Source organism: Bartonella sp. HY038, assembly GCF_014117425.1.
Taxonomy (GTDB): Bacteria; Pseudomonadota; Alphaproteobacteria; order Rhizobiales; family Rhizobiaceae; genus HY038.
Genome location: NZ_CP059725.1, coordinates 288,357 through 519,042 on the forward strand (window position 1 = coordinate 288,357; position 230,686 = coordinate 519,042).

A 230,686-nucleotide genomic window follows, 5' to 3' on the forward strand; every position below is an offset into this window, starting at 1 on the left:
ATTGTTCATTATATTTATTCTCACTTGAAAAAAGAAAAAAATTCAACCTTATTGATGAGGTGTGATTAAATCCTTTATTGAAGAGATTAAAAGAATGAAAAAATTTTTAGGTCTATTAGCCGTTGCTTTGATGGTAAGTGCATGTGGTAGCGAGCCTACCATTGATATGAGTGACGCAACAAAAGCAACTGAATCAACTCAAAAAGTTGTCGAAAAACTTTCTGCAGAAGACAAGGTTAAGTTTCAGCAAGCAGTAGCAAAAATTATGGCTGACATTATTGCAACTGGTGAAACAGACCAAGCTAAAATGGAAGCTGCCTTAAAAGATAAGATTCAAGGTAAAACAGGTAAACAAATTATTGAAATGAATAAATAATATTTTCTAACTTATAGGCCCTGTTAAATCAAACAGGGCCTATAAATAGTTTTATCGGGCGATAATTAGTTGAAAATTTAATTACCTTTGGTGTTTTAAATTATTTTCTTTGCAAGAAAACTATGATGATACGTTTTATAATCCCCGATCACGCATCATCGCATCAGGCGTTGGCATGCGCCCACGAAACTCTTTATAAAGAGTTTCAGGATCTTTGCTACCGCCAGCCGAATAGATATATTTTTTCAAGCGGGCAGCAAGCTCACTGTTAAAAGCATCGCCTGTTTCTTCAAAAGCTTCAAAAGCATCGGCATCCAAAACTTCTGACCACATATAGGAATAATAGCCGGCACTATAGCCATCACCTGCAAAAATATGTGCAAAATGGGGTGGACGATGGCGCAGCCCAATAGCTTTTGGTTGACCCGTGGCAATAAGTTGCTCTTGCTCAAATGCGGATGGGTCATTTACCTCGCCGCCCTTATGGAAAGCCATATCAATCAAGGCTGATGAAGTGTATTCCACGGTTTCAAAACCTGCATTGAAGGTGCGTGAAGCAAGCACTTTTTGTAATAATGCATCGGGGATGATTTCACCAGTCTTATAATGGCGGGCAAATTTTTCTAGAACTTGCGGCACCGTCAACCAATGTTCATAAAGCTGTGAGGGCAGCTCAACGAAATCACGCGATACTGATGTTCCGGAAACCGATGGCCAAGTAACATCTGACAAAAGCCCATGCAATGCATGACCAAATTCATGGAAGAGGGTGCGGGCATCATCTAAAGATAAAAGAGCTGTCTCACCTTCTGGTGGTCGGGCAAAGTTCATCACATTATAGATAATTGGCTTTTCACCACCAGCTAACTTATGCTGGGATTGTAAGGCGCTCATCCATGCGCCAGAACGCTTGCTAGAGCGCGCAAAATAATCGCCAATGAAAAGACCTTTGTCCATACCATTTTCATCGCGAACAATAAATAGCCGCGCCTCCTTATGCCAGAGCGGCACGCCTTTCTTTTCTTCAAATTGCAAACCAAAGAGGCGATTGGCTGTATAAAATGCAGCATTGATGATTTCATCAAGTTGCAAATAAGGTTTAAGTTCAGCCTCATCAAAGGCAAATTTTTGCGCCTTTAATTGTTCAGCATAATAGCGCCAATCAGAAGCTTTGATTTCACCATTATCGCCTTGTGATGCAGCTAAATCTTGCAGCTCACTATATTCTTCTTCAGCCTTAGCTTTTGCTTTTTGCCAAACAGGTAATAAAAGATCCATAACATGCTGCGGCGTTTTGGCCATGGTATTATCAAGCTTATAATCAGCAAAGGATTGATAGCCTAAGAGCTTTGCCTTTTCATCACGCAGCTTTACCGTTTCGCGAATATTGGCGCGATTATCATGATCACCATTATTTTCACCGCGTTTTATCCACGCTTCATAGGCTTTTTCGCGCAAATGGGCAACTTTTGAAAAAGTTAAAAATGGATCGATAATGGCACGGGATAAGGTAAGGGCATAGGCATTATCTTTACCGCGTTCTTTGGCGGCTTCGCGCATTGCGGCTCGTAAATCATCTGGCAGTCCAGCAAGATCGTTATCACTTTCAAGGAAAAGCACCCATTCAGCTTCATCATGTAAAATATTTTGACCAAATTGTGCGCCAAGCATAGCGAGCCGCTCGTTAATTTTGGCAAGATGTTTTTTGTCTTCACTGCCAAGGCGGGCGCCATTGCGTGTAAAGCCTTTCCAAGACTCTTCAATAACCCGTTTGGTTTCTTCATCTAGACCCAAATTTTCGCGATTTTGATAAAGATGGTCAATTTTTTTAAAAATGCGCTCATCCATTAAAATATGCGATGAAAAGCGCGATAATCTTGGAGCAAAATCTTGCTCTAATGCGCGGGTAACTTCATTGGAATGTGCGCCCGACCGCATCCAAAAAATAGAGGAAACGCGGTCAAGCATATTGCCAGATAGTTGAAAAGGAATAAGAAAGTTTTCTACGGTTGCCACTTCGCTATTTTGGGCTAACGCCTCAATTTCCGCTTCTGCTTTTGTTAAAGCAAGGTCAAAAGCAGGTTTAAAATCATCATCACTAAAGCTTGAAAAATCAGGAAGCCCCTGAAAGCCCTGCCATTGGCTAAGAGCTTTCAAACCATGATCATTTAAATCTTTTGTCATTGTAATCGCTTTTCTATATCAATAATTTCTGTATTGGTTAATTTTATCAAAGATATGCGTTTGTTTATATCAAGTCCTATCGAATATAAGAAAAAAAATTATGATTAAAAGCATATATATTGATAAAACCAAACTTGTTGAAATCTTGCCGTCATTTTTTAGTGGGATTTTGATAAATACGGCTGTTTTCACCAAAGCTTTTATTGACTTGTCTAAAAAACACAGACAAATCATCAAATAAGCTATTCGATGAATTTAATGTTAATATATTGAAAAAGCGTGGAAAATATAAAAGACATTTAGTGATAATATTCATGCAGATGAAATGAGAGGTATATTAAAGTGACAGAGCCTACCAATAAAACCGATTCCATTGCCTCTCTCGCGCCTAAAGTTATTGCAACTGAGCTTGTACGGCTGCGTTATGCTGACGCCATTGATGTTATCAATAGTTTAGAAATAGATGAGGCTGTTGAGGTATTTATCCACTTACCGCTTGATTACGCTGTTGACCTTTTTGACATGCATGAATTGCAGCGCGCCAGTGAAATTATGGAAGCGCTGCCAACCAATTTAGCAGTTGATATTTTAGATGGCATGTCTGCCGATGAGGCGACTGACGTTTTCCAAGACATGGATGAAGAGGTCCGCAAACGGCTATTTTCCATGTTGGAGCCGGTGACGCGTCATGAATTGAAAACGCTGACCCTTTATCCAGAAAATACTGCTGGTGCTTTAATGACCACAGAATTTATTTCCGTTCCAGCCACCTGGACGGTGGAACGCAGCCTTAATTTTATCCGTGAAGTTGAGCGCACCCGTGAAACAGTTTACACAACTTATGTTATTGATCCTGAAAGTGGTATTTTACTGCGCGATGTGTCATTGCGTGATCTCGTCTTAGCAAAACCATCAGAATTAATCCTTGAGGCGGGCCGCCATCAGGAACCAGTTACCATTTCGCCATTAACCGAGCGCGATGATGTGGCAAGGCTTTTTCGCCGCTATGATTTGTTGTCAGTACCGGTGGTTGATGATGAAAAACATGTTATTGGTATTGTCACCGTTGATGACGTTCTTGACGTTATGGTCGATGATATGAGTGAAGATACCCAAAAATTTGGTGGTATGGAGGCGATCGAAGAGCCTTACATGCAAACCAGCATGTGGGAAATGTTTACAAAACGTGGCGGTTGGCTTGCTGTTCTTTTTATTGGCGAAATGTTTACTGCAACAGCCATGCAATTTTTTGAACATGAATTAGAAAAGGCAATTGTTCTATCCCTTTTTGTGCCGTTGATTATCAGTTCCGGCGGTAACTCCGGCTCGCAAGCAACCTCGCTTATTATTCGTGCCTTGGCGTTACGTGAAGTAACTTTACGCGATTGGTGGAAGGTTTTCTTGCGAGAACTGCCAACAGGGCTTATTCTTGGAACGTTGCTTGGTTCCATTGGCTTTGTGCGAATTCTTGTTTGGGAATTTTCTGGTTTTTATGATTATGGTCCGCATTGGTTGCTCATTGCATTTACTATTTTTTGTACGCTGGTGGCGATTGTTACCTTTGGTTCGCTCATCGGTTCCTTATTGCCGTTCATGTTAAAACGCCTTGGTTTTGATCCAGCAAGTGCTTCTGCGCCACTTGTTGCCACCCTTGTCGATGTTTCTGGTATTGTGATTTATTTTTCCATTGCCGCGCTTATTTTATCGGGTACATTGCTTTAGTTAATGGCAGTATGAGGGTTTGGATAGTTTGTCTAAACCCTCAAATAAAGATTAGCTATCCTAAACATCTAATATCTTCATTCATTTAAAGCTTTAATTTCAGACCATGGAATTTCGCCGCCAAATAGCCTTGTAGTAAATTGATCATCTTGATAATCGGGATAGCGTTTTAATATTCTCATCGCTAAGTTGCGATTTTTGATGCTACGGTCATCACCGCGCTGAGTATATCCTGAAAGGTAATTGATAGTACCGATAATATTACTCATTTTGACATTGTCTAGAAGCCCATGATCGACAAACCGCAATAATGTATTATATCCTGCCGGCGTCATAGCTAAGTATTCAACTAAATTAGTTTGGCTTCCATCTTTTTGCCATATGTTTGCCCCAGCTTTTACAAGAATATCAACACCTTCATAATTTTGTGCAATAGCAACATCTAAAACTAGTGGGGTATTATTGCCGTTTGTTTGTATATAATTAGGATCGCCACCAGTTTTAAGATAAATTTTTATAAGTTCATTGATGAATATTAAATCTTCAGCCTCATCATCGCCACCACCCGGCATTCCTAAGTAATTCATAAAAGTCATCGGATGACGCTTTGATGGTCTATCGACCATAGTTACGTCCGCGCCATTACCAATCAACGTATCAATTGCTTGTATATTGCGTTGCGACAAGGCATGGAAAAGCAAAGTTATTTCTTGTCCGTAACGTTGATTTATCGCGCCCTGTGGAAGTTTTGCAAAATCGCTTTCGCCGATATTTTGATGTCTTTCAATTTTTTGTGCCAAATGATAGACATTTTTGTCATATTCACTAAATAAAAGATCCGATTGTGGCGTTGGCATCAAGGCTATATGGCGATAGGTTTGATATCCAATAAAAATCAATAAAATTATCACGCCACAGGGTATTAATAATTTAAATTTTTTCACGTGTTGATATCCTATGATAGGCGGCGATGCTTCGAGATCTTTAAACGGCAAGCCTTTATTTAAAAAATTGCTTATCGTCTATAAGCGCACAGTTCCATGCTGGTCCCTCGCTTTCTATCGCGCTTTCTTCATGCCATTTTTCTAGCCTATAAGAAAAATATTGTCGCTTGCACAAGTTGTCTTGTTCCCAACGGGCTAATAGTAAATTTGAATCTTGCCGCATAATAAGCTGTAGATTTGTGTAATGTGCACCTAAGGGAAATTTATCAATTTTGCCTGTTTGAAAATTATGGGAATAAATATCATGATTGCTAGGGGCAAAGTAAATAAATCCAAAACCATATTGTCCGGCAAATATTGGTATATCAGATTTAGAAAAGCTTTCAGTCAGTGCCGTTCGATAACGCTTATATTGGCTATTGGCACCGTTAAAACTAGGGTCTTTTTGGGGACCATTATAGATCTTTGAAACAAAGTAATCCTTGGCTTTCAAGATTTTAAATGCTTTGGCTTGGTTTTCCTTTGGCTCTTGCCAGTCCATTAAAGGTAAATTTTCTAAACCCTCCACTTTTTCTGTTTTGGCGATATAATCTAAATCAGTTAGGGCGATGGCTTGTAATTTTGCGTTGTTATCCCAAGCATATTCTTCCTTTTTGTTATAAAAAGCGGAGGGTTGGAAAAATATTATTTTATTCGTGCCCATAACCGGAGTTGTCGTTACATAGCTATCTTTATTGAAAATAAAACTTATTACGACAGTGTTGTCCATTTTGTCATCATTGGTTATTCTATAGTTTAGATAAGTTTTTGGCGCATTAAAGTCAGAAAAACTAGATAAAAAATGTATTCTTTGATTGTTAGAATTATTTAAAAGGAAGTTTTTATTAATAAAAATATCTTTGTAGCGCGTTTTTTTTAATTCGAAATTTGAGAAAATGCCTGTATCGCCCTTAGTATGCGCAATTTTTAAGATTTTTACTATCTTTCCGGTATTTCGATTAATCGTGACTTTGAGGTTCTTGTCAGAAAAAACATTTATCGGAAAACGAGATTTAACCATTGTAGGTTTTAAATTTGGATAGTTCTCTAAAACAGACTGATCGTCCCCTATTCGCAAGCCGTCAATAGACTGTGCCTGTGCCTGTAACTGTACTTGGGCAAGCGATACGATAGTCATTAAAATAAAAGCCAAATAAAATCGCATAAGCCCCCCCAATTATTTAAATAAATACTTGCATCCAATTCATTAGTACCAAGCAGTTTCTAACACCATTATCAAACAATTAACGGCGAAAATAAGATTAAACAAAAAAGGCATTTCTCTATCTTTCGATAAAAGAAATGCCTTTTATAATAAATCTATAATTAGGTTATTATTCGCTTGATAAAACTAAGTTTAAGTAGATATTCAATTCTTATGTTCTTCATTAACAACGGCAATACGCAGCATATTGGTTGAGCCTGGTGTACCAAAAGGAACGCCAGCGGTAATGATGATGCGCTCTCCAGTTTTACAAAAACCCTCGTGGCAAGCAATTTTTGCCGCGCGATCTACTACCTCATCAAGGTCTTTTGCGTCTTCCGTGACAACACAGTGCAAGCCCCAACCAATAGCAAGGCGACGTGCCGTTTCAACCTTAGGTGATAAGAGAATGATAGGTGTGCGCGGACGCTCACGCGAGGTTCTAATGCCAGTTGTGCCCGTTGTTGTATAGGCAACAATGGCAGCAAGGTTAAGTGTTTCAGCAATTTGTCTGGTGGCAAGAGCGATAGCGTCTGCACTTGTTGCCATTGGTTTTGGATGTTGAGCATTGATCATGCCACTATAGAAAATATCGCGTTCAATTTTTTGCGCAATGCGATCCATGGTCTGTACCGCTTCAATCGGATATTGGCCGGAAGCTGATTCTGCTGAAAGCATAATTGCATCAGCACCCTCATAAACCGCTGTTGCAACATCAGATACTTCTGCGCGTGTTGGAACAGGGGCGCTAATCATTGATTCAAGCATTTGGGTTGCAACCACAACGGGCTTACCTGCATTGCGGCAAGCTTGAATAAGCCGCATTTGGGTACCGGGGACACTTTCAAGCGGCATTTCAACGCCAAGGTCGCCACGTGCTACCATGATCGCATCAGATTGATCGATGATTTCCTCAATGCGCAGCAAGGCTTGCGGTTTTTCGATTTTTGACAGGATCGACATGCGACCCTTGACAATTTTGCGTGCTTCGGCAATGTCATCGGGACGTTGAATAAAGGATAATGCAATCCAGTCGACATCTTCCTCCACGATAGCTGCAAGGTCGCGATGATCTTTTTCAGTCATCGCACCAACTGCCAATAATGTATCAGGTAGGCTTACACCTTTACGATCAGAAATTTTGGTACCAGCCACCACGCGACACTCAATCTTATCAAGGTCGCATTGAATGATAACCAGTTCAAGCCGACCATCATCAATAAGTAAGCGGTCTCCAGGCTTTACAGCCGCAAAGATTTCAGGATGAGGCAAATAAACGCGATTAGTGTCACCAGGTGCCTCATTACGGTCAAGTGTAAAATTTTGCCCTTGCTTTAATTCTACGGCGCGGTCAGCAAATGCGCCTACACGCAGTTTAGGGCCTTGTAAATCACAAAGAATGCCGATTGGGCGACCTTGCTTTTTTTCAACATTTCGAATGCGTTGCACAAGTGCGCGCATTGTATCATGGTCGGCATGGCTCATATTAATGCGGAAAACATCGGCACCTGCTACGAAAAGCCGCTCAATCACGGTCTCGTCAAAAGATGCAGGCCCAAGGGTGGCTAGAATTTTCACATTACGGTTGCGTCTCACGGATTTTGACTCCCTGTCACCAATGAATTATTTATTGCAGGATTTGTTGTAACTGGTTCAGTTAATTGCACCATCCAGTTTTTTTGGTTTTGTGTATCAATTTCCTGAAAACCAAAACGCTGGAAGCCACGGGCAAAACAATCATTAGTTCCCGGAATTTTAAATTCGGCTTCGGTGCCACACATGGTAACAGGACCATCCCAGCGGCTTTTACCGCTTTCATCTTCGGCATATAGATAATAGAAGCGTGAAGAAAGCGAACCAACAATAACTGTTTCACAGCTTGCCTTATTAATGCGCCACCAACCTTCGCTAACCCAACCTTCATCAGAGCGATATCCAACGGCAACTCCAACAATATCTTGGGTTGTATTACAAACGCGTAAATCTGCCATCGCCGAATTGACAGAAATCAGAAATAGGAAACCGGCAAAAAACCATTTCACTATAGATCTCAATTGCATTGGCGATACTCCATTAAAGCGCTGACCTTTCTTTATGCCAATTTAAATATTCATTCTACCATTAATTGATGCCATGAATGGTGCAAAAGCACAAATGCTATTGTTCATTCATATATCTCTCTATCGCGTTTTTTAAACCTTTTTATCTCAACGAAGCAAAATATTCCCAATTGATTGTGCCAAGAACTGGTGATTGTGCCAAGAACTGGCTTGGTAATAAAGGGATTTTGGCATTTTGCTGCATAATTGCAATGGCAAAGAGGCTAAATAACAAAGAAATATTGGTGTTAAAGCTGTGGTAAAATGATGATCCTTTTTAAATTAATCATAAATAATCGGTGTTTGGTGAAAAAGTAGAATCGCTTCTGCTTTTCCAATATGAACTTATTCAGTGCTTTCATAACAAAGTGATCTTTAAATCGATATATCTTATTCACTTTGGTACTATCGTAATATTCAATTTGGCTTTCATGAATGAAAATTAGGCGAAATCTTGATCGCACATTTAGAACCATAGTTAAAAACCAAAAACAACATTACTCGAACACTTGACTTATTAGGTGAAGTTTTAATAGCAGAATTGTGACATAAGTGTTAAAATTTTTAGCATTTCGTAAATTATCTTGCAATGAAGCTAACGGATGGGATTAAAAATCTTAAAATACTCAATTGTGAAATGACTTAATGGTTGGGAAAGCTAGTATGTTTTGAATGTTGGGCATTGTTAGAAAATGTTTAGGTTTTAATTGTCTTACTAATGATTTTGTGATTTTGAACTTGTTTGTCGATATTATTGGTTGTGTGGCGTTATGGTGAGTCATTTTCTGATTAAAAATAGCTATAGTTTTGCTGTTTTTAGTTTTGGTGTAATTAGCGTATAATAGGTTTTAAAATAATGGGATTATGTTTTTAATAATATAGATTATAATAGTTCTAAATTGATTAGTAAAATTTTGGTGTAATGTTACAATTATTTGCAGTATTTTCTGTTTAATACTTAAGTTTAATTTTAATATGTGTTATGAAGATAACGTTATTAGTATTATCGTTTTACGTGTTTTGGCATATGTAAAAAGCCCGATGAAGTGAGAGGTTGGTTGGAAGCTAGCAGTTCTTATTGTCGTGGGGTTAATAAAGTATGACTAAGCATTGTGATTGCATATGGTGCAAATTTATCAATATACACCAAAATACTCTAATTTAATAATAAATGAAAATACCACATTCAATATAAGCAGGATATATTGGATGCTTATATGAAAATTGGTTTTAGAAAGTTTATTTAATGTTTGCTGCTTTTCTTATTATGTTGCGTGAAGGACTTGAGGCGGTTTTAATTGTTGCTATTATTTCAGGCTATTTGACACGCACGGGGCGCCGTGAATGGTTGCCAGCCATTTGGGTTGGTATTTTTTTAGCTATCGCGCTTTCACTTTTTGTTGCAGCAATGATATTGGCATTGCGTGCTGAATTTCCGCAAAGACAGCAGGAGATGTTTGAAGCCTTTGTGGGCTTTTTGGCGGTTGGCGTGCTCACCTGGGTTATATTATGGATGAAAAAGGCCGCATCAAGTGTTGGTCGTGAATTAAAGGAATCGGTTGAAGCTGCTTTTTCGCAAGATAAATCAGGCTCAAAAGGCACAACCCTTGCTCTTGTCGGTATGGCTTTCTTAGCTGTTGCGCGTGAAGGTTTGGAAGCGGTGTTTTTCTTGCTTGCTATTCTTCAGCAAGGCAATGAAACCAATACTCTATGGGGCGCGCTGTTGGGTGTTCTCTTAGCCAGTGCTATTGGCTTTTTGCTATATAAAGGTAGTATCTCGCTTAATTTACGGGTTTTCTTCCGTTGGACTGGTGTTCTTATCATTTTCGTTGCAGCCGGTCTTGCCGCAAGTTCGCTCAATAAGTTGCATGAAGCAGGTATCTGGAATAGTTTGCAAGACATTGCCTTCAATATTCAGCATATCCTTTCCGATCATAGCACTTTAGGTACATTTTTAGCAGGTCTCTTTGGCTATAATCCCGCCCCAACTATTGGTGAGGTAGTGATTTACGTTATCTATTTGGTGCCTGTTCTTGGTTTTTATATTTACGAAAGCAAGCTGCCTAAAAAGCCAGTAGGCGCTTAATATCTAGCCATTGCAAGATGAATGAGGTGCCTTGATGGTAAAGTACCTTAAAAAACGAAATAGTGTTTATTAAAGAAAGTAAGTTTCATGACATCGCCAAAAACAAATAAGACCCCTATGGTGATTGCTCTTGTCGGCTCATGTGTTTTGGCCGTTGCTGCGGCCGGAACATTGTGGTGGGCAAGCAGCAATCATACAGATGATACCGATGTTAATGATATCATAGCGGTTAAAGTGGGCAGCGATAGCTGCGATCCGATGAATTTGACTGTACCTGCTGGCAAGCGTTTTTTTGAAATTGAAAACACATCAGAGCGTGCGGTTGAATGGGAGATTTTATCGGGCGTTATGGTGCTTGCAGAGCGTGAAAATATTTTACCCGGATTTAAATCGCGTCTATCGGCAACGCTTGCACCTGGTGAATATGAAATTACTTGCGGTTTGCTAACCAATGCGCGTGGCAAAATGGTTGTCACGTCAAGTGATGAGTGGAAAAATGCCGTTGCAGCCCAGCCGGGTAATCGCGAATTCTTAAAGCCTTTATCCGAGTATCGCGTCTATCTCATTTTAGAAGCAAAGCGCATGTCTACAGCGCTTCAATCACTTAAAACAGCCATTGATGCCAATGATGTTGATGCGGCCAAAAAAGCATGGCTTGATGCCCGTCTTCACTATCGCAAGCTTGATACATTTTCTGGGCGTTTTTCTGATCTTGAAGCCAAAATGAATCCGCAAGCGCAATATCTTGCTAATCGTGAAAATGACACAGCTTTTGTTGGCTTCCATCGCATTGAATATGGTCTATGGGGGCAAAATTCTACTGCAGGACTTGCACCATTTATGGCCGATTTAGAAACTGCGGCCAATGATCTTTCCCAGCGCATCAAGGATAATCAGGTTGCACCGATTGAAATGCTGACAAGTGCTGAAAATATCACCCAAAAGCTGATTGATATGTTGACAAGCGATCATGGTGTTAATGCTTGGGCTAAGGGTGAAGCGAGCGAAATGGCGGCCAGTATTGACGGTATAAAAAAGACTGCATCGCTCATGGCTGAAGTTGCACAGCATTCTGCACCGCAATTGCAAACCGAGATCAATCAAAATCTGGATGCTTTAAGCACGATTTTCAAAGATGGTGTAAATGAAACTGGTGAACTTGCGGCAGATAAAAAGCAAGTTCTTTTAGCTGATTTGAAAAAGCTTTCGGAGCAGCTAACGCAGTTACAAGCAAAATTAGGGTTTTAGTGCGGCTAATATTGCACTAAACCCCTTGAAATAAGTGGTTTTACCATGCGCAAGCAATAAAGAACCGCTGTGAAATGAAGAGATTGGGTGATGGATAAAATCTGTCACTTGATCCTATGGAGTAGAAGATAATGACCAAAAGTGGATCAAGCCCTTTTAATCGTCGTTCGTTTTTAAAAACCGCCTCTGCAACGGCGTTAGTCACACCGACCTTGGTGGCTGGCAATGAGGCATTTGCCCAAGATAATGCAAAAGCCACGCATATGGCGCAAAGTGGTGCGGTGACAGCTGCACCAACGGGCAATGATAATTTATCAGATGTTGTCGCTTTTTATGGCGAGCATCAGGCAGGTATTTTAACCCCGCGACCGGCAACTGGTCTTGTGGCGGCATTAAATGTTGTTGTTAGCAAACCTGAGCAATTAGAAGACTTGTTTCGCCGTCTTACCGACCGTATCCGCTTCTTAACCAAGGGTGGTAGCTATCCAGAGCGTGATGATAAATTACCGCCTTATGATTCTGGTATCTTGGGGCCAGAAATTACACCGAATGGTCTTACGGTAACGGTTGCGCTTGGCAATTCGCTCTTTGAAAAATTTGATTGGCTAAAGGTTCATAAGCCTGCGGAGCTTGAACAAATGACCGGCTTTCATAATGATGCTTTGGTTGCGAGCCGTTGTCATGGAGATATTTCAATACAAATTTGTGCCAATGATATTGATACAGTTATTCACGCATTGCGTGACATTAATAAAAATCTATCAAACCTATTGGTGATGAAATGGATGCAAGAAGGGAGTGTTCCAGTCATTGCCCCATTGCCAAATGGCGAAGTCGAAAATGCCCGTAATTTCTTAGGCTTCCGTGATGGTTCTGCCAATCCTGATACCAATGATAGCGCGTTGATGGATCGTATTTTGTGGGTTAATGACAGCCGCAAAAATGAACCAGAATGGGCCCGTGGTGGCTCCTATCAAGCCGTGCGCATTATCCGCAATTTTGTTGAGCGCTGGGATCGCACTCCCTTGCAAGAGCAAGAGCGCATTTTTGGCCGCAAGCGTGATAGTGGTGCGCCGATGGATGGCAAGAAAGAATCTGATGTTCCAGATTATACCAAGGATCCTGATGGCAAAGTAACATTGCTTGATGCCCATATTCGCCTCGCTAATCCAAGAACGGCAGACTCAGAAAAACATCAAATTTTGCGCCGGCCTTTTAATTATTCCAACGGCGTAACCAAGTCTGGCCAATTAGATCAAGGCCTATTGTTTATTTGTTATCAAGCTAGCCTTCATGATGGTTTTATCCATGTGCAAAGTCAACTTGATGGCGAACCGCTAGAAGAATATTTGAAGCCAGAAGGTGGTGGGTATTTCTTCACGCTTCCCGGTGTTCAAAATGATGAAGATTGGCTAGGCCGTTCGCTTATGGAAGCGGTAAAGGCTAGCTAATAAATTAAGATGAATGAAAAAGGTAACTGCTTTAATAGTATGGTTTTCTTGACCACTGCGTTAAACGCCTTTTCATTCATGCGCAAATTTTCGATACCAATTTCAAATTGGTATCGTCATAAATACAAGTGATGATTGATTTTTTAGCTGATATGCTTGGATTTTTCATCAATGTATCAAAGGTGGTGGATTATACTAAATCGCCGCCGTTTTCGTTGAACAGCTATAGAAAAGGAAATAGCGATGTTTTTGAAAGCACTTCCGATGCGAAAAATGGCTTTAAAGGCTGTGGCAATTGCTGGTCTTATGTCATTGATGACACCTGCTTTTGCGGCAAATGAGCCAGAGCTTGATCTTGTTGCGCCGATTGCCGAATATAAGATTTATGTTAGCGAAAAAGTTGATAAGCTTGTCGAAGACACCAAAAAATTTACCGCAGCGATTAAGGCTGGCAAAGTAGACGAAGCTAAAGCACTATTTGCACCAACCCGCATCAGCTATGAAGCTATTGAACCAATTGCTGAACTCTTTGCTGATCTTGATAAATCAATTGATGCTCGCGCTGATGATTTTGAAAAAGAAGAAAAAGATCCTAATTTCACGGGCTTTCACCGCATTGAATATTCTTTGTGGGAAACCAAAAGCACTGACGATATCCAAGGCACAGCTGACAAGCTTTTAACGGACGTTAAAGACTTGCAAGCACGTATTTCTGATCTTGCTTTCCCACCAGAAACCGTTGTTGGCGGCGCTGCTGCCTTGATGGAAGAAGTTGCAGCAACCAAGATTTCAGGTGAAGAAGACCGTTATAGCCACACAGATCTTTGGGATTTCCGTGGTAATTTTGATGGTTCACGCAAGATTTTTGATCTTTTCAAGGGCTTCCTTGGCAAAGATGATGCAGCTTTCGTAACTAAGGTTACTGAAAACTTTGATACTGTTGATGAAATTCTCAGCAAATACAAAGAAGGTGAAGGCTATGTAAGCTATGAAAAGCTTACTGATGATGACCGCAACACGCTGTCAGCAGCTGTAAATACTCTTGCAGAAGACCTTTCAGAACTTCGCGGTAAGCTTGGTCTTGAGTAGGCTTTAATAATCAAGCGATAATTTGCTTTAAATGAAAGGCATATTTATATCATTGTGATATGAATATGCCTTTTTAATTTTATGTTAATCGCGGCTTTAGTCACAAACAAAATATAAGCTGTTGCCATTTTTCGTGGCTGTTTCTAATAGGGTAAGCCACCTTGATTTTTCTGCCTTATCAATGGAAGCATTTTTAAAAATTTTAATAAATTCTTCAATCATCGAAATGTTCATTATAAAATCTTCAAAATAGGAAAACTCTATATTAAAAGCCTTGTTCAGTTTCTGTATCGCTAAATCTACTTTAAAAAAATCTGCCAGATCGATGTTCGAGACTAGATTTAAACTATTGCTATTGATGTCATCCAATTTGAAGTCGCGGCTTACTTCAAAAATATCAAGCATTGCGAACTCTTTTCACTTTATCGCTAAAATATTCACTTTATCAGCGACTTGGTATCGGTATTTCGCCACGATAGTCATAAAAACCGCGTCCACTTTTACGACCAAGCCATCCAGCCTCAACATATTTGATTAAAAGCGGGCAGGGGCGATATTTAGAATCTGATAGGCCATCATGCAAAACTTGCATAATAGAAAGGCATGTGTCTAATCCGATAAAGTCAGCAAGCTGCAGCGGTCCCATGGGGTGGTTAGCACCAAGACGCAAGGCACTATCAATGGCTTCAACGCTAGCAACCCCCTCATAAAGCGTATAAATTGCTTCATTAATCATCGGTAGTAAAACACGGTTGACCACAAAGGCTGGAAAATCTTGCGTCACAACTGATGTTTTACCAAGGCTTGCGATGAATTGAGCTGCTGCATTGAAAGTTTTGTCGTCAGTCGCAATGCCGCGCACGATTTCCACAAGATTCATCAAAGGCACGGGATTCATAAAATGAAGACCAATGAATCGCTCGGGCCTATCGGTTGTAGCAGCTAGCCTTGTAATCGAAATGGTGGAGGTATTGGTGGCAATGATTGCTTGTGGGTTTAGAAATTGACATAGATCATGAAAAATATCTTGTTTGGTTTTTTCATTTTCAAAAGCTGTTTCAATAACTAGGTCAGCAGATCCAAGCTGTTCTTTATGATCCAAAACTTTGATGAAAGATAGCGCATGCTGTCTTTGTTGTTCTGATAGTTTATTAAGTGCTACTTGTCTTGCTAAATTGCCATTGATAGTTGCAAGAGCGGCTTCTGCCTTTTCTTGTGAAAGGTCATGAAGCAACACAAATTTTCCTGCCAATGCACAAGCATGAGCAATACCATTGCCCATTTGTCCAGCGCCAATAATGCCTATTGTTTGAATCATACCATCCTCACCCCATCAAAGCATTTTGCAAAAGACATTTATAGTTTTTATAAATTTGCAGATATATTATGAGGACTATAATATTGCTTTTAGCCGAAAACTAGTTTTTCTTTTCAGGAAGCGTTGGTAAGGGGAGCAAGTCTATACCTTCCTCCACCAGCGATTTCACTTCCTCGCCATCGGCTTCGCCATAAATTGTGCGTTCAAGTGCCTCGCCATAATGAATTTTTCGGGCTTCTTCGGCAAATTTTTCACCAACATAATCGCCTTCCTCACGGATTTTTTCAGACACTTTACGCCATTGCGCTAGTAAATCGCGTTCTTGTGAAGAAAGCGCATTGCCAACCATTTTTTCTTTTTTGCGCGAAGTTGAAATGGCAGGCGCCATAAGATCCTTGGCAATTTTTATTGATTCGCATTGTGGGCACGAAACCCAACCTCGTGCACATTGCATGTCAAAATCATCATTGGAGCGAAACCAAGCATCAAAATGGTGGCCACCGTCGCAGTGAAGATTGAAGCGAATCATTGGTTAGTTCCCTTTTTTGTAAGGCTGTAAAAGTTCATCCAGCCTGCCAGTTTCTTCCAATGCAAAAAGATCGTCGCAACCACCGACATGGATATCGCCAATAAATATTTGCGGAAATGTATTGCGCCCATTTGCACGCTCACGCATTTGCGCCCGCACTTGTGGATCGCTTGCAGCTTCAATCGCGATAAATTCAACATCCTTTTGTTCAAGCAAAGCTAGTGCCTTCGCGCAATAAGGACAGCCCGGTTTAATGTAAATTGTAATAGCCACGTATTTTCTCCTTAATTTTCTTATATAGTGGCAAAATATAGCAATGCCAAGCACTAGCTATTCTTTCGATTGCGAATATTAGTCGCAGTAAAGTATAATTGAACACCATAAGTATCAGCCCAAAAGGCCAAAAACATACTGTACTAATCGTGATGGTTAGTTAATAAGTATATATTTATTTTTCCTAATAAAACTGTGTATTTTGTTGCAAACTTGAAATAAAAATAAAATAATTTTGATTTATAAAAAATCTGGTTGCTTTTTAATTAAAGTTGAAATAGACAGGTCAACGGGCCACCTCTTCCCACCGAGAGGCGAGCTATCTGAGAGGATAGAATAAAATGACTAATATTAATGAGCCGGGTAATCGCCCGAATAATCCTAATTTTTCTTCTGGCCCTTGTGCCAAGCGTCCAGGTTGGACAACACAAGCACTAAATGATGCACCTTTAGGTCGCTCTCATCGTGCAAAAATTGGCAAGGCCAAATTGGCAGAAGCCATCGATCTCACCCGTGAAATTTTAGAAGTTCCTGCTGATTATCGCATTGGTATTGTACCTGCGTCAGATACTGGTGCTGTTGAAATGGCATTATGGTCATTGCTTGGTGCGCGCGGTGTTGACATGTTGGCTTGGGAAAGCTTCGGCTCAGGTTGGGTCACAGATGTGGTCAAACAATTGAAGCTAAAAGATGCCCGCATTTTTGATGCTCCATATGGCGAATTGCCAGATTTTTCACAAGTAGATTTTAATCGTGACGTTGTCTTTACATGGAATGGTACAACATCGGGTGTGCGTGTTCCCAATGTTGGCTTTATTCCAGATAATCGTGAAGGTTTAACCATTTGCGATGCAACATCCGCGGCTTTTGCGCAAAATTTAGATTTTGCTAAGCTTGATGTTGTTACGTTTTCATGGCAAAAAGTTCTTGGCGGTGAAGGTGCCCACGGTATTCTTATCCTTAGCCCACGCGCAGTAGAGCGCTTGGAAAGCTATGTGCCACAATGGCCATTGCCAAAAATTTTCCGCATGACCAAGGGTGGCAAGCTTATTGAAGGTATTTTCAAAGGCGAAACTATTAATACGCCATCAATGCTCTGTGTTGAAGATTATCTTGATGCATTAAAATGGGCTAAATCTCTTGGTGGTTTAAAAGCTTTGCGTGAACGTGCTGATAATAATTTTGCTGTTCTTGATGCTTTTGTTGAAAAATCAACATGGCTTGCAAATCTTGCTGTTGATCCAACAACCCGTTCCAATACATCCGTGTGCTTAACCATTATTGATGAAGATATCAAAAAGTTGAGTGCGGATGATCAGGCAGCTTTTGCAAAAGCAATTGTAACTCGTCTTGATAAGGCTGGTGTTGCTTATGATATTGGTGCTTATCGCGATGCCCCATCGGGTTTACGCATTTGGGCCGGTGCGACGGTAGAGGCTGATGATTTAGCTGCTTTAACGCAGTGGTTGGACTGGGCTTTTGCTTGCGAAAAGGCTGCGTTGGGCGCCTAATATTCGCTTATAGTTAAACATATAGAGTGGTTGAAGCCACTCTATTTCAATCTCAAATTTCTTGAAGTTTTGGTTTTGCCTTGCAATTAGTTGTTAAGGCATAAGGTTTTCTTTCACCTTTTTTATGGATGAAGTTAAACTAAAATGAAAAATTATGAAATGCGCATGGTGGTAAAAGCGCTTTCTTAATAATCCTTTGCAGTATTTTGACAATTATGGAGGCCATTATGGCACCTCGCGTATTAGTATCTGATAAACTTTCTCCAACCGCAGTACAAATCTTTAAAGATCGCGGCGTTGATGTTGATTATTTGCCTGATCTTGGCAAGGATAAAGACAAGTTACTTGAAATTATTGGTCAATATGATGGGCTTGCCATTCGTTCTGCAACGAAGGTAACCCAAGCGGTTATTGACGCAGCAACTAAGCTTAAAGTGGTTGGTCGTGCTGGTATTGGCGTTGATAATGTTGATATTCCAGCAGCTTCACGCCGTGGTATTATTGTGATGAATACACCTTTTGGTAATTCTATCACTACAGCTGAACATGCAATTGCCATGATGTTTGCTGTTGCGCGTGAATTACCTGAAGCTGATGCTTCAACTCGCGCCGGCAAATGGGAAAAAAACCGTTTCATGGGTGTTGAAGTAACCGGTAAAACCCTTGGCATTATTGGTTGCGGTAATATTGGTGCGATTGTTGCAGCGCGCGGCATTGGTCTTAAAATGCATGTTATTGCTTTTGATCCCTTCCTTTCTGAAGCGCGTGCCGAAGAATTGGGCGTTGAAAAAGTTGAGCTTGATGATTTGCTACGCCGCGCCGATTTCATCACATTGCATACGCCACTTACTGACAAAACCCGCAATATTATTGATGCAGAAGCCATTGCTAAAATGAAAAAAGGTGTTCGCATTATCAATTGTGCTCGTGGTGGTCTGGTTGTTGAAAAAGATTTGGTGGAAGCGTTAAAATCTGGCCAAGTTGCAGGGGCTGGTATTGATGTGTTCGAGCAAGAGCCGCCAGCAGCTGATAATCCACTTTTTGCGTTAAACAATACCGTTTGCACGCCGCATCTTGGTGCTTCAACCTCAGAAGCACAGGAAAATGTTGCTATTCAAGTGGCTGAGCAAATGGCTGATTACCTTGTTAAAGGTGCAGTAAGTAATGCCATCAATATGCCAGCCATTACCGCGGAAGAAGCGCCGCGCCTAAAACCATTTGTCAAGCTTGCCGAAGTGCTTGGTAGTTATGTGGGACAATCCACAGAAGAAGACATTCAGGAAGTTGAAATTCTTTTTGATGGTTCAACTGCAACTATGAATACTCGTGCTTTAATTAGTGCAGCCCTTGCTGGTTTAGTGCGTCCACAAATGGCTGACATTAACATGGTTTCAGCACCTGTCGTGGTTAAAGAGCGTGGCATCATCGTTTCTGAAATTAAGCGCGATAAATCAGGTGTTTTTGATGGTTATATCAAGTTAACTGTGCGCACATCGAAGCGTACCCGATCAATTGCCGGCACTTGTTTTGTTGATGGCAAGCCACGCTTCATCCAAATCAAGGATATTAATCTTGATGCAGAAGTTGGTGCGCATATGCTTTATATTACCAATAGCGATACACCCGGCATTATTGGTACAATTGGTTTGATTTGTGGTAAGCATGGCGTTAATATTGCAAACTTCGCCCTTGGCCGTAATAAGCCAGGTGGTGATGCCATTGCATTGCTTTATCTTGATGCGCCAATTCCAGCGGCAGTACGCGAAGAATTGCAAAATGTTGCAGGTATTAAGCGCGTTCAACCGTTGGAATTTAACTCTATTGAGGCATAATGTCGATTAATTGGCGTTTTATGAATAAAAGCGATCTTGCAGCTATCTGCGAGGTCGCCTCCATTTGTCATCCTGATTATCCAGAAGATGAAGCGGTTTTGGCGCAAAAGCAAGCATTGGCGCCGCAAAGCTGTTATATTTTGGAAAAGGATAGTAAGCCAAGCGGTTATATTTTAGCTCATCCTTGGAAGGCGCATAATATTCCGCCACTCAATCAATTATTAGATGGCTTACCGCAAGATGCAGATACGCTTTATTTGCATGATATTGCAATTTTACCTGATGCACGTATTGGCGGTGTTGGTTCGTTAGGCTTAAAAAACCTATACCAACAGGCAAAAGCATTGGGTTATAGCTCTATGTCATTGGTGGCAGTCAATAACTCGTCGCCTTTTTGGCTAAAGCAAGGATTTGTAACCCAAGTGGTGAACAGCACTTTGCAGCAAAAGCTTCTAACCTATAGTGAAGATGCACTTTATATGATGAAGACTTTATAGGTTTTGTTTAAGGCACTTATGGGGGCCTTGTTCATATGTAGATTTGATTAAAAAAGCGGATAATAGATTATTTATTATCCGCTTTTGTTTTTACTATTAGTTGAAAGAAAAAGCTAATTATTGTGGTTTTTCTTCAACGCCAATTTCAAATTCGCGGGCTTGACCACGGCATAGTAAATAAATCCCAAGGCCGCTGGCCAGCATACCAATAGCGATCAAATACCAGACATGTCCCATTGGGGTTAAGCGGTTAAAGAGAGAAATAACAACCGGTATGGTTCCACCTAAAATTGCATAAGAAATATTATAGGAAAAAGCGAGGCCAGAAAAACGCACGGCTGCAGGAAACGCCTTAACCATGACATAAGCTACCGCACCAACATAGCCAGCAAAAAATCCTAAAAATGCCGATAGAATAAAGAGTGAAGTGGTTGAGCTGTCGGCATAATTATAAAATACATAAGCGGTTATGGCAAAACAAATACCACCACCAATGAAAAAGCGCCCACTGCCAATGCGATCACATAAAATACCAGCTATTGGCGTTGCGATAATCAAAAATAATGAAGTGACGCAATTAGCTGCAAGGGCTATATCACCGCTATAATTATAGGGTGGGTGTTGTAAGAAATTGGGTGTCATTAAGGTTGAGATAACAATAGTTGCTGATAATGCCCAAGTCAGCAATATCGCAATAAGAACGCTTTCACCATGTTTTTTTAGAACAATTTTAAGCGGCACTTCTTTGGTTAAGCTACGTGCTTTTTGCATTTGCTTAAAAATAGGAGTTTCATCAAGCCATTGTCGTAACCAAACCGCTAACAAACCAAATATGCCGCCAAGGATAAACGCCCCGCGCCAGCCATAATCGGTTACAAATTGTGGTGTAAAGAGGTGATTAACAAGAGTTGCAACTAATGAGCCTAGCAATATGCCTAATGATAGGCCAGAGGTTAAAAAGCCGGTTGCAAAACCGACATAACGCGAGGGCACATGTTCGGACACAAAGGTCCATGCGCCAGGAATTTCGCCGCCAATGGCAATACCTTGCAAAACGCGCAGAATTGCAAGCAAGATGGGGGCAGCAACACCAATGCTGGCATAGGATGGGATAAGAGCCATGCAGAGGGTAGATACAGCCATAAGTAGAATAGAAAAAGCAAAAACTTTTTTGCGGCCTAATTTGTCGCCAAGATGCGCCATAATGATACCGCCAAGGGGACGGGCCAAATAACCAGCGGCAAAAATACTATAGGTGAGTAGGGTGGTTAGCCATTCCGCCATTTCTGGATTAAAAAATACGGTACTTATGATTTTGGCAAAAAAGACAAAAATGATAAAGTCATAAAATTCGAGAGCCCCGCCCAACGAGGATAAGCCCAAGGTTTTCATATCAGAACGCGTCAACATTCGCGGTTCGCTCATTTTGCCTCTCCTAAATATATGTCCAATTGTCTTCCCATTTAAGATTTAAGTCTGTTTAAAAGGGTAAATTGGTAATAAGCCTATTTATAAGATTAGTGCAATGCACATTATATGAAATTATTAATCGTTTTGATTTTTCCTCTTGACCTTGCCGCGTTGGAAGGTCGCATATAGACCCATATGAATAAAAGGAGAATAAAATGAGTGAAAATGCTGATATTGTATTTCGTGTTGCTGATATGACCTGCGGCCATTGCGTTAAGTCGGTTACAAATGCCATTGTTGAGGCTTTGCCAAATGCAATAGTAAAAGCTGATGTTGCAAGTCATCTTGTAACGGTTAGTGGAACTCAAGATGCAGCTAAAGTAAAGCAAGCTATTATTGATGCTGATTATACGCCTGAAGCCGTGTAAATAAGTTTTTTAAAGCATCTGATTTTTGCTTTATCAAATTTATCATCTTTCATTTTAAAATTATATGTCAATTGATGCAAATAACGCCACCCGTTAAGGTGGCGTTATATTATAGCTTAGCTTGCAAGTCGTTCGCGATATTTATCAAGCACAACGGCAAGGATAATCACAAGACCGGTAATCATCTGGCGGATAAAATCGCCAAGACCAAGAAGCACCAAACCATTAGCAAGCACACCAATAATAATAGCACCAACCAGCGTCCCAAAAACTGAACCGCGCCCACCATTCAAACTTGTGCCGCCAATAATAACGGCCGCAATAGCGTTCAATTCAAAGCCCACACCAATAATCGGACTTGCTACGCTCAAGCGGGCAATATAAATAATCGCGCCAATACCAACTGTACCACCTGCTATTGTAAAGGCCGCCACCTTATACCAAAAAACTGGATGCCCTGCTAAACGGACAGCTTCTTCATTATTACCAATAGCATAAAGCATACGGCCAAAAACCGTTTTGGTGAGAATAAACCAAGCAACAAACACCAGAATAAGCGCAACAATAAACACCAACGGAATACTAAAATAATGAAAACTAAGGGCCATATCTCCAAAATTAATTAATTCTGGTGGGAAAGAGTAAATTGGTCGTGCATCGGTAAATTGCAACGCTGCGCCGCGCGCAACGTTTAACATACCAAGAGTAACAATAAAGGGTGGTATGCCCCAATAGGCTGATATCAAACCATTAGCCATGCCGCAAGCAATGCCCACCAAGATAGAAACGACGGTTGCCAGCAAAACAGCCGAAACAACGTCAAGGCCAGATAAATTCATCACCGTGCCACCAACAACAGCACACAGTGCCAAAATAGACCCGACAGATAAATCAATACCACCGATTAAAATAACAAAGGTCATACCGGTTGCCAAAATAAGATTGATGGTCACCTGAGTAAGAATATTAGTTATATTGGACGGTGCCAAAAAATTTTTGGTTGTAAGAGCAAAAACAAGAATTAATACAAGGAGCGCCAACGCAATTCCTGCATCGCGTAATATGGATTTCATTTTTTGTGATTCATTTGCCATTATATGTCCTTGTAAAAAATTCGTCTTTTCATTATCATTGTAAGTATTTTATGCAGCCTGATGATAGGCCAGTTGCAAAATACGTTCTTGCGAATATTCATGGCGTTGCAATTCACCAATAATTTGATGATGCGCCATAACCAAAATGCGATCACATAATTCAATCAGTTCACGCATTTCTGATGAAACTACCAATAGGCCTTTATCCTTCGCGGCAAAATCGCGCATTAGGGCGTAAATTTCGTCCTTAGCCCCAACATCAACGCCGCGCGTTGGTTCATCAAGTAAAAGCACTGATGGATTAATTGCCATCCATTTTGCTAGAACAACTTTTTGCTGATTCCCACCCGATAGTGTCGACACAGGATCATTCAGTTTACCATATTTAATTGCTAATTCTCGGCCATATTTTAACGAAATTTCGTCCTCTTTTTGCTTTTGCAAAATACCGGCTTTTGATATGTCTTTGGTGTCAGCTAGGGTTATATTGGTAGCAATTGGCATGGGAAGAATTAAACCTTCATGACGGCGATCTTCACTAACAAGCGCAATGCCATCGCGAATGGCGGCACCGGGCGTTGCATATAGCTTAGCCTTACCATTTAACGCAATATGCCCCGATCGCGCTTTATCAGCGCCAGCAATTGCTCGTAAAAATTCAGTTCGTCCAGCACCTACTAAGCCAGCGATGCCAACAATTTCGCCCTTATGTAAGGTTAGTGATGTACCTTCACTATAAGGGCTTGCTATGGGTCGTAGTTTTTCAACCCGCATTAGCACATCCTTATGCGCTACAGCTTCTTTAGTTAATGGTGCTGCCTCAATCTTACGGTCAATCATCGCTTGAATAAGGCTGTCAATTGTAACATCTGAAATGGAATGGGTGGCAATAGTGCGGCCATTGCGCATAATAGTGACTTCATCACAATGGTTGATAATTTCGTCAAGATGGTGTGAAACAAGTAAAATCGCAACGCCTTCTGCCGCCAATTGATGAACTAGTTTAAATAAACGGTCAGATTCAACTGATGTTAGGGTTGCTGTTGGCTCATCAAGAATTAAAATACGGCTTTTACTTTTCAATGCCCGCGCGATCTCAATAAGTTGTTGCTGAGCAATACCAAGATTTTCGATTGTTTCCGAGGGAGATAAATTATCAAGCCCAACCAAATCAAGCGCGGTACGCGCTTCCTGTTCCATCTTTTTTTTCTGGATAACACCAAACCAATTGGCAGGCAAATGCTCAAAACATATATTATCTGCAACAGATAAAAACGGCAAAAGGTTTAATTCCTGATGAACAACCTGCACGCCTTTCTTCTTGGCGTCACCGGGAGAATGAGGGGTATATGAATTGTTATCCAATAGCATGGTCCCTTGGTCGGGTGTTTCAATGCCACAGATAATTTTAATCAAGGTTGATTTGCCTGCACCATTTTCACCAATAAGGCCATGGATCGCGCCTTTTTTTAAAGCAAGATCAACACCAGCAAGTGCGGTTACACCGCCAAAATGCTTAACAATGTTTTGAAGTTGTAGCAAAATTTGATTTTTTAATGCCATAGGAGCCTGCAAACTATTGCCCAATCATCGGGCAAATAATGAAATGGAAAGCTGTAGTTAAGGGGCAAAACAAGATTTAAACATGTCAAAAGATGCAAAGAGGTCTTGTAGGCTTTTCCAGCAATCGAAGGGGTAATATGAAAGATATTTTAGCAAAACTATCATATTTAATTTATCAAATGCTTTAATAGTTTTTCATATTTTATTGAAAAAGGCGCCTAGCATGGCAAATGTGCCATGCTAGGAAAAGATTATTATTCCACATTGTCTTTGGTAATAAGAGCAACACGGGTCTTGATCCAACCTTTTAAAGGTTCGCCGCCATCAATAACCTTAAGGGCAGCGTCAATGGCATCGGCAGCTTGGCTTGAACCAAATTGGTCAATACTTGCTAAAACCTTGCCATCCTTGATTAAAGGACGAATAGCAGGAACATTATCAAAGCTTACAACTTTAATGTCATTGCGTTTTGCTGCATCTAATGCACGAACAACACCTAACGCCATTGAGTCATTGGCGGCCATAACACCTTGGATATCAGGGTTAGCGGTTAAAATATTCGTGAAAACAGTATTGGCTTCTTCTGTTTCCCAATGAGCGGTTTGAGAGGTTACCAGTTGAAGTTCACCCTCTTTAATTGCATCATTAAAGCCTAAGCGGCGTTGTTCGGCATTGTCTACACCTGGAATACCTTCAATGATAACAACCTTGCCGCCTTTACCAACATGTTTTGCTAAAACTTCACCTGACATGCGAGCGCCTTCTCGATTATCTGGGCCCATATAAGGAATTTCAACCTTATTTGCTTTTAAGGTGGCTTCATCAAGCTGCACGTCAATATTAATAACTGTCACGCCTGCATTTATAGCGCGTTTTAATGGCTGGATTAATGCACGTGAATCAGCTGGCGCAATAACAATCGCTTTGACACCTTGGGTTACAAAATTATCAACCGCGTTAATCTGGCTTTCAATATCGGTTTCCGATTGCATGCCAAAGCTTTTAAGCTCGTATGTGCCTAGCTTCTTATTGTGGGCTTCAGCGCCATCTAGCATATCTTTAAAAAACTCATTGGCTAGAGATTTCATGATTAAGCCAACAACTGGCTTGTTTTGTTCTGCTGCCATTGACGGGGCAGTAAGACCAAGAGCAAGGGCTGCCGTAATTAACAATGATTTGAATTTCATTATAATCTCCTCAAATTATGGTTTTTAATTTATAATAAATGCGACAGAATGAAAACCTAAATGGCGTTGTGAAGGTATCATTGGTCAATAAATTACTTTATTATACTATTTTGCAAATGGTATTAAAAGGACTTTTCAATTGTTATCCCAGATTGTTTATAACAATTGAATGGCAAAACGTGGAGGATAAGACGATGCAATATTTACAAAAAAAACTGTTTTTAATATTTTTTCTTATTTTTTCATTGGCATGCATTTCTTTCAACGCAAATGCAGCAATGAAAGTGATTATGGATACTGATTTTAGCATTGACGGTGATGACGGGCAAACGCTCATTATGGCAGCTCAACTTCATAAGCAAAAGAAAATTGAATTGCTTGGCGTGACAGTAGTGACTGGTAATAACTGGTTGCAACAAGAAGTTGTTGATGCATTGAAGGCTGTAGAACGGTTAGGGATCGAAGATGAGGTTGGTGTTTATGCCGGCGCACTTTACCCGCTTGTTCACGACCCAAAAAGTTTTGACAGCGAACGAAAACTCTTCGGTTTTGGAGAATCTTATTTAACTGCTTTTCATAGGCCAGAACCTAAGAAAGATGATCTCATTGCGCCTTTAGGCAGCTTTGCAACCAAAGCCAAGCTACGAGATGAAAATGCAGTCGATTATATAATTGATACAATTAAAAAAAATCCCCATGAGGTTTCAATCTTAGTCATTGGCCCTGCAACAAATCTTGCCTTAGCCGTGCGTAAAAATCCTGAAATTGTGCCTCTCATCAAGCAAATTGTTTATATGGGTGGCGCGTTTGATGTGCATGGCAACACAACTCCTGCAGCAGAAATGAATATTTGGGTTGACCCAGAGGCAGCAAGGATTGTAATGCGCGAGGCTATTCCACAAGTGATTATCCCGCTTGATGCAACCAATTTAACCCAGCTTGATAAAGCAACTTTTGAAAAAATCACCGCTGAAGATGCGCCTAATGCTGCTCTTTTTAAAGACAGTTGGATTGCAAAAGCATTTGCGAAAAATCCTCATGCCAATGTCAATGTGTTTGACACCTTGGCGCTGGCTTATATGCTTGATCCCACACTTGCGATAACGACTGATGAGGTGTTTGTCGATGTTGATGTTACTTTTGGGCCGGGATATGGCCGAACCTATGGCTATTGGCAAAAACAACCAACAGATTTGTTGCAAAAGATCAAGGTTGTAAAACAAATGGATAGTGAGCGTTTTTTAAAGCTCTATGGAGATCTAATGACTTTGCCTGTTCCAGTTCAATAGCTTTAACAATAAGGTGGGGTCAATCCCGCCTTATTAGCTTCAATAAATAAATCCTTGCAAAAATATTAAAATAATTGGGTAAATCTTTTATTTAAACTGAAGCCCATATTATCTACAATATTCCAACATAATTAGATACTAAGCTATATAAGTAGAATAAAGACAAGGTGAAGATAAATAGTGGTGCCCAGACGCGGCAACTTATTGATATTTCACAGTAAATCAACGTTTGTCACCTTGTATCAAACTATTTGATATTGCAATATGTTTTTGTTTCGTTCATTGTCATGCTTAATCATTAAAATTCACCTAAGCGCAAGATCATTGGGGGATTGGCTGGGGGATTGAATAAAGCCTTAAAAGATGAGGTAAAGCATGAAAGTGATGAATCAGTTAAGCGCTAAGGCGGTTATGACGCTAGGGGCTGGTAAATATGAAGATGGGGCAGGATTGCGACTTGTTAAAACCAGCGCACAAGCGGGCAATTGGGTTTTGCGTTTCACGGTACATGGCAAACGGCGCGAGATGGGTTTAGGCTCAATCCATGAAGTATCATTAAAAGAAGCTAGAACAATCGCAAATCAATATAGAGCAACCATACGCGAGGGATTAGACCCTATAAAGGTCAGAGACAAAAAGAAGCGCGAGGCAGCCCGCAATCTTCATTTGTTAAAGGATATTGCGCGAGATGCCTTTGAGAGCCGCAAGGCAGAATTAAAAGGCGATGGCAAGGCGGGGCGGTGGTTTAGCCCGCTTGAACTTCACGTATTGCCACGATTAGGGAATATTCCCGTTTCAGATATAGATCAAACCGATATTAGAGACACATTCGCCCCTATTTGGCATGATAAAGCCGATACAGCGCGAAAAGCGATGAACCGCCTCAATATATGCTTGCAACACGCGGCGGCGCTAGGGCTGGACGTGGACTTACAAGCAATAATGAAAGCAAAAGCATTATTGGGCAGGACTAGGCACAGGCCGAAGAATATACCAGCCATGAACTGGCATGACGTACCAGCCTTTTATGCAAGCCTTAATGACGGTAGCGCAACCCATTTAGCTTTACGGCTTTTAATCCTAACGGGCGTTAGGTCTAACCCTTTGCGTCATATCCATGAAGATCAAATTGATGGTGATATTTGGACGGTTCCAGCCGAGGCAATGAAAGGGCGGCGCGATGCAACGAATGATTTTCGCGTTCCCTTATCCACTGTAGCTTTAAACGTCATTGATGAAGCAAGGCGCATATCACGCAATGGATTTTTATTTACTGGAGCGCGGGGAAGTATCATTTCAGATATGACAATGGCAAAGCATATGGAGCGAGTAGGATTAGAAGCCCGTCCACATGGTTTTAGATCAAGCTTAAGGGATTGGCTGGCAGAGGCAACAGACGCGCGCCATGATGTAGCCGAGACGATTTTAGGGCATACCGTGGGCGGTAGTGTTGAACGGGCTTATAGGCGTACTGATTTTATAGACCAACGCAGGGCGTTAATGGAACGATGGGCGCAGCATGTAACAGGCCGCAATAATAGTATAATTCCATTTGAAAAACCTAAAAAACACGGCTGATAATTTAGATGAATGGCATGATTGTAAACTTATCCACGTTTTATCCACAGGATGCATGCAATATTTTTTGCCCTAACCTTGAGCATATTAAATGCGTTTTAAGCGACTTTAATGCATTGAATGCAATTTAAGAGGCTTTTTGGGGACACCACTTTTATTAGGGTATGAATTTGTTGGATTATTTGCAAGTGTTCCCCTTTTGTATTCATTCAATGGGATTTATAATCACCTCGTATCAACGCGGCATATGGGGCTAGAGTTAACTTAAAACCCTCATGTTTCATATGCCCAAACTTATGAGGTGAAAAGCATGACCAATATTGATCCACTTTTAAACGCAAAAGAAAGTGCAAAAATTCTGCAAATCAGCGCGCCAACATTTTGGAGGCGTGTTGCCGATGGTACTATTCCGCAAGCTTTAAAAATCGGCAACCTATCACGCTGGCCGCAATCAGAAATTATCAATGTTATTGAAAAAGCCAAAGCGCAAAGAATAGGCAACCTAAAAGGGGAAACGGAGGCAAGGCGTAATTTTATGTAAAGAAAGCACCCGCTAGAATGGGGCGGGTTTGCTCTCTCGTTTTCGCAAAGCCACGTTAGCAGACCATGCCCCATATTTCAAGATATGGAGTAAGAAATGTTGAACTATGAAGAAAAGGCAAGGATGATAACCCTTAGCCTTAAAGGTCAATGGCATGGTAGCTATGGGGTTGCATGTTGCCCAGCGCATAAAGATAGCAGCCCTAGCCTTGCCTTATCCAACGGCAATGATGGCCGCTTATTGTTGCATTGCCATGCAGGGTGCAGCTTTACCGATATTATGGATGCTTTACGGCAAAAGGGAATTATCGAGCCAAAAACTGATAATTACAGCAACGCCCGCAACCTGAGAAAACCTGAGATTGAAAACCTGACAAAACCTGACAAAACCTGACATTGGGAGCAGCTTTAACCAGCTTGAAGAACTTCATAAAACTTCACTTTTAAATGATGCAACCAACGCCCGCAAAGCAGAGGCAGCCCGCAAATTATGGGGGCAATCATTACCGATTAAAGGCACAATAACCGAACGTTATTTGCGGGGGCGTTTTATCAATTGCGCCTTGCCTCACTCTTTACGGTTTAATAATAATTGCCGTCACCCTAGCGGCCAATATTACCCAGCTATGATCGCATTGGTTGATGGTGGAAGCGGCTTTGCAGTACATAGAACCTATTTAACCAATACCGGTGATAAAGCTACTATCGCCCCAGCTAAGGCGATGCTAGGGCGTGTTGCAGGGGGTGCAGTACATTTAACCAATATTGCAAGCAATCGGTTAATCATATGCGAGGGGATAGAAACAGGGCTATCGCTCAATTGCGGTATGCTATCAAAGCCAGCGAATATTTGGGTAGCATTATCAACAAGCGGTATGAAAGCAATCAACTTACCAGATCAGCTAGGCGAATTAATCATTGCCTTTGATGGTGATAAGGCGGGGCTAAAAGCTGGCAAAGCGCTTATTGATAAAGCACGGGGGTTAGGCTGGACGATTAAAACAATGATGCCACCGCAAGGGCAAGATTTTAACGATGTTTTGCGAGCGCTGGCAGCAGCCAATAAAGGCGGTGAAGCATGAATTTTATCATTGATGAAAAACCGCTTATTGAAATGCAAGAATATGCATGGGGCAGCATAAAGCCTATCGCTTCAAGTTTGCCAAGTGTAGAACCATTTGACGCGGCTATGTTGCCGCCCGCGCTTTATAATTATGTTTTCGATGTTTCAGACAGGCAGCAATCACCGATTGACTTTGTTGCAGTCTCTTGCCTTTGTGGTTTAGCGGCAATCATTGGCAACAGCGTTAGGATAGCCCCAAAGCAGCATGATGATTGGCAGATAGTCCCGAACCTATGGGGCGCAATTATTGGCCGCCCGTCTGCTATGAAATCACCCGCTATGCAATCAGCATTAGCCCCAGTCTATGCACTTCAAACAGCCATACGCGAGGAATGGGAGCAAAGCCAAAAGCAAGCCGCTATTGATGATATTCTTGATGCGCTGGACGATAAGGACAGGAAAAAACGCGCAGCCAAAGCCTTTAAGGACGGGGGCAAGGAGGCCGCCCGCGCTTTACTGGTAGATGGTACCAAAAACAATGACGATGAAGCCCCATGCCCGCGCCTTGTCGTTAATGATGCAACAGTTGAAAAGCTAGGGGAATTATTAAACGAGAACCCCAGAGGCATTTTATTAATTCGCGATGAATTAGCTGGCTTTTTAGCTAAGATGGAAAGCGAGGACGCGCAGACAGATAGAGCCTTTTATTTAGAGGCTTTTAATGGCGATGGTCATTTCACCTATGATCGTATTGGACGCGGTACCGTTCATATTGAAAACGCCACTATATCCATGATTGGGGGCATACAGCCCGCAAGAATTGCCCCGCTTGTTCATAATGCAATCACGGGCAAAGGCGATGATGGTCTAATTCAAAGGCTGCAAATGGCGGTTTGGCCTGATGATGTTGCTAATTGGCAATGGGTAGATCGCCACCCAAATAGAGAGGCAAGGCAAGCATATGACGCGGTTTTCCGTACATTTTTTGATAAGCCAATAGGCAGCCCAGATAATCCAATGGTTTTGCGGTTTTCACCCCCAGCGCAAGAGATGTTTCGCGAATGGGTAGAAGCAACCCACAGACAAGCAAGGGGCGGCAATATAGCGGGGGTTATGGAGTCGCACATGCTGAAAATGCAAAAGACTGTTGCAAGCCTTGCCTTAATCTTTGAACTTGCAAGCGGCGGGTGTTTTGACGTTGGAGAGGCTGCAACCTTAACCGCGCTTGCATGGGCAGATTATTTGCTTAGCCATGCCAACCGCTTATATGCAGCAGGGCAAAGAGTGGTAGAGGATAGCGCCAAGCTAATCATTGAAAGGCGCAAGGAATTGCCCCCCGTCTTTACGCTGCGCGATATTCATCAAAGGAAATGGGCAGGACTTGCAGATCGTGAAACAGTGGCAACAGCAATAGAGATGCTCACCGATACGAACCATTGCCGCGAAATACCAAAAGGCACAACAGCAACAGGCGGGCGGCCAACTGTTCAATATGAATGGAACCCAGCTTTAAACGATGGGGGCAATAATGGGTAAATGGCTTGCAGCATTAAAAAAATATAAAAACGGAGGTATTGGGAACACTCAAAACCCTCAAAACTATCAAAATGGGGGTTTTGAGGGTTTTGAGTGTTCCGATTATAGGCAAAAACAGAAATTTTTTTTAAATAATACGCCTCATAATGATGGTGATTTTTCACGCGCTGGTATGTTGACAAATGTTGATATTGCCGAGAGTAAAACCAGCCCCCAAACTATAAACCCAGATCATAAGCATGATATGCAGATGTTAACAAATGTTAACCTTTTAACTGGTACACCCAGCACAAAAACAGGTCATGCCACCACTAAGCCGCGCATGTTGAAGAATGTTGAAAGCTATAACAGCAAAGCAAGGCTAGACGATGCAGAGCTTTACGCAAGAGCGCTTAAACTTTATGGGGCTATGTCATATGGCATGGCGATGCAAGTTTTGGAATGGGGCGCAACCAGAGCCGCCAACGCTCAAGATCAATTGCGTGAAGCTGGGCGAATACAATTTAATCATTTAGGGCGGGCGGTATTGGTTAAGGATTGTTAAGGTTAAACGCAACCCTTAATCGCCCTGCCATGTTAGCAATTGTTAAGGTTGCAACCTTTGCGGACACTATAAAGTGAGCGCATTTGCTTTTAAAGCAAATGATTAAGACGAACGATAATAAAAAAGGGGGCGCGGTCAAAAGTTTAAAAGCCAAGGGGCGGTTAGACCGGCATGGGGCTCATGCGCAGATTTTTTAAAGTGCTTTGATTTTTTTTGATTTAATTCTTGAAAAATTAGCCGCCTTTTCAAGTTTTGCCACTTCACTAAATTACACTATTTTTATGTTGCTTTTCACACAAAGGCGGCAATAAGTGTGCCTTACTATGAAACAACATGACTTGATTTTTTTGCTTAAATATTGCCAATGTAGTTTAACAATATCCAAAATGTTTTACACATGAAGGGCAAGGGGCAATTAGCCTTAAGCCTTGAAGATTTAAGGGAAAGTGGCGCAACAAAATGGAAACAAAACTAATCAAAGAATTAAATAGCGTGTTAAAAAGCTTTCCGCAATTTTGGGATGGTGAAACGCTATTGCGTGCACATGTGGTTGACGCGATAAATAATAAAGAGCCAAAGCTTATCAAAGCCTTGATTGAAAACCCAAAAATTAAACAAATTTATGGCACTGATATTGACGGTATACTCGTTTTTGACTTTGAAAAATTCACCAGTCTTTTGCGCTTTAAAGAATATTGGGCGGATAGTTTTACCAAATATCGCAATAAAATTGGCCTCACCAGCAATGGCAAATATCTTGATTATAATAGCGATGTTGTTTTGGATTTTCCCTTTAAGGATTGCGTGCTGGAAGGCGGCATGACACGGGAAGAGCAAGGCAAAAATGAAGTCTATTATAATGAAATTATCGCCCGTGATGAAATTGATAGGCTTTTTTCACCTAAACTCTTTACCAATAGCAAACGCTATAGCAAAGACGGGGTGGAGGATAATATAACCGCGTTTCATGATGATGATAATCTCATCATCAAGGGCAATAACCTCATCGCCCTTCATAGTTTAAAACAACGCTTTGCTGGAAAAATAAATTTAATTTATATAGATCCACCGTTCAATACGGAGCATGATTCATTTAAATATAATGACCGCTTTAACCGTTCCACATGGCTAACTTTCATGAAAAATCGCCTTGAAGTAGCCAAAGAATTATTATCGGTTACTGGTACAATTTACGTTCATATTGATCACAATGAGGGGCATTATTTAAAAGTATTGATGGATGATATATTGGGGAAAAATCTTTTCCGCAATGAAATTATTTGGCGATATAGTGGTTGGAATAAAAAATTACGTTATGGTTTTGAAAAACGACACGATTCTATATTTGTGTATGGTAAAAGTGATCAGCAGTATTTTAATAGTTATTTTGAAAAGTGGGAATCTAAAGAAGAATATATAAAAAAGAGAAAACAAAAATTATTAATTGACGAAAACGAAAAAGAATATGTACTTTCTGATGCTGGCGGAGGAAACCGCGTAAAAGTTTTTATCGAAGACGTTTTGGATAAAGGCGTTGTAGTAGATGACGTGTGGGTTATTGATAAGTTGAATAATTCAGCCAATGAGAGCGTTAATTTTTCGTCTCAAAAAAGAGAAGCTTTGTTGGAACGTATTATTTCTTCATCATGTCCGCCAGATGGTTTCGTCCTAGACTTTCATCTTGGCAGTGGCACAACGGCGGCGGTGGCGCATAAAATGGGACGGCGCTATATCGGCATTGAGCAAATGGATTATATCAATGACATCACCGTTCCACGCTTGCAAAAAGTCATTGATGGAGAACCCAACGGCATTTCCAAAGACGTTGCTTGGCAAGGCGGCGGTAGTTTTGTCTATACAGAATTAAAGCAGCTTAATGCGGCTTTTATTGATGTTATTGATGCCGCAAGCGGCTATGATGAATTAGCCAAGATTTTTGACACCATGAAGCAGCAAGCGCATTTAAACTATCAAGTGGAATTGGATGAAATTTTAACCAAAGAATATGAGCTTGATGGCATTGACCATAGGTTAAGTTTTAAAGATTTAAAAATAGACCAGCAAAAGCAGCTATTGAAAGAATTATTGGATAAAAACCAACTTTATATCAATGCGTCTGAAATGGATGATGCAAGTTTGGATATATCTTTAAACGATAACGCTTTCACCAAAAGCTTTTATGGTGAGGCGTGATTATGGCAAAGGCAGTAAAAACCATTGATAAAAGCTTGCTTTTTAATAAATTGCAAGAGCTTGATAAGTTAGGCTTGTTTGGGGAAAATTACCAAAACCCAGCCTATATTCAAGATAATTTAAAGGATGATTTGCGCCCCTATCAAGCGCAAGCTTTGCGCTATTTGCATTATACGCAAAAAAGCGCTGAAGCCCTTATACACTATAAGCATTTATTGTTTAACATGGCGACGGGCTCCGGCAAAACCATGGTGATGGCGGGGGCAATGTTGTATTTGTTCAAGCAATATGGCTATCAAAATTTTATCTTTTTTGTTCATACTGATGCAATTATTCAAAAAACCAAAGAAAATTTGCTCAATATTCAATCATCAAAATATTTGTTTAAAAATCCAATTGAAATTGATGGCGAGCAAATCACTATTGAGCCAGTGGAAACATTTCCAGCTTTGCCCAATAAAAACACTCTTTATCTTAAACTTTCCACCATTCATAAAATTCATGAAGAGTTAAAAAACACCCGCGAAAATAGCGTTACCTATGATGAGTTAAAGGAAATTCCGCTTATTTTGCTTGGTGATGAAGCACATCATTTTAACGCGCAAACCAAGGCGAAAAACAAATCATCAAAAGAAAATGAAGAAATAACATGGGAAAAAACCATTGAGCGCATTTTAGGTTTACGCCCTGATAATCGGCTTTTTGAGTTTACCGCCACCATTAATCTTAATGATAAGGATATTTACAATAAATATAAAGATAAGATCATTTATCAATATGATTTAAAGCAATTCATGTTGGATGGTTATTCTAAAAAAGTTATGCTTTTAGAGGCTAATGCCAATGATAGCGACAAAATGCTGGATGCGGTTTTATTAAGCCAATATCGCAAATCTATTGCACAAAAAAACAATATTGCCAATTTTAAGCCAATTGTTTTATTCAAATCCAACCAAATTGCCACCTCTAAAGCCAAGCAAGCAGAGTTTAGCCAATTGATAGCCGATTTATCACCGGCAATGGTAAGGCAGCATTTAACGCTCAAGCAAACGCATTTGAACCTATCAACCAGCATATGGCATAGGGTTATCAATCATTATTTGAGCATTGATTTAATTATGGCAGTTGAGGCCATTCAAAATGATTTTAGCGAGATGAATTTATTAAACGCTAATACCAATGAATTATTGGCCGATTATCCTATATTGCTCAACACGCTTGAAAATAATGATAATCCAATTCGCGCTATTTTTGCCGTTGCCAAACTTAATGAAGGTTGGGATGTTTTAAACCTTTTTGATATTGTGCGTATTAGCGAAAAAGCCTCCGCCACAAAAGCCGCTACTGACAGTGAAGCGCAATTGATTGGCCGCGGCGCCCGCTATTACCCATTCATCCATGAGGCGCAAAAGAGCTATACAAGGCGCTTTGATAAAGAAACAAGTGAGCTTTCTATTTTAGAGCAGCTTCACTATCATACTATAAATGATACCGCTTATATTAGCGCCCTTCATGCCTCGCTTGAGCAAGCCGATATTATTGCCAGCCGTGATGGGCAAGGAACGGTTGAACACGCTAAGTTGAAAGAAGACTTTAAAAAGTCTGATATTTATAAAACCGGCAAGCTCTATTTTAATGATGTTGAGGAAATAAAAGACAGCGCTAGGACATGGGAAAGCTATTCGCTGGATAAAACCTTTAATGTCAAATATCAAACAGGTAGTGAGACATCACTCGATAAATTAGATGAGGGTGAAACGTCATTAACAGCCATAAAACCCTTGCAGCTTGATGCACGCTATTTTTATAAAGCGCTTCAGCAAATAGGCTTTTATAATTTTAATAATTTAAAAAAATATTTTCCTGAATTATCCAGCATTAAGGAATTTATTGAAAGTGATAATTATTTAAGCAAAATTACCATTAGCCTTGAAGTACCAGTAACATTGGACGTGAGCGCCATTGCGGCAAAAGAAAAGCTGGATATTTTAAAAGAAGTGCTAAACAGGATTAAGGATAATATCACCCGTAATTACATTAAATATAAAGGTACCTATAATTTTATCAGCACACCGATTAAGGATGTTGTCAAGGATTATAGCCAGTATATTGAGGCCTATAATGGAGCGACGGCCAATCAAAAGATTGAGGCTAGGGATACCACGGGCAAAACATGGTATGTTTACGACAAGGCTATTTTAAACCAGCTAGAGCATGACCTAGTTAAGCTACTTGGACAGTTTATGGATAAGCTAAAGGCAAAATACACGAAAATTTATCTTATCCGTAATGATGAACAGGCAACGCGATTTAAATTAACCGAATTTGATGGCGTGCGGGGCTTTATGCCCGATTTTATCATGATTATTACCGACAAAAGCGAAAACGCCTATTATCAAGTATTGATTGAGCCAAAGGGCGATGATCGTTTGCTAGATGATGCATGGAAAGAAAAAATGCTTGAAAAGCTCAATGATGAAACACTCATTGACATGGGCGAAATTGACGATGTGCATTTAGTCGGCATTAAATTTTATACAAAGAAAAAAATTAATGAGTTTACTGAAGACTTTCAAAACAAGCTTTATGACGGTAACGACTTAGTTGATAAAACCCTTATTTGATTTTTTCAAAAAAACGCATATTTATGACAAATTATGAAAGGGGTGAGCAATCACCTCTTTTTTATTAGGTAATATAGTTGGCTAGTTATGATTCGCATGAAATATGCACTTCTTAAAAAATAACCAGAATCAAGATTCTTTATTTGTAAAAACAACGGCAATTGATTTGCTTATTCTCAATAAAGATCATTCAAGTGCAAAATATTTGGGGGGGTGGCTGGGGGACTAAAGCAGAATTAAAAATGCTATCTTATTGATTTTATTGGTAAAACAAAAAAATAATGGTGCCCAGACGCGGATTCGAACCACGGACACGCGGATTTTCAATCCGCTGCTCTACCAACTGAGCTATCTGGGCATCTGCTTCAACATGGTGAAGTGGTTTGCGTTATAGCATTAAATTTCATTCTGTCTATAGGCAATTGCAATTTTTTTAAAGTTTTTCCAATAAATAATTGAATTTTATTTTTAAAAAAAATACCATTATAGAATTAATATAAAAAAACCAACATGTTACTATTTAAATGGGCTTTTTGAAGTAGCTGAAAGTGATATAAATGAAAAATTATAAATCATAGTTCGCAGCAGGTACATTAAGCAAATAATTGACCTTACCATTTTTAATGTAATATTCTGCTTTACCATCCACTGATGCTGGAACGATTCTTTCAAGGACTGTTGACCCAAAGCGTGCATTTCCTGCATTGGTGAGATTGGCCGGGTTGAAAACTTCTTGCCACGTAATTTGGATGAAATTACTATTATCTTTATTGGTTTTTAAAATACAGTCGATCTTGACAACGCCGCAGTCGCTTGCGAGTGCACCATAAGAAGACGAGTTGATGATAAGCTCATGAAAGGCAAGCCCTATATGCAATGCAGCGCTTGGAAAAAGGTAGGGATTTTCACCATGAATCATAAAGCGTCCGCTAGAATGCTCGGTATAACCCGTAGCTTGCGAGCTAATAAGATCCTTTAACAAGGCACCACGCCAGTTTGAATCCGTAACTAAGTCTTGGGAATGAGAAAGGGATTGGATACGCCCTTGATATTTTTTTAAAAAATCAGCAACAGAATCACTAAACCTAGCCGTTTGCGATGCAATGCTTTGCATGATTGCTAATAAGTTCTTGGAACGGTGACTGACTTCACGCAATAGTATTTTTAAAACTTGTTCACGTTGCCTTAGTTCTGAAACATTAACGCCAGTGGTTATTAAGCCAATAATTTCATCCTTATCGTTGCGGTGGCAATCGATTGAGAATTTAAGCCATGAAGGTTTAGCACCGTCGCCAATTTTTACCTCTACGGTATCGCCAGTACCGTTTTCGAGAACGGATTTTTTAGCCTTAACCATGAGGGAACTTGTTTCAGCATCAAATAAATCTCCGTCAAGGCAATGGGGTTTCCATAATGTTTCTAACTGCGGAGGTAAATTTTTTGCCCATTGAAAGATTAAGTCAGGAGTTTGGTAAAAAACACAAATATCTGCATTGTGGATCGCTTGAATAAGGCCATCAATTTGTTCTTGATCAGTATTTGTTGTTTTTAGAACCTCTATGGCCATGCTGCTCGCCTATATTTTGTACAAACCTACATCTTCATGCATGTTCGATAAGCTTCATATTATGCTAAATTAAAGTATTGATAATATCATCTAACGAAATTAGCCTTCTGTTGAAGCTTATTTTTAATAATCAATATTAACCTATACCCTTTTTGGTTTATTTAAAAGGGTATAGCTATTCTTTTATATTTATACTGCTTGGTTAAAACCCAAAATAAAGTAAGATAATCTTGATTTTATCAGAAGGGTTTTTAAAAAATTAAGCAATCTTTACCCATTATGGGCGTTTTCTTGAAAAAACAAAGCTTGGCTTATAAGTGCCTTAACCATATCAGGATTAAATGGCTTGGTTACAAGAAATGTTGGCTCAGGGCGCAAGCCTGTCAATAGTCGCTCTGGAAAAGCGGTTATAAAAATGACTGGCAGAGCGTTATCGGCGAGTATATCGTTTACTGCGTCTATTCCTGAGCTTCCGTCAGCAAGCTGAATGTCAGCAAGAACCATACCGGGCTTTGATTCGTTAAATAGCTTGACTGCCTCGTCACGTGTGCGGGCAATACCGACAACATCATGCCCCAAGCCTTCAACCAATTGCTCAATATCCATGGCGATGAGGGGTTCGTCCTCAATTATGAGGATTGTTGTTGCTACCTGCTCAGAAATGTCTTTTGATGCTTCACCCAGAAGATCAAGAAATTTGCCTTCGCTAACGCCTAAAACTTCACTGGCTTCCTTTTCATTAAACCCTTCAACCGCAACCAGCAAAAATGCTTGCCGTGCGCGCGGTGTAAGGTAAGATAATTTGGCATCGGGATGGGCAAATTTATCAATTTGTGGCATTGGCTCAGGAATATTTGAAGATGTTTGGTCAAAAAGCCCACAAAACAAATGATAGACACTAATACGATCATTAGTTGATTTTGGAAAAATCGATATATCTGCTATCAATGCACCAAGCATTGAAGCAACATAAGCATCCCCTGACTGCTGGGAACCTGTAACTGCGCGTGCAAAGCGTCTTAAATAGGGAAGATGCGGTGCAATCCGTGTGGAAAGGGACATGCCATTTAGCTCCTTTTGGCCCTAAAAAATACAACTTTAGGGTATAATGCCTGACGAGGAAAAAAGTTTCATACAATTCGGAACTTTTTTTATTTTTACATGTTCAACTATAGATGATAAAAAACATATATCACTTATCATCTATAGGTGGTAAAGAACATATACCACTTATCATCTTTTGATGATAAAGAACATACATCACTTATATTTGTGGTTAAAGTTAAAAGGTTAGAAAAAATGCAAAATAAAGAAGACAAAGGTGAAAATCGGGGTCAGCCTGTGTCTGATGAGTTATTTGGTTCTAACAGCCAAATCGCAAATCAGTTGCGTGCCTTTTATACTTCGATTCAAGAAGAAGAGATTCCAGATCGATTTTTGGATCTTCTCGAACAACTTGACGAAATAGAAATGAGTGGGCAAGCGAAAGGCTTTAAGGGGGAATAAAGTGACTGGTGAAGCAAACGATTTTCGACGAAATATGTTGGCAACTTTGCCGCAATTGCGCGCATTTGCTGTATCATTAACCGGCGCTTATGACCGGGCTGATGATCTTGTGCAAGATACCATCATGAAAGCATGGGGCAAGCAAGATAGTTTTGAGGCGGGTACAAATATAAAGGCTTGGCTTTTTACTATTTTGCGTAATGAATTTTTTAGCAAAATGCGCAAACGTGGGCGTGAAGTTCAAGACCCAGATAATGTCTTTACCGATAATATGGCTGTGCATCCTTCACAATATGGTGCTTTAGATTTACAAGATTTCAAAAAAGCTTTGGAACAATTGCCAGCCGATCAGCGTGAAGCAATTATTCTTATCGGCGCTTCAGGTTTCTCTTATGAAGAAGCGGCGGAGATTAGCGGTTGTGCGGTTGGTACGGTTAAAAGTCGCGTTAGTCGCGCCCGTATTCGATTGCAAGAGCTTTTAGGTGTTGATGGCGAATCTGATTATGGACCGGATGCAGATTCTGCCGGTGCAACCATGCGCTCATTTAGTGTATAAATTTTGATAAGCCATGCGGGGGCTTATCCATAAATAAATTTTCTTACATATTAGGTAAGCAAGTCCATTCGATCAATAATACTTATATTTGCTAAAATAATTTAATTGTATATTTAGTAATATTTAATTTGCGTATTTTATTACTTAACAATCAGACCATCTAATTGATTTAAAAATAAAAAATCAATTAATATGTTGATTGGCGAAGCTAGTGATTAAAGCTTTCACAAAATCTCAATAAAAAGAAATGCAAAAATCATTTTTCATTCTCATCATTTATTGGTTTACCAGGTAAGACATAACGACCTGATAGCCAACGGTTAAGATCCATTGATCTACAGCCTGAAGAGCAAAATGGATAAGTGCTGCGGCTAGACAGTTTTCCACATTCTGGGCAGGGTACGGGTGGGCGCAATGGTGTTACGTTGTCGCTTAAAGCATTATTTTTATCAGTCATTTTTATCTACTTGTCGTGATGTGCAGCTGAGCTAGTTAACATGGAGCCTTTTAAAAGCCTTATAGCCCTAGTTCAAGCAAATTTAGTGACAATAACACAAAATTTGCCTATAATTATCGAGTGAAAAAATATGCCAAGACAGCTCTGCGTTAGTTAAAGACAATGAATATCTATTTGTTTCTAGCCATAAATTTAGACGCATATTGCTGTTGAGTACTGCGCAAAAACTTCTAATCATCCAGATAAAGTTTGATATAACAGCTAAATCCATCAGGCTTATAATCAGTTGAGATTTTATTGCGTACATCAATGCCAAGACTACGTTGTATTAGTTTAGAACCGAAGCCGTCTCTCCCTTTTTTAAACGGCTCAGAAGAATTGTCTTCCTGCTTTATATTATTATTTGTAAATTTTTCTTCCCATAAAATATCGATTGCACCATCTTTTTGTAATTGCCAATGAATTGACAATGCCCCATCCGGCACCGCTAATGCTCCATATTTCAATGCATTGGTTGCCAATTCATGCAAGGTCAGACTTAACGGTAAACAATAGCGTTTTGGCAAATTTACAGAAGGTCCTTCAATTGTAATATTGGGAAAAGTTTCAAGGCTTGTTGCAATAGAATCTTTAATAATATTGCGTAGATCAAGCTTCAATATGCTTTCACCAGCAATGGCATTTTGAGCTGAATTTAATATTTCAAGTCGATTGTAAATTTTTTGCCGGGCACTGCTAATATCATCACTTGTTTTAAGGGTTTGCAATACAATTGCTTTGGCAACTGAAATAATGTTCTTAATACGATGAATCGATTCGCCATTTAACAGCTTTACTTCTTCTTCATATTCACGCCGTTTAGTGACATCTACTCCTTGCACATAGATCCCAATCATTTCACCGCTGGCGGATCGCAATGGTTGGTGAATCATATCCACATAACGGGTAACGGGGTGATCACTACCTGGAGGCTGTACCAAAATTGGTATGTCATTACCAATATAGGGCTCGCCGGTTTCCCAAACTCTATCAAGCTTTTCGCGCACTGCATCACGAGCAAATTCAGGTACAATTTCATCAACTGTATGGCCGATAAGATCAGTTTGCCAAACGAGCTCTTCTAGGGCCTTATTGGTTATATATATCTCATGTTGCCGGTGAAGATACACAATAACAAAGCCGGGAGCCTGTGCGATAAGCTCCCTTAAAAAATTGATGTCGGAAATAACTTTTTCCTTTACCATCGCAAATGCCCAACCCCATTAACATTTCATAAGACAGAATCAATTTTATATATAAAAAATCACGATAGCATCATTTGGACTCAGGAAATAATATTTAAACATTTAACAGCTTTTCGCTTTTAATTATCTCATTTAGTTGGACAGAAGTTTGAATAAAAATTGTCAAAGCGGTTCTGTAAGATATTTTGCCAATTAGCGTATCGTTAAACTTCAATCAAAAAATTTTTACAAAAATTAACCGAGCAAACCTTTCAATTGTCTTTAACCGCCATAACTAACGAAATTAGGTGCGGTATTGTAGTATTTTTCAAAGCTAGGAAAAAAAAAGGCTTAAATTTGACTGTTATCAAAGCAAAAGAATGTTTGTAATTTATTGATCTTTCTATTTTTCAATATTCAATTTCATTTTTGCTGCATCTTTAAGACTAGATTTAAAATTTATGAGGTAATATTGAGTGTATGCAAAGGAAATTTTGTCTGAGCTCGATTTTTTAAGGCAAGTCGTCGCGCAGGCTCCAGGTTTTGTTACTGTATTTTTGGGTCGTGAATATCGCTATGCTTTTATGAATAGAGGCATGGAAGTGATGCTGCGCGGACGCAATGTTATCGGCCAAACCGTTTTTGAAACCTTGCCCGCTGATCTTTGTCATGAAATTACAAATCGACTTGACCGCGTTTGGAAAACCGGAAAACCTTTCATGGCCAAAGCCTTAGCCTATCGAACTTACGATAAGAATAAGAATGATATTATTGTGCGTTATGGTGACTTTTTGCATCAACCGATTAAAAACCATGATGGCAAAATGGTGGGCATCTATGTGCAAGGGATTGATGTTACCGATCGAAAAATTGCACAAGAAAATTTGGCGTTTTTAAAGCATCAGTCTATAAGCCTTATGCGTGATATTATAATCATGATCGAAAACTCGGTTGATCATGCATTAGAAACAGCTGATAATCTGGATAGTGTTTATAACGACGTGCAACGTCGCTTTGATTTATTGGCAGAGTTACAGGCAAGTTTTTTAAGCAATACGAATGGCAATAGAAGTCTACACAGCATTATTCGAAGCGCGATATCGCTCATAATGCCTAATGCGCAAGCTATAAAAATTAGTGGGCAACCAATTGAACTAGACCGCAATTACCAATTAGCTTTGGTGTTGTTGATGCAAGACATGGCACGCAATGCTATTAAAAACGGGGTAGCGCCTGAAAAAATCCATATAAGTTGGAAGCGAAACGGCCAAAATAAGATAAATATAGCTTGGCAAGAAAAAGCGATCGAAACGGATAAGTGTCAATTATCAAGCCTTGATAGCACTGTTGTAAATAGATTAATGACGCTGAACCAGAAAAATAAGATAAAATCGTCAAGACGTTCGCAAAATATTGAATATGTACTTGACCTATGTCTTGAAGGTGCATGAGCATAGGGAGATATTATCATCTTACTGTTTAACTGTGGAAATTAATAGCAATGTTTAACCAGGCATTCTATTGCAGGTGCAATAAGTTATAGTGGTCATTTACTTAACATGATTATTTATGGCTCGCGCGCTTAGAGCATATTAATTCAGTTTTAATTGTAGTTTTCATATAAACAATTGCCTAAAATTAAAACTTTGCTCTATTTATTGGCTCCTTAAAATCTGTTTGCTTTGATAAAAGTCACTCAAGCGCGCAACCAATTATCAGTTTTATGCGTTGTTACCATATCGATCATGACTTACTGTGGAATGCGCTTATTTTTAAGTGATCTATTTACCTTCTAATTAATCAATTAGATGAATTCCCTTCAAAAGTCACACCTATTTTCCTGCATTGCTCAGCAAATTTTCGCTTGGCTTAAGATGCGTTGTTTGAATTGGATATTTATTTTGACTAACGTTAAAAAACTTCCAGAATTGGCATTTTTACAGGATTTGCTCGCGCAAGCCCCAGGATTTGTGATGATTTTTTTAGGAGAAGATTACCGGTTCGCTTTTACAAATAAGGAAGTTGAAGTGATGCTTGGTGGTATGGATGTAATCGGTTTAAGCATTAAAGAACTTGCACCTGAACCATTACGAAAGGATATAGTCGGCCGTTTAGATTCAGTTTGGAAAACTGGAAAACCATTTATGGCGCGTGAGCTGCCTTATCGTGCTTTTATCAATAACGGTCCTGACTTTAAAATTCGCTATGCCGATTTTTTGCATCATCCTATTCGCGACAAGGAAGGCGAGATTATTGGCATTTATGTGCAGGGAACAGATGTAACAGAACGTAAGCATTTTCATGAAAATCTTGCTTTATTGAAACAACAATCGGTAAGCGTGGTTCGTGATATAGTCAAAATGATTGAGCGTTCAGTTGATGAAGTATTAAGCCGTGAAAGTGATACAGTAAGCGCTGAAATGGAATTACAACGCCGCTTTGATCTCTTGGTTGAAGTTCAAGCATCTTTTATTGATATGCAGGGCTTATCTAAAGATATTGAGGAAACTATCAGGAATGCATTATCATTAATGGTGGCTGATATCAGCGCTATTTCTATTAAGGGCGATCGTGTTGCTTTGAGTGCGCTTTACCAACCTCCTTTGATACTTTTAATACAAGGGCTCATTCACGATGCGATTGACAATAATATTGAGCTTAAAAATATTAACATATATTGGCGCGTCTTGGATAACAATATGTTGAATATTGTTTGGCGAGAACAAAGGCTCAATTCACTCCATGATACTAATGGCGATATTGACAATAGCCTTATTTATCGTTTGATTAATATTAATCCTAACAATAATCTTTCCACACTTCAGGAAGATGGCGTTTTGGAATATAATATTGATATATGTCTTGATGTTTGAGGCAAGCATTTTAGAAAAAGTGCGTAGCGGTTTTTCGTTAAAAAATGCGTAGAAAAAAGCATTTTAGAAAAGTGTGTAGCGGTTTTTCGTTAAGAAATGCGTAGAAAAAAGCATTTTAGAAAAAGGTGCATGCGGTTTTTCGTCATACCATGTAAGGCTTAGCTGCTGGATGATAACCGATAAGACTAATGATGAGATCTCGTTAAGCACCTATAAAAATCCCCAAAATAGGTATTCCATTTTGGGGATAGATTGTCGTCATTTATGCGGCTGATTTAGGTGTCAATAGACCCTTGGCAACGAGAAGCTCAGCAATTTGTACTGCGTTTAGGGCAGCGCCCTTGCGCAAATTATCAGCAACCACCCAGAAAGATAAGCCGTTTTCAACGGTGATATCTTCGCGGATACGGCTAACAAAAGTATCATCTTCGCCTGCAGCTTCATGGGGTGTGACATAACCACCATCTTCGTGCTTATCAACTACCTGAACACCTGGAGCGTCACGCAATAATTCGCGGGCTTCTTCAGCGCTAATTGGCTTGTCAAATTCAACATTAACCGCTTCACCATGGCCAATAAAGACAGGAACACGCACAGCTGTTGCGGTCATCTTGATCTTTGGATCAAGCATCTTTTTGGTTTCGGCTACCATTTTCCATTCTTCCTTGGTGTAGCCATCTTCCATAAAGACATCAATATGAGGAATAACGTTAAAAGCAATGCGCTTGGTAAACTTTTTAACCGAGATTGGATCACCAACGAAAACGCCGCGTGCTTGTTCAAAAAGTTCGTCCATGCCTTCCTTACCTGCACCTGATACCGATTGGTAGGTGGATACAACAACGCGCTTGATGGTCGCTGCATCATGTAAAGGCTTTAACACGACTAAAAGCTGTGCAGTTGAGCAATTTGGATTGGCAATAATATTGCGCTTTTTAAAATCATTAATCGCATCAGGATTAACTTCAGGTACAATCAAAGGCACATCAGAATTATAACGCCATGCCGAGGAATTGTCGATAACGACACAGCCCTGTGCGGCAATCTTAGGAGACCATTCTTTTGAAATAGTACCACCAGCCGACATAAGGCAAATATCAGTATCGGAAAAATCATAATTATCAAGGGCGCGAACTTTAAGCGTTCTGTCACCATAGGAAACTTCTGTTCCTAAACTGCGTCTTGAAGCAAGAGGAATAATTTCATCTGCAGGAAAGCCGCGTTCTTCTAAGATGTTAAGCATTTCACGGCCAACATTGCCTGTCGCGCCTACAATTGCAACCTTATAACCCATTTTGTCACTCCTGTCCCTCTCCGCTTTTCACGAGAACCCGGCGGCCACACCAGGCTTTCTCCCCGGGCCTTGACCCGGGAGAGGGGCGAGTTGGCCAAGGGACATTAAACCGTTTTGGTTGTCGTTTTCTTGAGGCCAGATTTTAGAGTTGACGAGCGCGCAGCAAGGCTTACACCAAAATGGTGTGTAAATTGAGCCAAATTTTCCGATAACTTGCGCATTTTCGAAAACTCCTATGGGATTTGTTTTTAGCGTTTTTTTGCCATAAGTCAATTATCTATTCTGTTTCACTCAAAAAATATTGGTATGGGACAAGTAAAAGTTAAAATTTATGCGTCCAATACAAAAGCAAAATCCGCCCAATGACATATTGAGCGGATTTAAATATTGTAGGTAAAATTAATGGCGGAAATGACGCATACCAGTAAACACCATGGCAACATCATGTTCATTAGCCGCGGCAATTACTTCATCATCGCGGATAGAGCCACCTGGTTGAATAACTGCGGTAGCACCTGCTTCAATCGCTGATAATAAACCGTCAGCAAATGGGAAAAATGCGTCTGATGCAACAACAGAGCCTCTGGTTTGCGGCTCGCTCAAGCCTTGGGCATTGGCTGCATCGATGGCTTTTTGTGCAGCAATACGGGCGCTATCCACACGGCTCATTTGGCCAGCACCAATGCCGACGGTTGCACTATTTTTAGCATAAACTATGGCATTTGATTTTACATGTTTTGCAACACGGAAAGCAAATTTCATGTCATTTAATTCACGCTCAGTTGGTTGGCGCTCAGTTACCACTTGTAAATCACAGGCATCAACAATGCCATTATCACGACTTTGCACCAAAAGGCCACCCGCGACGCTGCGATAGGTAATGCCTGCAGCTTTAGGGTCAGGTAAACCACCGGCAATGAGCAAGCGCAAGTTTTTCTTGGCGGCGATGATTTCGCGCGCTGCTGGGGTTGCATCGGGTGCAATAATAACTTCGGTGAAAATTTTTACGATTTCTTCTGCAGCGTCTTCATCAAGAATGCGATTTAATGCCACAATGCCACCAAAGGCTGAAACAGGATCACAGGATAGGGCTTGTAAATAAGCGTCCTTTAAACTTGTGCCTTGCGCTACACCGCAAGGATTAGCATGCTTGATAATTGCAACCGCGGCTTGCTTTTCTGGCGAAAATTCGGCAACTAATTCAAAGGCTGCATCGGTATCATTGATATTATTATAAGAAAGCTGTTTGCCCTGCACAACTTGCGCTGTTGCAACACCAAAACGTTTTTCACCATTGACATAAAAGCCAGCTTGTTGATGTGGGTTTTCTCCATAGCGCATAACTGTGTGCAATTTACCTGCTGTTGCGCGCCAAGTTGGTGTATCAATTTCTAATGTTTTGGCAAACCAATTAGAAATAGCCGCATCGTAAGACGCAGTGCGAGCAAAAGCACGAGCCGCTAATTTGCGGCGAAATTCAAGGTTGAGGCTACCTTCATATTTATCAAGATTGGCAAGAACTTGGTCATAATCATCAGGATCAGTGACGATGGCGGTATAGGCATGGTTTTTAGCCGATGCCCTAATCATAGCAGGCCCGCCAATGTCGATATTTTCAACAATGGTGTCATTGTCAGCATCAGAGGCGACAACTTCTTCAAAAGGGTAAAGATTAACAACCACAAGATCAATACCAACAATGCCATGATCTTGCATAGCTTTGGCATGTTCTGGGTCGTCACGCACGGCTAATAATGCACCATGGACCGATGGATGCAAGGTCTTTACCCGGCCATCCATAATTTCAGGAAAGCCAGTAATTTCCGACACATCGCGCACTTTCAAGCCTGCTTCACTAATTGCTTTGGCTGTGCCGCCTGTTGAAATAAGTTCAACCCCGTGAGCAGTGAGCTTAGTTGCAAAATCAATCAAACCGCGTTTATCAGAAACAGAAAGCAAAGCGCGGCGCACCCGATGTAAATCAGGAGCGGGAACATGTTTAGAAATGACAGCCATGAGAATTACCCTATTTGAAGATGGAGGGAAAGAATGGCTATGCCATAGCATAGACAAACAAAAATTCCTATAGTGACATTATGAATTCAATATAGGAATAACCCTGCTTTACGACTATTTGCTGTTGCCGTAGAAAATACCTTGCGTTTGGTATAAATGAAGGACGCGTTTAGCTAATTGGGGGTCGGTTAAGTCATCCATAGTTATGTCTAATTTATTTTTCTGTGGATCATTAATAAGATCAACGAAAATTCGTTCACAAAATCGCTGGTCTGAAGTCATCAAGTCTTGAAGCCTTTGAAGGGAATTATCGACAGGAAGCTTTGCCATTTTGGTTAAGCAAAGCATGTTTGTAATATCTATTTTTCGTATTGAGAGTTCTTTGAATAGAGGGTCTTTGGTTATTTCGCCAAAAAATACAGTTAATTGTTCATCGCTCGCATTGGCAGGATTTTTTTTGCAGCCAAAAACAAAATTACAAAGCAGGGCTAAAATGACAAATTTTAGCAGTAAATATTTTGGTTTATTTTTCAATTGTTTTTCTTTTCATACATTTTTAGCGTATTTTTTGCCGATTATACGAAATATGCTATATTATAAATTAAAAACCTTACATAATTTGATCAAAATATGCATATATTTTATCAAATTATGGTATTTCTATTTCAAAAAGCGAATGTTTCATTGTATTATGGCTAAGGATCTTGAAAACCTGCGTTAACACAAAGGAGTATCTAGGTAATGCATGATACGGGAATATTTTGATCCAATGCATGTTAAGATATATATATAAAAAAAAGTGAATATTTAATCGTTGAAACTTAAGGTGGACATTGGTTCGTTAGGTATTTTAATAATAGCATAAATATTCTTAAAATTCATGGATAAATTTTTTGTAATTTGCCAGTTCATATATGGGAAAGCCTAAAGAACTGTAATATAAACAGCCAATAAGAGTTGTATTTAGATATTATGAAATAATTCTGGGGTAATCGCATTGCTCCATTGTCGTGAAAACACTTTAATCAATAAACTATGGGAGATAGAATATGATTGAGAAACGCCAATTTTATATTGATGGTAAATGGGTTAATCCAATTCAAAATAATGACTTAAGCGTTATTGATCCATCAACCGAAGAAGCCTATGCGGTTATTTCCATTGGTGGTATAGAAGACACCAATAATGCTGTCGCAGCAGCTAAAAAGGCCTTTCCAACATGGTCGCAAACAACACCAGAGGAACGGCTTGATTATGTGGAACGTATTTTGGCTGTTTATAATCGCCGTATCAGTGAAATGGCTGAAGCTATTACTTATGAAATGGGTGCGCCAAGCGACATGGCTTTGTCTCAACAAGCAGAGGCTGGAAAATGCCATATTGAAGATTTTATTGCTGTTTTTAAAAAATTCAAATTTGTACGCCCCCTTAACGAAGAAAATGAGGGCGCACTTGTTTATGATGCCATTGGTGTCGTTGGTTTGATTACGCCGTGGAACTGGCCGATGAACCAAGTTACTTTGAAAGTCATACCGGCCCTTCTTGCTGGTTGTACCATGGTGCTTAAACCATCGGAAATTGCGCCAATGTCATCATTGCTTATGGCAGAATTTATTGATGAAGCTGGCGTTCCTGCAGGCGTTTTCAATTTGGTTAATGGTGATGGCGCTGGTGTTGGCACTTGTCTTTCTGGTCACCCTGATGTGGAAATGATTAGCTTTACCGGTTCAACTCGCGCTGGCAAGGCCATATCTGAAAATGCGGCTAAATCCTTAAAGCGGGTTGCACTTGAGCTTGGTGGTAAAGGTGCTAATATCATCTTTGCCGATGCAGATGAAGATGCGGTAAAGCGCGGTATTTTACATTGCTTTAATAATAGCGGTCAAAGCTGTAATGCGCCAACCCGTATGATGGTTGAACGCCCACTTTATGCAAAAGCAGTTGAATTTGCGAAAAGTTTTGGTGCAAGCGTTAAAGTTGGCAATCCAAAGGAAGCAGGCAATCATATTGGCCCTGTTGTGTCTAAAGCACAATTTGACAAGATTGAAGACCTTATTCAAGTTGGTATAGATGAAGGGGCAACTTTGCTCTGTGGCGGTGTTGGTCGTCCCGATCATTTGTCAAAAGGCTATTATGTGCGCCCAACTATTTTTGCTGATGTGCATGATGATATGCGCATTTATCGCGAAGAAATTTTTGGCCCTGTTTTGTCAATTATGCCCTTTGATAGCGAGGAAGAAGCAATAAAACTTGCCAATGATACGGAATATGGTTTGACCAATTATATCCAATCACAAGACGCAGAAAAATGTCGCCGCGTTGCGCGTGTTTTGCGCTCTGGCATGGTGGCCGTCAATGGTAAGGGCTTGCCACGCCAATGCTTCTTTGGCGGTGTTAAAAGCTCCGGTCGCGCAAGAGAAGGTGGAATTTGGGGGATTGAAGAATTCCTTGATAGCAAAGCCGTCTCACAGTGGTAGTTTTATACATTGGTAGTTTTATAAAGCAAAAAGGCAGCGTCACCGCTGCCTTTTTAATGGGTTGTCGATTAAAAACCTTATCGTGGCAAAAGATTTTGGTCGCCTGCAAGATTAAGGTTAGAACCTATTAATTTAAATGAAATGGCACAATAAAAAGCAAAAATATACAAGGAGGAGAGCGAAAAGTGGGTGGTATACCCATTTGAACCTTACGACGCAGTAGATTACAGCTGTTTTTGTGTCCTTTCATGATACAAGTAAATTTTCACGATAACTTTGTCGAAGACCCTTGAAAATATCCCTATTCCTGTGGATCTTCTCACCTTTAATCTTTGGGTTCTCACAAAAAAATTCCTCAAACCATTTTGTTCAAATTAATAGGTTCTGACCCTAGGGGCAACACGCTAATGCAAGCAAAGGCGGATCGGTTTTAAAAGCGCCATAGGCTCTTATTTTTTTAGCACCGAATTTGAAAAATGTGCTTCTAGCAGGCTGGCTAATTTCAAAATTGCCGGTCTAGCAACCCATCATTTCTTTAAATAATCCAATTTTTGAGTTATCTTTCTTTTTAATCAATAGGATACTGCTTTTCAGATAACGCTTATTGAATCAATATTCGTACGACTAAAAAGAGAATTGCATTCTTATAATTAACCTGCAATCGAACTATGGTATTTTAATAGAGTATATCCTCTATTTGTTAAATGACGTTACATGAAAATCCATTTAACTATATGAGGTTATACCATTTAGTAATTTTAAAGAGGCAATTTATACATATTTTTAATTGAAATACATGATATAGAATGATAGTTAGCAATTTAGAATTTAATTCTGAGGGATATTTTTATGGCTTTAGGTTTGCAATTTAAACGGTCAGTATCGGTTGTCGCATTAGCAACGGCGCTTGGAGCAACAGGGGTAATTCTACAATCAGTTTTAGCACCAGCTATGGCAGCAGACATAGAATATGGTGGTGTTAATGATATCAGTGTATTGCAAATTGACCCAATGGGAAATGGTTATAATTACCAAAGCCTTTATCCAAATGCCAATGCAACACAATCTGCCAATAAAATAACAGTTACGGGAAACACAGCAAGCGTAAATGCAGTGAATGGCAAAGATGTTTGGAATACAGATGCTAGCGACGGCAAAATTGTTGTAGCACCCTATGTGGTTTATGGCGGTATTGATATTGGTGCTAATGGTACAAGCGGTGATAATGCAAATGGAGCGAGCGGGGCAAACGTCTCTGAAAATAGTGTTACGATAAAAGATGTTCAATATGATTGGACAGGTCATATTGCAGTTAACAATAGCTCGGATAGAAGTTATGGCCCTTTTGGTGGTGGCAGCATAATAGGCGGTGTTAGCATTGGTGGCAATGGAGCATTCGGTGCGCTATCTGGAAATGGCGGCGCAGTAACCAAAAACTCTGTTGCTCTAACAAATGTAGACATTAGCGGCGGTATTGGCACCCAAGGCGGCGGCCTTGTACTTGGCGGATTGAGCATTGGTGGTTCAGCCTCTTCAGCTTTTAATGACCGAAATACTCACGCGAATGGTGGTCTTGTCGGTGAGAACCTTGTGACCCTTGCTCATGTTAGATTAACCGGTGCGGAGACAACAAGACCAACCTTTTCCCTCAGTGGTACCCAAGGAGGCTTCGGCGGTGGTTCAGTTATTGGCGGTGTGAGTATTGCAGGAACAGCCGGCGCAGGCGGCACAGTTCATGGCAATATTATTACCCTAACCGATGTCCAACTGATTGGCGCAAAAGGCGGTGATGGATTGCGTGGTTCTGGCGGCGGGGGCCACGGCGGCATTGGTGGCGGTTCAGTGTTTGGCGGCATTAGCTATGGTGGCACTGCAATTGGCGCGAGCTTTGGCGCTGGCGCTGGCGGTGAAGTGCGTGATAATCGCTTGCTAATCACCAATGCGACATTAACTGGAGCAGATGGCGGTCGTGGTAATAATGGTGGCGGCGGTGGTGGTGGTCACGGCGGTGCTGGTGGCGGCCTTATTGTTGGTGGTGCAAGTTTTGGTGGCTCTGGTATTGGCGATAATATTGGCGGAGGCAAAGGCGGTGCCGTCACCTCAAACCAGGTCGTATTAACCAATATTACATTGATAGGGGCAGATGGTGGCACTGGCTCTGATGCCACCGGTGGTGGTGGCCATGGTGGTATTGGTGGCGGTTCTGTCATTGGCGGATTAAGTGTTGGTGGATCTTCTGGCTATGATGATGGCTTGGATACAAATGGTACCGGTATAGGTGGCTTTGGTGGACTTGTTAGCCAAAACGAAGTTATTGTAAAAGATGTAACCTTGATAGGCGCTAAAGGCGGTTTGGGTGGTGAAGGTGAAATAGCTGGCCATGGCAGTCAAGGCGTTGATGGAGGTTCAATCTTTGGTGGATTGAGCATTGGTGGCACTGGCGGCTTTAGCAATGGTGGCAATGGTGGCGATGTTACTGGCAACAAGATTAATATTTCTGGCAAATCACTCATTTGGGGTAATGTCTATGGCGGTTATAGCATGGGAGGGGCAGCCGACCCGATAGAAGACAGCGGTATTGGTGGTGCGACAATCAATAATATTGTTACCCTTGAAGGAACCGACATAAAGATAGGCAATCGCGATGAGAATAATAATCTTACATCTTACGGTGCAATTTATGGTGGTTATAGTCTCAATGGTGATGGCAGCGTTAATAGCGCTTTTGATAAGGTTGCCGCTGGGAATACGTTAAATCTCAATGGTTATCGTGGCACACTATCAGGTATTTATAATTTTGAAAATTATAATTGGTTATTGCCAAGCAATGTCTTTAACGGCGACACAATGGTGACTATTGCAGAAAATGGTACACCAGTTGACCTTACAAATACAAAACATAGTATCGCTATGTATAATGATGGTTCGCGTTTAAATGTTGGTGATCGGGTAAATTTGATTGATAAAACCCAAGGATCATGGACAGCTTCTGGTCTCTATACAATTCAGCAAGGCAGCTTTATCATTTATGAAGCAAGCTTAGCCCAACAAGCTGATGATAATCATGCACTTGTGCTGACCATTAATGATAAAGCAGATAGAGCTTCTGGCAATTCTGGTGGCAGTAGTTCTAACGCTAATAATAACGCTTGGGGAGGAACTACAAGCACAGGGCAATCGGCCGCACGGCTTAATCCGCAGTCAAAATCCTATGCCGAAGGTCGCGCAGCTGCATTGGCATTTGCCAATCAAGGCAATGATCTAATAGGTTCAAGTATTAATATCATCCGTACACAAGCTTTTTCACAAGGGGCAGAAACGAAAAATGCATTAGTACCTTTCGTACTTATGAATGGTTCATCGCAGCGCTATGAAACTGGAAGCCATGTTGATATGAAGGGCTTTAATATGGCTCTTGGTTTAGCACTTGGCTTTGATTTTAATTGCGGCCATAAAGGAACAGTCGGTGCTTTCTTTGAATATGGACGTGGTACTTATGATACCTATAATAGCTTTACTAATTACGCTGCCGTTTATGGCGATGGTAACAGCAATTATAAGGGCGGCGGCATTTTTGGCCGTATTGATTTTGTGGGTAGTGGTCTTGGCAAAGTCAATACTATTGCGGCAGATCAAGCCGATGGGCTTTATGCTGAGGTATCATTGCGTGCTGGTCGCTCCACGAATAAGTTTGATGTGGGGCAGACCTTTGGCGGTCTTTCTTTCTTAAACGGTAATTATAGCGGTTCTTATGAGAGCAACTCAACCTATTATGGTGGACATTTAGCTGGCGGTTATGTGTTTAATTTTGATGAAAAACAATCGCTTGATGTATATGGTCGCTATTTATGGACACATATGGATAGCGATACAGTGACAATTGGCTATGAACGTTTGCATTTTGATAGTTCAACAAGTTCACGCCTGCAAATTGGTGGTCGCTATGGCTATAACTATAATGACCAGTTGAAACCTTATATCGGTGCAACTTATGAGCATGAGTTTGATGGCGATATATCAGCAAAGGCTTATGAGTTTAATTTGGATAAGCCATCATTAAAAGGTGATAGTGGTATTTTTGAAGCAGGTTTCAATGTGCAGCCAATATCAACTAATAAAGCACTAAGCATTGATGTTAATGGCCAAGGCTATGTCGGCGAGCGTCAAGGCGGCGGCGGCGGTGTAAAAGTTAAATATCAATTCTAACTATTTGAAATATTTTACATTGGCATAATCATTAATACAACGTGCCTCAATAATTAAAAGCCAGCACAGATTTATTTTGTGCTGGCTTTTATATCTAAAATGAAAAAAAATAGTGTCTTTGAAAAAAAACGCTGTATTCAGCAATAATTTTTTAAAAGTAAAATTCTTATTATCATTGTAATTCATCAAAAAATATTATCAATATGTATCGAAGTTATTACAAAATATGTTTTATATTGGTAAGTATTCTATAGTTTGCGCGATAAAAGCTGATAAAAAATTTATAATATTCTATGTTATTAATATCAATTAAATCGTCGACTGTCGCAATAAAAAATGGTTTGAAATGAGATGTATTGCAATTATGATGAAAGCATCATGATTGGAAACCAACGTGATGGTGCACGATCTGTATATCGAATTAACATTCTGGCACATTGACAGCAAGACCGCCTTGGCTTGTTTCCTTAAACTTCAAATTCATGTCTTCGCCGGTTTGGCGCATGGCTTCAATACAATTATCAAGTGGCATAAAATGGGTGCCATCACCGCGTAAGGCAAGCGATGCCGCCGCAACGGCTTTGGTTGCACCAAGGCCATTGCGCTCAATACATGGCACTTGCACAAGACCTGCAACGGGGTCGCATGTCATGCCTAAATGATGCTCAAGCGCAATTTCTGCTGCATTTTCTATTTGCATTGGCGTACCGCCTAAAGCTGCGCAAAGGCCTGCTGCCGCCATCGCTGATGCTGATCCAACTTCACCTTGACAGCCGGCCTCTGCACCAGAGATGGAGGCGTTATGTTTGATCAGTCCACCAATTGCGGCGGCCGTTAGTAAGAAATCTGCAATTTTTTCTTTTGTCGAACCATGGCAATGGTCAAGATAATAACGCAAAACTGCCGGTACTACACCGGCTGCGCCATTGGTTGGAGCCGTTACCACACGGCCGCCTGCAGCATTTTCTTCATTAACCGCCATAGCATAAACAATTAACCAATCGGTGGCGGCGTGGGGCTGCATTAAATTGCTTTGTTTTTCAGTGATTAATTGCTGATAGATCCTTTTTGCGCGTCGCTTTACGCGTAAGCCACCCGGTAATTCGCCATCATGTTCAAGCCCGTTATCAATGCAATTATTCATAACCGCCCATAATTGGTCGATACCCTCATCAAAATCACTTAATGAGCGGCGGCAAAGTTCATTTTCGCGCTTCATTTGGGCAATAGATAGGCCACTCTCGCGTGCCATGGTTAGCATTTCTAAAGCATTTTCAAAGGGGTAAGGAAATACCGTGGCATCGCTATTACGCTCAATATTATGCTTTTGGTCTTCTAATTGCGCGGCGGTTAAGACAAAGCCCCCACCGATTGAATAATAGGTTTCTTGTAAAAGCTCGGTGCATTTTTCATCAAAAACTCGAAATATAATGCCATTAGCATGGCCGGGCAAAGGTGGGCCATAATCAAAAATAATATCTTTTTGCGGATCAAATCGCATTTTGGGCAGCCCAAGCGGTCTAATCTGCTTTTGTTCTTCCAGTGCTAAAAGCTCGGCTTCGGCTTGGTTAGAATCTAGAGTTGCAGGTAAAAAGCCTAATAATCCTAAAGCAATTGCTCGGTCGCTAGCATGTCCTTTACCGGTAAAGGCGAGTGATCCATAAAGCGTTGCGCTAATTGCATGAATTTCGTTGTTTTTACGATAGTTTCTTAAATAATCTAAAAAAAGGGAAGCCGCACTCATTGGTCCCATTGTATGGGATGATGATGGACCAATGCCAATTTTAAAAATCTCAAAAATACTCAAAAACATTAGCAGCCTCGTTAAATAAATGTGAAACCGCATTTAAGCTATAAAACTTCACCTATCAATCTTGATAATATCATGACAGTTTAGAGTTTTTCAAGCTTTGTTAAAAGCGACTTGCTGTTTATTGAGTTAGTTTTTTAAACCAAAAGTACTTGTTCTTAAGACTGGGGATAATCTTATTGCATTTTCAGTATAAATTAAGTGAGTTTTTGGCTCAGATAATTCGTTAAATTAACCAGATTTCGACGGGTTATTATTGAAATCAAAATAAAAAAGCGTTTGCATAATCAATATGCAAACGCTTTTTATATATTTAAATAGTAAAAACCATTTATAATCTATTGAAATTAAGCAGCCTTGGCTTCAGCTTTTAAAACTTCCAAAATATTCTGTGGTGATGATGCGCCATAAGGATCGCTATCACAATTGTCGCTCAAGCCTTCTTCTTCAAACCATTGCTCAATAGTGCCATTATTAATAACGGCGGCATAACGCCATGAGCGTAGGCCAAAGCCTACATTATCTTTACGCACCAACATGCCCATTCTACGGGTAAACTCACCAGAGCCATCTGGAATAAGTTTAATGTTCTGAACACCTTGCTGCTTGCCCCATGCATTCATAACAAAAGCATCATTAACCGATAAGCAATAAATGTCATCAATGCCTAGAGCTTGAAATTCTGGAAAAAGTTTTTCAAAGTCTGGTAGCTGAAATGTTGAACAGGTAGGCGTAAATGCACCTGGCAATGAGAAAAGAATAACCCGCTTATTGGCAAAATAATCAGCTGATGTCACATCTTCCCAACGGTAAGGGTTTGAGCCCCCGATTGATTCATCACGAATACGCGTGCGGAATGTAACATCAGGAACTTTTCTACCGATCATCATATTAAATTACTCCTAAAAATGAACAAATAAAACAGCCTTACCTGCATAGCAGAAAGGAACATAGTCATGATAAGGCTATTTGGAAAAGGTAATTCTAATGTTGGTGACAGTAACGAATTTTTTGAAAATAGTCAAAGGATTTTCGCATCTTTAGAATAAATTTAAATTGTAGAAACCATTAAGAAAATGCCAATAAACTGGGGTTATTGCGCTTATAAGAAAAACATATGGCGATGCTTTATGGTATAGATTACATTTGTCTTACTAATGAGTTATTTGCTCCTTTTTTGTTTAAATTGAGAGGTCTCACTCTAGGCTTATAGCTTCGCATTTTCTTTTAAAATAGAAATATAATTTTTAATAAAAGCTTACCGAAATAACCGCTAAAAAAGCAAAAAATATTTATAAAAGGGCTAAAAGTTTTTGCTTTTAAAGATCTACCTTGGTGTTTTTTCAAGCTTCGGTTATTATGGTATTAGATTAAATTTTAAAAACTGGATAATTTTATGATAAAGCATATTAAAACAGAGCCATTTTCTGATCAGAACCCCGGCACATCAGGGCTTCGCAAGAAGGTCAACGTGTTCCAAAGTAAAAATTATGCAGAAAATTTTATCCAGTCAATTTTTGACTGTGTGGGCGAGAAAGCCGGAGCCTTGCTCATTGTTGGCGGAGATGGGCGCTATTATAATCGCGAAGTTATCCAAAAGCTGATTAAAATGGCTGCTGCTAATGGTTTTGAAAAGTTGATGATTGGCCGTGGCGGCATTTTATCAACACCAGCAGCGTCCCATCTTATTCGTAAGTTTAAGGCGCTTGGCGGTATTATTTTGTCAGCTAGCCATAATATGGGTGGTCCAAATGGTGATTTTGGTATTAAATATAATATTGCCAATGGTGGGCCAGCGCCTGAAAAAGTCACCAATGCTATTTTTGCTCGCTCAAAAGTTATTGATGAATATCTGATTGAAGAAAGCGAAGATATCGATCTTGATGTTACTGGGCATTATCTTATTGGTGATATGGTGGTTGAAATCATTGATCCAGTTAAGGATTATGCAGATCTTATGGAAGAACTCTTTGACTTTAATTTGATTAAAGCCAAAGTTAGCGAAGGGCTAACCATTCGCTTTGATGCTATGCATGCGGTTACTGGTCCTTATGGTCTTGAAATTTTTGAAAACCGCTTAGGCTTTGCCAAAGGCAGTGTAGTTAATGCCGTGCCATTGCCTGATTTTGGTGGCCATCATCCTGATCCAAATCTTGTACATGCCCATGATCTTTATGAATTAATGCTTTCACCGCAAGCGCCAGATCTTGGCGCAGCATCTGATGGTGATGGCGACCGCAATCTTATTATTGGCCGCGATATATTTATAACGCCATCTGATTCTTTGGCTGTTATTGCTGCAAATGCCAATCTTGTAAAAGCCTATAAGGATAAGGTAACAGGCATTGCACGCTCGATGCCAACCAGTGAAGCGGCAGACCGTGTTGCGGAAGATCTTAAAATCAATATGTTTGAAACGCCGACAGGATGGAAATTTTTTGGTAATCTGCTCGATGCTGATAAGGTAACTTTTTGCGGTGAAGAAAGCTTTGGCACAGGTTCAAATCATGTGCGTGAAAAAGATGGTCTATGGGCGGTGTTATTCTGGCTTAATATTCTTGCAGCAAGTCAAAAAAGCGTTAAGGATATTATCAATGCTCATTGGTTGCGTTTTGGTCGCAATTATTATTCGCGCCACGATTATGAGGAAGTGGATACAAAAGCTGCTCAAGACCTCATGGATACGTTGCGCAATAGTCTTCCCGCGCTCATTGGTAAAGAATTTGATGGCCTAACTGTTAGTAAGGCAGATGACTTTTCCTATCATGATACAATTGATGGCTCGGTGAGTGCTCATCAAGGTATTCGTATTTTCTTTGATGGCGGTGCACGTATTGTGTTTCGTTTATCGGGTACAGGTACACAAGGAGCAACTTTGCGCCTTTATATGGAGCATTATGAGCGTGATCCACAGAACCACAATCTTGATACGCAAGTCGCATTAGCAAGGCTGATTAATATTGCTAATCAGCTTACGGATTTGCAAACCAAGCTTGGCCGCGATAAGCCAAGTGTTATTACTTAATCAAGCGTTGTGACATAATAAAGTGTTGTTAGGTAATAAAGCCTTGGCTGTTTAATAAAGTTAATTAGAATAAAATGATGTAAAAATTTAAGCTTTTCAATAGCATAAATGGTCAAAGTTTCTGCTGCGTCATAAATAGCGCAGCAGAGAAATATTATGACCAAAGTCTTTAAATATTCAAGTTTAAACCTGTGGGAATTAGTAAAGGTAATCATAATTTTGTTATGGATACGTTATTTTGCGATAAAATTTTTGCCATTTGCTTGAAGAAAAGTTAAAGCTGTGCCATAGGCTCAAGATAATATTGCATTTTAAAATACAGGAACTTGTCAATGACCATAAATGGTATTGCGACAAATGAAAGAGTTGGGGCAAACAAGAACGTGACGACAACAGAAAATCAAAATAAGACTAAAGGCTTGTTGAGTGGAAAACGCGGCTTAGTATTTGGTCTTGCAAATAACCGCTCAATTGCTTGGGGTATTGCCAAGGCTGCTCATGATGCAGGTGCCGAGCTCGCTTTCACCTATCAAGGTGATGCTATGAAAAAGCGGGTTGAGCCGCTTGCAAAAGAGTTAGGCGCATTGGTGTGCGGTAATTGTGATGTTTCCGATCCTGCTACCATTGATGCCGTTTTTGACGTCATTGCTGAAAAATGGGGCAAAATTGATTTTGTTATCCATGCTATTGGCTTTTCAGATAAGGACGAGCTTACTGGCCGTTATGTTGATACTAGCGAAGCAAATTTTGCTATGACCATGAATATTTCGGTTTACTCGCTAACGGCTATTGCCCAGCGTGCAGAAAAATTGATGAATGATGGTGGTTCAATTATAACACTTACCTATTATGGTGCTGAAAAAGTTATGCCTAACTATAATGTTATGGGCGTTGCAAAAGCTGCACTTGAAGCAAGTGTGAAATATTTGGCTGTTGATCTTGGTCCTAAAAATATTCGCGTAAATGCGATTTCTGCAGGCCCTATCAAAACCCTTGCTGCATCAGGTATTGGTGATTTCCGCTATATCTTGAAATGGAACGAGTATAATTCGCCATTGCGCCGTACAGTCACTATTGAAGAAGTGGGCGATGTTGGTGTCTATTTCATTTCTGACCTGTCGCGTTCGGTAACCGGTGAAGTTCACCACGCAGATTCTGGATATCACGTCATTGGTATGAAAGCCGTTGATGCACCAGATATTTCAGTCATCAAAGACTAAAATTTTAAATTTCCTCTATACTGCATGCGCCTTAGTCTATAAAGTCGCATGCAGAGCTATAAAGAGGAGATTTCTAGCCATGCTTATCTATTTTTCACGACACGGACAAACTGACTGGAATGTGTCGGGCCGTATTCAAGGGCAAGTAGATCAGCCGATCAACGATATAGGTCGCGCACAAGCCAAGGGCAATGGTAAAAAACTCTATAATCTTATTGGTGATGGTGAAGGATTTGATTTTGTTGCAAGTCCGCTTGGTCGCACGCGTGAGACTATGGAGCTTATCCGCGGCGCAATGGGGATTGATCCTAAAGCCTACCGCCTTGATGATCTATTGATGGAACTTAATTTTGGTGACTGGCAAGGTTTTACGGAAAGCGAACTTGGGGTTGAACATTCAGAACTTTTAGCTGCCCGAGCCAAAGATAAGTGGAATTTTTTACCCCCCGGTCAACACGCAGAAAGCTATGCTATGCTGCGCAACCGTATTGAACAATTTATGTCCAATGTGCGTGATAAAAGCGTTGTGGTAACCCATGGTGGCTGTATTCGCTCGCTATTTAATATTTATGGCGGTTTAAGTGAAAAAGAGGCGTCCAATGATTCTGTACCGCAAGACCATATTTTACGCTTTGAAGATGGTAAACTTGATTGGGTATAATGCTCGAATATCAAGACAAGTTTATATCGGTTAAGGTTTTTAAAAACCTTTTGCATTTTATCGCAAAGATTACGCTGGTAAACTACGCATCGTCTTGCAAAACAATGCACTAAAAGCTAAATGTGCAGGATAAGAATTTTTTCATGGATAAATACTATCTTATTTTAATAAAGATAGTTGTTCCTTTGGTTGGTAATATTTATCAATAATTGCTTATTTGATTGGAATTTTTGGGATGACGAAACGCCTTCTCGCCTTATCACTCGTAACCGCCTTTTGTGGGTTGGCTTTAGCAGGTTGTGGTCGTAAAGGGCCGCTTGAACCACCGCCATCTTCAATAATTGAAAATGCTAATGGTGAAAAAGTACAAAAGCCAAGGGAAGATAAGCCTTTTATTCTTGATGGTTTGATTAAGTAGTCGGATTTTAAGCGTGGATTATTTCAAATATAAAGACGGTAAGCTTCATGCTGAAGATTTGCCACTGGAAACGATTGCTGCCAAGGTTGGCACGCCATTTTATTGCTATTCGGCTAATAGTCTGCGTAAAAATTATCGCGATTATGTAAAGAGTTTTGCTGGCTGCAATGCGTTAATAGCCTTTGCTTTAAAAGCCAACTCCAATCAGGCAATTTTAAAATTGCTTGCCAATGAAGGGGCAGGGGCTGATGTTGTTTCCCAAGGCGAGTTACGCCGAGCATTGGCGGCTGGTATTATCCCGCAAAAAATTGTTTATTCTGGCGTTGGTAAAACCATTGAAGAAATGGATTATGCGCTATCGCAAGGCATTTATTGCTTTAATGTCGAATCCGAGCCAGAGCTTATACAGCTATCGCAGCGCGCGACTGCCATAGGTAAGGTTGCTCCTGTTTCAATTCGTATCAATCCCGATGTTGATGCAAAAACCCATAAGAAAATTTCGACTGGTAAATCAGAAAATAAATTTGGTATTCCGCTAAAAAATGCGCGTGAAACTTATAATATGGCATCAAGCCTGCAGGGCTTAGTCATTCGCGGTGTTGATGTGCATATTGGCAGCCAGATTTGTGATCTTGAACCTTTTGATAGTGCCTTTGCAATTACTGCCGATCTTGTTCGCCAGTTAAAAAATGATGGTCATGATTTACATCATGTTGATGTTGGCGGTGGTCTTGGCATTTCTTATCGTTTTGATAATGATCCACCACCATCAACCGATGATTATGCGACTATTGTAAAAAAACATATTGCGCCACTTGGCGTAAAAATTATTTGCGAACCCGGCCGCCATATTGCCGGCAATGCTGGTATGTTAGTAACTTCGGTTATTTATTTAAAAGAAGGCGATGGTCGCAATTTTCTCATTGTTGACGGCGCAATGAATGATCTTATTCGTCCAACACTTTATGATGCATGGCATATGATTATGCCAGTTAATCAACCAAAGCCAAGCGATGAATTTATTCGTGCTGATATTGTAGGACCCGTTTGTGAAACCGGTGATTATTTAGGGCTTGATCGTATTGTACCAAAATTAGGCCCTCATGATCTTTTGGCGGTTGCAGGTGCTGGTGCTTATGGCGCCGCGATGTCTAGCACATATAATACTAGACTCTTGGTGCCAGAAGTTTTGGTGAATGACAATGAATTTGCGATTATTCGTCGTCGTCCTACTTATGAAGAATTGCTAGCGCTTGATAACGTGCCTGATTATTTAAATATTTAAAAATCGTCTTTTGACCATCCAACTTCTTATTCATATGAAGCCCACCATTTGGCACTGAAATTTTACAGCGTGGTGGGTGAAATATATGTGCTATAGTAAAACCTATTCAATTTCACGCGTTGAAATGGGGTTTGTCTTCGGTCAAGATAGTATTAATTTGCGATGATTGTGTCGTAGAGCCTCAAAAATATTCATGTTTTGAGGCTTTTCTATTCGTTTTTCAAATTAGTTTTCGCAAATTTTGATTCATTAATCAGCTTGATCATCACAAAAGCCTTGATAGTATTATTATTATGGGAGGAGATAGTCATGACTAAGACAACTTATGCGGCGCCTCATGGCGGTGTTGCACCACAAAGCCAATTATTAACCGGACGCGCAGTTTTTAAAGACGCCTATGCCTTTATACCAAAAGGTGTGATGTGCGATACTGTCATCAGCTTGTTACCATTTTGGGAAAATACCCGCTGCTGGATTATTTCGCGGCCAATGAGTGGCTTTTCAGAGACGTTTTCCCATTATATAATGGAAGTTGGACCAAATGGTGGTAGTGAGCGGCCAGAGCTTGATAGCCATGCGCAAAGCGCCTTATTTTGCCTTGAGGGCGCTTTTACCATTATCGCTGATGGTCAAGAATATAAAATGCGTGAAGGTAGTTTTGCTTATATTCCGGCGGGTACAAAATGGCAGCTAAAAAATGAGAACGGTCAAGCGGCGCGTTTTAATTGGATACGCAAATTTTATATTGCAGTTGAAGGAATTGAAAAACCGCCGATTTTAATTATTAATGAACAGAATATAACTCCTGATGCTATGCCTAATGCCCATGGTACTTGGGCAACGACCCGCTTTGTTGATGTGAATGATATGCGCCATGACATGCATATTACCATTGTAACCTTACAGCCGGGCGCAGTCATACCCTTCTTGGAAACCCATATTATGGAACACGGGCTTTATGTGTTGCAGGGTAAAGGCGTTTATAGATTAAATGAAGATTGGGTGGAGGTAGAAGCTGGCGATTATATGTGGCTACGTGCTTTTTGTCCGCAAGCTTGCTATGCTGGCGGCCCACAGCCATTTCGCTATTTGCTTTATAAAGATGTTAATCGCCATCCTCATCTTGGTGCATCGGCTTTTTCGCGTATATAAATATTAAACCCTTTGCAAGTGGGTGAATTTATCCACTTGCAAGCGTGTTTTTCATTCACTTAATGAATAAGAGGACGGCCGATAGACACATATTCAATTTCAATTTCTTGAATGTCTTCGCTTTTATAAATATTGCGCATATCAATTAAAACATTACCAGTCATTAGCTGTAATATTTGCTTAAGGTCTAAAGCGCGATATTCATTCCATTCGGTCAAAATAACGGCAATGCCGCAATCCTTCGCAGCTTCATAGGGTGACTGACACCATTCAACATTTGCAAGCTTATCTTTTGCCTGATCCATAGCTTCAGGGTCGTGGGCTTTAATCAAAAGACCTGCCTTTTGTAATAGCGGAATAATATCAAGGGCAGGGGCTTCACGTATATCATCCGTGTTCGGTTTAAAGGCCACGCCCAAAATAGCAATTTTAGTTACGTTGTTTTTTTGGGCTATGTCAATGATACGTTCAGCCATTTGGGCTTTTCGTTGTTCATTAATGTCAATGACAGTTTCAATAAGTTTTTGCGGTGCATTATAACGCTTACCGGTTGCGGCAAAGGCACGAGTATCTTTTGGAAAACATGAGCCGCCAAAGCCTGGGCCTGCATGTAAGAATTTGGAACCGATGCGTTTATCCATACCCATGGCACTAGCCACATCTTGAATATTGCCACCTGTCTTTTCACATAGATCAGCAAGTTGGTTGGCAAAGGTTACTTTCATCGCTAAAAACGCATTGGCTGCATATTTTATAAGCTCGGCATTTTCAAGAGATGTGAATACTACCGGTGTTTCACGTAAAGATAATGGGCGGTAAATACGGCGCATAGCTTCACGACCATTTTCATCAAGAACACCAACCACGACACGGTCAGGGTGTAAAAAGTCCTCAATAGCAGAGCCTTCGCGTAAAAATTCAGGATTGGATACCATTGAAAAATCAATATTGGGACGCTGCTTTTTCATGCGTTCATAAATAATACGATTGGTACCAACAACAACGGTTGACTTGATAACTATAACAGCGCCTTTTTTCATGTATTGCGCAATTTCGTCTGAGGCGGCTTCAATATATTGTAAATCAGCCTCACCATCGCCACGCCGTGATGGTGTACCAACTGCAATGAAAATAACATCGGCATCTTTTACATGATGGGCTAAATCGGTTGAGAATGTTAAGCGTTCAGCACTGACATTACGTTCAAGAATTTCTTTAAGGCCGGGTTCAAAAATTGGAATTTCACCCTTTTTAAGTCGCGCTATAATCGCTTCATTCTTATCAATGCAGGTAACATTAAAGCCAAATTCGGCAAAACAAACACCAGAAACAAGTCCGACATAACCTGTGCCTATCATAACAATTTTCATAAAATTACCTTATAATCTTCTTTGTTTTGGTATCATGCAAAAACAAAATGCATGTTATTTTGTGTTGATGCCATTCTTATACAATGTCAAAAATCTCACATCAACAAATCTTTGGTTATTATAATCAAGTGTTGGTTAAAAAGCCTTTTAAACCATTTGCAAATTATGTAAAATTTTAGGGGTGGAAGAATAATCAATGGTATTGTAATCGCTTGCTTTGCAGTTTTGTGTGCTACTGCCTGATAAGCTTATAAAATAGCCGATAATGATTACGCAAATAGCTGTGTAAGATCGAATAGATTTTTTTATACTACTGCCAAAAGCAATGATATATTTTCGTGAAGGTTTTTTGATGGTATTTCAATGCAAATGAAATAACACTTTATTGTTGGGGGATGAAATTATTGGTTTGAAAGCAAGGTACAAGGCTTTCAGCAAAAATATCAACGCAATGTTCCCAAGTGAAGTTACCTAAGGCGCGTTCAGGATCCATTTTACCCATATTAAGTGCTTGCAAGGCAGCTTGTTGCAAATTTTCAGATAATACACCAGCTTTTGTGCCTTTTACCACGTCAAGGGCGCCAGAAACTGGAAAGGCGGCAAGGGGTAGGCCGCTTGCAATGGCTTCTAGCAATACAAGACCAAATGTATCGGTGCGCGATGGAAAAACAAAAACATCAGAACCAGCATAATAACGAGCAAGATCTTTGCCATGCTTCTTACCAACAAAGACCGCATCTTGATATTTGGCTCTGAGGTTTGAGAGCGCTGGGCCATCACCAACAATTAATTTTGTACCGGGTAAATCAAGCGACAAAAAAGCCTCCAAATTTTTTTCAATCGAAACTCTGCCGACATTTAAAAAAATAGGTTTTGGTAAGCCAAGGTCTATTTCCGGCATTGGGTGATATAGCGCGCGATCAACACCGCGAGACCATATTTTAAGATTGCTAAAACCGCGCTTAGCCAAAATATCATAAATGGAACGGGTGGGTACCAGTGTTAGGGCGGCCTTGTTATGGAAGCGCCGCATCATGGCATAGGTAAGTGATAAGGGGACAGGAAATCTTTCAGCCACATATTCTGGAAAGCGGGTATGAAAACTCGTGGTAAATTTCCACCCATTCCAAAGGCAAATGAAACGAGCAAGCAAACCCAATGGCCCTTCAGTAGCAATATGGATGGCATCGGCATCCATGGCTTTTAAACGGCGAGATAAACCAATAGGTGAGGGCAGCGCTAAACGTATTTCAGAATAGGTTGGACAGGACATAGAATAATAGTCAGAAGGAGCGATTATTTCGGTTACTATTCCTTTTTGAGAAAGACCAGAAATAACATTTTCAAGAGTGCGAACAACGCCATTTACCTGTGGCAACCATGCATCTGTAACCAATGCTAATTTCATGTTACCGCCTTATTTAGAAAATTAGCATTTCGCCAATTTTGCGCATTTAAAAATAAAGAAAATTAATATGTTAAAAACATATTAAATATGGGTTTGCATAGTTAGAACCATATTTACCAAGTAAATCTTTTTACTGTCACCATTGATATTACCTATGCATCAAAAGGGTCGATTTGATTTTTTAAAAAATCAAATAGGCTCATTGTATAATACTTAAAATGCCAGATTTACTTGACATAAGCCTTACAGTTTCATGATGTTTTTATGACATTTGGTTTAAGGTTTTTATTATGTGCTTTGAATGGGAAGCGTATATATTCTTGTCCATTAAAGTATTATTAAACCCAATTTGGGTTTAGGTGTTGACCTTAAGTTATTTAAAGATCAATTAAATATAGGCATGCCAAAAAAAAGATTTATCAGCTCATAATTACAGCCGTAAATAAAATTTTGATAATTTTTAATTTAGTTGGTGATAAATACTTTTTATAATGTAATATAACAATAAATCCATGAAGCCTATCGGGAGTGTCGAATTATGCATTATGATGTTTTTATCATTGGCGGCGGCGTAAATGGCTGCGGTGTTGCTCGCGATGCTGCCGGTCGCGGGTTTAAGGTTGGGCTTGCTGAGATGAATGACATTGCCTCGGGCACGTCATCAGCATCAACCAAGCTTATTCATGGTGGGCTGCGCTATCTTGAACAATATGCTTTTCGTCTTGTTCGTGAAGCTTTGATGGAACGCGAAGTTATTTGGCACATTGCACCGCATATTGTGCGACCATTGCGCTTTATTTTACCTTATCATAAGGGCTTGCGGCCAAAATGGATGCTGCGCTTTGGTCTTTTTATCTATGATCATTTGGGCGGCAGCAAAGAACTCAAAAAAACTACTGTGGTTGATTTTGCAAAAGAAACGGAAGATCCACTAAAAGCAGGTTATAAGCAGGGATTTGAATATTCTGACGAGCAGGTTGATGATGCTCGCCTTGTAGTTTTAAATGCTCGCCACGCCAAAGAGCTTGGTGCGGATATTATGGTACGCACAAAGGTTTTATCAGCCAAAATTATTGATAAAAAATGGCATATTGAATTAAAAAATACTCTAACCGGTGAAGAAAAAACGATAACCGCTTCATTCTTGGCCAATATGGCAGGGCCGTGGATTGATCATATATTGAAAGATGTTGCCGAAATAAGTGGTCACCCACAAATAAGGCTTGTTCAAGGTTCGCATATCGTTGTACCGAAATTATACAATCACGATCGCGCCTATATTTTTCAAAATCCAGATGGGCGCATCATTTTTGCAATTCCCTATCAAGAAGATTTCACCCTGATTGGCACAACAGATCGCGACTATCATGATGATCCAAAGGATGTAAAAATATCTGATGAGGAAATTGAATATCTTTGCAACGCATCAAGTGAGTATTTTGCGCAAAAAATTACCAGAGATATGATCGTTTGGAGCTATTCAGGGGTGCGCTCGCTTTATGATAACGGTGCTGCTAGCGCGCAGAAAACCACTCGTGATTTTGTGTTGAAACTTGCTGATGAAAATGCCGATGCGCCACTTTTATCTTCTTATGGCGGTAAGATAACCACCTATCGTAAATTATCAGAAGATGTCATGGAATATGTAGAAAAATATCTTGGAACACGCAAAGCGGCATGGACGGGGGCAATACCTTTGCCGGGAGGTAATTTTCCTCATGGACGGTTAGATCTTATTCAAGATGGTATAAAGAAAGTTTTGCCAGATCTAGATGATTTTACTATTCGTCGTTTGGCGCGAAGCTATGGTACCGATGCGCTTGTTATATTTGAGCAGGGCGATAAGCCATTAGGTCGTCATTTTGGTCATGGCTTATACGAGGCGGAAGTTGATTGGTTAATCAAAGAAGAATGGGCAATTGATTGGCAAGATATTTTATGGCGGCGTTCAAAACTTGGACTTTGGTTTAAAGACAATGAAATTGAACCTTTGAAAACTTATCTGGAACAAAGGAATATTAGCACTAGTAAAGGGGCTTAAGTTTTTCTGATAATATTTAAATTTTGCAGCAAAACTGGTTTAAAAGGTAAATTGTTGGCTTGAGAATTTTTCTTGGGGAGTAGGGAGAAGGTTATGAAATATTCGCAGCTAAGAAATGAATGTATCGCTGAATTTATCGGAACTTTTTTATTCATTGCTATAGGTATTGGTTCTGTTGCAGGGTTGGTACTTGCCGGGGCTAGTTACGGCCAGTGGGAAATTAGTATCATATGGGGACTTGGTGTCGCTATTGCTGTTTATGTCACTGGCGGCGTGTCAGGTGCTCATCTTAGCCCATCGGTTACTATTGCCTTGGCAGTTTTTGGTGATTTTCCCAAATCTAAGATTATTCCCTTTATATTATCACAGTTAGCGGGTGCCTTTATGGGGGCGGCGGTCGTTTATTTGCTCTATCATAATTTGTTTGCCGTTAAAGATATGAGCAATGCGGGAGTATTTACTACCTTTCCCAATGCGAAAATAACCATTTTGCAAGCCTTTATGACCGAGTTCTTTATAACCGCACTTTTATTGATGGCTATTTTGGCGCTTACCGATAATGATAATGGCGCGCCGCGCGGTGCCATGGCACCATTTTTAATTGGTGTTGTTGTTGCAATTATTGGTGGCTCTTTTGGCCCATTAACTGGTTTTTCGATGAATGCTGCGCGCGATTTTGGCCCAAGACTATTTGCTTTTTTGGCTGGCTGGGGCCCAGATATCATGACAGGTGGACGCTCAATCCCTTATTTCCTCATTCCCCTTACTGCCCCAATATTAGGTGGGCTTGCGGGTTCATTTCTTTATAAACGTTTTATTGGCAAAGCATTGAAACAAATGAAGGCTGGCAACAGCAATTAACGGGAGCATATCATGGCGGAGAAAAAATATATCGTTGCTTTGGATCAAGGCACAACCAGTTCTAGAACCTTGGTTTTAAATAAACAGGCTGAAGTTGTCAGCGTTGCTCAGCGTGAATTTACCCAAATATATCCCCATCCAGGTTGGGTTGAACATGACCCGCGTGAAATTTGGGCAACTCAAAGCTCAACCCTAACGGAAGCTTTAGCAAAAGCTGGCATTAGCACCGATGAAATTGCTGGTATTGGTATTACCAATCAACGTGAAACGACTATTGTTTGGGAAAAAGCAACTGGAAAGCCGGTTTATAATGCCATTGTTTGGCAATGTCGTCGCACCACTGAAATCTGCGCAAGACTTAAAAAAGCGGGTCTTGAAGATCATGTCCGCAATAATACAGGTCTTGTCATTGATCCTTATTTTTCAGGCACCAAAATTGCATGGATTTTGGAAAATGTTGAAGGCGCACGCGAAAAGGCAGACCGTGGTGAACTGCTTTTTGGGACAGTTGATACATGGCTTATTTGGAATATGACGCAAGGTCGCGTGCATGTGACAGAATATACCAATGCGTCACGCACGATGATCTTTAATATCCATACGCTAGATTGGGATGATGAAATGCTAAAAGCACTCAATATTCCACGCTCTATGCTGCCTGAGGTGAAGCGCTCATCAGAAATTTATGGACAAACCAATCTTGGTGGCCGTGGTGGTACACGTATCCCTATTGCTGGTGCGGCTGGTGATCAGCAGGCGGCGCTTTTTGGCCATATCTGCGTCAATGAGGGGGAAGCCAAAAATACTTATGGTACAGGTTGCTTTATGTTGATGAATACTGGCAAGAAGGCCGTCACATCTCATAAGGGCTTGATTACTACCATCGCATGTGATGAAAACGGCGGCCCAGCCTATGCGCTTGAAGGCTCTATTTTCGTGGCTGGTGCGGCGATCCAATGGCTGCGCGATGAATTGAAGTTCTTTACTGACGCGGAAGATTCTGAATATTTTGCTGATAAAGTTGGTACTGCCAATGGTGTTTATGTGGTGCCAGCCTTTACAGGTCTTGGCGCGCCTTATTGGGATCCATTTGCACGCGGTGCCATTATGGGTATTACACGCGGTGTTAATCGCAACCATATTACTCGTGCAACATTGGAAGCTATTGCTTATCAAACTAAGGATGTGCTTGACGCAATGCTTGATGATGCAGACACGGATATGAAAGCCTTGCGCGTTGATGGTGGTGCGGTTGCCAATAATTTCTTGATGCAATTTCAAGCTGACATTTTGCAAAAACCAGTAGAGCGCCCAGTCATTCTTGAAGTGACAGCCTTTGGTGCTGCTTATCTTGCTGGCCTTGCGGTTGGCTTTTGGAAGAGCCTTGATGAAGTGCGGCAAGTGTCCAGCGTTGAAAAATTATTTAGTCCATCGGACGATGTGGCAAAACAGCAAAAACGCTATAAGGGTTGGAAAAAGGCCGTTCAGCGCGTCCGCGATTGGGACATTGAAGACGCAGAGGATGAATAAAATAAAAACCATCAAGCAAAGTTGTTAAAGTTACTTTGCTTGATGGTCTAGTTTCATAAAATAGCCAAAAGCCCCAAGCTAAAATTTGAAGAATTAGCTTGGGGCTTTTTTATTTAGCTGCCATCGCGTTCATGTAAATAAGGAACAAATAGATCTTTCCAGTCATTTGGTTTTGTCTTTATTGTACCTGAAAGGCCTAAAAACTCAGCAAAGTTCATAACATTAACTGGTGTTGTCGAAAATTTGGTATCCGGATCATTAATAATTGCGAGTATTTCATCCTTATCAATTTTTACTTTTGAACTATTGACAAAAATTTCCGCGGCAAGCTCTTTATTTTCTGCGATAAATTTATTGGTTTCGTCTAATGCGTCGATAAAGGCTTTGGTTGTTTGTGGATTTGCATCAACAAAGCGTTTAGGTGCATAGGTTACGTCGAGAGTGAGGTTGCCTACATAATCAACTGAGTTAACCACCCGATGAATATGGTCTGATTTGATTTCAATTTGTTGGAATGGTGGTGAGGTGAAATGGGCAACAATTTCTGTTTTCCCAGCGATTAATGCAGCCACAGCCTCAGGGTGGGGAAGTGCAACGGTTAATGGATCAAGTTTTGCATAATTATCATGGCCAAATTCTTTTGCTGCAATCATCTGTAACACTACTGCTGCGAGCGATGTCTTTATGCCTGGAATGGCAATTTTATCGCCTGATTTAAAATCGCTTAAGGTTTTGATATGATCACGATTGGTATTTAACCAAAGCGAAGTCGCACTCAAAGCAGTTAAGCCAATTACCTCAACATTAGGAATACCACGAGCTTTTGACCAAAGGGTAATAAAACCCGGCGCGCCTGTACCTGCAATATCAATAGATCCTGCCATCATAGCGTCATTAATGACATTGCCGCCATCAAGAATAACCCATTTAACGTTTAAATCACCAAGACCTTCTTCTTTAGCCTTTTTTTCAAATATTTTTTGGTCTTGCATTACAATCAGTGGCAGATATAAAATTCCATAGCCACGCGAAACACGCACTTCGTTTACTTCTGCTTGTGCCTTGGTAAGGCTGAATGCAATTATTAGAATAAATAAAAGCGATTTTGCCAATAATTTTATATTTTTATTCATGGTTTCCTCCCATTTTAAATTATCGAAAATTAGATTAAAGCTTAATCAAAGCCAAACTTAATGTTGCATACCCCAGCGGCGAATAGTTTTACGTTCAATCCATGCGAAAATGATATTTTCAACAATAAGGCCAATGATAATCACCGTAAAAAGACCGGCAAACACGTTTGCTGTTTCAAGTTGGTTGCGGTTTTCGTAAATAAACCACCCCAATCCGCCAGATCCCGAAGAAGCACCAAACACCAATTCGGCTGCAATTAATGTGCGCCAAGCAAAGGCCCAACCTACTTTTAAGCCAGTTAAAATAGATGGAAATGCCGCAGGTATAAGGATTAAACGCACCAATTTTAAACCTTTAAGCCCATAATTCATGCCAACCATCTTGAGTGTTGTGGAAACAGAGCGAAAGCCTGCATGGGTATTTAGGGCAATTGCCCATAAAACTGAATGAACCAAGACAAAAACAATACTGCCTGTACCAAGACCAAACCAGATAAGCGCGAGGGGTAAAAGCGCAATGGCTGGAAGTGGGTTAAACATTGAAGTCAGTGTTTCCAATAGGTCCGAGCCGATACGCGAGCCAATTGCTAATGTGGTTAATAAAGCGGCTAATATAATACCTATACCGTAGCCAATAACTAATGTTTGCAAAGATGACCAGGTGCGTGCTGGTATTATGCCGTTCATAATGTTTTCGATGAAAGCATGTACAGTATCAATAAAGGTCGGGAATAAAAGTGGATTATTCAGCCATGTGCCATAGGCTTGCCAAATAGCGGCTAAAATGACCAAAATAAAGGCTTTTCTAATCGCACTTATTTTATAAAGTTTTTCAAATAATGATAATTGTTTTTCAACTTCGGGAATACCTACCGGTAACTCCGTTTCTATTCGTTCAGGGCGTATTAAGATGGAATTAGACATAAATTTCCTCCCAAAGCAATGCAAATGCTAGAGTATTTCCCATGAAAGTCGGGTCAACTTTTGCGTTGGACAATGCGACAAAATAATTAGAGCACGATATTGCTTCAACAATAAATAGACGTCCTCTAGTACCAAATGAAACCTATTTGATCGTGCGGTTAACTTTAATATTTTAGCTAATGCACAAAAAGCATATCATTGATACGCGCTTCCAGTTTTCCTTGTTCATCTGTTCCTAATAATTCTGCCGGAATGCTATTTAACTCAGCTTTTACTTGGCCAGGATGAGCGGAAAGAAGTAGGATACGTGTGCCAATGCGGATTGCTTCCTCGATTGAATGGGTAACAAAAAGCACAGTAAATTTTGTGTCTTCCCAAAGGCGCAGTAATTCATCTTGCATTTTACGCCGTGTTAAAGCGTCAAGGGCCGCAAATGGTTCATCCATCAGCAAAATTGCCGGTTCCATTGCCATGCCGCGTGCAATAGCAACGCGTTGTTTCATGCCGCCTGACAATGTATGAGGATAGGAGTCGATGAATTTATAAAGACCAACTTTTTCAATGTAAGAAGTGGCGCGTTCGTCAGCTTCTTTGTCATTCAATTTGCCACTTGCCGTGAGTGCAAATTTAACATTTTCTCGTACTGTTTTCCAAGGCAATAATTGGTCAAATTCTTGAAAAACCATCATTCTTTCAGGGCCGGGGCCGGTTATTAATTGGTTGTTGAGCTTAATTTTCCCCTCTGTTGGTTTAATATAGCCGCCAACAGCTTTTAACAATGTTGATTTGCCGCAACCTGATGGTCCTAATAGAATAAATCTATCTGCATTAAAAATATCAAAGCTTACTTTCCAAGTCGCTGTAACCAGTGTGTCAGGCGTTTTATATTGTAAAGTTACGCCATCAACCGACAATAGCGGTTGCAGCGCTTGCGCGTTATTTGACATTGAATTCTCCTCCTCCGATAAGCGTTGACCACTATTGCAAGGCCATGTTATCGAATTAAACAGCATAAATTAGAATACTGACTCTAACCTGACATTGAGGTTCAAGCGTGCGACTTTTGGTTGTCGAGGATGTTAGCGATATTGCTATTGCTGTTCAAAAGCACTTTCAATTGAGCGGCCATGCCGTTGATCTTGCATACAATGGCAATATTGCATGGGATTATCTTTGTGTTCAAACTTATGATCTTGTTATTCTTGATGTTAATCTTCCAGAGTTGAATGGTTTTGAATTATTGAAACGTTTACGCAGCCAAGGTAATTCGACACCTGTTTTAATGCTGACGGCTCGCTCTGCCATTGGTGATAGGGTAAGTGCTTTGGATCTTGGTGCTGATGATTATTTGGTAAAGCCATTTGATTATCTTGAGTTAGAGGCGCGGGCGCGGGCATTATTGCGCCGTGCTAAAGGACAAAGTCAAAATCTTGTTCGCTTTGGAGCCTTAGCAATTGATACAGTTGGGCGCATTGCAACGATTGATGATATTCCTTTAGAACTCACGAGCCGTGAACTGACTATATTAGAAATATTGGCAATTAGAAATGGTCGCTTTATTTCTAAAGAGGAACTTTTGGAGCATATGTTTGGTTTTGACCGCACACCACAAATAAACGCAATTGAACAGTTTATCCGGCGTTTGCGGTTAAAATTGGCCGATAGTTGTATAGAAATAAAAACTACACGGGGATTGGGGTATCAACTTGCGCATATTCAAGCACTTTAATTCGCTAAAGTTACGATTTTTAGGTGTGTTAATATGCATTGTCATAGTTGTAACCGCTTGTATTTGCTTTTTTACTTGGCAGTTTGCTTTTGTTACATCAAAACAAGCTTTTGACCGTATTTTAACCAATGCAGCAATTCAAATTGCCGAAAATATTTATACTCAAGGCAAAGTAATAACGCTTGATCCGCCTGCCGCAGCGCTTGGATCTTTGTCGCGCAATGATTTGGTGTTTTATAAGGTTGTCGATGCGCGTGGTATAACCGTTGCAGGCAGTGCTGATTTACCGCGCGCTGGTACGCTCGATGATATCCAAAAATCCGTGGTGTTAAAAGATGGCCAATTCGATAATATGGCGATACGCATCGCGTCTATTGGCAAGCGCCTGACAATTGATGGCATACCACAATGGGCTGAAATTACCGTTGGCCAAACCACCCATGAAAGAGATGAGCTTGCATCATCCATGGCAACCAAAGCCTTTATCATTATTTTTATTATGAGCTTTTTGATGATTTGCATGAGCTATTTAGCTATTAGTTATGCATTGTCACCTTTGACAAAAATCGGCAATGAAATACAAAATCGTCTACCTGAAGATATGAGCGCCATTAAATTTGATCTGCCGATAGAGGTTAAGCCTTTTACGCAAGCTTTAAACGATTTTTTTCAACGGCTTTCCAAGCGCATGGCGCGAATGCAGCGCTTTATTGCCGATGCTGCCCATCAGATAAAAACCCCATTAACCAGTTTGGATGCTCATGCTGAAATGCTGTTGCGAAAAAATACTTCGCCAGAACTTCAAACAGATTTAAGGGAAATGCGGGTTAAAATAAAAGCTCTTTCAAGGCTATGTCACCAAATGTTGGGGCGAGCAATGGTCACCCATCGCTCGCAAAATCAAAGTTTTAGCGAGTGCGATCTTGTTGCGCTTTGCAAAACAACTTTGGTGCAAACAGTTCCCCTTACATTAGAACGTGAGGTTGCAACGGCTGTTTATCATCATGGTTTTAAGCAATTAAAAATTCTATGTGACCCAATCACACTTTGCGAGGCTATATCCAATCTAATTGATAATGCGCTAAAGCATGGGGCACATACTCGCTTAATTCTGACAATTGGTAGTGATGAGGAGGGGGCATGGATACGTGTTTCTGACGATGGACACGGTATTTTTGAAGGCGATTATGAACGCTTATGCTTACCTTTTCAAAAGGGAGGTGATCATTTTGGTAATACTGGTCTTGGGTTGACGATCGTCCGCGATGTTGTTGAAGCGCATCATGGGCGATTGCAGTTTTCTTCCAATGATGGCATGTTTCATGTTGCAATTAATGGGTTAAAACTAGCTAGTTAAATGTAATAATCTGTAATACTCTTCAATTAAATTGATAGATTTAAATGAAGAGTGATGTCATTTATAGTGAACGGACAATAATAGCATACCTACATATAGTTAATTTGGAATTATCACACGATATCAATGATGTTAAGAGCAATTTTCTTGAAAATATTTCATGAATGGAGCCATCTTATATTGTAAATTAAGTGATTTATTTTATGAATTTCTAAAATTCAAAAAAGCTGTTGTATAGCCAATATTGGTGATATTAATAAGCCAATTCCAATAAAAATATGGCTTGATGATTCAAATTGACGCCCAGAAAATTGGAGTGGAAAATGGATAAAATAGCCCTTATCACAAGACGCCAAGCAATTTTAGGCGTGATTTTGTAACCTTAAATTATTTAAGCTAAATGTCGTGAACAAACCAATACAAACATTAAAACGCCATATGTTTGGAAAGGTTAAATGGTCTCAATACCATTCACATGATTAATGTGTTTTTTCACGCGCAAAGTTCAGCACTGTTTCAAATGGTTTTGGTAATTTAACACGTTTTGGCATAACAAAATCTCCATTGATGCGAATGGCATATCGTGTCGATAGTTCCTCAATTACGTCTTGGGTTAGTTGTTTGTAGGTGGATAAAACTTGCGCAAAAAAAATATCTTTTTCAGCAAGAATAGAAAAATCACTACTTTTATAAATGCACTTGTCTACTTCAATAAGGCAACGCTCTAAAAGGGGGGCACAAATATCTTCGTAATTGTAAACCATATTACGATATTGCTCCATGATAGGGTAACAATCATAATCGGCTAATGGGTAATCCATGCGTATATTGCCAAGGTAATTTTTAATAAAGGCAAGTTTTTGTTTGGTTTTTTCATCAAGTTCCTCGCTTACTGCATCGCCAAAAGCTGCAATTTGGCTTGGTCTTTTATTAGGAAAGTAAATTCCACCTTTTGGCGAAAAATTATAATTGCCAACTTTATAAGCGTCGAAAAATAGCTCAATATCTTTTACAACTTGTTTTAATAAAATAGTCATGCTGAGCACCATCTTGACAAGGGGTTTTATTTTTTATTTCTGTTATTATAATAGTGACCAAGAATATTATAGTGTCAATCTATATTGATGAATTTGTCCTTAGATGGTTGCTTGGCTGTTGGGATCTTTTCACTTTGCTCTTAACCAAATTTATAGGTAAAATAATGCTCAATTTTAGCTCTGATTATTTAGAAGGCGCTCATCCGCTTATTTTAGAAAACCTCATGAAAACTAATATGGAAAAAACGCCCGGTTATGGCCTTGATCCCTATAGTGAAAAGGCAAAGCAAAAAATTAAAGACATTTGCAAAAAGCCTGATGCAGAAGTTTATTTTCTTGTTGGTGGCACTCAAACCAATGCAACGGTGATTAAGGGTATTTTGCATTATTATGAAGGGGTTATTGCTGCTGAAACTGGCCATATTGCGACCCATGAAGCTGGTGCTATTGAAGCTGGCGGCCATAAGATTTTAACTTTGCCCCATGAAAATGGTAAAATCAGTGCAAAATCCGTCAGTGATTTTATCGATATTTTCAATAAGGATGGCAATAATGCCCATATGGTACAACCTGGTATGGTTTATATTTCTCATCCGACCGAATATGGCGCTCTTTATAGCGCCCAAGAGTTGCAAGATTTGCATGATATCTGCAAAAAGCATAATATTCCGCTTTTTCTTGATGGCGCACGCTTAGGCTATGGGCTAGCTGCAAGAAATACCGATGTTACCTTAGAAGTAATTGCTGAAACTTGTGATGTCTTTTATATTGGTGGCACTAAGGTAGGTGCATTATTTGGTGAAGCCATTATTATTCCGCAAAAAGGTTTGGTCAGCCACTTCTTCACCTTTATTAAGCAACAAGGAGCATTGCTTGCCAAGGGTCGTATTCTTGGTATCCAGTTTGATACATTGTTTAGCGATAATCTTTATTTAAATATTGCCAAGCATGCGATCGATATGGCGGAAAAACTCAAAAAAGGTTTTGCTGACAAAAATTATCGCTTTTTCTATCAATCGCCTACCAATCAGCAATTCATTATTCTTGAAAATGAAAAAATGGCGGAGTTAGCTCAAAAAGTGATCTTTAGTTTTTGGGAAACTTATGACGATAATCATACTGTCGTGCGCTTTGCCACCAGTTGGGCAACAAACGAAGCCGATATTGATCAATTACTCGCTATTATCTAAGTAACTTGGCTAAAAAGCGGACGCTGTCGTAAAGACAGCCTCCGCTTCAATAAACTACTTGTTTTTATTATGCTCTTGGTGCTTCAACCAAAATTTTAATCTGAGTTTTTTCCTTGACCAAGGTTTCAAAACCTTCCGTCACAATATCATCAATCTGGATTTTTTTGGTAATCAACTTGTCGGCGGCAAAATAGCCTTGCGTCATCAGTTCCATAGTAGCTGGAAAAACATCGCGATAAGCAATAGTGCCTTTCATGGTACGTTCTTTCAGTACAAGTGTATTGGGCTGAATCGCAGCATCTTTTTCCCAAATGGAAACAACGATAACCTCACCCTCATAGCGCACACAATCGATATTTTGTTGCAAAACGCTTGGCACGCCGGTTACTTCAAAGGCAACTTCAACACCTCCGCCCGATAATTCGCGGATACGCTCGGTTACATTTTCAGTCGCTGGATTAATTGCATGGCTCGCACCAAGCTCCAAAGCTTTTTTGCTGCGTTGCTCGGATAATTCTACAACGTAAATTTGCGCAGCGCCTGCAGCACGTAAGGCTTCAACCACCAAAAGACCAATTGGCCCGGCACCAAAAACAACGGCCTTATCGCCAGCTCGCAATTTGCTGATACGCACCGCGTGAAGGGCAACCGCGGCGGGTTCTACCAACGCGCCTTGCTCCAATGATAGACTATCAGGCATTTTATGCACCATATGCTCGGCTACAACTGTGTAACTCGCAAAACCGCCGCCACCACCGGAAAGGCCATGAAAGCCCAATTCGTCACAAAGATTATATTTGCCATGCCGGCAAGCATCACAATTGCCACAAGATAAGATAGGCTCAACTACAACACGGTCTCCCACTTTAACGCGGGTAACACCTTCGCCAATCTCGCTAACGACACCGGAAAATTCGTGCCCCATAATAATAGGAGCTTGTTCACCACTAATTGCATGGGGTTTATCAACCGGAATAAAAATTGGCCCAGCAATATATTCATGTAAGTCACTGCCACAAATGCCAGTCCAAGCCACATTAATTTTGACTTTGCCAGCACTCACCTGCGGCTCACTCACTTCTTCAACTCTAATATCCCCTGCTTTATACCAACGTGCAGCTTTCATTTTGTTTTCCTTTCAAGGTCAAACAACAACCTACTCAAATGGTTCATATGTTGAAACCAATGGGTGCGTATGGGAATTTAAATTGATTCTAATACCAATTTTATGAATGTCCAGCATAATCTTGCAACATATTTCTATTGGAAGTGACGGTATTAAAATACCTATAATAACAGAGATAAAAGTCGCGAAAGTCACTTGCTCAAAGCTTGAAGCATCGTAGCTTTTGGCTCTAGCCATTTTTGTCATATGCGGAAAAGCCAGCATCTATAAAGAATCTTTGCTTAAATCAAGAATTTGAATTGACTTAAGAACAAAAAGAGAACATAAATAATACAAATAATGAATATATGGAGAATCGAATGTCAGACCTTATCTATGATATGATTTCATTTGTATCTATTATGCTTTTTGTTGCCACCATTGGCATTTGGATGGTTGCTTTATAAAAGTAACATATTTTGTGTTTTATGCGGGTGGGGAAAGGCCATATGCAACATGCATATGGCCGTGTTAGAGCCGTAATTTTCACAAATTGGAAATATACTCAATAATTTAGCATTTTACATTGATGTGATTTAAGCGGGGAAAAAAAGCAAGATTGCATTTTGGGGGTTACTTTTCATGAGCAATTGGCATATAAAACACACTTAGCCTTATATGTTAGAAATTTATCAACCCGACGGTATTAAAGCCGCTCGGGCGTTTGCCACAGGAAAAAGCGCCATGCCAAAACGTTCTGATATCAAATCCATTCTTATTATTGGTGCGGGTCCCATTATTATTGGACAGGCTTGTGAATTTGACTATTCCGGTACGCAGGCATGTAAGGCTTTGAAGGAAGAAGGTTACCGTGTTATTTTGGTAAATTCCAATCCTGCGACAATCATGACTGATCCAGATCTTGCTGATGCAACTTATATTGAGCCAATCACACCAGAAGTGGTTGCCAAAATCATTGCTAAAGAGCGGCCAGATGCGCTTTTACCAACCATGGGTGGGCAAACTGCATTAAATACAGCGCTTTCACTCAAGCGTATGGGGGTTCTTGATCGCTATAATGTTGAAATGATTGGTGCTAATGCTGAAGCCATTGATAAGGCGGAAGATCGTGCGCTGTTTCGTGAAGCGATGAAGAAAATTGGTCTTGAAACACCGCGCTCAATGCTTGCCAATGCAACGGAAATCAAAGAAGAAGATCGCGCTATCCATGAGGCTGAGCGCACGCGTTTACGCAGTGAATTATCGGGCGATGCGCTTGATAAGGCTTTAGATGAATTAGAGACAAAATGGCAGCTAGGTTCGGCTGCGCGCAAACAGCGCTATATTGCCCATGGTATGGGTAAAGCTGGTCAAGCTTTGGATCATGTGGGTTTGCCAGCAATTATTCGCCCATCCTTTACCCTTGGTGGTACAGGCGGTGGTATTGCTTATAACCGTACTCAGTTTTATGAAATTGTTGAAGGTGGGCTTGATGCCTCGCCAACTACGGAAGTTTTAATTGAAGAAAGCGTTCTTGGTTGGAAAGAGTATGAAATGGAAGTGGTGCGTGACCGCAAGGATAATTGCATCATCATCTGCTCAATTGAAAATATTGATCCAATGGGCGTGCATACTGGCGACTCAATTACTGTTGCGCCAGCATTAACCTTGACCGACAAAGAATATCAAATCATGCGTAATGCCTCTATCGCGGTCTTGCGCGAAATTGGTGTTGAAACCGGTGGTTCCAACGTGCAGTTTGCTGTTGATCCAGCAACTGGCCGCTTGATTGTTATTGAAATGAATCCGCGCGTATCGCGCTCTTCGGCACTTGCTTCTAAAGCAACTGGTTTTCCCATTGCAAAAATTGCAGCTAAGCTTGCCATTGGTTATACTTTGGACGAGCTTGAAAATGATATTACGGGCGGTGCAACGCCTGCATCATTTGAACCATCCATTGATTATGTGGTTACTAAAATTCCGCGTTTTGCTTTTGAAAAATTTCATGGCTCATCAAATGTCTTAACCACCGCTATGAAATCGGTGGGTGAAGTTATGGCCATTGGTCGTACTTTCAACGAGTCTTTGCAAAAAGCTTTACGTGGTTTAGAAACAGGCCTTACTGGGCTTGATGAAATTTTAGTGCCAGAGCATGAAGAGGGCGATGAGAAAAATGCCATTCGTGCCGCTATTGGTACGCCAACGCCAGATCGTTTGCGCTATGTTGCCCAAGCCATGCGTATGGGTTTAACTTTGGCAGAAATTCACCAAATTAGTCGTATTGATCCTTGGTTCTTGGAGCAAATTTACGCCATTGTTCAAATGGAAGAGCGTATTCGCGTTAATGGATTGCCAGAAGATCAAGAAAATTTGCGTATGCTTAAATCCATGGGCTTTTCAGATGCACGCCTTGGTACACTTATTGGCAAAAATGCCGATTTCGTTGCCAATTTGCGTAAAAATTTGGATGTTAAGCCAGTATTTAAGCGTATTGATACCTGCGCGGCAGAATTTGCTTCGCCAACCGCCTATATGTATTCAACTTATGAAGTGCCATTTGCCGGCAGCATTCGTTCAGAAGCGCAAGTATCAAGCCGTAAAAAAGTGGTTATTCTTGGTGGTGGGCCAAACCGTATTGGGCAAGGCATCGAATTCGATTATTGCTGCTGTCATGCCGCCTTTGCGCTTCGTGATGCTGGTTATGAAGCGATTATGATCAATTGTAACCCCGAAACTGTTTCAACCGATTATGATACATCAGACCGCCTTTACTTTGAGCCATTAACCGCTGAAGATGTGCTATCTATCCTTGAAGCGGAAAAAGAAAAAGGCGAGCTTGTCGGTGTTATCGTTCAGTTTGGTGGTCAAACGCCACTGAAATTGGCCGCAGCGCTTGAAAAGGCTGGTATTCCAATCCTTGGCACATCACCCGATGCAATTGATTTAGCCGAAGATCGTGATCGCTTCCAAAAGCTTTTGGTAAAGCTTGATTTAACCCAACCTAAAAACGGTATTGCTTATTCGGTTGAGCAAGCGCGACTTATTGCAACAGAACTTGGTTTTCCATTGGTTGTGCGTCCATCATATGTCTTGGGCGGCCGCGCTATGCAAATCATTAATGATGAGCGCAATTTGCAAAACTATCTTCTTGATACAGTTCCAGAATTGGTACCTGAAGATATTAAAGCGCGTTATCCAAATGATAAAACTGGGCAAATCAATACGTTGCTTGGCAAAAACCCATTGCTTTTCGACACCTATTTGACCAATGCTATTGAGGTTGATGTTGATTGCCTATGTGATGGCACCAATACGACAGTTGTTGGTATTATGGAGCACATCGAAGAAGCTGGTATCCATTCGGGCGATTCAGCCTGTTCACTTCCAGTCCACACTTTGTCTGCTGAAATTGTTGCAGAATTAGAACGCCAAACAGCAGCGCTTGCTAAGGCATTGCATGTTGGTGGTTTAATGAATGTGCAATATGCGATTAAAGATGGTGTCATTTATGTGCTTGAGGTTAATCCTCGTGCATCACGCACGGTGCCATTCGTTGCAAAAGCTATTGGCCGACCTGTTGCAAAAATCGCTGCCCGCATTATGGCAGGTGAACAATTGGATGGTGCTTATAATCAATATGGTGGCAAGCCGATTGAACCAAAGCGCCAACATATTGCAGTTAAAGAAGCAGTATTTCCATTTGCGCGTTTCCCTGGTGTTGACACTTTGCTTGGGCCAGAAATGCGCTCAACTGGTGAGGTTATGGGGCTTGATTATGATTTTGCTATGGCTTTTGCCAAAGCACAGCTAGGTGCTGGTGTAGATCTTCCTCGCTCTGGTACTTTATTTGTTTCTGTGCGTGATAGCGATAAGGCGCGGGTACTAAAACCAGTCAAACAATTGGCAGCCCTTGGTTTTTCTATTCTTGCTTCAAGCGGTACGCAAAAATTCTTGAGCGAAAATGGTGTGGAAGCTACTAAAATCAATAAGGTTTTAGAAGGCCATCCGCATATTGAAGATGCCATTCGCAACCGTCAGGTGCATATTATCTTTAATACTACCGATAGCCCAAGTGCGGTATCCGATTCCAAATCGCTTCGTCTTGCTGCGTTGTTGCAAAAAGTACCTTATTACACCACCATATCTGGTGCTGAATCAGTTGCTGAAGCAATTGAAGCCTTAAATGCTGGCTCACTTGAAGTGCGCGCATTGCAAGAATATTTTATTGCATAAGCTTAATTTCAGCTAGGGGGTAGCTTCCTAGCTTTTATTTGAAACTAAAAGAGCCAAGCATTTGTTCATCACAAATGCTTGGTTTTTTATTTTGGTCTTTTTATTTTTGGCGTGTATGTTATGGGCAAGAGTTGTTATGCAATGACTTTTTGACATAATAGTTGTTGTTGCAATTAAAACGCCTTTAAAGTCAAACTGATGCGGCAGCTTTGCGTTAAATAGAAAATGCAATGGGGGAATAAAAATGGTGGCAGATTTAAAAAAGCGGATTGAAATTTGTGTTGCTAATATTACGACATTGAAAGTTGATGCAATTGTAAATGCTGCCAATAGCTCATTATTGGGCGGTGGCGGCGTTGATGGTGCAATTCATCGCGCTGCCGGGCCTGAGCTTGCGCTTGAATGTCGTATGTTGAATGGCTGTAAAACGGGGCAAGCAAAAATAACTAAAGCCTATAAATTGCCTGCACAATTTGTGATCCATACGGTTGGGCCGGTTTGGCAAGATGGTAATCATGATGAGCCAAAATTACTGAGGGATTGTTATCAAAATTCATTTTTGCTTGCCGAAAAACACCAATGCCAAACAATTGCGTTTCCGGCAATTTCAACCGGAATCTATCGCTTCCCAGTCTTGGCTGCTGCTAAAATTGCTATTGAGGCAATAGGCAATTTGATGCAAGATCATGAAACACCACAAAAGGTTATTTTTTGTTGTTTTTCAAATGAAGTGGCACAATTATATGAACAAGCTTTGGAAGATTATTTGAAAAACTAACCTGCAATAAAAAGATCGCTTTAAAAGGCGATCTCTTTTTTAATTAGATAGATGTAATTTAAAAAATCAGCCTTTAAAGTCACGAGCGAGCAAATAAAGCTCCACCGACTCGGCACGTGATGCTGGCGGCTTAACATGGTGGACAGATTTAAAGTTTTTCTTCAACATGGTAAGCAACTCATTTTCAGTGCCACCTTGGAAGGTCTTGGTTAGAAAGTGGCCGCCCGGCCTTAGCACTGAAATAGCAAAATCAGCCGCAACTTCACAAAGATGGGTTGTCCGCAAATGGTCGGTGCGGCGATGCCCAGTGGTTGGCGCTGCCATATCTGATATGACAAGGTCTGGTTTGCTGCCAAGCGCATCAAGTAGTTTTTGCGGTGCATCATCATCAAGAAAATCCATTTCCAGCAAAATAACCCCGCTTAACGGATCAACATGTAGATAATCGATACCAACAACACTCGGCGCTTCTTCGGTGGAGCCCACAAGATCGGCTGCAACTTGGCACCAACCACCTGGTGCTGCGCCAAGATCAATAACTTTCTGGCCTTTTTTGAGTAGTTTATAACGGTCGTTTATTTCGATCAGCTTATAAGCCGCACGTGAGCGATAGCCATCAATTTTGGATTGATGCACGTAAGGATCATTAAGATGGCGTTCAAGCCAACGGCGTGATGATTCCTTGATCGTGCCGGCTTTCTTTTTAACGCGATTAAATAATTGCCGACTACCGGCACCACCTCTACCACCGGTTGTTGTTGGTTTGCTCTTTTTCATTTGTTATTTACCTTATCATAATGGTTTTGTCGGCGCGCAAATCGGCTTTTGCGCCATGCGCCGCTATGCGACATAAGTTCGGTTAAAATGCCCTCACGCAAACCGCGATCGGCAACGCGAAGGCGGCCACTTGGCCAAATATCGCGAATGGCTTCAAGAATGGCGCAGCCTGCCAAAACAAGATCGGCGCGATCTGCACCAATGCAAGGATTGGCAACCCGTTCGCTCATATTCCATGATAGAAGCTTTTCAGTCATTCTATCAACCTCATTGCTTTGCATCCACATGCCGTCAATACGGCGGCGATCATAGCGCTCAAGCTTAAGATGTATGCCAGCAAGCGTGGTAACAGTGCCAGAGGTGCCGAGTAAATGGAAGCCTTGACTATTGACCAATGCACCAAGCTTTTCGCGCTCATTGAAATTGGCAAGCAAATCAGTGACATGCTTTTTCATGGCATTAAAATCATTAGCTGTTACCGTTTCACCACCAAAAAGCTCGGCAAGAGTAACAACACCAACCGGCAGGGATGTCCAAGCAATAATATGATCGGCAAGGCGCGGTGAGCGGCGATGCGAGACATCAATCAGCGCAATTTCAGACGAGCCACCACCAATGTCAAAGAGTACGATGGCTTCTGTTTCAGGTTCCACCAAAGTGCCACAGCCTGATACGGCAAGCCGTGCCTCAGTTTCACGGTTGACAATTTCAAGCGCAAGTCCTGTCTCACTTTTAACGCGGGCAATAAATTCTTCACCATTTTGCGCAGAGCGACAAGCTTCCGTTGCAATAAGCCGTTGATGGCTAATATTGCATTGTGATAATTTATTGGCACAAATTTTTAAAGCTTCAATGGCACGGTTCATTGCCGTTTCGCTTAGATTATTGTGGCGGCTTAGACCCTCACCAAGGCGTACAATACGCGAAAATGCATCAATAACTCGAAAATAGCCTGGGCGCGTTGGCGAGGCAATCAGCAGGCGGCAATTATTGGTGCCAAGATCAAGCGCCGCATAAAGACCATTATTGCGCGTTGGTTTGTCATAATGAGTATGGTTAGGTAAGCCCTCTTTGAGTTTGGTGAAAGTTTGATTGTCAGCACCTGCAAGCCCAACTTGCTTTTCAAAGCTACGATTGTTTTTTGTGTTATTGCTTTGCCTGCCACCATGGCGCTTTAAATGAAACTTACGATAGCGGCGCTCAGGTATTGGATCTTTTTCGCTGTTTTCGATCGTTTTAGCGCTAAAGGGCAAAACAGCACTATTGCTTTTATTTTTAGCGCAAGGCTTATCAGCCTGTCGATCCTGACTATCCGCATGCGTGATAGGTGGCTGTAGAGATTGATTAGCGCGCGCAATAGTCGAACGTCTACGCCGGCGCTTTTTATTGGGCGTAGCAGTCGTTTTACCTTCTTGCGCCATTTTGGACGCAAAGGGCCTATTGGTATTATCCGTTATAGGACTATTGGTATCTGCCACTTTACTGCTAGCAGCCGTGACACCATTACCTTGTAGGTTTTGGCCATTTAAGTTGGCATTACGCGATTTTTGTCGCCTTCTTGCCCGCTTTTTTGTCTTAAAAGGGCGTACACCATCATGAGATGATTGCTGCGTAGTTAAACGCGAGCTATCATCATTTAAAGTATTGACGATAGCTTTTTTATCAGCTTCCATATCGTCACCAGCCCCCCGTACCGGCTTTTTATAGCCTTCATGTAGCGGAGTCATCATCTATTCCTTGTGAGCGCTACACAATCATTTAAGCATTCTCAATCGGGCTAGATTAAAGCCTTGAATAACAATTGCTTAATATAAGGCACAATTTTAAATGGATAAAATTGAGCTTGAGAGGAGCACTTAATATTTTACGTTGCCATTAATGTAACAGTGCTTTGACAATTTACCAATAGGTAAATGACATAATCTTGATTTTTTTGCCCGTAAACTGTGCGTTTTTTGATTTTGATGCAACAATAGCTGTCTAAATAGCAAATTTCAGCAAAAACACCAACAAATGATAAGACCGTTATCAGGTTACCGCTTGATTTAGTTTGATAGCGAAATTGTGATAAGTGAGAGGCTTTTGTTTCAGCCGTTTTATTACTATATATTGAATATAAATAGAATTGTGGGAGCAATATTTATAACTAACCTAGAACAAAATTAAAAAATTTATTTAACTGAAAAAGAAAATTTAAAATGCTTGTGATGATTAGTTATTATTACATGCTAATAAGAAGGAAAAATTCATGTCTTCATTTAATTCAAGAAATAACATGCCTCCCCTTCCTAATATTGGTATTAAATGGGGCTGGTTTTTAGCGCTTGGTATTGCGCTTTTAGTGATAGGTTTCATTGCAGGTGTTTATACCTTGGCGGCATCTGTTGTTGCAGCCTTTTATATTGGTGCTTTAATGATATTTGGCGGTGTCGCCCAAATTTTCCAAGCTTTTAGTGTTAAGGGTTGGGGGCAGTTCCTGTTGTGGCTGATTGCCGGTATCATTTATTTGCTAGCTGGATTTGTTTGTTTTTATAATCCTCTTGAAGCTGTTGTTGTGTTGACCTTTGTGCTTGGCTTCTTCCTTATCTTATCCGGGGCTTTGCGTATTGTGATTGGTTTCCAAAATAATGGCATCACTGGATCTGGTTGGATTATTCTAGCTGGTGTGCTTTCTGTGCTTTTGGGTCTTATGATTCTTATTGGTTGGCCTGCCAATTCATTTTATATTATTGGTATTTTCATTGCCATTGATCTTATTTTCCAAGGATGGGGCTGTATTGCATTTGCGCTTGGTTTAAAAGCTATTCAGAAATAAAAGCTTTTTAAAAAGACAGGTTTAAAGCAGGGCTTGAAGCAGGATTTTAAATCCATTCAGCTCTGCTTTTTTATTTTAATCATCTTCACATTATAGCCAAACTGCATTACCTTAGAACTGCAATAAATATAGGTAATTGCAATAAATATGGGGAAGGCTTTTATGAAAATTACAATTGAACTTGATGATATGAGTGCAAATGGCTTAAGAGCATTTAATGATAAGGAATGTAAGGGTTGCTCAATCGAAATGGCAGCAAGCCAACTCCTAGCTAAGACTTTAAAAGAACTGGGCTATGTTACCGATATTGCTCAAACAGGAACATTGCCGGAGAATTTGAATTCATCGAATGACGATTGATCATAAAAACCAAAAAAGCACTGGACAGCAACATTCAGAAAATGCTGGCCAAAGCTATAAAGATATCGGGCAATTGCCAATCAAGCAGGTAAAAAGACGCTTTTTTTTACTGCTTACATTGGCATTGGTTCTTATCGCCGTATTGGTGTGGTTAACGCTTGCGGTGTTAGAGGCTAATAATATTGAACCGTTCGGCGAATTAGCAATATTGCTAACTTCATTTATAGTTGTTTGATTCTTAGAATTTTTATTTTACCTTTTAGGTGCAATTAAGTTTAATAAAATCTTGCGCCAGCTATCATAATGTTCAACTGGTAATCCTTTAAAAGGTGAACAGCGATTTAAAGCGGCTTTTGCTGTTGTCGCCATAATTTTTTGTTGTTTTTCATCGCCGCCAATTGGCGTTATTTTTGCTTCACCGATAATCGCACCATCGCGATCAAGCTCCATTTCTACTTGAACACTTAAACGCTCAATACCATCACTGCCAAAGCCTACTGGTAGGCTCCATATATGGGACATACAGCCTTGAATAACTGATCCAACGGTTTGAGCAAGATTGGCTTTGTTATTGCTACTAATTTGCTCACCAAAGCCTTGTTTCCTCCCATCTGGTGTTGTGTTTGGGGGTTCTGGATAAATTGGACGCTTTGAAATATTGTCTTTTAATGGCAAAGAGTCTACAACCAGATATGATGGGGTTGACGCTGATTTTTCAGCATATGCAGCAGGTTGAAAAATTATGAGCGTAAAAAGCACATAGGGAAAATGTTTCTTAAAAACCAAAACTCAACCTCCAATCTCGATCATATTTTTTCCAACATCACAAAACAAATGGTACTTGAATTTTTTTGTTTTAGAAAGCCATCAAATTTATTGTTTCGATGGATAAAGATTAAGAGTAATTAGACGCCATTGTGCATAGGATTCGGCAGGTAGCCCTTTAAATGGTGAGCATCTTTTCAAAGCAGCTAGCCCTGTCGTCAACATGATTCTTTGTGCACTTGCATCGCCGCCAATAGGTGTCAATTGTGGCTCACCAATAATGTCTCCGTTGGGGCCTAACTCAAAAACGGCTTTGACCATTAATTCTTGGCTGCCTCCTGCTGCACTGATAGGCGGTCGCCAGACATTGGACATACAGCCTTGGATGATAGCACCAACGGTCTGCGCTAGCGCTTCTTTATCACCAATATTTTGCGAGCCACCAAAACCAGCCTCACCCTCACTGCGCCTAGCACCGCCACCTTGGGTTCGCGTTCTATCAACCATTGCAGTTTGTGGATTATTATTGATTATATCTGCAACATCTTCACCAGCGGCGGAGCTTGCTGAAGGCTTTGGTGTATCCGTCGGCGTACGTTCGGTGGTTTTGGCTGTTGCTTGCGGGCGTGCACCGGGGATCGGTGCATTTGTGGTTGGCAATTGCGGTACCGGTTCGACTTGCGTTGTTTCTTGTGGTTTTACAGCTTCTACTGGTTTTGAAACTGTTGGTTGTGGCTCAACTGGCTTTGGTTCTTGCGGCTTTGGCTCCATAGGTTTTGGTTGAAGCTCATCTTGCGTTGCGGCTTGTGTTGGGATCTCCTGTGGCTCTGGTTTTACGGGCTCAGGCTTCGGCTCAACCGGCTTTGGTTCTTGCGGCTTTGCGGGCTCTGGCTTGACAGTATTTGGTTTGTTTTGGTTTTCAACAATTTGTGGCGTTGGTGGCTCAGCCTTTGCCGTTACCTGTGTTGCATCCATTGCACCACTATCGGGCGTTGTTTCAATTGGTTTATCCTGCGGTGGTACAATATCAGGTTTAGCGTCAGGCTTACCTGCGGTTGGCTGGTTTGCATTGACATCGCGCGGCTTTTCTTTTGGTTTTAACGGTGTCGCAACATCAACCTCACCATCGCCGACATTTTCTGCAGCCGGCTTAACTGCAGGTTTTGTGGTTGGCTTCGGAGCAGGTTTTTCGGATAGAGGCGAAGTTTTATCACCCTCGCGTATTGATGCTTTATCGCTAATTGGCACCAGCGTAATCGGCAATGCTTCCGTCAATGTATTTTCAAGCGGCTTTGGTACCGCATTAAAACTAATAAATGCGATAGCAAGTGCGAGTGCGTGTAACCCAACCGATGATAAAAAACCTGACTTCATATTTTTCTACTTATGACTCTTGGTTGTAATTGGTAATTCTTGGCTATAATTGACTGCTACCATCATCGACCATTATTTGAAGGTGAGCTAGCAAGGGCAATATTACTAAAGCCAGCTTTTTGAATAAGATCAATAAGATCAAGAACTGTTTCATAATTGGCACTGCGTTCCCCTTGAACAACAACACGCTGTCCAAGCCCTTCTGAACTTAAAGCACCTACAGCTTTAAGATGAGGAACGATTTCATCACGCGGATAAAACTCTTTTTTTATCGCATAACGCCCATCGGCGGTAACCGACACGGTTAAAGGTTCCTTTTGCGCCGAAATAGGCCCAGCACCCGATTTTGGTAAATCCATAGGTACGCCATTAATTAAAAGAGGTGCAGAAACCATGAAAATAATCAATAGAACCAACATAACATCCACCATCGGCGTCACGTTAATCTCACTCATTAAAGCACGTTTACCGCCTCTACCCCGTCCGCGCCGTCCATGGCCACTTCCTGATCCACCAACCGACATCGCCATGATTAAAACATGCCTCCATCATTATTGCGCCGATCAAAAGAACCGCGATCTTGGCTTGTACGATCAAAAGAATCGCGATTAGGCGATACTGGATCGGGTGCAAGGCGATCGCTATTATTGCGTTCTTCTACGGGGGTAGCACGTGGGGCTGCTGCTTGCTGTTGGGCAAATTGATTGGTTTGCTGTACAGGGCGCTGCGGATTAGATCTTTCATCAATCTGGCGTGAAAGAATGCCAGAAAACTCGTCTGCAAAACCTTCAAGTTGCCCACCAATGCGTGCAGCATCAGCGCTTAATTTATTATAGGCAATAACCGCAGGAATAGCGGCAAGCAAGCCAATGGCGGTTGCAAGCAAAGCTTCGGCAATACCGGGAGCCACAATAGCAAGGCTAGTATTTTGTGATTGGGCAATGGCCTGGAACGAGGTCATAATACCAATAACAGTACCAAAAAGACCGATAAAGGGTGAAGCAGAACCAATGGTTGCCAAAAGCCCAAGGCGCGATTCCAATCGGTCTGTTTCACGTGCAAGCGCCACATCCATTGCTTTATCAATACGCATTTGCAAGCCAAAGGGAGAGCGGGCGCCTTTTTCAAAGGATTTTTTCCATTCACGCATTGCGGCCATAAAGACTGTGCCCATGCCGGTTACACGGCGCTCATCAAGGTTGCGATAAAGATCTTCCAAAGATTGGCCAGACCAAAACACTTGTTCAAAGCGCTTTATGGCACGGCGCGCATTGGCAAAAGCAATCATTTTATCAAAAATAACTGCCCAACTCCAGATTGAAGCGATCATCAAACCGAGCATAACTAGCTTGACAATCCAATTGGCCTGCATGAAAAGGCCTAAAAGTGTAACATCCGCAACAGGAGCTATCGCGTCCATAATTATCTATCCTTAAAATGTCTACCCTTACACATAAGGGCTTCCTTCGTTTTCGCTCATAGTTTTGATGCGATATTTTACTTTTTGATTTAGTAAAAACGTCAATCTGTACCGCATTTTTGTTGATGATTTGCTAAAGGTTATATGGCTAAAAGCCTCACCAGTTCTACTAATCACATGTTGATGTATAAGCTTGAAAGATTTACGCATATTTAATTGCAAGCAATCTTTTACATCTTTTATTTTTGGCTGCTAAATTTGGTGAAACAAAGGCTGAAACTGGCCATCAATTAGGTATTTTAGCGGCTTTGTCAGCGTCGTTTGCTTTTAAAGTTGTAAAATTGGAAAATTATGGGCATTGCCAATCCAATGTGATCTTTCAAAAATAATGCTTTGCTATAAATGTATTGTTTTTCATATGGTAAAGGAGGTAGGTTTTTCAAGTTTTAAATATATTGCGATGATCATGGTTGGGGGGAGACACGAAATTGCAATATTAATGGCGCATTTTTAATTTTATAGCCTAATTCTTGATGTTGTCGTGAGCTGTTCCATATAAATATCTCATTAATGCGCAAAATGAGAAGATATAATATTAGCATTTATTGGAAAATATCGCTTCTATTTGTAATTTAAGTGGTTTTAATTTAAGTATATTTAATATATTTAAACCTACATCTTTAAAAAATCAAAAATGATGACACGTTTAAAAAATAGAAAAATTTGAGCAGATAGAAATCGGCTAAAAATCGAGGAAAATACAGATGATAAACCTCAGAAACGCCAAGCGTATTGCAATCATTGGTGGCACAATGGAAGCTTGGTTTGCAGCCCTTACCTTTCGGCGGATATCAAGCACAGAGGTAGAGGTTATTGTTTATGATGACGAGCAAAAAATCAGTCAGGGCTTAGGCGCAGGTAGCTTACCGGTTCTAAGTGCGGCTTTACAAGCCAATCAAATCAATATTGATGAATTTGCCTTTGCTACAGATTTGACCATTAAACTTGGTTCATCGTTTGAAAATTGGCGCCATAGCGGTGACAATGATGTTTTTTTTCATCTGTTTCATGGATTTAATCAAGGCGTAGAAGAGCTTGATGTTATTGCTAATCGCACCTACCCATTTTTGGCAGGGCGGATTGCAAAAAACATGGATTTGGTGGGCTTTTATCCTGGTTTTTCCATGTTTACCCAAAATGTTCCGCAAGTTCAAGCTAATCTAATTTTAGGCGCTCGCAAAAGTGGTTTAATACCATCTTACCATTTTGATGTGCAAAAATGCCTCACCTATTTGAAAAATGTTGCGATTGGTCGCGGTGTTAAACATCAGGTTATGAAAGTACACAAACTTGTTTTGGATGATGAGGGCAATACAACTGCTCTTAATACCGACCTTGGTGATATTAAGGTGGATTTTGTTGTTGATGCGGCAGATACAAAGCGTTTAAGTCTTGGTAAAGCTTATCAAAGCAAATGGCACTCACTTAAAGAACAATTTGCCGTTGATCGTGTTTTACAATTTAATGTAGAGGCAGCCTTAGTAAACCCACGGCTTTTCACCCGTTCCATTGCAATGAAATGCGGTTGGTTACAGTTAGTGCCACTAAAAAATCATATTAGTGCTAGTTACTTCCTTGCTTCTAAATATACGAGTGATGAAGCCGCATTGAAAGAAGCGGCAGATCTACTTGAGCAAAAGATTACTTTTGCAAATCCTGTGGATCTTGATCAAGGATATTTTGAAAGCAATTGGCATAAAAATACTCTTGCTGTAGGTCCTGCCGTCGGCTTTATTGAGCCATTGGTTTCAGCAAATCTTGCACAGTTTTTCTCACTTATTTATAAGGTTGAGCAAGCGGTGATTGAAGGGCATGGTATTATTGGTGAAACAACCATTAAAGCCATTAATAAGGATCACGCAAAAACTTTTAATGAAATTGTTGATTTTACCCGATTGCATTATGAAACACAGCGCAAGGATAGTTCTTTCTGGCGCGATGTTAAAAAACTTACCCGCTCCAAAACCTATCAAGAATTGCGCAAGGTATTTGCTGAGCGTTTCCCGCGCGCTGTAGATTTGGAAAACTATTGTGGCTTTGGTTGGCCGCCCTTGTTTGCACCCCTAGACTGGATCACTGTTGCGAGCGCTATGGGAATTATTACACCACAAACGGCGCTAAGTGAATTGGACGTTATGCCAAGGGAAATTTTTGAGCAGGTTGAACGATATCTGCAAGGCTAGAGCTGTTTTTCAATGCATGCAAATTATACTGCGCCAATGCGCACTGACTTATTGTTAAGGGTCAATCATGATTAATCTTAGAAATGCTAAACGTATTGTTATTATTGGCGGTGGAATCGCAGGTTGGTTTTCCGCGCTTACTTTTCGCCGCATCGCGGCTCCTGAAGTCGAAGTACTATTATTGGAAGAAGGCGCAGATGACAATAAGAATGCTATTAAGGGCGGTTTTTCAAATCTGGTTTTTGGACTGCAAAAAAACGGCATTAATATTGAGGAATTTATAAATGCGACCAAGGCTACCGTAAAGTTTGGTTCTTCCTTCGAGGGTTGGCGTAACGGTAGCTTCAATGATATTTATTTTCATTTATTCCATAGTCTTAACGGTGGCAGTGAAGAGTTGGAGGGAACAACCAATCGAACCTATCCGCTGCTTGCAGGACGTATTGCCGCCGGTCTTGATATGTTCAGTTATTTTGCTGGTTTCTCGTTGATTAATAATAATGCAACGCAAGCGCAAGCTCATATTGCGCTTGCCTCTAATCGGACTGGATTATGGCCATCTTTCCACTTTGATGAAAACAAGATGGCTGATTTTTTAAAAACCGTTGCTAAAGCAAGAGGTATTAAGCACAAGCATTTAAAAGTTGAAAAACTTATTCTTGATAAGGATGGTAAGACAACAGCTCTAAAAACGCCCGAAGGTAATTTGGATGTTGACTTTGTTATTGATGCTTCAGGTTTGCGCCGTATCGGTATTGGTGAAACCTATAAGCAAAAATGGCAGTCTTTCAGCAAAGAACTGATTCTGGATCGTATTCTGCCTTTTACCATCAAGCAGCCTAATGCAAATCCTGCGCTTTATACACGTTCTATTGCTATGCAAGCTGGTTGGATGTGGCAAATTCCGCTTAACGATAAAATCGGTGCTGGCTATGTGTTCTCTAGCAAACACAGTGATGAACTTGCCGCAATTAAAGAAGTTGAAGCCTATATTGGACATGCAATTGAACCGCAGGCGGTAATGCAATTTGATCCGGGGCATTATGAAAATGTCTGGTGTAAAAATGTCTTGGCTGTTGGCTTGTCATCTGGATTTATTGAACCCCTAGAGGCGACATCCATCGGCCACATGCTGCGAGTTCTTGAACGATTTGAAAATATTGTAAATGATGGCCACGGTATTATTGGTGAAAACACCATAGATACCTTCAATCAAGATAATCAAGCAGGTTGGGGTGAAATGAAAGATTTCCTTCGCCTTCATTATGATACCAGCCGGGAAGATACGCCCTTTTGGCAGGACGCTAAAAATGCAAAGCGTTCAACAGAATATCAGGATCTTTGCGAAGTCTTGAAAACACGTATGCCGCGATTTGTTGATCTTGAAGCCTATGCCGATTTTGCTTGGCAACCAATGTTCAATACAACCAGTTGGATTATGGTTGGTGCGGCACTTGGTGTTATCCCGCAGCAAGCTGCCTATGATGAACTTGCCACCCTGCCAAAGCCTATTTTTGACGAAGTACAGCAATATCTCATGCGGCAAAAGCAATTATTATCGCAATAATCCAATCCACAAAAAATCAATCTAATCAAAAGGCTGTGATGAGGAATTTAGCGCATCACAGCCTTAATTTTATCAATGCTGCAGTTATCCGAATATTCATAGCGCGCTTCAGGTGTCTGCTATAAAATTTATAACGGGTTGAATAAGCCTTTTAATGATCTAAAAAGTTTAAGAGACAATAATTGTAAAAGCGATGTGATCTGTTCGGTGATGATAATCAAACTTTAAATGATATTTGCAGCAAAGGTCTTTGAAGTCTTGTTCAGCCAATGGATCATCGCTCAAAATTGTTAGCCTGTCACCCGATGCTAAATCTTTTAACCGCCGCGCGGTTTTTAAAATGGGCATCGGGCATTTAAGGCCACGCAGATCATAGATTATCGGCTTAAGAAACCCAGCCATGACTTTTTCTTATTTTCTTGTACAGGTACTAAGGCAGCCGTTTGCTGATCTGATGAATTTTGAACGGCACTACTTTGTTGCGTCTGTTCAGTTGTTGGCTTTGCAGCAGGTGCACTTGCATTAGTTGGCAATGTCGTATTTTTTGAGGCTTGATTTGCTGAGGCTGGAGCAATATCTGGCGCGCCACTACGTTCAGTAGATGCAGAACTCAAAGATGGTGGGGTACGACTTACCTTTTCACCCCTTGCGCGCCGTGCGCTCCAATCAGCAACAAGACGTGCTTCTTCAAGACCGGCAATGGATGGTGAAGCAGGTTTTTTTGATTTCTTGTTTATTGCCTCTGAAAATGCCGAATTGTATTCAGCTTGATAGGCGGCATAGGCGACAGGCAAACTCTGTGTTGGGGCAGGGCATGCACCAGCTGGCGACAAGGGCTGACCGCTTGTGCTTCTGCGATTAAAGACATAACGCTTCTCACAAACATCAACTTGCGGCGGCTTTTTGGTCGCTTCAAAAATGTCATAACCTTCCTTTAGCATGCGCCAAAAGGAATAATTGGCGTCATTGCGATAACGCGCCATATTGGCAGCGGTCATGCGAAATGGAAATGCTTGTACTTGGAATTCATGCTGGCCGCCCCTAAAGGAATCGCGCCCAAAAGCATAAATTTCAGCAATGCTTTCATCGGTCATTGAATAGCAACCAGATGACGAACAAGCGCCATGTACCATTAAATGGCGCCCTGTACGACCATTGACAGCATCATAGGCATTAGGAAAACCAATGTTAAAAGCAAGATAATAATTAGAGTTTGGATTCATTTGGGTTGGGCGAACTGTATAGAAACCTTCAGGGGCTTGGCGGTCTCCTTCAATGAATTTAGGCCCTAATTTACCTGACCATTGGCAAATCTCATAAGTTGCAATTAAGCCATATTGTCCATTTGATTTTTGTTTCCAAACTTCTAAAGCGCTTTCTTCCTTGAAAACGCGAATGATAATAGGCGATGTTTTTGGCATGCCCATTGCTGCCATTTTTTGTTGGATTTTGGCAGGTAATTCGCGCTCCGCGCGGCCTGACATAGATAGACTACCTCCGCCACTACCACTACCGCCTTGTTGACAGCCGACAAGTGCCATGCTTGAAACCATAAGCGCCGCAAAAATAGCAGTTTTTATTTTCATGGATAACTCCTGCATCCGTCAAAGCGTATCATATACGCTGCAAATAGGTGAAAGTTTAAAAAAATCACCTTGGTTAAACAAAATCCAATATTCAACAGCTTTCATAAGCTATCATTTTTATCAGCGCTATTTTGATGAAGCCATTTGTGCTTTATCAAGCATAGCAATAAGCATGTATTGCGGTTTGTTTATTTTAGCCAAATTATGCTTTATTTTCTAGCATAATAGTAAGTTAAGATAAATGCTTGGTTAATAATTAACCGCAATAGTTTTTTAAATAACTATAAGTTCTTCACTTGTGCACAGACCGTTCTTGCTGCATTTTTATTTTCTGCCGATGTTACAACATAATTCTTGCCGCAGGTGACAGTCCGCGCTGGAATATACTCGTTTTGAAAAAGGTCATAGGCTGGTTTTAATTGTTGCCAAAAGGCCATTTCAGGGTGGTCATCAAATTGGGCTAAATTGTCATCACTCATTTTAAATGGAAAAATATGCATTGGTATGGATTTAGCCCCACCCTTAAATGCTTCACGTAGCAAAGCGTAAATTTCTTCAATCCTGTCATCACCCATTGCTAGGCAACCAACCGATAAGCAGTTGCCATGCACCATGATAAGGCTGCCAGTATAATTATTATTGCGATCGCGCAAATTTGGGTAACCAACATTAAAAGCCAGATGATAATTAGACTTTGGGTGGAGCTGCTCTTTAGTCAAACTATAAAAGCCTTCGGGCACTTGATAATCACCCTCTTGGCGCTTTTGGCCAAGTTTTCCTGACTGTTTGCAAATTGTATAAAAGGCAAGTGGTTTATAGGTACCTTCAGCACTTTGCTTCCACACTTCTAAGGTATTTTCCTGTTTGAAAACCCGAATATAGATTGGGCTATCAATTTTAAGATCAAGGCTTGCCATACGCGCGGACAAATAGTCAGGCAAAGGCTTACTTTCCTTGGCTATTGGACTTGCATTTACTGCTTGATAAGCAAATACTATATTAAATGCGATTAAAAGAATGGCAACGGCAATTATTGATGCCAAATTATGGCACAAATGAATTGCGGCAAGTTTATAGCGCCAATCAATCATTGCATTGTCCTTTCTTTTAATGGCTTTATGATGATCAAGTTATGAGCAGTGGTATATTGCTTTTTAGTTAAGACCAATTTGAGATAAAATGGCGTTTTATTAATGGCGAATGACAGTTTTTTGTATTGGTGGTAAATAATTTGTTAATTTTTGCAGGGCCGATTGATAGCAAAATGGCAGCGTTTTTTGGGGGGTAGTATGAGCAAGCAAGAACAAACTGTGTTGAGATTGGTATTTCCTCAGTGGCAGGGCGGTAATAATCCGGCCTATCAGATGGGAAGTACTTTGCTAAATTTTTTAGCGCCGCAGCCAAGTTTTGCAGTTGAGCAAGTTAATGTCGCTAGTGACAATGAACAATCGCCATTGCAGCTTGAAAATGGAATTATCGGGCGCGAGGTTTTATTAAAACAAGCCGATGAAGCGCGCAAAAAAATAGACCAGCATCAACCGAAAAAAATAGTTGTTTTTGGTGGAGATTGTTTGGTTGATTTGGTTCCCTTTGCTTATTTAAATGAAATTTATAATGGTGATCTTGCTGTTGTTTGGCTTGATGCCCACCCTGATGTTATGACGCCAGAGGTTTTTCACAATGCCCATGCTATGGTTCTTGGCAATCTTTTGGGTAGGGGTGATGAAGATTTTGTCAAACGTGTCAAGCAACCAATAAAGCCAGAAAATGTCATGTTTGCAGGTCTTGGTAAAACCCTGCCATTTGAAACGGATTTTATCCATCTACATAATTTGAAAATAGCTAGCGCCAGTGGTTTAAAAGCATCAAGTGACAGTGTGATTGATTGGCTAGGCTCGATTAACGCTAAATATTTAGCCGTTCATTTTGATCTTGATGTTTTGAATGTCAAAAAGTTTCATTCAATTTATTTTGGCAATCCAGATGCTGCAAGCGGTGATTTTGATGATATTACACAAGGTGAAATGTATTTTCCAGATATAGTACGACTGTTGAGTGATGTTTCTGCACATGTAGATATTGTTGGACTTGGTATTACCGAATATTTGCCATGGGATGCTATCGCCCTTAAAGATGTTTTGGCAAAACTACCAATTTTACGCGATGGCGGCTAGCGTAGTAATCCTTCATTAAAAACGATAATAAAAAAATTTTTTGAACATTGTTCATTTTTTTCTTGCTAAACAAAATAAGGCAAGCTATAGTGGGCTAAGTTCATTTTAAGACGGGAGTTTAACATGACGAGCGTAAGCGACAAAGAAGGCTTAGGTGCTGCAGGTGGCGAACAGGGTAGCTCGCAAAAGGGCACGGCTGAAACAACACTACAAGTAGAAAGTGTTGAGGCGGTCATGGTGCAGGGTCAAGCGGGAGACAATCAGAATGGCGATACCCACAAGGTTGCTCGTCAATCCTTTAGCCAAATAGAAGGTGAATTTGCCGATAATCCACCAATCGCCAATTTGTTAACATCCCGCCGGTTTGGGCCTTTATTTGGGGCGCAATTCTTCTCAGCCTTTAATGATAATTTTTTAAAAGTTAGCCTAGGCTTGTTCATTACTGTAACGCTTGCCAGTGAATCAAGTGAGTCGCTCAACACGTTAGGGACAGCTATTTTCATGCTGCCTTTTTTATTATTTTCTGCAACAGGCGGCGAATTAGCCGATCGCTTCGATAAAGCACGTCTTGCACGGTTTTATAAATTAATTGAAATATTTGTTGCCGCTGGCGCAGCGTTGGGGCTCATCTTAGGCTCAGTACCGATTTTAATGATTGCTTTATTTATGTTTGGTGTTGGGTCTGCTTTGTTTGGTCCGATTAAATATGCAGTTTTACCAGAGCAAATTGCCCGTACCGATTTACCCAAAGCAAATGGTTGGGTGGAAGCTGCAACCTTTATTGCAATCCTTGCAGGCTCCGTACTTGCCGATTTTAGTTCTTCTGGTGGTCACGGTTCATCCTATCTCACTGCAACTTTGATGATTGTTTTTGCGGTATTTGGTTGGATATGCTGCTGTTTTATGCCTTACCATGGCGCTGCTAAAGCAGATCTAAAAATAGATAAGAACTTTGTGCGCACTACAGGTCGCCTGCTGCGCGAACTTAGACGTGAACGTAAATTATTCACCGTATCCTTGATGATTTCTTGGTTCTGGTTGGTTGGTGCTGTTTTAGTACCCATGACCCTAGTTTTTGGTAAGCAGCTTGGTCAATTTGCTCATAGCAGCTCCTTCTTTCTTGCGGTTTTTGCCATATCCATTGCTATTGGCTCAGCTATGGCTGTTTGGGCGTCAGCTGGTCGTATTGTTCTTTTGCAATCGGTGTTTGGCAGTATTGTCTGTGCCTTTGCTCTTCTTGATGCTAGTTTTACCGTTAACGGCATGGGAACTGATCAAAAAATCCTTACTTATAGTGAATTTTTCATGGTTCCTGGCACAATCCGTTTGGCCTTTGATCTTGCTTTTACCGCTATCGGTGGCGCATTCCTTGTCGTACCGGGGTTTGCGGCTCTTCAAGCATGGAGCGCACCGCAAAGTCGTGCCCGTGTTATTGCGGCTAACAATGTGCTGAACTCTGGCATCATGGTTATTGGTGCGCTGGTCATCGCTTTTGTGCAAAGCGGCAAGGTATTTTCAGTGCAATTATTTACCGGTGCATCCGAGCATAGCGTATTAATAGGCTTATCAATTGCCTCATTCATCGCGTCATTTTTTATGTTGCGTTTTTTGCCAACCAATCCATTTCGCGACTTTATCACTATTTTATTCCGTGCTTTTTTCCGTCTTGAAGTTAAAGGACTTGAAAACCTCAAAAATGCCGGTGAAACACCTATTCTTGCCCTTAACCATGTATCATTTTTAGATGGTTTATTGGCACTTGCTATTACCGATAATACTATGCGCGCTCCAGCTTTCGCTATTAATTCGGTTATCGCACGCCGTTGGTGGATCCGCCCATTCCTAAAATATATGAACGCATTTCCAATGGATCCAACCCGCCCCTTGGCAGCACGTAGCCTAATTCGTGCGGTTAAAAATGGCTCGCCGCTGGTTATTTTCCCTGAAGGCAGGATTACGGTTACCGGTAGTTTGATGAAAGTTTATGATGGCGCGGCAATGGTTGCAGACCGCACCAATGCTAAGGTTGTGCCGATTAAAATTGATGGATTGGAGCGCACATTCTTCTCACGCCTTTCTGGTATTGCTGTGCGCCGCCAATTTTTCCCTAAAGTGCGCGTGACTATTACTGCACCGGTTGAATTAGAACTTGATCCTAAGCTGAAATCTCGCGCTCGCCGTCATGCTGCCGGTAACGAATTATACCGCATCATGTCCGATCTTGTTTTTGCAACCTCAGGTCATGATGGCACAGTTTTGGATGCTTTGGTAAAAGCTGGTAAAGATTATGGTATGAGCCATGATGCGATTGAAGATCCAATGCGTGGTTTGATGAGTTATGGCCGTATGCTTACCGCTATCCGTGCTCTTGCGAAACCCCTTGCCAAACATTTGGCAAAAGACAGCAATGTTGGCTTAATGATGCCAAACTCCAATGCTGCAGCGATTACCTTTTTTGCCTTGCAATCTGCCGGTAAAGTGCCAGCAATGATGAATTTTTCAGCCGGTCTTTCAACTTTAACCTATGCAACAACGGCGGCTGAAATTAAAACAATCGTCACATCGCGGGTATTCTTACGCCAAGCACGCCTAGAAGAACTTGCTGAAAGCTTAAAAGCCGTCAATATCCGCTTTGTATTTTTGGAAGATATAGCGAAAGAAATCAACTATTTAGCAAAAATAACTGCTATGGTTATGAAAACACGTCCCTTGGTTAAAAACCGCCAGCATCACGATCCTGCAGCTATCCTTTATACATCAGGTTCTGAGGGTACACCAAAAGGTGTGGTATTATCTCATGGCAATATGTTATCGAATGTTGCACAAGCTGCAGCAAGGGTCGATTTTAACAGTGCTGATCGTCTTTTCAATGTTTTGCCAATGTTCCATTCTTTTGGTTTAACGGCAGGTACTGTCTTGCCATTAACATCGGGCGTGCCAGTTTACTTTTACCCATCACCCTTGCATTATCGCATCATTCCAGAAGCGATTTATTCATCTAATGCTACCATTATCTTTGGTACCGATACCTTCTTAAATGGTTATGGCCGCAATGCCCATCCTTATGATTTCCGCTCAATCCGTTATTGTTTTGCAGGTGCAGAGCCAGTAAAATCAACAACCCGCGAAATGATGATGAATAAATTTGGCATTCGTGTGCTTGAAGGTTACGGCGTTACTGAAACCTCACCTGTTTTAGCACTCAACACCCCCATGTATAATAAGCCAGGTACGGTTGGTAAATTATTGCCAGCAATCACTCCGCGCCTTGAAGCGGTTGAAGGTGTTGATAATGGCGGTCGATTATTTGTTTATGGCCCAAATGTCATGGCTGGCTATTTACGGGTGGAAAAGCCCGGTATTATTGAGCCACCTGTTGATGGTTGGCATGATACAGGTGATATCGTCAATATTGATGATGAAGGTTTTGTTACCATTCTTGGCCGCGCGAAACGTTTTGCAAAGGTAGGCGGCGAAATGGTGTCACTATCGGCGGTTGAAGCAATGGCCTCGCGTGCTTTCCCAGGCGTTATGTTTGGGCGTTGTAACTCTAAGCGATCCTAAAAAAGGCGAGCGTATTGTGCTTATTAGTGAAGAAGAACAAGTAAATCGACCAGATTTATTAAAGCTTGCACGCGCTGAAGGTATCCCTGAACTCTTTGTGCCATCGCGAATTATTTATGGAAAATTACCCTTGCTGGGCACTGGTAAGATTGATTATCCAGCCTTAAAAAAACAAGTTGAAGAAGCTTAATAGAGCAATCACATTTGATTGGTATAAAGTTTGAAAAATGGCCGGCATCGGATTGTGGTGCTGGCCATTTTTATTTCATGCATTTTTAGCGCCGTTTAAAATAGCCGTGATGTAACCGCTATGAATCTTTTACTCATTTAAGGGGTATGCCTATCAGCATATGGTGTTAATTTCTTAGTTTGTGTGCTTATTTAAAATTTTGAAAGATTGCGGTGAGTTTTTTATCCTCATCAAAATAGAAGGATAAATCCTTAAAATTCCATCGCTCTTCATTGATTTTGGTGAATGGTAAATAATCCTCTATACATGCTTGGCTTTTGCCAAATAAATATAGGTCATCATTAAAGACATCTTTTAACGAGCTATTTGTATAAGGTTCCACTGAAAAGTAACTTAATGCATTTTTGTGGTAGCCAAATTCTAATTTGAACATTCCATCCCATAGAACGAGCAACGCCGTATCTTTTTTTTCTATTGTTTCATTAATTGGAAAAAGTTGCATCACACTTTCAATCGAAAGCGCTTGCTTGAGCAGGTAACCTTTTTGGATCAGCATTGTTGTTTTTAAAACAGGCATTTTTAGCTCTTAATCGATTAAATCATACATGGATAATTTATAATAATAAAACTGCAATTCAAATTAACGGGTAAAAATACTGCGTAAAGAATACCAAATCGAAATTATTGGCAAAAAAAACGGGTATGATTTTCACCATACCCGTAAAACGCTTTTACTTATAATGCGCAAAGTTTATGATTTACTCTGAGGCGTTTCATCATTTTCAGCTTTGCTATCATCAGCAGGCTCGGATGATTTCATATCTTCGCCTTCAGTTGGCTTTTCGATATCAAGCTTAACACTGCGGCCTGCCTTTGGCACACCGGAACTACGGCTTGTTTCATTACCAAGATTTCGTGATGGCTCTTTGCCTGCCATAACTTCGATAATTTCTTCGCCTGTTAAGGTTTCATATTCAAGTAAACCTTCAGCAAGGCGCACCCATTCATCTTTCTTTTCGAGTAGGATTCGTTTTGCTTCTTCATAAGCTTCATCAACAATTCGGCGCACTTCAGTATCAATAATTTGCGCTGTATGCTCGGACATAGTTTCTTGTCGCGGCGGGCCATAACCTTCTTCTTGATTGCTACCATAAGCAACTTTACCAAGCTGATCAGAAAAGCCCCATTTGGTGACCATAGCACGAGCCAATTTGGTGGCTTGTTCAATGTCGGATGATGCACCAGAGGTGATATTTTCCTTGCCAAATTTCAATTCTTCAGCAATACGGCCACCCATTGTAATGGCAATGCGCGATACCATCCATTGATAGCTCATGGAATAACGATCACCTTCTGGCAATTGCATCACCATACCAAGGGCGCGACCACGCGGAATGATAGTTGCTTTATGGAGAGGATCGGCTTTTGCAACATTTAAAGCAACAACCGCATGACCTGCTTCGTGATAGGCGGTTAATATTTTTTCGTCTTGTGTCATCGCGGTAGAGCGACGCTCTGCCCCCATTAATACTTTATCCTTGGCATCTTCAAATTCTTGCATGGTAACAAGGCGTTTATTGCGTCTTGCTGCCATAAGGGCTGCTTCATTGACCAAGTTCATCAAATCCGCACCCGAAAAACCGGGTGTACCACGGGCAATAACTTTTAAATCAACATTGGGAGCTAGCGGTACATTGCGCACATGCACTTGCAAAATTTGTTCACGGCCAGCAACATCGGGATTTGGCACAACAACCTGACGATCAAAACGACCTGGACGAAGAAGCGCAGGATCAAGCACATCAGGACGGTTGGTCGCAGCAATGATGATGACATTTTCATTGGCTTCAAAGCCATCCATTTCAACCAATAACTGGTTTAATGTTTGCTCACGCTCATCATTACCGCCGCCAATGCCGGCGCCGCGATGACGACCTACGGCATCAATTTCGTCGATAAAGATAATACAAGGCGCATTCTTCTTGCCTTGCTCGAACATATCGCGGACGCGGCTTGCACCAACACCAACAAACATTTCAACAAAATCAGAACCGGAGATGGTGAAAAACGGTACATTTGCTTCGCCGGCAACTGCGCGGGCAAGCAAGGTTTTACCCGTTCCTGGAGGGCCAACAAGTAATACGCCGCGTGGAATACGTGCGCCAAGGCGTTGGAATTTTTGTGGGTCGCGTAAAAATTCAACCACTTCTTCCAAGTCATTCTTGGCCTCTTCAACACCTGCAACGTCATCAAAGGTAACTCTGCCATGCGCTTCGGTTAATAGCTTGGCCTTAGATTTACCAAAGCCCATAGCCCCGCGTGAACCGCCTTGCATTTGGCGCATGAAAAATACCCAAATAGCAATAAGAATAACAATGGGTATGATGGTGCCAAGAATGCTTACTAGTGGGCTTGAACCGGTACTTTCAGGTTTAACCTTTATGCCAATATTATTATCTTGAAAGGCTTTGTAATCTGGTTCCTTAGGGCCAACAGTTTTAATAAGCGTGCCATCGGTAGCAGTTGCAACGATATTTTGGCCGTCAATAGTAACTTCTTTAATTTGCTTATTATTAACACGCTCTAAAAATGTTGAATAATCAATCTCGCCACTTATTCCTCGTTGTCCAGTTCCCTGAAACATTGAAAATAGTGCAATAATAACAACTGCGATAATACCCCACAGGACAACGGAACGGTAATTCGGGTTCATATCAAATCCATATCTAAGCCAAAGGCACTTATAATTTTGTCAATTCTTTTGTATTCTTGTCATAGTTTTCACCGACAAAACCCCAACACAACATCTTGCGCGACATGTCGATTGTCAAATTCATTCATAAACAACTAAAAGTTGCTATAAATACTTCTCTGGCATATTCCCAGAAGAAGTTTTTTGTAACATATGTTTTCATTCTTCACTTGCCAAGGTGTAAGACGGTATTTCTGCAAGGTTTTTGTTAGCAACGTCATCTATTTTTATTTTTATCGCCATTCTTTGCTTAAAAAGTCGATATAATGGCGACAACATGGCGAAATCATGGCTAGATGCAAGCCAATGAAACGGCATTAAGACCGGAGTAATTTGATAATGGGGGCTGCAACAATCTAACTGGTCGATAAAGGGCAGTTCGCTGCCTGATTTTTTGTCAATTAAAGGCGAAGTTAATAAGGATGGTATATGAGGTTTAATCTTAGTGGAATTGCGATTGCCGATATTGTTTAACCTAGAATGTATCTCTGACAGTTTTGGCGCGCGTACAATAAATTCTTCTTGATTTTTATTCGTAAAGGCAAACCGCCCATCCCAGATTGCGGTTTCCTGAGCTTTCACAGTGATAGGCACTAAGTTGCGCAGTTCACGCCAAAGCCTTAATTCATAGGGATGATTTTCAATTATTGTGGCACTATGAGTTGCTTTTTTTGCCTCAGCCCCATATGCAAGAAATTCAATAAGTGCATGAGGCGCCGGTTTAACATATGCCTTGCCGCCAATAAGTCCTGCTAAAATTTCAATAAAATGAATAAATATAGGCTGTTGTCGCAGCGAATCATTAGCAATTTTAATTATAAGTTGTTCATCGCGCCAATGGGCATTGGTTTCTATAATGAGTTTGGCAATATGCTGTGCATTTTTTTCCCGTTGCAATCGTGCCGTTTCAAGTTGGGCGCAAATCTCATTCTCAATCGCTGGGGTAGGATTTTTGCGAATGCGTACCCGTTCATAATGCAAATTGTCATTGCTCGGATCATCCACCCAGTTAATATTTTTTGTTAGCAAATAGTTACGCAAATCGGCTCTTTTGCAATTGAGCAATGGTCGTAATAATCTGAACTCTTGTTGTAATAGTGCCTCTTTTGCCATGCCAGCGAGACCGCGCCCTTTATCAAGGCGCATTTGCCGCATGCGGAAGGTTTCAATTTGATCGTCAAATGTATGACCGGTTACAATAATATTGCTGTTATAATGGGCGGCAGCCTTGCATAAAAGGTTATAGCGAGCAGTTCTTGCCTTGTCTGAAATGCCCACCTTGGGCTTGTCACCTTGCCAGACATATATGGTGTGACGGATATTATGTTGACGACAAATTTCTGCAACGCCTTTGGCTTCAGCTAGGGATTCTGGTCGAAGACCATGATCAATTGTAACAGCAACAAGGCGATTATCTTGATCATGTTTTTGTAAAAACTCACGCAATAAGAATAGCAAAGCCAAAGAATCGCTGCCCCCAGACACGGCGGCAATGATATTTTGGCTTTGCTCAAAATCTTCAATTAAAAAATTTGGTTTTAAATTTGCTATCACGGGTTACAATTAAGGCGCTTTTGTTCATCGACTACCCGCTTTAACACGGCAGGTTCTGCTTGTTTATATTCTTGTGGCACTTTTGCAAAGACCGCACAAGCAGTTTCATCGTCATTAAGTTCTGCCATTGTCATACCAAGTTTAAGCATATTTTCAGGTGCGCGCGGTGTCGAGTTGTAATTACGCTCAACATCCATATAGGCTGCGGCCGCTTCACGATAGCGCCCTTGACCATAAAGCGATTCTCCAAGCCAAAAGGAAGCATCGGCAATTAATGGATCGCTTGGATAACGCTCTTGAAAGGCGCGAAATATCGGTTCTGCAGCGCGATAGTCGCCGGCAAGAATTGATTGGTATCCAACCTGATAAAGCTCTTTTGAGCTTGAAGTTTGCGGCACAGCGCTAGTCTGGTTACCGCCTGTTGGAATACTTGCCTGCGAATTTTTATCGCTCGCGCTTTCAATAATATTGCCGTCGCGATCAAAATGAATGGAGCCTAAATTTTCTGTGCCGCCATTGGTATTTGGTTTAGCTTGCGTACTTGATCCAACATTTTTGCTATTTTCTACGCTACTATTAGAGCTTGTATTTGCTATTGCGCGTGTTGAATTATTAGCTATCGCAGGCTGAGAGCTAAGTGATGTTTGACGCTGCTGACGTTCGGCAATTGCTGCATTGCTTGGTTTTTTGCCTTCCAAAATATCAATACGGTTTTGCATTTCTAAAACCTGTATATTCAAGTTTTCAACTTTAGTGGTCAAATCACGCAAAGCTTGCTCCAGCTGAATGGTGCGCGTATCAATTTGTGGTGAGGCTTGTGCAACATTTTGGCTTTTATTGCCGCCAAGAACCCGTTCTAAAAAATTGGGGTTTTGTTGCGCCTGTGCCATTGGTACTTGCATTGCAGTCAAAGAAAGGACGGGGACAAATAGGGCCGTTGACAAAAACTTTTTTGTTGAGCGTTCCATAAATTACCTCAATTTCCATAACTTTGTTTTAAGCGTTTGTTTATTGCCGCTTTGCAGCAACTATAATGATATATCCAGTTTTAATCTATTAGACAGACAGCTTCACTTTTGATTTTACCCGATGAGTTCAGGCTATAAATGCCAAAACTATATAAGGTTGCCCGAGTAGCTTTTCAATTCGTTTGCTGTGTTGGCTCTAATTTGCCTTTTGACTTTGGTGAAATTTTGTTCAAGATGGTGATGAAATGTGATTGTTTCGTGATCTTTTGCGGCAAAATTTATAATGGTTCAAAATATTTTTTTGCGTTTCAGTTGCTACATTTGCTCAGTAAAATTTACGGCAGTAAAATTTGGATTGAAGCATATATGTTCAGCGATTTAGATAATTTGAAATAATTATCTAATATTAAAAATTATTTTAGAAATTAAATGCATTATTCCATGAAAAATTAATTCATCAGTTCTCTTTTGTTGGGTTGAAAAGGACTATCTTGATTTAAGAATTTTTTTAATGGCATATCGCTTTAAAATAGGCGCCTATTGCCTTTTAGCTTTAAACGATGGAGCTTTAAATGAGTGGTATAGAAAAAAACACAACAGCCAAATCCACTAAGGGGCGTGGCAAGGTTTATAATTCCATTTTGGAAACAATTGGCGATACGCCGCTTGTTCGGGTTGATAAATTTGCAAAAGCCAAGGGTGTTGGTGCGAATTTACTTTTAAAGCTTGAATTTTTTAATCCTCTTGCAAGCGTCAAGGATCGCATTGGTTATGCAATGATTGATGCATTGGAAAGGGCGGGCAAAGCCGTGCCTGGTAAAACGGTATTTATTGAGCCAACTTCGGGTAATACTGGTATTGCTTTGGCCTTTGTTGCGGCGTCAAAAGGCTATCGTATTATTTTAACTATGCCGGAAACCATGTCGGTTGAGCGACGTAAATTGCTCAAATATCTTGGTGCTGAACTGGTTTTGACAGAGGGCGCAAAGGGTATGAAAGGCGCTATTGCGAAAGCACAAGAATTAGCGCAAGAAATTCCCGATGCGATTATTCCCCAGCAATTTGAAAATCAAGCCAATCCGCAAATCCACCGCGAAACAACCGCCGAAGAAATCTGGAATGATACCAATGGTCATGTCGACTTCTTTATTTCCGGCATTGGCACTGGTGGTACAATCACTGGTGTGGGGCAAGTATTAAAAGAGCGTAATCCCGATGTTAAAATTATTGCAGTAGAACCAAAAGATTCTCCCGTTTTATCAGGTGGCAATCCCGGCCCACACAAGTTGCAAGGTATTGGCGCTGGCTTTGTGCCAGACACCTTAGATACAAAGGTTTATGATGAAATCATCACCATTGCCAATGATGATGCCTTTGAAAATTCTCGTGCGCTTGCGCGTATTGAAGGTGTTCCAGTTGGTATATCGGCTGGTGCGGCTTTAACCGCGGCAATTGAAGTTGGTAAGCGTCCAGAAAATAATGGCAAGAACATTGTGGTTATTATTCCTTCCTTTGCAGAGCGTTATTTATCTACTGCGCTTTTTGAAGGGCTTGAATAGGATCTATGTCTCATAATTGACATAGTCTAATTGTGAATTTTGAATATAAAAAGCACCAATTGACAAGGTTCAATTGGTGCTTTTTTGCTTTAAATAATAATTATCTGCCCCAATTATTTATTGAATAAACTTCATATAATATGTGGGTGGTAGCTTGATGAAGGTTTATAAAAATCTTTAAAATAATATTTACAAGCGTTTTTCACTATTTTTAGACGCTGTCATTTATGGCTTTTGCCAAATTTATCCACACAAGTTGCAAGATGCTATTTTGTCAATTAAGCGATGTGGTTTATAAGAGATTAACGACAGAATCATTGCGCTGATTTTGATGCGAAGTGATTTGTCTATAAAGTTTGGTTTAGCGGTTAAATATCCGCAGTTTAGGAAGTGAGTTATAGATATGCGCATTACAGTTGATCGTGCCAATCTTCTCAAATCATTGGGTCGTGTTCATCGGGTCGTGGAGCGGCGCAATACCATCCCTATCCTGTCTAACGTATTGATTGAGGCTGATAATGGTCAAATGTTGCTTAAAGCAACTGATCTTGATATTGAAATAACCGAAACAACCACATCAACTATTGAGCAAGCGGGCGCTACAACCGTTCCAGCCCATCTTCTTTATGACATAGTTCGTAAACTTCCAGATGGTGGCGAAGTAAGTCTTTCGATGAATGGTGAAGGCAATGCGGTTGCCGTTGCTGCAGGCCGTGCTAGCTTTCGTTTGCAATGCTTACCAAAAACCGATTTTCCTGAATTGAGCACTGGCCAATTTAGCCATTCATTTGAAATCAAGGCTGAAGATTTAAAGCGCCTTGTTAATTCTACGCAATTTGCAATTTCCACCGAAGAAACTCGCTATTATTTGAATGGTATCTATTTCCATGTGGTGGAAAGTGATGGCGTATTAAAGCTGCGTGCCGTTGCAACTGATGGTCACCGTTTGGCGCAAGCAGAGCTTAATGCACCTCATGGCACCGAAGGCATGCCCGGCGTTATCATTCCGCGTAAAACCGTTGCTGAATTGCAAAAGCTGGTTGGTGATGACAATGAAGCTTTGGTAAAAATCGAATTATCGGACGCTAAAATTCGTTTTTCGGCAGGTTCTGTGGTTTTAACATCAAAACTCATTGATGGTACATTTCCTGAATATGGCCGGGTTATTCCACAAGGCAACGATAAAAAATTGATTATTGATCGCGCCGCCTTTGCAGCAGCAGTTGATCGCGTATCAACTATTTCAAGCGATCGCGGCCGCGCTGTTAAACTTACAATTGGCGATGGACAATTAAAGCTCACGGTTAATAATCCAGATTCTGGTAGTGCTGAAGATGAGTTAAGTGCAGATTATGAAGCTGATCCATTGGAAATTGGCTTTAATTCTCGCTATTTAATGGATATTACTGGGCAATTGGCGGGCGATGAAGCAATATTCTTATTGGCTGATTCAGGTTCGCCAACTTTGATCCGTGACAGCAATGATGCTGATGCGCTTTATGTTTTGATGCCCATGAGAGTTTAGAAATTGAGAGTTTAGAATTTGCGAATGTAGATTCTGCGAGTTTAGATCTATTGGGCAGATTTAGATATTTTTGAGATAAGGTCAAATAATAGATTTGTCTGATATTCAATCCTATGGTGAAAAAATGCGGGTTCGCGGGCTTAGTCTCGCGGCCTTTCGCAATTATGAAAGCCTTAATTTGGCTTTTTCTGGCCAACATGTTGTGTTAACTGGCCATAATGGCGCCGGCAAAACCAATATATTGGAAGCCATATCGCTATTATCACCAGGCAAGGGTTTGCGCCGTGCCGGTTATAATGAGCTTATCCATGGCGCTTATGATAAAAATTTAGCCTCAAAACAAAACGGTTTTACAATTTTTGCTCGCCTTGAATGTGATATTTATGGCGAAGCGCAAATTGGTACCGGCATTAATGATAATGAAAGCACACGTAAAGTCCGCATCAATGGCGCAAATGCTTCGGCCGATAATTTGCTAGAATATAGCCGCATTAGTTGGCTAATTCCAGCGATGGATGGGCTTTTTACTGGTACTTTATCGGACAGGCGGCGTTTTCTTGATCGGCTAGTTATGGGGCTTGATCCCCTGCATGGGCGGCGGGTTATCAATTTTGAAAAAGCCATGCGCTCACGCAATAAATTATTAAGTGACAATGTTGATGATGCCTATTGGATGAGTGCATTGGAAGCGCAAATGGCGGAACTTGGGGTGGCAATTGCTGCAGCGCGCAAAGAAATGGTGCGCCTTATGGGGGCAATGATTGAAAAAATGCTGTTAAACAGCTTGTTTCCCATGTCGGTTTTGAGTGCGACTGGTCTTTTGGAGGCAAAGCTTGATGAAGCTGCCGCGGTTGATGTCGAGGAAGATTACCGCACGCTTTTAGAACAAAATCGCCCGCTTGATGCACGGGCAGGGCGTACTTTGGAAGGCCCTCATCGCAGTGATTTAGAGGTCAGCCATCTCATTAAATCCATGCCGGCGGCGCTTTGTTCAACCGGCGAACAAAAGGCATTGTTGACGGGGCTTATTTTATCCCATGCACGTCTCATTGGTGAGGTTTCAGGCATGACACCAATTCTACTTCTTGATGAGATTGCCGCCCATCTTGATCCTTTGCGGCGGATTGCACTTTTTGAAATTCTCGATCAATTGCAAGCCCAAGCCTTTATGACCGGAACGGATCACGCGCTGTTTGTGGGGTTAGAGGGCAGGGCGCAATTCTTGTCAGTCAAAGAAAATCATGTTGAGGCTTATCATAATGCCTAATTCTACTTGTTAACTGATAAAAGAAACTATTTTTACATTATTTGCCATATGTAAGTCCTAATTTAAAATAATAATAATTATAAATTGAGATTATTTTATTGTTAAAAATGAATATATTTTATGATACTATATTTAAATATCTTATGAAATGTATTAAGAGCATGCTTAATCAAAAATTTTGAATTCCAAGAATTTTAATAATTATTTTAAGTTATAAGGGGCTGCTTAAGATGGCTAATATCGTTGGCATTGAAAATATGAGTGTTGAAGAAATACGTGAAGAAGTGGCCAAAGGCGGTCGCTTTGTTCAGTATATTTGGTGTGTTTCTATTATTATTATGTCATTTAAAAATCCGACTGACATTTTCTTTGTGCGTAGTGATGAATCGGCAGCTAAAAAGGCTTTGCCTTATACATTACTGACCCTGTTTTTGGGTTGGTGGGGCTTTCCTTGGGGGATTCTTTATAGTTTTCAATGTTTAGGTGTAAATACAAGTGGCGGTTATGATCTTACTGAAGAATTTATGCAAAGCATAAATGCTTCACTTCATGATGAAGCGATTGCAATGGATTATTCTGAGACTGTTGCAGAAAATGCCGACGCGGAGCAGGATTTAAAGCCTAAGGATGATAATCGTCCCGTCAATCGTAGTGGTTCTGTTGTGCAGCGTTAAATATCAAAGAAATACCAAAGTTGCGGTGCTTTAGATAGGCTGTCTTAAGCACTGGTTGGTAATTATCTTACTAATGCTGTTATGGGTTGCATGAGGATATAATTTAAATTGTTAAAAAAATAATTGCGGTTTTCTTGTGAAGCCAATAATGTAGATTTTTAGTGAATTTAATTTTCGTACATGGTCAATGCCATCGGGAGTTATTGACATTTATTGAAGGTCAGTTGCTTTAGCAATCACCAATGAAAGGCATGTCATGTCCGCAAAGTTGATTTATATCCTCAATGGTCCAAATCTTAATATGCTCGGCACGCGTGAACCAGAAATTTATGGTGCAGAAACCTTAAAAGATGTTGAGAAACTATGTGAAAAAGCAGCAAAATTGGCTGGTTTTGATATTCGCTTTTTACAAAGCAATCATGAAGGGCAATTGGTTGATTGGATACAAGAAGCGCGCGCAGAGGCCGCTGCCATTGTCATTAACCCAGCTGCCTATACCCATACATCTGTTGCCATCCTTGATGCCTTAAAAAGCTTTGATGGTTTGGTTGCTGAGGTGCATATTAGTAATGTTCATCAACGGGAAGCTTTCCGTCATCATTCTTTTGTGTCATTAAGGGCTGATTGTGTTATTGCTGGCTGCGGCACTCTTGGCTATCATTTTGCTATTGACTTTGTTGTAGGTAAATTAAAAACAACCAAATAATATTGAAGTTATTAGTTACAGCTATAGCATCTTATTTTAACCTGCTTTTGCGCCTTTAAATTTATTAAAAATTTGGCAATCAACTTTACTTGGTCGTCAATTATTAGGTTAGCCCATTTCTATTTGACGCAGCAATTTTATTATTTAACGCTCCCTCTTAAGATTTTTTATTTCTTTTGAGAAATCTGCGCTATAAAAAGTTTAAAATGCTTGCCGTACTACAGGCAATAAGTGCATTATCCCCTTGATTAGACCAAGAATTTTATGAAAAAGGCAAATTTTCTGTAGAATATGCCCATAAGGTGCGCAATATTGCCGCAAGGCGCATAAAGAACTTTTCTAAATTGTTATCACGCGCTATTAGTTGCCTAGAATGCGCCACAATTATAGTTGTGGCAGATTCGCATTGATTTTTAATTTATTCAAAATGATAAAATTAATGGGAATAGAAATAACCAATGATGGCTTTTGATCCGTTGATTGGCCTTGAAAACAACATTAACTGGGACCCTCGCACAGAATATGCACTGCATATGGAGAGGCAGGTAAGAATGAAAAACTTAACAAAAATACTGGGCATAGTCGGTGTGTTTGCATCGATGTTATTGCTGTCTGGTTGCGATATTGTGGTATTAAATCCCGAAGGGTATGTGGCACAAAACCTGCGCGATGTTATTTTGATTGCAACAGGTGTTATGCTTTGTATCGTTATACCAGTTATGGCCGCTGTGGTCATTTTTGCGTATAAATATCGCTCAACCAATACCAAGGCTGAATATCTTCCTGATTGGGGCCATTCAACAAAAATTGAAATGTGGATGTGGGGCATTCCAATTGTGGTTGTTGCACTTCTTGCTATCTTGTTGGTTGCTTATACCAATAAATTTGAGCCATCTCATCCGCTTGATGAAAAAGTTGCAGGCAAGGTTGAAGATGCTTTGCAGATTGACGCGGTTGCCATGGATTGGAAGTGGCTCTTTATTTATCCGCAATATGGCGTTGCTTCTATCAACGAAATTTATGCGCCTGTAAAGAAACAAGTTTTCTTACAGCTTTCATCAGAACAATCGGTTAACGCATTTTGGGTCCCATCACTTGGTACTGTTCTTTATGCAATGCCGCAGATGAACGCTAAACTTCACCTTTATACCGAACATGAAAATGTTTATAAAGGTATGTCAGCCAATTATAGTGGCGATGGTTTTGCCAATATGCGTTTTGAGTGGCATTCAGTTTCTCAGCAAAAATTTGATGATTGGATCGCTAAGGCACGTGCAAGCAACCAAGCTCTTAATGCTGAGCGTTATGCAGAGCTTAAGAAAAATAAAAATAACCGTAACTTCCATGAGCCTGAATATTTCTCATCGGTACCAACGGATTTTTATTATCGCATCGTAAACCGTTGTGTTGATGGTTCAGCTTGTAACGAACAATTGATGGCAAAGGCTGCAGCCCAATCGCTTTGGGGTGAACTCTGCTCTGTTGTTGAACCTGAACTTGTCGTACAAGCGCGTGATACTTTGTCAAAAGAACCTGCTGAAGCTCCAGCACATTAATCTCCATAGATGGACGCGCGCGATCATAGTGCTGCTGCCCATCCATTTTGAAATCTAGAATTTGGGTTAAAAAATGTCATCATCATTTCTTTTCGGAAGACTGACTGACCCCTCAGCGGAAGCATTCCATGCGATAACGCATGAACCTATTGTGCTTTACACTGTTATTGCAATTGTTGTGCTCGGTGCCGCCGTGCTTGCAGCAATTACATTACTCGGTTGGTGGGGTATCTTATGGCGCAACTGGATAACAACAGTTGATCATAAGCGTATCGGAATTATGTATATCGTCCTTGCAATTGTTATGCTTGTGCGCGGCTTTGCCGATGCAGTTATGATGCGTACGCATCAGGCTTTTGCAGTTGGACAGTCAGGTGGGTATCTCCCTGCTGATCACTTTGACCAGATCTTTACTGCGCACGGCGTTATCATGATTTTCTTCATGGCAACCCCTTTGCTTTTCGGTATTTTCAATTATGTGATACCTTTGCAAATTGGTGCACGCGACGTAGCATTTCCGTTCCTTAACAATCTTGGTTTTTGGATCACTTTTGCTGGTGCCATTCTTATTAATCTGTCACTTGCATTTGGTAACTTTGGCCGCGTTGGTTGGCTTGCCTATCCACCGCTTTCAGGTCTTGAGGGAAGTCCAGATACCGGGGTTGACTACTACCTATGGTCCCTACAGCTATCGGGTATAGCGACGACCACGGGTGCGGTGAACTTTGTTGCAACTATCATCAAAATGCGCGCTCCTGGCATGACTATGATGAAGATGCCAGTTTTCATCTGGACAGCTCTTGTATCTAATATTTTGATCCTTTTGATCTATCCAGTGCTTACTGTTGCTTATGTGCTTCTTGCGCTTGAACGCTATTTGGGTTTCCCATTCTTTACCAATTATGGTGGCGGCAATCCAATGGTTTGGATCAACTATGTATGGATCTTCGGTCACCCTGAAGTTTACGTGCTTGTTGTGCCTGCTTTTGGTATACTTTCAGAAATCGTTCCGGTTTTCTCAAGTAAGCGCCTTTTTGGTTATACCTCGATGGTTTGGGCAGTGTTGGTTATCCTTCTTCTCTCCTTCCTCGTTTGGGCTCACCACTTCTTCACTATGGGTGGCGGTGTTGCCGTTAACAGCTTCTTTGGTATTGCTACCATGATTATTGCTGTGCCAACAGGTGTTAAAATCTTCAACTGGCTGTTCACCATGTATAAGGGTCGCATTCGCTTCGAGCCACCAATGCTTTGGTGCATGGGCATGATGTTTACCTTTGTTGGCGGTGGTTTGACTGGTGTTCTCTTGGCTATGGTTCCTGCTGATTGGCAGTTCCATAACAGCTTGTTCCTTGTTGCCCACTTCCATCACACAATTATTGGTGGTGTTGTATTCTCTTACCTTGGTGGTCTTGCTTTCTGGTTCCCGAAAGTATTCGGTATCAAGCCAAATCGCGCTCTTGGTATTGCGTCATTCTGGTGCTGGTTTGTTGGCTTCTATGTTGCCTTCTTCCCGATCTATGTTGTTGGTTTGCTCGGCGCAACCCGCCGCTTGCAACACTATGTCGATCAATCTTGGCAAATATATTTTATCATTGCGGCAATTGGTGCTTTAATTATTGCTCTTGGTATTTTGTGCTTCGTTGGCCAAGTCTTGCTTGCCATCTGGTATGGCATCAAACACAAAGGCAATTTGCCAATTACCCAAAACGATCCTTGGGGCGATGCTCGTACGCTTGAATGGTCAATTTCTTCACCTCCTCCTGCCTATAACTTCGCAACTGTACCACAGGTTCAGGCAGAAGATGCTTATTGGGATATGAAGGTGCGTGGCGAAAAACGCCCAACAACTGGCTTTACAAAGATCCACATGCCTGCAAATACTGCAGCTGGTTTTGTTATCGGTATTGCTATGCTTGCACTTGGCTTTGGACTTGTCTGGCACATTTGGTGGTTGGTTGCTCTTACATTTATCTTTACAATTGCAAGCGTAATCGTCCATTCATTCACAGCTGATCATAATGGCTATTATATCTCTGCTGAAGAGGTACAAAAGACCGAGGATCATTTTACTGCTGTTCTTGAAGGCAAAGGAGCAAGAGCATGAGTGCAACAGCTCTAAATAATAACCACGCAGACGATCACGGCCATGGCCATGAAGAAGTAGATTCTGTAAAAACCTTTGGTTTTTTCGTTTATATTCTTCAAGATTTGATCTTGTTTGCAACACTTTTCGCAAACTTTGCCGTTTTCTCTTCAGCTTATGCTGAAGGGATCGTCGGTAAGAGTGTGATTGATCTGAACTTTGTGGCAGTTGAAACTGCATTTCTTTTGCTTTCTTCTATCACTTATGGCTTTGCAATGATCCAATTGCATCGCAATAATATTTCCGGTGTACGCCTATGGCTCGGCATTACCTTTGTTTTTGGTATCGCCTTTATTGCTATGGAACTTTATGAGTTCGCTCATTTGTTCCATGAAGGTGCACAGCCTTGGACATCAGCTTACTGGGCATCGTTCTTTACCCTTGTGGGTACGCACGGTTTGCACGTTACTGCTGGTCTTATCTGGATGGCTGTCATGTTCGTGCATCTTGCTCGCACAGGTCTTTCATCACAAAATAAAACACGCCTTACCTGCCTTTCGTTATTTTGGCACTTCCTTGATATCGTTTGGGTTGGCGTATTTACCGTTGTCTATTTGTTGGGGGCTTTATAATGAGCGCACATACACAAGAAAACCACGACAACAGCACATCCAAATATATAACCGGTTTTATCATATCGGTTGTTTTGACAATCGCTTCTTTTGCTCCAATCATGGCCGGTTGGCTCGCTGAATGGTCAATTAGTGCGAAAGTTATCTATTTGCTTGGTCTTGCATTTATTCAAATGGCCGTGCAGATCGTTTTCTTCTTGCATTTGAGCGATGGACCTGATTCCAAGTGGAATATTACTTCCATGTGGATCACCGTTGTAGGCGTGCTTGTCATTATATTTGGCACATGGTGGACCATGTTCCATCTTAACTATAATATGATGGGTGGCTCTGGTCGTGTGATCCAGACCGATGTTATCTATCCTGCGACATCTGCTGCACCTGCAGCAATTGCGCCAACAGCGCCAAATGAAGCGCCTGCTGCTTCGCAAAGTGAAGCACCAGCTCAATAATTTAAGTGATTTATTGATCTGTTAAAATAATTAAAAGCCCGCTTAGTTGTTGCTAAGCGGGCTTTTCTATGTCGTTAAGTACCTGCTGCGAATAATTTTTATAGGTTGGCTGTTGTTTTAGGGAGTAAACATAAGTTGCTCTTTTTAAAATAAATCTAATTATAAATTATATCAAAATTGAGTATAGCTGCATTCAAGAAGTGAAAATAATTGCTTAATATTTTTAATTTTATATCAATACTCCAAAATAATATTTTGGTCTGACCAATTGAAATTATTTGCTTACTTTTTACCGTTGACTCCCATATATATTGATGTTTATAAATATATATACATATATTGGTCTGACCAACCTTGGAGGAGGATGCAGATGGAGTGGGTACAGAATTATATGCCCGTCGGTAATTTATGGGTTTCCAGCATTATCGCGGCAATTCCTATTTTATTCTTTTTTATTGCACTAACAATGTTACGAATGAAAGGTTATCTTGCCGGTACTATTACCGTGTTGCTAACTTTTCTTATCGCAATTATTGTCTATAAAATGCCAATAAGTGCCGCGTTGGCATCAGGTGTTTACGGCTTTTTTTATGGGCTATGGCCAATTGCTTGGATTATTGTTGGTGCAGTATTTCTTTACAAGATATCAGTCGCTACAGGGCAATTTGATATTATCCGCAATTCGATTTTAGGTATTACTCCCGATCAGCGTATTCAATTATTGCTAGTTGGCTTTGCTTTTGGCGCATTTTTGGAAGGCGCTGCTGGTTTTGGTGCACCTGTTGCTATTACTGCCGCTTTGCTTGTTGGCCTTGGCTTCCGTCCGCTTTATGCAGCAGGACTTTGTCTTATTGCTAATACAGCGCCGGTTGCTTTTGGCGCCATGGGTATTCCGATTATCGTTGCTGGGCAGGTTTCCAATATTGATCCATTTTTAATTGGTCAAATGGCTGGTCGCCAATTGCCGCTTTTGTCCATTTTGGTACCTTTTTGGCTCATTTTGATTATGGATGGTTGGCGCGGTGTGCGTGAAACATGGCCAGCTATTTTAGTTGCCGGTGGTTCTTTTGCCGTGGTGCAATATCTCACTGCCAATTTTATTGGGCCAGAATTACCTGATATTACAGCAGCCATTGCCACACTGATCATCTTGCCGGTATTTTTACGCTTTTGGCAGCCAAAGCGCATCTTCCGTTTCGATGATGCAGCGACTGAAAATGAAGCGCACCATTTTACGGCGGGACAAATTGTCAAAGCGTGGTCACCTTTTATCATATTGACTGTATTTGTTAGCCTTTGGAGTATTGTGCCATTTAAAAATCTATTCAAATCAGGTGGTACGTTAGAAAGTTGGGTTTCGCAGCTACAAGTGCCTTATTTGCATAATCTGGTGCATAAAACCCAACCCATTGTCGATCCCAATGCTCCTTTAGCAGCAATTTATAAGTTTGATTGGTTTTCGGCAACGGGTACCTCAATCTTGTTGGCGGCAATCTTGACGATTATTGTCCTTGGCATGAAGCCGGCAAAAGCCATCGCAACATTTGGCACAACCTTAAAAGATTTGGCTGTGCCGATTTATTCTATCGGTATGGTATTGGCTTTTGCGTTTCTCGCTAATTTTTCAGGGCTTTCAACAACGCTGGCACTTGCTTTGTCGCATACTGGATCGGCATTTACGTTTTTCTCGCCCTTCCTTGGTTGGTTAGGGGTGTTTGTAACCGGTTCCGATACCTCGTCAAATGCCTTGTTTGCCGCGTTACAAGCAACAACAGCTCACCAAATTGGCGTTTCAGATGTTCTATTGGTTGCAGTTAATACAACAGGTGGCGTAACCGGTAAAATGATTTCACCGCAATCAATTGCGATCGCCTGTGCGGCTGTTGGACTTGTCGGTAAGGAGTCAGATCTTTTCCGCTTCACAGTTAAACACTCACTCGCATTATGTGCTTTTGTTGGTATTATTACCACCATTCAAGCCTATGTCTTGCCTTGGATGATCCCTGCATGACATCTTTAAAGTCAATAGAGCCTCATAGTGTTTCTTTACGCATTGAAAATGAAATTGAGGCTTTTATCAAAAAGCAAAGTTTGAAAGCAGGCGATCGTTTGCCTTCAGAACGCGCTTTGGTTGGCTTACTCAATGCTTCGCGGGCAACCATCCGCGAAGCTGTTAGCAAACTCTCTGTACGCGGTGTTATTGAAGTGCGCAAATCTGGTATGGTGGTTGGTGAACCTATGCCAGAGGTTTGGGCAGATAAAACTATTATTACCCCGCTTACGCCGCTTCTGACTGAGAAAAATGGCTATCATCATGATGTCATGGAAACCAGAGAAGCGCTAGAAGGCGCAACCTGCTATTATGCGGCGATGCGCGCCGATAGGCTGGCAAAGGGCCGCATTTTGCAATGCCTTAATGCTATACAAAATGGCCATGGGCAGGTTGATGCCAATGAAGAGGCGCGGCTCGATGCGGCTTTTCATATGGCAATTGCCGAGGCTTCCGACAATATTATTTTGCAGCAAGTTATGTCTAGTTTATTTGGGCTCTTGCAGCTTAATATTTCGCAAAGTCATAAAAAGCTTTATAATGTGCCACGTAATTTTGATATGATTTTTGAACAGCATCAGGCTATCTATAAAGCAATCGAGCGTAATGATTGTGAAGGCGCGCGTAACGCCTCCAATACTCATCTTGATTTCGTTGTAACAACAATTAAGCAAATAGACGATGATACGGCACGCAAATTGCGAGCGCAAAGCGCCAAGCAAAGCCGCACCGCTAAAAAAATGTGAGTAAATATTATGATTATATCTTCTATTTCCGATTATCGTGAAGCCGCAAGGCGCAAATTACCACCCTTTCTCTATCATTATATTGATGGCGGTGCTTATGCTGAGCATACGCTGAAAAGAAATGTTTCTGATTTATCCGATATTGCTCTGCGTCAACGTATATTAAAAGATGTTGCCGAGTTAAGTTTGGAAACAGAAATATTTGGTGAAAAATTTGCCATGCCTGTCGGTTTGTCACCAGTTGGTTTGACTGGCATGTATGCACGCCGTGGTGAAGTACAGGCGGCAAAAGCTGCAGCTTCTCGCAATGTGCCTTTTACCCTATCAACCGTCTCAGTTTGCCCGATTGCTGAAGTGCAAAGCCAATCGTCAAAGCCAATCTGGTTTCAGCTTTATGTGCTTAAAGATCGCGGCTTTATGCGTGATGTTTTGGAGCGCGCACAAGCAGCTGGCATAACCACCTTGGTGTTTACCGTAGATATGCCGGTGCCAGGTGCGCGGTATCGCGATAGACATTCGGGCATGTCAGGCCCTCATGCCAAATTAAAGCAAGTTTTCCAAGGTGCAACTCACCCTGCTTGGGCTTGGGATGTTGGCATTAAAGGTAAGCCACATGATCTTGGCAATATTTCTACCTATCGTGGCCAACCAACTAATTTAGAAGATTATATTGGTTGGCTTGGTGCAAATTTTGATCCATCGATCAGTTGGAAAGATCTTGAGTGGATTCGCGAATTTTGGAAAGGTCCAATGCTTATCAAGGGCATATTGGACGTTGATGATGCGCGTGATGCTGTGCGTTTTGGTGCCGATGGTGTTATTGTTTCAAACCATGGTGGTCGGCAACTTGATGGTGTTTTATCATCTTGTCGCGCTTTGCCAGATATTGCTAATGCCGTTAAGGGCGATTTAAAAGTAGTGGCAGATAGCGGTATTCGCTCCGGGCTTGATGTTGTGCGTATGTTGGCACTCGGCGCTGATTTTACTATGGTGGGGCGTGCCTTTGCCTATGCCTTGGCTGCAGAGGGTGAAGCAGGGGTTTGCAATATGCTTGATATTCTTGCCAAGGAAATGCGCGTTGCTATGGCACTAACGGGAGCGAAAAGCATATCTGAAATTGATTCCCGTTCGCTTGTGCCAGAAAAATAAGTTTAAAAGAAAAATAAATTTAAATGCAAAATAGCTTTTAATGGGGTTTATAAAAATCCCCATATTGATTAACGTCAATATGGGGATTTTTTAATGCCTATCTAGCCAATAAACCAATGGTGTAGGGATTAAAAGCCTTTAGCGGATAAGTTTATGTTTTGCGTCTATTGGTATAAATAATGTAGCCAGCCGCTAAAACCATGCCAGCTGCTAAGGTAAACCAGGTTAAAAAATAGCCTAAATGGTTGTTTCTAAATTCCACAACGGTAAGGCCGCCAATTGGCACTTTACCAATATTGGGTGTTTTATCAGCATCAATAAAATAGGGCGCAACGTTGCCGCCACTAAGCCCTAATTTTTGCGCCATAGCAGGAATATTGCGGGTGAACCAGCGATTCTCTTGCGGATTATTCTTACGCATGAGATAACCTTCACCTTCGCCCATGCGAAGCAAGCCTTGAATTGTGGTTTCACCATCAACTTCGCCCCCCTTGCGTGAGCCGCGATCCGAACGATCCATGGGCACAAAACCGCGATTGATAAAGACAATGGTGCCATCATCTTTTTCAAAAGGTACCACTAACCAATAGCCTGCACCCGCATCGGCAACGGCGGTAATGAGAATCTCTTTGTCATTTAAAAAATGGCCATGAACTTTAACAGGTAGATATTCGTCATTATCCTTTGTTACATCTGGCCATTTGTCTTTGTTGGGCGCATCAACCGCAGGTTGGTGGATACGCTGTTCTACTTTGGCAATAAGATCAAGCTTCCACGCACGGCGTTCCACTTGCCAAATGCCAAGCGCCATAAATAAGCAAAAAAGCACGGTACACAGACCAAGAAACATAATGGTCCAAAAGCCAAAGCCTTTTTGTTCTGAGGTCGAATTATTTGTTTTTGTCATCATAGTTTCTCTTTTACCATGCAAATTTAATAATAAAAGTGTCAATATTGGCGCAGTTTAGTTGTATAGATCGAAAAAGACTTGACCTTTTGCCCATCTACCCCTATAGAAACCCAACTTTTGAAAAATTCCTGATGGCAATTGTGCGATTATGATTTAACTTTTAGATCTATTCAATACAGTTTTTTATCAGATTACAAACCATTTAGAAGGTGATATCATGTCCCGCGCTTGTGAATTGACCGGTAAGTCAGTACAGTACGGCAATAATGTGAGCCACGCCAATAACAGGACGCGTCGCCGCTTTTTGCCTAATCTTTGCAATGTAACTCTTATTTCCGATACTCTCGGTCAGAGCTACCGTTTACGTGTATCTGCCCATGCATTGCGCTCGGTAGAACATCGTGGTGGTCTTGATGCTTTCCTCGTAAAGGCTGCAGATGTTGAATTGTCTCAACGTGCACGTCTTTTAAAGCGTCAAATCGTTAAAAAGCAAGCTGAACAAGCTGCTTAAGTCGCTATCCAGCGAAAAGAATCATCGGGCTGGCTTTCGCCAGCCTTTTTTCTGGTTCCATTACCCAGGTTAAAAAAATGAAACAGACCGAATCTGTTATTCTTGCCATTTTTGCCATGTGTGTGGCGGTAACTGCCTCCAATATTTTAGTGCAATACCCTTTTTCGTGGTTTGGGCTTGAGCATGTGCTCACCTATGGCGCTTTTATCTATCCTTTTGCTTTTCTTATCAATGATTTGACCAATCGGCGTTTTGGGCCCCAAATTGCCCGCTATGTTGTTTATGCTGGCTTTATAGCTGGGCTTGGCGTGTCATGGATATTAGCAACACCGCGCCTTGCCATTGCATCAGGCTCTGCTTTCCTTTTTGCCCAATTATTAGATATTGCTGTTTTTGGCCCATTGCGCCAACGTACATGGTGGCAGGCACCGCTTGCGGCAGCGCTTGCCGGCTCTGTGCTTGATACGTTGATTTTCTTTGGGCTTGCCTTTGCACCAGTATTTGGGTTTATTGATACTGCAACGGGTTTGCCAGATCAGTCAATTGCCGGCACAACCGCATTTTGGGGTGGAAATATTGCGATCTGGTTATCGCTTGCGATTGGTGATTTTTGGGTGAAGGTGGCGATGGCAATATTTATGCTGCTGCCCTATGGTACATTTCTCGCCCTGTTTTCCCCTGCGACTTACAACAAAAGCAAAGTAAGTAAATAATCAATTTTTTAAAAGGCTCTGATAAATTCAGAGCTTTTTGCTTTATTGAAGTTTATAATAGACAGTTGATCCATGCTAATGCAATTTGGGTAAAATGCCTCATTCATCTATAAGTCACGATGCAATTTTGGAAATTATGTGTGCTGCCAGTGTAAAGGCCGGCAATTACATTATGGCGCATTATCAACAACCGATATTGATTGAAGAAAAAAGCGATCATTCTCCAGTGACGATCGCTGACCAAGGGGCGGAAGCGATTATCTTAGCCACTTTACGCAAAGCTTTCGCTGAAATTCCAATTATCGCCGAGGAAGAGGTGGCAAGCGGCGTTAAAACAAACTTGGCATCACGGTTTTTCCTCGTTGATCCATTAGATGGTACGCGCGAATTTATTGCCCAAAATGGCGAATTTACCGTCAATATTGCTTTGATTGACAACTATTGTCCTTTATTAGGGGTGATATTTATACCGGCAGAACATAAGCTTTATGTCGGTAGTCCCAATGGGGCATTTTTATATCATGTTACCCATGGCAAAAAAGGTGATGGGGTAAGACTAAGCACACGGCAAATGCCAAGCAATCCAATTGCAGTGATGAGTCGCTCGCACCGCTGCACGATAACCGATAAATGGCTCGATAATCATCAGGTTGAGCATCGTTTGGCGGTTGGCTCATCGCTAAAGTTTTGCCTTGTTGCCGAAGGTAAAGCAGATATTTATCCGCGCTTTGAACCATGTATGACGTGGGATGTTGCGGCGGGTGACGCCATTTTAAGAGCTGCTGGCGGCACAATGGTTGATGAAGCAGGTAATCCCATTCGCTATGGCGCATGCGATGTAAGTGCTGATCCTTGCCATAAACAAGGTATATTTTTTGCAGTTGGCGATGAAGCGGGGTTTAAAAAACTAACCTCGTCTTACAATTAGTTTGATTTTGGTGGCATTAGGACATCAGCCAGCGAAACTTTGGCAGAGCCACGTTTCGATGGTTTTTGCTGATCTGGGTGAGGGGCCCAACCGGATAGCCAAACAAAATTAAAGGTTGCGCGAATACGGCCATCGCTATCGGCAAAACGTGAAGCATAGATTTCTGCTACTCGCATAAAGAAGCGTTTTGAAACAGGGCGGCGCGAGCGGTCAAATAAAGCATTTTGCATGCCCATTTGCCGTAAATCGCGCATCAGATCAAAAGCATTGTCATAGCGCACGGTGACACTTTCAATATCGCTTACCGGCATGGCAAAGCCCGCCCTTTGTAGTAAAGCACCTGCATCGCGCACATCAATAAATGGGTAAATACGCGGACTTACGCCGCCATAAATTTCGTTTTCAGCTTGTAAAAGACTTTCGCGCAATTCACCCAAAGTGCCGGCACCTGCAAGACAGGCTAAAAACAATCCATCGGGGCGCAGTGCTTCGCGAATTTGAATAAAGACGCCTGGCGTGTCATTGGTCAGGTGAAGCGAAAGCAGTGAAACGATAAGATCAGCTGATTCTGCAGGTAAATCCAAAAACTCGCGGCTGCGTATTAAGGCGCTATAAGTGTCATCAATAAAGTGTTTATTTGTTTCAATGCGAGTAATGTTTTTTACTTTTTGGCTCCGCCCCATGCTATCGGCCACAACACCGTTAAAGCCATGCAGGTCTAACGCATTTTCAAATATACGCTCAACCGGTTGCAGTCTTTCTTCCAAATCTACAGCCATGCGTTTTAATAAAAAATCAACGCCGCTATCCTTATGTTTTAAGGCGCGGTGACGATAAGATTCAATTAAATCAAGGTCGAAGATTTGTGGGTTTTGGCTCAAAACAATCTCATTGCAAAAAAGGGGCATTCATCAAAATGCTTAAAGCATTTTTTGCAGCAAATTTAAAGCTCTTTGATTTGAGTTTATAAATAGCAGTTTTGTTTTTTGAAATATTGTTTTACACTCTGCTAAGAAGCGGGGGCTTTATCATGCAAGAACTATCTTGGCGGCAAAATATTTTACGTTTGTTCAAAGAAATTGGTATTTTATCAGGAAATGTGCTCTTTCCACCTATTTGTGTTGGGTGTGGTGTTTTGGTTGCGCAAACCGGTACTATTTGTCCGCAATGTTGGGCAAAGTTGCAGTTTATAACGCCGCCCTTTTGTCCCGTCATGGGTACGCCACATAAATTTAGTTTGGAAGGTGAGCTATTATCAGTGCAAGCATTAAATGACCCACCGCCTTTTGACCGCGCGCGTGCGGTGCTTGTCCATGATGGTCTAGCGCGAACATTGGTAAGCCGTTTAAAATTTGGTGATCGTACAGAACTTGCGCCATGGATGGCAAAATGGATGGTGGTAGCAGGGCGCGAACTCTTAATCGAGAAAGATTTTATAATACCAGTACCGCTTCATCATATTCGTTTTTTTAAGCGTGGTTATAATCAAGCAGCAGAGCTTGGGCGCAATATTGCTCGGCAAAAAAATATTGTATTTTATCCACAAGCTTTACTGCGGCATAAAAATACACCGCCGCAAGTTGGTTTAACTAAAATAGAGCGGCAAAAAAACGTCGCCAATGCCTTTGAAGTGCCAGATAAATATCGTGATAAGCTTAAAAATAAACGTATTTTACTGGTTGATGATGTGTTAACCACTGGTTCAACCTTGCGTGCAGCAGCCAAAGCTTTAAAGGATGGTGGCGCGGCAAAGGTGGATGTTTTAACCTTTTCGCATCGTCTTGATTTCATACTTTAATTAAAAGAAGCAAAATTTTTAATGTGAGTGGGGAGCCGCCAAGGCCGAATAATGATAACATCAAACCGCAGCGATAAAGATGCAGCGTCTTTTTGTTGGGCAAGCCAAATATCTGCTGCCGCCATGATGCGCTTTTGGCTCATAAAATCAACTGCATCATGACCAGACATAAGATCTTTTCGTGCTTTTACTTCAATAATCAGTATGGTTTTACCACGCCTTGCAATTAAATCAATTTCGCCGCTTTTGGTTTTAAAACGGCGCGCAACAATCCAATAACCTTTTAACAATAAATAAAGGGCGGCGATATTCTCAGCGCGCAAGCCCTTTTTATAAGTTGTTTTCTTTGGTTGTTTACGTGTCATTGCTTCTTAAAGCCATCAGACGCAAATAAAGCTCTTGACGTTTTTGCCCCGTAATTGATGCAGCTTCTTGGGCAGCTTTTGGGGCTGGCATAGATTTTGCTAAATCAAGCAGCAAGGCGTCAATATCATTTGCATCAAAAGACTTTTCCTTAGCAAGCGGCCGACCAACCACCAAAACAATCTCGCCGCGAATACGATCAACCTCTGCATATTTTTGTGCCAAAATGCCTAAATTATCGCAGTCGAAAGTCTCAAAGGTTTTAGTAAGTTCACGGGTTAAAGCTGCAGGGCGATCAGCCCCGAAAACTTCCGCCATATCGGCAAGGGTTTCAGATGCACGGTGGGGCGATTCATAAAAGATCAACGTTGTATCCATGTGGCTTAAATCTTGCAATTGCTTGATACGCGCCCCCTTTTTGGTTGGCAAAAAACCATTGAAGAAAAAACTATCAGTAGGTAAGCCAGTGGCAACAAGCGCGGTTAACAGCGCTGATGCACCGGGAATGGGGACAACTTTAATTCCGGCTTCACGCGCTTGCGTAACAAGACGAAAACCCGGATCAGAGATCAAAGGCGTGCCGGCATCAGAAACAAGAGCCACAGATTTACCTGAAAGCAAGGATTCAATCAGCATTGGGCCACTTGTTTGCGCGTTATGCTCATGATAGCTAACGGCTTTTTTGTGAATGGCATAACGGTCAAGCAAAACCCGTGTTGTGCGCGTATCTTCACAAGCTAAGACATCACAAGCCGCCAAAACTTCAAGCGCGCGAATGGTGATATCGCCAAGATTGCCAATCGGCGTTGAAACAAGATAAAGCGCATTTTCAATTACTGGGGCTTGATAATTATGAGCACCGATAATGTAGCGCTTACTATCTTCATTCTGGGTCATGTTTTTCTCTTAACTTATCGGCTTTGGTGCGTTTTTGCCAGTGTGTTGCCAACGCTAATGATTGTGTGTTGACTATGTATTTTATAAAATTTGTGCCACGTTCTTGTTGACAAGAAGCATGGCACAAACACAATAGAATATAAGCTCAAGTCGCAATTTTTACGAGCGAAGGCTTGCGCAAAAACGTTGGATCCGCTTGCCAGCTTCTTCCAGCATTTCTTCCGATGCTGCATAGGAAATGCGGAAATTTGGCCCAAGACCAAAGGCTGAGCCATGAACAACCGCAACACCTTCAGCTTCGAGTAATGCGGTTACAAAATCCTCATCGGTTGCAATTACCTTGCCATCCTCGGTCTTTTTACCAATGAGTGCTGCGCAAGATGGATAAACATAAAATGCACCTTCAGGAACTGGGCATTCAATGCCCGTTGCTTGATTAAGCATCGACACAATAAGATCGCGGCGAGCCTGAAAAATTGCTTTGTTCTTCTGGATGAAATCTTGCGGGCCATTTAGCGCTTCTACTGACGCCCATTGCGCAATAGAACAAGCACCGGATGTTTGTTGGCCTTGCACCATATCCATCGCTTTAATCAAGGCTAAAGGACCGGCCGCATAACCAATACGCCAACCAGTCATCGCATAGGCTTTTGAAACACCATTCATTGTTAAGGTGCGGTCATAAAGACCGGGTTCAACCTGCGCAGGGGTGGTGTAAACAAAATCACCATAGGTTAAATGCTCATACATGTCATCAGTTAGGATATAGACATGAGGATGGCGCATAAGCACATCGGTCAAAGCCTTTAATTCATCATGGGTGTAAGCCGCACCTGATGGATTTGAAGGGGAGTTGAAAACAAACCATTTGGTCTTTGGTGTAATTGCAGCTTCCAAGTCTTCTGGGCGCAATTTAAAATTGTCTTCATGGCGTGTGTTAACAAAAACGGGTGTACCGCCGGTGAGCAGTACCATTTCAGGATAGCTTACCCAATAAGGCGCAGCTATAACCACTTCGTCACCTGGGTTTAAGGTTGCCATAAAAGCATTAAAAAGAATTTGCTTGCCGCCGGTGCCAACAATTGTTTGCTCTGGCTTGTAGTCTAAGCCGTTTTCGCGTTTAAACTTTGCAGCAATAGCCTGTCTTAGTTCAGGAATACCGGAGACAGGTGTATATTTGGTTTCGCCGCGACGAATCGCTTCAATAGCGGCATTCTTTACATTGTCTGGAGTGTCAAAGTCTGGCTCGCCAGCGCTAAGCGAAATAACATCTTTACCTTGGGCTTTGAGTTCACGAGCCTTTTGGGCAACGGCAATAGTCGCAGATGGCTTAACACGAGAAAGAGCGTCAGCAAGGAATGCCATAATAGTATCTCCTGAAATTGATATGGCGAAACAAAGAGAAATATCTCTGGTAAATGGCGTTAAAAAAACGCAAGTCTTATTCTATGCGCTGATATGAAAAAAAGTGCAATGATCGCACAGCAATTTTACCAAAAAAAATGGCATTTAAAGGTTTTATTCAATTTATTATTAACGCAACAATAAATCTATTAAGAACAGTTTTAATTTATCATTATAGGACAAAATATATTTTAAAAATAGAAATTTCTACCCGATCATACGGGTAGAAAAATATCTTGAAATTTTGTTATTTTAATTGATCGTGTAAAGTTTCTTTTACAACGCTATCAAACGAATTATTGTCCTTATCGGGATTTAATTTTTGCTCGGCAATATAGGCATCGCGCTTTTCAATGAGGGCAGACATTTCGGCTTCTAATTTGCTGCGCTCTTGCGATGTTTTTTCAACGATTGCATTTTTTTCTTCGCTAGATTTACCGCGCAGCTCATCGGGTAACGATGTTTCTTGCACCTCCTCAATTTTTTGCGTGCCATTTTTTACATCGGTAATTAAATCATTGCCACCGGTTACCACTTCTTTGCTACCGCTTTTCTTAGAATAAAAACGTGAATTATCGATTTGAACTGGTGCTGGCGCTTCTGCCTTCTCTTCCATTTTATTCGTGAGTGCTTCACGTTCGTCATGATTGCCATAAGGCAAAACAGTTTTATCAATTTTTCGTTGGATAACAATGATTTGGTCATCATAAGGTGTGTTAATCACGGTAATTTTGCCACCATCTTGCGGTATTGGCATATAACGACCATGGCCAAGTTGAGCTATTTCGCGCCAAATCTTTTTGGTTTCCCTATCATCTCCCGCTTGTATAGTATTAACAATGATACCATCAGCAACAGCGCGTTTTAACACGTTGGGGTAAAGCGGTGCATTGGGGTAGTCCATATGGGGCGGCGCATCACCAACAAGGAAAATAATGCGTTTTGTATCATGGCCTTTGGTCCATTCAAGCTTGCGTACAGCTTCATCAAGGGCTTCATTTACCGATTCTGGAGTATCACCGCCACCGTCAGCTTCAAGCTTGGTTAATTTACCATATAAGCCTTGTACATCGCTGCTCATATCATAGGTTTTAATGATATATTCATCACCCCGATCGCGGTAAGCAATAAGTGCCATACGAATTTCAGCATCGGGATTAACATCAATAATGGTATTGGCGATTGACCAAATTTTTTGCTTTGCACCATCAATCAAACCCGCCATAGAGCCGGTCGTGTCAAGCACAAATGCAACTTCAACCTTTTGTTTGTTATTGCTTTGTTCAGCACTTGCGTGAAAAGCAAAAGTTGAGGTTATAGCAGTTATAAAAATAGTTTTTACAAATAAATTAATAGGTTTTAGCATATCTATTTCCATTTTATTGTTGATATTTTAATAATGGAAAATAAATGCGGCTTAATATTGTTTGAATTTAAAATAAATGAGTTATTAATATGTATTGTTGTATTTTTTTTGTTTGATTGGTAAATAAATATATAATGATAATATTTACAAAAAATAGGGCATTTTACTAGTTATGTAAAATGCCCTAATTTAAAACTTATTCGCCAGCGTCAATACGCTCAAATATTTCATCGAAACGCTTGCGTGCAACGCCTGGTTGTTTTACTTCGCGGTAAGCATCTGGCATGGTAGCTTCGCCAACCTTAATCATCATGATCATGCCCATGGCATAATGCGGTGTACATTTAATGCCGTAAAAACCAGGTACGTCAAAAGTAATTTCGCGTTCTTCATCAATTTTGCCCATAAAAGGTGTTGCGCCTTCTGGCATCATTTCTTTGATTGACGCGGCATTATGCGAGCGATGGGTTGCCTTGAAGATAACCTTGTCACCAGGCTTAATTTTAAGATAATCTGGCTCAAAAACCATTGGCCCCTTATCGCCACGATTAAGCATTTTTACCTCAAAAGTTTCAGCCATAACCGGAGCTGAAAGGAACATAAGGCCGATAATGGCCAATAAAACACGTAACATTTAAGCACAATTCCTTATTGTTTGTGATGCGCCTGTTTCTAAAGGCATTTTCTTGATTTTTTGTGGTGCAATATAGCTAATGTTCAAATTGCCGCATTTGCGCGTCATGATTTCAACTTCAACCTTGAATATTTGACGAATAGTTTCCTCTGTCATTACTTCTTTCGGGCTGCCTTGTGCAAATATTTTTCCTTGATCAAGCACAGCAATTTCGTCACAAAACATCGCAGCATGATTAAGGTCATGAAGGGCGGCAATGATTGTTAAACCTTGATTGCGGACAAGGCTTAAAAGTGCCATTTGGTGATGAATGTCAAGATGGTTAGTTGGTTCATCAAGAAGCAATATTTCAGGCTGTTGAGCAAGTGCGCGTGAAAAATGCACGCGTTGTTTTTCACCCCCCGACAAAGTTTGCCAAATGCGATCCGCCATTTTGAGCATATCTGTTTTGGTAAGCGCTTCATTAACAATGTCATGATCTTTTTGGGAAAAAGGCGATAATACAGATAGATAAGGTGTGCGACCTAGTTCTGCAGCTTGGCGCACACTGATACGCTCGCCTGTATCGGCATGTTGTTCAATAAAAGCAAGGCATCTGGCAATTTCGATGCGTTTTAAAGAATTTAATGGCTTATTGTTAAGGAAAACGCTGCCTTGAGAAGGCTTTCTGATCCCTGTTAGCAGCGACATGAGCGAACTTTTCCCCGAACCATTGGGACCGATAATTCCTAAAAAATGGCCAGGCTTTGCCTGTAGCGAAACATTGTTGATAATTGTTTTGTCACCAACACTCCAAAAAAGATTTTCAGCTCTTAACATGATTACATCTCTTTCTTGGTAACGAGAATAAACGCAAATATTGGCGCGCCGACCAAGGCAGTTATAACGCCGATTGGTAGAACTTGCCCCGGTACAATGATACGTGAAACAATATCAGCAGCAATTAAAAATATTGCGCCTATAACGGCTGATACTGGAATAAGCCTTTGGTGGCGTGTACCAACAAGTGCACGTGCTGCATGGGGAATAACAAGGCCAACAAAGCCGATAGCACCAACAAGGCTTACCATGACTGCGGTCATTAAAGCGCAGCAAGTGATTAAAATGCCGCATACCCAGCGCACTGGGATACCAAGCGATGCGGCGGAATCGGTGCCAAAGGCAAAGGCATCAAGCGCGCGTGCAAAAAATAGGCAGATAACAAAACCGATAATCGTTACTGGAAAGGCGATTGACACATCTACCCAACGTACAGTGGATAGATTACCCATCAACCAGAACATAATGCCGCGTGCCTGTTCTGCATCGGCGCCGCGTGTAACGATAAAAGCGGTGAGAGCGTTAAAAAATTGGGCACCGGCAATACCGGCAAGAATAACCGCTGCTGCACTGCGGCCAATGCGAAAGGCAAGAAGGGCAACACAGACAAAAGCAACCAAAGCACCAATAAAGGCGCCGCCTGACATGGAAATTACCCCCAAGCCTGTTCCCATAATCATAACGCAAACAGCACCAGTTGAGGCGCCTGCAGAAATACCCAACAAATAAGGATCAGCAAGTGGATTTCTTAATATGGATTGTAACACCACGCCACATAGCGCAAGGCTTGCACCGCACAGGCGCCAACCACTGCGCGGCTCAAACGATAATGCCAGATTATACCTGCATCAATAGCGCTTATATCCACTTTCGCATTAAATAATTTTAAAGCAATAGTCTCATAAACCGTTTGAAAGGGAATGGTCGTTTCACCGATTGCTGCCCCCATCATAAGAGCCAAGCTAATGAGTATAATTGCAATAAAAGTAAACATAAGCGGTTTCAATCGGAAAGTATATGACATTATTTCGACCAGCCCATTAATATATACTCCGCAATTGCTTTAATTATACAGTGCGGAGTATATAAGATATTATATTTGTTAAATTATTTCATTTGCTTTTAAGGCAAATGCGCTTGTTTTATTATTTATCAAGGTTGAATTTTTCCAAAGCGTCAGCAATGATTTCAATGCCTTCGATTGTATGGATTGAACCATTCATAGCTTGCACATCAAGCTCAATGATATGTTTGTTTTTAGCAGCATCCATCAAGCTTGCAACAGGATCTTTTTGTAAAAACTCTTCCTTGACCTTGATATCATCGGCAGGAAAACGGCGGCGTTCCATGGTTGCAGCAACGATAATTGTTGGGTTAGATTTAACGATTGTTTCCCAACCAACCATTGGCCATTCATGTTCTGAAGCAATAATGTTTTTAATGCCAAAAACTTCAAACATATAGTTTGGTGCGCCCTTTGTACCTGCAACATAAGGATCCATTTCTAATTCCATGCTTGAATACCACATAAAACCAGAAATTTTATCTTTTGGTAGGCCTTTTACTTTTTCAATTGCTGCTTTTTCGCGAGCTTTTAAGCTATTGATTACTTCTTGTCCGCGATCTTGCACGTCGAAAATTTTTGATAATTCGTCGATTTCTTTATAGATCAAAGCCATTTCAAACGGTGTGCTACGAAGACCATCACTACCGGCTGAGTTATCCTTGCCATCGCAATCAGCAGGTGAATTGTAAACAGGAATCTTCACCTCGTTAAATTGCTCATAAGTGCCAATGGTACCAACAGGGCCGACAAGCCACTCATATTGGCTAGCAACAAGGTCAGGCTTTTTATTAACAACTGATTCAAAGCTTGGAACATTGTCAGCAAGACGCTCAATCTTGCTGTTTACTTCGGTAAATTCAGGCAAAACTGGGTTAAACCAAAGTGCGGTTGCCTTCACCTTATCAGAAAGACCAAGAAGATATAAAATCTCTGTGCTGTTTTGACCTGCAGAAACGACACTTTGCGGTGCTTTATCAAAGGTAAGAACCCGTCCGCAATTGTTAATTGTTAACGGGTATTGGGTTTTTTCAGCTTGCGCAAACGAAACTGTTGCAAAAAGGCAGGCAGCAATTGCAGTGCTTGCCTTAACCAAATTTCCGAACTTTAAATTGAACATGATATAATCCTGAATGGGTTTTCACAATAATGTGAACTTATTACTCACGTTTCAAATTGGCTGTCAATGAAGAATATCTAGCTTATAATTCTTCTAATTTTCTTGTGACAATGTTACGGGATACATATTTAATCAATATTACTCTTTTAAATTGCTTGCAGTTATATTCATTTTACTAATGGCATCCGCTAAAGCTTCAATGCCTTTAATTGTATGAATAGTACCATTCATCGCTTGCACATCAAGTTCGATGATATGATGTTGCTTTGCTGCAGACATGAGGCTTGCGACTGGATCATTTTGTAAAAATTCTTCCTTGACCTTGATATCATCGGCAGGAAAACGGCGGCGCTGCATTTTGGCAATGACGATAATTGATGGGTCTGCTTTTACAATGGTTTCCCAACCAACATTTGGCCAGTCAAAATCGGATTTGATGATATTATCAATACCAAGGGTTTTAAACATATAACCAGGTGCCCCCAATTGTCCTGCAACATAGGGTTCCATCTCCATTGCTGGACTTGAATACCACATGAAACCAGATAGTTTTTGCGGTGGTAAAGCCTTTATGCGGCTAATTGCCGCTTGTTCACGATCCTTTAATTCAGCAATTAGTTTTTGGCCGTGTGGTTCAACATTAAAAATACGTGCTAAGTCATCAATTTCTTGATAGATCATCGTCATGTTAAAGGGCTTACTGCGCAAGCCATCGCTACCGGCTAAATTATCCTTGCTTTCGCAATCCGCAGGTGAGGTGTAAACTGGAATATTTATTTCTTCAAATTGGTCGTAACCGGCGGCTGCACCAACCGGCCCAATCACCCACTCAAATTGGTTGGCAATAAGGTCGGGCTTTTTACTGATGATCGCTTCATAGCTTGGCACATCATTGGAAAGGCGCTCAACCTTATCATTTTGCTCCTTAAATTCTGCCATGACTGGTTGAAACCAAAGAGCTGTGCCTTTTATCTTGTCACCAAGACCTAAGAGATAAAGGATTTCTGTGCTATTTTGACCAACCGAAACAACACTTTCTGGTGCTTTTTGAAATTCCAAGACGCGGCCGCAATTATTAATTTTTAAAGGATAAGCGCTTTGTTCAGCACTTTGCGCTGATGTAAGGCTTAAGCCTAATAGTGAGATGGCGGCAAAAGTAGCTTTGGGTAAATAGTCTTTTAAAGTTGCTAACATAGGATATTTTCCTTGTCGAGAAAGACAATATTAAAATTGGTTTACATTTTTAATGGAGGTTATTGGGCGCTATCTGTGCCCCGCTCATTTGATTTTCTTGTATCTTGATAAGTGCGTCTGCAAGCTGTTCAATACCGTCAATGGTATGGATTGAACCATTCATTGCTTGAGCGTTTATGGTTATGATGCGCTGGTCTTTAACCGCACTCATCAGCTTGGTAACCGGATCACCTTGTAAGAAGTTAATTTTTACATCGGCATGATCGGCAGGAAAGCGTTTGCGCTGCATATCGGCAATTACCAAAATTGTTGGATTATCCTTGGCAATTGTTTCCCAACCCATGGTTGGCCAATCGAAGTCCGATTGAGCAATATTTTTTATGTTAAGAGTTTTAAACATATAGGCAGGTGCGCCAAGACGACCACCAATGAAGGGATCTGCTTGCAGTGTGGAACTTGAAAACCACATAATTCCGGAAATATCTTTGATATTAAGGGATTTTGCCTTTTCAATTGCGGCTTTTTCTCGCGCCTTTAATGTTTCAATGACTTTATCACCACGCTCTTCCACGTCAAAAATTTGGGATAATTCATGGATTTCTTTATAGATAATGTCCATGTCAAAGGGTGTAGTGCGTAAACCATCATTGCCGGCAAGATTATCCTTACCCTCGCAATCTGCGGGGGATGTGTAAACTGGAATGGTTAGATCATCAAATTGGCTATAGGTTGCAGTTGCACCAACTGGGCCAATTGTCCATTCATATTGATTGGCAATCATATCTGGCTTTTGGGCAACTACAGATTCAAAGCTTGGTTCATTATCCGCAAGACGTTTAATTTGTGCATCAATATCTTTAAACTCAGGCATGACAGGCTCAAACCATAAGGCCGTGCCTTTAACCTTGTCACTAAGGCCTAAAAGATAGAGAATTTCTGTGCTGGTTTGACCAACCGAAACCACATTTTGCGGCTTCTTTTTAAATTCTATAACTCGGCCGCAATTATTAAGTTTTAGTGGATATTGGGTAGAGGCAGCCTCTACCGTGTTATTTAATGCGATAAGCGGTAAAATAACCAGCGAAGACAATGTTAAAACTTTTTGAAAAAAAGAAGATGTCGGGATTAGCATAGGTTTTCCGTAAGATTTTAAAATGAAGAAATAGCCGCATATAAAACCGCAGTGAAACGCCGCAATTTTAAAAGGGAGGTAAATCAAGGCGATTTACACTCCGGCTAATTAGAAAAATTTTGGGCTTTTAATTGATTGCTTGGTAAAGCCGTTGCTGAATAAAGGGGGAATTTGATAATTTATGCAGGCTTTTAGCGATGAATAATACCCCAAGATCAATGAGCGGTTCCACCAAGATAACGCTCATATAAGCAATGGCAAAACTGCCAATATTAACTGCTGTCTCACTACTAAAGCCTTCGCCGTAAAATGCCCAAAACGCCACCCAAGCAACAATACCACCTTGATAACTGGTCGATAAAGCTAAGGCTTGTTTATAACTTATATCTTTGTAGGCGGTATTTTGTGGAATGATTTTATTGGCAAGCCACGCCATAGCAAAAAGCGGCATCAATAGCGTTGTGACATTCATACCATATTGGGGGAGATCAAAGGGCGCAAAAAATAACCCTTGTAAGAGGAGACCTAATGTTAGCCCTATCGCTGTTGGAGCGACACCAAAAATTAAAAATAATGTTGATCCAAGGATAAGATGAACTTCTGAAACGCCCACTGGATGATGGGGGAAGATTTCAAAAAAAGTAAAAACAAGGGCAGTGGTAATGAGGCTGCGCGCCAAAAGAGATATGATACCGCCATCTTTGCTTTTTTGATGAAAGCTATCAGAGGTTTTTTGAGGAAAAATTGTCTTTAATGCCAATTTGGCTGTAATACCAAGAGCTGCAAATGCCGTTGCATAGCTCAAAATAATTTTAGCGCCGGAAACGACGCCCGGTTCAATATGCATTTTTATGCCTTCCTGCACCCACCGTGCAAAAATAATTGAGCAAAAGGCGAAACGCCTGATGATTGACGGCAGGTCTCCTGGCTTGCGGAATGGCGATAACAAACAACCTTCCCATTCATTAGATTGGCTTAATTTAAAGCCAATCCTAAACAGTGGTTTGCAGCTTTTACTGCATCATATTTGTTATCTACCGCTTACAGTTGCGGGGGCAGCCATGGCTTGGGTCCTTTATAAAGTTAACCCGTCCCATGTTCCCTATTAGTCCCCTATGAAGTCCATCATTCGGGGAACCGTCGCAGCTAGGTTAACTATTTCGTATAATAACGTCAATCAAAAAGATGTAATGCTATTGTTATGGTATAACATAACAATTGTAAAGAAAAATTTTTATGAATATTTCTTGCCGATAAATTGCGATCAAGAGTTTAGCTGTAAAAAGTCAGATTTTGTAATTAGCGTATTGGTTATTAGAGGCTAACATAACAATCTAAAATGGCACCGATCATTGCCGTGAATGATCAATGGCAATGATCGGTGCATTATTGAACAAGTTGTTTATTTGCTTTTCTTTTTTAAACCGCGGCAGATGATTTTAATAAATTTACCAATCTGCTTATCTAGTAAGGCAGGGGGAACGCCAACATCTCGGCTATCAAGGCTAATGGATACAAGGCCGTGAATGCCGGAAAATATGGTTTGTGAAAAGAGCTTCACTTCTTCACTATCTGCGCCCTTCATCAATTCACCAAGCGGCTTATCAACCACTTGAAAAGGCCTTAATCTTTCATGAGAAACCCAATCAGGAACAGGCTTATCTTGCGGTAATTGATGGTCAAATAATGTGCGCCATAAGTTATAATTATCACGGGCAAAATGATGGTAGGCGCGCGCCGTTACAATCAGCATATCTTCAGCCGTTTGCGGCTGTTCATCATTAAATTCAGCTTCTATTGCGGTTTCAAGCCGCACCAATGTTTTTGAGCTAACGCGTAATAATAGCTCATCAAGATCAGTAACTAGATTATAGATTTGTCCAAGACCAACGCCGATTTCATCGGCAAGCTCACGCGCTTTAAAACCGTTCAATCCCTTAGCGGCAATAGCTCGCTCCGCCGCGTCAATAAGGGCGATGCGTTGCTGTTCTCTTTTCAATGTCGTTTTAGCAATTTTTTCTTTAGCCATGAACGAGGTTCATATCATAATTAAGCATCAATTGCAAGTTGGGAAGAGTGTATTGCGATAAATTTGTTGTGTTTTAACGAAATGCTTCATGATGGAGCTCAGTTGGTTTGGCAACTAAATTTAATGCATATGGTCTAATTTATCACCTTTGTCATGACACTATCATGTTTTTAGAACTATTTTATCCACAGGCAAAAAATATATCGCTTTTTCCTTAAAATATTCACCAATCGGCTGTATTTTTTGTTTAGAATAGGTTTTGTAAAACCAGATTTATTATCGTGAATTGCAAAATTTTAGATTCGCACCCGCGCCATAGGGTTTCCTTTGTTAATTTTTTGCCAATTTACGTAAGTGTGAAATAATTTTGAAAATTTTGTTTTTAAAAAAATCATAACTTTCTTCTGGTATAGCATGCTGATGCCAAATGGCAGCAATTAGGGTTTACATGATGGGATAGCGCTTTGTCGCTTGTAGTAATGGGGTTGATATAATGGTGACAACAAGGGAAGCGATGCTGGTTTTACTAATCCTGCTCCCCTTCATAGGCAGTGCAATAATTGGCTTTTTTCGCTCCACCGCTAAGAATAATGAAGCGTGGTTTGCAGGCTCTGTTGCGCTTTTTGGTCTGTTGCTCACTATCATGCTTTATCCCTCGATTATGAATGGTGATGCGGTACGCTTACAAATAGATTGGTTGCCGCAATGGGGAATCAATATTATTTTGCGGATGGATGGTCTTGCTTGGCTGTTCTTGCTGATGATCAATGGTATTGGTCTATTGGTTGTAATCTATGCGCGTTATTATATGGATCCTGCTGATCCGGTACCACGCTTCTTTTCTTTTTTCCTTGCCTTTATGGGGGCAATGACCGGTATTGTTTTATCTGGCAATATCATCATGCTGGTGATTTTTTGGGAATTAACCAGTATTTTCTCGTTTTTGCTGATTGGGTATTGGTATCATAATGCTAGCGCCCGTGACGGCGCGCGTATGGCCTTAACGGTTACTGGCCTTGGCGGTTTTGCCCTTTTGGTTGGTATGCTTTTATTGGGGCATATTGTTGGTAGTTATGATCTTGATGTGGTGCTAAAGTCTGGTGATATTATTCGCTCAAGTCCACTTTATTTGCCAGCCCTTATCCTTATTCTTTTAGGTGCGCTTACCAAAAGTGCGCAATTTCCATTTCATTTTTGGTTGCCAAATGCTATGGCCGCGCCAACCCCGGTGTCAGCCTACTTGCATTCGGCAACTATGGTCAAGGCAGGGGTTTTCTTACTCGTGCGGCTTTGGCCAGTGTTAGCCGGCACTGACGCATGGTTTTGGATCGTTGGTCTATCTGGGCTAACCACTTTATTTCTTGGCGCTTATTTTGCTATGTTTCAGCAGGATCTTAAAGGGCTTCTTGCTTATTCAACCATTAGTCACTTAGGGTTAATCACCACATTGTTAAGCCTTGGCAGTCCGCTTGCTTGTGTCGCGGCGATTTTCCATATGGCTAATCATGCGACTTTTAAAGCATCTTTGTTTATGGCAGCAGGTATTATAGACCATGAAACTGGCACGCGTGATATGCGCAAGCTCACTGGGCTTGCACGCTATATGCCAATAACTGCGGCACTTGCGATTATTGCGAGTGCCGCAATGGCAGGCGTGCCGTTGTTAAATGGTTTTCTTTCCAAGGAAATGTTCTTTGCCGAGGCTATTGAAACCCATGTTGAATCGTGGCTTGATTTGGCAACGCCTTATATTGCGACCGTTGCTAGCCTATTTTCCGTTACCTATTCTGTCCGGTTTATTCATGGGGTATTTTTTGGGCCTAAACCACAAGATCTACCAAAAACACCGCATGAGCCACCCCATTTTATGCGCTTGCCAATAGAGTTATTGGTAGGGCTTTGTCTGCTTGTTGGCATTTTACCTAATTGGAGTATTGGGCCAGCCCTTTCAGGTGCGGTAAAATCTGTGCTTGGTAGTGCGACACCTCATTATAGCCTTGCCCTTTGGCATGGTTTTAATACGCCGCTTATCATGAGCTTAATTGCCCTTGTAGGCGGATTATTGCTTTATATTGTTGGGCGTCGTTATTTCCTTTCTTGCGAAGATGGACCACCTTTTTTCCGTCATATCAAAGGTCAGCGAATTTTTGAGCGGGTTTTGGTTACCATTTCATGGAAATGGGCGCGTTGGGCCGAACAGTTTTTTGGTACACGCCGTTTGCAAACGCAGGTGCGATGGGTGATACTTGTGCCGATTGCGGCTGTTTTTGCCGCCATTGCCATTATTGGTATTATGCCGGGTGATTTGCCGCTAACCACGATTGATCCTGTTTTTGCGATCTTTTGGATTATTGGTGGTACATGCGCCCTTTGTGCTGCTTGGCAAGCAAAGTTTCATCGTTTAGCATCTTTGATGTTGGTTGGTGGTGCCGGGCTCATGACATGCGTTACTTTCTTGTGGCTTTCCGCGCCGGATTTAGCACTAACCCAATTATTGGTGGAAGTCGTAACAACCGTTCTTTTGCTTTTGGGCTTACGTTGGTTGCCAAAGCGCTGGCAAGATCCTGATCCCATGCCTGCCGGACTATCGGCACGCTTTCGCCGTTTGCGAGATTTGTTAATTGCTATTATTGGTGGTTGCGGTTTGGCTTGGCTTTCCTATGCGATTATGACAAGGGGCGCTTTAGATGCCGGCGGTGATACTATTGCTGAGTTTTTCTTGAAAAACGCCTATGTTGGCGGCGGCGGAACCAATGTTGTTAATGTGCTTCTAGTTGATTTCCGTGGTTTTGATACAATGGGTGAAATATGCGTCCTTGGTATTGTGGCGCTGACGGTTTTTGCACTTCTACGCCGATTTAGACCAGCTTCTGAAAGTATTGAATCGCCCTCGCAACAACGCATTCAAACAGCGTTTGATATTAATCAGCCAGAGCGTGAAGAAGGCGATACCTTGCAGGATTATTTGACCATTCCGCAAATAACCATGCATTGGCTATTTCCAGCGATTATTGGTCTTGCTATTTATATCTTTATGCGCGGCCATGATTTGCCGGGCGGTGGTTTTGCCGCCGGTGTTACCATGGCAATTGGCTTTATCTTGCAATATCTTGCGTCTGGTACACGCTGGGTTGAAGATCATTTAACTATTTTGCCAGTACGTTGGATGGGCTTTGGTATATGTGTTGCCCTTGCAACGGGCGGCGCTTCGTGGTTTTTCGGTTATCCATTCCTGACCACCTATTTTAATTACCTTGAAATTCCCTTTATTGGTAAAATGCCAACTGCTTCTGCTTTATTGTTTGATATGGGAGTTTTTGCCTTGGTTGTCGGAGCAACAGTTTTGATGCTGATTGCGCTTGCTCACCAATCCATACGCCGCTACCGCGTGCGTAAAGAAGAAACCATTGTGAAAGAGGATAATTAATATGGAAATAATTCTCGCTCTTGCTATTGGTATTCTTGGCGGTTCTGGCATTTGGCTTTTATTGCGTCCACGTACGTTTCAGGTGATTATTGGTCTTTCACTTCTGTCTTATGCGGTAAATATATTTATTTTTTCGATGGGGCGCTTAAAGATGAATGCCGCACCGATCACATCAAATACCGGTAGCATTGATCCTACACAATTTACGGATCCTGTGCCGCAAGCGCTTGTTTTAACCGCGATTGTTATTGGTTTTGCCACCACAGCCCTTTTTCTTGTGGTATTGCTTGTTGCTCGTGGGCTTACCGGCTCTGACCATGTTGACGGAAGGGAGCCAAATTAATGGGAAACGCCCTTTATCATCTCATTATTATACCAATTATTTTGCCTTTGGCTGTCGCGGCAGTGCTGTTGTTTTTTGATGAGCGTCGTCATACGTTAAAATTGCTTTCGGCAATTATTACTAGTGGCTTACTGGTACTGGTGGCAATTGCGCTTATTGCGCGGGCTAAGGATATAACTCCTAGTGCTGATGTTTATTTGCTTGGCAATTGGGCTGCACCTTTCGGTATTGTTTTGGTGCTTGATCGTTTGTCGGCGGTTTTGCTTTTGCTGTCTTCATGCCTTATGCTTGGCTCGCTTGTTTATTCCTACACCCATTGGAATAAGGCAGGGCCGCATTTCCCCTCACTTATGCTGTTTTTATTGGCTGGGGTTAATGGTGCATTTTTAACCGGCGATCTTTTTAATCTTTTTGTATTTTTTGAAGTGATGCTAACCGCTTCTTATGCATTGGCTTTGCATGGTTCAGGCAGTCGGCGTGTACGTGCAGGGCTGCATTATATTGTCATTAATCTACTTGCATCGTCTTTGTTTTTGATAGGTGCGGCGCTCATTTATGGTGTGACTGGCACTTTGAATATGGCAGATATTGCCGCCAAACTATCTGCAATTCCCGCTAATGATCTTATGCTTTTTGAAGCAGGCGCTGCTATTTTGGGTGTAGCCTTTCTGGTAAAGGCTGGCATGTGGCCTTTAAGTTTCTGGCTGCCGGCAACCTATAGTGCCGCTCCTGCACCAGTTGCAGCAGTTTTTGCTATTTTAAGTAAAGTTGGCATTTATGTTATATTGCGTTTATCAATTTTGATTTTTGGCGCAAGTGCCTCTAGCGTTTATGGTTTTGGTCATAATGTGCTATTTTATGGTGGTCTTGTCACTATTGTTTTTGGTATTTTCGGCGTATTGGCTAGCCAAGCTTTATCTCGGCTTGCATCTTATTGCATTTTAGTTTCTTCAGGGACTCTAATTGCCACCATTGGTACTGGTAATGAAGCCTTAATTGGTCCTGCGGTTTTTTATCTTATCACCTCAACACTTGCACTTGGTGCGTTTTTCCTTTTGGTTGAGTTGATTGAACGTGGACAAGATAGTGCGGCTAACGTTCTTGCCGTTACCATGGAAGTTTATGGCGATGAGGAAGAGGAAGAAGAAGACGAGGTTGGGCTTTATTTGCCCGCAACAGTTGCTATTCTCGGATCTTGCTTTGCTGTTTGTGCCATTTTGATTATTGGTATGCCACCTTTTTCAGGATTTCTTGCCAAGATCATGCTGATTTCAGGTCAGCTCAATGCGGCAGAAGCGCCAACAGCCAAACATTTTGTTGGGCTTAGTGATTGGCTTTATGTTGCAGCTATTATTTTGTCAGGTGTTGCAGCACTTATCGCCATGACACGCGCTGGTATTCGAACATTTTGGGCGTCATTAGAGGGTAGTGTACCAAGGGTGATGGTAATTGAAATTGCGCCGATTGCAGGACTTTTGTTAATTTGCCTGCTGCTTACCATTATTGCTGGCCCAACGATGCGTTATATGGATGTTATGGGGGAAAGCTTATTTAATAGCTATAATTACATTGGTAGTGTGCTTGGCGGTGTCAATGAATTGAGTGGAGCAGGTGGATTATGATAAAACGTATTTTCCCTTTTCCTGTCCTAGCAGTTTCTATGATATTAATGTGGATGGCGCTTGCTGGTTTTACCCCGGGGCAGTTTATTATATCGCTTTTTGTTGCCTTTATTGGCAATCACGCTATGGCGCGTTTGGAACCAGATCCAATTAAAATAAAAGGCTGGCGTTTTGTACCGCTTTTAATTTGGAAAACTTTTTTAGATATTACCCAATCTAACATAGCTGTTGCATGGATTATTTTAACCGGTGGACGTAAAAAGGCCAATTCTGGTTTTATGATTATACCACTTGAATTAAAGGATCGTACCGCATTAGCAGTATTGGGGTGCGTATTAACGGCAACGCCAGGTACGGCATGGGTCGCTTATGACACTCGCTCTAATGAGCTTTTATTGCATGTCCTTGATCTTAGTAGCGAGGATCATTGGCGCGACCTTATTAAGAGCCGTTATGAAAGTCTACTTCTTAAAATATTTGATCAAGGAGAAACTATATGAGCTATAATATTTTATTTTGGGCTCTCCTTGTTTCCCAAGCCATGGTGGGGCTTGCAATTTTACTAGCAACATATCGCCTTATATTTGGGCCACGCGCGCAAGATCGGATTATGGGATTAGACACGCTTTATGTCACAGTCATGATTATGTTGTTGCTTTTTGGTATCCGCACTGGAACGTCTATTTATTTTGAGTCGGCACTGGTTATTGGCATGCTTGGTTTTGTTTCTAGCATCGCTTTAGCGAAGTTTTTGATGCGCGGCGAGGTGATAGAATGAGCGAAGAACTTGTAAAAGATTTACCTATTTGGGCAGCTCTTCTCATTGCCTTTTTTATGGTTTTGGGCAGCAGCCTAACATTGCTTGGCTGTGTTGGTCTTATACGATTTAAAAATTTTTATGATCGCTTGCATATGCCAACACTGGGTACCACTTGGGGTGTCGGTGGCATTATTATTGCGTCAATATTGTTTTTTACCATGACCAGCGGTCGCTTGGTTATTCATGAATTGCTGATCACCGTTTTTATTGTGGTTACTACGCCGGTAACCTTGATGATGCTTTCACGCGGCGCTCTTCACCGCGATCGCAGTAATGATTGGCGTGATTTGCCGCCAGAATTATTTGATCTTTATCGTGCGCCAAAGGAAGAAGCGGCAGAGATTACACCCATTGCTGAAGAAAAAGCAGATGAGCGTCCGCAATTTCCTGAATATCATAGCTCTTAATATCGCCTTTAATCAATTATCGGTTTGAAGTTTTAATCTAACCTATAAACAAAACATTTTGCTATAAAATAAGGGTGCAAAACGATTATTCATTTGCACCCTTATTTATTTTATTTCACTATTATATTAGTCGACGAATTGGACAACAACACCTGGTTTAATTAATTTTGCAAGTTCTTGTGCATCCCAATTGGTTAAACGAATACAGCCATGGCTAGAGGTTTTGCCAATTCGTGATGGATCTGGCGTACCATGAATACCATAGGTTGGCTTTGAAAGTGCAATCCAAACGGTGCCAACTGGACCATTAGGGCCGGGTGGAATAGTCAATACTTTATTATTTTCACCCTGTTTGAAATTGATTTTCGGGTTATAGGTGTAATTGGGGTTAAGTGCAATGCGCTTTACCTCCACCGTGCCCGATGGTGATGGATTATCCGATGACCCGATGGTCGATGGATAGGCAACGACTAATTTACCAGCCTCATCATAGCCGCGAACTTGCTTGCGAGCTTTATCGGCAATGATAAAGGCAACCGCTTTGCGCTTTGGCAAAAGCAAATTAGGGACATTGATGACCACACCGGGTTGTCGGAAGTTTACCCCAGGATTAAGTTCTTGCAAATAACGCTCATCAATATGAAAGCGTTCAGACAACATTTCAAGCACAGATGTGTAAGCCATAGAAGGCAGTTGTGCTTTTAAAGCATAATCATTAGGGATTGATGCAACATAGAATTGCCCAACATCCTCATTGGTAATTGTATAAGTTGTAAAAGCTGCGCCGCCCGTAGCCTGCAAAGCTGCTTCAATTGCAGGACCATTATTGGGGTCAATAAATTTCCCGGTCAATTGGCTGGCTGCTGCTGCAGCTTTATCAAAATTGCTACCAGGTGCGCCATCGATAACCCCTGATGACGCGCCAATGCGACTCATCAATACTTGCAAAGATGCAATCTGTCTTTTACCTTGCGCGCCTTTGGGCATTTCAATTGCTGGGGTATCAGCATCTGGCAAGCCGCCATAAACACTTTGTGGCACATTATGCGGGGTATAGGTTTGTTCACTGTTACCATTTGGATAATTTGATGGACGATAATTTGATGGGCCATCTATGGAAGCGGTGGTATTGGGATCGATAGCAGGGCGCGGCGTTGGCTGCGGCCGATATTGTGGGCGCGGCACATTTTGGTATTGCTGTGGATATTGCTGCTGTGCAGGCGGTTGGTAATAAGGGTCTTCCTCAGGCGGATAATAACCATTATTATAGCCTTGCGCGGGCTGTTGATATTGGCTGCCATAGGGCTGGGGCGCAGGGGGATAATAGTTCTGCGCAGTTGCAAACTGGCTTTGTGCTATTGCGCTTAATCCAATAAGCGACACTAGGAGAGCACGACTTTTATTAGCGCTAAGGACTAAAAATCCCGTTTCATTTTGTCGCTTTAAAGGTTTTTTGGTCATATTTTTCAACCATACTTCATTTTGAATATCTGCAGTAGATATTCATTAATCTCTATTCCAGCAGTTAGGTGGCGGAGTTCCGCCTAAAACTACCTCGGCTTAAACTTTATTATAAGCAATTATGGTTAATAATTTGTCGCATGGAAAAAAATATTAAGACAGATTTTAATAAAAATTCAATTTACATATTTTAGCAATTGAAAATTTAGCTTTTACGGTTTTTACAATGGTTTTTTGACATTGGGAGTAAGTGGTACGCCTAAGGGGAATCGAACCCCTGTTACCGCCGTGAGAGGGCGGCGTCCTGACCGCTAGACGATAGGCGCACGGTATTTTTGCTGTATAGGCTTGTTTTATTAAAAAGGCAATGCGTATTTCTTGTTTTAAAATGACTTTTTATCAGGTAATGAGAACAATGTCCTTAACACGATAAATAATTTTGTATATTAGCATATAATTTAATTATAATTTGATTGAAATCAAAGACACCCATAAATTAATTTTATATTTAATCATAATAAAATTAAATTATCTTATTTAAAGAAAATGTTTTATAGCTAAAATGGTTTAAAAAGCATATCAAGATTCATTGATAGTATATGTTAAATATACTTCCAATGCATGGTATATTTTATACTATGCATTTGGAGATATTAAGCTTATATTTTTTATTTCTTCATTTGCCAATAGACCATGATCCAGCGCTCAGATCTTTCTTCACTGGTGCACATGCGTCTTTTCGTTTGTGTTCGACGTCGTGCACCCAAAATTTGCATATCATATTAAGGAGTATGCGTCATGGGCACAGCAGACGCTGTTTCGCAACCTAAAAAAATTACAATCCCTTGGGGTCTTTTCGCGGGGCTGCTTGTTTTATTTGCAATTATGATGCTGCCAACGCCTGAAGGTCTTTCAACTTCTGGCCACCGCATGTTGGCAATTTTAACTTTTGCTGTAATTGTTTGGCTAACTGAAGCCGTTTCCTATGAAGTTAGTTCTCTCGCAATTGTTGCGTTAATAGCTTTGCTCGTTGGGTTAGCCCCCACAGTCACGCTAGATGCGGCAAAAGAGTTTATAAGCGAAGATCCAGCCAAGTGGCTTGGAACATCTAAAGGCATGGGTATGGCCTTATCGGGCTTTTCCAATGGTGCTTGGGCACTGGTTGCAGGTGCAACTTTCCTTGCTGCGGCTATGACCTATACTGGGTTAGATCGGCGCATTGCACTTATTACTTTAAATGTTATTGGTACAAGTACAAAACGCATTCTTATTGGTGTTATTGTTGTTACCATTATTCTTAGCTTATTTGTGCCAAGTGCTACAGCGCGTGTTGCATGTATTGTACCAATTATGTCTGGTATTATTGCAGCTTATGGTGTTGAAAAACGCTCACGCATTGCCGTTGGTATTATGATTTTGATTGCGCAGGCAACAAGTGTTTGGAACGTAGGTATTCAAACATCTGCAGCGCAAAATCTTTTGACTGTCGGCTTTATGCAAACAAGCATTGGACAACAAGTTTCTTGGGGACAATGGCTTATTGCTGGCGGACCATGGTCAGTTCTTATGTCTTTTGTGCTTTATTTCGTCGTTTTAAAGATGATGCCACCTGAAGCTGATAATATTCCTGGTGGTAAGGAAGCTGTTGCAAAAGAGTTGAAAGATCTTGGTCGTATTCCTGGTCCTCAAATTCGTCTTCTAACTATTACTTGCATACTTTTATTCTTCTGGGCAACTGGTGGCGGTACCTTGCATAGAATTGATACAACAACATCAACCACTGTTGGTCTCGTGATCATGATGTTACCTGGAATTGGCGTTATTAGTTGGAAAGAAGTACAAAAACGTACACCTTGGGGTACTATCCTTGTCTTTGGTGTTGGTATTTCCTTAGGTAGTGCTTTGCTCAATACTGGTGCCGGCAAGTGGCTTGGTGATTGGGTGGTTGAAAGTGCAGGTCTTGCGTCTTTAAGTCCTTTCATGATCTTTACCGTATTATCGGCATTCCTTATTGTTATTCACTTAGGTTTTGCAAGTGCGACAGCCTTAACATCATTGTTCATGCCAATTATGATTGTGATGTTCCATACAATCGGAACCACCAATTTAAGCTTAACTCCAGATATCCAATTAGGTCTTAGCATGTTGCTTGGCTTTGTGGTGAGTTATGGCTTTATCCTTCCTGTTAACGCACCACAAAACATGGTGTGTATGGCAACAGAAACATTTACGCCAACCGAATTTTCTAAAATGGGTATTGTCGTTACAATCATTGGCTATCTGCTTATGCTTTTAATGGCTCTGTTCTACTGGCCTCTATTAGGGTGGTTATAATTATGATTAACATCGGTGTAGCTGATGCCAAAAATTTAGTATCTGAAATCTTGCTTGCAAAAGGTGTAAATGATCAGGTTGCTTTAAATGTTGCCGATCACCTCATTGCATCCGATCAAGTAGGATATGCAAGTCATGGTCTAACGATTTTACCCAATTATATAAAAGCGTTGGATCAAGGAACACTTAAAGTCGATGGTGAGCTTAATTGTTATCGTAAATCTGGTGTATTGCTTGGTTATGATGCTCACCTCGGTTTTGGCCAACACGCAGCAAAAATAGCATTTTCGGATGCTATTGATGTTGCTCATGAACAAGGCATCTGTGCCTTAACATTACGCCACGGACACCATATCGGTCGTATCGGTTATTATGGCGAAATGGCTTGCGAAGCAGGCATGGCGATGTTGGCCTTTTGTAATATTGTTAAACGCACGCCTACAGTTGCACCTTTTGGTGGTATTAAAGCGAAGCTTACGACCAATCCTATGTGCTATGCTTGGCCTTTGCCAAATGGCAAACCACCATTTGTTCTTGATTTGGCAACGGGCGCGATTGCTTTGAATAAAGCACGTGTTCTTGCTGAAAAGGGCTGCGAAGCGCCTGCCGGTAGTATGATTGATGCAACCGGTAAGCCAACAAACGACCCACGGGTCTTGTTTCAAAACCCTCCCGGAAACCTTTTAACCTTTGGTGGTCATAAAGGTTATGGGCTTGGATTGGCTGTGGAGCTTTTCGCCGGTATTCTTTCAGGCGGTGGCACCATCGAAAAAGAACATTATGGAAATGGCATGGCGGTCAATAATGTCTTTGCTCTTATTATCAATATTGGCAAATTCGTTCCAAATGACTGGGCAGAGCATGAAACCGAGGCATTTTTTGATTATTTGAAAGATTGCCCAACTCAAGATGCTCATAGTGTCGTTTTATATCCTGGTGAAGTTGAAGCAAAAACCCGCCTAAAATTCAGCAATACTATTCCTGTTGAAGAAAAATCTTGGCAAATATTAGCCGAATTAGCCGGTAACTTAGGAATATCATTACCCGCAATACAGCAGGAAAATGAACAAAACGCAATTGTTTGACTTTAAACAATTGCTACCCTGTCGGTAATCCTCCCATCGGCCGACAGGGTCTTCTTTCACTCAAAGAAGTATTTTTTAATTTAGGCTTTATAATTAAATTTAAATTTCTATTTAAAATAGAGATATGAAATAAGCCAAAGATGCTAGTTTACAGCAAAAATACGGATAATTCGTTGGAATGATATTATGAATGAACGTGATTGGGAACTGCTAAAAGTTCTATATGAAATTAAGTCTATTACGCGTGCTGCAGATAGGCTCTTTATGACCCAGCCGGCTCTTTCTATCCGACTTCGAAATATGGAATCTTATTTTAACACCACGCTGGTTATTCGAAATAAGCGGGGCATTCAATTTACCGCAGAAGGTGAATATTTAGCCAAAAAAGCCTCATTCATGCTCAATGAAATGACCAATGTGAAAGAGCATATCCTAACCATGAAAGGCACAATATCAGGTACTGTGCGCATAGGTGCCTCGCATTTTATGAGTAAATTTATACTTCCACCGATTTTGCAAAGTTTTAAAAAAGAATATCCGGAAGTACGCTATCAGGTGTTTTCGGGCTGGAGCCGCGATATTTTGCAGCTTGTTGTTAGCAATAACGTCCATATGGGCTTTGTGCGCGGCGAATATCATTTTTCCGGCGAACGGCTTTTGCTTTATAAGGATGTTATGTGTTTTGCAAATAAGGACAAAGTTTCCGCTTCTGAATTAGACAAGCTTTATTTGATTGATTATCAAAATGACCCACTTAATCAATTATTAATTAATCGCTGGTGGGTGGAAAATTATTCAATTCCTCCGCGTATTTCAATGAATGTCGACCGTTTGGATACCTGCCTTGAAATGGTAAGGAATGGATTGGGTTATGGGTTTTTACCATCAACGGTGATGGGTATGGCACCAGAAATTTATCATGAACCACTAACTTATAAAAACGGCAAATATTGTGAACGTGATACATGGCTATTTTATAATAAGGATGCGTGTGAATTGAGCTTAGTTAAGGCTTTTATTGATAAATTAAGTGGAATGGAAATTGGCGCTTGTAAACTAAAAGCTGCATAAATTTATAGCTTAAATTTTTAAACATCAGCAATATCATAATGAAAAAGCCGATGGGCAATTGACAAACTCCATTGGCAGAATGTTCATGTTACTGCAAATGATGGCCAGATTGCTAAAGTGGCGCAATGGGTATACGCGCAGATTTCAAGTATCTGTGCTGCAGGGCGTAAAAGGTTCGATTGCTCTTGCTGTCACCATTTGCTTTTTGTTTGTATAGTACAATTTTATAGATATTTCTTTTAGATTAAGACAAGTTAGTATATTTTTCTTTCCACCTTATCTATCATTAAACTTTTGCTCGGTTGTCTTGGTTGTCTTGCTAAAGATTTAAAAATCGTGTGCCAATATATTTTAAATATTCAATACCGAGCACTCGCAAATGATTAATAATGCTTAGCCAGTCATCACTTTGGTTTTCAACGCGGATAGGGTAGGGGATGAGTTCAACATCGGGCATGGCCTGTTGCATAATATAGAGGCTGCGCGGCATGTGATAATCATTGGTGACTACATAGATTTTTTTATAATTATGTTTTTTTACCCATTCAGCGCTTTCGCTACCATTGCCCTTTGTGTTTAACGCTTCATGTCCAAGCTCAATACAACATTCAAATAGTTTGGGGTCGGTGTGATTGGCTCGCGCGAGCGTGCCACTATCCGCTGCGGGATTAACACCGCTTATTAACAAATGATGTGCTTTTTTTTGGTTAAGTAGGAAAATGCCGCTTTCAATACGCGCACGTCCACCCGTTAGCACAATAATGCCATCAGCTTGCGGCAGGGGATTGGGCGCCATTAAGCGATCAACTTTTTCGCCAAAATAAACAAAACCGGTGGTAAAAATAGCAAATACAATAAAAACAAAAATTGAAATTGGTGGAATATGCTTAAAAAACCGCTTGCGCCAATTGCGCTTGTATCTTAATCGCGGGCTTTGGTCGCCTTGTTCGGGCGGTATCTGCTGGTTTCCCGAAATGTCACGCGGCTTCATCAATATCTCTTCACGCAATAGGAATAATTACTATTTTATAGCATAAATTAAATCAGACCTTATAAAAATGACGAGATCAGTTAAATATGCCTCATTGTAGCGGGTTGCTTAATCTAAATATCGCTATCAGTAAGGCAAAATGAGGATCGCTGTCTTTTATTGGCGCAAAAATTTTAATTTATGTTTTTCTATTTGCAATATTTGCCTTAAAAATAAAAATTTTTAGTAAAATTATTGATGCGAGAGCTGAATTTCTTCAAGAAATTATTGATGACCGAATGTGCCTATGGTCTTTGAAGGCAATGAACATATAAATTAGCCTATAAATTGATTGCGGATCTGACCCAAAGCATGAAAATATTGGCAGAAGCATCTTCCAACCCAAATAAATTGGAAGATGCTAGGATAATTTTAGAGCACCGATCTGATTGGATCAGATCGGTGCTCTAATCCATTGTTTACATCGCGTTTTTTGTCCAAAAACTGCTTCACCCTTTTCAAAAAACGCTCTAATTGCTTGTTTTGGTGGCAAGTAAATCGCGGATTTCTGTAAGAAGGACTTCTTCTTTAGTTGGCTCTGGCTTAGCTTCAACCTTGACTTCATCCTTAGTGCGCAACTTATTCATACCTTTAACCACAAGGAACAATACCCACGCAACAATTATAAAATTGATAGCAAGAGTAATGAAATTACCATAAGCGATAGTTGCCCCTGCGGCACGGGCGGCAGCTAGTGTGGTTTGTGGCTCACCTGCAAGCTGAATAAACATGTTGGAAAAATCAATGCCGCCAGTAAGAAGACCGATGATGGGCATTAAAATATCATTTACAACCGAATTGACCAATCCGCTAAATGCCGCACCAATAATAACACCAATGGCTAAATCAACCATATTGCCCTTAATGGCAAATTGTCGAAATTCTTTTAACATTTTAATACCCTATTTTGAAAATATCTATTTTCATGAAAACACTAATAATAAATACGATCTTTCATGAATGTCTATTGAAGTTATGTATGCTAAAGAAGCTAAAGGGCAATAGTTATATGCAATATTTTTTATAAATTGGCGGAAGGGAGTGGGTGTCGAACCCACCAAAGACTGTCTCGCAGCCCCTTACGGCTTTGAAGGCCGCATCCACCACCGGATGAACTTCCCTTCCATTATGCTTGTAGCAGCCAAGCTTAGTATTTTACTTGTTGGCCAATATTAAAGCATATACTGCATTTATCATTAATATTCAAAAAATGCAGTATATTTATTTTCAATTTTTTTGTTTAAAGCAAACTTTGCTTAATCAAGAATAAAATGCGGTACAAAGCGCGATGTATTACGCGTAATCGGCGTTGCATCTTCTCTAATACCAATACCTGCAGGTTGCCCGGCTACAATCCACGAGCCAATGACCGTCCAGTCATCGCCAAATTGGGGCAAATATTGAATGGCTTGGCGAATATAACCTTCGGCACCATAAGGGCCATCAACTTTAATTGTGCTGGTTTTTATGCCATTATCAATAATGGTAACATTAGCGCCTTCACGCGATAAAAGCGGTTTACGCACGTAATGGTTGGCAAGTAGGCTTTTTCTTGAATCATCTTCAAAATAAGACGCAAGAAGATTGGGATGATCTGGAAACATTTGCCAAAGAACTGGCATAAGTCCTTTGTTAGAAAGAACAAGTTTCCATAAAGGCTCAATAATGTGGGTAGGTGTATCAATAAGATATTTGCCAAAATCTTCACGCACCATATCTTCAAGCGGATAAAGCTTGAAAAGCGTGTTGATGCGTTCTTCATAAGTATCGGTAAACCAATGATCAGCATCAACGCCAATATGGGCAATGTCAATCATAACTGGCACAAGGCCTGCTTGACTAGCGCAGTCAGCAAGATAAGCAACAGTGCCATAATCTTCAGGGCTGTCACTCACGCTAGCAAAATGCATAACGCCATTGGGCGAGCCAATTGCTTTAAGTGCTTCAATAAGTTTTTCATGTAAAAGATTGAATTGGTCGGCCTCAGCCGGCAATTCACCGCGCTTTTTCATATCTTCAAGCCAGCGCCATTGAAATACCGCTGTTTCAAATAGGCTGGTTGGCGTATCAGCATTAAATTCCAACAGTTTTGCTGGCTCTTCACCATTAAAGGAAAAATCGAAACGACCATAAAGATCACGGTCTTTGCGTTCCCATGACTGGCGTACAGCTTTGAAAAATTCTTCAGGAATTGCCATACGGCGCATAAGCTGGTCATCGGCAAGGATGTGATCCACAGCTTCGTAACACATGCCCATTAATTCGGCGGTTGGGTCTTCAATGCCTTCTTCAATCTCTGCAAGAGTAAAGCGGTAAGCGTGGCGTTCATCCCAATAGCGTTCGCCATCAATGGTATGAAATTCAAAACCGCTGGCGGCGGCGTCTTCACGCCAATCCGCCCGTTCATTAAGTACGATACGTTCCATAATGCTTTTGCTAATCCGCTGTTATTTTATGATGAAATAGCGCTTGCACGGCTGCCAAAGCCACCGCGTGCCATTGTTCTTGTCCGTGTTTCAGGTGCACGGGCAGCAGCAGAAGAAGATGAGAAACGAGTTGCACCACGTTGATTTGCAACAGTTGCACCATTACTATTTACGTATGAACTGCTACCTGGGCGTTGATAAAGTGATTGTGGCGCCATTCTTTGTCCGTTATTGAACATTGACCCCATCATATAACCCATCATCATTGGCAAGAAAAAGCTGCCGGTGCTTGAATGGACTGTTGTCGTTGAGCCGGTTGCGGCTGCAGGACTTTGTTCACATTTGCCAACACCAAACTCAGCTTCGCAATCTTCCTTATTGGTATAGGCAGGTGCAGTTGCTACGTGGGTTGCAGTTGCTTCTTTAAAGTCTTGCCGACATTTGTCGGCTGGGAATGTGCCACTTGCAATACAATCATCAACATCTTGAAAAACAGCAGTATCAATTTGACTATCTCCGCATGCGGTAACAGCAACCCCACCCATTAATACGAGCGTTACAGCCAGACAACGTTTCATGTATCTTCCTCTTTGCGTTTTTGGTTTTCACGTAAAATTTATCAATATATAGTTTTGTGGCAAATACAAGACTTTAGCTATAATTGCTTGCGCTTTAATAAAATATTACGCCAAATTATCGATAAGCTGTTAGTAGTGAGGATAGGATGTGGATAGTTTGGCTTTATTTTAATAATATTGTCTTGAATTGTAACATAAGATTGTTTTTTGGTCTTTTAAAAGACAGGAAAAAAGAGTAAAAGCTCATCTTATGACCAAAGACACTTTGAATACACCCACACAGGCAATTAATCGTCCCAATAGCCGCAAGGTTTTTATTAAAACCTATGGTTGCCAGATGAATGTTTATGATAGCCAGCGCATGAGCGATAGCTTAAGTGCTGAAGGCTATGTTGCGACCGAAACGGCTGAAGATGCCGATTTGATTTTGGTAAATACTTGTCATATTCGTGAAAAGGCAGCTGAGAAGCTTTATTCTGATCTTGGTCGCTTGCGTGTGTTGCGTTCTGAACAGGATCGCCCGATCACGATTGGTGTGACCGGCTGTGTTGCCCAGGCTGAGGGCGAGGAAATTATTCGCCGCGCTCCAGGGGTTGATCTTGTTGTTGGCCCGCAAACTTATCATCGTTTGCCGCAAATATTGCGCGATGTGGAAAGTGGCAAAAAGGTTGTTGAAACCGAATATGCGGTTGAAGATAAATTTAAGCATTTGCCTTTGCCCAAGCGTGAAGCGGTAGCAAGCCGCGGCGTGAGTGCGTTTTTAACTGTGCAAGAAGGGTGCGATAAATTTTGTACTTTTTGCGTTGTTCCTTATACGCGCGGGGCTGAAAGTTCTCGTCCCGTTGCGCAAATTATTCGTGAAGCGCAACGTCTTGTTGATTCGGGCGTGCGTGAAATAACTTTGCTTGGCCAAAATGTTAATGGTTGGCATGGCGTGGGTGAAGATGGCAAATCTTGGCGTTTAGGTGAGTTGCTTTATAAGCTTGCTGAGATAGATGGTGTCAAGCGTTTGCGTTATATGACAAGTCATCCCAATGATATGGATGATGGGCTAATTGCTGCGCATCGTGATCTTGATGTATTGATGCCTTATTTACATTTGCCCGTACAAGCAGGCTCTAATTCTATTTTAAAAGCTATGAACCGTCATCACACTGTCGATGATTATTTGCGCTTGATTGAGCGGATGCGTGAAGCGCGCCCAGATATTGCTATGTCGGGTGATTTTATCGTTGGCTTCCCTGGCGAAACCGATGAAGATTTTAAGGCAACTATGCGTTTGGTTGAAGAAGTCTTTTATGCTTCTGCCTATTCATTTAAATATTCACCGCGTATCGGTACGCCCGGTGCAGATATGAAAAACCAAGTTGATGAAGCAATTAAGGACGAGCGCTTGCAGGAGTTACAAGCCTTGCTAGGCAAGCAGCAGCGCGAATTTCTACGCTCTAAAATTGGCGTTACCACAGATGTTTTGGTGGAGCGTAAAGGTCGCCATGATGGGCAGATGATTGGACGATCGCCTTGGCTGTTACCTATTGCGGTAACGACAGACGCACCGACTGGTGAAATGATTACTGTGAAAATTGGTGAGGCTGGGCCAAATAGTTTGGTTGGCTATCCGCTTGATGAGCCTGCAACCTTATTATCAGCTTAATGATTATTGATTTTAATTGTTGATAAATGAGATATTTTTCTTATTTATCAACAAAAGCTATGATGATAAAATATTTATGAAACTTTGCCGTCGTAAAATTTTATGCAGGTTTTTGAATCTAATTTATACTGCTTATATTGATATCAGCTCACATTTTAGGGGAAAATACGCTTGAGCGAAAAAAGTGAGATAGAGACAAGTGAAGTATCCGTAACAGGTGGTGCATCAGATTTGGCCCATATTGTTTTAACCTTTGACAGTAATCGCGAATCTCTTGCGGTTTTTGGGCATTTTGATGAAAATCTTGCCCGCATTGAGCAAAAGCTTGGTATTGATATTAGAGCGCATGGCAATGAGGTGACTTTACGCGGTGAGCCAATGGCAACCGCACAAGCACGCCGCGCTTTGGATCATCTTTATCAATTGGTAAAACAAGGCAATAATCCTAATTTATCTGATACGGATGGTGCAATTGCTATTGCAATGGCTCCTGAGCCGCAGCTTGAATTGCCAACTATGGAACATAGTGCCAAGCAAAGAATTGCTCATATTTCGACCCGCAGAAAAACCATTTATGCGCGTACACCAACGCAAGATGCCTATATGCGCGCAATGGATCGTGCTGAGCTTGTTTTTGGCGTAGGGCCTGCAGGTACGGGTAAAACTTATCTTGCTGTTGCCCATGCGGCGCAATTATTAGAGCGCGGTGTGGTTGACCGCATCATTTTATCACGCCCGGCTGTTGAAGCAGGCGAAAGACTAGGTTTTTTGCCTGGCGATATGAAAGAAAAGGTCGATCCCTATTTGCGGCCGCTTTATGATGCGCTTTATGATATGATGCCTGCTGATAAAGTAGAGCGGGCCATTACTGCTGGTGTTATTGAAATTGCGCCACTTGCCTTTATGCGTGGGCGCACTTTGGCGCATTCTGCTATTATTCTTGATGAGGCGCAAAATACCACCGCAATGCAAATGAAAATGTTTTTGACCCGCCTTGGCGAGGGTGGGCGGATGATTATTACTGGTGATCCAAGTCAGGTGGATTTGCCCATGGGGCAAAAATCTGGCCTTGTGGAGGCATTGCGCATCTTAAATAATGTCGATAATATTGTAACGGTAACATTTACCGAAAAAGATGTTGTGCGCCATCCGCTCGTTGCTGCAATTGTATCAGCCTATGATCGTGATTTTCGTGAAAATAAAGCAAGACAAGATCAAAAATTTGGCGATAAAATGAGCGGTAACTCTTAAATGGTGTCAATTATGGATGCTGGAGTGCACATGTCAGCAGTTGATGGCGATATGTTAAAAATAGACATTGACCTTGTTATTGAAGATGATGCTTGGGAAAGTGAGCCGCAATTATTGGCGTTAGCACAAAAGGCAACCTATGAAACTATGTTGCATTTGGGATTTGATGACGTTGAAAGCGAGTTAAGCCTTGTCTTCACCAATGATGAAGCCATACGGGCGATAAATGCGCAGTGGCGTAACAAGGATAAGGCTACCAATGTCTTATCTTTTCCTGCCTTTGATATTGCACCAAATGAAGAACCAGATGTCATGCTTGGTGATATTATTATCGCGCGTGAAACGGTGGAAGGTGAGGCGAGGGAAGAAAATAAGCCTTTTGATCATCATCTTACCCATCTTTTTGTTCATGGCCTGTTGCATCTACTCGGTTATGACCATGAAAATGACGATGATGCAGAAATAATGGAAGCTTTGGAACGAGAAATTTTAGCAAAACTTCAAATCCCTGACCCCTATAGGCAAGAATAGTACCGCTATTGCACTTTACAAATAGTGTAAAATCGCTTTATTATATTTAGCAATGTAAAAATAGTTATTCTATTTTATTTAAATATTTCTTTTATTCATTGATGGTCAATTAATAAAAGAATAACCAAAAAAGGCAACCAAGAACAACGCAATGGCCGAAAAATCGACAACATCTAGCTCACATCATGACACTGGTAGTGAAAGTGAAGAGCCCAGTTCTGGGCAAGTGCAAAAGCTTGTAAAGCCATCCCTTATGGGTAAGTTTTTCAATTTTTTGCGTTCGCGAAATGCTGAAAGCAGTGACAGTGAAAAAATCATTGATGAAAGCTTGTTAACGCCGCAGCAACGATTAATGCTTGAAAATCTAATGGAATTGCATGAAGCACGCGTTGCTGATGTTATGATTCCACGTTCTGAAATTGAAGCTATTGATATTGATACTAGCCTTGCTGATACATTGAAGTGTTTTGATAAATCTGGTCATTCCCGCATGCCGGTCTATGCTGAAACTCTTGATGATCCACGCGGTATGATTCATATTCGCGATATTTTAAATTTTATTACCCGCAACGCTCAGTCAACCGTTGAAGATGGACCGCTGGATCTTGGGCAAGTCGATTTAACTAAGACGATTGGTGAAATTGGGGTCATTCGTGACGTTTTATTTGTGCCCGATTCAATGCTTGCAAGCCAGCTTTTAAGCCGCATGCAAACAACCCGCACGCAAATGGCTTTGGTTATTGACGAGCATGGCGGAACCGATGGTCTTGCCTCCATGGAAGATGTCTTTGAAATGGTGGTTGGTGACATTGAAGACGAGCATGACGATGATGATGTCATGATTGTCAAGGAAGAGGGCGATAGCTGGATTGTTGATGCCCGCACTGATCTTGAAGAACTTACCGAAATTATCGGTGAAGATATGCATTTTGGTGATTTGGTTGATGAGGTTGATACGATTGGCGGGTTTATTGTTACCGTGCTTGATCGCATACCACTGCGCGGTGAAACGATTGAAGCAGTTATAGGTTTCAGCTTCCAAATATTAGAGGCTGATCGCCGCCGCATACGGCGTATTAAGATTAAGCGTTTATCGCCAGATAATTAATCGATCTAAAATATAATTTTAAAAAACCGTTTGATGAAACATCAAGCGGTTTTTTATTTATGCAAGTTACCTTTATCCTTAAAATCGGATATTTTTATGCCTTAAAACGCTCCATTATATAAAATATTTGCTAAAATATTATTGTCGCTTATAAGGGGTTAATATTAAAGTTGAAATACGTTGATATTTGGCGCACAATTGATGTATAATTATTATTTGAACCACATAAATTAATAGGCAGTTAGATTTTTCGTTACTGCATTGTTAAATTTTGCTTAATTTTTATTTTAGTTCTTTGCGCTTGGCTTCCAAAGGTCAATATGCATTGTTCAAATTTAAAATAGAAAACTTATTATTGGGGTCTTCTCATGTTAAGCTATTTATATTCTTAATATAGCCATTCAATATATTCGTTTTTATCTGCGCTCTGATACCGCATTTGCTTTAAGGTTTTTATTAAAAGATAAAGCATTAATAGAACCAGCGATAAACTCATTTTGATAGATTTCAAATTATCTAAAACGCATTTATGCGAAAGGATCCTAAAATGCTGCGATTGATTGACGGATTTAAGCATTTAACAGGCATCAAACGGCAATTGATAAGTTTCATATTTGGCGCGCTTATGGCGTTTGCACTTGCACCTTTTCATCTGTTTTTTCTTTGTTTCATTAGCTTTCCTGTCCTTGTCTGGTTGATTGATGGCATAAATGAGCGCGTAAATGGGGTAAAAAAATATAGCTTAATAGCTTTAACTGGATGGAGTTTTGGTTTTGGCTATTTTGTTTTTGGGCTTTGGTGGCTATCGAGCGCAATGTTTGTAGATTTTGCTAGCTATTATTGGGCAATTCCGTTTGCAATTTTTGGCTTACCGGCATTTCTTGCGCTTTACTATGGTTTAGCTGCTGTGGTTGCCGCCATCTTAAATTGGAATTACTATGGGCGGATTGTTACTTTAAGCTTGACATTTGGCCTTGCAGAATGGTTGCGCGGTGTAGCCTTTACCGGCTTTCCATGGAATAGCATTGGCTACACAGCTATGCCCAATGTAGCATCAATGCAGATAGCCTCGTTGATTGGCGTTTTAGGGGTAAATTTTCTTGCGGTGTTGGTTTATGCAACACCTGCTATTCTTGCTGATGGAAAAGAGCGTAAAATCGCATTTTCGCTTGCAGGGTTACTTATCGTCTTCGATGTCGGTTTTGGTGCCTATCGACTTTCCTTTGCGCCTAATAATTACGCCAATGGGGATGAGATTATGGTGCGTTTGGTGCAACCATCTATTGATCAAAGCGAAAAGCAAGATGCAGTTTTGGCACGGCAAAATTATGATGAATTGGTATCATTATCGATTGAAGAAAATCCAGAAAGTTCAAGAAAGCCCGATATTATTATTTGGCCGGAAACGGCTTTGCCCTATTATCTTGATTATACCCCAGAATTAAAGGAAAACATAGCAAGCCTATTGCAAGATAAACAACTGCTCATGACAGGCAGTGTTAGACTTTCCTATGATGAGAATGGTAAACAAAGCTTTTATAACTCCATGCAAATTGTCGATAAAAGCGGGGATGTTATTGCTTATGCCGATAAGGTGCACCTTGTGCCATTTGGTGAATATATGCCCTTCAGTGAATTTTTTAAGCAGTTTGGTCTTTCGGCTATAGCAGAAACCGTTGGTGGTTATAGCACTGCGAGCGATCATAAAACGCTGACGCTTTCTGAACGACTGACGATTTTGCCACTTATCTGTTATGAAGCTATTTTTCCAAATGAAATGGATTATAGCGGCGATAGACCTAATGTTTTGGTCAATCTTACCAATGATGCATGGTTTGGCCAAACTCCCGGACCGTGGCAGCATTTTCAGCAGGCACGCTTGCGGGCGGTTGAGCAAAATATGCCGCTGATTAGGGCGACCAATAATGGTATTACCGCCGTGGTTGATCCTTATGGAAGAATCATCGGGCAAATTGAACAGAATCGTGTTGCCTATCTTGATGCGCCAATTCCAAGCTATAACGCACCAAATTGGCATAAGATTTCAAATGGTAAAGAAATTTTATCTATAATTCTAATTTTATCAATCTTTAGTGGGTTTTTAAGGCGCTACAGCCGCCGCTGATCAATTGACATTGGGGCATTATTATTATGTTATGCAAGCATTGCGACAGATGTTTTTGTAAAATTATCATCTGATAGGGATATCTAATCTTATTATTGTAAAATGGCCGGGAAAAGCGCTGATAAGCGAAAAACATAATGACAGTAAAGAAAAAACAACCAGATCCAATTGATGTATATGTGGGAAGCCGCATTCGTTTGCGTCGTAATTCTATAGGGCTTAGTCAAGAAAAACTAGGCGAACAACTTGGAATTACTTTTCAGCAAGTGCAAAAATACGAGAAGGGTACAAATAGGGTAGGTGCAAGTCGTCTGCAAGCAATTGCAGAAACCTTGGAAGTGCCGGTATCCTTCTTTTTTGAAGATGTGTCCAATAGTGAACTTGATGAAGGATTTGCCGAAGCCGAAGCCAATCCTTTGGAAATGGTTTCAAGTGGCGAAGGATTACAGTTAATTCGTGCTTTCACGAATATCAAAGACCCTAAAGTCAGACGCAAAATTATTGATCTTGCCAAGGCTTTATCGCAAGACGATCACCTTGAGGATAGATAGTTTTGACAATGATATAGCGGGAAACAAGACGTTTTATTGCTTTTAACTTTATGCTTAATTTTATATTTACTTCGTTAATACAGTGCCAGAATAGTAGCTTTTATATTATTGTATTATTTTATAATTAATAAAATTCATAGTAATATATATTAGGTAAAAATTGAATTTTGAAGTTTTAATATGATTTAAAAAGACTGATGTTATTTCAGTTAATATTGGCTTTACGAGCTTCGCTTAATGCTTTTTTCAAAAAATTTTATTATTATATTTCATTGCCTTATCACTACTGGCGGCATAATTTTGATCAAGGATTATTGCCTCAAGCTATGCATAATGGTTTAGAGCCCCATCTTTCAAAAAAATTTGAATTAACAAGGTTAAGTGCGCTCATGCTGTCATCATATGCAGCTTTTTATAGGTGAAATCCTAAGAGCAAAGCCTCTATCATTGATTGTATGTTTTTAAGTCCCATCATGATAAAAAAAAGCGTATTCAGCTTTTAAAAAGCCAAATACGCCATTTTATTTCAATAGGTTAAAACCGGCTTATTCTTCTTCGCCGCCTTCAACGGCAATTTTATCAACTGCCTCTTTCATGTACTCTGCAACATCCTTATCAGGATAGGTAACAGCAAAATCGCTAATGGTTTTCTTCACCAATTCATTGTAATTTTGTTGCATCAACATATTTTCAATCTTTGGCTTTTCATCAGCATATTCTGGTGGCTGCTTATCGCGGATATCTTCAACCTTAATAACATGCCAACCAAATTGTGATTTAACCGGTGCTTTGGTGTATTCGCCGGCCTTAAGGGCAAAGGCAGCATCTTCAAAAGGCTTTACCATTTGTCCTTTGATGAAATAGCCAAGATCTCCGCCATTTGCACTAGATCCGTCGGTTGAGGATTCTTTAGCAATTTTTTCAAAATCTTCACCAGCTTCTAAACGCTCAATAACCTTTTTAGCGTCAGCTTCACTGTCAACAAGAATATGGCGGGCATGCACTTCAACTTCTTTAGGCATGTTGGCTATTTCTTTGTCATAAAAAGCCTTAACTTCCTCTTCTTTTACTGACTGCTTTAGCTTTTCGGCAAGGTAAGCCTGCTGCAGGTTACTTTCGAGAACCAATTCAGAGCGCATTTTGAAAGTTGGATCTTGGTCGATTTTTTCTTTAAGTGCTGCAGTCGAAAATGCTTTTAATGAAACATAAACTTCTAACGCACGCAAACGGCGTTGCGCTAAGGTCTCAGGTGTGCCAGGAACAATAATATTAGCCCAAGCGTCAAGATCCTTGGTTGTCATGTTCTTGCCATCAATCACGGCAATGACTTGATCTGGGCCAAAGGTTTTAGTTTCTGCCTTGCTAACTTGCTCAGCCTCTGGCTGCGGCATCGCAGGGCTTTCCGTTTCCTGCGCTTGAGCAACCAGACTGCTTCCTAAGATTAAGGTAGAAGCCACAAGCATGGCTTTCAATTTCGACTTCATGTAAAACTCCTTAGCAGGAAGAGGGCGCCTTGCCCCCTTTGAATAAATATGGCTTATCATGGAAGAGTTGCGATTTTAAATGGAAAAGTAAAATGGTTGATAAAGATAATTTCATTAATAATCTTTAATTTCATTTTTCCTTTTTTAAGCAATAGCTTCAATCTTGTCCGTAAATTTAACAAGTTTAGAAAGTTTAAGCTTAACAGCAATTCTTCATAACTACCTTTTAGCGACTCTAGTCAGGATAACGGCAAAATTTTGATTTGAAAAGCATTATGGTGCAAATTTTATAATTTCACGTAAATATTAAATATGATTAATAAAAGATATAATTATTTAAAGTGAATGGGTTAGGCGTTTCGTTGCTGCTATTTGGTTGCTTTTCCTTGGCGATCACGTTTAATTATATATTTTTAATGTGAAGATATTTTTTTTTATATCGATTATATCTAGTCTTAGCGCAAAGGTTAAGTATTTACCGCTTAGGTGATTATTGGTTGGTTGATCTATAATTTAGTGAATATAAAATATTTTGCATATTTGCTGTTATAAAACATCGGCAAAGATAAGGGGGAACTGAATATGAAAACGCGTTTGATAAAAGCTGATCGTTCGGTTGCTTTGCCAATGTTAGCTGATGGTTGTTATTATCATCTTAGCTATACAGTACTTATTAATGGTGATCTTGCCATTCTCTCAACTGATTTTGATTTAATTGCTTGGTGGCGCAATGATCAAAAAAGTGCAAAATTACCCGAAAAAATAAACTATCTCATTGCGATATTTGATGGCGAAACATTTAAAGCCAAAGCATCGTTTGCGATGCGTGATCCAATATATCCTTTAATAGATCAATTTTCCAATGGTGACTGGTTGGTGGTAAATCCACGTTGTTATAATAGGGGGGATAAAAATGCTATGCGCATTGCGCCAACAGGCGCAATTATGAGCCAATTTAATTTAGGCGATGCGATTGAGCATGCGCAAATTAATAAGCATGATGAGATTATCATTGGCTTTTTTGACGAAGGCACAAATTATAATCGTGGCTGGGATGCAAGTGGTGCGCGCGAAAATTTTGCTCTTGCACCGATTATCTGCTGTGATGGCAATGGCAAGCCTTTATGGTCGGTTGATAAGGAAATGGACAGCTTTTATATTGTTGATTGTTACGCATTAAATATTGGTAGCAACGAAGCCTATGCTTATTATGATAGCGATTATATAATTATAGCATTAAGCCCGCAAGGTATTACTGCACATTGGCAAGCAGATATAAAGGGCGGTAAAATGTTAGCTTTCAACCAAGATCATTTGGTAGTGGCTTGCAGTTATGATGATCCTAACCTTATAGAAATTATAGCAAAGAATGATGCTGCCAAGCATTATTTAGCCCATATGGATAGTGCACAGCCTTTGCAAGTGATTGGTGGGCGAGATGACCAGTTACACTATATTTGTGGCGATCAATGGTTGACTTTTTGTGTCACCTCAATCGTTAATCAATTGAAAGAGCACCAAGGGTGATATGCTAAAGCACAATTTTTTTAACTGTAATAGATAGTCGGTATCATCATCGCATAAGCTTGGTATTTTGAAAAGTAAAAGTTTGACTAATAAGATTTTTAGTAATTAAGAATTTCTTGAATTGATAATTTTTTATTTATAAATCTTATGTTTTTTGCAGAAAAATAAAAAACTTCTCCCCAGCTTTCTTCAATTCTCAAAAGGTCATAACCTTCTTTATATTTAGTACTATACCGCTTAGTTATTAAAGAAAATTCATCACTATCTTCTTCTACAAGAGATATAAAATTTCTATTAACATCAGAAATCCAATGAGTTGGACAGCTGATTAGATCAACATTTTCTAAAATAATTGCCTCATCATAAGGATCTGTTATATCCCAACACAATCCAATTTTTAAAATATCACCATAGTAACTTATAATATCAATATCACGTGTCTCTATCTTGTTGTCATAATAAAACCTATTTATTTTATCAATGTAATCACGTGTAATCACTTATTAACTCCAAATTTCTTAACCGTTTTTTGGTTGTTACTCTAATGATAATTATTTCACTTTGGTGGTCAATGGCTGATGTTTTGGTTGTCCAATCGTCAAACAATAAAAGTATTAAACGATCAATATCTGCTGAGAAGCGAAGTTTTAAGCAAAATTATGAAAATTTAATAATTGGCTAAGGTTATAATGTTCCTCATCGCTTAAGCTTTGCAGTGGCAAAGGCAATGAGGGATGGTCGGTTTTCTTTAAGATTTCAGCAGCTGTAGCAATAACGCGCAAGGAACCATATTTTTCAAAAAGGCGCCAAAGTAGTAATAGTGCAGTTGAAACAAGATTTTCATCACCATTTAGCTTGTTTTCAGCTTCGATCTGTAAATCTAATGCAAGCTTGGGGAATAGTCCGCCCAATACTGAAAACCAGCAATCACAACCAGCACTAAGCCCACGGGCAGCTTGTGCATCTCCGCTAATGCCAATTTTAACATGGCTTGGTATGTCTTGGCGCAATTGCTTTATAAAGGTTTTTGCTTGGTTTAAATCCTTTGGTATTTGGCCAATTTTAATTGCGGCAATATTGGGTAGATTGCAAATTTTGCCGTATAATTCGTTATTGAAAACAAATTTCGTGGTTTGTGGATTATCATAAACGCAAAGTGGCACGGAAATATTATGGCAAACATCGCGATAAAGCCCAAATACTTCTGCTTCACTCAATGGTTGATAAGATAGTGGCGCAAGCAAAAGTGCTTTTACGCCGGCCTTTTGTGCGTCATCGGCTAAATGGCAAACATCACGGCTGCGTAACGCGCCGATGGAAACCATAACAGGCTTATCGCCTGCATGTTCTAGTCCTATTTGGGTGAGATGTAATCGCTCGGCTCTGTTTAAATATGCATAGCAACCAGTGGAACCTAAAAGCCCAATTGATGCTATGTCGTGCTTTGACAAATTATCGATGAGTTTGATGAAATGGTGTTCTTGAACACCATTTTCATTCATGGGAGTAAGTGGAAATGCACTAAGGCCAGAAAACATAATTTCCCCATACAGCCTAAATATTATGAGCTTTTAATTTTTAGCGAATAATATTCACCATGCGTAGAAAATCTTTAAGCGGTGACAAAGCTGGGTGCTTGAGATTGCGCAAGAGATAATCGGTCATGCGTGGTAAATGTTTTAAATATTGTGGTTTGCCATCACGCTTATCAAGACGAATAAATAGGCCGAGTAATTTACAAGCGCGCTGTGCCCCTAAAATTGCATAGGATTGGCGAAATTGTTTTTCATTAAACTGCTTATCAAGTAAAGCACGTTTTGAGCAATAATGGCGGATAAGTGCTTCTTCAGTTGGTGCTGCAATGGTAATGCGCGCATCTTGGGCAAGAGACACCACATCATAAGCGGTTGGTCCCATTTGCGCATCTTGAAAGTCGATAAGGCCAATGCGGTCATTGCCTTCACGTTCGCTGCACCAAAGTATATTGGGGGAATGATAATCGCGCATGACCAAGCTTTTAGGCGCTGTTTCTAGTTCATCGAACAAAACATCCCAGATTTGATAATAATATTCGCGCATTTGGTCGATTGGCTCGACTTGTGAAATAAATGGCAAATACCAGTCCAAGAGCAAATTGGTTTCAATATGAAGTGCATCACGGTCATAATTGGGAATTTCAATACTTAAATCTTCCCAAACCGCATGTTTTGGCCAATCAACCTCATGAAAATCAGCTAAAAATGCCGTTGCTGCAAGATAGCGTTCGGTGACCGGTAAGCGGCGTTCATCAATAATGCCATCTTGCCCTAAATATTCAAGCAGCAATAGACCACTATCAAGGTCGCCAGCATAAATTTCTGGGGCGTTAAAATTATTTTCGCGGATAATACGGTCAATACCAACAAATTGGTCGATGCTTTGTGCAAGGTTCGCTGTCTTTGCATAGCTTGCACCAGTTTTTTCAGGCATTTCGAGTTGTGGCGCATCCATCAACACTTCGCATTTATCCTCGCCATAGGTGATAAGCTCATAGGCGCGCGCTGAAGCATCGCCGGCCAAAAAATGTCTTTTAGCTTCGCCCCGGTTATAGCGAATTAAAAAGTCTCGGATAATTGCTGTGCGCCGTAAACGCAAAGATGCTTCTTCATCAACGGCAATGATAACGCCGCGCCCATCATTTTCTTCAAAAATCCGTAATGAAAATGTAGGTCTTGGTAAAAGTCCTTCTGCCTTATCTGGCCACTCAACAATCAGCACACCATTATCAAGTGCTTGCTCAAGACCAAGCTCATAGATTTCTTCGGGGCTGCCAATACGGTAAAGATCGGCATGGGCAACAGGTAAGCGCAGTTCATTATAGGTTTGTACAAGAGTGAAGGTGGGGCTTGGTACATCCAATGTGTCATCATCAGCAAGGGTTTGAATAATGCTACGGGCAAGGGTTGATTTTCCCATGCCTAAATCACCTTCAAGAATTATAAGATCACCTTTTTTTAAGGTTAAGGCAAGATCTTCGCCAAAACGCTTTGTTGCATCTTCATTACTGAGGTGAAGGGTTAATTCCATAGCAATTTAAACTTTCTATTCAGCAGCACTGCTTAAAGCTGCAATTTTAATTGGAAACCGGCAGATGACAGTTGTGCCTTTATCAGAACCTGTATCAATTTCAACTGTTCCATTATGAAGTTCGACAAAACTTTTTACAATGGAAAGGCCAAGACCTGCTCCTGGTTTTGTACCATGATGGACATGGGTAGAAAAACGCTTGAATACATTAACAACAATTTCTTCTGGAATGCCACCGCCTTCATCATGGACAACGAAAATAATATCACTTTCATCATGAAAGGCAGCAAAGTCAATTGTAGAATTTTGCGGGGCATAATTGGCAGCATTTGATAAAATATTAAATAGAACCTGCCTGATACGGGCACCATCTGCCTGAAAATGAACAAGACCTTCGGCAATTTGCAAATTAATCTTGATGTTGTTTTCAAGTAAACGCTCTTCAAGCCGGCTAGCCGCACTTTGCATTACTTCCAAAATATTAACCTCGCCAATATCTAATTCCATGATACCAGCATCAACGGTCGCAAGATCGAGAATATCATTGACGATATTTAAAAGCTCCACCGATTCTGAAGCAATATGCGATAGATAATCATATTGCCGGCCATTTAATTCGCCAAAGGCAGGTGTACGTAATAGATCGGTAAAGCCAATAATATTGGTAAGCGGCGTGCGTAACTCATAAGAAACATGGCTTACAAATTCATTGCGTAAGCGATCAGCAATTTCTAAAGCTTCGTTCTTTTCATGTAAGGCACGAGCAATATTAATACTGTCGGTTACGTCAACAAAGGTAAGCATGGTTTGACCAAGCGGCAGGGGCACCAAAGCATAATCGGCAACTGCACCATTTTTTAAATCAATCCGCCCTTTGCGTGAATCGCGCTTATCGGCAAAATCGGTAATTGCAGCACCAATATCGCTCCAATCTTCATCGACTGCTTGGGGGGCTGCAAAAGCTTCGATCTTAGATATATGGGTGCCTTCAACACATAATTCATTTGGTAGCTCCCACATTGCTGCAAAAGCCGGATTAGAAAGCCGCATCAAGCCGTCCGAGCCAAAAACAGCGACACCTTCATAAAGATTATCAAGGGTTTCCCCCTGAATGCGGATAAGTGAATTATAGCGTGCTTCTAGATTGAGCTTTTCGGTGAGGTCTTCATAAAGCCAAGTGACACCACCTTGCGGGTGCGGATTGGCAATGACCCGCAATGTGCGCCCATCTGGAAGATTCCATATAGTCATTTTAGGCTCAAGCGAGCGATAGGCCTCAAATAATTCCTCTTTCCATTGTCGCCAATGGGGTGTTTCATTTAAAATGCCGCGTTCACGTAAACGGTCAAGCACCAATGCATGACTTGGCTGACTTTCCAAAAACGCCACATCAAGTGGCCAAAGGGCGCTAAAGGCTTGGTTAAAAAATTCTAGCTTTTGGTCTGGGTTAAAAATTGCAACCGCAGTTGATAATTGATCAAAAGTTTCAGAATAGCCTTGCACAACGCGTTTTAATTCATTGCGCAGCGTTTCCCTTTCCGTTTTGTCAATGGCAATACCAGCTTCACCAAATTCACCTGCCATTGCCGTTACATCAAGCACCCGTCTTTCACCATTGATTGCTGTGGGCGTGCTGTCGATAAACACTTCGCCTTTACGGTGGCTGTTTTTAATCTTTTCACGAAATGCTGACCCAAAAATTTCGTGATCGGGGTCTGCAACACGAAAATAGGCGCGATTTCCCCAATGGATGCTGCCATTATGGTCGCGTATCCAGATCGGATCCTTTAATTCATCCCCCAAAGCTTGCAAGGTGGCAAGCTTTGCTTCAAATTCATTACAGCGATTTTTTAAATGCAAAAATTCAGCACTTGTTTTTGTTGTATCTCGAAAACTTATCAGTAATCTTGCGCCATTTGCATAGCCACAGGCTTGCAGCGTAGTGCCATGAGTGGTGGTAATGGGCATATCAAATGCTTCACCCTCACTCGCTAATAAAGCAACATTATTTTGATATTCATTCAAAGATGGCGCCGACATCCAACTTTGCCAGTTTAAAAACTCATCAATAGTTGCGGGGATATCTCTTGCATTAGGCAAGGGGCCGGTGATTTTTGCATTGGCTCCTTCAAGAATAACAAGACATTGGCCACTTAAATTTAAATAGCTTTCATAAGGATTGAGCAAAGTGCTTAAAAAATGCTTGCTATCTTTAAGATTTAATTCAAGTGCCTTTTTTTCTTTGACAATTTGGCGCAGCTTTAAAGCTATGACACCTACTGTCAATAAGGCTCCGCCCATAAGAGCAAGCTGCAATACTGAAAATAAATCATCACTTTGCGGAGACGTTATTGCCGCAAAGGCGGGCAGAGTTGAAACACTAAGCATGGTGGTGCTTGCAAAATATTTAATCCATGGTTGGCGCACAATATTTTTTGTAAATAAGATATTCAGCCCCATTTTTATTGCTTTAAATGGCTTTTGAAGCATTAATATGCCATGCCGCTTAGGGCTTTTTGCTTGCTTAATCTTCTGCATGCACGGGTTCAAACTGGCCACTTCAATCAATTCCTGCAAGCTCCAAGGCTGCTAACGTTGGTAACGCTAGCGCAATTTTGTTTATGATGAGGCAATCAGATGCTCTTATTTTATAAATAATGCGATTGTTAAAATTATCCAGAAATCAAGTTACATAGTTTTAAAAAAGCCGTGCAAATTATTGGTCGAATCATCTTTGGTAATTTAGCACAGCCATATTGATTAAAGGAATGCTTGCCTTAAAAAAATAAAGCCGAACAATAAAATTGCTCGGCTTTACAATGGCTTATAATATTAATAAAATGTTAATAACGATAATGCTCAGGCTTATAAGGACCCTTTGGCGAAACGCCAATATAATCTGCCTGTTCCTGCGACAAGGTGCTTAGTTTCACACCAAGGCGATCAAGGTGCAAACGGGCAACTTTTTCATCAAGATGCTTAGGCAAGACATAAACCTTATTGTCATATTCATGTCCCTTGGTGAAAAGCTCAATTTGTGCCAATGTCTGGTTGGTAAATGAAGCCGACATCACAAAAGAAGGATGACCGGTTGCATTACCAAGATTAAGCAAGCGCCCTTCTGATAGGAGAAGAATACGCTTACCATCGGGGAAAGTAATCATGTCAACTTGTGGCTTAATATTGGTCCATTTAAGGTTGCGCAAAGCGGCAACTTGAATTTCATTATCAAAATGGCCAATATTACCAACAATGCACATATCTTTTAAAGCGCGCATATGCTCGATGCGGACAACATCCTTATTGCCAGTAGTTGTAACAATAATATCAGCAGTTGGTGCGGCATCTTCAAGCGTTACAACTTCATAGCCATCCATGGCTGCTTGCAATGCGCAAATTGGATCTACTTCGGTGACTTTAACCCGCGCGCCCGCACCAGAAAGGGAAGCAGCAGAACCTTTACCAACATCGCCATAACCGCAAACAACGGCAGTTTTACCAGCCATCATCACATCGGTACCACGGCGAATACCGTCAACTAACGATTCCTTACAGCCATATTTATTGTCAAATTTTGACTTGGTTACGCTGTCATTGACGTTAATGGCAGGGAAAGGCAAAAGACCCTTCTTTTCTAAATGATAAAGACGGTTAACACCTGTTGTGGTTTCTTCGGTTACACCCTTAATTGCAGCGCGTTGACGGCTAAAGAAATTTGGGCTTGCAGCAAGACGTTTCTTGATTTGCGCAAACATAACTTCTTCTTCTTCAGATTCTGGCTTTGAAAGAACATCTTCACCAGCTTCAGCGCGTGCGCCAAGCAAAATATAGGCTGTGGCATCGCCGCCATCATCCAAAATCATATTGGATGGTTCACCATCTGACCATTGGAAAATAGCATCGGTATAGGTCCAATATTCTTCCAAAGATTCACCCTTAACCGCAAATACAGGGGTGCCACCAGCCGCAATAGCTGCTGCCGCATGATCTTGAGTTGAAAAAATATTGCATGATGCCCAGCGCAATTCAGCACCAAGAGCCTTTAATGTTTCAATAAGAACGGCTGTTTGAATGGTCATATGCAGCGAGCCAGAAATGCGTGCGCCGCGTAATGGTTGGCTAGCGCCAAACTCTTCACGACACGCCATAAGGCCTGGCATTTCAGTTTCAGCAATATCGAGTTCTTTGCGACCGAAATCGGCAAGACCGATATCGCGGATCACATAATCTTGGTTGGCAGCCATGTTTTGCTCCTAAGAAAATTTAAGCCTTTAGACATTTTAATCAAAAAAATGCCTATCATAATAAATATATGTTTTGATTTTATTTTGCCGCATGAAATGCTGCATAAAATGCATTGAATGACGCGACATTAGCAAATAAAATATTAATATGCAATAATGATATAAAGATAACTTTATATGAGGTGATGTTATTGAGATTGGCTTTCATTTTGGCTTTCAACCTCATGCATTGATGTTTTGGCGATAAGCTGTTTACGAAATAGAACAGCAATAGCAAAAGAAAAGACCGCAAAAGCCAACGCAAATCGGAAAGTGTTAACCGCGTCAAAACGGTCAATTGCAAAACCGGCAACGGCTATACCAATTGCTGCACCAACGCTCATGCCAGTAATCGCCCAAGTCATGCTTTCGGTAAATTTTTGCTTGTCGGCAAGTCCTTCAAGTAATCCCATACAAATAATAATGGTTGGTGAGCATGCAGCTCCTGCAAGTAAGCAAATAGCAGTTAATACCCATAAATTATTAACAAAGAAAAACGGAATAGCTGTCACCATAATGACGCCAGACATAAATAAAAGCTGGCGATGCAAGGGGATAGTGATATTAAGCGAGCCGTAAAGAATGCCGGTGGTAAATGAGCCAAGCGCATAGGCGGTAACTGGAATATAGGCAAGGGTGGCAATATTAGCCGCCTTTGTATAGGCAATGCTGGTTACTTCCACCACACCAAAAATACCACCAATAGCAGATAGGGTTAGCGCTATAATTAATACTGGCAAATCAAAAATGGCGGCGCGGCCGCGCTTAGTGCTGCGCTGAATGATTTTAGGTTCACTAGAGGTTTGTAAGAAAAACGCTAATGAGCCAATAATTAATAGGCCAATAGCTGCAATAATCCCCGCTTCAGGAAATAAAAAGGCTGCTAAATTCATAACTAAGACTGGCCCAATCATAAAAATCATTTCATCCACCAATGACTCAAAGGCAAAAGCCGAGCGCAATAGCGGTTGTCCACCAAATATGCGTGACCAACGCGCGCGCGCAAAAGCACCAAAGCTTGGCATGGCACCTGCAAAAATTGCGGCGATGAATAAAATGAAGTCTGGCCAATGGAAATGGGCAGCAAAGGCAATGGTGCTAAGAGCCAGCGCACAGATAAGACTTGCCGGCAAGCCAACTTTTAACTGGCCATATTTATCAGCAAGACGGGATATTTGTGGACCAATCAAAGCGCTAGCGCCAATATATGTGGTTGCGATAAGGCTTGGTAATTTAAAATTATCATGCGAGGCGGCAATCATTGCAACGATTGATATCGTAATCATGGCGATTGGAAAACGTGCAACGATTGCAGCCAATGAAAAGCTAAAGGTGCCTTTAGGCTTAAATATTTCACGATATGGGTTTGCCATGGGTTTTATCCTTTTACATACGCAGCGTATGTGTATTGACATACGTCATGTATGTCAATATAAATTCATTAAGATTTGGTATTAAGTAAGTCGTTCTTGCATATGTTCAATTATTACAAAAAGACGTATTTAATATGACAAGGCTCGGGAGATATATGAGTTGGCGCGTAAACGAGATGAAATGATTAACGAAACGCGGGAAAAGCTTATAAAATCTGCTCGTCATGCCTTTTCACAAAGTGGCTTTGCTGCAGCTTCAATGGATGAGTTGACCAAAGAAGCAGGTCTTACTCGCGGTGCACTTTATCATCATTTTGGTGGTAAAATGGGTTTGCTAAAAGCGGTTATTGCGCAAATTGAGCAAGAAATAGATAGCGATATTCGCTCAAAAACCCTAAATATCAGCGATAAATGGCAATTATTTGCAACTGAGTGCCAAATTTATTTAACCAATATGCTTAATCATGATGTGCAGCAAATTTTAATGCGTGATGGTCCTGCCGTGCTAGGGGATATTTCAACATGGGAAAGTCAAGGCTATTATATAAAAATCATGGCAATTGCCTTGCAAGAATTAATCCATGAAGGCACAATAGCATCTTGTGACTGTGAGGCATTGGCACGGCTTATTAATGGTGCTTTAATGCATGCAGCAGCTTGGATTGCCAATGCTGCAAACCCCAATGAAGCGCTTGAAAAATCGCTTTGTGCTTTTAACTTGCTGCTTGAAGGGTTGAAAACATCATGACAAAGAATAAACCCAGATTAAAATCTAAGCGTAGATCCTGCTTATTTGTTCCCGCTATCAATAAGCGGGCAATGGAAAAGACTTTGCAATTGGATGTTGATGTCGTCATTTTTGACCTTGAGGACTCGGTGGGAATTGCAGACAAGGCGGCAGCAATTGGCAATCTGCAACAATTTTTTAAAGATCATCAACAATTACCCTATTTTACCACCATTCGTATTAATCCAGTGATTGGTAAAGATATTAATGAACTGCAACAGGTTGCAGCTCTTAATATTGATGCGCTGGTTTTGCCCAAAGTTGAAAATATCGATGAATTAGATTTCGTCTATGCTATTTGTAAAACATCAGCCCAAAGGCCTATACCGGTTTGGGCAATGATTGAAACGCCAAAGGGGATTTTGGCCGCCGCATCTATTGCTAGTCATCCAAGTGTGACATGTCTCATTGTTGGGCCAAATGATATTGCATTGGCTAGCGGTGTTGCGAGTGTGGTTGATGAAGGCGTGGTTGATGAAGGCGCGGTTAATCATGGCGCAAAACGCCAATATCTTGTTCCTTGGCTTATGCAAATTGTGCTTGCTGCCAAAGCCTATAATCGCCGTGTTTTAGATGGCGTTTTTAATGATTACAAGGATTTGGTGGGTTTTGAAGATGAATGCCGCCAAGCTAAGGCCATGGGCTTTGATGGTAAGACGCTTATTCACCCTAGCCAAATTGAAACCGCAAATGTGATTTTTCAGCCAACATTAAGCCAAGTGGAATGGGCGCAAGAAATAATTACCGCTTTTGCTTTGCCTGAAAATATCGGTAAAGGCGTTATTTCTTTAAATGGTAAAATGGTTGAAGATTTACACTTAAAGCAAGCGCAACGCATTTTAGCCAATAGTAGCGATACCAGATAGCATTATAAGGATAGATATATGAGTGAAAAGCAAAAAATGCTGGCTGGTGAACTTTATAATGCTAGTGATGGGGAACTTATTTTAGAGCGAAAGCAAGCTTTTTCATGGATGAAAACCTTAAATGACGCTTTTGCGATGGATGATAATGAGCGACTTAGCTTGTTGCGGCAAGGCCTTGGCAGTGTGGGCGATAATGTCACCATTCGCTCGCCCTTTTATTGCGATTATGGTTATAATATATCCATTGGCAAAGATGTTTTCATTAATTTCAACTGTGTCATTCTTGATGGTTGCAGTGTTGAGATTGGTGATGGCTGTGAAATTGCCCCAAATGTGCAGATTGTAACGGCAACGCACCCCACTGACGCTAAGTTGCGCGAACAAAAGCTTGAATATGGCAAGCCGATAAAAATTGGTAAAAATGCTTGGATTGGTGCGGGAAGTATTATATTGCCCGGCGTTACCATTGGCGATGGCGCAACCATTGGCGCGGCAAGCCTTGTTACGCGCGATATTCCGGCAAATTGCATCGCTTTTGGTTCGCCGGCGCGGGTGCGTTAAAGTCTTAAAGCAAGTATGAATGGGCATTTTGCGTTTCATATTTAAATAGCAAATTGCCCATTACAAAAGGTCCATTAATTGAAAATTTCGGCTATAATTTTCGGAAACGTAAACGTGCGCTACGCTCTAATGCGGCAACGGTTAACTCATCAAGCTCCCAACGATCTTGCATCATTTGCAAAAATTCAAGCTCTTCTTGATTAACATTTAAATCAGCCGAGGCAATCTCAACCGCAAGCGCATAGGCAGTATCATAAAGCTTTTCTGGTAATGCTTCATGCGCGAGGTCAAGAATGTGTTCAAGACCGCTTTCTTCTTCCAAGTGCCCTAAGCATTCAGCCGCTAAAGCATCTAGACGGTCGCTATCAAAGCCGGCAAAAACGGGGTAATGGTTTACAATGGTAACAATGCTTGCCAATTCCCGCTCAGACATTGCAGCATCGGCCGCCGCAGTGGTTACCATGACAAATATCAAACCTTCATGGGGAGTTAGCTCAGCCATTACAATCTTCCTCGTGATTTATGAATTTGGTGTTAGCTTAAAGATAAAATGCTTTCATTAAAAGTGGTTTTAAGCTTCTTACACGAGATTATTATCGCATTTTGTTTTTTGTCAAAATCCGCGCAAATTTATAGTGTGAATAAAGTTATAAATAAAAAGCAGCATTGCTTGGGTTAAATCTATAGGCATAAAGGGGATAATTATGCTTGAAATCTTGTAAAAATCGATAGTTTTTATAGATAAGACGGTTGTAGGCTTGCAAGATTTATGAAAAAGAGTAAATGAAAACAAATTGATGTTGTTAAATAATCTAAAACTTGTTTAATGATCATCAATTGATAAACCTATTGCTGGTCAATGAGCTTTTGCTTGCAGCCGCATTTATATAAGCCGATTAACACTATTTAGGGAACCTTTCTATGGCGTCCGATTTTTCCTCCACCCTCCTTATATCCCCTGAAAGCGTGACTTTAGCAGGTGATGCGAAAGCTTGGCCTTTCGAAGAGGCACGAAAAATTGTCAAACGTTATGAGAAAAAAGGTTTTCCTGATGAAGTCTTGTTTGAAACTGGCTATGGTCCGTCAGGCCTGCCGCATATCGGCACTTTTGGTGAGGTTGCCCGCACCACCATGGTGCGCCATGCTTTCCATGTTTTAACCGAGAATAAAGTTAAAACGCGCCTTATCTGTTTTTCTGATGATATGGATGGTTTGCGTAAAGTGCCTGATAATGTTCCTAATAAGGAAATGTTAGAGGCAGCGCTCGGTAAGCCCCTTACTCAAGTGCCTGACCCATTTTTAAGTGAATATCCATCTTTTGGTGCGGCTAATAATGCACGTTTACGTGCCTTTCTCGATCGCTTTGGCTTTGATTATGAATTTGCAAGTGCAACCGATTATTATACATCAGGTCGCTTTGATGAAACCTTGCTACTAATGCTTAAAAATTATGACAAGGTCATTAACATTATTTTGCCAACCCTTGGTGAAGAACGCCGTGCTACCTATTCACCATTTTTGCCAATTAGCCCATTTTCTGGCAAGGTTTTGCAAGTGCCAATTATTGCCCGCGATGAAGCGCGTGGCACAATTACCTATGTTGAGCCTGAAACAGGTGAAACCATTGAGACAGAAGTAACCGGTGGCAAAGTAAAATGCCAGTGGAAAGCTGACTGGGCAATGCGTTGGACTGCCCTTGGCATTGATTATGAAATGGCTGGTAAGGATTTGATCGATTCAGTTACCCTGTCGTCAAAAATTTGTAAGGTTTTAGGTGGCACGCCGCCTGAAGGCTTTAATTATGAATTGTTCCTTGATGATAAGGGTGCAAAAATCTCCAAAGGCAAGGGCAATGGTCTTACCATTGATGAATGGCTTACTTATGCACCGACTGAAAGCCTTGGACTTTATATGTTCCAAAAGCCAAAAACCGCTAAAAAACTTTATTTTGATGTGATCCCTAAAGCGGTTGATGAATATTATACTTATCTTTCAGCCTATGGTCGTCAGGATTGGAAAGAGCGCTTAAATAATCCAGTTTGGCATATGCATAATGGTAATCCACCGGCGATTGATTTACCTGTTTCTTTTGCGATGCTGTTGAATTTGGTGAGTGCATCCAATGCTGAAAATAAAAATGTGCTTTGGGGCTTTATCTCGCGCTATGCTGATGGTGTAACACCAGAAAATAATAAAAGCCTTGATGATCTTGTTGGCTATGCCATTGGTTATTTTAATGATTTTGTTAAACCTACAAAAAAATTCCGCGCCCCTGATGAGGTTGAGCGTGAAACATTAATAGCTATTGATAAAAATCTTAGTGCGCTTGACTTGCAAGCTGATGGCAATATCATTCAAAATGCTTTGCTTGACGTGGCACGTAAGATTGAACGCTATCAAGATAGTGCGAAAAAAGGCCCTGATGGCGGCCCCGGCGTATCGGTTATGTTCTTCCAAATGCTTTATGAAGTATTGATTGGTCAAGAGCGCGGTCCGCGTTTTGGTTCTTTTGTCGCGCTTTATGGCATTAATGAAACGCGCGAGCGCATTCAGCAAGCCTTAAATGGTGAATTGTTAAATTAATGGTAAATTAGGCTCGATACCTATGGTATTGAGCCTTCTTGCCATGTTTTATTTTAGTTAAGACGCGCTGCCATAGCAAAAGTGTCTTTTATTGCGTCTTAACACGCAAAATTATTTTTAGGAGAATTTGATGAGTGAAGCCAGCGAGGTCAAACGGCGCCGGACTTTTGCGATTATCGCCCACCCCGATGCTGGTAAAACAACTCTTACCGAAAAGCTTTTGCTGTTTGGTGGTGCCATTCAGCTTGCTGGTGAAGTCAAGGCTAAAAAAGACCGTATTCAAACCCGCTCTGATTGGATGAATATCGAGCGGGATCGTGGTATTTCGGTTGTAACTTCAGTGATGACCTTTGAATATAAGGATTGTATTTTCAATCTTCTTGATACTCCTGGCCATGAAGACTTTGCCGATGATACTTATCGCACCTTAACGGCTGTGGATAGCGCGGTCATGGTGCTTGATGGCGCACGCGGTATTGAGCCACGAACATTAAAATTGTTTGAAGTTTGCCGTATGCGCAATATTCCGATTGTTACCTTTGTTAACAAAATGGATCGCGAAGCGCGTGATCCTTTGGAAATTTTGGATGAGATCGAAGAAAAATTAGCACTTGATACCGCGCCAGTTACTTGGCCAATTGGTGCAGGTAAAAATTTCGCCGGTAGCTTTTCCTTACATGAAAATAGCGTGCGCCAAAAGGATGAGGAAGAAACGCCAAGACCAGTAAGTGGGCCGGAAGAGGCTGCAGAATTACTGCCTGAAAATGAGCGGGATATGTTTGTGGATGGTGTGGTTCTCGCGCGCGATGCTTGTAAGCGTTTTGATTTACAATCTTTCAGTGAAGGCCATATGACACCGGTTTATTTTGGCTCGGCACTGCGCAATTATGGTGTGCGTGATTTGATTGATGCGCTGGTGGACTTTGGTCCGCAGCCGCGTGACCAAGTGGCCGATACAAGAACCGTTCATGCCGTTGAACCTAAAATGACTGGCTTTGTATTTAAAATTCAAGCCAATATGGATCCTAACCATCGCGACCGCATTGCCTTTTTGCGTGTTTGCTCTGGCACTTTATCGCGTGGTATGAAAGCAAAATTGGTGCGCACTGGCAAACCAATGACCCTTTCAACCCCGCAATTCTTCTTTGCACGTTCACGCCAAATTGCCGATGAAGCCTTTGCAGGTGATGTGGTTGGCATTCCAAATCATGGCACGCTGCGTATTGGTGACACGTTGACCGAGGGCGAAGATTTGCTGTTTAGAGGCGTACCTAATTTTGCGCCAGAAATTTTGCGTCGTGTGCGCCTTGGCGATGCGATGAAAGCCAAAAAACTGCGCGAAGCCTTGCAACAAATGGCAGAAGAAGGGGTTGTTCAGCTCTTTACGCCCGATGATGGCTCACCGGCGATCGTCGGCGTGGTCGGCGCCTTGCAAATTGATGTATTGACCGAGCGTTTAAAGGTTGAATATTCTTTGCCTGTTGGTTTTGAAGTGGCTCGTTTTACAATTTGCCGTTGGATTAGTGCAGATAGTCAAGAAGAACTAGATAAATTTATTGCAGCTCATCGCGCTGATATTGCTCATGATCTTGATAATGATCCGGTATTCTTGGCACAAAATGTCTTTTCTTTGAATTATGAAGCAGAGCGGTGGAAAGCCATTCGCTTTGCAGCGGTGAAAGATTATCAGGTGCGAGCAAATTAGCCTAAATTGTATAAATTGCTAACCCATTGATAAATAGGCCTATAGGCTAATTGATTTTTAATGGATGGTTATGACCATGAATAAGCACCGCTTTACAAAAAATGTAAAATGGTGCTTTTTTATTGAAATAATAATATTACTACAGCCCATAAATAAGCCGCAAAGTATTGCTGATCTCTAGTATGCTAGACAGCAATGAAAAGAAACAAAGTGATGAGTTACTGCCTTTTAATATGGTAACCTCAATAAAATGGATTATATTGATGCTGCAAAAACTTTATTATGCGAGTTTCGCGTTTTTTTTAAGCTTATTTTTAAGTTTTACTGCGCATGCACAAGCAGATAATAACCCATCTGATGCGATAGGTGAGGGGCAGGCAACAGATCTTGATCCTGCTCTTATTCCAAATAGTCCATTTCGTATAATTGGCTTTGGCGATAGCCTTATGGCTGGCTATCAGCTTGAGCAAGACCAATCTTTTGCAGCTGTTTTGGAAAAAAAACTAAGCAGTGAGGGCTACGAAGTCATTGTTGATAATGCCGGCGTTTCTGGTGATACCACAACCGCCGGTTTGTCCCGTCTTGATTGGTCAGTACCAGATGACGCAAAACTCGTCATTCTTGAGCTTGGTGCCAATGATATGTTGCGCGGTATTGAACCAGAGGTCACCGAGCAAAACCTTGACGCAATGCTTGCCCGCCTTCAAAGCCGCAAAATTCCAGTACTGCTCGCAGGTATGATGGCCGCGCCAAATATGGGGGTAGAAAATGTCACAAAATTTAATGCTATTTATCCGCGCCTTGCACAAAAATATAATGTTACCCTTTATCCGTTTTTTCTTGATGGTGTCGCAGGACAAAGCCAATATCAGCTAAGTGATGGCATGCACCCCAATAAGCAAGGGGTTGAACTTATGGTAGATCGGTTTTTGCCAACCATAAAGGCAGAATTACAAAAGCTTGGTGTTGAACCGCTGCAGGATAGTGAATAATTTTCATTTTTTGCGCTTTTTTCCTTTTTACATCAAAAATATATATTTTTGATGTTTATTGAGCTTGTTTCTTTAAATGAATAGGTCCTAACCCTAGTATAGATTATAAAAGCAGATCAATTTTACATTCATGAAATTAATGCTGCAAATAGTCTTTGCGCTCTACTAAGCGCCAATAATTTTTTTGCGAATTTATTAAAAACGCTTGATATGCGTCATTATAGTGCAATTATTTGCGGCAAAAATTAGAATTCACAAACATATCGAACATTTTACATCTATTGATACCGTTTTTTATAGACCGCGAGCAGTTGCTAATTATATAGTAACTTAATCATGGATTGATAAATGCGCATAGCTATTGTCTTGACCAATGGGGGCAAATCCTTGGGGTTAACAATATTATATGTGATGAAGTTATGTTGAAGCCGTTGTAAATATGGCAGTCCATTTAACAATATATCATAAGTCAATTAAAGTTTAGCTAGCTTGGTTAATGCTTGTTTTAACCAATACAAGGATAGCAGCTTGTTAATATAATCAAACGCTATTTAAGTTTTTAAAAAAAATTGTTTAAAAAATAAAATCAACCGCTTTATTTTAGAACTAATTTATTTTATTAAATTTGCAATTTAAATATTATTAACATCCGTATTTACTAAAATTACATATTCTATTTTTTTAAATTCTATATGAAAGTGTCGGGCTATCCGAAAATGAAAAATTCTATTCGTCGTTTATTATGTGCTACAATTCTATTTTCAGGTTTTACGCCGTCTTTTTTCTCTTTTGAGGTTTTTGCAGCGTCGATTACCTATAATGGTACGACCAGTGAATTTGACCAATTACAAGACGATGCGCGCGGGATGGCTCAAAAAAGTGTTGGTCCTAATGATAGTGCAGACCAATCAGATAATTCTATTCTTATAAATGATTTAAATGGTTTAGGCGATGATTTTTCCGGTGATATTGCCGTCTATGGTGGTTATTCCGATCAAGGATCTTTAATTTCAAATAATAAAATTACCATGACTGGCGGTTCGGCGGTTGTCGTTTATGGCGGTTTTAGCACGTTGGGGGTGGTCCAAAATAACCAAGTTGATCTTTCAAATGCTAAGATTAGCAATAATGTCTATGGTGGCTATAGCGAGGATTCAGAAGACGTCACGAGTAATAGTGTTGTTATTGACAATAATAGTTCGGTAGCAGGCTCGGTATATGGCGGATTAATGAACGGTTATAACGGTGATATTTCTAGAAATATTAGCGCAAACCGCGTTACCATATCGGGAAATAGCTCAATTGAAGGCGATGTGCATGGCGCTTTTATTTATAACTATGCGTCTAATATTAGCAATATATTGAATGATAATATTGTCGAAATTACAAATAGTTATGTTAAAGGTCAAGTTTCTGGTGCCTATATTCAAAGTTCGGGCATGTTATCGGCTGATGAAATTTTTAACCTACAAGGAAATAGGGTCAATATTGTTACTAGCCGTGTAGATGGCAGTATCAATGGTGCTTATAGTAATGTTTACGGATCATCATCAGCGCTGCAAAATAGTGTGACGATTTTAAATAGTGATGTCACCCAGGTAAATGGCGGCAATGTGTTTAGCAATGTTGAAGGGGTCAGTCTTATTGTTACAGCCAATTCTGTTGCTATAAGCGGTGGAAGTGCTTCACAAATTCAAGGCGGTAATGCTGAGTTAAATGGTTATAGTCCGTCCTTAGGGCAGGTTTTGGCTAACCGCGTCGATGTTGATGGTGTCACGGGTATTGCGTCAATTTATGGCGGCAGAGGCTATATTCGATATGGCTCTGCCTTGGTTAATGGTAATCAGGTTAATGTTTCGAACAGCATTTTGCGTTCAAATTCTGAAATCTATGGTGGCTATGCTTTTGGTGGCGAGAGCCTTCAAGCCAATGATAATAAAGTTCAAATAAGCAATAGTTCTTCAATTACCAGAGTTTATGGTGGTTTTGCTACAGGCGGTAGCGGTATGGAAGAGCAAAAAATTGAAAATTTTGCTCAAAATAATATGGTGGTCATATCGGGGAGTGATATTGGCTTAGAAGTTGTTGGCGGTCTTATCGAAACAAGCATGGCGAGCGACAACAATATTTTAAGCAATGCCGTTTCCATTGCTGATAGTCATGTCGGTGGAGACGTTATTGGCGGATCACTTCGCAATTATGGCTCGTCCATTGACGTTACAATTGCTAGTAATACTATAGAATTATCAGGGCTTACAACTATTGATGGCTCTTTATATGGTGGCTATGCAATTAATGGAGTTGATGCAAGTCATGTCACCAATAATAGGGTGACACTTAATGGTGATCAGCTAACTATTCTTGGATCCTTATATGGTGGCTATAGCGTAAGCGGTAGTGGTGAGGTCAATAATGAGTTTGACCGCGTTGTTGCCGGTAATACACTTAATCTTAATCAATATCGCGGCAGTGTCAGTGGTATTTATAATTTTGAAAATTATAATTGGCTATTGCCAAGCTCTGTCGTCAATAATGACGTTCTTATCCATATTACCGGAAATGATGCCGTCAATTTAGATAATACCAATCATAGTATTGCAATGATAAATGATGGCAATCGTCTAAATGAGGGTGATGAAATCACCATGATTGATAAGGCTGTTGGCATTCCAGCAGCAACGCCAACCCAAGTAACTCAAGGCCAATTCATTATCTATGACGTTAGCGTTAAAGTCACTGATGACAATAAATTTGTGCTAAAAGTCAATGGTAAAACCGATGGTGAGGAAACGGATACTGGCGGTAGCGATGGTAATGATACTGATACTGATACTGGCGGCACAGATCACGATGAAACCAATACCGGCGGCACAGATAATAATGAAAGCGGCAGTGGTGGCGGTGACATTGATGTTAAGCCAATTGTTCCTGATCAAAAACCTGCAGGATATATAAATCCGCGCAGTAAAGCATTTTCAGAAGGGCGAATTGCCAGCCTTGCCTTCCTTAATCAAGCCAATGATTTGATTGCAACTGGTGGCATTGACAATATTCGTATCATGGTTCGCGCCAATGAAGATGAAATATATCGTCCTCATTTTATTCCATTCATGATCGCTAATGGCTCAACCCAGCGCTATAAAACCGGTAGTCATGTTGATATTGATGGTTTTAATATGGCGGTTGGCCTTGCTACTGGTTTTGAAACCAAGGCAAATCATAAAGTAACCCTTGGTTCATTTTTTGAATATGGTCACGGTACTTATGATACCTATAATAATTTCGCCACTTATGGTTCAGTTCATGCTGATGGTGATGTAAATTATAAGGGCGGTGGTATTTTTGGCCGTATGGAATTTAATGGTACCGGTCTTGGCCGCGTTGCAAGCCTTGCCGCAGATCAGGCTGACGGCCTTTATGTGGAAGCCTCAATAAGAGGCGGCAAAACCCGCAATAAGTTTGACGGCAGCAATGATTTAATTGATGGTGAAGGTTATCGCGGTATCTATGATAGCAAGGTTTCCTATTATGGTGGCCATGCAGCTGTTGCCTATGTTTTCAACTTTGATGAAAAGCAAGCACTAGATGTTTATGGTCGCTATTTGTGGATGCATATGGATGGCGATACAGTCAATATTGGCAAGGATCGGTTGCATTTTGATAAAAGCAACAGCTCGCGCATGCAACTTGGTGGGCGCTATAGCTATGCATATAGCCAGCAATTCAAGCCCTATATTGGCGCGGCATATGAATATGAGTTTGATGGTGCAATTAGTGCCAATGCCTATGGCTTAAGTCTGGCAGAGCCATCATTAAAAGGCTCAACTGGTATTTTTGAAGCCGGTTTCTTGTTCCATCCAATTGCTGATAATGAAGCACTTAGCATTAATGTCAATGGTCAAGGCTTTGTTGGCCAGCGTCAAGGTGGTGGCGGTGGTGCTAAAATTAAATATCAATTTTAGAAGCTAAAAGTCCCACCTGAAAATTTGTGTAATATGTTTTTCAATTGGATATTTTATCATTTTTTCTATTTTGCACAGGCAATCCAAGAATGCTTGTAAATATTTTTTATTAGGTTTAGTGCAAGAATTGCCTATTATTCAAGAAGTGCTATTATTTCTTTAGAAAAAATGTTCTTTCGCTAAATTATGAAACCCTGTTTTGCAAAGCTATTTGCTTTGGCGCTGATTCTTTAGCTAAAGGATGATATTTCATATAAAAGTATTATTTAAAAAGTATATATTTTATATCTTGATCGTTATGTCTATTTGAATTTCCAGTTATTCTAAGTTTAATTGGTTTAAAATGCTTCATTTTGAAGCAATTATCTATTTAATTTCTTTGTTTAGACATAATATTCTATTTAGTTAAAAAGTAATTGATATTTTAATAATATTTTTTTAAAAGCAATCAATTAAATATTAAGGAATATTTTATGCGTGTCTCCCCACAAATATTGCACTCGGTTTCTAAGATAGCGCTTGTAACGGTTTTTGTTCAAGCTGCGATATTGGGGAACGCTTGGTCTGATGTCATTGAGTATGATGGTACAAATTTAGCAGTGCTTCAACCCGATCCACTTTTAAACTTGGATCCGCATGTAAGCCTTTATTCAACGCATGCTTCTTCTAATAATACTATTACAGTTATTGGAACTGGAGCATTATGGAAAACAACCGGCGATGCTATCAATGCACCTTATGCTATCTATGGTGGAATAGATATTGGTGCCACAAGTAGTAATTCTACGCCAGCACAAAATGGTGCAGATATTTCATCCAATGCTGTTTTAATGCAAAATGTAGCTTTTGACTGGTCAAGTGAAACTGTGTCGAGCGATGATGCTTGGCTTTATAAACAAGCTTTATTTGTCAGTGGCGGCGGCTTGGTATTTGGTGGGCTAAGTATTGGTGGTGTAGGCGATGCGACAGGACTTTCAGATGAAGTAAGCGGTGGCAATGGTGGGATTGTCAGTTATAATAGTGTTTCGTTAAGTAATGTTTCTATCGCAGGTGGTAATGCGGGTACAACCAACGCAAGTTCCAGTTATACCGGATCACCTGTTGCAGGTTTTGGTGGTGCATCTATCTTTGGTGGAGTAAGCATCGGTGGTTTTGGAGGTCTACCAAAAGGCCATACGGTTTCAGCAGGGGGCGCGGGTGGTGATGTTCAGTTTAATTCAGTATCACTTAACGGTGTTGTATTAAATGGTGGTGCAGGTGGTACTCTTGCTGGTGTAGTAGAGCAGGCGGCTGCAGGTGTCGGCGGTATGGGGGGCGGTTCCGTTTTTGGTGGGCTAAGTATTGGCGGTGCTTCTGGAACCAATACTACTACATTAGATGATATAAAAATAAATCAAGGAAGAGGCGGTACAGTCAGCCAAAATAGCGTCGTAATTAAAAATGCATCGCTTAAAGGTGGCGGTGGGGGTAATGGTGATTACGCTGTTGCAACTGCTGGCGGTGCAGCTGGTCTTGGTGGAGGATCGGTTTTCGGGGGTGTGAGTATCGGTGGGGTAGGTATTAGCTATGCGTCTTCAGCTGTAGAAAGTGGTAGAGGCGGAGACGTTATAGCCAACCGAGTTTACTTGGAAAACGTTACCATTGAAGGGGCAACAGGTGGTAATGGCGGGGTGGGATCCAATTTATGGTTTGGTAGTGGCGGCGGTGGAACCGGTGGTTTGGGTGGTGGTTCTGTTGTCGGTGGTATGAGCATTGGTGCTGCTGGCAGTATGGGAACTTACGACTTTTCGGGAACTGATATACATTATTTAAACTATACAACAGGCGGTTCTGGTGGTTTAGTTGATGGTAATGAGGTTGTATTATCTAATGTCGTTTTACGCGGCGCATCTGGTGGGGATGGTGGTAAAGGTGGTGATAGTTACATTATCAGGCCACCAAGTTTTGGTACATCTGGCGGAGGAGCCGGCGGATTTGGTGGCGGCTCTGTCTTTGGTGGTATTAGCATTGGTGGATCTGGTGGCAATAATGCACAAGGTGGATCTGGCGGAAATGTTATTAATAACAAAATTACCTTAAAAGATGTAACACTTATTGGAGCGGCAGGCGGTAGCGGAGGGACTGGTGGACAAAACAAAATGGCAACAGCTTTTAGTGGTGAAGCTGGTAAGGGAGCCATAGGTCTTGATGGTGGGTCTGTTTTTGGTGGCGTTAGTATTGGCGGCGCAAGTGGTGGTAGTGCCGAAAGTGTTACTGGAGGTCAAGGCGGTAATACCTCGCAAAATCGTATTTCCATTGCTGGTAAAACGAGTATTTCAGGTGATGTTTACGGTGGATTAACCATTGGTGGGGCAGGCGGTGCTGGTATTGACAGTCCTGCAATTGCTGGTAATGGCGGTAATGCGATTAATAATATTATTTCTTTGTCAGGTCATGATATTAGTATTTTAGGCGCCTTGTTTGGCGGCTATAGTATAAATGGTGATGGATCTATTAATGGTGGTTTTCAGCAAGTTATGTCTGGAAATACACTCAATCTTAATGAATATCGCGGTAGTGTACGTGGCATTTATAATTTTGAAAATTATAATTGGCTATTGCCAAGCTCTGTCGTCAATAATGATGTACTTATCCATATTACCGGCAATGATGCTGTCAATTTGGACCATACCAACCATAGCGTTGCAATGGTTAATGATGGCAATCGTTTAAACGCAGGTGATGAAATCACCATGATTGATAAGGCTGTTGGCATTCCAGCAGCAACGCCAACTCAAGTAACTCAAGGCCAATTCATTATCTATGACGTTAGTGTTAAAGTGACTGACGACAATAGATTTGTGCTAAAAGTCAATGGTAAAACCGATGGGGGAGACGGAGGTAATGGCGGTGGCGATACCGATGAAACATCAATTAAACCTGAAAAACCTGCAGGATATATTAATCCGCGCAGTAAAGCATTTTCAGAAGGGCGCATTGCCAGCCTTGCCTTCCTTAATCAAGCCAATGATTTGATTGCAACTGCTGGCATTGACAATATTCGTATCATGGTTCGCGCCAATGAAGATGAAATATATCGTCCTCATTTTATTCCATTCATGATCGCTAATGGCTCAACCCAGCGCTATAAAACCGGTAGTCATGTTGATATTGATGGTTTTAATATGGCGGTTGGCCTTGCTACTGGTTTTGAAACCAAGGCAAATCATAAAGTAACCCTTGGTTCATTTTTTGAATATGGTCACGGTACTTATGATACCTATAATAATTTTGCCACTTATGGTTCAGTTCATGCTGATGGTGATGTAAATTATAAGGGCGGTGGTATTTTTGGCCGTATGGAATTTAATGGTACTGGTCTTGGCCGAGTTGCAAGTCTTGGCGCAGATCAGGCCGACGGCCTTTATGTTGAAGCCTCAATAAGAGGCGGCAAAACCCGCAATAAGTTTGATGGTAGCAATGATTTAATTGATGGCGAAGGTTATCGCGGTATCTATGATAGCAAGGTTTCCTATTATGGTGGCCATGCAGCTGTTGCCTATGTTTTAAACTTTGATGAAAAGCAAGCACTAGATGTTTATGGTCGCTATTTGTGGATGCATATGGATGGCGATACAGTCAATATTGGCAAGGATCGGTTGCATTTTGATAAAAGCAACAGCTCGCGCATGCAACTTGGTGGGCGCTATAGCTATGCTTATAGCCAGCAATTCAAGCCCTATCTTGGCGCGGCATATGAATATGAGTTTGATGGTGTAATTAGCGCCAATGCCTATGGCTTAAGTCTGGCAGAGCCGTCATTAAAAGGCTCAACTGGTATTTTTGAAGCCGGTTTCTTGTTCCATCCAATTGCTGATAATGATGCACTTAGCATTAATGTCAATGGTCAAGGCTTTGTTGGCCAGCGTCAAGGTGGTGGCGGTGGCGCAAAAATAAAATATCAATTTTAAGGACCTAAAATTTTCGCGTGAAAATTTTTCACAATGGGTGAAATAGCAAATTTTGCCCATTGCCACAAATATATCAGTTTCATGCAAAATGCTTTGCAATATCATCACACAATTTGCAGGAATTTAGTTTTGTTCTCTTTTAATTGCCCTTCTCCATATCCACATAGAAGATTGGTAAATTGGAGAAGATAAAATGCAATGTCCTATTGATGGTGAAACTCTGGTCATGAGTGAGCGCAGTGGTATCGAAATTGATTACTGCCCAAAATGTCGTGGTATTTGGCTTGATCGTGGCGAATTGGATAAAATTTTAGAGCGTGGCTCGCAGGAAATGAACCAGCGGGATGTGAGTGATCGGCGGGCGGATACGTCTTATGAGCCGCCAAGAGCCGCAAGTTCGCATCATGATTCCTATCGCGATGAGCGTGCGCGTGATGATAGACATGGGGACAGGCGTTATAGTGAAAAGGATCGCTATAATGAAAAAGATCGTTATGACGACCGCTATCATGATGGTAAGAAAAACCGTAAAAAATCATTCTTAAGTGAGATATTTGAGTTTGGTGATTAAATTTAAAAGCTATAGGCTGAAACTAATAAAAAGCCCCGTTTTCTAAAAGAAAACGGGGCTTTCATTTTTATACAATACTTATTTACACTATATTTGTATTCGCTTCATATTAATTGCGGTTACCAAGGAAACGCAAAAGGAACAAGAATAGGTTGACAAAGTCGAGATAGAGGTGCAACGCGCCAATGACAATTTTTCTACCACGTGTTTCGTCATGGTCGCCTGCATAATATAATTCTTTGATCTTTTGGGTATCATAAGCGGTAAAGCCTGCAAAAATTAACACACCTGCAACAGAAATAATGAAGTCCATAGCTGATGATTCAACAAACAAGCTAACAAGCAATGCGATAACCAAACCGATAAGACCAATAACTAAAAATGTTCTCATCGGGCTAAGGTCGCGTTTGGTTGTATAACCGTAAAGTGATAAACCACCAAAAGATGCCGCTGTTATAAAGAATGTGCGTGAAATACTGGCAACATCATAAACTAAGAATATCGGTGCCAAAGACGCACCCAATAGTGCTGCATAGGCAATAAATAGAGTTCTTGCTGTTGATGTCGACAAACTATCAATCCGGAATTGCAAAAACATAGCAACGCCAAATGGTACAAGAATTAGGATAAAATTAAATCGATACAAGAACATTAAAAATTCAACATTGGTTGCTGCAAAATAAGCAACAGCCATTGCAATAATGCCTGTAATTGCAAGTCCAACCATCATCAGGTTATAGATGCCAAGCATATAGCTGCGCAAACCTAGATCAATGGATGCATCGCCGCGCGCAATTGTTGTTGTGCGCATATTATTAAAATCTGCCATAATATAATCCTTTGCGTGCGTTCCGTCCGGTGTCGGTCGTTTAAGCAATTTAGAATGCTAATGCTAAAAAATGCCAATTTTATGATGGATTGATATTTATATTTCGTCCGTCATTTTAACACTTATACATCTTGTCTTAAAATTTGAGAGATAGCAAAAATTCACTAAATTTTAAAATAAGAGCAAAGCGCTGATTAAACTCCCAGGCTCCGCTGGCGGAACTCCAGCATGCCTTGCTATTATTATGGCGATTTATAGTTTTAGAAACAAGCCTTTAATTTAACTTTTTTTGCTTTTTCACAAAGTATCAAGTGTAAAACTTCATTGATTGGCTGCACTATTTTGATGTTTATTTTTCTTTGCTACTATTATTTTGTTGATTTTTTAAAGCTAACCATAAACTTGGCTTATTTTTGCTTACAACTAAAATCATATGCATTAAAATCATCATATGCATTAAAACCTATGTGAGTGGAGTTGTTCGTGGCAGATTTATTGGTGGCTTTAAAAAATGTTGATTTAACCTTGGGTGAGGGTGCTTCAAAAGTCCATGTGTTAAAAAATATTTCACTTACAATTAATAAGGGTGAGGTTATCGGCATTGTCGGGCCATCGGGGTCAGGAAAGTCTACTTTATTAATGGTGCTTGCCGGGCTTGAAAAAGTTGATGGCGGTGAAGTGTTAATTAGTGATTGTGATATTTCAAAGTTAAATGAAGATGAAGCGGCATTGTTTCGTGGCCGCAATATTGGTATTGTTTTCCAATCCTTCCATCTTATTCCCAATATGACGGCGCTTGAAAATACCGCTGTTCCCTTAGAGCTTGCAGGTGATAAAAATGCTTTTGATCGCGCGCGCCAGGAATTAGAAGCGGTTGGCCTTGGCCACCGCTTAAACCATTATCCGGCAACCCTATCAGGCGGCGAACAACAGCGCGTTGCTATTGCAAGAGCTTTAGCGCCAAGACCAAAAATTATTATTGCTGATGAGCCAACCGGCAACCTTGATAGCGCGACAGGGCAAGATATTGCCGATCTTTTATTTAAGCGCGCGCAAGACAACGGCACCACCATGGTGCTTGTTACCCATGATAATCAATTAGCGGCGCGCTGCGCCCGCCAAATCCATGTGCGCAATGGCGAACTTGAAGCAGGGCAATGAGCATGAAGCCAAATGATAGCGTTACGGTTGCTTCAAAAGCCGTTGATAATTTATCAAAATTTGCCAGTTTAAAACTGGCTTTACGTTTTGCTTTGCGTGAAATGCGCGGTGGCCTGCGTGGTTTTTATATTTTTCTTAGCTGCATTGCCCTTGGTGTTGCGGCAATCGGCGGTGTTGGTGGTATTACTGATATGATACGCCAAGAATTTGCCACCCAAGGTAAAATATTGCTTGGTGGTGATTTGCGCGTTTCGATGACGCAAAAGGAAGCAACCCCACAAGAATTAAGCTATCTTGAAAGCATGGGCAATGTGTCTTCTAGCCTTTGGATGCGCACCATGGCACGGCGCAGCAGTGACCAAACCCAGTTACTGGCTGAAGCACGTGCAGTTGACAACAAATATCCGCTTTATGGCAGTGTCAAAGTTAAGCTTAATGATGGCAAATTTTCCAATAATCTTTATGATCAAGTCAAAAATATTAATGGCACTTATGGTGTTGTTGTTGCGCCGCTTTTAGCCCAGCGCCTTGATTTGAATATTGGCGATAAGCTTACCCTTGGCAACACAAATTTTGAAATCAGAGGCTTGGTGGAAAATGAGCCTGATTTGTTATCGGAAGGCTTTCAATTAGGACTTCGGGTGTTTTTGTCAGAAGAGGCAATGAAGCAAACCGGTCTTTTACAACCGGGCAGCCTTTTTACCTATACCTATAAAATAGCGGTTCCTGCCGCCAAATTAGCTGAAGTTGCCAAATTTGATGAAGCGGCTAAAAAGCAATTTCCTGATAATTTATGGATTATCCGCAATAGCGACAATGCAACGCCGGCATTAACCAGTAATATTGAACGCTTTTCGCAATTTTTAACCCTCGTTGGCTTAATGGCCTTGGTGGTTGGCGGTGTTGGTGTCGCCAATGCGGTGCGTGCCTATCTTGAAACCAAATTCGGTGTGATTGCCACGCTAAAATCGCTTGGTGCTTCGGGTAATTTTGTTATTTGGCTTTATTTAATCCAAATCGTGTTGTTGAGCTTTATCGGTATTGCTATTGGTCTTGTTTTTGCGCTGATTATACCGCCGATTGTTGGACAAATATTAAATTCTTATTTTCCTTTGGCTGGTGGTTGGTCAATTTCCTACCTTAGCCTATTAAATGGTGCAGTTTTTGCCTTGCTAACCACGCTTGGTTTTGCGTTAATACCTTTGGCACGCGCGCGTGAAATTCCGGTCACTACCCTTTTTCGCGCTATGGGCTTTTCTGGCAAGGTTAAAATTGCGCGGCTTTATCTTGTTATTGTCGCATTGATTTTTGGCTCTATTGCTTTCATGGCGGTTTTTACCGCTTATGATCGGCGTATGGCGGCTATTTTCATTATTGCCGTTATTGGTGTTTTCATTGTTTTGCGGCTATTGGCGATTATTATCCAATATCTTGCCAAAAAGGTTTCCCATGTCCGCGCGCCTGCTTTGCGCCTTGCTATTGGCAATATTTATCGCCCAGGTTCCTTAACCAGTGCCATTGTGCTTGCGCTTGGGCTTGGGCTAACTTTGCTTGTTGCTATTGCGACGATTGACGGTAATTTGCGCCGGCAACTTGGCGATACCGTGCCGATCAATGCGCCAGCATTTTTCTTCCTTGATATTCCAAGCGATGGAGAGCCGGCATTTCGTGCCTTGATCGCTCAAAATGATCCCAAGGGTGAATTGCGGCTTATGCCCACTTTGCGGGCGCGTATCACCGCGCTTAATAATGTCGAGGCAAAGGATGCCAATGTCGCTGAAAATGGCCGTTGGGTGCTGCGCGGTGATCGTAATATTACCTATTCAGATAATGTACCACAATCGACCATACTAAAAGAAGGCACATGGTGGCCGCAAAATTATGATGGCCCACCGCAAGTATCCATGTCAAATGATGAAGCAAAAGCACTTGGCTTAAAGCTTGGTGACATGATAACCGTTAACGCCTTAGGCAGACAAATATCGGCTAAAATTACTAGCCTGCGAGAAGTGCATTGGGATTCGATGAATATGAATTTCGTCATGATTTTTTCGCCCAATAGTTTTCGTGGTGCGCCGCATATTTGGATGGGAACGCTTAAAAAAGGCGATGGCACGCTTGAAGATGTGGCATTAATGCGCGCTATTGGTAAGGATTTTCCCTCGGTGACAATTTTATCAGTGCAAGATATTATCACCAATGCACGAGAGCTTATTGATCAAATTGGTCTTGGTGTGCGCGCCTCTGCCTCTATTGCTTTGCTTGCCGCCATTCTAGTGTTGGCAGGCGCGCTATCCGCCGGTAACCGTAGCCGAACCCATGATGCGGTGGTGCTAAAAACGCTTGGCGCAACCCGCAAAGTGCTTATTCGCGCCTTTTTATATGAATATATAATTTTAGGCGTTGTTAGCGCAGTTTTTGCCTTCATCGCAGGCAGTGCGGCAGGGCTTGCTATGGCACGTTTTCGTATGGATCTTGATGCAGTACTACTGCCGCAAACAGGGCTTATGGTTTTGGTTGCTGCCTTGGTGCTAAGTGTTGGTTTTGGTCTTATTGGCACATGGCGTATTTTAGGGCAAAAACCATCGCGTTGGCTGCGTGAATTGTGATAATTAGACTAAATAGAGGGGCGAATGAAAAATTGTCTTTGGTATCCAATCGATGCTTTTCATTCGCTTCATGAATATGCACGCTTTTGTAATTGGTTGCAGCTTCAAATTGCTGAAGGCATGGTTGAAGAAATAACCGTAAAGGATAATTCAACCCGTTTGCCTTTGTATCAGCAACGAACCATAATGATAAATCTGATAATCAGAATTCAAATGGTAATAATAACAACGACCGAAACGATGGTGCAAGAATAATAGGTTCAAATAAAAGGAGAATTCCTTGTTACACAGGACCCAAAAAGGGGAAGGCCGCTGAATTTAAAAAGCAACTAGACGAGCAAATGGCGGCTATTAATAACATGACGGTTGATGAGATGGCTGCTGCTTTTTCGAGGATCGACGCTGCTGGAGGAACAGATAAAATAAGAAATTCCATAGCGCAAGCTAACCATCGTAAAGCTTTTGAAAACTATTTAAAACGTCAAAAATAATCTGCTTCTGACATTGCTAAAAAGATGAAAAATCTTGATGCAACTCATGTTTTAGATATGGTGGTTGGTGGCGATCCAAATGCATTTAGTCATGATAAACATGGTAATCCTGTTTTAGATGACTCTAACGCTAATAGGTCGATTGGTAGCCAATGGGTGTCCACAAAAGATAAAAATGGTATGAGTAGAGTTGATTATTTGCGTGATGAAGTCAAAAAAATACAAAAAAATGGATTGCACAACGAAAAAATGAACATTGAATTAGGAAGGTGTAAATACGATTATGACTAATTTTCATGAAAACATTCAATATTATTTGGATACAAATGGACAACCTGATGACATTGAAAAACTTTCACCCGAAATTATAACGCGCATGTATGAAATATTTCCACCCTCATTTGCCGGTTTTTTAAATGAATTTGGATTTTGTTCATTTTTTGACCGTGGTTTACAATTATGTAACCCAGATGACATGCGCTCTATTTTAGCCTTAATTTTTGAAGCTGATAAAGACTTCCATCATAAAGACGTCCATGTTTATGCTTATTCGGCATTTGGAGACTTATATTGTTGGTCTAGTACTTTATATAATTTCAAAATTAATCTGGTTGACTGTATGGTTTTTTCAGATTTTTTGATCTATAAACAAGAGGTTAAAGCGACGCCAGACCATATCGCATCCCAAATGTTACCAAAGAAACGATCTATCGAGTTTTATGATTTTAATGATGAGCCCTTGTTTGCGCGTTGTCTAGAACACTATGGTAAGCTAGATATGGGGCAATGCTATGGTTATTTCCCTGCTTTGGCTTTATTAGGAGGTAGTGATACCCCAATGAATAGAATTGAAAACATAAAAAAAGTTCAAGCTTTTGAACATTTTGCTATTCTTGCTCAATTAGATACTTTCTATCTAACAACAACATCTAGCGATGGTAATAGTTTTGTTAAAGTTAGGCCTATTGGATAATTAATTAAGGTATTGTTGACAAAAATTTTTATTAATAAATAGCGGGTACCAATGCACTGTGACGATCCTTGTCACATAAAACTTGGCGATATTTAATTTCGGATCAGTTCACTGGTAGAGGATAGAATTTACACATCAATAATTGGAGAAAAATGGCAGCTTATTGCGCCAGATTTTCCTTTTAAAGGAACTTGGCTGCCTCATTTTTGATAGGTTATATTGAATGGAGTTTACAGTATGCTTTATCACGCCTTCACATTTTGGGGAGAAATTCGCAAAAATGTTCAATTCAACACCGTTGATGAATATATTAAAGACATATATTCTCATTTAAATTTAAACATTACTCATATCGGATATCACTCTGAGAAGTATGATAGTAAAGGTTATAGAACTTACCAAAGAGTGATTAAAAAGCTTCGTTGTTTTGATGAAGAAATAGATAACCTTGCATATGTAACATTTGATTATACGGGTAAAGAATCTGAAATATTATCAAATTTTGACATTCAGATAGGGATAAGAGAAGAAAATTTTAAACTATATGATCATGTTGGTCCTAATCCTAAAAGAGATATCTGTCATTTTGTGCTTAAAAATCAATATATTTCGAACAATTTTAAAGAAGCAATATTGCCAATTTTTAAACAATTAGCCAATATCGTTCTTGATAAAAATGAGTATCAGTACTTTGTTACTGAAAAACATTTTGCAATTGATAGTTATCAAGAAGGAAAGAAAGTTGAGGATATTCCAGATATTGCTTCGATTAGAGTATTAGAGCGTAAAATTTATAAATAAAGTTTTTTGGCTAGATCTTTTGGCGGAACACCATTGGCTAAAAGATGGTTGGCAGATCTAAATTTGCTGTTGGTCATTTTACGTGGGCGGCCACCAATGAGATCCATTTGTCTTGCTGTTGTTAATCTAGCCCGCGTGCGCTCAATAATCAATTCTCGTTCCATTTGTGCTAAACTTGCCATCACATGAAAAAAGAGCCTATCAGACACTATTTGTATCAATCTAATCCGTACTTTTTAATAATACCTGAACCTATGGCCAAAAAAACATTGTTAAGTACACTATTTTCATAATGCAAAAATTCTTTATATGGCCAACTTTGTTCACTTAATCCTGAAGCATCAAAGAACATTTGCTTATATATTTCATATAACCGCTTGTCCCGAATAATATTTGATAAAATTAAACTAGAAATACATGAATCTTGATAATCTCCTTGACGATAAGTTATATAGCTCTTTTTAATGGACCTTATATTATTACCTAAAAATTCAAATTTAAGTGAATTTGTATGTTCCCACAAAATACTATTATCATTAATAAAGTCCATAAAAGCATATGCCGTGCCAACGGTAATACATGAGTCAAATTGGCATTTATGGCAAATATTTAATAAAAGACTAGGCCAATCACATACATCAGCATCGATAATCAATTCTTTTTCGAAATTTTTATGTTCTTGTTTTATACTCTGATAATGCCCAATTGCTGATAGATAAGAAAGCCTTTCTTTAAAAGAAGTTCCATGATCAAATTTTTTAATAATACCGTTTTTTATAATTTCCCTCAAAAAATATAATTCTTTATAAGCTATAGGATAGCAAATCATTCCATAGAATATGTTTTTTGTTTTTTTAGCAATAATAAAATTAATATCTTTAATTATGGTATTATCATAATAAATTCTTATTATTAAATAGTCGCAGTCGATATCAATACCTTCAACAATCAATTTATGATAAATAGCATTTCCTATTTGATGCAGCATATTGCCTGAGAGGCCATAAACGTTTTGGTCCGTTATGTAGGCAACTTCTCTATCGTCTTTCATGACATTAATGTGGTAATAAATCATAAAACTTCCTAACGTATTATATTTTAGGGTCTTGCCTAGCTAAGTGACAATTATTCATTGTAAGGCACTGATAAAACATGTTAAATTAAATGATAAAATGAAAAATGCAGGTAGTCAAATCACAGCATGCTGTCAAACTGGCTCAGTAGTTTTAGGTTCAGGTAAAATTAAAACTATACCTAATTTGCACCAATAGGATTAATGATTATGCTATTTCATTCATATATATTTTGGGGCGCTATCCGCAAAGATAGTCAATTCGATATAATTAATCGCCAAGCAAATGAAATATTTGCTGATATGGGAATGGATATTACTCATATTGGTTATGATTCTAATATTTATGATAGTAAAGGTTATAGAAAATATAATAGGGTAAACAAAAAATTGCTTAGTTTAAATGAATATCTAGATAATATCTATTATATTAATATAACTAATAATGCAAAAGATGCTTACTATTTGTATGAGTATGACGTACAACTTGATTTTCTCAATAAAATTTTCGCTGGCGACAAGCAAAGACCAATTGATAGTTGCCAACTTGTAATTAAAGAAAAATATTTAGATGATAATTTTAAAAATAATATTATCGAAAAATTTAAACACCTAGCTAAGTCTATTTTAGATGTAAATGAATTTCAACATTATACATGTAGAAGCCAAAATAAAGCTGGAGATTATATTTTTTACAAGGGTACAAAAAGGGATTTTAGATCAATTAATATTTTGGAGCGTGAAATTTATAAATGAACGATTGGTTTAATTCAAGTCAACCTTGATGCCATGCTCCAATAACAGCTCTTCAATATCTCTATAGCTTAAACAATAACGCAGATACTTGGCTGCCACCTGAATAATAATTATCGCATCAAAGTGCCGTATTATTTAAATTGGCTTTAAAATCATTCCTTGCCCAATTACCCGTTATATTTGAAATAATTTATTCTTTAATTTTTTGAGCCACTATGCTGCGCTAAAACAGAAAAGCCCAAGGATTAGATTTGTCGCAAGTTTTCTTATTTTTTTACGTTAAGGCAGTTGACTAATAATATTTGCGAAAAGATCTAAATAAAAAATAAAAGGTTAAGAAATATTATGATTACTTACTCCATTAATGTCATGAAAGATGGTGAAGAGATTGCTTACATAACTAATCAAAGTGTTTATGGCCTTTCAGGCAATATGTTGCATAGTTTTGGAAATCTTATCTACCATAAGGTGATTATAGATGGGGTTGATATGGACTGCGACTATTTAATGATAAGAATTTATTATGATAAAACCATAATTAAAGATATTGATTTTATTGTTGCTAAAAAAACAAAAAACATATTTTATGGAATGATTGTAAATCCTATAAATTACAAAGAATTATTTTTCCTAAAAAAAATAATAAAAAACGGTATCGTTGAAAGTTTTCATTCTAGCATTTCTTATAAAGAAAGGCTTTCTTATATATCGGCAATTGGCCATTTTAGACTTATTAGACCAGAATGTAAAAATTTTGAAAAAGAATTGATTATTGATGCCGATGTATGTGATTGGCCTAGTTTTTTATTAAATATTTGCCATAAATGCAATTTTGACTCATGTATTACCGTTGGCTCAGCATATGCTTTTATGGACTTTATTAACGGTAATAGCATTTTGTGGGAATATACAAATTTGCTTAAATTTGAATTTTTAGGTAATAATTTGCGGTCCATTAAAAAGAGCTATATAGATTATTATCAAGAAAATCATCAGGAATCATGTATATATAGTTTAATATTTTCAAGTATTATTAGTAATGATAGATTAAATGAAGTATATAAATCTATATATGGTGGTGATTATGAATTAGATGAATATGATTTTCCTAATAAAAATTATTTAAAATTTGAAATTAAGACTCTTAATGATGTCTTTTTGGCCATAGGTTCAGGTATAATTAAAACTATACCTAATTTGCACCAATAGGATTAATGATTATGCTATTTCATTCATATATATTTTGGGGCGCTATCCGCAAAGATAGTCAATTCGATATAATTAATCGCCAAGCAAATGAAATATTTGCTGATATGGGATTGGATATTACTCATATTGGTTATCAGTCTAATATTTATGATAGTAAAGGTTATAGAAAATATAATAGGGTAAACAAAAAATTGATTAGTTTAAATGAATATCTAGATAAAATATCTGTTTTTTGTATTGCTAGTACTGGAAATGAATCTGACTATTTGTATGAATATGACGTGCAATTTGAATTTCTCAATAAAATCTACGCTGGTAGACAAGGAGAAAATGATAGCTGCCAACTTATAATTAAAGAAAAATATTTAGATGATAATTTTAAAAATAACATTATCGAAAAATTTAAACGCCTAGCTAATTATATTTTTGATGTAAACGAATTTCAACATTTTACATGTAGAAAGCGAAATAGGGCGAGCGAATATATTTTTTTCAAAGATGAAAAAAGGGATTTTAGATCAATTAATATTTTGGAGCGTGAAATTTATAAATGAACGATTGGTTTAATTCAAGTCAACCTTGATGCCATGCTCCAATAACAGCTCTTCAATATCTCTATAGCTTAAACAATAACGCAGATACTTGGCTGCCACCTGAATAATAATTATCGCATCAAAGTGCCGTATTATTTAAATTGGCTTTAAAATCATTCCTTGCCCAATCAACCGTTATATTTGAAATAATTTATTCTTTAATTTTTTGAGCCACTATGAATCGCTAAAACAGGAAAGCCCAAGAGGATTAGATTTATCTCAAGTTTTCTTATTTTTAACGTTAATACAGATTACGAATAATATTTGCGAAAAGGTTGGAGAAACAAAATGAATCTAGAAGCAATAAATCCAATTGTTTACGGTGCTTATTTGCAAAGAAAAGCCGCAGGACCTCGATTTTATGAGCCTAGTACACGAGAACAATTACAGGAAATTGAACATATGGTTGACTCTCGTCTGCCTGACGACTTTGTGGAGTTTATGCTAGAATATTCAACGGTTGCTCCAACCCCAAAGAATAATTGTGGATGGTTTAAAGTTGATTATTTAGATGGTGCCAAACTTCAAGTCAATTTGTCTTTAGTTCAATGGGCTAAGCTTATTATAAGGGCTACAGAATGGTATCAAAACCCATCACCTTACAATGATGAAATTGGCCCACGCCTCCCTAAAACTTTACTTCCTCTTTCTAGAGATGATAATGCATCATTACTCATCGATTTACGCCCAAAAACTTTTGGTAATATTTTATATCATCCTGATTTATCCGTTTGGACTTTTGGCACATCAATGAACGATTGGGATACAATTGGCTATGTAGCACCAAATTTTACTGATATGTTAAAAGAGTTAAATAGTGAAGAAGTCATAAAAGAACGTTATAATTTATAAAGTGTTCGTAATGGAAACAGGTTTTATTTAATATAGAAAATTACATTAATCCAGTAATTGCGTTAGAGTATTTTTATTGGCCCGAACCTTTACAAAACCTTGCACGTTTCAAACCTCTAGGGGCTTGAACCTAGTCTTTCAATTTGTCAATTTCCTGCCGCAAAATGGCTTTATCAGTATAAGGGCGGCCTATAATATAATGGCGCACAAAATCATCAGGCAGCAATTTAAATAGCCGTTCAGCCTCCAATATTTTAGCCTGTTTGATTGCAATAGCTAGCTGAATAAAATATGAATCTATTTGAAAATAAGGTTCTTTTTCAATTTCAATAAAGGCTAATTTGGCTTCATCAAGTAATCCAGTATTCATATAATCTGTACCAAGACCATATAAGATTCCATATCTCTCCTTTAGTTGATTATCTTTTAGCAATGTCAGCGCTATTTTTTCATGGTCGATTGCATTTTGATACATCTTCAACATGCTGAAAGCATCCGAAATGCTAACGTGTGGCTGATAATCTGAAGGGTCTTCTCCAATAGCTTTTTGACAATATTCTATCAGGAAGCCGTATTCCCGTTTCATAAAAGCCTGATCCGCAATATCTTTTTCAAATGCCATGACATTTCCTCCTTAAAAATTATACACCAACTGGGTTACAGCTTTGCAGCAAAGTTTAATTTATATGCATTTATGCCCTAAACCCTCAGTTTTTAGGTATTGTTAACTTATCTAACTGCAAATATATCGCGGTGCAATGAGTTGCGCTTTTTCCAAATCTATAACAAGGAATTAAAAATGATTATTTACGAAGAAATTTTTTTCCAAATAATAGAACCATTTCTTGGCTTATGGGATAACGACGAAATGGGAGATCAGGTGTTGGAAATTGAAAATAAGAAGGGTTATGATGGATTAAAGGAATTTATACAAAATAATATTGAAAATCATTTAATCTACCGGATTGGCAATGATTATTTAAAATCAAACAATGTAAAAAATACTATTTTTTACTATATAAATTGTTATCCAATAGAAAAATTAGACGCTAAATTAGCATCTTGGTTGATAAGTTTTACAGAAATTAGCGTCTTTACAACTGCTTTAGATAATATTTTAAAAAAAATGATTAATTTGACAGGAAATGTAACGATTAAATGTGAAAGCATAATTGAAAATAGTAAATCATTAAATGAAATTGAAATTTTTAATTATAGTGATGCTTGGGTTGACTATTTAAAAAAATAGTATTTCTGTTTGAGGTCATGACAACCAACCTTTTTGCAAGTAACTAAAATTTTAAGAAATTGATCTTACAGAATCTGATATTAGATGTAGGGTAACTATATTGGCAAATCAGCCAGAGCGTAATGGCAGCCATTGGCTTAATGCTTGTTTGATAATATTTATGGGGTTTTGCATGTTCTTGCCTAAAAATCATAATATTTTAGCAAGCAAGCTGTGAAAAGCTGCAAATCTATGCCCAACTTGCTAAGAAGGGCTTTGCCTTTATTGTTAACACCTGCTAAATCGCTTCTATGACGACAAAACTTGACCATATTCGAAATTTTTCCATCGTGGCGCATATCGACCACGGCAAATCAACATTGGCCGACCGCCTCATTCAATTGACTGGCGGTCTGGATACGCGCGAGATGAAGGATCAGGTGCTTGATTCTATGGATATCGAGCGCGAGCGTGGCATTACCATTAAGGCGCAAACCGTGCGTTTGCATTATAAGGCCAAAAATGGTGAAGACTATGTTTTCAATCTCATTGATACGCCCGGTCACGTTGACTTCGCCTATGAGGTATCGCGCTCATTATCGGCTTGTGAAGGCTCGCTTTTAGTCGTTGATGCTTCACAAGGCGTGGAAGCGCAAACCCTTGCTAATGTTTATCAGGCCATTGATAATAACCATGAATTGGTCGTTGTTTTAAATAAGATTGATTTGCCCGCAGCTGAACCAGAGCGCGTTAAAGAGCAGATCGAAGAAGTGATTGGCATTGATGCCAGTGATGCGGTGGAAATTTCTGCTAAAACTGGTCTTGGCATTGCCGATGTTTTGGAAGCAATTGCAACAAGATTACCGCCCCCACGGGAAGGCGATGCAAGCAAGCCGCTAAAAGCCATGTTGGTGGATAGCTGGTATGATGCCTATCTTGGCGTTATTGTGCTTGTGCGGGTTATTGATGGTGTTTTGAAAAAAGGTCAAACTATCCGCATGATGGATACTGGCGCAAAATATCCGGTTGAGCGTGTGGGCGTGTTTACCCCAAAAATGTTGGCAATGGATGAATTGGGGCCGGGTGAAATTGGTTTTATCACTGCGTCCATCAAAGAAGTTGCTGATACGCGCGTTGGTGATACCATTACTGAAGATCGCCGCCCCTGTGAAGATGCACTACCGGGCTTTAAACCTGCGCAACCCGTTGTTTTCTGTGGTCTATTCCCGGTTGATGCGGCAGATTTTGAAGATTTGCGCGGCGCAATGGGTAAATTACGCCTTAATGATGCAAGCTTCTCCTTTGAAATGGAAACATCCGCCGCACTTGGTTTTGGTTTCCGTTGTGGTTTCTTGGGGCTTCTTCATCTTGAAATTATCCAAGAGCGTTTGGAGCGTGAGTTTAATCTTGATCTTATTGCCACCGCGCCATCGGTTGTTTACCGCATGAATATGCTAGACGGTAGCCAGAAGGAATTGCACAATCCTGCTGATATGCCGGATATTATCAAGATTACCTCGATTGAAGAGCCTTGGATTAAAGCAACTATTTTAACGCCAGATGAATATTTGGGCGCTATTTTAAAGCTTTGCCAAGATCGCCGCGGTATTCAGGTTGACCTATCCTATGTTGGCACTCGTGCTATGGTCACTTATGATTTGCCACTAAATGAAGTGGTTTTTGATTTTTACGACCGCTTGAAGTCTATTTCCAAGGGCTATGCTTCATTTGATTATCAAATTACTGATTATCGTGAGGGCGACCTTGTTAAAATGTCGATTTTGGTCAATGCTGAGCCAGTGGACGCGCTGTCAATGTTGGTGCACCGCACCGCCGCTGAAAAGCGTGGCCGCGTCATGTGTGAAAAGCTAAAAGACCTTATTCCGCAACATATGTTCCAAATCCCAATTCAAGCGGCAATTGGCGGCAAGATTATTGCTCGTGAAACAATTCGCGCTTTGCGTAAAGATGTGACCGCTAAATGTTATGGTGGTGACGTCAGCCGTAAGCGTAAATTGCTTGATAAGCAAAAAGAGGGAAAAAAACGCATGCGCCAATTTGGTAAGGTGGAAATTCCTCAGGAAGCCTTTATCCAAGCGCTTAAAATGGGCGATAATTAGGCTTTTAGTCTCTGCTAAATTCATTAAAACGCTAAATGGCAAAGTTGCTATTTAGCGTTTTTTTATTGCGTAATTATGTTTTAAACCCGCTATAGTTTTTTAAATTGAATAGCCGTACTTTTATCAATATTATAATAAGGAATGAGGCTGCAGGCTTTAGAGCGTTTTCCGAAAAGTGTGAAGCGGTTTTTGGACAAAAAACGCTATGTAAAAAAAGGATTAGAGCGCCGGTTTGATCTAATCAGATCGAAATGCGTTCTAATTAAAGAATGCTCAATATTTTAGGGGCAGGACCTATTGATTTGAACGAAATGGTATGAGGAAATTTTTGTGAGAACAAGGAGAAGAACCGCAGGAAATATAAATATTTTCAAGGGGCTTCGACAAAGTTATCGCGAAAATTTATCATATCCTGAAAGGACACAAAAACAGCTGTAATCTACCGCGTCGTAAAGCTCACTTCAGTATACCACCCACTTTTCGCTTTCCTCCTTGTATATTTTTGCTGTTTATTGTGCTTGTTTCTTTAAATTAATAGGTCCTGCCCCTAGATTAAATGTGTTTGAGATGGTTTGCTAAATATAAAGATAAAATCATATAAATTTTATTAAGATCTTTTTAAGTGGTTCCTATGCTCAATTATGCTTTAGTTTTAATAATATGTATTCTTCTAATATTTTTTTATTTGACCTTTAAAGGATTAAAAGTCGGTACTCTAATCCTATTGTATAATGCTTACAAAGGCGATGCTCTATCGCAATTTCGGTTAGGCGAGGCATATGCCGTGGGCAGGGATGAAAACGGAAATTACCTAGCAGCATTTAAGTGGTTTCAACTTTCAGCAGATCAGAATTATACCGATGCGCAGTATAGTATGGGGCTTATGTATTTAAGCGGTTTTGGGGTAAGATTAGATAAAAAAGAAGCTTTTAGATGGTTTGCGCTTGCGGCTAAAAAAGGACATGATGATGCACAATGCCATTTAGGAATGGCTTATCTTAAAGGTGTAGTCGTTAAGAAAGACGTACATGAATCAATTAAATGGTTTACACTTTCCGCTTGTCAGGGAAATAGGATAGCGCAAGTTATACTCGGTAGAATATACTATATGGGTAATGAAATAGACCAAAATTATAGTGAAGCTTTGGAATGGTTTCAAAAAGCGGCTCAATTAGGGGAGGCCGAGGCCCAATTTTTGTTAGGAACAATGTATGAGCGCGGCGAGGGAATAGAAAAAAATGAGAATGAAGCGCAAAAATGGCTGTTTTTATCAGCACGCCAAGGTAATGAACTTGCAAATAAATCACTTGACAAATATTGCATCAAATAGAGAAATTTTGATAATTTTAAATTAACGGCAGTTTATGACTTATGGCTGCATGAGGCATTGCCAATATAGTTTTTGCTATCAGTAATATTTGTTGTAAAATTACCTGTGGCAATTATGCGGCAATATTTTTTGTATGGATAAAATAAAAATGGCAAGCTTTTTGTAGCCGCCATTTAATTTATTTGCATCACATGTTTTTCCTAATAAAATGTTAGAGCAATCTCTTTGTTATAGAAAGCTTTTTGCAATTTTCTGTTCTCCATTACAAAAATATGCTCCAAAATGTGGTGTGATTAATCTTATCAAGCAGGCTATTGCTTAGCAGCTTGTAAAAATTTCTTCCTCATGCTGCTTTAATAAGGCTGCGCGAAGTTTTTCCAAGGCGCGGCTTTCAATTTGGCGCACCCGTTCTTTAGATATGCCAAGATGCTCGCCTAAATATTCAAGGGTTGCAGCTTGTTCTTTTAAGCGGCGCATTTTAATAATAAGCAATTCACGCTCATTAAGGCTACTCATCGCCTCATTTAGCCATTTGCTGCGTCGATCATTATCAATTTCATCCGCTACAACCATATCTTGCAAGGGCGCTAAATCAACCAATTGGTCCATTTTGGTTGCCGTACTATCCTCATCATTGCCGATTGTTGCATTTAACGAATTATCTGATGCAGAAAGCCGAATATCCATAGTTGCAACATCACCAACTGATACGCCAAAATGGGTTGATAGTTTTTTATAAACTTCATCAGTGGTTAAATGCGCTTCTTCAACGCTAAGCTGGTTGCGCAAACGGCGCAAGTTAAAAAACAAGGCTTTTTGTGCTGAGCTCGTTCCACCACGCACAATCGACCAATTTTTAAGAATATAGTCTTGAATAGAAGCGCGGATCCACCAACTTGCATAGGTAGAAAAACGCACCTCACGTTCTGGATCAAAACGTGTTGCCGCTTCCAAAAGGCCAATATAACCTTCTTGTACAAGGTCTGCCATCGGTAAATTAAAACGTTTAAATTTGTTGGCAGTCGCAATAACAAGACGCATATGGGCAGAACCAATATCATGTAAGGCTTGCGTATCCTGAGTGGCCTTCCATTTTTCGGCCAAAGCCTGTTCGTGGCTCCTTTCAAGATAAGGCGCATTGACAGCCCATTGGACAATGTCTCTACTTATGGTTGCGTAACCCTTTCCAGGACGAAATCTTGCTGTTGGTTTATCCCTAGTAACAATTTGTTGCATTTTAACCCCTTATAAACTTATCAAACATTAGGGAATTCTGCTGTTTAACCAGCGTTGATAGTACCGATACATATATAACGCTGATTTAATCATTTGGTTGCATACTACTTTAAAGTGTATTTATTACAACTATAAGTTTAACTCAAATTCTATTAGTCGGCAAATATTAAATTGAAATTTTAAAAAATTTCTTGCTATGGTTGCATTGGATTTTACTTAAATACTTGACTTTTTTAGTATTTTTATAAAATGCATTCCCAATTTAATTTTGGGTTTATCAAGAATTATTCCAGTGTTTGGTGGGGATAAAGGCAGAAAAAATTCAAATTGAGTGGCCGTTATGTGATTCTTTTTGAAGAATAGCCGATTTTTTTTCTTGCATTTTAAGGTTAAAAGGCAAAATTCAAGAATTTTTTGACAATAGTCAAGTATTAAACATTAGGAATAATCAATATATATTTGAAGTAGGCAAGGGGGCAAAGAAAAAATTGAAAATAAATAAGGTTGCCAGCAGATGGTATGCGCGTCAAATCGCGTCTTTTAGGGGATTGTTTATATTTTTGCCAATGGCTATTTTATCGAATAGTAAATCTTTGGCTTTTGCAAAAAAATTAAGACTAGGGCCCTAACCTTGGGCAGGGTTTCATTGGGCAGAATAAATAAAGGCTGTCTTTAAACCAAAGCAGCCTTTTATCTTTTGTCACTTTTTAGATGCAACGGGAACATTCGCGCAAAAATTGCCTATTCGCTCCAAATATTATGAAAATGGTGCACTGGGCCATGGCCTTTACCAACAGCAAGCTTTGATGACATAATAAGCGCTTGGGTTAGATAGTCTTTAGCGCTAAATACCGCATCTTTAAGGGAGTGGGTTGGTAATAAGGCGGTAATTGCTGCTGATATGGTGCAGCCGGTACCGTGATCGTTTTTGGTTTCAACGCGGTTTTTTTCCAGCCAAATTGTTTCATTATTGATGCAAAGTAAGTCGCTTGCTTTAACGCCTTTTAACGCACCGCCTTTAAGTAGCACTGCGCCGGCACCTAGCTCCATCAAGGCAGGGGCAACCTCTTGCATTTTTTCAACGCTCCAATCTGGCTTTATCGATAAAAGAACACCGCCTTCAAGCAAGTTAGGGGTTATAATGGCGGCTTTTGGCACCATGACGTCACGGATAAAATCAACTGCATCACTGTTCATTAACAAATCGCCGCTTTTAGACACCATAACCGGATCTAAAACAATATTTTTAGCCTTGTGATAATTGAGGCGATCCATAATAGCTTCGCCAATTTTTATATTGGCAATCATCCCAATTTTTACCGCGTCAACATGAATATCTTCAAAAACCGCATCAATTTGGTCGGCAACAAATTGCGGCTCTAGCGCAACAAATGATTTAACCCCGCGCGTATTTTGAGCAACGACTGCGGTGACGGCTGCCATGCCATAGCTGCCAAGAGCTGAAAATGTTTTCAAATCTGCATGAAGGCCTGCGCCACCGCTTGGGTCAGTGCCTGCAATACTTAAGACATTTGCGATCATTTTTTCTAACCAATAGATATTATCAAAAAATATAATTTTAGCTTATTAAGCTAAATTAATTAAATCAAGATAAATGCAGTTACCCGAAGTGTTTTAATCATTTCATATAAAAATCGTGACAATTACAAGTAAAATGATAATTTTGATTATAGGCTTGATGATTGATGTAAATTAAAAATCCATGGATTGAAAATGGTTGTTTAAAAATTAAATTTATAATTTTATTGTACAAATTTTTAAAAGAAAATTAAATTTATAAGGTTTGAAAAATGCAACTTGTCTTATTACGTGACACAATGAGTGTGAATTGTTTTTATTCCACCTATCATGAAAGGAATGGCTCTTATCTCGAAAGAGAGAATGAACCAGAAAAATTTTATTACCTTTCAGATTTGTGTGACGTTTCCTTTAATTTTTTTTCCACTGAGTTTGATGCGCTAATAAAAGAATTGGAAATTGTTCTTCATGAAGCTTATCTTGCTGATGATTTGGAAATTGCGCTTCATATAATGGAAATTATAGTTTTAGCTAAATTTTGTATATTTAATGAAAATAAATATGCTTTGGAATTTACGCCTTGGGGTAGCGTAAAAGAGCTGAAAAAAATGCCTAAACATTTGGCTCGCAACTTATCTGGCTTGGTCAAGTTTTTAACCAAGGAAAAAGAGTAAGAATGGGCAAGTTATTTTCAATAAATTAGCCTATTTTTCTAGTAACATGGGCGCCGGCATCCTTGGCAAGGCGCACGCTGTCCCAAAGGCCAATTAATGATAATAGGGCGATAATGACAAAAGCAATATGAAATTGCATGCTAGGCAAGGCGTTTTCTGGTGCAAGCATAATGCCAATGCGCCAAGAAATTGCACCAATGGCAACGCCAAGACCAACGCTTAATTGATTGGCTGTTGAAAAAAGCGTATTTGCATTGGCCATGTCACTGGTTGGGGTATCGGCAAAGGCCACCGTATTTAAGGCGGTAAATTGAATTGATCTGGTGACACCGCCGGCAAATAAAATAAGCGCGGTGATGATAAATGGCGTATGCTGATCGATAAAAATACAAAGAAAAAGCGACAGCGCATTTAAAAGACCATTTACAATCAAAACAGGGCGAAAGCCAAAGCGCTTTAAAATGGGCGTGGTAAGTGGTTTAATAATGAGATTGCCGGCAAAAACAATCATCAGCATCATGCCCGCATAAAAGGAGTCATAGCCAAAGCCAATTTGAAACATAAGTGGCACCAAAAATGGTACGGCGCTAACCCCAATGCGAAATAGTGATCCGCCATAAATGGCAACGGCAAAAGTTTTATTTTTTAAGGTGGCAAGATTTATCATTGGGTTTTTAGTGCGCTTCATATGATAAATTGCCATAAAAAGCATTATGCAACCAAATAAGAAAATGCCACCAATCAATGATAAGTTGGCGTCTTCATATCCGACAAATTCCGTACCATAAAGCAAGCAAAATAAAGCTGTGCCAGAGTAAAAAAAGCCAAGCCAATCAAAACGCGGAATATGGCTGGTTTTGCCGGCAGGAATAAGCCATAAAGCCATGACAAAAGCCATAAAACCAAGGGGAATATTTATATAAAAAATCCAACGCCAATCGACATGCTCGGCAATGAAACCGCCAATAGGCGGCCCTAATACTGGGGCCACCAATGCTGGCCAAGTTAGTATGGCAATGGTTTGAATAAGCTTTTCTTTAGGTGTAAAGCGCAAAACAACAAAGCGTCCAACTGGAACCATCATTGCGCCGCCAATACCTTGTAAGATGCGGAATATAACAAATTGCGGCAAGTTTTGTGCAAAGCCACATAAAAGCGAAGCAAAGGTAAAAAGTGCAATCGCAAAAGCAAAAATGCGTCTTGCACCAAAACGCTCTGCAATCCAGCCGCTTGCCGGAATAAAAATTCCCAAAGTTAGCATATAGGCGCTAACACCAATATTAAGATTAATCGATCTTGTGCCAAAACTAATGGCCATATCAGGTATGGTTGGTGTGATAATGGTTGCATCAAGGTTTTCCATAAAAAATGTTCCCGCCACCAATAAAGCAATGGCGGTAAGGCGAGCAGCACTTGGAGGCTCGTTATTTTGCACAGACATTTGATGCACCTAAATCTAATACGCTTCAAAGACTAGGGTTAAATCTTTAGCGGTTTATTGAATTATTATGAACCCAATAAAAACGTATATTAAAACAATGCAAGGATAAACCTGCCTTTTGCCTGTTTTTCTTTTGCATAAGTGCAAATAGTGCGACACGTTTCAAATTGGCGGCAAATATATCACCGCAATGGTTCTCATATCTTACGCATTGGTATTTCTTTTAAAGGTGAAGTAAAACTGCAAAAAACCTATATACGCCTTCTCTATAGAAGTATGATTTAATACATTGTTTTTACGATGTTTTTTAGACTTATTTTAATTGTCAATAGGAAGATAATTGGCAGAAAATTCAACTTTTAAAACTTGACAATTATAGAATAGTATTTAGCATGATGATACAATTCAGGCCAATTTCAAATGTCGTTTATAGCTTTTAGCTTATTTTTGATCTGTAAATTCCATTTGATGACAATTGGCGGTGAAGAGTAAAATTGTCGCGATTACAATTGAATGTCTATGTAAATTACTGCTTTTTCCTATAATCTCATCATCAGTTTGGGTGCTTAATGCGCGCCCGATTAAAACCCATTGGGAGGATTGAATGTCGGTTTCTGAAAATAAAACACTTGCACAGGTTTTGGAAGTGGTTCGTAAGCGCAATGCCGGTGAGCCAGAATTTCATCAGGCGGTTGATGAGGTTTTAGGCAGCTTGGAACGTGTGGTGGCTAAACATCCAGAATATGCTGATAATGCATTGATTGAGCGCATTTGCGAGCCAGAACGCCAAATTATTTTCCGCGTGCCGTGGATTGATGATGCCGGGGATGTACAAATTAATCGTGGTTTTCGCGTGCAATTTAACTCCGCCCTTGGACCCTATAAGGGTGGTTTGCGTTTTCATCCATCGGTCAATGTTGGCATTATTAAGTTTTTAGGCTTTGAACAAACATTTAAAAATGCTTTGACGGGTTTGCCGATTGGTGGCGGCAAGGGGGGATCAGACTTTAATCCGCGTGGCCGTAGCGACCGTGAAATAATGCGCTTTTGCCAATCTTTCATGACTGAATTGCACCGCCATATTGGCGAATATGTTGATGTGCCGGCTGGTGATATTGGTGTTGGCGGCCGCGAAATTGGCTATATGTTTGGCCAATATAAGCGCCTTACCAATCGCTATGAAGCAGGTGTCATCACCGGTAAGGGGCTTATTTATGGTGGGTCGCAAGCACGCACAGAAGCAACCGGCTATGGTGCGGTGTATTTTGTTGAACGTATGCTTGCTACCAAGGGCATGAGTTTTGAAGGCCGCAAGGCCGTTGTTTCAGGCTCTGGCAATGTTGCTATTTATACCATGGAGAAACTAATTGAGCTTGGCGGTAAGGTTGTGGCTTGCTCTGATTCCAATGGCTATATTTATGATGAAGAAGGCGTTGATCTTGATATTATTAAGGAAATCAAGGAAAAGCGCCGCGCCCGCATTTCGCTTTATCCTGAATTAAAGGGCGGCAATGCGCGTTATGTCGAGGGTGGCAATATTTGGGACGTACCATGTGAAATTGCTATGCCATCAGCTACCCAAAATGAGCTTAATGGCGAAAGCGCCCGCACTTTGGTTAAAAATGGCGTTATTGCCGTTGGTGAAGGTGCTAATATGCCATCAACTGCCGAGGCGGTGCATATTTTCCTTGAGGCGGGCACTTTGTTTGCTCCAGGTAAAGCTTGTAATGCCGGCGGTGTTGCAACCTCTGCCCTTGAAATGCAGCAAAACGCTTCACGCGATAGCTGGACTTTTGAGGAAACTGAAAGTCGTTTAGCTGAAATTATGCATAATATTCATGATCTATGCGCATCAACCGCTGAAGAATATGGCGTTGCCGGTGACTATGTTGCCGGTGCCAATATTGCCGGCTTTGTGCGGGTTGCTGAAGCGATGAAAGCAATGGGCGTCATCTGATAACAGCTTTGAAATTTAGCCGGTTGCTAATTTGTTAAATAATCTATCGGCTGATATCTAAGTGATACTATTTTTGAATGTGAAACGAGAGCACTTACACTTCATATCGGGGTGCAAATGCTTTCATTTTGTGTTTTGTACATCTGTTATGAACACTTTTTTCTTTTATCCCAAAAATAAACCCGCTTAATTGCTTAAGCGGGTTTTATTTTTATTTATCCTTAGGGTCAACACCCGGATCATCAACATTTAGCCGGTTGAAGCTTGGATGGCTTTTATCTTCAAATTTCTTGTCATCCATTGGCTCGGCATCAATGATTATTGCTGCAGCTGGCGCGGTATCAACTTTCGGCTTTTCTTCCGCCATTGGTTTTCCAGCATTGGTTGCACTTGTTTTGCCTGTACTTGTATTGGTTGTACTCGGCTTAGCCGTTTTAACCACTATTGTTTCAGTTTTACTGGTTTCAGGTTTACTGGTTTCAGGTTTGTTGGCAGGCGGCTGAGCTTGGTCAGCACTAGCAATATCAGCAACCTCTTTGCTTATGTCGTCTTTATCGGCGTTTAACTTGGTTTCCGTCTTTGGCTCGCTCGTTTGTGCCACCGCTTCAAGTTGTAAAATAGTGCTATCATTTGATAGGTCTATATCAAGTGCATTTTGATGGGTGTTTTTGGTTGGTTGCGTCCAAACACAAGTGCCGATTTGACCGCTTATCGGTGAAATAGCAACCCATTGCGGCACCATCATGCCATCAACAATCCATACTGGATCAGGCTCGGCATGCAGGGCCATTTGCAACCACTCACGCATTTTACCCTCATTGCCGCTTTGCGCTGCTTCAATGTCCGCAAGCAAGAGATAGGTGCTTTCTGTTGGTGCTTCCTTGGCAATGATTAAAGCATTTTTACGGGCCAATTCAAACTCGCCGGCTTCTAAAGCCGTGCGTGCCACAATCATTAACGAGGCATGATTTTTTGGGTTGAAACGGGCAAGATTTTGCGCCCGTTTAAAGCGATCCAAGGCACTTGCACCCAAGTAAGCATTAACATAAGTCAAGGCAAGATCTGGATGGGGCGTTGATGACCATAATTTTTCAATCATCTTGCTGCCTTTGCGCACTTCATCTAGTTTAAACAAAATGGTCGTGGCAATATTAACCGCTGGCACAAAATTAGGCTCAAGTTTAACTGCCTTTAAGGCATTGCGCTTGGCTTCATCAGGATAGGTTTCAAAGCCTTCTTGGGCTTGGCCTGCCATCATCACAACCCGCATATGTTGCAAGTCTTGATCATTGGCGGCTGTTTTATTTTTCTTGGCGGCTTTTTCATAAGTGTTAAATAGGCTAAGCGCTTCTTTCCAGTCGCCTTCAAGGCTCAATTGCTCAACGGTAGCGCGGTTTGCCCATTTTAGCGAGGCATTTAACTGGGCAGCTTCTGCCGCATATTGGTGGGCTGCATCAAAGGCTTTGCTTTTAAGTGCTTCAGCATAAAGACCTTTAAGACCAAGCAAGCGCATATTGGGATTTTCGCGCATTTTGGCGTAAACTTCGATTGCGCCCTTATTGTCGCCTTCAAGTTGCTTGGTTTGTGCATCAAGCAAAAGAATAAGCGGCTCTTTATTTTCGTCAATTAGCTTATTGCCTTGCTTTAGCATTTTGCGTGCATTGGCAACATCACCAGACATAACCGCAATTAAACCTTGTGAAAGGGCTTGGTAGCCACGGTCACGCTTGCGGTTTTTTAAGTGGCGGTTAAAGGCAAAAGGCGCAGTTATAATTGATTTGATAATCCACCAAATGAACAATAAAATAATAACCGCAGCAATGAATGCGCATGTTGCATGAAATACACTCATTACAATGCGTTGGCCAGCAATGACCATCACCACATCACCGTGATAATTGGCAAACCATGCAAGACCTGCGCCGGCCGCTACCAGCACGAGAAAATAGACTATAGCGCGGATCATGGTTGTGTCTCCCCATGGTTAGGGGCAGTTTCATGTGGTAAAGAAGCAGGTATTGGCTGCGAAGGCGCTTGCGGTGTTGTTTTTGCATCAGGATTAATGGTTAAATTGACCAATTGTGCAAGCAGTTGATCAATATCATTACGCACTTTTAGCTTGCTGATAAAGCTTGCTGAAATATCCTTGGCTGATTGTGGCAGTTTTTGCCATTCACTTAAAGCGCGATTATAATCAGCTTCCTTAATTGCAACTTCCATTCTTGCGGCAATTGCACCAGCATTATCGCCCTCTACATTACCAACAGGGCGAATAGCGACAAATCCTTTGGCATAGCTCCACGCTTTTTGCCCCAAATGTGCGTCACTGCCAACTTGGTTTTCAGTGGCAGCAATGGCATCGGCAACGCTGCTAAACTCTTCGCTTAACGCGGCATTGCTAGCAATGCCGGTGGTGGAATATTTTTTCAATTCATCAAGGGCAAGACCTTTAGGCGCAAGGCTTTCAAAGGTTGCCAATTCACTGACAAAAGAACCACCGCGATCCACCGCAGATTTTAGCGCATTGGCGGCAATAAGGGTGGTCATGCTTTTGGCGCGCTCTGCCAAGGGATCAGGAATTTTCTTAACTTCAACAGCAAGGCTATCGAGGGTTGCGTTGCTTTTGGCAATATTCGCGGTGTTTTGGCTAACTGCGCTTTCAAGCTGCTTTGCCTTATCAAGGTCACTTTGAATGCCATTAAACCGTTGTTCAGTCGCATTTTTAAAGCTTGCAAGGCTTTCATCCAGCGCATTTAATTTGCCTTCAAGCGAGCGGATTTGCGGATCATCAGCGCTGATGGTTGCTTGTGTGTTTTGGGCTAAATTTTCTTTTAATGATACGATTTCAGCTTTTAGTCCATCAAATTGCGCTGCAAAACTGCTTGTGCTTTGACGAATGTCACTTAAGGATTGTTGGGCTTGATTAGCAGTAGCGCGCGCATCATCTGCAGCTTTTGTTGCCTTTTCAATAAGGTTTTTATCAACAACGCTGATAGCATCGCTCGCATCGCTAAGTTGTTGTTGGCCTTGTTCTTTCAATTTGGAAAGTTCAGCTTTTAATGCTGACAATTCTTTTTGCACGCTATCAGAAAGCGCGGTTGCAACAGTGGTGCCCGTTGACACGGCTTGACCATGATTGGAAAGCGGGGGAATAACACCGCTAAATTGTAATGCACCGGCCAATGCAATTGCGATAACACCGCCCGCAACGCCGGCTAAAAGCCCACTACCGGTTTTTTTGCCGCTATCTGGTGTTGAAGTCATATTGGATGTAGAATTTTGTTTTGAAGTCATATCATCTTTATCAGTTGAATTATCTTTGCCACCAATTGCCGCAATTTTTTCATTTGCAGGGGCAGGTTTATTGCCACTATCTTGCACAGTTTGTTTTTGCGGTGCATCTTGTGTGGGATTATTTTGCGCTTTTGGCGCTGTCAATTGTGCCATGGCGACTGGCTCGGCATCAGGCACATTTTGTGAGCCTTTGGGCAAAGGCTCATGATCTATTGCGGCGGGTTTACGGGTTGTGCCTGAATGACGTTTTTTATCTGCTCTGGCCATAATTCCTCACATTTTCGCGGCTATAGACTGCTATTGGTTCATGTAACACAAATTAAAATATATCGTAGTCATTTTAAAATATATCTAACTTATTGCGTTATTTTCACACAAGATCAAGAAAATTACATCAAGTCACATGCTTTCACCAAGCTTTTGCCAAACTATGGTTGATTAAACATTCTTAATTTTTGTACCATAACATTTATTCGAGCAAAATGAAAAAAGAGTTTAAATCCTTTGAGCATTTTTTGATGAGAGCGCATTTTGATTTGATTGGATCAGATATGCGCTCTAATCCATAGTTTACACCGCGTTTTTTGCCCGAAAACCGCTTCACACTTTTTGGAAAAACGCTCTATTGGGTTAAAATTATAGCGGCTTTTATAAAAGTTTTAATAGGTTTTCCTCGGTTGGCTCACTGGCAATAATTGCTTGTGGTTGATATTTTTGAGGCAGGCTTTGTGCAATGCGCTTTGATAAGCATAAAAATTTTGTTGCATGATTAAAATGGCCATCAAGGACTTCAAGGCCATTTAATCCAAGGGTTGAATAAAGCAAAACCGCATCAAATTGCATTGATTTTGCGATTTTTTCTTTATTTGGTGTCATTGCAAAGGCTTCATAGGTTTCAATCGTGGTAACAAGCCGGCCTTGCGCGGTTAAGCCATCTTCCAAAACAGGGCGGCGTTGTTTGCCGGCAAGATATAAAAAATGCTGATAATTGCTGGATTTTAGCAATGAAACAAGCTGATCTGCATCTTGGGCAATAGCAGCTACATGGCGAAAACCAGCATTTTGCGCAGCTTTTGCTGTTTTGCTACCAACGCAAAAAAGGGGTAATTCTTTTATAATTTCAAGTTTTGGATCATTTTGATGGCTTGTAGCTAAAAATGCCGCTGCGCTTGATGCGCATAGGCCATCAAATTGTGATAAATCCTCGGGCAGTATAAAATTACAAGGCTCAAGCCGAGATAAAGGCGCAATAATCGTGTTAAAGCCTTTTGCTAAAATATATTCTTGCGTTTTTTGGCTGTTTTCGATGGGGCGCGTTACTAGAATAGTTTTGCTAGCCTTATCACCACCTTGCACCATATTTTACTATCCCATTCCTACCAGCTACTAAAAAACTTTTCGCCAGCATTTTTTTTAAGTTCCATTGCGGCTTCTTCACCAATTAATCCGCCATCTTGGGGATTGCCGGCAATTTTAACTTCAAAAAACTCTTTGCCATCGGGCGTTGCCACCATGCCATGAAAGTGCAAAACGCCATCTTTAACCCGCGCAAGGCCACCAAGTGGCGTGCGGCATGAACCATCAAGACTTTTTAAAAATTGCCGTTCTGCTGCAAGTTCTAAATGGGTGGTTTCATCACGTAGCGGCGCAACAAGTTGATCGGTTTTTATGTCACCCTTGCGGCTTTCAATAACAATGGCACCTTGGCCGGGCGCAGGCACAAAATAACGCTCATCAACAATTTCACTAATCACATGGGAAAGCCCCAAACGGTTAAGGCCAGCAACCGCTAAAAAGGTAGCGTCGGCAACGCCATCTTGTAATTTTTTAAGCCTTGTTTGCACATTGCCGCGAAACATCACCACTTCAAGATCTGGGCGCAAGCGACGAATCATTGCTTGGCGGCGCAGCGAAGATGAGCCAACAATTGCCCCTTGCGCTAGATCCATAAAGTTTTTAACCTTATGGCTGATAAAGGCATCGCGCGGATCTTCACGCTTTAAATAAGCGGAAAGATAAAGACCATCAGGCAAAATGGTTGGCATGTCCTTGGTGGAATGCACCGCAAGGTCAATCTCTTTATTGGTTAGGGCGGTTTCAATTTCCTCAGTAAAAAGCCCTTTGCCACCAATTTCCGATAAAGCGCGGTTTTGCACGCGGTCGCCCTTGGTGGACATGGGCACTATTTCAATTGCTTGTTGGTTAAGATTATGGGCAAGCACCAAACGATCGCGCACCTCATGGGCTTGAGCCAATGCTAATTCGCTTGCTCTTGTGCCTATTTTTAGAAGAGGTGTTTGCATCTTATTTTATCCGTGTTATAGCATATGTTAGCAGAACTAATAATTAGTTTTACATAAAAATGCATAAAATTAAACAGTTAGCGCATTTTATCAAGCGGTCAAATATTGATAAATTATTTATTTAGCAAATATTGTTAATCGCTCATTGGCTATTTTAAACTTATTGCATAAATAACAAGAAATCTGTAGCCATTTTTTTATTTTTGAAAGGTTAATCCTTAAATGCGAGTGCTTGGTATTGAAACCAGTTGTGATGAAACTGCTGCTGCGGTTGTGTTAAGAAATGAAGATGGCAGTGGTGAAATTCTTTCAAACATCGTTTTCAGCCAGATTGAGGAACATGCCCCCTATGGTGGTGTGGTGCCTGAAATAGCAGCGCGCGCCCATGTCGACGTTTTGGATGGTTTAGTCAAAAAGGCGCTTGATGAAGCAGGCCTTCGATTAGATGATATTGACGCGGTGGCAGCAACATCTGGGCCGGGTTTGATTGGTGGTTTGATTGTCGGGTTAATGACTGCAAAAGCCATTGCCCTTGCTGCTAATAAACCATTTATCGCGGTTAACCACCTTGAAGGGCATGCCTTGACCGCGCGCCTTACCAATAATTTAAGCTTTCCTTACTTATTGCTGCTTGTTTCTGGTGGCCATACCCAAATGATTTTGGTTAAAGGCCTTGGTGATTATGAGCGCCTTGGCACCACGATTGATGATGCGCTTGGTGAAGCTTTTGATAAAACCGCAAAATTATTGGGTCTTGATTACCCTGGTGGGCCAGCGGTTGAAAAAGCCGCTTTTAGCGGCGATAGCGCGCGTTTAAACCTGCCGCGCCCGTTAAAAGGTGAAAAGCGGCTTGATTTTTCTTTTTCCGGCTTAAAAACGGCGGTGCGAAAAGCGGCAACGCAAATGGCGCCGTTAAGTGATAAGGATGTTGCTGATATTTGTGCAGCATTTCAGCTTGCAGTTACTGATACTTTAGCAGACCGTGTTGGCCGCGCCCTTGAACGTTTTTTGGAAACCTATCCAGAGTTAGACAACCCAGAATTAGTAGTTGCCGGCGGTGTTGCAGCCAATAAGGCTATCCGCACCATGCTAGAAAAAACTTGCGCTGCCAAGGGCTTTGAATTTATTGCGCCGCCAATTAGTCTTTGCACTGATAATGCAGCAATGATAGCATGGGCGGGGGCAGAGCGTGCCGCAGAAAAGCTGTTTGATCCGTTAGAGATTGCGCCGCGTTCACGTTGGCCGCTTGACCAAAAGGCAGAGCCATTAATTGGTGCTGGGAGGCGTGGCGCAAAAGCATAAAGCATAAAGCGCAAAAGCATAAGCCGCAAAACTATAAGGCGCAAAAATAAGGGGCATTAATATGGATGTTAAATCGCAAGCAAAAAGTGATTTAAGCAATAAGGTGGCGCATAAAAAAATTACTGTTTTGGGTGGTGGTGCATGGGGCACAGCCTTAGCCACTATGGCGGCAAATCAAGGCCATGATGTGCGCCTTTATGCGCGCTCCACAGCAATGGTTGATGATATTAATCTTAAACAACAAAATAGTGAATATTTGCCCGATATAAAATTACCTAAGACAATTATTGCCACCACTGATGTTAAAGCAGCAGTTGCCCATGGCGAAATTTTGTTAGGGGTTATACCAGCGCAAGCCTTTGGTGCATTTTTAAGCGATATTGCGAGCGATATTAAAGAAAATATACCCATGGTTTTATGCGCCAAGGGTATTGAGCGGGCAACAGGGCGCTTCATGTCTGATGTTGCAAGTGATATTTTAGGCAAAGATCATCCAATTGCCGCCTTATCTGGCCCAAGTTTTGCCGCCGATGTTGCCAAAGGCCTACCAACCGCCGTTACCATTGCCGCCACCAATGCCGACCTTGCTAAAAATTTAGTGCATGTTTTTTCTGGGGCGCGTTTTCGCTGTTACGCATCGCATGATTTAATCGGCGTTGAAATTGGTGGCGCGTTAAAAAATGTGCTTGCCTTGGGGGCAGGGGTTACCACTGGGCGCGGTCTTGGTGCAAGTGCGCAAGCTGCATTGGTAACGCGTGGCTTTGCCGAAATGCGGCGCATTGCAACAAAATTGGGCGGTAAGGCTGAAACCATGATGGGTCTATCGGTACTTGGTGATTTAATGCTAACCGCATCAAGCCCCCAATCGCGCAATTATTCTTATGGGCTTGCGATGGGGCAGGGGTTAAGCCTTGATCATTTACCTTTAGCCGAAGGGGTTGCCACCGCGCCAATTGCTGCTAAGCTATGCAAGGACAATGATATTGACGCGCCAATTATTGATGCAATAGCCGCCTTAATTGATAAGCGTATTAGTATTGATGAAGCAATGGATGGTTTAATTTCACGGCCACTTAAATTTGAGGATTAATAAAATGCTTTATGCAATTATTGCGAATGATAAGCCTGACCATGTTGAAAAGCGTCAAGAGGTTCGCCCAAAACATCTTGAATATTTGACGAGCCTTGGTGACACGCTAAAATTTGCAGGACCTTTTTTAGATCATGAAGGCAATGGCGTTGGAAGCCTTGTGGTGGTGGAAGCTGCTGATATAGCTGAGGCTGAAAAAATCATGAAAAATGATCCTTATGCATTAGCCAATCTTTTTGCCGATGCACAGGTTCGTCCTTGGCGCTGGGCAATTAACAATCCTGAAAATAGTTAAGGCAGAACCCTAAACTTATTTTGTTAAAATAAGCCGGCAATTATTGGCAACAAAGACTGCCGGCTTTTATTTTCCACTATTGATTTTCCACTATTTATTTTTCTAAAGGCAGGCATATGGCATATTGGCTTTTTAAATCAGAACCATTCAAATGGTCATGGGAGATGCAAAAGGCAAAAGGCGAAGAAGGCGAGCAATGGGACGGCGTGCGCAATTATCTTGCCCGCAATAATATGCGCGCCATGCAACTTGGCGATAAGGCGTTTTTCTACCATTCTAATGAGGGGTTAGAAGTTGTTGGTATTGTTGAAATATGCGCGCTCGCCCATCATGATACAACAAGCGATGATCCGCGTTGGGAATGTGTTGATATTAAAGCTGTTTGCGATATGCCAAAGCCGGTGACGCTAAAAGCGGTTAAGGCTAATCCTAAGCTTGAAAATATGGCACTGGTTACGTCTATGCGCCTATCGGTGCAACCGGTGCGTGAAGATGAGTGGCTTGAGGTTTGCCGCATGGGCGGCCTTGAACCTGCCCCACAATAAGCGATAAGCACCCTATATATTCGCTCTTTGATTTGACGGTTAGTTTATCAACTAGCCGTCATTTTGTGTGGTTTTGCGTTTTAAAGCTTACAATTTTCCGGCATCATCAAGGTCAAGCCCCTTAGTTTCAGGTGCCCAAGCGATAGAAACAATAAGTCCAATTGCTGTAACGGCTGCAGCAACATACATGGTATTGCTAATGCCAATAGTTTCAAGCGATATTGGCACCAAAAATGTACCAATAGCAGCGCCAATGCGCGTTGCTGAAACACCCCAACCCATGGCATAGGGGCGAAGTTCGGTTGGGAATATTTCATTTGGATAGACAAGCTCTAATACTTGGGCGCCGCCAATAAACAAAGCATAAGCCCCAAATAAGATCAAAACAATAAGTTGCGAAGAATTAGAAAATGCACCCAATAATAGCAATGCCAAACCCGACCATAAAAAACTATGAATGAGCATTTTGCGCCGGCCAAGGACATCAATCAATTTGGTTGCAACAATACAGCCAACCACAAATAATAGCGTGATAACAACCGAGCCATAGGCTGCCCAATCGCCTTTTAAATTTAATGCATCCAATACTTTTGGCGCAAAAGCATAAACGGCAAAAACAGGAATAATCGCACAAGTCCAAAAAATAATCACAAATAGCAAGCGCTTGCCATAACCCATGCGCAGCATATCACCTAAGGATAGTTTTTTCATCGCCGTATCTTTTGACAAATTGGCAAGCGAAAAATTTTCCCCATAGATTTTTTTGATAATGGCAAGGGCTTCGCTGCTGCGGTTTTTGGTAATTAACCAGCGCGCCGATTCAACAGTGCCTAATCGCGAGATTAACAAAATAATGCCAATGATAACCGAGCTTGCTAACGCCCAGCGCCAACCATTTTCACCCGTAAAGCGCATGATAATGTCACCAAAAATATAGGCAAGGGCAGCGCCGGTAAACCATAAAATTGTGAAGCCGGCTAAACGACCGCCGCGATTTCTTTTGGGGACAAATTCAACAAAGAGACTGGTGGCAGCCGAATAATCAATGGCAATGGCTATGCCAATCAAAAAACGTAAAAGAAAAATAATGGTTGGTGAATCTGTCCAAAATTGCAATATTGAGCATAGCAAAAAGATAATTGGCGCAACAAAAATTATTTTTTGCCGGCCAAATCTGTCGGTTAGCCAACCACTAAATAGGCCGCCTGCAAAGATCCCAAGCAATGCTGATGTTGCAATCATTCCCTGCCAAAAATTGCTTAAATGTAAATTAGCGGTCATTTGCACCAAAGCGACACCAATAATGCTTAAAATATAACCATCCATCAGCGATGCACCGCCCACCGAAATGGTTAAACGTTGGTGAAACGCGTTTAACGGCACGCCCTCAATTGATATAGTCGATTGTTCCATTTTATCCTCCTCCGTTAGTTTTAAAAATTTTTTTCGATTGGAATCCTTTGTATACATATTGTATAATGTAAATTTTAAATGATAAGTTACTGATAGTTATGACCTATCAATTTTTGAAATTTAGGTTTTTAAGCTTTAGTTATTTATTGCTTTCACGTTTTCGCTTTTTAAAAATTATATCCTTGGAAGCAAGAACCGCGCCGCAGGTAATAAGAATACAGGCGGCCAAAATTTTCCAATTTGGCTCGGTAATGCCAAACAGTACTAAAAGCAGTGTCGATAAAAGCGGGGTTGCATAGCTTGTGGTGCCAAGTACTTGGATATTGCCATTTTTAATACCATAATCCCAACAATAAAAGGCAAGACCAACAGGAAAGAGGCCAAGGGCAATCATTGCGCTCCACTGGGTTAAACCCCGTGGTAAAATATTGGCTTCACCAAAGATAAAATGGCAAATGAGCGATAAAATCGCTGATATAAAGCAAAATCCACCAACAAGCAGAGTTGGAATGCGGTTGAAACGGCGTGCCAATAGGGAATAGCTTGCCCAAATAGTTGCACTGCAAATTGCGGCCAAATAGCCTAAACCATAGCGGCTATCAAAGCCTAAGCCACCGCTTTTGCTAACCACAAGGATTGTGCCACAAAAGCCAAGGATAACCCCGCCTATATGGAACCAGCGCAATTTTTCATTGGGCATAAAGGCAGTGCCAAGCACAATTAATAATGGCCAAAGATAGTTGATAAGACCCGCCTCGGCAGGTGGTGCATTGCGCAGGGCAGTAAAATAAAAGAAATGATGGCCAAATAAGCCGCCAATGCCAATAAGCCAAATGATAAGTGGCTGTTTTAGCAATTTAAGATTTTGCGGGTGGAGTATAAGTTTCAAAATTGCCGGAAGAGAGCCAATAAACAGTGCAATAGCGGTTAATAAAAATGGCGGCACCGCACCGGTATAGGCAGTTAATGTGACCATGATAGCCCACATTAAAATGGCAAGAAGACCAATGATCGTCGCCTTTGATGACATATGTGATGGGGTGTGCATCGTCTCTTCCTAACATGCAGCAGATTTTTAAACGGTGAAAATGGAATCAAGTTTGTGCTTTGCTTTTATATGCCCCTATCCAAACTTGAAATATCCTCCGTTAAATATCTATATTATACAAAATGTATTATGAAAATATACAAAATGCTTGACGATGAAAAAAAAAGTCGTAATGTAGGCTATAGTTTGCTAAACCTTTGATAGTTTATAAAATGGTTGAGCAGCATGAAAAACGGAAAAACTATTTTCTATGAAGACCTTAAGCGCCAGATTTTAACAATGGAGCTTGATCCTGATGAAGACCTTGAGGAAATTCGGTTGGGGCAGGAATATGGTCTTTCAAGAACGCCAGTTAGGGAGGTGCTGCAAAGGCTAGCAGGAGAGGGCTATGTCGAGTTGCGAGAAAATCGCGGTGCGCGTGTTTCGCCAATGAATCATTCAACAATACGCCATTTTTTTCTGGTGGCGCCAATGATTTATGCGGCAATTGGTCGTCTTGCTGTTCAAAATTATAAACAAAAGCAACTTGCTGAATTGGTAAAAACACAGGAAGACTTTACCAAAGCGAGCAAGGATCATGATGCATTAAATATGGTACTTTCTAATAATCGCTTTCATGAGATTATTGGTGAAATGTCGGGAAATGTTTATTTGCAAGCAAGCCTTGGCCGTTTGTTGATTGATCATAGCCGCATTGGTTGTGTTTTTTATCGGCAAAATAGCAGTCAAGACATGACATCACGGGTGCAAGATGCAATTGCCCATCATGATGGTTTTATCGCCGCAATTATTGCCCGCGATGAAGATGCTTTTGTGGCGCTGGTTTTCCAGCATTGGGAATTGTCGCGTGAAAGAATGGAAATGTTTGTCATGCCCCATAGCATGAAAGCTGACATTAACCAGCTATAATTTAGCTCACGCGCTTTAAACCTTAAAAAATCTATCAATCATTAAACGCTCTTACCCTTGTGGGAGCGAATAGAAAGCTTTTATACTTTTTTTGGAGGAAAAAATGGACTTTAAAGGTATTTTCACCCCGGCAATCACGCCTTATGATGAAAATGGTGAGATTAATTGGCAAGCTTTTGCAAGCGTTATTGAAAGCCTTATTGAAGCGCAAGTGCATGGCATTATTATTGGTGGGTCAACCGGTGAATATTATGCGCAAACCCAAGAGGAGCGCATTAAACTTGCCAAAACCGCCAAGGACATCATCGGCAATCGCTTACCACTGATTATTGGCACTGGTGCTATTCGCACTGAAGACGCAGTTATTTATGCAAGCCATGCCAAACAAATCAAGGCTGATGCCATTCTTGTCACATCACCGCCTTATGCGCTACCAACCGAGGCTGAAAACGCCCACCATGCTTTAACCATTGATAAAGCGGCTGATTTACCCATCATGCTTTATAATTATCCAGGCCGCATGTCGGTATCAATGGGCGATGATTATTTCAAATTGGTAAGCGCTTCTAAAAACGTCAAAGCGATTAAAGAAAGTTCAGGCGATGTTAATCAAATGCACCTTCTTGCTTGCCAATATCCCAATATTGCCATGTCATGTGGGTGGGACGATCAGGCGCTTGAATTTTTTGCTTGGGGCGCGCAAAGCTGGGTTTGCGCCGGTTCTAATTTTTTGCCAAAAGAACATATTGCACTTTATAAGGCTTGCGTCATTGACGGTAATTTCACCAAGGGGCGTAAAATCATGGCGGCAATGATGCCATTCATGAATTTTCTTGATGGCGGCAAATTTGTGCAGTCGATTAAATATGGCTGCGAATTGGCAGGGTTTAATGCCGGTAAAGTGCGTGCGCCATTATTGGGGCTTGATGACAATGCCAAGCAACGCCTTAGCGATATTATTGCCGCATTAAAAGCCGATATTCGCGCCATTGAAGCAGGGGCATAAGATGACGGAGCTGTTAACTCGCGATCAATATTATAGCCTTGCGCGTTCTATAAAATACCCAACCAATGCTTTTATTAATGGGCAATTTCAACCCTCCTTATCGGGCGATAGGTTTTTGAGTGTAAATCCTGCCACCGGCGAAAAAATCACTGATATTGCCGATTGTGCAAATAGCGATGTTGATTTGGCAGTAAAGGCTGCCCGCCATGCTTTTAATGCTGGAACATGGAGCAAGCTTAGCCCGTTAGAGCGCAAAACAACTATCTTGCATTTTGCCGATATTATTGAAGAGCATTTGCAAGAATTGGCAGTTTTGGAAAGTTTGGATAGCGGTAAGCCAGTCAGCGAATGTGTTGGTGTTGATGTGCCAGATACTATTCATACTTTGCGTTGGCATGGCGAACTGATTGATAAAATTTACGACAACACCGCACCGGTGGGGGATGAAAAAATCGCCATGGTTATTCGCGAGCCAATTGGTGTGGTTGGTCTTGTTTTGCCATGGAATTTTCCCTTACTTATGCTTGCATGGAAAATTGGCCCTGCTTTAGCAGCAGGATGCAGTTTAGTTATTAAGCCAGCTAAAGAAACCACTTTAACCGCGCTAAAACTGGCAGAACTTGCGCAAAAAGCTGGTATTCCTGCCGGCGTTATCAATGTTGTGCCAGGTGGTGGGCGAGCAGTGGGTGAGCCGATTGGCCGCCATATGGATATTGATATGGTAAGCTTTACCGGCTCGACAGAGACGGGGCGGCTATTTCTCCATTATGCCGCTGACTCCAATTTAAAGCGCATTGTGCTTGAATGTGGTGGCAAAAATCCTGCTGTGGTTATGGATGATGTCAGCGATATTGATGCGGTGGCTGAACAAATTGTAAGCGGTGCTTTTTGGAATATGGGTGAAAACTGCTCGGCAACCTTACGCCTTATTGTCCATGAAGCAATTAAAGATAATTTGTTGACGCGCATTTTGCATCATATGAAAGCTTGGAAAATGGGCGATCCCTTAGATCCTCAAAATCGGCTTGGGGCTTTGGTAAGTTCTGCCCATTATGACAAGGTTTTATCTTTCATTAAAACTATTGAGGAAGAAAATCTTGATCTTATCGCCGGAGGAGAGGCGAAAGACGATATTTATATATATCCAACGGTGGTTGATAATGTTGGGGTGCAAAGCAAGCTTTTTAACGAAGAAATCTTTGGGCCAATTCTTACCATTACCAGTTTTAGCACCATAGACCAAGCGATTACCCTTGCTAATGATACACCTTACGGGCTAGCGGCTAGCGTTTATACTGCAAATCTTCGTCATGCATTTACCCTATCAAAGGCAATTCGTGCCGGCATTGTGACGGTGAATTGCTTTGGCGAGGGCGATGCCACCACACCCTTTGGCGGATATAAGGAATCTGGTTTTGGTGGGCGTGATAAATCGCAATGGGCTCATGATCAATATACCGAATTAAAAACCATTTGGATCGATATTTCAGCGTCTTAGAGCGTTTTTTAAGAAAAGTGTGAAGCGGCTTTCGGGCAAAAAACGAAGGTAAACAATGGATTAGAGCGCCGATCTAATCCAATTAGATCGAAATGCGCTCTAGGGCGCGATGGGGAGGAATAATGCAAGAGATAGAGCGTTTTCCAGCCAAGGCGGGAGATCTTGGCTGGTTTGAATTGTCACGTTTTAAAAACCATTCATTTACCAATCATGATTTTATGGAAAAGGATTATGATTTTGTCATTATTGGCGGTGGGTTTGCGGGGGTTAACGCAGCGCATCGCTTAGCCGAGCAC

186 protein-coding genes, 3 tRNA genes, 7 pseudogenes and 1 riboswitch (1 of these 197 running past the window's edge) are annotated in these 230,686 nt (G+C 40.7%); of the genes and pseudogenes, 109 read left to right on the plus strand and 87 right to left on the minus strand.

Translation table 11 applies throughout. The features are described from left to right. The first annotated feature begins 94 nt into the window (after positions 1 to 94). On the plus strand, positions 95 to 376 hold the full coding sequence (locus H3299_RS01165; RefSeq protein ID WP_182418520.1) for a DUF6694 family lipoprotein: 282 nt from the start codon (positions 95 to 97) through the stop codon (positions 374 to 376). Positions 377 to 511: 135 nt separating this feature from the next. Here H3299_RS01165 and H3299_RS01170 read toward each other — a convergent pair whose 3' ends face one another. Next, positions 512 to 2,560: a M3 family metallopeptidase gene (locus H3299_RS01170; RefSeq protein WP_182418521.1), complete on the minus strand. Its 2,049-nt coding sequence runs from the start codon at positions 2,558 to 2,560 to the stop codon at positions 512 to 514. A gap of 342 nt (positions 2,561 to 2,902) precedes the next feature. Here H3299_RS01170 and mgtE point away from each other — a divergent pair, with 342 nt between their 5' ends. After that, a complete protein-coding gene (gene mgtE, locus H3299_RS01175) occupies positions 2,903 to 4,282 on the plus strand; it encodes a magnesium transporter (protein ID WP_246708101.1) in 1,380 nt (459 codons plus the stop codon). 77 nt (positions 4,283 to 4,359) lie between these two features. Here the strand turns inward: mgtE and H3299_RS01180 are convergent, their stop codons facing one another. From H3299_RS01180 to H3299_RS01195, 4 genes are all read right to left on the minus strand, one after another. Continuing rightward, positions 4,360 to 5,181 carry a hypothetical protein gene (locus tag H3299_RS01180; RefSeq protein WP_182418522.1) on the minus strand — a complete coding sequence of 274 codons (822 nt, stop codon included), beginning with the start codon at positions 5,179 to 5,181 and terminating at the stop codon, positions 4,360 to 4,362. A 100-nt stretch (positions 5,182 to 5,281) separates the two neighbouring features. Further along, positions 5,282 to 6,430: a hypothetical protein gene (locus H3299_RS01185; protein WP_182418523.1), complete on the minus strand. Its 1,149-nt coding sequence runs from the start codon at positions 6,428 to 6,430 to the stop codon at positions 5,282 to 5,284. Positions 6,431 to 6,634: 204 nt separating this feature from the next. After that, a complete protein-coding gene (pyk, locus tag H3299_RS01190) occupies positions 6,635 to 8,065 on the minus strand; it encodes a pyruvate kinase (RefSeq protein WP_182418524.1) in 1,431 nt (476 codons plus the stop codon). Next, on the minus strand, positions 8,062 to 8,529 hold the full coding sequence (locus H3299_RS01195; protein ID WP_182418525.1) for a DUF1036 domain-containing protein: 468 nt from the start codon (positions 8,527 to 8,529) through the stop codon (positions 8,062 to 8,064). The genes pyk and H3299_RS01195 overlap by 4 nt, the downstream gene beginning before the upstream one ends. Before the next feature lie 1,285 nt (positions 8,530 to 9,814). Here H3299_RS01195 and efeU point away from each other — a divergent pair. The 4 genes from efeU (at position 9,815) to efeO (ending at position 14,442) form a co-directional block, all read left to right on the plus strand. Continuing rightward, entirely contained in the window at positions 9,815 to 10,654 is an 840-nt protein-coding gene (efeU, locus tag H3299_RS01200) for an iron uptake transporter permease EfeU (RefSeq protein ID WP_182418526.1), read from the plus strand. Positions 10,655 to 10,741: 87 nt separating this feature from the next. After that, entirely contained in the window at positions 10,742 to 11,902 is a 1,161-nt protein-coding gene (locus H3299_RS01205; protein WP_182418527.1) for a cupredoxin domain-containing protein, read from the plus strand. 131 nt (positions 11,903 to 12,033) lie between these two features. Then, positions 12,034 to 13,353: an iron uptake transporter deferrochelatase/peroxidase subunit gene (efeB, locus tag H3299_RS01210; protein WP_182418528.1), complete on the plus strand. Its 1,320-nt coding sequence runs from the start codon at positions 12,034 to 12,036 to the stop codon at positions 13,351 to 13,353. A 243-nt stretch (positions 13,354 to 13,596) separates the two neighbouring features. Continuing rightward, entirely contained in the window at positions 13,597 to 14,442 is an 846-nt protein-coding gene (gene efeO / locus H3299_RS01215) for an iron uptake system protein EfeO (protein WP_371739681.1), read from the plus strand. A 96-nt stretch (positions 14,443 to 14,538) separates the two neighbouring features. Here efeO and H3299_RS01220 read toward each other — a convergent pair whose 3' ends face one another. The 4 genes from H3299_RS01220 to grxC form a co-directional block, all read right to left on the minus strand. Then, positions 14,539 to 14,847 carry a hypothetical protein gene (locus tag H3299_RS01220; protein WP_182418529.1) on the minus strand — a complete coding sequence of 103 codons (309 nt, stop codon included), beginning with the start codon at positions 14,845 to 14,847 and terminating at the stop codon, positions 14,539 to 14,541. Between the two features lie 40 nt (positions 14,848 to 14,887). Then, entirely contained in the window at positions 14,888 to 15,760 is an 873-nt protein-coding gene (locus H3299_RS01225) for a 3-hydroxybutyryl-CoA dehydrogenase (RefSeq protein WP_182418530.1), read from the minus strand. A 100-nt stretch (positions 15,761 to 15,860) separates the two neighbouring features. Continuing rightward, on the minus strand, positions 15,861 to 16,289 hold the full coding sequence (locus H3299_RS01230) for a DUF1178 family protein (protein ID WP_182418531.1): 429 nt from the start codon (positions 16,287 to 16,289) through the stop codon (positions 15,861 to 15,863). Positions 16,290 to 16,292: 3 nt separating this feature from the next. After that, positions 16,293 to 16,562 carry a glutaredoxin 3 gene (gene grxC / locus H3299_RS01235; RefSeq protein ID WP_182418532.1) on the minus strand — a complete coding sequence of 90 codons (270 nt, stop codon included), beginning with the start codon at positions 16,560 to 16,562 and terminating at the stop codon, positions 16,293 to 16,295. A 341-nt stretch (positions 16,563 to 16,903) separates the two neighbouring features. Here grxC and H3299_RS01240 point away from each other — a divergent pair, with 341 nt between their 5' ends. From H3299_RS01240 to H3299_RS01250, 3 genes are all read left to right on the plus strand, one after another. Then, on the plus strand, positions 16,904 to 18,073 hold the full coding sequence (locus tag H3299_RS01240; RefSeq protein WP_182418533.1) for a phosphoserine transaminase: 1,170 nt from the start codon (positions 16,904 to 16,906) through the stop codon (positions 18,071 to 18,073). Between the two features lie 227 nt (positions 18,074 to 18,300). Then, a complete protein-coding gene (gene serA / locus H3299_RS01245; RefSeq protein ID WP_182418534.1) occupies positions 18,301 to 19,905 on the plus strand; it encodes a phosphoglycerate dehydrogenase in 1,605 nt (534 codons plus the stop codon). Beyond that, entirely contained in the window at positions 19,905 to 20,402 is a 498-nt protein-coding gene (locus tag H3299_RS01250; RefSeq protein ID WP_182418535.1) for a GNAT family N-acetyltransferase, read from the plus strand. The genes serA and H3299_RS01250 overlap by 1 nt, the downstream gene beginning before the upstream one ends. Before the next feature lie 117 nt (positions 20,403 to 20,519). Here H3299_RS01250 and H3299_RS01255 read toward each other — a convergent pair whose 3' ends face one another. Continuing rightward, complete coding sequence (locus H3299_RS01255; protein WP_182418536.1) at positions 20,520 to 21,827, minus strand: MFS transporter; 1,308 nt, start codon at positions 21,825 to 21,827, stop codon at positions 20,520 to 20,522. Positions 21,828 to 22,027: 200 nt separating this feature from the next. On the opposite strand from H3299_RS01255, the gene H3299_RS01260 reads away from it, so the two are divergent. Further along, entirely contained in the window at positions 22,028 to 22,240 is a 213-nt protein-coding gene (locus H3299_RS01260) for a heavy-metal-associated domain-containing protein (RefSeq protein ID WP_182418537.1), read from the plus strand. 116 nt (positions 22,241 to 22,356) lie between these two features. Here the strand turns inward: H3299_RS01260 and H3299_RS01265 are convergent, their stop codons facing one another. The 3 genes from H3299_RS01265 to H3299_RS01275 all read right to left on the minus strand — a co-directional run bounded on the left by H3299_RS01265 (position 22,357) and on the right by H3299_RS01275 (position 26,084). After that, complete coding sequence (locus tag H3299_RS01265) at positions 22,357 to 23,334, minus strand: ABC transporter permease (RefSeq protein WP_182418538.1); 978 nt, start codon at positions 23,332 to 23,334, stop codon at positions 22,357 to 22,359. Between the two features lie 48 nt (positions 23,335 to 23,382). Next, the gene (locus H3299_RS01270) at positions 23,383 to 24,897 is read right to left on the minus strand and encodes a sugar ABC transporter ATP-binding protein (protein WP_182418539.1); all 1,515 of its coding nucleotides are present in this window, start codon (positions 24,895 to 24,897) and stop codon (positions 23,383 to 23,385) included. 254 nt (positions 24,898 to 25,151) lie between these two features. Next, positions 25,152 to 26,084 carry a sugar ABC transporter substrate-binding protein gene (locus H3299_RS01275; protein ID WP_182418540.1) on the minus strand — a complete coding sequence of 311 codons (933 nt, stop codon included), beginning with the start codon at positions 26,082 to 26,084 and terminating at the stop codon, positions 25,152 to 25,154. Positions 26,085 to 26,374: 290 nt separating this feature from the next. Between H3299_RS01275 and H3299_RS01280 the strand changes: the two genes are divergently transcribed. From H3299_RS01280 to H3299_RS01315, 8 genes and pseudogenes are all read left to right on the plus strand, one after another. After that, on the plus strand, positions 26,375 to 27,373 hold the full coding sequence (locus H3299_RS01280; protein ID WP_210276128.1) for a nucleoside hydrolase: 999 nt from the start codon (positions 26,375 to 26,377) through the stop codon (positions 27,371 to 27,373). A 375-nt stretch (positions 27,374 to 27,748) separates the two neighbouring features. Further along, the gene (locus H3299_RS01285) at positions 27,749 to 28,951 is read left to right on the plus strand and encodes a site-specific integrase (protein ID WP_182418542.1); all 1,203 of its coding nucleotides are present in this window, start codon (positions 27,749 to 27,751) and stop codon (positions 28,949 to 28,951) included. A 310-nt stretch (positions 28,952 to 29,261) separates the two neighbouring features. Then, entirely contained in the window at positions 29,262 to 29,492 is a 231-nt protein-coding gene (locus H3299_RS01290; RefSeq protein ID WP_182418543.1) for an AlpA family transcriptional regulator, read from the plus strand. Between the two features lie 96 nt (positions 29,493 to 29,588). Then, a pseudogene (locus tag H3299_RS15760) lies at positions 29,589 to 30,573 on the plus strand (toprim domain-containing protein). Further along, positions 30,570 to 32,090 (plus strand): YfjI family protein, encoded by a 1,521-nt coding sequence (locus tag H3299_RS01300; protein ID WP_182418544.1) that lies wholly within the window; start codon positions 30,570 to 30,572, stop codon positions 32,088 to 32,090. Before H3299_RS15760 ends, H3299_RS01300 begins: the two are co-directional and overlap by 4 nt. Continuing rightward, positions 32,083 to 32,634: a hypothetical protein gene (locus tag H3299_RS01305; RefSeq protein WP_182418545.1), complete on the plus strand. Its 552-nt coding sequence runs from the start codon at positions 32,083 to 32,085 to the stop codon at positions 32,632 to 32,634. The genes H3299_RS01300 and H3299_RS01305 overlap by 8 nt, the downstream gene beginning before the upstream one ends. Positions 32,635 to 33,093: 459 nt before the next feature. Continuing rightward, complete coding sequence (locus tag H3299_RS01310) at positions 33,094 to 34,827, plus strand: site-specific DNA-methyltransferase (protein WP_182418546.1); 1,734 nt, start codon at positions 33,094 to 33,096, stop codon at positions 34,825 to 34,827. 2 nt (positions 34,828 to 34,829) lie between these two features. Continuing rightward, positions 34,830 to 37,451, plus strand: a complete 2,622-nt coding sequence (locus H3299_RS01315) for a DEAD/DEAH box helicase family protein (RefSeq protein WP_182418547.1) — start codon at positions 34,830 to 34,832, stop codon at positions 37,449 to 37,451. Between the two features lie 282 nt (positions 37,452 to 37,733). Here H3299_RS01315 and H3299_RS01320 read toward each other — a convergent pair. From H3299_RS01320 to H3299_RS01330, 3 genes are all read right to left on the minus strand, one after another. Then, positions 37,734 to 37,809, minus strand: a tRNA-Phe gene (locus tag H3299_RS01320). Positions 37,810 to 38,016: 207 nt separating this feature from the next. Beyond that, entirely contained in the window at positions 38,017 to 39,018 is a 1,002-nt protein-coding gene (locus tag H3299_RS01325; RefSeq protein ID WP_182418548.1) for a sensor histidine kinase, read from the minus strand. Positions 39,019 to 39,288: 270 nt separating this feature from the next. After that, positions 39,289 to 40,080, minus strand: a complete 792-nt coding sequence (locus H3299_RS01330; protein WP_182418549.1) for a response regulator — start codon at positions 40,078 to 40,080, stop codon at positions 39,289 to 39,291. A 237-nt stretch (positions 40,081 to 40,317) separates the two neighbouring features. Between H3299_RS01330 and H3299_RS01335 the strand changes: the two genes are divergently transcribed. Both H3299_RS01335 and H3299_RS01340 read left to right on the plus strand, forming a co-directional pair. Continuing rightward, positions 40,318 to 40,524, plus strand: a complete 207-nt coding sequence (locus H3299_RS01335; protein ID WP_182418550.1) for a NepR family anti-sigma factor — start codon at positions 40,318 to 40,320, stop codon at positions 40,522 to 40,524. A 1-nt stretch (position 40,525) separates the two neighbouring features. Next, entirely contained in the window at positions 40,526 to 41,080 is a 555-nt protein-coding gene (locus H3299_RS01340) for an RNA polymerase sigma factor (RefSeq protein ID WP_182418551.1), read from the plus strand. Positions 41,081 to 41,336: 256 nt separating this feature from the next. Here the strand turns inward: H3299_RS01340 and yacG are convergent, their stop codons facing one another. Further along, positions 41,337 to 41,537, minus strand: coding sequence for a DNA gyrase inhibitor YacG (gene yacG, locus H3299_RS01345; protein ID WP_182418552.1), 201 nt, complete (start codon positions 41,535 to 41,537; stop codon positions 41,337 to 41,339). Positions 41,538 to 41,767: 230 nt separating this feature from the next. Continuing rightward, positions 41,768 to 42,781, minus strand: a complete 1,014-nt coding sequence (locus tag H3299_RS01350; RefSeq protein WP_182418553.1) for an HWE histidine kinase domain-containing protein — start codon at positions 42,779 to 42,781, stop codon at positions 41,768 to 41,770. A gap of 473 nt (positions 42,782 to 43,254) precedes the next feature. Here H3299_RS01350 and H3299_RS01355 point away from each other — a divergent pair, with 473 nt between their 5' ends. Then, positions 43,255 to 44,211 carry a PAS domain-containing protein gene (locus tag H3299_RS01355; protein ID WP_182418554.1) on the plus strand — a complete coding sequence of 319 codons (957 nt, stop codon included), beginning with the start codon at positions 43,255 to 43,257 and terminating at the stop codon, positions 44,209 to 44,211. Between the two features lie 450 nt (positions 44,212 to 44,661). Further along, on the plus strand, positions 44,662 to 45,633 hold the full coding sequence (locus H3299_RS01360) for a PAS domain-containing protein (protein WP_182418555.1): 972 nt from the start codon (positions 44,662 to 44,664) through the stop codon (positions 45,631 to 45,633). Positions 45,634 to 45,895: 262 nt separating this feature from the next. Here the strand turns inward: H3299_RS01360 and H3299_RS01365 are convergent, their stop codons facing one another. The 3 genes from H3299_RS01365 to H3299_RS01375 all read right to left on the minus strand — a co-directional run bounded on the left by H3299_RS01365 (position 45,896) and on the right by H3299_RS01375 (position 49,477). Further along, positions 45,896 to 46,927 (minus strand): aspartate-semialdehyde dehydrogenase, encoded by a 1,032-nt coding sequence (locus tag H3299_RS01365; RefSeq protein ID WP_182418556.1) that lies wholly within the window; start codon positions 46,925 to 46,927, stop codon positions 45,896 to 45,898. Positions 46,928 to 47,326: 399 nt separating this feature from the next. Next, entirely contained in the window at positions 47,327 to 48,943 is a 1,617-nt protein-coding gene (gene purH / locus H3299_RS01370) for a bifunctional phosphoribosylaminoimidazolecarboxamide formyltransferase/IMP cyclohydrolase (protein WP_182418557.1), read from the minus strand. A 114-nt stretch (positions 48,944 to 49,057) separates the two neighbouring features. After that, positions 49,058 to 49,477 carry a hypothetical protein gene (locus H3299_RS01375; protein WP_182418558.1) on the minus strand — a complete coding sequence of 140 codons (420 nt, stop codon included), beginning with the start codon at positions 49,475 to 49,477 and terminating at the stop codon, positions 49,058 to 49,060. Between the two features lie 515 nt (positions 49,478 to 49,992). Here H3299_RS01375 and H3299_RS01380 point away from each other — a divergent pair. Continuing rightward, positions 49,993 to 51,420, plus strand: a complete 1,428-nt coding sequence (locus tag H3299_RS01380) for an aldehyde dehydrogenase family protein (RefSeq protein WP_182418559.1) — start codon at positions 49,993 to 49,995, stop codon at positions 51,418 to 51,420. An 849-nt stretch (positions 51,421 to 52,269) separates the two neighbouring features. Further along, a complete protein-coding gene (locus tag H3299_RS01385; RefSeq protein ID WP_182418560.1) occupies positions 52,270 to 55,626 on the plus strand; it encodes an autotransporter outer membrane beta-barrel domain-containing protein in 3,357 nt (1,118 codons plus the stop codon). A gap of 421 nt (positions 55,627 to 56,047) precedes the next feature. Here the strand turns inward: H3299_RS01385 and H3299_RS01390 are convergent, their stop codons facing one another. Together H3299_RS01390 and H3299_RS01395 are read right to left on the minus strand one after the other, a co-directional pair. Then, positions 56,048 to 57,439, minus strand: a complete 1,392-nt coding sequence (locus H3299_RS01390; RefSeq protein WP_182418561.1) for an L-serine ammonia-lyase — start codon at positions 57,437 to 57,439, stop codon at positions 56,048 to 56,050. A gap of 344 nt (positions 57,440 to 57,783) precedes the next feature. Further along, positions 57,784 to 58,323 carry a peroxiredoxin gene (locus H3299_RS01395; protein ID WP_182419590.1) on the minus strand — a complete coding sequence of 180 codons (540 nt, stop codon included), beginning with the start codon at positions 58,321 to 58,323 and terminating at the stop codon, positions 57,784 to 57,786. A 509-nt stretch (positions 58,324 to 58,832) separates the two neighbouring features. Between H3299_RS01395 and H3299_RS01400 the strand changes: the two genes are divergently transcribed. The 6 genes from H3299_RS01400 to H3299_RS01425 all read left to right on the plus strand — a co-directional run bounded on the left by H3299_RS01400 (position 58,833) and on the right by H3299_RS01425 (position 65,197). Beyond that, positions 58,833 to 60,461, plus strand: a complete 1,629-nt coding sequence (locus H3299_RS01400; RefSeq protein WP_182418562.1) for an alpha-D-glucose phosphate-specific phosphoglucomutase — start codon at positions 58,833 to 58,835, stop codon at positions 60,459 to 60,461. A gap of 332 nt (positions 60,462 to 60,793) precedes the next feature. Continuing rightward, entirely contained in the window at positions 60,794 to 61,681 is an 888-nt protein-coding gene (fabI, locus tag H3299_RS01405) for an enoyl-ACP reductase FabI (protein ID WP_182418563.1), read from the plus strand. A 79-nt stretch (positions 61,682 to 61,760) separates the two neighbouring features. Further along, on the plus strand, positions 61,761 to 62,342 hold the full coding sequence (locus H3299_RS01410) for a histidine phosphatase family protein (RefSeq protein ID WP_182418564.1): 582 nt from the start codon (positions 61,761 to 61,763) through the stop codon (positions 62,340 to 62,342). A gap of 235 nt (positions 62,343 to 62,577) precedes the next feature. After that, on the plus strand, positions 62,578 to 62,760 hold the full coding sequence (locus H3299_RS01415; RefSeq protein ID WP_182418565.1) for a lipoprotein: 183 nt from the start codon (positions 62,578 to 62,580) through the stop codon (positions 62,758 to 62,760). A gap of 13 nt (positions 62,761 to 62,773) precedes the next feature. Further along, on the plus strand, positions 62,774 to 64,045 hold the full coding sequence (gene lysA / locus H3299_RS01420) for a diaminopimelate decarboxylase (protein WP_182418566.1): 1,272 nt from the start codon (positions 62,774 to 62,776) through the stop codon (positions 64,043 to 64,045). A 309-nt stretch (positions 64,046 to 64,354) separates the two neighbouring features. After that, a complete protein-coding gene (locus tag H3299_RS01425) occupies positions 64,355 to 65,197 on the plus strand; it encodes a bifunctional allantoicase/(S)-ureidoglycine aminohydrolase (RefSeq protein ID WP_182418567.1) in 843 nt (280 codons plus the stop codon). A 59-nt stretch (positions 65,198 to 65,256) separates the two neighbouring features. Here the strand turns inward: H3299_RS01425 and H3299_RS01430 are convergent, their stop codons facing one another. Next, positions 65,257 to 66,567: a UDP-glucose/GDP-mannose dehydrogenase family protein gene (locus H3299_RS01430; protein WP_182418568.1), complete on the minus strand. Its 1,311-nt coding sequence runs from the start codon at positions 66,565 to 66,567 to the stop codon at positions 65,257 to 65,259. Positions 66,568 to 66,949: 382 nt separating this feature from the next. After that, positions 66,950 to 67,975 (minus strand): glycosyltransferase family 1 protein, encoded by a 1,026-nt coding sequence (locus H3299_RS01435; protein WP_182418569.1) that lies wholly within the window; start codon positions 67,973 to 67,975, stop codon positions 66,950 to 66,952. A 538-nt stretch (positions 67,976 to 68,513) separates the two neighbouring features. Here H3299_RS01435 and glpD point away from each other — a divergent pair. The 3 genes from glpD to glpK all read left to right on the plus strand — a co-directional run bounded on the left by glpD (position 68,514) and on the right by glpK (position 72,407). Beyond that, entirely contained in the window at positions 68,514 to 70,016 is a 1,503-nt protein-coding gene (gene glpD, locus H3299_RS01440) for a glycerol-3-phosphate dehydrogenase (RefSeq protein WP_182418570.1), read from the plus strand. Positions 70,017 to 70,109: 93 nt separating this feature from the next. Next, positions 70,110 to 70,877 (plus strand): MIP/aquaporin family protein, encoded by a 768-nt coding sequence (locus tag H3299_RS01445; RefSeq protein ID WP_182418571.1) that lies wholly within the window; start codon positions 70,110 to 70,112, stop codon positions 70,875 to 70,877. Positions 70,878 to 70,889: 12 nt separating this feature from the next. Continuing rightward, positions 70,890 to 72,407 carry a glycerol kinase GlpK gene (gene glpK, locus H3299_RS01450; protein WP_182418572.1) on the plus strand — a complete coding sequence of 506 codons (1,518 nt, stop codon included), beginning with the start codon at positions 70,890 to 70,892 and terminating at the stop codon, positions 72,405 to 72,407. Positions 72,408 to 72,520: 113 nt separating this feature from the next. Here the strand turns inward: glpK and H3299_RS01455 are convergent, their stop codons facing one another. The 3 genes from H3299_RS01455 to H3299_RS01465 all read right to left on the minus strand — a co-directional run bounded on the left by H3299_RS01455 (position 72,521) and on the right by H3299_RS01465 (position 75,411). Then, entirely contained in the window at positions 72,521 to 73,540 is a 1,020-nt protein-coding gene (locus H3299_RS01455; RefSeq protein WP_182418573.1) for an ABC transporter substrate-binding protein, read from the minus strand. Positions 73,541 to 73,597: 57 nt separating this feature from the next. Next, positions 73,598 to 74,464, minus strand: coding sequence for an ABC transporter permease (locus H3299_RS01460; protein ID WP_182418574.1), 867 nt, complete (start codon positions 74,462 to 74,464; stop codon positions 73,598 to 73,600). A 176-nt stretch (positions 74,465 to 74,640) separates the two neighbouring features. Continuing rightward, the gene (locus tag H3299_RS01465; protein ID WP_182418575.1) at positions 74,641 to 75,411 is read right to left on the minus strand and encodes an ABC transporter ATP-binding protein; all 771 of its coding nucleotides are present in this window, start codon (positions 75,409 to 75,411) and stop codon (positions 74,641 to 74,643) included. A 107-nt stretch (positions 75,412 to 75,518) separates the two neighbouring features. Between H3299_RS01465 and H3299_RS01470 the strand changes: the two genes are divergently transcribed. Together H3299_RS01470 and H3299_RS01475 are read left to right on the plus strand one after the other, a co-directional pair. Then, entirely contained in the window at positions 75,519 to 76,193 is a 675-nt protein-coding gene (locus tag H3299_RS01470; protein ID WP_182418576.1) for a response regulator transcription factor, read from the plus strand. Continuing rightward, a complete protein-coding gene (locus tag H3299_RS01475; RefSeq protein WP_182418577.1) occupies positions 76,171 to 77,550 on the plus strand; it encodes a sensor histidine kinase in 1,380 nt (459 codons plus the stop codon). Before H3299_RS01470 ends, H3299_RS01475 begins: the two co-directional genes overlap by 23 nt. A 479-nt stretch (positions 77,551 to 78,029) precedes the next feature. On the opposite strand, the gene H3299_RS01480 is transcribed toward H3299_RS01475, so the two are convergent. Next, positions 78,030 to 78,587 (minus strand): hypothetical protein, encoded by a 558-nt coding sequence (locus H3299_RS01480; protein ID WP_182418578.1) that lies wholly within the window; start codon positions 78,585 to 78,587, stop codon positions 78,030 to 78,032. Between the two features lie 164 nt (positions 78,588 to 78,751). Here H3299_RS01480 and H3299_RS01485 point away from each other — a divergent pair, with 164 nt between their 5' ends. Next, the gene (locus H3299_RS01485; protein ID WP_182418579.1) at positions 78,752 to 79,777 is read left to right on the plus strand and encodes a low specificity L-threonine aldolase; all 1,026 of its coding nucleotides are present in this window, start codon (positions 78,752 to 78,754) and stop codon (positions 79,775 to 79,777) included. A gap of 67 nt (positions 79,778 to 79,844) precedes the next feature. On the opposite strand, the gene H3299_RS01490 is transcribed toward H3299_RS01485, so the two are convergent. Beyond that, positions 79,845 to 80,903, minus strand: a complete 1,059-nt coding sequence (locus H3299_RS01490; RefSeq protein WP_182418580.1) for a 2,3-butanediol dehydrogenase — start codon at positions 80,901 to 80,903, stop codon at positions 79,845 to 79,847. A gap of 723 nt (positions 80,904 to 81,626) precedes the next feature. Here H3299_RS01490 and carB point away from each other — a divergent pair. Together carB and H3299_RS01500 are read left to right on the plus strand one after the other, a co-directional pair. After that, on the plus strand, positions 81,627 to 85,115 hold the full coding sequence (carB, locus tag H3299_RS01495) for a carbamoyl-phosphate synthase large subunit (protein WP_182418581.1): 3,489 nt from the start codon (positions 81,627 to 81,629) through the stop codon (positions 85,113 to 85,115). Between the two features lie 244 nt (positions 85,116 to 85,359). Continuing rightward, complete coding sequence (locus H3299_RS01500; protein WP_182418582.1) at positions 85,360 to 85,893, plus strand: O-acetyl-ADP-ribose deacetylase; 534 nt, start codon at positions 85,360 to 85,362, stop codon at positions 85,891 to 85,893. Between the two features lie 66 nt (positions 85,894 to 85,959). Here the strand turns inward: H3299_RS01500 and H3299_RS01505 are convergent, their stop codons facing one another. After that, positions 85,960 to 86,670 (minus strand): RlmE family RNA methyltransferase, encoded by a 711-nt coding sequence (locus tag H3299_RS01505; protein WP_182418583.1) that lies wholly within the window; start codon positions 86,668 to 86,670, stop codon positions 85,960 to 85,962. Then, positions 86,667 to 88,091 (minus strand): Ppx/GppA phosphatase family protein, encoded by a 1,425-nt coding sequence (locus H3299_RS01510; protein ID WP_371739822.1) that lies wholly within the window; start codon positions 88,089 to 88,091, stop codon positions 86,667 to 86,669. Before H3299_RS01510 ends, H3299_RS01505 begins: the two co-directional genes overlap by 4 nt. Before the next feature lie 827 nt (positions 88,092 to 88,918). Here H3299_RS01510 and H3299_RS01515 point away from each other — a divergent pair. The 3 genes from H3299_RS01515 (at position 88,919) to H3299_RS01525 (ending at position 90,080) form a co-directional block, all read left to right on the plus strand. After that, positions 88,919 to 89,485 carry an HdeD family acid-resistance protein gene (locus tag H3299_RS01515; RefSeq protein WP_246708105.1) on the plus strand — a complete coding sequence of 189 codons (567 nt, stop codon included), beginning with the start codon at positions 88,919 to 88,921 and terminating at the stop codon, positions 89,483 to 89,485. A 162-nt stretch (positions 89,486 to 89,647) separates the two neighbouring features. Then, complete coding sequence (locus tag H3299_RS01520; protein WP_182418584.1) at positions 89,648 to 89,845, plus strand: hypothetical protein; 198 nt, start codon at positions 89,648 to 89,650, stop codon at positions 89,843 to 89,845. Further along, positions 89,835 to 90,080: a hypothetical protein gene (locus tag H3299_RS01525; RefSeq protein ID WP_182418585.1), complete on the plus strand. Its 246-nt coding sequence runs from the start codon at positions 89,835 to 89,837 to the stop codon at positions 90,078 to 90,080. The genes H3299_RS01520 and H3299_RS01525 overlap by 11 nt, the downstream gene beginning before the upstream one ends. A gap of 17 nt (positions 90,081 to 90,097) precedes the next feature. Here the strand turns inward: H3299_RS01525 and H3299_RS01530 are convergent, their stop codons facing one another. From H3299_RS01530 to tolQ, 4 genes and pseudogenes are all read right to left on the minus strand, one after another. Continuing rightward, complete coding sequence (locus tag H3299_RS01530; RefSeq protein ID WP_182418586.1) at positions 90,098 to 90,631, minus strand: hypothetical protein; 534 nt, start codon at positions 90,629 to 90,631, stop codon at positions 90,098 to 90,100. Between the two features lie 87 nt (positions 90,632 to 90,718). Further along, on the minus strand, positions 90,719 to 91,984 hold the full coding sequence (locus H3299_RS01535; RefSeq protein ID WP_182418587.1) for a hypothetical protein: 1,266 nt from the start codon (positions 91,982 to 91,984) through the stop codon (positions 90,719 to 90,721). 62 nt (positions 91,985 to 92,046) lie between these two features. Further along, the gene (locus tag H3299_RS01540) at positions 92,047 to 92,514 is read right to left on the minus strand and encodes an ExbD/TolR family protein (protein WP_182418588.1); all 468 of its coding nucleotides are present in this window, start codon (positions 92,512 to 92,514) and stop codon (positions 92,047 to 92,049) included. Between the two features lie 194 nt (positions 92,515 to 92,708). After that, positions 92,709 to 93,404 (minus strand): annotated as a pseudogene (gene tolQ, locus H3299_RS01545) (protein TolQ); the annotation flags it as partial. A gap of 764 nt (positions 93,405 to 94,168) precedes the next feature. On the opposite strand from tolQ, the gene H3299_RS01550 reads away from it, so the two are divergent. Beyond that, the gene (locus H3299_RS01550) at positions 94,169 to 95,647 is read left to right on the plus strand and encodes a tryptophan 7-halogenase (RefSeq protein WP_182418590.1); all 1,479 of its coding nucleotides are present in this window, start codon (positions 94,169 to 94,171) and stop codon (positions 95,645 to 95,647) included. Positions 95,648 to 95,714: 67 nt separating this feature from the next. Beyond that, positions 95,715 to 97,214: a tryptophan 7-halogenase gene (locus H3299_RS01555; protein WP_182418591.1), complete on the plus strand. Its 1,500-nt coding sequence runs from the start codon at positions 95,715 to 95,717 to the stop codon at positions 97,212 to 97,214. A gap of 168 nt (positions 97,215 to 97,382) precedes the next feature. Here the strand turns inward: H3299_RS01555 and H3299_RS01560 are convergent, their stop codons facing one another. The 3 genes from H3299_RS01560 to H3299_RS01570 all read right to left on the minus strand — a co-directional run bounded on the left by H3299_RS01560 (position 97,383) and on the right by H3299_RS01570 (position 99,891). Next, the gene (locus H3299_RS01560; RefSeq protein WP_182418592.1) at positions 97,383 to 97,616 is read right to left on the minus strand and encodes a sulfurtransferase TusA family protein; all 234 of its coding nucleotides are present in this window, start codon (positions 97,614 to 97,616) and stop codon (positions 97,383 to 97,385) included. Further along, positions 97,592 to 98,800: a murein L,D-transpeptidase family protein gene (locus H3299_RS01565; protein WP_246708106.1), complete on the minus strand. Its 1,209-nt coding sequence runs from the start codon at positions 98,798 to 98,800 to the stop codon at positions 97,592 to 97,594. The genes H3299_RS01560 and H3299_RS01565 overlap by 25 nt, the downstream gene beginning before the upstream one ends. A 281-nt stretch (positions 98,801 to 99,081) precedes the next feature. Then, positions 99,082 to 99,891 carry a murein L,D-transpeptidase family protein gene (locus H3299_RS01570; RefSeq protein ID WP_182418593.1) on the minus strand — a complete coding sequence of 270 codons (810 nt, stop codon included), beginning with the start codon at positions 99,889 to 99,891 and terminating at the stop codon, positions 99,082 to 99,084. A gap of 198 nt (positions 99,892 to 100,089) precedes the next feature. Between H3299_RS01570 and H3299_RS01575 the strand changes: the two genes are divergently transcribed. Continuing rightward, positions 100,090 to 100,974 (plus strand): arginase family protein, encoded by an 885-nt coding sequence (locus H3299_RS01575; protein ID WP_182418594.1) that lies wholly within the window; start codon positions 100,090 to 100,092, stop codon positions 100,972 to 100,974. Positions 100,975 to 101,310: 336 nt separating this feature from the next. Continuing rightward, positions 101,311 to 104,728 (plus strand): annotated as a pseudogene (locus tag H3299_RS01580) (acyl-[ACP]--phospholipid O-acyltransferase). A gap of 187 nt (positions 104,729 to 104,915) precedes the next feature. Here H3299_RS01580 and H3299_RS01585 read toward each other — a convergent pair. The 4 genes from H3299_RS01585 to ybgF form a co-directional block, all read right to left on the minus strand. Then, on the minus strand, positions 104,916 to 105,305 hold the full coding sequence (locus H3299_RS01585; protein ID WP_182418595.1) for a hypothetical protein: 390 nt from the start codon (positions 105,303 to 105,305) through the stop codon (positions 104,916 to 104,918). 174 nt (positions 105,306 to 105,479) lie between these two features. After that, entirely contained in the window at positions 105,480 to 107,441 is a 1,962-nt protein-coding gene (ftsH, locus tag H3299_RS01590) for an ATP-dependent zinc metalloprotease FtsH (RefSeq protein WP_182418596.1), read from the minus strand. 198 nt (positions 107,442 to 107,639) lie between these two features. Continuing rightward, the gene (tilS, locus tag H3299_RS01595; protein WP_182418597.1) at positions 107,640 to 109,034 is read right to left on the minus strand and encodes a tRNA lysidine(34) synthetase TilS; all 1,395 of its coding nucleotides are present in this window, start codon (positions 109,032 to 109,034) and stop codon (positions 107,640 to 107,642) included. Beyond that, positions 109,031 to 110,002 (minus strand): tol-pal system protein YbgF, encoded by a 972-nt coding sequence (gene ybgF / locus H3299_RS01600; RefSeq protein WP_182418598.1) that lies wholly within the window; start codon positions 110,000 to 110,002, stop codon positions 109,031 to 109,033. The genes tilS and ybgF overlap by 4 nt, the downstream gene beginning before the upstream one ends. 572 nt (positions 110,003 to 110,574) lie before the next feature. On the opposite strand from ybgF, the gene cysK reads away from it, so the two are divergent. The 12 genes from cysK to lldD all read left to right on the plus strand — a co-directional run bounded on the left by cysK (position 110,575) and on the right by lldD (position 124,401). Beyond that, on the plus strand, positions 110,575 to 111,561 hold the full coding sequence (gene cysK / locus H3299_RS01605) for a cysteine synthase A (protein ID WP_182418599.1): 987 nt from the start codon (positions 110,575 to 110,577) through the stop codon (positions 111,559 to 111,561). A 403-nt stretch (positions 111,562 to 111,964) separates the two neighbouring features. Next, positions 111,965 to 113,086, plus strand: a complete 1,122-nt coding sequence (dnaN, locus tag H3299_RS01610; RefSeq protein ID WP_182418600.1) for a DNA polymerase III subunit beta — start codon at positions 111,965 to 111,967, stop codon at positions 113,084 to 113,086. 124 nt (positions 113,087 to 113,210) lie between these two features. Continuing rightward, a complete protein-coding gene (recF, locus tag H3299_RS01615; RefSeq protein ID WP_182419593.1) occupies positions 113,211 to 114,353 on the plus strand; it encodes a DNA replication/repair protein RecF in 1,143 nt (380 codons plus the stop codon). Between the two features lie 230 nt (positions 114,354 to 114,583). Next, positions 114,584 to 115,027, plus strand: coding sequence for a hypothetical protein (locus tag H3299_RS01620; RefSeq protein ID WP_182418601.1), 444 nt, complete (start codon positions 114,584 to 114,586; stop codon positions 115,025 to 115,027). Positions 115,028 to 115,283: 256 nt separating this feature from the next. Beyond that, the gene (gene aroQ, locus H3299_RS01625) at positions 115,284 to 115,733 is read left to right on the plus strand and encodes a type II 3-dehydroquinate dehydratase (RefSeq protein ID WP_182418602.1); all 450 of its coding nucleotides are present in this window, start codon (positions 115,284 to 115,286) and stop codon (positions 115,731 to 115,733) included. Positions 115,734 to 116,284: 551 nt separating this feature from the next. After that, positions 116,285 to 117,289: a ubiquinol oxidase subunit II gene (cyoA, locus tag H3299_RS01630; RefSeq protein ID WP_182418603.1), complete on the plus strand. Its 1,005-nt coding sequence runs from the start codon at positions 116,285 to 116,287 to the stop codon at positions 117,287 to 117,289. 73 nt (positions 117,290 to 117,362) lie between these two features. After that, positions 117,363 to 119,393, plus strand: coding sequence for a cytochrome o ubiquinol oxidase subunit I (gene cyoB / locus H3299_RS01635; protein WP_182418604.1), 2,031 nt, complete (start codon positions 117,363 to 117,365; stop codon positions 119,391 to 119,393). Then, positions 119,390 to 120,004: a cytochrome o ubiquinol oxidase subunit III gene (gene cyoC, locus H3299_RS01640; RefSeq protein WP_182418605.1), complete on the plus strand. Its 615-nt coding sequence runs from the start codon at positions 119,390 to 119,392 to the stop codon at positions 120,002 to 120,004. The genes cyoB and cyoC overlap by 4 nt, the downstream gene beginning before the upstream one ends. Beyond that, positions 120,004 to 120,456 carry a cytochrome o ubiquinol oxidase subunit IV gene (gene cyoD, locus H3299_RS01645; RefSeq protein WP_182418606.1) on the plus strand — a complete coding sequence of 151 codons (453 nt, stop codon included), beginning with the start codon at positions 120,004 to 120,006 and terminating at the stop codon, positions 120,454 to 120,456. Before cyoC ends, cyoD begins: the two co-directional genes overlap by 1 nt. A 370-nt stretch (positions 120,457 to 120,826) precedes the next feature. Then, positions 120,827 to 122,467: an L-lactate permease gene (gene lldP, locus H3299_RS01650; protein ID WP_246708107.1), complete on the plus strand. Its 1,641-nt coding sequence runs from the start codon at positions 120,827 to 120,829 to the stop codon at positions 122,465 to 122,467. Further along, positions 122,464 to 123,252, plus strand: a complete 789-nt coding sequence (locus H3299_RS01655) for an FCD domain-containing protein (protein ID WP_182418608.1) — start codon at positions 122,464 to 122,466, stop codon at positions 123,250 to 123,252. Before lldP ends, H3299_RS01655 begins: the two co-directional genes overlap by 4 nt. Positions 123,253 to 123,261: 9 nt before the next feature. Next, positions 123,262 to 124,401: an FMN-dependent L-lactate dehydrogenase LldD gene (gene lldD, locus H3299_RS01660; protein ID WP_182418609.1), complete on the plus strand. Its 1,140-nt coding sequence runs from the start codon at positions 123,262 to 123,264 to the stop codon at positions 124,399 to 124,401. A gap of 151 nt (positions 124,402 to 124,552) precedes the next feature. Here the strand turns inward: lldD and H3299_RS01665 are convergent, their stop codons facing one another. After that, positions 124,553 to 125,308 carry an SURF1 family protein gene (locus H3299_RS01665; protein WP_371739823.1) on the minus strand — a complete coding sequence of 252 codons (756 nt, stop codon included), beginning with the start codon at positions 125,306 to 125,308 and terminating at the stop codon, positions 124,553 to 124,555. A gap of 220 nt (positions 125,309 to 125,528) precedes the next feature. On the opposite strand from H3299_RS01665, the gene rpmB reads away from it, so the two are divergent. The 3 genes from rpmB to cysQ all read left to right on the plus strand — a co-directional run bounded on the left by rpmB (position 125,529) and on the right by cysQ (position 127,463). After that, a complete protein-coding gene (gene rpmB / locus H3299_RS01670; RefSeq protein WP_182418611.1) occupies positions 125,529 to 125,822 on the plus strand; it encodes a 50S ribosomal protein L28 in 294 nt (97 codons plus the stop codon). A 77-nt stretch (positions 125,823 to 125,899) separates the two neighbouring features. Beyond that, positions 125,900 to 126,535, plus strand: coding sequence for a VUT family protein (locus H3299_RS01675; RefSeq protein WP_182418612.1), 636 nt, complete (start codon positions 125,900 to 125,902; stop codon positions 126,533 to 126,535). A 94-nt stretch (positions 126,536 to 126,629) separates the two neighbouring features. Then, positions 126,630 to 127,463 (plus strand): 3'(2'),5'-bisphosphate nucleotidase CysQ, encoded by an 834-nt coding sequence (gene cysQ, locus H3299_RS01680; protein WP_182418613.1) that lies wholly within the window; start codon positions 126,630 to 126,632, stop codon positions 127,461 to 127,463. Here cysQ and H3299_RS01685 read toward each other — a convergent pair. Continuing rightward, complete coding sequence (locus H3299_RS01685; protein ID WP_182418614.1) at positions 127,460 to 128,371, minus strand: methyltransferase domain-containing protein; 912 nt, start codon at positions 128,369 to 128,371, stop codon at positions 127,460 to 127,462. The genes cysQ and H3299_RS01685 overlap by 4 nt on opposite strands. A 122-nt stretch (positions 128,372 to 128,493) precedes the next feature. On the opposite strand from H3299_RS01685, the gene H3299_RS01690 reads away from it, so the two are divergent. After that, a complete protein-coding gene (locus tag H3299_RS01690) occupies positions 128,494 to 129,261 on the plus strand; it encodes a ComF family protein (RefSeq protein ID WP_182418615.1) in 768 nt (255 codons plus the stop codon). Here the strand turns inward: H3299_RS01690 and H3299_RS01695 are convergent. The 12 genes and pseudogenes from H3299_RS01695 to H3299_RS01750 form a co-directional block, all read right to left on the minus strand. Next, a complete protein-coding gene (locus H3299_RS01695; protein ID WP_182418616.1) occupies positions 129,258 to 129,626 on the minus strand; it encodes a YraN family protein in 369 nt (122 codons plus the stop codon). The genes H3299_RS01690 and H3299_RS01695 overlap by 4 nt on opposite strands. Continuing rightward, the gene (gene rsmI, locus H3299_RS01700; protein ID WP_182418617.1) at positions 129,616 to 130,521 is read right to left on the minus strand and encodes a 16S rRNA (cytidine(1402)-2'-O)-methyltransferase; all 906 of its coding nucleotides are present in this window, start codon (positions 130,519 to 130,521) and stop codon (positions 129,616 to 129,618) included. Before rsmI ends, H3299_RS01695 begins: the two co-directional genes overlap by 11 nt. 159 nt (positions 130,522 to 130,680) lie before the next feature. Beyond that, complete coding sequence (locus H3299_RS01705; protein WP_182418618.1) at positions 130,681 to 131,886, minus strand: pyridoxal phosphate-dependent aminotransferase; 1,206 nt, start codon at positions 131,884 to 131,886, stop codon at positions 130,681 to 130,683. Positions 131,887 to 132,172: 286 nt separating this feature from the next. After that, positions 132,173 to 133,291, minus strand: a complete 1,119-nt coding sequence (locus H3299_RS01710) for a vWA domain-containing protein (RefSeq protein ID WP_182418619.1) — start codon at positions 133,289 to 133,291, stop codon at positions 132,173 to 132,175. Positions 133,292 to 133,487: 196 nt separating this feature from the next. Further along, positions 133,488 to 133,925: a pseudoazurin gene (locus tag H3299_RS01715; protein ID WP_182418620.1), complete on the minus strand. Its 438-nt coding sequence runs from the start codon at positions 133,923 to 133,925 to the stop codon at positions 133,488 to 133,490. Beyond that, complete coding sequence (locus tag H3299_RS01720; RefSeq protein WP_182419594.1) at positions 133,926 to 134,747, minus strand: ABC transporter ATP-binding protein; 822 nt, start codon at positions 134,745 to 134,747, stop codon at positions 133,926 to 133,928. It abuts the gene before it with no gap. Further along, positions 134,747 to 135,768, minus strand: a pseudogene (locus H3299_RS01725) (FecCD family ABC transporter permease). The gene H3299_RS01720 and the pseudogene H3299_RS01725 overlap by 1 nt, the downstream one beginning before the upstream one ends. Before the next feature lie 121 nt (positions 135,769 to 135,889). Continuing rightward, complete coding sequence (locus H3299_RS01730; protein WP_182418621.1) at positions 135,890 to 136,927, minus strand: ABC transporter substrate-binding protein; 1,038 nt, start codon at positions 136,925 to 136,927, stop codon at positions 135,890 to 135,892. A gap of 138 nt (positions 136,928 to 137,065) precedes the next feature. Beyond that, positions 137,066 to 138,121 carry an ABC transporter substrate-binding protein gene (locus H3299_RS01735; RefSeq protein WP_182418622.1) on the minus strand — a complete coding sequence of 352 codons (1,056 nt, stop codon included), beginning with the start codon at positions 138,119 to 138,121 and terminating at the stop codon, positions 137,066 to 137,068. A 49-nt stretch (positions 138,122 to 138,170) separates the two neighbouring features. Then, a complete protein-coding gene (locus tag H3299_RS01740) occupies positions 138,171 to 139,253 on the minus strand; it encodes an ABC transporter substrate-binding protein (RefSeq protein ID WP_182418623.1) in 1,083 nt (360 codons plus the stop codon). 127 nt (positions 139,254 to 139,380) lie between these two features. Then, on the minus strand, positions 139,381 to 140,100 hold the full coding sequence (locus H3299_RS01745) for an energy-coupling factor ABC transporter permease (RefSeq protein WP_182418624.1): 720 nt from the start codon (positions 140,098 to 140,100) through the stop codon (positions 139,381 to 139,383). A 49-nt stretch (positions 140,101 to 140,149) separates the two neighbouring features. Continuing rightward, positions 140,150 to 140,410: riboswitch (cobalamin riboswitch) on the minus strand. 245 nt (positions 140,411 to 140,655) lie between these two features. Beyond that, positions 140,656 to 141,282: a TetR/AcrR family transcriptional regulator gene (locus H3299_RS01750; protein WP_182418625.1), complete on the minus strand. Its 627-nt coding sequence runs from the start codon at positions 141,280 to 141,282 to the stop codon at positions 140,656 to 140,658. A 496-nt stretch (positions 141,283 to 141,778) separates the two neighbouring features. Here H3299_RS01750 and H3299_RS01755 point away from each other — a divergent pair, with 496 nt between their 5' ends. From H3299_RS01755 to mnhG, 6 genes are read left to right on the plus strand one after another with little or no spacing between them, the layout of a single operon-like run. Continuing rightward, positions 141,779 to 144,709, plus strand: a complete 2,931-nt coding sequence (locus H3299_RS01755; protein ID WP_182419595.1) for a monovalent cation/H+ antiporter subunit A — start codon at positions 141,779 to 141,781, stop codon at positions 144,707 to 144,709. Position 144,710: 1 nt separating this feature from the next. Then, positions 144,711 to 145,052: a Na+/H+ antiporter subunit C gene (locus H3299_RS01760; RefSeq protein WP_182418626.1), complete on the plus strand. Its 342-nt coding sequence runs from the start codon at positions 144,711 to 144,713 to the stop codon at positions 145,050 to 145,052. After that, positions 145,052 to 146,674 carry a monovalent cation/H+ antiporter subunit D gene (locus H3299_RS01765; protein WP_182418627.1) on the plus strand — a complete coding sequence of 541 codons (1,623 nt, stop codon included), beginning with the start codon at positions 145,052 to 145,054 and terminating at the stop codon, positions 146,672 to 146,674. Before H3299_RS01760 ends, H3299_RS01765 begins: the two co-directional genes overlap by 1 nt. Beyond that, a complete protein-coding gene (locus H3299_RS01770) occupies positions 146,671 to 147,174 on the plus strand; it encodes a Na+/H+ antiporter subunit E (protein WP_246708108.1) in 504 nt (167 codons plus the stop codon). Before H3299_RS01765 ends, H3299_RS01770 begins: the two co-directional genes overlap by 4 nt. Continuing rightward, positions 147,171 to 147,452, plus strand: coding sequence for a K+/H+ antiporter subunit F (locus H3299_RS01775; protein ID WP_182418628.1), 282 nt, complete (start codon positions 147,171 to 147,173; stop codon positions 147,450 to 147,452). The genes H3299_RS01770 and H3299_RS01775 overlap by 4 nt, the downstream gene beginning before the upstream one ends. After that, positions 147,449 to 147,901 carry a monovalent cation/H(+) antiporter subunit G gene (gene mnhG / locus H3299_RS01780; protein ID WP_182418629.1) on the plus strand — a complete coding sequence of 151 codons (453 nt, stop codon included), beginning with the start codon at positions 147,449 to 147,451 and terminating at the stop codon, positions 147,899 to 147,901. The genes H3299_RS01775 and mnhG overlap by 4 nt, the downstream gene beginning before the upstream one ends. 126 nt (positions 147,902 to 148,027) lie before the next feature. Here the strand turns inward: mnhG and H3299_RS01785 are convergent, their stop codons facing one another. Then, positions 148,028 to 149,362 carry a L,D-transpeptidase gene (locus tag H3299_RS01785; protein WP_182418630.1) on the minus strand — a complete coding sequence of 445 codons (1,335 nt, stop codon included), beginning with the start codon at positions 149,360 to 149,362 and terminating at the stop codon, positions 148,028 to 148,030. Between the two features lie 251 nt (positions 149,363 to 149,613). After that, positions 149,614 to 149,688: transfer RNA gene (locus tag H3299_RS01790), tRNA-Glu, on the minus strand. Positions 149,689 to 150,160: 472 nt separating this feature from the next. Between H3299_RS01790 and H3299_RS01795 the strand changes: the two genes are divergently transcribed. The 3 genes from H3299_RS01795 to H3299_RS01805 all read left to right on the plus strand — a co-directional run bounded on the left by H3299_RS01795 (position 150,161) and on the right by H3299_RS01805 (position 153,852). After that, complete coding sequence (locus H3299_RS01795) at positions 150,161 to 151,696, plus strand: DASS family sodium-coupled anion symporter (RefSeq protein ID WP_182418631.1); 1,536 nt, start codon at positions 150,161 to 150,163, stop codon at positions 151,694 to 151,696. A gap of 2 nt (positions 151,697 to 151,698) precedes the next feature. Continuing rightward, positions 151,699 to 152,781 carry an Ldh family oxidoreductase gene (locus H3299_RS01800; protein WP_182418632.1) on the plus strand — a complete coding sequence of 361 codons (1,083 nt, stop codon included), beginning with the start codon at positions 151,699 to 151,701 and terminating at the stop codon, positions 152,779 to 152,781. 186 nt (positions 152,782 to 152,967) lie between these two features. Further along, the gene (locus tag H3299_RS01805) at positions 152,968 to 153,852 is read left to right on the plus strand and encodes a LysR family transcriptional regulator (protein WP_182418633.1); all 885 of its coding nucleotides are present in this window, start codon (positions 152,968 to 152,970) and stop codon (positions 153,850 to 153,852) included. Positions 153,853 to 154,171: 319 nt separating this feature from the next. Here the strand turns inward: H3299_RS01805 and H3299_RS01810 are convergent, their stop codons facing one another. The 5 genes from H3299_RS01810 to H3299_RS01830 all read right to left on the minus strand — a co-directional run bounded on the left by H3299_RS01810 (position 154,172) and on the right by H3299_RS01830 (position 157,886). Next, entirely contained in the window at positions 154,172 to 154,843 is a 672-nt protein-coding gene (locus tag H3299_RS01810) for a YdcF family protein (RefSeq protein WP_182418634.1), read from the minus strand. Positions 154,844 to 155,352: 509 nt separating this feature from the next. Then, positions 155,353 to 155,775, minus strand: coding sequence for a large conductance mechanosensitive channel protein MscL (mscL, locus tag H3299_RS01815; RefSeq protein WP_182418635.1), 423 nt, complete (start codon positions 155,773 to 155,775; stop codon positions 155,353 to 155,355). 136 nt (positions 155,776 to 155,911) lie between these two features. Further along, a tRNA-Sec gene (locus H3299_RS01820) sits at positions 155,912 to 156,007 on the minus strand. Positions 156,008 to 156,138: 131 nt separating this feature from the next. Beyond that, the gene (locus H3299_RS01825; RefSeq protein ID WP_182418636.1) at positions 156,139 to 157,308 is read right to left on the minus strand and encodes a glutathionylspermidine synthase family protein; all 1,170 of its coding nucleotides are present in this window, start codon (positions 157,306 to 157,308) and stop codon (positions 156,139 to 156,141) included. Positions 157,309 to 157,334: 26 nt separating this feature from the next. After that, positions 157,335 to 157,886 (minus strand): DUF1190 domain-containing protein, encoded by a 552-nt coding sequence (locus tag H3299_RS01830; RefSeq protein WP_182418637.1) that lies wholly within the window; start codon positions 157,884 to 157,886, stop codon positions 157,335 to 157,337. 250 nt (positions 157,887 to 158,136) lie between these two features. Between H3299_RS01830 and miaB the strand changes: the two genes are divergently transcribed. The 6 genes from miaB (at position 158,137) to H3299_RS01860 (ending at position 165,106) form a co-directional block, all read left to right on the plus strand. Then, positions 158,137 to 159,540, plus strand: a complete 1,404-nt coding sequence (miaB, locus tag H3299_RS01835) for a tRNA (N6-isopentenyl adenosine(37)-C2)-methylthiotransferase MiaB (RefSeq protein ID WP_182418638.1) — start codon at positions 158,137 to 158,139, stop codon at positions 159,538 to 159,540. Positions 159,541 to 159,711: 171 nt separating this feature from the next. Then, positions 159,712 to 160,791 (plus strand): PhoH family protein, encoded by a 1,080-nt coding sequence (locus H3299_RS01840; RefSeq protein ID WP_246708109.1) that lies wholly within the window; start codon positions 159,712 to 159,714, stop codon positions 160,789 to 160,791. Positions 160,792 to 160,821: 30 nt separating this feature from the next. Beyond that, positions 160,822 to 161,322, plus strand: a complete 501-nt coding sequence (gene ybeY / locus H3299_RS01845) for an rRNA maturation RNase YbeY (protein ID WP_246708110.1) — start codon at positions 160,822 to 160,824, stop codon at positions 161,320 to 161,322. A gap of 151 nt (positions 161,323 to 161,473) precedes the next feature. After that, on the plus strand, positions 161,474 to 162,430 hold the full coding sequence (locus tag H3299_RS01850) for a transporter associated domain-containing protein (protein WP_182418639.1): 957 nt from the start codon (positions 161,474 to 161,476) through the stop codon (positions 162,428 to 162,430). A gap of 547 nt (positions 162,431 to 162,977) precedes the next feature. After that, complete coding sequence (gene lnt / locus H3299_RS01855; RefSeq protein ID WP_182418640.1) at positions 162,978 to 164,555, plus strand: apolipoprotein N-acyltransferase; 1,578 nt, start codon at positions 162,978 to 162,980, stop codon at positions 164,553 to 164,555. A 137-nt stretch (positions 164,556 to 164,692) separates the two neighbouring features. After that, positions 164,693 to 165,106 (plus strand): helix-turn-helix domain-containing protein, encoded by a 414-nt coding sequence (locus H3299_RS01860; protein WP_182418641.1) that lies wholly within the window; start codon positions 164,693 to 164,695, stop codon positions 165,104 to 165,106. Positions 165,107 to 165,651: 545 nt separating this feature from the next. Here the strand turns inward: H3299_RS01860 and H3299_RS01865 are convergent. Further along, positions 165,652 to 166,590 (minus strand): peptidylprolyl isomerase, encoded by a 939-nt coding sequence (locus tag H3299_RS01865; RefSeq protein WP_182418642.1) that lies wholly within the window; start codon positions 166,588 to 166,590, stop codon positions 165,652 to 165,654. A 582-nt stretch (positions 166,591 to 167,172) separates the two neighbouring features. Between H3299_RS01865 and H3299_RS01870 the strand changes: the two genes are divergently transcribed. Then, a complete protein-coding gene (locus H3299_RS01870) occupies positions 167,173 to 168,117 on the plus strand; it encodes a hypothetical protein (RefSeq protein ID WP_182418643.1) in 945 nt (314 codons plus the stop codon). A 98-nt stretch (positions 168,118 to 168,215) separates the two neighbouring features. Here H3299_RS01870 and H3299_RS01875 read toward each other — a convergent pair whose 3' ends face one another. The 6 genes from H3299_RS01875 to H3299_RS01900 form a co-directional block, all read right to left on the minus strand. Beyond that, positions 168,216 to 168,617: a hypothetical protein gene (locus H3299_RS01875; protein WP_182418644.1), complete on the minus strand. Its 402-nt coding sequence runs from the start codon at positions 168,615 to 168,617 to the stop codon at positions 168,216 to 168,218. Between the two features lie 147 nt (positions 168,618 to 168,764). Beyond that, a complete protein-coding gene (locus tag H3299_RS01880; RefSeq protein WP_182418645.1) occupies positions 168,765 to 169,655 on the minus strand; it encodes a dihydrodipicolinate synthase family protein in 891 nt (296 codons plus the stop codon). Between the two features lie 40 nt (positions 169,656 to 169,695). Then, a complete protein-coding gene (gene tsaE / locus H3299_RS01885; protein ID WP_182418646.1) occupies positions 169,696 to 171,183 on the minus strand; it encodes a tRNA (adenosine(37)-N6)-threonylcarbamoyltransferase complex ATPase subunit type 1 TsaE in 1,488 nt (495 codons plus the stop codon). Between the two features lie 15 nt (positions 171,184 to 171,198). Then, positions 171,199 to 173,643: a PAS domain-containing sensor histidine kinase gene (locus tag H3299_RS01890; RefSeq protein ID WP_182418647.1), complete on the minus strand. Its 2,445-nt coding sequence runs from the start codon at positions 173,641 to 173,643 to the stop codon at positions 171,199 to 171,201. 383 nt (positions 173,644 to 174,026) lie between these two features. After that, positions 174,027 to 175,427: an adenosylhomocysteinase gene (gene ahcY, locus H3299_RS01895; protein WP_182418648.1), complete on the minus strand. Its 1,401-nt coding sequence runs from the start codon at positions 175,425 to 175,427 to the stop codon at positions 174,027 to 174,029. 188 nt (positions 175,428 to 175,615) lie between these two features. After that, entirely contained in the window at positions 175,616 to 176,839 is a 1,224-nt protein-coding gene (locus H3299_RS01900) for an MFS transporter (RefSeq protein ID WP_182418649.1), read from the minus strand. A 160-nt stretch (positions 176,840 to 176,999) separates the two neighbouring features. Between H3299_RS01900 and H3299_RS01905 the strand changes: the two genes are divergently transcribed. Genes H3299_RS01905 through H3299_RS01915 form a run of 3 tightly spaced genes read left to right on the plus strand, consistent with a single transcriptional unit; the run spans position 177,000 to position 179,053 of the window. After that, on the plus strand, positions 177,000 to 177,587 hold the full coding sequence (locus tag H3299_RS01905; protein ID WP_182418650.1) for a TetR/AcrR family transcriptional regulator: 588 nt from the start codon (positions 177,000 to 177,002) through the stop codon (positions 177,585 to 177,587). Further along, positions 177,584 to 178,492, plus strand: a complete 909-nt coding sequence (locus tag H3299_RS01910; protein ID WP_182418651.1) for a CoA ester lyase — start codon at positions 177,584 to 177,586, stop codon at positions 178,490 to 178,492. Before H3299_RS01905 ends, H3299_RS01910 begins: the two co-directional genes overlap by 4 nt. A gap of 18 nt (positions 178,493 to 178,510) precedes the next feature. Continuing rightward, a complete protein-coding gene (locus H3299_RS01915; protein ID WP_182418652.1) occupies positions 178,511 to 179,053 on the plus strand; it encodes a sugar O-acetyltransferase in 543 nt (180 codons plus the stop codon). Positions 179,054 to 179,144: 91 nt separating this feature from the next. On the opposite strand, the gene H3299_RS01920 is transcribed toward H3299_RS01915, so the two are convergent. After that, positions 179,145 to 179,555 carry a tellurite resistance TerB family protein gene (locus H3299_RS01920; RefSeq protein ID WP_182418653.1) on the minus strand — a complete coding sequence of 137 codons (411 nt, stop codon included), beginning with the start codon at positions 179,553 to 179,555 and terminating at the stop codon, positions 179,145 to 179,147. 419 nt (positions 179,556 to 179,974) lie between these two features. On the opposite strand from H3299_RS01920, the gene H3299_RS01925 reads away from it, so the two are divergent. The 6 genes from H3299_RS01925 (at position 179,975) to H3299_RS01950 (ending at position 192,816) form a co-directional block, all read left to right on the plus strand. Beyond that, positions 179,975 to 181,636 carry a lysine--tRNA ligase gene (locus tag H3299_RS01925; protein WP_182418654.1) on the plus strand — a complete coding sequence of 554 codons (1,662 nt, stop codon included), beginning with the start codon at positions 179,975 to 179,977 and terminating at the stop codon, positions 181,634 to 181,636. A 130-nt stretch (positions 181,637 to 181,766) separates the two neighbouring features. After that, positions 181,767 to 183,341 carry a peptide chain release factor 3 gene (locus tag H3299_RS01930; protein ID WP_182418655.1) on the plus strand — a complete coding sequence of 525 codons (1,575 nt, stop codon included), beginning with the start codon at positions 181,767 to 181,769 and terminating at the stop codon, positions 183,339 to 183,341. 263 nt (positions 183,342 to 183,604) lie between these two features. Beyond that, positions 183,605 to 184,333 (plus strand): arylesterase, encoded by a 729-nt coding sequence (locus H3299_RS01935; RefSeq protein ID WP_182418656.1) that lies wholly within the window; start codon positions 183,605 to 183,607, stop codon positions 184,331 to 184,333. Positions 184,334 to 185,049: 716 nt separating this feature from the next. Then, complete coding sequence (locus tag H3299_RS01940) at positions 185,050 to 188,295, plus strand: autotransporter outer membrane beta-barrel domain-containing protein (protein WP_182418657.1); 3,246 nt, start codon at positions 185,050 to 185,052, stop codon at positions 188,293 to 188,295. 473 nt (positions 188,296 to 188,768) lie between these two features. Further along, on the plus strand, positions 188,769 to 192,245 hold the full coding sequence (locus H3299_RS01945; RefSeq protein ID WP_182418658.1) for an autotransporter outer membrane beta-barrel domain-containing protein: 3,477 nt from the start codon (positions 188,769 to 188,771) through the stop codon (positions 192,243 to 192,245). A 193-nt stretch (positions 192,246 to 192,438) separates the two neighbouring features. Further along, positions 192,439 to 192,816, plus strand: a complete 378-nt coding sequence (locus H3299_RS01950) for a zf-TFIIB domain-containing protein (RefSeq protein WP_182418659.1) — start codon at positions 192,439 to 192,441, stop codon at positions 192,814 to 192,816. 109 nt (positions 192,817 to 192,925) lie between these two features. On the opposite strand, the gene H3299_RS01955 is transcribed toward H3299_RS01950, so the two are convergent. Further along, positions 192,926 to 193,645 carry a Bax inhibitor-1/YccA family protein gene (locus tag H3299_RS01955; protein ID WP_182418660.1) on the minus strand — a complete coding sequence of 240 codons (720 nt, stop codon included), beginning with the start codon at positions 193,643 to 193,645 and terminating at the stop codon, positions 192,926 to 192,928. Positions 193,646 to 194,128: 483 nt separating this feature from the next. Between H3299_RS01955 and H3299_RS01960 the strand changes: the two genes are divergently transcribed. From H3299_RS01960 to H3299_RS01990, 6 genes and pseudogenes are all read left to right on the plus strand, one after another. After that, positions 194,129 to 194,806, plus strand: coding sequence for an ABC transporter ATP-binding protein (locus H3299_RS01960; protein WP_182418661.1), 678 nt, complete (start codon positions 194,129 to 194,131; stop codon positions 194,804 to 194,806). 101 nt (positions 194,807 to 194,907) lie between these two features. After that, positions 194,908 to 197,415: an ABC transporter permease gene (locus H3299_RS01965; protein WP_246708184.1), complete on the plus strand. Its 2,508-nt coding sequence runs from the start codon at positions 194,908 to 194,910 to the stop codon at positions 197,413 to 197,415. 24 nt (positions 197,416 to 197,439) lie between these two features. Beyond that, positions 197,440 to 197,670: a hypothetical protein gene (locus tag H3299_RS01970; RefSeq protein ID WP_182418663.1), complete on the plus strand. Its 231-nt coding sequence runs from the start codon at positions 197,440 to 197,442 to the stop codon at positions 197,668 to 197,670. A 20-nt stretch (positions 197,671 to 197,690) separates the two neighbouring features. Next, a pseudogene (locus tag H3299_RS15610) lies at positions 197,691 to 198,197 on the plus strand (polymorphic toxin type 15 domain-containing protein). Next, complete coding sequence (locus tag H3299_RS01985) at positions 198,190 to 198,879, plus strand: GAD-like domain-containing protein (protein WP_182418666.1); 690 nt, start codon at positions 198,190 to 198,192, stop codon at positions 198,877 to 198,879. Before H3299_RS15610 ends, H3299_RS01985 begins: the two are co-directional and overlap by 8 nt. 237 nt (positions 198,880 to 199,116) lie before the next feature. Continuing rightward, the gene (locus H3299_RS01990) at positions 199,117 to 199,680 is read left to right on the plus strand and encodes a hypothetical protein (protein WP_182418667.1); all 564 of its coding nucleotides are present in this window, start codon (positions 199,117 to 199,119) and stop codon (positions 199,678 to 199,680) included. On the opposite strand, the gene H3299_RS01995 is transcribed toward H3299_RS01990, so the two are convergent. Both H3299_RS01995 and H3299_RS02000 read right to left on the minus strand, forming a co-directional pair. Next, positions 199,671 to 199,889 (minus strand): recombinase family protein, encoded by a 219-nt coding sequence (locus tag H3299_RS01995; RefSeq protein WP_371739824.1) that lies wholly within the window; start codon positions 199,887 to 199,889, stop codon positions 199,671 to 199,673. The genes H3299_RS01990 and H3299_RS01995 overlap by 10 nt on opposite strands. 8 nt (positions 199,890 to 199,897) lie before the next feature. Continuing rightward, the gene (locus H3299_RS02000; protein ID WP_182418669.1) at positions 199,898 to 200,755 is read right to left on the minus strand and encodes a hypothetical protein; all 858 of its coding nucleotides are present in this window, start codon (positions 200,753 to 200,755) and stop codon (positions 199,898 to 199,900) included. A gap of 207 nt (positions 200,756 to 200,962) precedes the next feature. Between H3299_RS02000 and H3299_RS02005 the strand changes: the two genes are divergently transcribed. Beyond that, the gene (locus H3299_RS02005; protein ID WP_182418670.1) at positions 200,963 to 201,508 is read left to right on the plus strand and encodes a hypothetical protein; all 546 of its coding nucleotides are present in this window, start codon (positions 200,963 to 200,965) and stop codon (positions 201,506 to 201,508) included. Positions 201,509 to 201,526: 18 nt separating this feature from the next. Here the strand turns inward: H3299_RS02005 and H3299_RS15615 are convergent. Then, positions 201,527 to 201,643 (minus strand): annotated as a pseudogene (locus tag H3299_RS15615) (IS6 family transposase); the annotation flags it as partial. A gap of 210 nt (positions 201,644 to 201,853) precedes the next feature. Here H3299_RS15615 and H3299_RS02010 point away from each other — a divergent pair. Further along, entirely contained in the window at positions 201,854 to 202,717 is an 864-nt protein-coding gene (locus tag H3299_RS02010; RefSeq protein WP_182418671.1) for a hypothetical protein, read from the plus strand. 11 nt (positions 202,718 to 202,728) lie between these two features. Further along, the gene (locus H3299_RS02015) at positions 202,729 to 203,271 is read left to right on the plus strand and encodes a hypothetical protein (RefSeq protein ID WP_182418672.1); all 543 of its coding nucleotides are present in this window, start codon (positions 202,729 to 202,731) and stop codon (positions 203,269 to 203,271) included. 18 nt (positions 203,272 to 203,289) lie between these two features. On the opposite strand, the pseudogene H3299_RS15620 reads toward H3299_RS02015, so the two are convergent. Then, a pseudogene (locus H3299_RS15620) lies at positions 203,290 to 203,406 on the minus strand (IS6 family transposase); the annotation flags it as partial. A gap of 192 nt (positions 203,407 to 203,598) precedes the next feature. Here H3299_RS15620 and H3299_RS02020 point away from each other — a divergent pair. After that, positions 203,599 to 204,162: an SMI1/KNR4 family protein gene (locus tag H3299_RS02020; RefSeq protein WP_182418673.1), complete on the plus strand. Its 564-nt coding sequence runs from the start codon at positions 203,599 to 203,601 to the stop codon at positions 204,160 to 204,162. A gap of 130 nt (positions 204,163 to 204,292) precedes the next feature. On the opposite strand, the gene H3299_RS02025 is transcribed toward H3299_RS02020, so the two are convergent. After that, complete coding sequence (locus tag H3299_RS02025; RefSeq protein WP_182418674.1) at positions 204,293 to 204,784, minus strand: lipopolysaccharide assembly protein LapB; 492 nt, start codon at positions 204,782 to 204,784, stop codon at positions 204,293 to 204,295. A gap of 177 nt (positions 204,785 to 204,961) precedes the next feature. Between H3299_RS02025 and H3299_RS02030 the strand changes: the two genes are divergently transcribed. From H3299_RS02030 to H3299_RS02040, 3 genes are all read left to right on the plus strand, one after another. After that, on the plus strand, positions 204,962 to 205,411 hold the full coding sequence (locus tag H3299_RS02030; protein WP_182418675.1) for a hypothetical protein: 450 nt from the start codon (positions 204,962 to 204,964) through the stop codon (positions 205,409 to 205,411). A gap of 290 nt (positions 205,412 to 205,701) precedes the next feature. Then, positions 205,702 to 207,510, plus strand: a complete 1,809-nt coding sequence (gene lepA, locus H3299_RS02035) for a translation elongation factor 4 (RefSeq protein ID WP_182418676.1) — start codon at positions 205,702 to 205,704, stop codon at positions 207,508 to 207,510. Positions 207,511 to 208,141: 631 nt separating this feature from the next. After that, a complete protein-coding gene (locus H3299_RS02040) occupies positions 208,142 to 208,840 on the plus strand; it encodes a tetratricopeptide repeat protein (protein ID WP_182418677.1) in 699 nt (232 codons plus the stop codon). Between the two features lie 318 nt (positions 208,841 to 209,158). On the opposite strand, the gene H3299_RS02045 is transcribed toward H3299_RS02040, so the two are convergent. Both H3299_RS02045 and thiD read right to left on the minus strand, forming a co-directional pair. Beyond that, positions 209,159 to 210,076, minus strand: a complete 918-nt coding sequence (locus H3299_RS02045; RefSeq protein ID WP_182418678.1) for an RNA polymerase factor sigma-32 — start codon at positions 210,074 to 210,076, stop codon at positions 209,159 to 209,161. A 741-nt stretch (positions 210,077 to 210,817) separates the two neighbouring features. Further along, positions 210,818 to 211,618, minus strand: coding sequence for a bifunctional hydroxymethylpyrimidine kinase/phosphomethylpyrimidine kinase (gene thiD, locus H3299_RS02050; protein ID WP_182418679.1), 801 nt, complete (start codon positions 211,616 to 211,618; stop codon positions 210,818 to 210,820). A gap of 269 nt (positions 211,619 to 211,887) precedes the next feature. On the opposite strand from thiD, the gene H3299_RS02055 reads away from it, so the two are divergent. Further along, positions 211,888 to 212,289, plus strand: a complete 402-nt coding sequence (locus tag H3299_RS02055; protein ID WP_182418680.1) for a hypothetical protein — start codon at positions 211,888 to 211,890, stop codon at positions 212,287 to 212,289. A 25-nt stretch (positions 212,290 to 212,314) separates the two neighbouring features. Here the strand turns inward: H3299_RS02055 and H3299_RS02060 are convergent, their stop codons facing one another. Next, positions 212,315 to 213,730, minus strand: a complete 1,416-nt coding sequence (locus H3299_RS02060) for a DHA2 family efflux MFS transporter permease subunit (RefSeq protein WP_182418681.1) — start codon at positions 213,728 to 213,730, stop codon at positions 212,315 to 212,317. Between the two features lie 604 nt (positions 213,731 to 214,334). Between H3299_RS02060 and gdhA the strand changes: the two genes are divergently transcribed. Continuing rightward, on the plus strand, positions 214,335 to 215,687 hold the full coding sequence (gene gdhA / locus H3299_RS02065; protein WP_182418682.1) for an NADP-specific glutamate dehydrogenase: 1,353 nt from the start codon (positions 214,335 to 214,337) through the stop codon (positions 215,685 to 215,687). A gap of 211 nt (positions 215,688 to 215,898) precedes the next feature. Here the strand turns inward: gdhA and H3299_RS02070 are convergent, their stop codons facing one another. The 4 genes from H3299_RS02070 to hemC all read right to left on the minus strand — a co-directional run bounded on the left by H3299_RS02070 (position 215,899) and on the right by hemC (position 221,284). Further along, positions 215,899 to 217,653 (minus strand): heme biosynthesis protein HemY, encoded by a 1,755-nt coding sequence (locus tag H3299_RS02070; RefSeq protein ID WP_182418683.1) that lies wholly within the window; start codon positions 217,651 to 217,653, stop codon positions 215,899 to 215,901. After that, the gene (locus H3299_RS02075; protein WP_182418684.1) at positions 217,650 to 219,248 is read right to left on the minus strand and encodes a hypothetical protein; all 1,599 of its coding nucleotides are present in this window, start codon (positions 219,246 to 219,248) and stop codon (positions 217,650 to 217,652) included. Before H3299_RS02075 ends, H3299_RS02070 begins: the two co-directional genes overlap by 4 nt. Positions 219,249 to 219,629: 381 nt before the next feature. Then, a complete protein-coding gene (locus H3299_RS02080) occupies positions 219,630 to 220,340 on the minus strand; it encodes a uroporphyrinogen-III synthase (protein WP_182418685.1) in 711 nt (236 codons plus the stop codon). Positions 220,341 to 220,357: 17 nt separating this feature from the next. Next, on the minus strand, positions 220,358 to 221,284 hold the full coding sequence (hemC, locus tag H3299_RS02085; RefSeq protein ID WP_182418686.1) for a hydroxymethylbilane synthase: 927 nt from the start codon (positions 221,282 to 221,284) through the stop codon (positions 220,358 to 220,360). Positions 221,285 to 221,506: 222 nt separating this feature from the next. Between hemC and tsaD the strand changes: the two genes are divergently transcribed. From tsaD to H3299_RS02105, 4 genes are all read left to right on the plus strand, one after another. Beyond that, entirely contained in the window at positions 221,507 to 222,586 is a 1,080-nt protein-coding gene (gene tsaD, locus H3299_RS02090) for a tRNA (adenosine(37)-N6)-threonylcarbamoyltransferase complex transferase subunit TsaD (RefSeq protein WP_182418687.1), read from the plus strand. A gap of 61 nt (positions 222,587 to 222,647) precedes the next feature. After that, positions 222,648 to 223,676 carry an NAD(P)H-dependent glycerol-3-phosphate dehydrogenase gene (locus H3299_RS02095; RefSeq protein ID WP_182418688.1) on the plus strand — a complete coding sequence of 343 codons (1,029 nt, stop codon included), beginning with the start codon at positions 222,648 to 222,650 and terminating at the stop codon, positions 223,674 to 223,676. Between the two features lie 4 nt (positions 223,677 to 223,680). Continuing rightward, positions 223,681 to 223,971 carry a YciI-like protein gene (locus H3299_RS02100; protein ID WP_182418689.1) on the plus strand — a complete coding sequence of 97 codons (291 nt, stop codon included), beginning with the start codon at positions 223,681 to 223,683 and terminating at the stop codon, positions 223,969 to 223,971. Positions 223,972 to 224,087: 116 nt separating this feature from the next. After that, a complete protein-coding gene (locus H3299_RS02105; RefSeq protein ID WP_182418690.1) occupies positions 224,088 to 224,516 on the plus strand; it encodes an EVE domain-containing protein in 429 nt (142 codons plus the stop codon). Positions 224,517 to 224,603: 87 nt separating this feature from the next. Here H3299_RS02105 and H3299_RS02110 read toward each other — a convergent pair whose 3' ends face one another. Both H3299_RS02110 and H3299_RS02115 read right to left on the minus strand, forming a co-directional pair. After that, the gene (locus tag H3299_RS02110; RefSeq protein ID WP_246708111.1) at positions 224,604 to 225,929 is read right to left on the minus strand and encodes an MFS transporter; all 1,326 of its coding nucleotides are present in this window, start codon (positions 225,927 to 225,929) and stop codon (positions 224,604 to 224,606) included. Between the two features lie 139 nt (positions 225,930 to 226,068). After that, complete coding sequence (locus tag H3299_RS02115; protein ID WP_182419599.1) at positions 226,069 to 226,959, minus strand: DMT family transporter; 891 nt, start codon at positions 226,957 to 226,959, stop codon at positions 226,069 to 226,071. A gap of 243 nt (positions 226,960 to 227,202) precedes the next feature. On the opposite strand from H3299_RS02115, the gene H3299_RS02120 reads away from it, so the two are divergent. The 4 genes from H3299_RS02120 to H3299_RS02135 all read left to right on the plus strand — a co-directional run. Next, on the plus strand, positions 227,203 to 227,886 hold the full coding sequence (locus H3299_RS02120) for a GntR family transcriptional regulator (RefSeq protein ID WP_182418692.1): 684 nt from the start codon (positions 227,203 to 227,205) through the stop codon (positions 227,884 to 227,886). Between the two features lie 103 nt (positions 227,887 to 227,989). Further along, a complete protein-coding gene (locus H3299_RS02125) occupies positions 227,990 to 228,892 on the plus strand; it encodes a dihydrodipicolinate synthase family protein (RefSeq protein ID WP_182418693.1) in 903 nt (300 codons plus the stop codon). 1 nt (position 228,893) lies between these two features. Then, complete coding sequence (locus tag H3299_RS02130) at positions 228,894 to 230,390, plus strand: aldehyde dehydrogenase (protein ID WP_182418694.1); 1,497 nt, start codon at positions 228,894 to 228,896, stop codon at positions 230,388 to 230,390. A gap of 122 nt (positions 230,391 to 230,512) precedes the next feature. Beyond that, a protein-coding gene (locus H3299_RS02135) for an FAD-binding oxidoreductase (RefSeq protein ID WP_182418695.1) crosses the window boundary here: on the plus strand, positions 230,513 to 230,686 show its 5' portion. 1,152 nt of this gene lie beyond the right edge of the window; only the first 174 of its 1,326 coding nucleotides appear in the window; it begins with the start codon at positions 230,513 to 230,515; its stop codon lies beyond the right edge, outside the window.

Excerpts from the sequence above, each read along its gene's own strand:
- H3299_RS01165 (WP_182418520.1), top strand. The coding sequence starts at position 95 with ATGAAAAAATTTTTAGGTCTATTAGCCGTTGCTTTGATGGTAAGTGCA.
- H3299_RS01170 (WP_182418521.1), bottom strand. The coding sequence starts at position 2,560 with ATGACAAAAGATTTAAATGATCATGGTTTGAAAGCTCTTAGCCAATGG.
- H3299_RS01185 (WP_182418523.1), bottom strand. The coding sequence starts at position 6,430 with ATGCGATTTTATTTGGCTTTTATTTTAATGACTATCGTATCGCTTGCC.
- H3299_RS01195 (WP_182418525.1), bottom strand. The coding sequence starts at position 8,529 with ATGCAATTGAGATCTATAGTGAAATGGTTTTTTGCCGGTTTCCTATTT.
- efeU (WP_182418526.1), top strand. The coding sequence starts at position 9,815 with ATGTTTGCTGCTTTTCTTATTATGTTGCGTGAAGGACTTGAGGCGGTT.
- H3299_RS01205 (WP_182418527.1), top strand. The coding sequence starts at position 10,742 with ATGACATCGCCAAAAACAAATAAGACCCCTATGGTGATTGCTCTTGTC.
- efeB (WP_182418528.1), top strand. The coding sequence starts at position 12,034 with ATGACCAAAAGTGGATCAAGCCCTTTTAATCGTCGTTCGTTTTTAAAA.
- efeO (WP_371739681.1), top strand. The coding sequence starts at position 13,597 with ATGTTTTTGAAAGCACTTCCGATGCGAAAAATGGCTTTAAAGGCTGTG.
- H3299_RS01220 (WP_182418529.1), bottom strand. The coding sequence starts at position 14,847 with ATGCTTGATATTTTTGAAGTAAGCCGCGACTTCAAATTGGATGACATC.
- H3299_RS01225 (WP_182418530.1), bottom strand. The coding sequence starts at position 15,760 with ATGATTCAAACAATAGGCATTATTGGCGCTGGACAAATGGGCAATGGT.
- H3299_RS01230 (WP_182418531.1), bottom strand. The coding sequence starts at position 16,289 with ATGATTCGCTTCAATCTTCACTGCGACGGTGGCCACCATTTTGATGCT.
- H3299_RS01240 (WP_182418533.1), top strand. The coding sequence starts at position 16,904 with ATGACTAATATTAATGAGCCGGGTAATCGCCCGAATAATCCTAATTTT.
- serA (WP_182418534.1), top strand. The coding sequence starts at position 18,301 with ATGGCACCTCGCGTATTAGTATCTGATAAACTTTCTCCAACCGCAGTA.
- H3299_RS01250 (WP_182418535.1), top strand. The coding sequence starts at position 19,905 with ATGTCGATTAATTGGCGTTTTATGAATAAAAGCGATCTTGCAGCTATC.
- H3299_RS01255 (WP_182418536.1), bottom strand. The coding sequence starts at position 21,827 with ATGAGCGAACCGCGAATGTTGACGCGTTCTGATATGAAAACCTTGGGC.
- H3299_RS01260 (WP_182418537.1), top strand. The coding sequence starts at position 22,028 with ATGAGTGAAAATGCTGATATTGTATTTCGTGTTGCTGATATGACCTGC.
- H3299_RS01265 (WP_182418538.1), bottom strand. The coding sequence starts at position 23,334 with ATGGCAAATGAATCACAAAAAATGAAATCCATATTACGCGATGCAGGA.
- H3299_RS01270 (WP_182418539.1), bottom strand. The coding sequence starts at position 24,897 with ATGGCATTAAAAAATCAAATTTTGCTACAACTTCAAAACATTGTTAAG.
- H3299_RS01275 (WP_182418540.1), bottom strand. The coding sequence starts at position 26,084 with ATGAAATTCAAATCATTGTTAATTACGGCAGCCCTTGCTCTTGGTCTT.
- H3299_RS01280 (WP_210276128.1), top strand. The coding sequence starts at position 26,375 with ATGGATACTGATTTTAGCATTGACGGTGATGACGGGCAAACGCTCATT.
- H3299_RS01285 (WP_182418542.1), top strand. The coding sequence starts at position 27,749 with ATGAAAGTGATGAATCAGTTAAGCGCTAAGGCGGTTATGACGCTAGGG.
- H3299_RS01290 (WP_182418543.1), top strand. The coding sequence starts at position 29,262 with ATGACCAATATTGATCCACTTTTAAACGCAAAAGAAAGTGCAAAAATT.
- H3299_RS01300 (WP_182418544.1), top strand. The coding sequence starts at position 30,570 with ATGAATTTTATCATTGATGAAAAACCGCTTATTGAAATGCAAGAATAT.
- H3299_RS01305 (WP_182418545.1), top strand. The coding sequence starts at position 32,083 with ATGGGTAAATGGCTTGCAGCATTAAAAAAATATAAAAACGGAGGTATT.
- H3299_RS01310 (WP_182418546.1), top strand. The coding sequence starts at position 33,094 with ATGGAAACAAAACTAATCAAAGAATTAAATAGCGTGTTAAAAAGCTTT.
- H3299_RS01315 (WP_182418547.1), top strand. The coding sequence starts at position 34,830 with ATGGCAAAGGCAGTAAAAACCATTGATAAAAGCTTGCTTTTTAATAAA.
- H3299_RS01325 (WP_182418548.1), bottom strand. The coding sequence starts at position 39,018 with ATGGCCATAGAGGTTCTAAAAACAACAAATACTGATCAAGAACAAATT.
- H3299_RS01330 (WP_182418549.1), bottom strand. The coding sequence starts at position 40,080 with ATGTCCCTTTCCACACGGATTGCACCGCATCTTCCCTATTTAAGACGC.
- H3299_RS01335 (WP_182418550.1), top strand. The coding sequence starts at position 40,318 with ATGCAAAATAAAGAAGACAAAGGTGAAAATCGGGGTCAGCCTGTGTCT.
- yacG (WP_182418552.1), bottom strand. The coding sequence starts at position 41,537 with ATGACTGATAAAAATAATGCTTTAAGCGACAACGTAACACCATTGCGC.
- H3299_RS01350 (WP_182418553.1), bottom strand. The coding sequence starts at position 42,781 with ATGGTAAAGGAAAAAGTTATTTCCGACATCAATTTTTTAAGGGAGCTT.
- H3299_RS01365 (WP_182418556.1), bottom strand. The coding sequence starts at position 46,927 with ATGGGTTATAAGGTTGCAATTGTAGGCGCGACAGGCAATGTTGGCCGT.
- purH (WP_182418557.1), bottom strand. The coding sequence starts at position 48,943 with ATGGCTGTCATTTCTAAACATGTTCCCGCTCCTGATTTACATCGGGTG.
- H3299_RS01380 (WP_182418559.1), top strand. The coding sequence starts at position 49,993 with ATGATTGAGAAACGCCAATTTTATATTGATGGTAAATGGGTTAATCCA.
- H3299_RS01385 (WP_182418560.1), top strand. The coding sequence starts at position 52,270 with ATGGCTTTAGGTTTGCAATTTAAACGGTCAGTATCGGTTGTCGCATTA.
- H3299_RS01390 (WP_182418561.1), bottom strand. The coding sequence starts at position 57,439 with ATGTTTTTGAGTATTTTTGAGATTTTTAAAATTGGCATTGGTCCATCA.
- H3299_RS01395 (WP_182419590.1), bottom strand. The coding sequence starts at position 58,323 with ATGATCGGTAGAAAAGTTCCTGATGTTACATTCCGCACGCGTATTCGT.
- H3299_RS01400 (WP_182418562.1), top strand. The coding sequence starts at position 58,833 with ATGATAAAGCATATTAAAACAGAGCCATTTTCTGATCAGAACCCCGGC.
- fabI (WP_182418563.1), top strand. The coding sequence starts at position 60,794 with ATGACCATAAATGGTATTGCGACAAATGAAAGAGTTGGGGCAAACAAG.
- H3299_RS01410 (WP_182418564.1), top strand. The coding sequence starts at position 61,761 with ATGCTTATCTATTTTTCACGACACGGACAAACTGACTGGAATGTGTCG.
- H3299_RS01415 (WP_182418565.1), top strand. The coding sequence starts at position 62,578 with ATGACGAAACGCCTTCTCGCCTTATCACTCGTAACCGCCTTTTGTGGG.
- H3299_RS01425 (WP_182418567.1), top strand. The coding sequence starts at position 64,355 with ATGACTAAGACAACTTATGCGGCGCCTCATGGCGGTGTTGCACCACAA.
- H3299_RS01430 (WP_182418568.1), bottom strand. The coding sequence starts at position 66,567 with ATGAAAATTGTTATGATAGGCACAGGTTATGTCGGACTTGTTTCTGGT.
- H3299_RS01435 (WP_182418569.1), bottom strand. The coding sequence starts at position 67,975 with ATGAAATTAGCATTGGTTACAGATGCATGGTTGCCACAGGTAAATGGC.
- glpD (WP_182418570.1), top strand. The coding sequence starts at position 68,514 with ATGCATTATGATGTTTTTATCATTGGCGGCGGCGTAAATGGCTGCGGT.
- H3299_RS01445 (WP_182418571.1), top strand. The coding sequence starts at position 70,110 with ATGAAATATTCGCAGCTAAGAAATGAATGTATCGCTGAATTTATCGGA.
- glpK (WP_182418572.1), top strand. The coding sequence starts at position 70,890 with ATGGCGGAGAAAAAATATATCGTTGCTTTGGATCAAGGCACAACCAGT.
- H3299_RS01455 (WP_182418573.1), bottom strand. The coding sequence starts at position 73,540 with ATGAATAAAAATATAAAATTATTGGCAAAATCGCTTTTATTTATTCTA.
- H3299_RS01460 (WP_182418574.1), bottom strand. The coding sequence starts at position 74,464 with ATGTCTAATTCCATCTTAATACGCCCTGAACGAATAGAAACGGAGTTA.
- H3299_RS01465 (WP_182418575.1), bottom strand. The coding sequence starts at position 75,411 with ATGTCAAATAACGCGCAAGCGCTGCAACCGCTATTGTCGGTTGATGGC.
- H3299_RS01480 (WP_182418578.1), bottom strand. The coding sequence starts at position 78,587 with ATGACTATTTTATTAAAACAAGTTGTAAAAGATATTGAGCTATTTTTC.
- H3299_RS01485 (WP_182418579.1), top strand. The coding sequence starts at position 78,752 with ATGCTCAATTTTAGCTCTGATTATTTAGAAGGCGCTCATCCGCTTATT.
- H3299_RS01490 (WP_182418580.1), bottom strand. The coding sequence starts at position 80,903 with ATGAAAGCTGCACGTTGGTATAAAGCAGGGGATATTAGAGTTGAAGAA.
- carB (WP_182418581.1), top strand. The coding sequence starts at position 81,627 with ATGCCAAAACGTTCTGATATCAAATCCATTCTTATTATTGGTGCGGGT.
- H3299_RS01500 (WP_182418582.1), top strand. The coding sequence starts at position 85,360 with ATGGTGGCAGATTTAAAAAAGCGGATTGAAATTTGTGTTGCTAATATT.
- H3299_RS01505 (WP_182418583.1), bottom strand. The coding sequence starts at position 86,670 with ATGAAAAAGAGCAAACCAACAACAACCGGTGGTAGAGGTGGTGCCGGT.
- H3299_RS01510 (WP_371739822.1), bottom strand. The coding sequence starts at position 88,091 with ATGGCGCAAGAAGGTAAAACGACTGCTACGCCCAATAAAAAGCGCCGG.
- H3299_RS01515 (WP_246708105.1), top strand. The coding sequence starts at position 88,919 with ATGTCTTCATTTAATTCAAGAAATAACATGCCTCCCCTTCCTAATATT.
- H3299_RS01520 (WP_182418584.1), top strand. The coding sequence starts at position 89,648 with ATGAAAATTACAATTGAACTTGATGATATGAGTGCAAATGGCTTAAGA.
- H3299_RS01525 (WP_182418585.1), top strand. The coding sequence starts at position 89,835 with ATGACGATTGATCATAAAAACCAAAAAAGCACTGGACAGCAACATTCA.
- H3299_RS01535 (WP_182418587.1), bottom strand. The coding sequence starts at position 91,984 with ATGAAGTCAGGTTTTTTATCATCGGTTGGGTTACACGCACTCGCACTT.
- H3299_RS01540 (WP_182418588.1), bottom strand. The coding sequence starts at position 92,514 with ATGGCGATGTCGGTTGGTGGATCAGGAAGTGGCCATGGACGGCGCGGA.
- H3299_RS01550 (WP_182418590.1), top strand. The coding sequence starts at position 94,169 with ATGATAAACCTCAGAAACGCCAAGCGTATTGCAATCATTGGTGGCACA.
- H3299_RS01555 (WP_182418591.1), top strand. The coding sequence starts at position 95,715 with ATGATTAATCTTAGAAATGCTAAACGTATTGTTATTATTGGCGGTGGA.
- H3299_RS01560 (WP_182418592.1), bottom strand. The coding sequence starts at position 97,616 with ATGGCTGGGTTTCTTAAGCCGATAATCTATGATCTGCGTGGCCTTAAA.
- H3299_RS01565 (WP_246708106.1), bottom strand. The coding sequence starts at position 98,800 with ATGAAAATAAAAACTGCTATTTTTGCGGCGCTTATGGTTTCAAGCATG.
- H3299_RS01570 (WP_182418593.1), bottom strand. The coding sequence starts at position 99,891 with ATGATTGATTGGCGCTATAAACTTGCCGCAATTCATTTGTGCCATAAT.
- H3299_RS01575 (WP_182418594.1), top strand. The coding sequence starts at position 100,090 with ATGAGCAAGCAAGAACAAACTGTGTTGAGATTGGTATTTCCTCAGTGG.
- H3299_RS01585 (WP_182418595.1), bottom strand. The coding sequence starts at position 105,305 with ATGCCTGTTTTAAAAACAACAATGCTGATCCAAAAAGGTTACCTGCTC.
- ftsH (WP_182418596.1), bottom strand. The coding sequence starts at position 107,441 with ATGAACCCGAATTACCGTTCCGTTGTCCTGTGGGGTATTATCGCAGTT.
- ybgF (WP_182418598.1), bottom strand. The coding sequence starts at position 110,002 with ATGGAACGCTCAACAAAAAAGTTTTTGTCAACGGCCCTATTTGTCCCC.
- cysK (WP_182418599.1), top strand. The coding sequence starts at position 110,575 with ATGAGTGGTATAGAAAAAAACACAACAGCCAAATCCACTAAGGGGCGT.
- dnaN (WP_182418600.1), top strand. The coding sequence starts at position 111,965 with ATGCGCATTACAGTTGATCGTGCCAATCTTCTCAAATCATTGGGTCGT.
- recF (WP_182419593.1), top strand. The coding sequence starts at position 113,211 with ATGCGGGTTCGCGGGCTTAGTCTCGCGGCCTTTCGCAATTATGAAAGC.
- H3299_RS01620 (WP_182418601.1), top strand. The coding sequence starts at position 114,584 with ATGGCTAATATCGTTGGCATTGAAAATATGAGTGTTGAAGAAATACGT.
- aroQ (WP_182418602.1), top strand. The coding sequence starts at position 115,284 with ATGTCCGCAAAGTTGATTTATATCCTCAATGGTCCAAATCTTAATATG.
- cyoA (WP_182418603.1), top strand. The coding sequence starts at position 116,285 with ATGAAAAACTTAACAAAAATACTGGGCATAGTCGGTGTGTTTGCATCG.
- cyoB (WP_182418604.1), top strand. The coding sequence starts at position 117,363 with ATGTCATCATCATTTCTTTTCGGAAGACTGACTGACCCCTCAGCGGAA.
- cyoC (WP_182418605.1), top strand. The coding sequence starts at position 119,390 with ATGAGTGCAACAGCTCTAAATAATAACCACGCAGACGATCACGGCCAT.
- cyoD (WP_182418606.1), top strand. The coding sequence starts at position 120,004 with ATGAGCGCACATACACAAGAAAACCACGACAACAGCACATCCAAATAT.
- lldP (WP_246708107.1), top strand. The coding sequence starts at position 120,827 with ATGGAGTGGGTACAGAATTATATGCCCGTCGGTAATTTATGGGTTTCC.
- H3299_RS01655 (WP_182418608.1), top strand. The coding sequence starts at position 122,464 with ATGACATCTTTAAAGTCAATAGAGCCTCATAGTGTTTCTTTACGCATT.
- lldD (WP_182418609.1), top strand. The coding sequence starts at position 123,262 with ATGATTATATCTTCTATTTCCGATTATCGTGAAGCCGCAAGGCGCAAA.
- H3299_RS01665 (WP_371739823.1), bottom strand. The coding sequence starts at position 125,308 with ATGACAAAAACAAATAATTCGACCTCAGAACAAAAAGGCTTTGGCTTT.
- rpmB (WP_182418611.1), top strand. The coding sequence starts at position 125,529 with ATGTCCCGCGCTTGTGAATTGACCGGTAAGTCAGTACAGTACGGCAAT.
- H3299_RS01675 (WP_182418612.1), top strand. The coding sequence starts at position 125,900 with ATGAAACAGACCGAATCTGTTATTCTTGCCATTTTTGCCATGTGTGTG.
- cysQ (WP_182418613.1), top strand. The coding sequence starts at position 126,630 with ATGCCTCATTCATCTATAAGTCACGATGCAATTTTGGAAATTATGTGT.
- H3299_RS01685 (WP_182418614.1), bottom strand. The coding sequence starts at position 128,371 with ATGCCCCTTTTTTGCAATGAGATTGTTTTGAGCCAAAACCCACAAATC.
- H3299_RS01690 (WP_182418615.1), top strand. The coding sequence starts at position 128,494 with ATGCAAGAACTATCTTGGCGGCAAAATATTTTACGTTTGTTCAAAGAA.
- H3299_RS01695 (WP_182418616.1), bottom strand. The coding sequence starts at position 129,626 with ATGACACGTAAACAACCAAAGAAAACAACTTATAAAAAGGGCTTGCGC.
- rsmI (WP_182418617.1), bottom strand. The coding sequence starts at position 130,521 with ATGACCCAGAATGAAGATAGTAAGCGCTACATTATCGGTGCTCATAAT.
- H3299_RS01705 (WP_182418618.1), bottom strand. The coding sequence starts at position 131,886 with ATGGCATTCCTTGCTGACGCTCTTTCTCGTGTTAAGCCATCTGCGACT.
- H3299_RS01710 (WP_182418619.1), bottom strand. The coding sequence starts at position 133,291 with ATGCTAAAACCTATTAATTTATTTGTAAAAACTATTTTTATAACTGCT.
- H3299_RS01715 (WP_182418620.1), bottom strand. The coding sequence starts at position 133,925 with ATGTTACGTGTTTTATTGGCCATTATCGGCCTTATGTTCCTTTCAGCT.
- H3299_RS01730 (WP_182418621.1), bottom strand. The coding sequence starts at position 136,927 with ATGTTCAATTTAAAGTTCGGAAATTTGGTTAAGGCAAGCACTGCAATT.
- H3299_RS01735 (WP_182418622.1), bottom strand. The coding sequence starts at position 138,121 with ATGTTAGCAACTTTAAAAGACTATTTACCCAAAGCTACTTTTGCCGCC.
- H3299_RS01740 (WP_182418623.1), bottom strand. The coding sequence starts at position 139,253 with ATGCTAATCCCGACATCTTCTTTTTTTCAAAAAGTTTTAACATTGTCT.
- H3299_RS01745 (WP_182418624.1), bottom strand. The coding sequence starts at position 140,100 with ATGCATATTGAACCGGGCGTCGTTTCCGGCGCTAAAATTATTTTGAGC.
- H3299_RS01750 (WP_182418625.1), bottom strand. The coding sequence starts at position 141,282 with ATGGCTAAAGAAAAAATTGCTAAAACGACATTGAAAAGAGAACAGCAA.
- H3299_RS01760 (WP_182418626.1), top strand. The coding sequence starts at position 144,711 with ATGGAAATAATTCTCGCTCTTGCTATTGGTATTCTTGGCGGTTCTGGC.
- H3299_RS01765 (WP_182418627.1), top strand. The coding sequence starts at position 145,052 with ATGGGAAACGCCCTTTATCATCTCATTATTATACCAATTATTTTGCCT.
- H3299_RS01770 (WP_246708108.1), top strand. The coding sequence starts at position 146,671 with ATGATAAAACGTATTTTCCCTTTTCCTGTCCTAGCAGTTTCTATGATA.
- H3299_RS01775 (WP_182418628.1), top strand. The coding sequence starts at position 147,171 with ATGAGCTATAATATTTTATTTTGGGCTCTCCTTGTTTCCCAAGCCATG.
- mnhG (WP_182418629.1), top strand. The coding sequence starts at position 147,449 with ATGAGCGAAGAACTTGTAAAAGATTTACCTATTTGGGCAGCTCTTCTC.
- H3299_RS01785 (WP_182418630.1), bottom strand. The coding sequence starts at position 149,362 with ATGACCAAAAAACCTTTAAAGCGACAAAATGAAACGGGATTTTTAGTC.
- H3299_RS01795 (WP_182418631.1), top strand. The coding sequence starts at position 150,161 with ATGGGCACAGCAGACGCTGTTTCGCAACCTAAAAAAATTACAATCCCT.
- H3299_RS01800 (WP_182418632.1), top strand. The coding sequence starts at position 151,699 with ATGATTAACATCGGTGTAGCTGATGCCAAAAATTTAGTATCTGAAATC.
- H3299_RS01805 (WP_182418633.1), top strand. The coding sequence starts at position 152,968 with ATGAATGAACGTGATTGGGAACTGCTAAAAGTTCTATATGAAATTAAG.
- H3299_RS01810 (WP_182418634.1), bottom strand. The coding sequence starts at position 154,843 with ATGAAGCCGCGTGACATTTCGGGAAACCAGCAGATACCGCCCGAACAA.
- mscL (WP_182418635.1), bottom strand. The coding sequence starts at position 155,775 with ATGTTAAAAGAATTTCGACAATTTGCCATTAAGGGCAATATGGTTGAT.
- H3299_RS01825 (WP_182418636.1), bottom strand. The coding sequence starts at position 157,308 with ATGGAACGTATCGTACTTAATGAACGGGCGGATTGGCGTGAAGACGCC.
- H3299_RS01830 (WP_182418637.1), bottom strand. The coding sequence starts at position 157,886 with ATGAAACGTTGTCTGGCTGTAACGCTCGTATTAATGGGTGGGGTTGCT.
- miaB (WP_182418638.1), top strand. The coding sequence starts at position 158,137 with ATGACCAAAGACACTTTGAATACACCCACACAGGCAATTAATCGTCCC.
- ybeY (WP_246708110.1), top strand. The coding sequence starts at position 160,822 with ATGTCAGCAGTTGATGGCGATATGTTAAAAATAGACATTGACCTTGTT.
- H3299_RS01850 (WP_182418639.1), top strand. The coding sequence starts at position 161,474 with ATGGCCGAAAAATCGACAACATCTAGCTCACATCATGACACTGGTAGT.
- lnt (WP_182418640.1), top strand. The coding sequence starts at position 162,978 with ATGCTGCGATTGATTGACGGATTTAAGCATTTAACAGGCATCAAACGG.
- H3299_RS01860 (WP_182418641.1), top strand. The coding sequence starts at position 164,693 with ATGACAGTAAAGAAAAAACAACCAGATCCAATTGATGTATATGTGGGA.
- H3299_RS01865 (WP_182418642.1), bottom strand. The coding sequence starts at position 166,590 with ATGAAGTCGAAATTGAAAGCCATGCTTGTGGCTTCTACCTTAATCTTA.
- H3299_RS01870 (WP_182418643.1), top strand. The coding sequence starts at position 167,173 with ATGAAAACGCGTTTGATAAAAGCTGATCGTTCGGTTGCTTTGCCAATG.
- H3299_RS01880 (WP_182418645.1), bottom strand. The coding sequence starts at position 169,655 with ATGTTTTCTGGCCTTAGTGCATTTCCACTTACTCCCATGAATGAAAAT.
- tsaE (WP_182418646.1), bottom strand. The coding sequence starts at position 171,183 with ATGGAATTAACCCTTCACCTCAGTAATGAAGATGCAACAAAGCGTTTT.
- H3299_RS01890 (WP_182418647.1), bottom strand. The coding sequence starts at position 173,643 with ATGGGGCTGAATATCTTATTTACAAAAAATATTGTGCGCCAACCATGG.
- ahcY (WP_182418648.1), bottom strand. The coding sequence starts at position 175,427 with ATGGCTGCCAACCAAGATTATGTGATCCGCGATATCGGTCTTGCCGAT.
- H3299_RS01900 (WP_182418649.1), bottom strand. The coding sequence starts at position 176,839 with ATGGCAAACCCATATCGTGAAATATTTAAGCCTAAAGGCACCTTTAGC.
- H3299_RS01910 (WP_182418651.1), top strand. The coding sequence starts at position 177,584 with ATGACAAAGAATAAACCCAGATTAAAATCTAAGCGTAGATCCTGCTTA.
- H3299_RS01915 (WP_182418652.1), top strand. The coding sequence starts at position 178,511 with ATGAGTGAAAAGCAAAAAATGCTGGCTGGTGAACTTTATAATGCTAGT.
- H3299_RS01920 (WP_182418653.1), bottom strand. The coding sequence starts at position 179,555 with ATGGCTGAGCTAACTCCCCATGAAGGTTTGATATTTGTCATGGTAACC.
- H3299_RS01925 (WP_182418654.1), top strand. The coding sequence starts at position 179,975 with ATGGCGTCCGATTTTTCCTCCACCCTCCTTATATCCCCTGAAAGCGTG.
- H3299_RS01930 (WP_182418655.1), top strand. The coding sequence starts at position 181,767 with ATGAGTGAAGCCAGCGAGGTCAAACGGCGCCGGACTTTTGCGATTATC.
- H3299_RS01935 (WP_182418656.1), top strand. The coding sequence starts at position 183,605 with ATGCTGCAAAAACTTTATTATGCGAGTTTCGCGTTTTTTTTAAGCTTA.
- H3299_RS01940 (WP_182418657.1), top strand. The coding sequence starts at position 185,050 with ATGAAAAATTCTATTCGTCGTTTATTATGTGCTACAATTCTATTTTCA.
- H3299_RS01945 (WP_182418658.1), top strand. The coding sequence starts at position 188,769 with ATGCGTGTCTCCCCACAAATATTGCACTCGGTTTCTAAGATAGCGCTT.
- H3299_RS01950 (WP_182418659.1), top strand. The coding sequence starts at position 192,439 with ATGCAATGTCCTATTGATGGTGAAACTCTGGTCATGAGTGAGCGCAGT.
- H3299_RS01955 (WP_182418660.1), bottom strand. The coding sequence starts at position 193,645 with ATGGCAGATTTTAATAATATGCGCACAACAACAATTGCGCGCGGCGAT.
- H3299_RS01965 (WP_246708184.1), top strand. The coding sequence starts at position 194,908 with ATGCGCGGTGGCCTGCGTGGTTTTTATATTTTTCTTAGCTGCATTGCC.
- H3299_RS01970 (WP_182418663.1), top strand. The coding sequence starts at position 197,440 with ATGAAAAATTGTCTTTGGTATCCAATCGATGCTTTTCATTCGCTTCAT.
- H3299_RS01985 (WP_182418666.1), top strand. The coding sequence starts at position 198,190 with ATGACTAATTTTCATGAAAACATTCAATATTATTTGGATACAAATGGA.
- H3299_RS01990 (WP_182418667.1), top strand. The coding sequence starts at position 199,117 with ATGCTTTATCACGCCTTCACATTTTGGGGAGAAATTCGCAAAAATGTT.
- H3299_RS02000 (WP_182418669.1), bottom strand. The coding sequence starts at position 200,755 with ATGATTTATTACCACATTAATGTCATGAAAGACGATAGAGAAGTTGCC.
- H3299_RS02005 (WP_182418670.1), top strand. The coding sequence starts at position 200,963 with ATGCTATTTCATTCATATATATTTTGGGGCGCTATCCGCAAAGATAGT.
- H3299_RS02010 (WP_182418671.1), top strand. The coding sequence starts at position 201,854 with ATGATTACTTACTCCATTAATGTCATGAAAGATGGTGAAGAGATTGCT.
- H3299_RS02015 (WP_182418672.1), top strand. The coding sequence starts at position 202,729 with ATGCTATTTCATTCATATATATTTTGGGGCGCTATCCGCAAAGATAGT.
- H3299_RS02020 (WP_182418673.1), top strand. The coding sequence starts at position 203,599 with ATGAATCTAGAAGCAATAAATCCAATTGTTTACGGTGCTTATTTGCAA.
- H3299_RS02025 (WP_182418674.1), bottom strand. The coding sequence starts at position 204,784 with ATGGCATTTGAAAAAGATATTGCGGATCAGGCTTTTATGAAACGGGAA.
- H3299_RS02030 (WP_182418675.1), top strand. The coding sequence starts at position 204,962 with ATGATTATTTACGAAGAAATTTTTTTCCAAATAATAGAACCATTTCTT.
- lepA (WP_182418676.1), top strand. The coding sequence starts at position 205,702 with ATGACGACAAAACTTGACCATATTCGAAATTTTTCCATCGTGGCGCAT.
- H3299_RS02040 (WP_182418677.1), top strand. The coding sequence starts at position 208,142 with ATGCTCAATTATGCTTTAGTTTTAATAATATGTATTCTTCTAATATTT.
- H3299_RS02045 (WP_182418678.1), bottom strand. The coding sequence starts at position 210,076 with ATGCAACAAATTGTTACTAGGGATAAACCAACAGCAAGATTTCGTCCT.
- thiD (WP_182418679.1), bottom strand. The coding sequence starts at position 211,618 with ATGATCGCAAATGTCTTAAGTATTGCAGGCACTGACCCAAGCGGTGGC.
- H3299_RS02055 (WP_182418680.1), top strand. The coding sequence starts at position 211,888 with ATGCAACTTGTCTTATTACGTGACACAATGAGTGTGAATTGTTTTTAT.
- H3299_RS02060 (WP_182418681.1), bottom strand. The coding sequence starts at position 213,730 with ATGTCTGTGCAAAATAACGAGCCTCCAAGTGCTGCTCGCCTTACCGCC.
- gdhA (WP_182418682.1), top strand. The coding sequence starts at position 214,335 with ATGTCGGTTTCTGAAAATAAAACACTTGCACAGGTTTTGGAAGTGGTT.
- H3299_RS02070 (WP_182418683.1), bottom strand. The coding sequence starts at position 217,653 with ATGATCCGCGCTATAGTCTATTTTCTCGTGCTGGTAGCGGCCGGCGCA.
- H3299_RS02075 (WP_182418684.1), bottom strand. The coding sequence starts at position 219,248 with ATGGCCAGAGCAGATAAAAAACGTCATTCAGGCACAACCCGTAAACCC.
- H3299_RS02080 (WP_182418685.1), bottom strand. The coding sequence starts at position 220,340 with ATGGTGCAAGGTGGTGATAAGGCTAGCAAAACTATTCTAGTAACGCGC.
- hemC (WP_182418686.1), bottom strand. The coding sequence starts at position 221,284 with ATGCAAACACCTCTTCTAAAAATAGGCACAAGAGCAAGCGAATTAGCA.
- tsaD (WP_182418687.1), top strand. The coding sequence starts at position 221,507 with ATGCGAGTGCTTGGTATTGAAACCAGTTGTGATGAAACTGCTGCTGCG.
- H3299_RS02095 (WP_182418688.1), top strand. The coding sequence starts at position 222,648 with ATGGATGTTAAATCGCAAGCAAAAAGTGATTTAAGCAATAAGGTGGCG.
- H3299_RS02100 (WP_182418689.1), top strand. The coding sequence starts at position 223,681 with ATGCTTTATGCAATTATTGCGAATGATAAGCCTGACCATGTTGAAAAG.
- H3299_RS02105 (WP_182418690.1), top strand. The coding sequence starts at position 224,088 with ATGGCATATTGGCTTTTTAAATCAGAACCATTCAAATGGTCATGGGAG.
- H3299_RS02110 (WP_246708111.1), bottom strand. The coding sequence starts at position 225,929 with ATGGAACAATCGACTATATCAATTGAGGGCGTGCCGTTAAACGCGTTT.
- H3299_RS02115 (WP_182419599.1), bottom strand. The coding sequence starts at position 226,959 with ATGTCATCAAAGGCGACGATCATTGGTCTTCTTGCCATTTTAATGTGG.
- H3299_RS02120 (WP_182418692.1), top strand. The coding sequence starts at position 227,203 with ATGAAAAACGGAAAAACTATTTTCTATGAAGACCTTAAGCGCCAGATT.
- H3299_RS02125 (WP_182418693.1), top strand. The coding sequence starts at position 227,990 with ATGGACTTTAAAGGTATTTTCACCCCGGCAATCACGCCTTATGATGAA.
- H3299_RS02130 (WP_182418694.1), top strand. The coding sequence starts at position 228,894 with ATGACGGAGCTGTTAACTCGCGATCAATATTATAGCCTTGCGCGTTCT.